At 40.4% G+C, this 209,668-nt stretch carries 197 protein-coding genes, 1 other RNA gene, 1 pseudogene and 1 riboswitch; of the genes and pseudogenes, 116 read left to right on the plus strand and 83 right to left on the minus strand.

Annotation, left to right across the window (positions count from 1 at the left end; genetic code table 11):
* The first annotated feature begins 258 nt into the window (after positions 1-258).
* The 22 genes from HC000_RS02815 to HC000_RS02920 all read left to right on the plus strand — a co-directional run bounded on the left by HC000_RS02815 (position 259) and on the right by HC000_RS02920 (position 26,502).
* Entirely contained in the window at positions 259-2,298 is a 2,040-nt protein-coding gene (locus HC000_RS02815) for a formylglycine-generating enzyme family protein (RefSeq protein WP_179806921.1), read from the plus strand.
* Between the two features lie 127 nt (positions 2,299-2,425).
* Positions 2,426-3,469: a rod shape-determining protein gene (locus HC000_RS02820; protein WP_011329327.1), complete on the plus strand. Its 1,044-nt coding sequence runs from the start codon at positions 2,426-2,428 to the stop codon at positions 3,467-3,469.
* A complete protein-coding gene (gene mreC / locus HC000_RS02825) occupies positions 3,469-4,311 on the plus strand; it encodes a rod shape-determining protein MreC (protein WP_172459221.1) in 843 nt (280 codons plus the stop codon). Before HC000_RS02820 ends, mreC begins: the two co-directional genes overlap by 1 nt.
* On the plus strand, positions 4,304-4,783 hold the full coding sequence (mreD, locus tag HC000_RS02830) for a rod shape-determining protein MreD (RefSeq protein WP_089368784.1): 480 nt from the start codon (positions 4,304-4,306) through the stop codon (positions 4,781-4,783). The genes mreC and mreD overlap by 8 nt, the downstream gene beginning before the upstream one ends.
* Positions 4,783-5,352, plus strand: coding sequence for a Maf family protein (locus HC000_RS02835; protein WP_179806922.1), 570 nt, complete (start codon positions 4,783-4,785; stop codon positions 5,350-5,352). The genes mreD and HC000_RS02835 overlap by 1 nt, the downstream gene beginning before the upstream one ends.
* Position 5,353: 1 nt before the next feature.
* Positions 5,354-6,826, plus strand: a complete 1,473-nt coding sequence (rng, locus tag HC000_RS02840) for a ribonuclease G (protein ID WP_011329323.1) — start codon at positions 5,354-5,356, stop codon at positions 6,824-6,826.
* The gene (locus HC000_RS02845) at positions 6,826-10,677 is read left to right on the plus strand and encodes a YhdP family protein (protein WP_179806923.1); all 3,852 of its coding nucleotides are present in this window, start codon (positions 6,826-6,828) and stop codon (positions 10,675-10,677) included. Before rng ends, HC000_RS02845 begins: the two co-directional genes overlap by 1 nt.
* A gap of 38 nt (positions 10,678-10,715) precedes the next feature.
* Positions 10,716-11,543: a carbon-nitrogen hydrolase family protein gene (locus HC000_RS02850; RefSeq protein WP_179806924.1), complete on the plus strand. Its 828-nt coding sequence runs from the start codon at positions 10,716-10,718 to the stop codon at positions 11,541-11,543.
* Positions 11,540-12,979 carry a metalloprotease TldD gene (tldD, locus tag HC000_RS02855; protein WP_011329320.1) on the plus strand — a complete coding sequence of 480 codons (1,440 nt, stop codon included), beginning with the start codon at positions 11,540-11,542 and terminating at the stop codon, positions 12,977-12,979. Before HC000_RS02850 ends, tldD begins: the two co-directional genes overlap by 4 nt.
* Before the next feature lie 230 nt (positions 12,980-13,209).
* A complete protein-coding gene (gene trmJ / locus HC000_RS02860; protein WP_011329318.1) occupies positions 13,210-13,935 on the plus strand; it encodes a tRNA (cytosine(32)/uridine(32)-2'-O)-methyltransferase TrmJ in 726 nt (241 codons plus the stop codon).
* A 207-nt stretch (positions 13,936-14,142) separates the two neighbouring features.
* A complete protein-coding gene (gene iscR / locus HC000_RS02865) occupies positions 14,143-14,634 on the plus strand; it encodes a Fe-S cluster assembly transcriptional regulator IscR (protein WP_011329317.1) in 492 nt (163 codons plus the stop codon).
* A gap of 24 nt (positions 14,635-14,658) precedes the next feature.
* The gene (locus tag HC000_RS02870) at positions 14,659-15,876 is read left to right on the plus strand and encodes an IscS subfamily cysteine desulfurase (protein ID WP_011329316.1); all 1,218 of its coding nucleotides are present in this window, start codon (positions 14,659-14,661) and stop codon (positions 15,874-15,876) included.
* Positions 15,877-15,919: 43 nt separating this feature from the next.
* Positions 15,920-16,303, plus strand: a complete 384-nt coding sequence (iscU, locus tag HC000_RS02875) for a Fe-S cluster assembly scaffold IscU (protein WP_011329315.1) — start codon at positions 15,920-15,922, stop codon at positions 16,301-16,303.
* 9 nt (positions 16,304-16,312) lie between these two features.
* Positions 16,313-16,636, plus strand: a complete 324-nt coding sequence (gene iscA, locus HC000_RS02880) for an iron-sulfur cluster assembly protein IscA (RefSeq protein WP_011329314.1) — start codon at positions 16,313-16,315, stop codon at positions 16,634-16,636.
* A gap of 112 nt (positions 16,637-16,748) precedes the next feature.
* On the plus strand, positions 16,749-17,276 hold the full coding sequence (gene hscB / locus HC000_RS02885) for a co-chaperone HscB (protein WP_041454584.1): 528 nt from the start codon (positions 16,749-16,751) through the stop codon (positions 17,274-17,276).
* Between the two features lie 52 nt (positions 17,277-17,328).
* On the plus strand, positions 17,329-19,191 hold the full coding sequence (hscA, locus tag HC000_RS02890; protein WP_011329312.1) for a Fe-S protein assembly chaperone HscA: 1,863 nt from the start codon (positions 17,329-17,331) through the stop codon (positions 19,189-19,191).
* Positions 19,192-19,202: 11 nt separating this feature from the next.
* Positions 19,203-19,541 carry an ISC system 2Fe-2S type ferredoxin gene (gene fdx, locus HC000_RS02895; protein ID WP_011329311.1) on the plus strand — a complete coding sequence of 113 codons (339 nt, stop codon included), beginning with the start codon at positions 19,203-19,205 and terminating at the stop codon, positions 19,539-19,541.
* 169 nt (positions 19,542-19,710) lie between these two features.
* The gene (locus tag HC000_RS02900; RefSeq protein WP_179806925.1) at positions 19,711-21,138 is read left to right on the plus strand and encodes an NAD-dependent succinate-semialdehyde dehydrogenase; all 1,428 of its coding nucleotides are present in this window, start codon (positions 19,711-19,713) and stop codon (positions 21,136-21,138) included.
* A gap of 727 nt (positions 21,139-21,865) precedes the next feature.
* Positions 21,866-22,870: a Fe(3+) ABC transporter substrate-binding protein gene (locus tag HC000_RS02905; RefSeq protein WP_011329308.1), complete on the plus strand. Its 1,005-nt coding sequence runs from the start codon at positions 21,866-21,868 to the stop codon at positions 22,868-22,870.
* Positions 22,871-24,502: an iron ABC transporter permease gene (locus HC000_RS02910; protein WP_011329307.1), complete on the plus strand. Its 1,632-nt coding sequence runs from the start codon at positions 22,871-22,873 to the stop codon at positions 24,500-24,502.
* The gene (locus tag HC000_RS02915) at positions 24,503-25,552 is read left to right on the plus strand and encodes an ABC transporter ATP-binding protein (protein ID WP_086997672.1); all 1,050 of its coding nucleotides are present in this window, start codon (positions 24,503-24,505) and stop codon (positions 25,550-25,552) included.
* Positions 25,553-25,602: 50 nt separating this feature from the next.
* Positions 25,603-26,502 carry a Dyp-type peroxidase gene (locus HC000_RS02920; RefSeq protein WP_011329305.1) on the plus strand — a complete coding sequence of 300 codons (900 nt, stop codon included), beginning with the start codon at positions 25,603-25,605 and terminating at the stop codon, positions 26,500-26,502.
* Positions 26,503-26,517: 15 nt separating this feature from the next.
* Here HC000_RS02920 and argR read toward each other — a convergent pair whose 3' ends face one another.
* On the minus strand, positions 26,518-26,985 hold the full coding sequence (argR, locus tag HC000_RS02925; RefSeq protein WP_041454781.1) for a transcriptional regulator ArgR: 468 nt from the start codon (positions 26,983-26,985) through the stop codon (positions 26,518-26,520).
* A 226-nt stretch (positions 26,986-27,211) separates the two neighbouring features.
* On the opposite strand from argR, the gene mdh reads away from it, so the two are divergent.
* Positions 27,212-28,144 carry a malate dehydrogenase gene (gene mdh, locus HC000_RS02930; protein WP_011329303.1) on the plus strand — a complete coding sequence of 311 codons (933 nt, stop codon included), beginning with the start codon at positions 27,212-27,214 and terminating at the stop codon, positions 28,142-28,144.
* Between the two features lie 103 nt (positions 28,145-28,247).
* On the opposite strand, the gene ispB is transcribed toward mdh, so the two are convergent.
* The gene (ispB, locus tag HC000_RS02935; RefSeq protein ID WP_011329302.1) at positions 28,248-29,219 is read right to left on the minus strand and encodes an octaprenyl diphosphate synthase; all 972 of its coding nucleotides are present in this window, start codon (positions 29,217-29,219) and stop codon (positions 28,248-28,250) included.
* 422 nt (positions 29,220-29,641) lie between these two features.
* On the opposite strand from ispB, the gene rplU reads away from it, so the two are divergent.
* From rplU to HC000_RS02970, 7 genes are all read left to right on the plus strand, one after another.
* A complete protein-coding gene (gene rplU, locus HC000_RS02940; protein ID WP_006794538.1) occupies positions 29,642-29,953 on the plus strand; it encodes a 50S ribosomal protein L21 in 312 nt (103 codons plus the stop codon).
* Positions 29,954-29,969: 16 nt separating this feature from the next.
* On the plus strand, positions 29,970-30,227 hold the full coding sequence (gene rpmA / locus HC000_RS02945) for a 50S ribosomal protein L27 (protein WP_002957747.1): 258 nt from the start codon (positions 29,970-29,972) through the stop codon (positions 30,225-30,227).
* 230 nt (positions 30,228-30,457) lie between these two features.
* The gene (gene cgtA / locus HC000_RS02950) at positions 30,458-31,615 is read left to right on the plus strand and encodes an Obg family GTPase CgtA (protein WP_179806926.1); all 1,158 of its coding nucleotides are present in this window, start codon (positions 30,458-30,460) and stop codon (positions 31,613-31,615) included.
* Positions 31,616-31,688: 73 nt separating this feature from the next.
* The gene (gene folA / locus HC000_RS02955) at positions 31,689-32,180 is read left to right on the plus strand and encodes a type 3 dihydrofolate reductase (RefSeq protein WP_172459222.1); all 492 of its coding nucleotides are present in this window, start codon (positions 31,689-31,691) and stop codon (positions 32,178-32,180) included.
* 79 nt (positions 32,181-32,259) lie between these two features.
* Positions 32,260-32,637, plus strand: a complete 378-nt coding sequence (locus HC000_RS02960; RefSeq protein ID WP_179806927.1) for a DUF3718 domain-containing protein — start codon at positions 32,260-32,262, stop codon at positions 32,635-32,637.
* A gap of 381 nt (positions 32,638-33,018) precedes the next feature.
* A complete protein-coding gene (locus HC000_RS02965) occupies positions 33,019-34,944 on the plus strand; it encodes a methyl-accepting chemotaxis protein (protein WP_179806928.1) in 1,926 nt (641 codons plus the stop codon).
* A 92-nt stretch (positions 34,945-35,036) separates the two neighbouring features.
* Complete coding sequence (locus tag HC000_RS02970; RefSeq protein WP_179806929.1) at positions 35,037-35,510, plus strand: peroxiredoxin; 474 nt, start codon at positions 35,037-35,039, stop codon at positions 35,508-35,510.
* Between the two features lie 70 nt (positions 35,511-35,580).
* Here HC000_RS02970 and HC000_RS02975 read toward each other — a convergent pair whose 3' ends face one another.
* A complete protein-coding gene (locus HC000_RS02975) occupies positions 35,581-37,716 on the minus strand; it encodes a S8 family peptidase (RefSeq protein ID WP_011329296.1) in 2,136 nt (711 codons plus the stop codon).
* 312 nt (positions 37,717-38,028) lie between these two features.
* On the opposite strand from HC000_RS02975, the gene HC000_RS02980 reads away from it, so the two are divergent.
* Positions 38,029-39,213, plus strand: a complete 1,185-nt coding sequence (locus tag HC000_RS02980; RefSeq protein ID WP_179806930.1) for an NAD(P)/FAD-dependent oxidoreductase — start codon at positions 38,029-38,031, stop codon at positions 39,211-39,213.
* An 80-nt stretch (positions 39,214-39,293) separates the two neighbouring features.
* On the opposite strand, the gene HC000_RS02985 is transcribed toward HC000_RS02980, so the two are convergent.
* The 4 genes from HC000_RS02985 to coaBC form a co-directional block, all read right to left on the minus strand.
* Complete coding sequence (locus tag HC000_RS02985; protein ID WP_179806931.1) at positions 39,294-40,400, minus strand: GGDEF domain-containing protein; 1,107 nt, start codon at positions 40,398-40,400, stop codon at positions 39,294-39,296.
* 119 nt (positions 40,401-40,519) lie between these two features.
* Complete coding sequence (locus tag HC000_RS02990) at positions 40,520-43,300, minus strand: prolyl oligopeptidase family serine peptidase (RefSeq protein WP_179806932.1); 2,781 nt, start codon at positions 43,298-43,300, stop codon at positions 40,520-40,522.
* A 161-nt stretch (positions 43,301-43,461) separates the two neighbouring features.
* Positions 43,462-44,049 carry a nucleoid occlusion factor SlmA gene (gene slmA, locus HC000_RS02995; protein ID WP_011329292.1) on the minus strand — a complete coding sequence of 196 codons (588 nt, stop codon included), beginning with the start codon at positions 44,047-44,049 and terminating at the stop codon, positions 43,462-43,464.
* Positions 44,050-44,207: 158 nt separating this feature from the next.
* The gene (coaBC, locus tag HC000_RS03000) at positions 44,208-45,401 is read right to left on the minus strand and encodes a bifunctional phosphopantothenoylcysteine decarboxylase/phosphopantothenate--cysteine ligase CoaBC (RefSeq protein ID WP_086997701.1); all 1,194 of its coding nucleotides are present in this window, start codon (positions 45,399-45,401) and stop codon (positions 44,208-44,210) included.
* Positions 45,402-45,544: 143 nt separating this feature from the next.
* Between coaBC and radC the strand changes: the two genes are divergently transcribed.
* From radC to rfaH, 4 genes are all read left to right on the plus strand, one after another.
* Positions 45,545-46,219, plus strand: a complete 675-nt coding sequence (gene radC, locus HC000_RS03005; RefSeq protein WP_011329290.1) for a DNA repair protein RadC — start codon at positions 45,545-45,547, stop codon at positions 46,217-46,219.
* A 273-nt stretch (positions 46,220-46,492) separates the two neighbouring features.
* Positions 46,493-46,729 carry a 50S ribosomal protein L28 gene (gene rpmB, locus HC000_RS03010; RefSeq protein ID WP_041454777.1) on the plus strand — a complete coding sequence of 79 codons (237 nt, stop codon included), beginning with the start codon at positions 46,493-46,495 and terminating at the stop codon, positions 46,727-46,729.
* 11 nt (positions 46,730-46,740) lie between these two features.
* Positions 46,741-46,896 carry a 50S ribosomal protein L33 gene (gene rpmG / locus HC000_RS03015; protein ID WP_004335545.1) on the plus strand — a complete coding sequence of 52 codons (156 nt, stop codon included), beginning with the start codon at positions 46,741-46,743 and terminating at the stop codon, positions 46,894-46,896.
* Positions 46,897-47,212: 316 nt separating this feature from the next.
* Entirely contained in the window at positions 47,213-47,698 is a 486-nt protein-coding gene (gene rfaH / locus HC000_RS03020) for a transcription/translation regulatory transformer protein RfaH (RefSeq protein WP_179806933.1), read from the plus strand.
* 56 nt (positions 47,699-47,754) lie between these two features.
* On the opposite strand, the gene HC000_RS03025 is transcribed toward rfaH, so the two are convergent.
* From HC000_RS03025 to lptD, 7 genes are all read right to left on the minus strand, one after another.
* Complete coding sequence (locus tag HC000_RS03025; RefSeq protein WP_179806934.1) at positions 47,755-49,770, minus strand: methyl-accepting chemotaxis protein; 2,016 nt, start codon at positions 49,768-49,770, stop codon at positions 47,755-47,757.
* A gap of 252 nt (positions 49,771-50,022) precedes the next feature.
* Positions 50,023-50,841, minus strand: coding sequence for a symmetrical bis(5'-nucleosyl)-tetraphosphatase (locus HC000_RS03030; protein ID WP_179806935.1), 819 nt, complete (start codon positions 50,839-50,841; stop codon positions 50,023-50,025).
* A gap of 12 nt (positions 50,842-50,853) precedes the next feature.
* Positions 50,854-51,243 (minus strand): Co2+/Mg2+ efflux protein ApaG, encoded by a 390-nt coding sequence (apaG, locus tag HC000_RS03035; protein WP_011329284.1) that lies wholly within the window; start codon positions 51,241-51,243, stop codon positions 50,854-50,856.
* Positions 51,227-52,033, minus strand: a complete 807-nt coding sequence (rsmA, locus tag HC000_RS03040; protein ID WP_011329283.1) for a 16S rRNA (adenine(1518)-N(6)/adenine(1519)-N(6))-dimethyltransferase RsmA — start codon at positions 52,031-52,033, stop codon at positions 51,227-51,229. The genes apaG and rsmA overlap by 17 nt, the downstream gene beginning before the upstream one ends.
* Complete coding sequence (pdxA, locus tag HC000_RS03045) at positions 52,030-53,022, minus strand: 4-hydroxythreonine-4-phosphate dehydrogenase PdxA (protein ID WP_011329282.1); 993 nt, start codon at positions 53,020-53,022, stop codon at positions 52,030-52,032. Before pdxA ends, rsmA begins: the two co-directional genes overlap by 4 nt.
* Positions 53,023-53,024: 2 nt before the next feature.
* The gene (surA, locus tag HC000_RS03050) at positions 53,025-54,320 is read right to left on the minus strand and encodes a peptidylprolyl isomerase SurA (protein WP_179806936.1); all 1,296 of its coding nucleotides are present in this window, start codon (positions 54,318-54,320) and stop codon (positions 53,025-53,027) included.
* Between the two features lie 98 nt (positions 54,321-54,418).
* Positions 54,419-56,665 carry an LPS assembly protein LptD gene (gene lptD, locus HC000_RS03055; protein ID WP_041454580.1) on the minus strand — a complete coding sequence of 749 codons (2,247 nt, stop codon included), beginning with the start codon at positions 56,663-56,665 and terminating at the stop codon, positions 54,419-54,421.
* Between the two features lie 93 nt (positions 56,666-56,758).
* Between lptD and HC000_RS03060 the strand changes: the two genes are divergently transcribed.
* From HC000_RS03060 to djlA, 3 genes are read left to right on the plus strand one after another with little or no spacing between them, the layout of a single operon-like run.
* The gene (locus HC000_RS03060; protein ID WP_089368768.1) at positions 56,759-57,760 is read left to right on the plus strand and encodes a phosphotransferase; all 1,002 of its coding nucleotides are present in this window, start codon (positions 56,759-56,761) and stop codon (positions 57,758-57,760) included.
* Complete coding sequence (gene murU, locus HC000_RS03065) at positions 57,757-58,410, plus strand: N-acetylmuramate alpha-1-phosphate uridylyltransferase MurU (RefSeq protein ID WP_058374205.1); 654 nt, start codon at positions 57,757-57,759, stop codon at positions 58,408-58,410. Before HC000_RS03060 ends, murU begins: the two co-directional genes overlap by 4 nt.
* 17 nt (positions 58,411-58,427) lie before the next feature.
* Positions 58,428-59,285, plus strand: a complete 858-nt coding sequence (gene djlA / locus HC000_RS03070) for a co-chaperone DjlA (protein ID WP_011329277.1) — start codon at positions 58,428-58,430, stop codon at positions 59,283-59,285.
* Here the strand turns inward: djlA and HC000_RS03075 are convergent.
* Together HC000_RS03075 and rluA are read right to left on the minus strand one after the other, a co-directional pair.
* The gene (locus tag HC000_RS03075; protein ID WP_179806937.1) at positions 59,268-60,293 is read right to left on the minus strand and encodes a DUF3530 family protein; all 1,026 of its coding nucleotides are present in this window, start codon (positions 60,291-60,293) and stop codon (positions 59,268-59,270) included. The genes djlA and HC000_RS03075 overlap by 18 nt on opposite strands.
* 92 nt (positions 60,294-60,385) lie before the next feature.
* Complete coding sequence (gene rluA / locus HC000_RS03080; protein ID WP_179806938.1) at positions 60,386-61,039, minus strand: bifunctional tRNA pseudouridine(32) synthase/23S rRNA pseudouridine(746) synthase RluA; 654 nt, start codon at positions 61,037-61,039, stop codon at positions 60,386-60,388.
* A 137-nt stretch (positions 61,040-61,176) separates the two neighbouring features.
* On the opposite strand from rluA, the gene HC000_RS03085 reads away from it, so the two are divergent.
* Positions 61,177-61,404: a hypothetical protein gene (locus HC000_RS03085; RefSeq protein WP_011329274.1), complete on the plus strand. Its 228-nt coding sequence runs from the start codon at positions 61,177-61,179 to the stop codon at positions 61,402-61,404.
* The gene (locus HC000_RS03090; RefSeq protein ID WP_179806939.1) at positions 61,404-61,691 is read left to right on the plus strand and encodes a type II toxin-antitoxin system RelE/ParE family toxin; all 288 of its coding nucleotides are present in this window, start codon (positions 61,404-61,406) and stop codon (positions 61,689-61,691) included. Before HC000_RS03085 ends, HC000_RS03090 begins: the two co-directional genes overlap by 1 nt.
* A 279-nt stretch (positions 61,692-61,970) precedes the next feature.
* Here the strand turns inward: HC000_RS03090 and rapA are convergent, their stop codons facing one another.
* Positions 61,971-64,865, minus strand: coding sequence for an RNA polymerase-associated protein RapA (gene rapA, locus HC000_RS03095; protein WP_011329272.1), 2,895 nt, complete (start codon positions 64,863-64,865; stop codon positions 61,971-61,973).
* A 444-nt stretch (positions 64,866-65,309) separates the two neighbouring features.
* On the opposite strand from rapA, the gene HC000_RS03100 reads away from it, so the two are divergent.
* The 3 genes from HC000_RS03100 (at position 65,310) to HC000_RS03110 (ending at position 71,427) form a co-directional block, all read left to right on the plus strand.
* Entirely contained in the window at positions 65,310-66,707 is a 1,398-nt protein-coding gene (locus tag HC000_RS03100; RefSeq protein WP_179806940.1) for a PhoH family protein, read from the plus strand.
* Positions 66,708-66,773: 66 nt separating this feature from the next.
* Entirely contained in the window at positions 66,774-70,544 is a 3,771-nt protein-coding gene (locus tag HC000_RS03105; RefSeq protein WP_179806941.1) for a PAS domain-containing hybrid sensor histidine kinase/response regulator, read from the plus strand.
* Positions 70,528-71,427, plus strand: coding sequence for a diguanylate cyclase (locus HC000_RS03110; protein WP_011329268.1), 900 nt, complete (start codon positions 70,528-70,530; stop codon positions 71,425-71,427). The genes HC000_RS03105 and HC000_RS03110 overlap by 17 nt, the downstream gene beginning before the upstream one ends.
* A gap of 137 nt (positions 71,428-71,564) precedes the next feature.
* Here HC000_RS03110 and HC000_RS03115 read toward each other — a convergent pair whose 3' ends face one another.
* On the minus strand, positions 71,565-72,509 hold the full coding sequence (locus HC000_RS03115; RefSeq protein WP_179806942.1) for a D-2-hydroxyacid dehydrogenase: 945 nt from the start codon (positions 72,507-72,509) through the stop codon (positions 71,565-71,567).
* A 501-nt stretch (positions 72,510-73,010) separates the two neighbouring features.
* On the opposite strand from HC000_RS03115, the gene HC000_RS03120 reads away from it, so the two are divergent.
* From HC000_RS03120 to HC000_RS03135, 4 genes are all read left to right on the plus strand, one after another.
* Positions 73,011-74,144, plus strand: a complete 1,134-nt coding sequence (locus HC000_RS03120; RefSeq protein WP_179806943.1) for a 1-acyl-sn-glycerol-3-phosphate acyltransferase — start codon at positions 73,011-73,013, stop codon at positions 74,142-74,144.
* A 318-nt stretch (positions 74,145-74,462) separates the two neighbouring features.
* Positions 74,463-74,708: a DUF1289 domain-containing protein gene (locus HC000_RS03125; RefSeq protein ID WP_011329265.1), complete on the plus strand. Its 246-nt coding sequence runs from the start codon at positions 74,463-74,465 to the stop codon at positions 74,706-74,708.
* Between the two features lie 181 nt (positions 74,709-74,889).
* The gene (locus HC000_RS03130) at positions 74,890-75,093 is read left to right on the plus strand and encodes a DUF3283 family protein (protein ID WP_011329264.1); all 204 of its coding nucleotides are present in this window, start codon (positions 74,890-74,892) and stop codon (positions 75,091-75,093) included.
* A gap of 220 nt (positions 75,094-75,313) precedes the next feature.
* Entirely contained in the window at positions 75,314-79,819 is a 4,506-nt protein-coding gene (locus HC000_RS03135; protein WP_179806944.1) for an EAL domain-containing protein, read from the plus strand.
* 57 nt (positions 79,820-79,876) lie between these two features.
* On the opposite strand, the gene HC000_RS03140 is transcribed toward HC000_RS03135, so the two are convergent.
* Positions 79,877-80,830 (minus strand): ion transporter, encoded by a 954-nt coding sequence (locus tag HC000_RS03140; protein WP_179806945.1) that lies wholly within the window; start codon positions 80,828-80,830, stop codon positions 79,877-79,879.
* Positions 80,831-83,497: a bifunctional acetate--CoA ligase family protein/GNAT family N-acetyltransferase gene (locus HC000_RS03145; protein WP_179806946.1), complete on the minus strand. Its 2,667-nt coding sequence runs from the start codon at positions 83,495-83,497 to the stop codon at positions 80,831-80,833.
* Positions 83,498-83,614: 117 nt separating this feature from the next.
* Here HC000_RS03145 and HC000_RS03150 point away from each other — a divergent pair, with 117 nt between their 5' ends.
* On the plus strand, positions 83,615-84,331 hold the full coding sequence (locus tag HC000_RS03150; protein WP_179806947.1) for an SIMPL domain-containing protein: 717 nt from the start codon (positions 83,615-83,617) through the stop codon (positions 84,329-84,331).
* Here HC000_RS03150 and HC000_RS03155 read toward each other — a convergent pair.
* The 8 genes from HC000_RS03155 to HC000_RS03190 form a co-directional block, all read right to left on the minus strand.
* The gene (locus HC000_RS03155; RefSeq protein WP_179806948.1) at positions 84,300-84,986 is read right to left on the minus strand and encodes a hypothetical protein; all 687 of its coding nucleotides are present in this window, start codon (positions 84,984-84,986) and stop codon (positions 84,300-84,302) included. The genes HC000_RS03150 and HC000_RS03155 overlap by 32 nt on opposite strands.
* Positions 84,987-85,177: 191 nt before the next feature.
* Entirely contained in the window at positions 85,178-87,010 is a 1,833-nt protein-coding gene (locus HC000_RS03160; RefSeq protein WP_179806949.1) for a DUF885 domain-containing protein, read from the minus strand.
* Positions 87,011-87,064: 54 nt separating this feature from the next.
* Positions 87,065-88,201 (minus strand): radical SAM family heme chaperone HemW, encoded by a 1,137-nt coding sequence (hemW, locus tag HC000_RS03165; protein ID WP_179806950.1) that lies wholly within the window; start codon positions 88,199-88,201, stop codon positions 87,065-87,067.
* A complete protein-coding gene (locus tag HC000_RS03170; protein WP_086993672.1) occupies positions 88,198-88,797 on the minus strand; it encodes an XTP/dITP diphosphatase in 600 nt (199 codons plus the stop codon). The genes hemW and HC000_RS03170 overlap by 4 nt, the downstream gene beginning before the upstream one ends.
* A 7-nt stretch (positions 88,798-88,804) precedes the next feature.
* A complete protein-coding gene (locus tag HC000_RS03175; RefSeq protein WP_179806951.1) occupies positions 88,805-89,248 on the minus strand; it encodes a DUF4426 domain-containing protein in 444 nt (147 codons plus the stop codon).
* A gap of 71 nt (positions 89,249-89,319) precedes the next feature.
* Entirely contained in the window at positions 89,320-89,871 is a 552-nt protein-coding gene (locus HC000_RS03180) for a YggT family protein (RefSeq protein ID WP_179806952.1), read from the minus strand.
* A 12-nt stretch (positions 89,872-89,883) separates the two neighbouring features.
* Entirely contained in the window at positions 89,884-90,705 is an 822-nt protein-coding gene (proC, locus tag HC000_RS03185) for a pyrroline-5-carboxylate reductase (protein WP_011329253.1), read from the minus strand.
* Positions 90,706-90,722: 17 nt separating this feature from the next.
* Positions 90,723-91,436, minus strand: coding sequence for a YggS family pyridoxal phosphate-dependent enzyme (locus tag HC000_RS03190; RefSeq protein ID WP_179806953.1), 714 nt, complete (start codon positions 91,434-91,436; stop codon positions 90,723-90,725).
* 2 nt (positions 91,437-91,438) lie between these two features.
* Between HC000_RS03190 and HC000_RS03195 the strand changes: the two genes are divergently transcribed.
* Positions 91,439-92,479 (plus strand): type IV pilus twitching motility protein PilT, encoded by a 1,041-nt coding sequence (locus HC000_RS03195; protein ID WP_086993664.1) that lies wholly within the window; start codon positions 91,439-91,441, stop codon positions 92,477-92,479.
* A 9-nt stretch (positions 92,480-92,488) separates the two neighbouring features.
* Positions 92,489-93,625 carry a PilT/PilU family type 4a pilus ATPase gene (locus HC000_RS03200; protein WP_011329250.1) on the plus strand — a complete coding sequence of 379 codons (1,137 nt, stop codon included), beginning with the start codon at positions 92,489-92,491 and terminating at the stop codon, positions 93,623-93,625.
* A 65-nt stretch (positions 93,626-93,690) separates the two neighbouring features.
* Here the strand turns inward: HC000_RS03200 and ruvX are convergent, their stop codons facing one another.
* The 6 genes from ruvX to HC000_RS03230 all read right to left on the minus strand — a co-directional run bounded on the left by ruvX (position 93,691) and on the right by HC000_RS03230 (position 98,103).
* Positions 93,691-94,140 carry a Holliday junction resolvase RuvX gene (gene ruvX, locus HC000_RS03205; RefSeq protein ID WP_011329249.1) on the minus strand — a complete coding sequence of 150 codons (450 nt, stop codon included), beginning with the start codon at positions 94,138-94,140 and terminating at the stop codon, positions 93,691-93,693.
* Between the two features lie 12 nt (positions 94,141-94,152).
* A complete protein-coding gene (locus HC000_RS03210) occupies positions 94,153-94,710 on the minus strand; it encodes a YqgE/AlgH family protein (protein ID WP_058374183.1) in 558 nt (185 codons plus the stop codon).
* Between the two features lie 140 nt (positions 94,711-94,850).
* Positions 94,851-95,801: a glutathione synthase gene (gshB, locus tag HC000_RS03215; RefSeq protein ID WP_011329247.1), complete on the minus strand. Its 951-nt coding sequence runs from the start codon at positions 95,799-95,801 to the stop codon at positions 94,851-94,853.
* Between the two features lie 54 nt (positions 95,802-95,855).
* Complete coding sequence (rsmE, locus tag HC000_RS03220) at positions 95,856-96,590, minus strand: 16S rRNA (uracil(1498)-N(3))-methyltransferase (RefSeq protein WP_011329246.1); 735 nt, start codon at positions 96,588-96,590, stop codon at positions 95,856-95,858.
* Between the two features lie 72 nt (positions 96,591-96,662).
* Positions 96,663-97,142 carry a hypothetical protein gene (locus tag HC000_RS03225; protein WP_179806954.1) on the minus strand — a complete coding sequence of 160 codons (480 nt, stop codon included), beginning with the start codon at positions 97,140-97,142 and terminating at the stop codon, positions 96,663-96,665.
* A 67-nt stretch (positions 97,143-97,209) separates the two neighbouring features.
* Complete coding sequence (locus tag HC000_RS03230) at positions 97,210-98,103, minus strand: hypothetical protein (protein WP_011329244.1); 894 nt, start codon at positions 98,101-98,103, stop codon at positions 97,210-97,212.
* Positions 98,104-98,182: 79 nt separating this feature from the next.
* On the opposite strand from HC000_RS03230, the gene glnE reads away from it, so the two are divergent.
* On the plus strand, positions 98,183-100,978 hold the full coding sequence (glnE, locus tag HC000_RS03235; RefSeq protein ID WP_179806955.1) for a bifunctional [glutamate--ammonia ligase]-adenylyl-L-tyrosine phosphorylase/[glutamate--ammonia-ligase] adenylyltransferase: 2,796 nt from the start codon (positions 98,183-98,185) through the stop codon (positions 100,976-100,978).
* Positions 100,979-101,045: 67 nt separating this feature from the next.
* Here glnE and HC000_RS03240 read toward each other — a convergent pair whose 3' ends face one another.
* The 3 genes from HC000_RS03240 to tolC form a co-directional block, all read right to left on the minus strand.
* Entirely contained in the window at positions 101,046-101,612 is a 567-nt protein-coding gene (locus tag HC000_RS03240) for a toxin co-regulated pilus biosynthesis Q family protein (RefSeq protein ID WP_179806956.1), read from the minus strand.
* Between the two features lie 48 nt (positions 101,613-101,660).
* On the minus strand, positions 101,661-102,584 hold the full coding sequence (gene lpxL, locus HC000_RS03245) for an LpxL/LpxP family Kdo(2)-lipid IV(A) lauroyl/palmitoleoyl acyltransferase (protein ID WP_011329241.1): 924 nt from the start codon (positions 102,582-102,584) through the stop codon (positions 101,661-101,663).
* Between the two features lie 125 nt (positions 102,585-102,709).
* Positions 102,710-104,065, minus strand: coding sequence for an outer membrane channel protein TolC (tolC, locus tag HC000_RS03250; RefSeq protein WP_179806957.1), 1,356 nt, complete (start codon positions 104,063-104,065; stop codon positions 102,710-102,712).
* 153 nt (positions 104,066-104,218) lie between these two features.
* Between tolC and HC000_RS03255 the strand changes: the two genes are divergently transcribed.
* The 9 genes from HC000_RS03255 to rraB all read left to right on the plus strand — a co-directional run bounded on the left by HC000_RS03255 (position 104,219) and on the right by rraB (position 113,266).
* Complete coding sequence (locus tag HC000_RS03255) at positions 104,219-104,845, plus strand: NUDIX domain-containing protein (protein ID WP_011329239.1); 627 nt, start codon at positions 104,219-104,221, stop codon at positions 104,843-104,845.
* A 44-nt stretch (positions 104,846-104,889) separates the two neighbouring features.
* The gene (locus HC000_RS03260) at positions 104,890-105,348 is read left to right on the plus strand and encodes a DUF1249 domain-containing protein (RefSeq protein ID WP_058374175.1); all 459 of its coding nucleotides are present in this window, start codon (positions 104,890-104,892) and stop codon (positions 105,346-105,348) included.
* Positions 105,335-106,144 (plus strand): metallophosphoesterase, encoded by an 810-nt coding sequence (locus tag HC000_RS03265; protein ID WP_179806958.1) that lies wholly within the window; start codon positions 105,335-105,337, stop codon positions 106,142-106,144. The genes HC000_RS03260 and HC000_RS03265 overlap by 14 nt, the downstream gene beginning before the upstream one ends.
* Positions 106,129-106,698, plus strand: a complete 570-nt coding sequence (locus tag HC000_RS03270) for a YqiA/YcfP family alpha/beta fold hydrolase (RefSeq protein ID WP_011329236.1) — start codon at positions 106,129-106,131, stop codon at positions 106,696-106,698. The genes HC000_RS03265 and HC000_RS03270 overlap by 16 nt, the downstream gene beginning before the upstream one ends.
* A 20-nt stretch (positions 106,699-106,718) precedes the next feature.
* Positions 106,719-108,608, plus strand: a complete 1,890-nt coding sequence (gene parE, locus HC000_RS03275) for a DNA topoisomerase IV subunit B (RefSeq protein WP_179806959.1) — start codon at positions 106,719-106,721, stop codon at positions 108,606-108,608.
* Between the two features lie 34 nt (positions 108,609-108,642).
* Positions 108,643-109,737 (plus strand): PQQ-dependent sugar dehydrogenase, encoded by a 1,095-nt coding sequence (locus tag HC000_RS03280; protein WP_179806960.1) that lies wholly within the window; start codon positions 108,643-108,645, stop codon positions 109,735-109,737.
* Positions 109,738-109,747: 10 nt separating this feature from the next.
* Positions 109,748-112,042, plus strand: coding sequence for a DNA topoisomerase IV subunit A (gene parC / locus HC000_RS03285; RefSeq protein WP_011329233.1), 2,295 nt, complete (start codon positions 109,748-109,750; stop codon positions 112,040-112,042).
* A gap of 175 nt (positions 112,043-112,217) precedes the next feature.
* The gene (locus HC000_RS03290; protein WP_011329232.1) at positions 112,218-112,931 is read left to right on the plus strand and encodes a 1-acylglycerol-3-phosphate O-acyltransferase; all 714 of its coding nucleotides are present in this window, start codon (positions 112,218-112,220) and stop codon (positions 112,929-112,931) included.
* A complete protein-coding gene (gene rraB, locus HC000_RS03295) occupies positions 112,931-113,266 on the plus strand; it encodes a ribonuclease E inhibitor RraB (protein ID WP_011329231.1) in 336 nt (111 codons plus the stop codon). The genes HC000_RS03290 and rraB overlap by 1 nt, the downstream gene beginning before the upstream one ends.
* A 165-nt stretch (positions 113,267-113,431) precedes the next feature.
* Here rraB and HC000_RS03300 read toward each other — a convergent pair whose 3' ends face one another.
* Positions 113,432-114,403, minus strand: coding sequence for a zinc transporter ZntB (locus HC000_RS03300; RefSeq protein WP_011329227.1), 972 nt, complete (start codon positions 114,401-114,403; stop codon positions 113,432-113,434).
* Between the two features lie 278 nt (positions 114,404-114,681).
* Between HC000_RS03300 and HC000_RS03305 the strand changes: the two genes are divergently transcribed.
* The 3 genes from HC000_RS03305 to HC000_RS03315 all read left to right on the plus strand — a co-directional run bounded on the left by HC000_RS03305 (position 114,682) and on the right by HC000_RS03315 (position 117,120).
* Entirely contained in the window at positions 114,682-115,104 is a 423-nt protein-coding gene (locus HC000_RS03305; protein ID WP_086995212.1) for an ATP-dependent zinc protease, read from the plus strand.
* Between the two features lie 65 nt (positions 115,105-115,169).
* Positions 115,170-116,075 carry a 30S ribosomal protein S6--L-glutamate ligase gene (gene rimK, locus HC000_RS03310; RefSeq protein WP_011329225.1) on the plus strand — a complete coding sequence of 302 codons (906 nt, stop codon included), beginning with the start codon at positions 115,170-115,172 and terminating at the stop codon, positions 116,073-116,075.
* Positions 116,062-117,120: a succinylglutamate desuccinylase/aspartoacylase family protein gene (locus HC000_RS03315; protein WP_011329224.1), complete on the plus strand. Its 1,059-nt coding sequence runs from the start codon at positions 116,062-116,064 to the stop codon at positions 117,118-117,120. The genes rimK and HC000_RS03315 overlap by 14 nt, the downstream gene beginning before the upstream one ends.
* A gap of 90 nt (positions 117,121-117,210) precedes the next feature.
* Here the strand turns inward: HC000_RS03315 and HC000_RS03320 are convergent, their stop codons facing one another.
* The 4 genes from HC000_RS03320 to recQ all read right to left on the minus strand — a co-directional run bounded on the left by HC000_RS03320 (position 117,211) and on the right by recQ (position 121,778).
* Positions 117,211-117,780 (minus strand): mechanosensitive ion channel domain-containing protein, encoded by a 570-nt coding sequence (locus tag HC000_RS03320; RefSeq protein ID WP_011329223.1) that lies wholly within the window; start codon positions 117,778-117,780, stop codon positions 117,211-117,213.
* Positions 117,781-117,845: 65 nt separating this feature from the next.
* On the minus strand, positions 117,846-119,555 hold the full coding sequence (locus HC000_RS03325; protein WP_179806961.1) for a ShlB/FhaC/HecB family hemolysin secretion/activation protein: 1,710 nt from the start codon (positions 119,553-119,555) through the stop codon (positions 117,846-117,848).
* Between the two features lie 107 nt (positions 119,556-119,662).
* Positions 119,663-119,947, minus strand: coding sequence for a DUF3630 family protein (locus tag HC000_RS03330; RefSeq protein WP_011329221.1), 285 nt, complete (start codon positions 119,945-119,947; stop codon positions 119,663-119,665).
* A gap of 7 nt (positions 119,948-119,954) precedes the next feature.
* On the minus strand, positions 119,955-121,778 hold the full coding sequence (gene recQ, locus HC000_RS03335) for a DNA helicase RecQ (RefSeq protein ID WP_011329220.1): 1,824 nt from the start codon (positions 121,776-121,778) through the stop codon (positions 119,955-119,957).
* Positions 121,779-121,979: 201 nt separating this feature from the next.
* Here recQ and HC000_RS03340 point away from each other — a divergent pair, with 201 nt between their 5' ends.
* Positions 121,980-122,435, plus strand: a complete 456-nt coding sequence (locus tag HC000_RS03340; protein WP_172459223.1) for a thioesterase family protein — start codon at positions 121,980-121,982, stop codon at positions 122,433-122,435.
* A 52-nt stretch (positions 122,436-122,487) separates the two neighbouring features.
* Positions 122,488-123,408 (plus strand): EamA family transporter RarD, encoded by a 921-nt coding sequence (gene rarD / locus HC000_RS03345; protein WP_179806962.1) that lies wholly within the window; start codon positions 122,488-122,490, stop codon positions 123,406-123,408.
* Between the two features lie 106 nt (positions 123,409-123,514).
* On the opposite strand, the gene HC000_RS03350 is transcribed toward rarD, so the two are convergent.
* Positions 123,515-123,889 carry a DUF413 domain-containing protein gene (locus HC000_RS03350; RefSeq protein WP_011329217.1) on the minus strand — a complete coding sequence of 125 codons (375 nt, stop codon included), beginning with the start codon at positions 123,887-123,889 and terminating at the stop codon, positions 123,515-123,517.
* A 90-nt stretch (positions 123,890-123,979) separates the two neighbouring features.
* Here HC000_RS03350 and HC000_RS03355 point away from each other — a divergent pair, with 90 nt between their 5' ends.
* From HC000_RS03355 to ung, 8 genes are all read left to right on the plus strand, one after another.
* Positions 123,980-124,843, plus strand: coding sequence for a LysR family transcriptional regulator (locus HC000_RS03355; protein ID WP_011329216.1), 864 nt, complete (start codon positions 123,980-123,982; stop codon positions 124,841-124,843).
* 162 nt (positions 124,844-125,005) lie between these two features.
* A complete protein-coding gene (locus HC000_RS03360; RefSeq protein WP_179806963.1) occupies positions 125,006-125,944 on the plus strand; it encodes a porin in 939 nt (312 codons plus the stop codon).
* 45 nt (positions 125,945-125,989) lie between these two features.
* Positions 125,990-126,131: riboswitch (cobalamin riboswitch) on the plus strand.
* Positions 126,132-126,209: 78 nt separating this feature from the next.
* A complete protein-coding gene (locus tag HC000_RS03365) occupies positions 126,210-127,022 on the plus strand; it encodes an ABC transporter ATP-binding protein (protein WP_179806964.1) in 813 nt (270 codons plus the stop codon).
* A 1-nt stretch (position 127,023) separates the two neighbouring features.
* Positions 127,024-128,025 (plus strand): iron ABC transporter permease, encoded by a 1,002-nt coding sequence (locus HC000_RS03370; RefSeq protein WP_011329213.1) that lies wholly within the window; start codon positions 127,024-127,026, stop codon positions 128,023-128,025.
* 9 nt (positions 128,026-128,034) lie between these two features.
* Positions 128,035-129,525, plus strand: coding sequence for a cobyric acid synthase (locus HC000_RS03375; protein ID WP_179806965.1), 1,491 nt, complete (start codon positions 128,035-128,037; stop codon positions 129,523-129,525).
* Complete coding sequence (gene cobO, locus HC000_RS03380) at positions 129,509-130,108, plus strand: cob(I)yrinic acid a,c-diamide adenosyltransferase (protein WP_011329211.1); 600 nt, start codon at positions 129,509-129,511, stop codon at positions 130,106-130,108. Before HC000_RS03375 ends, cobO begins: the two co-directional genes overlap by 17 nt.
* Complete coding sequence (locus tag HC000_RS03385; protein WP_179806966.1) at positions 130,108-130,983, plus strand: cobalamin-binding protein; 876 nt, start codon at positions 130,108-130,110, stop codon at positions 130,981-130,983. The genes cobO and HC000_RS03385 overlap by 1 nt, the downstream gene beginning before the upstream one ends.
* Positions 130,980-131,642, plus strand: coding sequence for a uracil-DNA glycosylase (ung, locus tag HC000_RS03390; RefSeq protein WP_179806967.1), 663 nt, complete (start codon positions 130,980-130,982; stop codon positions 131,640-131,642). Before HC000_RS03385 ends, ung begins: the two co-directional genes overlap by 4 nt.
* A gap of 57 nt (positions 131,643-131,699) precedes the next feature.
* Here ung and HC000_RS03395 read toward each other — a convergent pair whose 3' ends face one another.
* Together HC000_RS03395 and tal are read right to left on the minus strand one after the other, a co-directional pair.
* Positions 131,700-131,879 carry a DUF3545 family protein gene (locus HC000_RS03395; RefSeq protein ID WP_011329208.1) on the minus strand — a complete coding sequence of 60 codons (180 nt, stop codon included), beginning with the start codon at positions 131,877-131,879 and terminating at the stop codon, positions 131,700-131,702.
* A 269-nt stretch (positions 131,880-132,148) separates the two neighbouring features.
* On the minus strand, positions 132,149-133,099 hold the full coding sequence (gene tal / locus HC000_RS03400) for a transaldolase (RefSeq protein WP_179806968.1): 951 nt from the start codon (positions 133,097-133,099) through the stop codon (positions 132,149-132,151).
* Positions 133,100-133,330: 231 nt separating this feature from the next.
* Between tal and yaaA the strand changes: the two genes are divergently transcribed.
* Entirely contained in the window at positions 133,331-134,110 is a 780-nt protein-coding gene (gene yaaA / locus HC000_RS03405) for a peroxide stress protein YaaA (RefSeq protein ID WP_011329206.1), read from the plus strand.
* Positions 134,111-134,242: 132 nt separating this feature from the next.
* Entirely contained in the window at positions 134,243-135,199 is a 957-nt protein-coding gene (locus HC000_RS03410; protein WP_179806969.1) for a mechanosensitive ion channel family protein, read from the plus strand.
* Positions 135,200-135,286: 87 nt separating this feature from the next.
* Here HC000_RS03410 and mgtE read toward each other — a convergent pair whose 3' ends face one another.
* The 12 genes from mgtE to HC000_RS03470 all read right to left on the minus strand — a co-directional run bounded on the left by mgtE (position 135,287) and on the right by HC000_RS03470 (position 144,622).
* Positions 135,287-136,645 carry a magnesium transporter gene (mgtE, locus tag HC000_RS03415; protein WP_011329204.1) on the minus strand — a complete coding sequence of 453 codons (1,359 nt, stop codon included), beginning with the start codon at positions 136,643-136,645 and terminating at the stop codon, positions 135,287-135,289.
* A gap of 147 nt (positions 136,646-136,792) precedes the next feature.
* Positions 136,793-137,065 (minus strand): HPr family phosphocarrier protein, encoded by a 273-nt coding sequence (locus HC000_RS03420; RefSeq protein ID WP_011329203.1) that lies wholly within the window; start codon positions 137,063-137,065, stop codon positions 136,793-136,795.
* A 43-nt stretch (positions 137,066-137,108) separates the two neighbouring features.
* Positions 137,109-137,954, minus strand: coding sequence for an RNase adapter RapZ (gene rapZ / locus HC000_RS03425; protein ID WP_011329202.1), 846 nt, complete (start codon positions 137,952-137,954; stop codon positions 137,109-137,111).
* Between the two features lie 21 nt (positions 137,955-137,975).
* Positions 137,976-138,428 carry a PTS IIA-like nitrogen regulatory protein PtsN gene (ptsN, locus tag HC000_RS03430; RefSeq protein ID WP_041454569.1) on the minus strand — a complete coding sequence of 151 codons (453 nt, stop codon included), beginning with the start codon at positions 138,426-138,428 and terminating at the stop codon, positions 137,976-137,978.
* Positions 138,429-138,432: 4 nt separating this feature from the next.
* Positions 138,433-138,720, minus strand: coding sequence for a ribosome hibernation promoting factor (gene hpf, locus HC000_RS03435; RefSeq protein WP_011329200.1), 288 nt, complete (start codon positions 138,718-138,720; stop codon positions 138,433-138,435).
* A gap of 26 nt (positions 138,721-138,746) precedes the next feature.
* Entirely contained in the window at positions 138,747-140,240 is a 1,494-nt protein-coding gene (locus HC000_RS03440; RefSeq protein ID WP_041454568.1) for an RNA polymerase factor sigma-54, read from the minus strand.
* A gap of 69 nt (positions 140,241-140,309) precedes the next feature.
* Positions 140,310-141,035, minus strand: coding sequence for an LPS export ABC transporter ATP-binding protein (lptB, locus tag HC000_RS03445; RefSeq protein WP_011329198.1), 726 nt, complete (start codon positions 141,033-141,035; stop codon positions 140,310-140,312).
* Positions 141,032-141,577 (minus strand): lipopolysaccharide transport periplasmic protein LptA, encoded by a 546-nt coding sequence (lptA, locus tag HC000_RS03450; RefSeq protein ID WP_011329197.1) that lies wholly within the window; start codon positions 141,575-141,577, stop codon positions 141,032-141,034. Before lptA ends, lptB begins: the two co-directional genes overlap by 4 nt.
* Entirely contained in the window at positions 141,567-142,124 is a 558-nt protein-coding gene (lptC, locus tag HC000_RS03455) for an LPS export ABC transporter periplasmic protein LptC (protein WP_089368740.1), read from the minus strand. Before lptC ends, lptA begins: the two co-directional genes overlap by 11 nt.
* On the minus strand, positions 142,121-142,672 hold the full coding sequence (kdsC, locus tag HC000_RS03460; protein WP_011329195.1) for a 3-deoxy-manno-octulosonate-8-phosphatase KdsC: 552 nt from the start codon (positions 142,670-142,672) through the stop codon (positions 142,121-142,123). The genes lptC and kdsC overlap by 4 nt, the downstream gene beginning before the upstream one ends.
* The gene (locus HC000_RS03465; RefSeq protein ID WP_011329194.1) at positions 142,673-143,644 is read right to left on the minus strand and encodes a KpsF/GutQ family sugar-phosphate isomerase; all 972 of its coding nucleotides are present in this window, start codon (positions 143,642-143,644) and stop codon (positions 142,673-142,675) included.
* Positions 143,645-143,653: 9 nt separating this feature from the next.
* Positions 143,654-144,622: a calcium/sodium antiporter gene (locus tag HC000_RS03470; RefSeq protein ID WP_041454567.1), complete on the minus strand. Its 969-nt coding sequence runs from the start codon at positions 144,620-144,622 to the stop codon at positions 143,654-143,656.
* A 266-nt stretch (positions 144,623-144,888) separates the two neighbouring features.
* Here HC000_RS03470 and HC000_RS03475 point away from each other — a divergent pair, with 266 nt between their 5' ends.
* From HC000_RS03475 to murA, 7 genes are read left to right on the plus strand one after another with little or no spacing between them, the layout of a single operon-like run.
* Positions 144,889-145,704 (plus strand): ATP-binding cassette domain-containing protein, encoded by an 816-nt coding sequence (locus tag HC000_RS03475; protein WP_011329192.1) that lies wholly within the window; start codon positions 144,889-144,891, stop codon positions 145,702-145,704.
* Positions 145,704-146,483, plus strand: coding sequence for a lipid asymmetry maintenance ABC transporter permease subunit MlaE (mlaE, locus tag HC000_RS03480; protein WP_179806993.1), 780 nt, complete (start codon positions 145,704-145,706; stop codon positions 146,481-146,483). The genes HC000_RS03475 and mlaE overlap by 1 nt, the downstream gene beginning before the upstream one ends.
* A 13-nt stretch (positions 146,484-146,496) precedes the next feature.
* Complete coding sequence (mlaD, locus tag HC000_RS03485; RefSeq protein WP_011329190.1) at positions 146,497-147,045, plus strand: outer membrane lipid asymmetry maintenance protein MlaD; 549 nt, start codon at positions 146,497-146,499, stop codon at positions 147,043-147,045.
* A gap of 5 nt (positions 147,046-147,050) precedes the next feature.
* Positions 147,051-147,731 (plus strand): ABC transporter substrate-binding protein, encoded by a 681-nt coding sequence (locus HC000_RS03490; protein WP_179806970.1) that lies wholly within the window; start codon positions 147,051-147,053, stop codon positions 147,729-147,731.
* Positions 147,724-148,017 (plus strand): STAS domain-containing protein, encoded by a 294-nt coding sequence (locus HC000_RS03495; RefSeq protein WP_011329188.1) that lies wholly within the window; start codon positions 147,724-147,726, stop codon positions 148,015-148,017. The genes HC000_RS03490 and HC000_RS03495 overlap by 8 nt, the downstream gene beginning before the upstream one ends.
* 5 nt (positions 148,018-148,022) lie before the next feature.
* Positions 148,023-148,280, plus strand: coding sequence for a BolA family protein (locus HC000_RS03500; protein ID WP_011329187.1), 258 nt, complete (start codon positions 148,023-148,025; stop codon positions 148,278-148,280).
* A gap of 13 nt (positions 148,281-148,293) precedes the next feature.
* Positions 148,294-149,553 carry a UDP-N-acetylglucosamine 1-carboxyvinyltransferase gene (murA, locus tag HC000_RS03505; protein ID WP_179806971.1) on the plus strand — a complete coding sequence of 420 codons (1,260 nt, stop codon included), beginning with the start codon at positions 148,294-148,296 and terminating at the stop codon, positions 149,551-149,553.
* Positions 149,554-149,620: 67 nt separating this feature from the next.
* Here the strand turns inward: murA and HC000_RS03510 are convergent, their stop codons facing one another.
* The 3 genes from HC000_RS03510 to HC000_RS03520 form a co-directional block, all read right to left on the minus strand.
* Entirely contained in the window at positions 149,621-150,703 is a 1,083-nt protein-coding gene (locus tag HC000_RS03510; RefSeq protein ID WP_179806972.1) for a trypsin-like peptidase domain-containing protein, read from the minus strand.
* Between the two features lie 99 nt (positions 150,704-150,802).
* Positions 150,803-152,155, minus strand: a complete 1,353-nt coding sequence (locus HC000_RS03515) for a Do family serine endopeptidase (protein WP_179806973.1) — start codon at positions 152,153-152,155, stop codon at positions 150,803-150,805.
* A 393-nt stretch (positions 152,156-152,548) separates the two neighbouring features.
* On the minus strand, positions 152,549-152,983 hold the full coding sequence (locus HC000_RS03520; RefSeq protein ID WP_011329183.1) for a YhcB family protein: 435 nt from the start codon (positions 152,981-152,983) through the stop codon (positions 152,549-152,551).
* Between the two features lie 125 nt (positions 152,984-153,108).
* Here HC000_RS03520 and zapE point away from each other — a divergent pair, with 125 nt between their 5' ends.
* The 8 genes from zapE (at position 153,109) to HC000_RS03560 (ending at position 159,606) form a co-directional block, all read left to right on the plus strand.
* Entirely contained in the window at positions 153,109-154,197 is a 1,089-nt protein-coding gene (gene zapE / locus HC000_RS03525; protein ID WP_179806974.1) for a cell division protein ZapE, read from the plus strand.
* A gap of 315 nt (positions 154,198-154,512) precedes the next feature.
* The gene (gene rplM / locus HC000_RS03530) at positions 154,513-154,941 is read left to right on the plus strand and encodes a 50S ribosomal protein L13 (protein WP_011329180.1); all 429 of its coding nucleotides are present in this window, start codon (positions 154,513-154,515) and stop codon (positions 154,939-154,941) included.
* Positions 154,942-154,949: 8 nt separating this feature from the next.
* Entirely contained in the window at positions 154,950-155,342 is a 393-nt protein-coding gene (gene rpsI, locus HC000_RS03535) for a 30S ribosomal protein S9 (protein WP_086995409.1), read from the plus strand.
* A gap of 525 nt (positions 155,343-155,867) precedes the next feature.
* Positions 155,868-156,458, plus strand: coding sequence for a ubiquinol-cytochrome c reductase iron-sulfur subunit (petA, locus tag HC000_RS03540; RefSeq protein WP_011329178.1), 591 nt, complete (start codon positions 155,868-155,870; stop codon positions 156,456-156,458).
* Positions 156,458-157,723 (plus strand): cytochrome b N-terminal domain-containing protein, encoded by a 1,266-nt coding sequence (locus tag HC000_RS03545; protein WP_011329177.1) that lies wholly within the window; start codon positions 156,458-156,460, stop codon positions 157,721-157,723. Before petA ends, HC000_RS03545 begins: the two co-directional genes overlap by 1 nt.
* A complete protein-coding gene (locus HC000_RS03550) occupies positions 157,720-158,463 on the plus strand; it encodes a cytochrome c1 (RefSeq protein ID WP_179806975.1) in 744 nt (247 codons plus the stop codon). The genes HC000_RS03545 and HC000_RS03550 overlap by 4 nt, the downstream gene beginning before the upstream one ends.
* Before the next feature lie 79 nt (positions 158,464-158,542).
* Positions 158,543-159,169, plus strand: a complete 627-nt coding sequence (gene sspA, locus HC000_RS03555) for a stringent starvation protein SspA (protein WP_011329175.1) — start codon at positions 158,543-158,545, stop codon at positions 159,167-159,169.
* The gene (locus HC000_RS03560) at positions 159,169-159,606 is read left to right on the plus strand and encodes a ClpXP protease specificity-enhancing factor (RefSeq protein WP_011329174.1); all 438 of its coding nucleotides are present in this window, start codon (positions 159,169-159,171) and stop codon (positions 159,604-159,606) included. Before sspA ends, HC000_RS03560 begins: the two co-directional genes overlap by 1 nt.
* 272 nt (positions 159,607-159,878) lie before the next feature.
* Here the strand turns inward: HC000_RS03560 and dolP are convergent, their stop codons facing one another.
* The 4 genes from dolP to HC000_RS03580 are packed head-to-tail and all read right to left on the minus strand — an operon-like array spanning position 159,879 to position 163,328.
* Positions 159,879-160,445, minus strand: coding sequence for a division/outer membrane stress-associated lipid-binding lipoprotein (gene dolP, locus HC000_RS03565; protein WP_011329173.1), 567 nt, complete (start codon positions 160,443-160,445; stop codon positions 159,879-159,881).
* The gene (locus tag HC000_RS03570; protein WP_011329172.1) at positions 160,438-161,031 is read right to left on the minus strand and encodes an SIS domain-containing protein; all 594 of its coding nucleotides are present in this window, start codon (positions 161,029-161,031) and stop codon (positions 160,438-160,440) included. The genes dolP and HC000_RS03570 overlap by 8 nt, the downstream gene beginning before the upstream one ends.
* A gap of 34 nt (positions 161,032-161,065) precedes the next feature.
* Positions 161,066-161,437, minus strand: coding sequence for a YraN family protein (locus HC000_RS03575; RefSeq protein WP_011329171.1), 372 nt, complete (start codon positions 161,435-161,437; stop codon positions 161,066-161,068).
* 13 nt (positions 161,438-161,450) lie between these two features.
* Positions 161,451-163,328 (minus strand): penicillin-binding protein activator, encoded by a 1,878-nt coding sequence (locus tag HC000_RS03580; RefSeq protein ID WP_179806976.1) that lies wholly within the window; start codon positions 163,326-163,328, stop codon positions 161,451-161,453.
* Between the two features lie 61 nt (positions 163,329-163,389).
* Here HC000_RS03580 and rsmI point away from each other — a divergent pair, with 61 nt between their 5' ends.
* Complete coding sequence (gene rsmI / locus HC000_RS03585) at positions 163,390-164,247, plus strand: 16S rRNA (cytidine(1402)-2'-O)-methyltransferase (RefSeq protein ID WP_086995415.1); 858 nt, start codon at positions 163,390-163,392, stop codon at positions 164,245-164,247.
* Between the two features lie 43 nt (positions 164,248-164,290).
* Positions 164,291-164,655, plus strand: an RNA gene (rnpB, locus tag HC000_RS03590) — RNase P RNA component class A.
* Positions 164,656-164,764: 109 nt separating this feature from the next.
* Here rnpB and HC000_RS03595 read toward each other — a convergent pair.
* Complete coding sequence (locus HC000_RS03595; protein WP_179806994.1) at positions 164,765-165,844, minus strand: mechanosensitive ion channel domain-containing protein; 1,080 nt, start codon at positions 165,842-165,844, stop codon at positions 164,765-164,767.
* 114 nt (positions 165,845-165,958) lie between these two features.
* On the opposite strand from HC000_RS03595, the gene HC000_RS03600 reads away from it, so the two are divergent.
* Positions 165,959-166,918 (plus strand): YihY/virulence factor BrkB family protein, encoded by a 960-nt coding sequence (locus HC000_RS03600; protein ID WP_011329167.1) that lies wholly within the window; start codon positions 165,959-165,961, stop codon positions 166,916-166,918.
* Between the two features lie 60 nt (positions 166,919-166,978).
* On the opposite strand, the gene HC000_RS03605 is transcribed toward HC000_RS03600, so the two are convergent.
* Positions 166,979-170,002 carry an EAL domain-containing protein gene (locus HC000_RS03605; RefSeq protein WP_346010162.1) on the minus strand — a complete coding sequence of 1,008 codons (3,024 nt, stop codon included), beginning with the start codon at positions 170,000-170,002 and terminating at the stop codon, positions 166,979-166,981.
* Between the two features lie 336 nt (positions 170,003-170,338).
* On the opposite strand from HC000_RS03605, the gene HC000_RS03610 reads away from it, so the two are divergent.
* On the plus strand, positions 170,339-171,181 hold the full coding sequence (locus HC000_RS03610; protein ID WP_086993251.1) for a pirin family protein: 843 nt from the start codon (positions 170,339-170,341) through the stop codon (positions 171,179-171,181).
* Positions 171,182-171,284: 103 nt separating this feature from the next.
* Here the strand turns inward: HC000_RS03610 and HC000_RS03615 are convergent, their stop codons facing one another.
* The 3 genes from HC000_RS03615 to HC000_RS03625 all read right to left on the minus strand — a co-directional run bounded on the left by HC000_RS03615 (position 171,285) and on the right by HC000_RS03625 (position 172,516).
* The gene (locus HC000_RS03615) at positions 171,285-171,527 is read right to left on the minus strand and encodes a hypothetical protein (protein WP_011329164.1); all 243 of its coding nucleotides are present in this window, start codon (positions 171,525-171,527) and stop codon (positions 171,285-171,287) included.
* 200 nt (positions 171,528-171,727) lie between these two features.
* Entirely contained in the window at positions 171,728-172,183 is a 456-nt protein-coding gene (locus HC000_RS03620; protein WP_011329163.1) for a hypothetical protein, read from the minus strand.
* A gap of 6 nt (positions 172,184-172,189) precedes the next feature.
* A complete protein-coding gene (locus HC000_RS03625) occupies positions 172,190-172,516 on the minus strand; it encodes a hypothetical protein (RefSeq protein ID WP_011329162.1) in 327 nt (108 codons plus the stop codon).
* 493 nt (positions 172,517-173,009) lie between these two features.
* Here HC000_RS03625 and mraZ point away from each other — a divergent pair, with 493 nt between their 5' ends.
* From mraZ to lpxC, 16 genes are all read left to right on the plus strand, one after another.
* Entirely contained in the window at positions 173,010-173,468 is a 459-nt protein-coding gene (gene mraZ, locus HC000_RS03630; protein WP_011329161.1) for a division/cell wall cluster transcriptional repressor MraZ, read from the plus strand.
* Between the two features lie 28 nt (positions 173,469-173,496).
* A complete protein-coding gene (gene rsmH, locus HC000_RS03635; RefSeq protein ID WP_179806977.1) occupies positions 173,497-174,435 on the plus strand; it encodes a 16S rRNA (cytosine(1402)-N(4))-methyltransferase RsmH in 939 nt (312 codons plus the stop codon).
* Positions 174,432-174,758 carry a cell division protein FtsL gene (ftsL, locus tag HC000_RS03640; protein WP_011329159.1) on the plus strand — a complete coding sequence of 109 codons (327 nt, stop codon included), beginning with the start codon at positions 174,432-174,434 and terminating at the stop codon, positions 174,756-174,758. The genes rsmH and ftsL overlap by 4 nt, the downstream gene beginning before the upstream one ends.
* Positions 174,755-176,572: a penicillin-binding transpeptidase domain-containing protein gene (locus HC000_RS03645; protein WP_179806978.1), complete on the plus strand. Its 1,818-nt coding sequence runs from the start codon at positions 174,755-174,757 to the stop codon at positions 176,570-176,572. Before ftsL ends, HC000_RS03645 begins: the two co-directional genes overlap by 4 nt.
* The gene (gene murE, locus HC000_RS03650) at positions 176,565-178,043 is read left to right on the plus strand and encodes a UDP-N-acetylmuramoyl-L-alanyl-D-glutamate--2,6-diaminopimelate ligase (protein ID WP_011329157.1); all 1,479 of its coding nucleotides are present in this window, start codon (positions 176,565-176,567) and stop codon (positions 178,041-178,043) included. Before HC000_RS03645 ends, murE begins: the two co-directional genes overlap by 8 nt.
* Complete coding sequence (murF, locus tag HC000_RS03655; RefSeq protein ID WP_011329156.1) at positions 178,040-179,422, plus strand: UDP-N-acetylmuramoyl-tripeptide--D-alanyl-D-alanine ligase; 1,383 nt, start codon at positions 178,040-178,042, stop codon at positions 179,420-179,422. The genes murE and murF overlap by 4 nt, the downstream gene beginning before the upstream one ends.
* On the plus strand, positions 179,422-180,504 hold the full coding sequence (mraY, locus tag HC000_RS03660; RefSeq protein WP_011329155.1) for a phospho-N-acetylmuramoyl-pentapeptide-transferase: 1,083 nt from the start codon (positions 179,422-179,424) through the stop codon (positions 180,502-180,504). Before murF ends, mraY begins: the two co-directional genes overlap by 1 nt.
* Positions 180,505-181,845, plus strand: coding sequence for a UDP-N-acetylmuramoyl-L-alanine--D-glutamate ligase (gene murD / locus HC000_RS03665; RefSeq protein ID WP_086993257.1), 1,341 nt, complete (start codon positions 180,505-180,507; stop codon positions 181,843-181,845). It abuts the gene before it with no gap.
* Positions 181,842-183,017, plus strand: coding sequence for a cell division protein FtsW (gene ftsW, locus HC000_RS03670; protein WP_041454565.1), 1,176 nt, complete (start codon positions 181,842-181,844; stop codon positions 183,015-183,017). The genes murD and ftsW overlap by 4 nt, the downstream gene beginning before the upstream one ends.
* Positions 183,014-184,090 (plus strand): undecaprenyldiphospho-muramoylpentapeptide beta-N-acetylglucosaminyltransferase, encoded by a 1,077-nt coding sequence (gene murG / locus HC000_RS03675; protein WP_179806979.1) that lies wholly within the window; start codon positions 183,014-183,016, stop codon positions 184,088-184,090. The genes ftsW and murG overlap by 4 nt, the downstream gene beginning before the upstream one ends.
* Positions 184,091-185,542, plus strand: coding sequence for a UDP-N-acetylmuramate--L-alanine ligase (gene murC, locus HC000_RS03680; protein ID WP_179806980.1), 1,452 nt, complete (start codon positions 184,091-184,093; stop codon positions 185,540-185,542).
* On the plus strand, positions 185,539-186,459 hold the full coding sequence (locus tag HC000_RS03685; RefSeq protein WP_011329150.1) for a D-alanine--D-alanine ligase: 921 nt from the start codon (positions 185,539-185,541) through the stop codon (positions 186,457-186,459). The genes murC and HC000_RS03685 overlap by 4 nt, the downstream gene beginning before the upstream one ends.
* Before the next feature lies 1 nt (position 186,460).
* Entirely contained in the window at positions 186,461-187,240 is a 780-nt protein-coding gene (locus HC000_RS03690; protein WP_089368728.1) for a cell division protein FtsQ/DivIB, read from the plus strand.
* Positions 187,237-188,469 carry a cell division protein FtsA gene (gene ftsA / locus HC000_RS03695; protein WP_179806981.1) on the plus strand — a complete coding sequence of 411 codons (1,233 nt, stop codon included), beginning with the start codon at positions 187,237-187,239 and terminating at the stop codon, positions 188,467-188,469. Before HC000_RS03690 ends, ftsA begins: the two co-directional genes overlap by 4 nt.
* A 21-nt stretch (positions 188,470-188,490) precedes the next feature.
* The gene (gene ftsZ, locus HC000_RS03700; protein ID WP_058374115.1) at positions 188,491-189,741 is read left to right on the plus strand and encodes a cell division protein FtsZ; all 1,251 of its coding nucleotides are present in this window, start codon (positions 188,491-188,493) and stop codon (positions 189,739-189,741) included.
* A 103-nt stretch (positions 189,742-189,844) separates the two neighbouring features.
* A complete protein-coding gene (lpxC, locus tag HC000_RS03705; RefSeq protein WP_179806982.1) occupies positions 189,845-190,756 on the plus strand; it encodes a UDP-3-O-acyl-N-acetylglucosamine deacetylase in 912 nt (303 codons plus the stop codon).
* 89 nt (positions 190,757-190,845) lie between these two features.
* Here the strand turns inward: lpxC and yjjG are convergent, their stop codons facing one another.
* The 3 genes from yjjG to HC000_RS03720 form a co-directional block, all read right to left on the minus strand.
* Positions 190,846-191,520, minus strand: coding sequence for a pyrimidine 5'-nucleotidase (gene yjjG, locus HC000_RS03710; protein WP_179806983.1), 675 nt, complete (start codon positions 191,518-191,520; stop codon positions 190,846-190,848).
* Between the two features lie 14 nt (positions 191,521-191,534).
* Positions 191,535-192,080 (minus strand): inosine/xanthosine triphosphatase, encoded by a 546-nt coding sequence (yjjX, locus tag HC000_RS03715; RefSeq protein ID WP_179806984.1) that lies wholly within the window; start codon positions 192,078-192,080, stop codon positions 191,535-191,537.
* 76 nt (positions 192,081-192,156) lie between these two features.
* Positions 192,157-193,062: a phosphoribulokinase gene (locus tag HC000_RS03720; protein ID WP_011329143.1), complete on the minus strand. Its 906-nt coding sequence runs from the start codon at positions 193,060-193,062 to the stop codon at positions 192,157-192,159.
* A 116-nt stretch (positions 193,063-193,178) separates the two neighbouring features.
* On the opposite strand from HC000_RS03720, the gene HC000_RS03725 reads away from it, so the two are divergent.
* Together HC000_RS03725 and HC000_RS03730 are read left to right on the plus strand one after the other, a co-directional pair.
* Positions 193,179-194,057 carry a hypothetical protein gene (locus tag HC000_RS03725; protein WP_011329142.1) on the plus strand — a complete coding sequence of 293 codons (879 nt, stop codon included), beginning with the start codon at positions 193,179-193,181 and terminating at the stop codon, positions 194,055-194,057.
* A 74-nt stretch (positions 194,058-194,131) separates the two neighbouring features.
* Entirely contained in the window at positions 194,132-194,497 is a 366-nt protein-coding gene (locus HC000_RS03730; RefSeq protein ID WP_011329141.1) for a hypothetical protein, read from the plus strand.
* 246 nt (positions 194,498-194,743) lie between these two features.
* Here the strand turns inward: HC000_RS03730 and HC000_RS03735 are convergent, their stop codons facing one another.
* The 6 genes from HC000_RS03735 to HC000_RS03760 all read right to left on the minus strand — a co-directional run bounded on the left by HC000_RS03735 (position 194,744) and on the right by HC000_RS03760 (position 200,274).
* On the minus strand, positions 194,744-197,317 hold the full coding sequence (locus HC000_RS03735) for a M1 family metallopeptidase (protein WP_179806985.1): 2,574 nt from the start codon (positions 197,315-197,317) through the stop codon (positions 194,744-194,746).
* A 158-nt stretch (positions 197,318-197,475) separates the two neighbouring features.
* Entirely contained in the window at positions 197,476-198,156 is a 681-nt protein-coding gene (locus HC000_RS03740) for a hypothetical protein (RefSeq protein WP_011329139.1), read from the minus strand.
* 167 nt (positions 198,157-198,323) lie between these two features.
* Positions 198,324-198,674 (minus strand): DUF2750 domain-containing protein, encoded by a 351-nt coding sequence (locus tag HC000_RS03745; RefSeq protein WP_011329138.1) that lies wholly within the window; start codon positions 198,672-198,674, stop codon positions 198,324-198,326.
* Between the two features lie 17 nt (positions 198,675-198,691).
* Positions 198,692-199,270, minus strand: a complete 579-nt coding sequence (locus HC000_RS03750; protein WP_011329137.1) for a glutathione S-transferase family protein — start codon at positions 199,268-199,270, stop codon at positions 198,692-198,694.
* A 60-nt stretch (positions 199,271-199,330) separates the two neighbouring features.
* The gene (locus tag HC000_RS03755; RefSeq protein WP_011329136.1) at positions 199,331-199,612 is read right to left on the minus strand and encodes a peptidylprolyl isomerase; all 282 of its coding nucleotides are present in this window, start codon (positions 199,610-199,612) and stop codon (positions 199,331-199,333) included.
* 86 nt (positions 199,613-199,698) lie between these two features.
* Entirely contained in the window at positions 199,699-200,274 is a 576-nt protein-coding gene (locus HC000_RS03760) for a glutathione peroxidase (protein ID WP_179806986.1), read from the minus strand.
* Positions 200,275-200,365: 91 nt separating this feature from the next.
* Between HC000_RS03760 and HC000_RS03765 the strand changes: the two genes are divergently transcribed.
* Positions 200,366-200,851 carry a GNAT family N-acetyltransferase gene (locus HC000_RS03765; RefSeq protein ID WP_011329134.1) on the plus strand — a complete coding sequence of 162 codons (486 nt, stop codon included), beginning with the start codon at positions 200,366-200,368 and terminating at the stop codon, positions 200,849-200,851.
* Between the two features lie 42 nt (positions 200,852-200,893).
* On the opposite strand, the gene queG is transcribed toward HC000_RS03765, so the two are convergent.
* From queG to HC000_RS03785, 4 genes are all read right to left on the minus strand, one after another.
* Positions 200,894-202,027: a tRNA epoxyqueuosine(34) reductase QueG gene (queG, locus tag HC000_RS03770; protein WP_179806987.1), complete on the minus strand. Its 1,134-nt coding sequence runs from the start codon at positions 202,025-202,027 to the stop codon at positions 200,894-200,896.
* Positions 202,028-202,142: 115 nt separating this feature from the next.
* A complete protein-coding gene (locus HC000_RS03775) occupies positions 202,143-203,363 on the minus strand; it encodes a methyl-accepting chemotaxis protein (protein ID WP_041454561.1) in 1,221 nt (406 codons plus the stop codon).
* A 24-nt stretch (positions 203,364-203,387) separates the two neighbouring features.
* Entirely contained in the window at positions 203,388-204,080 is a 693-nt protein-coding gene (locus HC000_RS03780; RefSeq protein ID WP_179806988.1) for a glycerophosphodiester phosphodiesterase family protein, read from the minus strand.
* A complete protein-coding gene (locus tag HC000_RS03785) occupies positions 204,077-204,943 on the minus strand; it encodes a DMT family transporter (RefSeq protein ID WP_179806989.1) in 867 nt (288 codons plus the stop codon). The genes HC000_RS03780 and HC000_RS03785 overlap by 4 nt, the downstream gene beginning before the upstream one ends.
* Positions 204,944-205,253: 310 nt before the next feature.
* Here HC000_RS03785 and HC000_RS03790 point away from each other — a divergent pair, with 310 nt between their 5' ends.
* From HC000_RS03790 to rlmB, 3 genes are all read left to right on the plus strand, one after another.
* Positions 205,254-205,988 (plus strand): enoyl-CoA hydratase/isomerase family protein, encoded by a 735-nt coding sequence (locus HC000_RS03790; RefSeq protein ID WP_179806990.1) that lies wholly within the window; start codon positions 205,254-205,256, stop codon positions 205,986-205,988.
* A gap of 245 nt (positions 205,989-206,233) precedes the next feature.
* Positions 206,234-208,726, plus strand: coding sequence for a ribonuclease R (gene rnr, locus HC000_RS03795; RefSeq protein ID WP_179806991.1), 2,493 nt, complete (start codon positions 206,234-206,236; stop codon positions 208,724-208,726).
* Positions 208,723-209,466, plus strand: a complete 744-nt coding sequence (gene rlmB, locus HC000_RS03800) for a 23S rRNA (guanosine(2251)-2'-O)-methyltransferase RlmB (RefSeq protein ID WP_179806992.1) — start codon at positions 208,723-208,725, stop codon at positions 209,464-209,466. Before rnr ends, rlmB begins: the two co-directional genes overlap by 4 nt.
* Here the strand turns inward: rlmB and HC000_RS18415 are convergent.
* A pseudogene (locus HC000_RS18415) lies at positions 209,440-209,668 on the minus strand (hypothetical protein); the annotation flags it as partial. The gene rlmB and the pseudogene HC000_RS18415 sit on opposite strands and share 27 nt — an antisense overlap.

Genomic DNA, 209,668 nt, shown 5'->3' on the forward strand with positions numbered 1-209,668 from the left:
AAAAAGAAAATGGCAGGGCTAGACGATGATTACCGCTCAACCCTGCTAGAGTCTGGGATTAAAATGCGCTAGCCGTGACAATTTGGCCACTTTCGAGGGAATGATCGGGTTATTTACTGGCGTGAAACACGTGAATAGTTGTAAACTTAGATAATAATTGAACAAAGCTTGTGTTTTGTGCTTCAAGTACATAGCATAAGGCTTTATTTTAGAAAAATAATAACGACCAAATAATTGCCGCTTTTTGGGACTGAATATATGCGAATTACTCCTTTATCTCTGTTAATTTCAGCTAGTTTGTTGGCTAGTAGTGCATTTGCACAAGACACAGCAACAGTAACTGGAATTGAATCTGAGATTAGTACAAAACAGATCGACTATGACAAATCTACAACAATACTTGATAAACATTTAAAAGAAGAAAGCCAACTGCAAACCCAGTTGCAACTTTTGCGTTCACGTTCAACCGAGTTAGATAAAGAAAAAAACCAAGCACTCGACGCGATGAATGAAATGTACCGTCGTTTAATTGATGATCCTAGTATTAATATAACCGCAGCTCAGGCACGTTATCAAAAGGCTGTGGTCGATCACAAGCAAAATAAAGATGATATTTCTATGCAGTTGGCGGCAATTGCATCCCACCGTAAAGATATAGAGCAAATTCGTGTTGCTAAACACACGCTTTTAAACACTTTAGAGAGCTTAAAAGAGCAGTTAACTACCGCCAGAGTAGAGCGTTTACGTAACGAATTTACCCGCGAAGGCACGTTAGAGGTTAATCACACAATTAATTGTAAGCGTACCGAAACACTTGCAGCGTGTGAGCAACGCGGACAGCAAATGGGGTTACAAAAAGCGACTAAGCGTTTTGTTGACCAAATATTTGCTAACTTAACTGAAGAGCGTTTAGTTGAACCCAAACGTAATTTGGCCGGTGCTCAGGTACAAATTTTAAGTAGTCATGTGGTAAAAAGTGCATTTAGTGGCCAAGGCAATTATAACGTTAATTTAAGCGTTACTATGCGTGGTGAAGTTAACAGTAGCCGTTTATGTAACTTATTAAGCATTGATAACCGCTACTGCTCTGAATACGGCACGCCCATGGCGGCAACATATCAGCCTACTTACAGCACAACTTTTTCAGATAGTCAGTTAACATTCAGTAAGCACGCGGATAATGGCAACGTTTCGGCGGCTCGTTTAAACGAGCAACCAGTGCGTGATTATGCAGTAAAGCCTATGGTAACAAACAACTCGGTTATTGCTAATAACGATAAAAACCAAGCAGTAGAATTAACGCTACGCTCAAACGTATACGACGACGAAGTGTTTATTGATGGGGTTAGCTTTGGCTCAACCCGCTTAGTAACCCGCTTACCGCGAGGTGTGCACAATATTGAAGTGCGCAAGCTTGGTTATAAACCTTATCAGGTACGTGTTGATTTAAATAAAGCACAAACCGTGCATGCCAATTTAGTAAAAAAGTCAGAGTCGATTGCTGCACCGACATACACGCGTGAGCAACCAGAGCAAACAACTCGTAAAGTTAGCGACAACATTAGTGTATTAAACGCTAATGTAAAAACTTCGGTAGTTGTTATTCCGGCAGGTAAATTTAAAATGGGCGATATTAATGGCAATGGTTTAGCCAATGAGCGCCCAGTTATTGAAAAAGTAATTGCCAACTCTTTTGCTATGCAAAGCAAAGAAGTGACAGTAGGTGAGTATGAGCAGTTTGCTGCTAATACAGGCTACAAAACACAAGCTGAGCAAGGTAAAGGCTGCGCCTATTATTTAAATGGCGAACCCGTATGGGAAGCTAATTTAAATTGGCGTAATCCTGGGTTTGAGCAAACAAGTGATTTTCCGGCTGTTTGTTTAACTTATAGCGACGCTAAAGCGTATGCTGATTGGTTGTCAGGGCAAACAGGTCAACAGTTTCGTTTACCTAATGAGGTTGAGTGGGAATACGCTGCACGCGCAGGTAGTCAAACAGAATACCCTTGGGGTAACGATATTGGTAAAAATTTAGCGAATTGTGGCTGGTGTGGTAGTCAATGGTCAAACAAGAGTGCTGCACCGGTAGGATCATTTTCTCCTAATGCATTTGGTTTATACGATACCGTAGGCAATGTATGGGAATGGACTAACAAAAACTCGGGTGAGTCGGATGTTGCGGTTAGAGGTGGAGCGTGGAATTTTGCGCCTAGCCTTGCACGTGCCTCAACGCGATTAATATTAGCGCCCGACTTTAGAGCTAACTACATAGGTTTTCGCTTAGTTCGCGAACGATAAATAGGAAGCTTTGCTTCCTTTTTTAACTAAATTACAAAGGCAGCTGTGCTTAATATCGCTCATTATATTAGCGTATTAAAGTGAAAGCAGCTTAAATAAGAACGTATTTCAAAGGTCATCCAGCCTCATGTTTAAAAAACTCCGTGGTATTTTTTCAAACGATCTATCGATCGACTTGGGTACAGCCAATACCCTCATTTATGTAAAAGAAGAAGGCATAGTACTTAACGAACCATCAGTGGTTGCTATTCGTCAAGAGCGTGCTGGTGGGCCTAAAAGCGTTGCTTCAGTAGGTACTGAAGCAAAGCAGATGTTAGGCCGTACGCCTGGTAACATTAAAGCTATTCGACCAATGAAAGACGGCGTAATTGCCGATTTTTATGTTACCGAAAAAATGTTACAGCATTTTATTAAGCAAGTGCATAACAATAACTTTATGCGTCCAAGTCCACGTGTACTTATATGTGTGCCTTGTGGTGCAACCCAAGTAGAAAAACGTGCAATACGTGAATCTGCAATGGGAGCGGGTGCTCGCGAAGTGTATTTAATTGAAGAGCCAATGGCTGCGGCAATTGGTGCAGGTTTACCGGTATCAGAAGCCACAGGTTCTATGGTTGTTGATATTGGTGGCGGTACTACCGAAGTGGCTATTATTTCGTTAAACGGCGTAGTTTACTCCTCGTCGGTACGTATTGGTGGCGATAAGTTTGACGAGGCAATTATTAATTATGTGCGTCGTAACTTTGGTAGCCTGATAGGCGAAGCTACTGCTGAAAATATTAAGCATCAAATTGGTTCTGCTTTTAAAACCGATGAACCAATCGAAATTGAAGTGCGTGGCCGTAATTTAGCCGAAGGCGTACCGCGCTCATTTATATTAAACTCGCACGAAATTCTTGAAGCGCTACAAGAGCCATTAATGGGAATTGTTAGTGCTGTAATGGTTGCCCTTGAGCAATCACCGCCAGAGCTAGCGTCAGATATTTCAGCGCACGGTATGGTGTTAACCGGTGGTGGTGCATTACTAAAAGATTTAGATCGTTTATTAATGGAAGAGACTGGTATTCCGGTTGTGGTTGCTGATGATCCGCTTACATGTGTTGCCCGTGGTGGTGGTAAAGCGCTTGAAATGATAGACGTGCACGGCGGTGATGTATTTAGTTACGACTAATGAAATCAATGTTTGCACAAACCGTCTCCTTGCAACTGCGACTCTTTGTCGCAGTGCTTTTGAGTGTCATACTGATTATTGGCGATAAGTACACCGAAGGTGGAACAAACGTTCGTACTAGTTTAAATACACTGGTTAGCCCATTAATTTATGTGGCTAATTTACCCTACGAAGTATTTAGCTTTGGTGCAAAAAGCTTACATACCCGCGATCAATTACTTACCGAAAATGAAGCGCTGAAAAAAAAGCAAATGCTGCAAAGCGAGCAGCTACAGCAATACCAGTTTTTGAGCAGAGAGAATCAAAAATTGCGCGCCTTATTAGGCTCATCGGCTAAACCGTCAAATCGTAAAATTATTGCGCAAGTACTGTCAGTTCATTCAAACCCGTATAGTCATCAAGTTGTTATAAACCGAGGAACCACCAATGGACTTAGCGAAAGCCAAGCCGTAATTGATGATATGGGTGTAGTAGGGCAGCTTACCAAAGTAGGCTCAACCACCTCACGCGTGTTATTAATGACCGACACTACCCACGCTACGCCGGTACGTATTTTACGTAACGATGTGCGTACAGTGGTTGAAGGCATAGGTAAAATTAATGTTGTTAAGCTCTCTCATGTACCGCATAGCCTAGATGTACGTATTGGCGATGTATTAGTGACCTCAGGTCTTGGAGGCATCTTTCCGGAGGGCTACCCCGTTGCCGTAGTTACTGAAATAAATCGCGATGAAGGCCAGCCGTTTGCACAAGTTTATGCAGAACCCATAGCGCAGCTAGATCGTATTAGATTATTAGTAGTGCTGTGGCGAAATCAACAGGAGCAGGTTAGCGATGATTAATCGTTATTCGTTGTTAATTGCACTGAGCATTTTTTTTGCGTTAGTAATGGCTTTGATGCCGTTACCGTTTTCGTTTGAACCCTTTCGTCCTGACTGGGTGCTATTGGTATTAATGTATTGGTCACTTGCTGTGCCACATCGTTTAAATATAGGAACCGCATGGATTGTAGGCTTATTAATAGATTTAGCTTCTGGTTCGCCGCTAGGGGTTAATTCACTTACTTATTCAATCTGTATTTTTGTTACCGCCAGTAATTTTCAAAAAATCCGTAACTTTTCGCTATGGCAACAAAGCTTATTAATTGGCTTATTTTTAACTCTCTATCACTTAATGCAGTTTTGGCTAAATCACTTTTTATTGGGTGTGTACTTTAGCCCGCAATACTTATGGCCTGTGCTTACAGGTATGTTGAGTTGGGTATGGGTGTTTTTATTACTGCGTAAATACCGTAGACATTTTAGGATCAGATAATGACCAACGCCGTATATTTGGCATCTGCCTCGCCTCGCCGTAAAGAGCTTTTAACGCAACTAGGAATCGAATTTACACAGTTTAGTGTTGATGCCGACGAGAGCCAACTCCCCAATGAACCACCTTATGATTATGTAGAGCGCTTAGCGCGTTTAAAGGCGCAGTCGGGTGTAGCACTTGGTTATACCGATCGCCCAGTGCTGGGCAGCGATACCGTAGTGGTTATTGACAATAAATCACTTGGTAAGCCTTGTGATGAAAATGACTTTACCCATACATTAAAGCGCTTGTCGGGCAATACTCACCAGGTATTAACCGCGGTTGCTTTTGCAACAACAGATAAGGTGCTTAGCTGCGTAGTAAGTACTAATGTTACTTTTAAAACCCTCAGCGATGATGAAATACATACCTACTGGCAAAGTGGCGAGCCACAAGATAAAGCAGGAGGATATGGCATTCAAGGCTTAGGCGGTCGATTTGTTACTCATATTTCGGGTAGCTATTTTGCTGTAGTAGGCTTACCTTTATACGAGACCGAACAATTATTACAAACATTCTTAAGAGGCTAGCATGAGTATAGAATTACTAATTAATGTCACGCCAAGTGAAAGCCGTGTTGCCCTAATAGAAAACGGTGTTCTACAAGAAATACAATTAGAGCGAATTGGCAATTTAGGGATTGTTGGTAATATTTACTTAGGAAAAATTAGCCGTGTTTTACCCGGCATGCAAGCCGCCTTTGTTGATATAGGCCTTGAAAAAGCTGCATTCTTACACGCCTCAGATATTGTAAATAGCGCCTCTATTGTTGAAGGTGTTGACGATACCCCGATAAAAAAAGTACAAGATATTCGTGAGTTAGTTCGCCAAGGGCAATATATTATGGTGCAAGTGGTAAAGGATCCACTGGGTACTAAAGGCGCGCGTTTAACTACCGACATTACCATACCTTCTCGCTATTTAGTGTTTATGCCCGACGCCACCCACGTTGGCGTAAGCCAGCGTATAGAAACAGAAGAAGAGCGTGGCAGATTAAAAAAAATCGTTGCTGAATACAGCGATGAAAACGGCAGCTTTATTGTGCGAACCGCCGCAGAAGGCGCAAGCGAAGCCGAATTAAGGCACGATGCTGCATTTTTACAAAAATTGTGGCAAAAAGTGGTGTCACGTCGTAAAAAAACCAGTAAAGCCAGTATCTTACATGAAGACTTAACCCTTGCTTTTAGAACGCTACGTGACTATGTGGGCGAAGACATGGAACGCATTAGGGTTGACTCTAAACTAACCTACCAAGAGCTTAAATTATTTACCGAAGAGTTTGTGCCAATTTTGTCGCAAGTGCTTGAATATTATCCGGGTGAGCGCCCCATTTTTGATTTGTTTGATGTTGAAAACGAAATACAAAAAGCGCTGCATCGTAAAGTAACCCTTAAATCGGGTGGCTATTTAATTATCGATCAAACCGAAGCGATGACCACGGTTGATGTTAATACTGGTGCATTTGTTGGTCATCGTAATTTAGAAGAAACCATTTTTAATACCAATGTTGAAGCAACTTCTGCTATTGCGCGCCAGCTTAGGCTGCGTAATTTAGGCGGTATTATTATTATCGATTTTATCGATATGGTAAGTGAAGATCATAAACGCCGCGTAATGCATTCGCTCGAATCGGCATTAGCAAAAGATCGTGCTAAAGCTAATATTAATGGCTTGTCGGCATTAGGTTTAGTAGAAATGACCCGTAAGCGCACCCGCGAAAGCTTAGAACATATATTATGTGATGTTTGTCCTGCGTGTTCTGGTCGTGGTTCACAAAAAACAGTAGAAACAGTGTGCTACGAATTACTGCGCGAAATAGTGAGGGTTAATCGTGCTTACGATGCAGATAAGTTTGTGGTTTATGCCGCGCCAGCGGTATGTGAAGCATTACTAAACGATGAATATCATAACTTAGCCGAATTAGAACTATTTATTGGCAAACAGGTCAATATTCAAGTTGAGAGTTTATACAGCCAAGAGCAGTTTGATGTGGTAATGATGTAATGAAAGCAAAAGCGGTCTGTTTTTTTTGTTTTAGAAAGTTATGGCAAACGTGTGCCATAATTTTAGTGTTACTGGCCGTGACTGTTTCTATTTTAAAATATACCCTACCTTATGCAAACGACTATAAAGATAATATAGAAAACTACCTACATACCAAGTTTGATATTAGTTTATCAATCGGCTCTATTTCAGCAAGTTGGCAAGGTAGCGGGCCTGCTCTAGTGCTCGAAAACCTATCATTTAAAGACAACCAAACTGCACCTATTGCACTCACTATAGCTAAAACCAGTTTAGAGCTTAACTTGTGGGAAAGCTTAAAAACGCTGCAATTAAAGTCAAACTACTTTGTAATAAATGGCTTTCATACCAGTATTAAAGTAGCTAATTTATTTGCCAAAAATGAAGGCGAAGTGTCGTTTGAGCAAAAAGAGCTAATAGAAGAGCTATTTTTGGGTGACACAGGCCACTTCGCAATAGAAAACTCCAGCATTAACTTTATTTTAGAAGACGGTACTGAGCGTAAGTTACTGTTAGAGAATATTGTTTGGCAAAATCAAAATAAGCAACACTTAGGTAGCGGTAGCTTAGCATTACCGGGTATTTCGGTGGGAAGTTTTGATGCGCGAATTGCACTCAAAGGCGATACTATTGAAAAAATGGCAGGCGACATGTATGTGCAAGCTAATGAGGTAGATGTATCTAACTGGTTAGCGCAATATATTAATACCGAAAAACAGCAACTGCACAGCAACATAAACTTACAAGCTTGGTTAGAGCTTAATCAAGGTTTAGTGAGTGATGTTAAAGTACAGTGGTTACCTAGTTTTGCACGTTGGGAGTTGGCTGGAGAAAAACAACAGCTGAGCCTAAGCGAAGGGGGATTTCATTTATTTCCTGAACAAAAAAGCTGGCGGTTGAAAAGCACGGGGTTAGCGTTTAATAGTAATGATAAAAGCTGGCCGAGTTTAGAGTTTGAGGCACTGCTGGGTAAGCAAAATAAAATTTGGTTACAGCAAGTTGATATAGCGCTACTTAGCGATTTAGCCGAGCTGACTAACTTTAATAACCTAACGCCATTTTTACAGCGCCAACCTAGTGGGCAAATAAAGCAAGCTTACTTAGACTATACCCATAGTGAGCAATGGCAGCTGTGGTTTGAAGCCGATAATATTGGCTGGCAAGAGCAGCACGCAATACCTGCCGCACAAGAACTGCGAGTTAGTGCTCTGGTTAATCAGCAATACGGGCGAATTACCCTGTTTGGTGAAAATAACAGCCTAATTACCGGTGATAGTTTTAGCCAAAATATAGATTATGAGCAATTAAATATAGAGCTCAATTTAGCCAAGCGCAGTAATGCTTGGCACATTAGTAGTGACAATATTTGGTTTAATAATGATGAAGTAACCTTTGCTGCAGAAATGCAGCTTAGCTTAGGCGACGAACCGCGTTTAGATTTATACGCCGAAGCATTTGCACCCGACGCGAGTATTGCTGGGTATTATTTTCCTTTAAAAGCGATGAGCCCTGAATTAGTTAGCTATTTAAATGGCGCTATAAAAGGCGGTGAAGTGTCAAAAGCACAAGTGCTTTTTGCAGGCCCGCTAACAGGCTTTCCATTTAGTGACGGCTCTGGGCAGTTTGATGTGTTAGCACAAATAGATAACGCCACTTATCAGTTTGATCCCGACTGGCCTGCAGTTACTAACGCCAGCGCCCAGTTACATTTTGCCAACGAGCGCATGGATATTTATAGCCAGCAAGGCAAGTTAGTAAATTTAGCTGTGGGTAGTAGTGTACGCGTTAGCATTAGCGATTTAATGCATGCCGATGAGCTAGTAGTTAAAATAGATAAGCAAGCCGAGCTTGAAAAAATGCACGACTTTTTTGCGGCCACGCCACTTGCCAGCCCGCTTGCTGAAATTTTTAAAATTGTGCAAGGTAAAGGCGAAGCTAGTGCAGATATAGAGCTGTTAATTGGTTCTAAATTTGCTAATGGTGCAAGTGTGAGCGGCAAAGTAAATTTAATAGACTTACCTGTTTATATTGCGACTCCAGGCATTGAACTGGATAACTTAAACGGCGAGCTGCATTTTAAAAACAATGAAATAACCCTCACTAATGCCACTGCAACATGGTTGGGCATGCCACTCAATATTAACTATGACAGCAAAAGTATTGAGCAAGATTATCGCGCCAATATAAACATAAAAGCGCAGCTAGATGCCGAGACTCTTATTGCGAGCGGCCAAGGGTTATTAAAAAACTACCTTAGCGGGAAAAGTGCAGCCGATATTGGTTTAGTGCTTAACTTTACCGAACAAGGGTTTGATTATCGTGCGCAAGTAACCTCGTCATTAATTGGTTTAAGCAGTACTTTACCGGGTGACTATGCTAAAAGCAGCGAGCAACCATGGCCACTCAATGCAGTTATTCAAGGCGATAATATATCTAACTTAATTACCGCTAATATAAAGCAGCTATTTTATTTTAACGCCATTTTAGATAACGCCAACACCCACTTTAATAATGCTCATTTTGTTATCGGTAAAAATGATTTAGGGCTTAATAAAAAAGATTTAGCGGTTAGTATTAATTTACCACAAACCGATTTGCTTCCGTGGCTAGAGTTAATTGAGCAAATTATAAATGTATCTAAGCAAGGCTCAGAGCAAGCATCAGCTAGTGTTATGCCACCACTGCATGAAGTACTTGCTAATATAGAAAAACTTAATATTAGTGACGTGCAATTTAATGACTTTGAAATGCGCTTAGCACCTACCCAAAACGATTTATACCTAAAGTTAAATGCTAAAGAATTGCGTGCAGGGGTGCTAATTCCTATCTCGCAAGCCAGCCAGCCGATTCGAATTAATAGCGATTATTTAAGGGTTAACTTTATTGAACCAACAAATGTTAAGCCAGTTGCAAGCACAGAAACAGCCGATGACGTAAGCTGGCTTACTCAGCTACCCGCAATAGAATTTGAATGTGGCGATTGTAAGGTGAGTCAGTATCAGTTAGGTAAAGTAAGCGCGTCTTTATTGGGGGATGGTAAACGGCTTGTTATTTCTGAGTTAGTGGTTGATAAGAACGATCATATTTTACGCACCCATGGGCAGTGGCAAAATGGCCAAACGCAACTCAGCGGTGAGCTTAAAAGTGAGGATATAGGCGCATTATTTAATGAGTTTGACTTAACCACCGCAATTAAAGATTCAAACGCAACCATTAACTATAATCTTGCATGGCAAGCAGCCCCGTATAACCTTGATGTAGCAAGTCTTTCGGGCAATATTGATTGGCGTTTAGGCGAAGGACATTTAACCGAGGTAAGTGATGGTGGCGCGCGGGTGTTCTCGTTACTGAGCCTAGATTCACTAGTGCGTAAATTAAAACTCGATTTTAGAGATGTGTTTTCCAAAGGTTTTTTTTATAACAGCATGCAAGGCACAATGCAGCTTGATAAAGGCATTGCCTACACTCAAGATACTAAAATGGATGGCGTACCAGCCGACTTAACCATTAAAGGTTATGCTAATTTAAATACCCTAGAAATAGACTACGACCTAGCGGTTGCGCCGCAAGTAACCTCCAGCATACCTATAATAGTAGCTTGGATGGTTAACCCCGTTACCGGCCTTGCTGTGCTTGCTATAGATAAAGTGATTCACTCGGCGCGCGTTATTTCCGAAATAAACTTTAAAGTAACCGGTAAAATGAATGACCCGCAAGTACAAGAACTTGACCGTAAAAGTCGTGAAGTAACGCTACCACAAGCGGCGCAAAATCAGCCTCAAGCAGCAACAAAGCTTAAACTAAAAGACGCTGAGGTGAGCGTTACCCAATGAGAAATAGCCAATGAGAAATAGCTAATGAGTGCTACCTTATGAGTGAAGCAATTCCGACAATTATTGCTCTGCAAATGTGCTCTGGGGTTGATCCTGAGCAAAACATACAAACGCTAGTTAATCAGTTACAACAATTACCCACTACAAGGCCACTATTAGTGTGCTTGCCTGAAGCCTTTTTAGTGTTTAGTAAATCGGGTAACGATACCTTAAAAGTGGCTAAGCATGCAGAGCGTTATAAGCAGCAGTTAAGCGAGCTGTGCCAATTGCATAATATTTGGTTAAGCGCTGGTACTATGCCAGAACCTTATAACGACAATAAATATTACGCCGCGTCGCACTTATTTAATGCCCAAGGTGAGCTCGTTGCCAGCTACAATAAAATGCATTTATTTGATGTAACAGTTGACGATTCAACAGCCAGCTATCGAGAATCAGACTTTACTCAAGCAGGAAATGAAGTTGTTGTTGTCGACTCTCCCTTTGGTAAAATAGGCTTAACAGTATGTTATGATCTGCGTTTTAGTACTTTATATACTCAACTTGTACGCCAAGGCGCAGAAATTATATTAGTCCCTAGCGCCTTTACGGTAGTGACCGGACAAGCCCATTGGCAACCTTTATTGGCGGCTCGTGCAATAGAAACACAATGTTATGTGATTGCTGCAGCGCAATATGGAGCACATGAAAATGGCCGCCAAACCTATGGCCACAGTATAGTTCTGTCTCCTTGGGGAGATACATTAAGTGAGTTGCCCACGGGCACAGGTTTTATAAGCGCCACGTTAGATTTAAAGCAATTACACAAAATTCGACGAGATATGCCAGTGCAATCTCATCAACGATTTAGAGAGCATTTATTATGAATACGGTTGAACAGCATTTATTACACGACAGCCAGCTAAATCGAGAAGAACTCGAAAAAACGCTCGCCTACATTCATCAACATAAGGTGGATTACGCTGATTTATACTTTCAATCAAGTCACCATGAATCATGGGTACTTGAAGACGGCTTAGTAAAAGAAGGTTCATACAATGTTGAACGAGGCGTAGGTGTACGCGCAGTAAGCGGCGAAAAAACCGGTTTTTCGTACTCAGATGCAATCACCCTTGAAGCACTTAATAAAGCCGCAACTGCAGCGCGTAGTATTGCCGAGGCCGGTGAAAATAAATCAATTCAAGTATTTAGCGATGTAACTGCAAAGCAGCAGTTTGCCCCGCATCAGCCAATTTCAAGTATGAGCGATACCGATAAAGTAAATTTGTTACGAGAGCTTGAAAACTATATTCGTGAACTAGCACCCGACGCAGAGCAAGTAATAAGTTCAATGTCGGCCGTGTACGAAGAAGTACTTATTGCCGCTAGCGACGGTACTTTTGCCACCGATATTCGCCCACTTATTCGTTTAAATTGTTCAGTACTACTTGAAAAAAATGGTCGTCGTGAACGCGGTGGAGCCGGTGGTGGTGCGCGTTTAGATTATGGTTATTTTAAAGAGTTAGTCGAGGGTAAACCACGTTGGATGGAGTTTGCAGAAGAGGCAGTACGCCAAGCAAAGGTGAACCTAGAAGCCATTGATGCACCAGCCGGAACCATGGAAGTGGTGCTAGGAAATGGCTGGCCAGGTGTATTATTACACGAAGCCGTAGGCCACGGCCTAGAGGGCGACTTTAACCGTAAAGGCGCCTCGGCGTTTAGCGGAAAAGTAGGGCAAAAAGTAGCGTCTGAGCTATGTACTGTGGTTGATGATGGCACTATGGCTGATCGTCGTGGCTCACTTAACGTAGACGATGAAGGCACACCTGCGGCCTATAACGTACTTATCGAAAACGGTATTTTAAAAGGCTACATGCAAGATAAAATGAACGCGCGCCTAATGGGCGTTAGCCCAACGGGTAACGCACGCCGTGAATCGTACGCACATTTACCTATGCCACGCATGACCAATACTTACATGTTAGGCGGTGAGCACAGCCAAGCAGATATTATCAGTAGTGTTAAAAAAGGCGTGTTTGCGCCTAATTTTGGTGGCGGACAAGTTGATATAACGTCAGGTAAATTTGTATTTAGCGCATCAGAAGCCTATTTAATCGAAAACGGTAAAATTACCCAACCAATTAAAGGCGCAACCTTAATAGGTAACGGCCCAGAAGTAATGCAGCAAATATCTATGGTAGGTAACGACCTTGCGCTTGATAAAGGCGTTGGCGTGTGCGGTAAAGACGGCCAAAGCGTCCCTGTTGGGGTGGGTCAACCTAGTTTGAAAATAGACAAGTTAACAGTAGGCGGAACAGCTTAATTACTGCTATTTGATTTAATAAAAGATAAAAGCAGCGCAGTGTTTGGACATAAGTAAAGGGTGTTGGCTTGCGATCACTAAGTGTGTGCTTTAAATAAGCTGGTATATAAACCTAAACATGGTTTGTATTTTGAGCTGAACCCTATTCACGGCTGCGCTTATCGTAGCCGTGTTTTTAATTACATGGTAGAATTTGCGCAATTTTTTGCAGCAAACAAAGTAGCACAGCAATGATCTTAGATGATATTCGCGTTGTTTTAGTTAACACATCACACTCAGGTAATATTGGCTCGGCGGCTCGCGCCATGAAAACCATGGGCTTATCAAAGCTTTATTTAGTCGACCCAGCGTGTGAAATCGACAGTCATGCCAGTGCATTAGCCGCTGGAGCAAGTGATGTTTTAGGTAATGCTGTGATTGTTGATACTGTTGCAGATGCAATTGCCGATTGCGCGTTAACTATTGGCACGAGTGCACGCTCTCGCACACTATCTTGGCCTATGGTTGAGCCACGTGAATGTGGTGAAAAGCTAGTAAGCGAAGCTGTGAATGGCCCGGTAGCTTTGGTGTTTGGTCGTGAAAATAGCGGCTTGAGCAACGATGAATTACAGCTTTGCAATTATCATGTATGTATTCCGGCAAATCCAGAGTACAGCTCGCTTAATTTAGCTATGGCAGTGCAGACATTATGCTACGAAACGCGAATGGCGTTTTTAAATCAGCAACCTAAAATAGCCGAAGAAGATGACACCGTTTACCCTAGCTCAAAACAAACTGAGTTATTTTACGGGCATCTTGAAGAGACACTGTTTAATACTGGGTTTATCATTAAGCAGCACCCAGGCATGGTTATGACCAAGTTACGTCGTATGTTTAATCGTGCTCGCCCTGAAGATGCTGAAATGAACATTTTACGTGGTATTTTAACCTCTATAAATAAGTCGATACCTAAATAATAATGGTTATAGCAATTAGTTATAACAAGCTACGATTAAATAACGCGCTAATACTTGACTAAATTACTCAGGTAATTACAATAGGACGTAATACTTGAGTAAAACACTCAGGTATTACGTGTTTAGCTAAGAACTGGTTTTAAGTTTTAATACTTGACTAATTTACTCTGGTAATTAAAATTTGCACTCTTTTGTGCGGAGGGCGTTATGAAGTTAACATCAAAAGGCAGGTATGCCGTTACAGCTATGCTGGATGTTGCACTGCACACAGGTGTAGGTCCTGTTGCCCTTGCTGATATTTCACAGCGACAAGAAATTTCTTTGTCTTACCTTGAACAGTTGTTTGCCCGTTTACGTAAAAACGGTTTGGTAAGCTCTGTTCGCGGCCCTGGCGGTGGTTATTTATTGGGGCGTAAAGCGGACGCTATTTCTGTTGGTGATGTGATAAATGCAGTAGATGAGTCAGTTGATGCAACACGTTGCCAAAAAAGTGATATAGGTTGCCAAAGTGGTATGCGCTGTTTAACTCACAATTTGTGGTCAGAATTAAGCGCACGAATAGAAGAATTTTTAGATAATATTACCCTTGCTGAATTGGTAGAGAAATCTGATGTGAAAGAAATCGCATTACGCCAAGATAACAGTGTTAATGATGCAATTAAGCAGTTGGAAAATATTCAAGTAAGCTGTCAACTTTAAGGTTGACCTGCAGCGGAGAGAGAAATGAAGTTACCGATTTATTTAGATTACGCAGCAACCACGCCTGTTGACGAACGTGTTGCCAAAGAAATGATGCAATGCCTGACAATGGACGGTAATTTTGGTAATCCTGCGTCACGTTCACATAGGTTTGGTTGGCAAGCTGAAGAAGTGGTTGATCAAGCACGTACCGATGTTGCTGATTTAATTAATGCAGACCCACGTGAAATTGTTTTCACTTCGGGTGCAACTGAATCAAATAACCTAGCAATAAAAGGCGCAGCACAGTTTTACAAAAAGAAAGGTAAGCATATTATTACCGCTAAAACTGAGCACAAAGCTGTAATCGACACGTGTCGTGAGCTTGAGCGTCAAGGTTTTGAAGTAACCTATATGGACGTTGAAGAAAACGGCCTACTTGATTTACAAAAACTTGCCGACACTATGCGTGACGACACCGTACTTGTAAGCATCATGCATGTTAATAACGAGCTAGGTGTAATTCAAGATATCGCTACAATTGGCGAAATGTGTCGCGAACGTAAAATTATGTTCCACGTAGATGCAGCACAAAGCGCAGGTAAAGTATTAATTGACGTACAACAGCTTAAAGTTGATTTTATGTCGTTCTCAGGCCACAAAGTATATGGTCCTAAAGGTGTTGGTGCACTTTACGTTCGTCGTAAACCGCGCGCTCGTTTAGAAGCACAAATGCACGGTGGCGGCCACGAACGTGGTATGCGCTCTGGCACACTTGCTACGCATCAGTTAGTGGGTATGGGTACAGCGTTTAGAGTTGCTAAGCAAGATTTCGAAAAAGACCATGCACATATAAGCGCCCTACGTAAGCGCTTAATTGACGGTATTATGAGTGATATGGAAGAAGTGTACTTTAACGGTACACAAGACCAATCAGTACCAGGCATTGTAAATATCAGCTTTAACTTTGTTGAAGGTGAGTCGTTACTAATGGCAGTAAAAGACATTGCAGTATCGTCAGGTTCAGCCTGTACGTCAGCAAGCTTAGAGCCTTCTTATGTTTTACGTGCACTTGGCCGTAACGACGAATTAGCACATAGCTCAATTCGTTTTAGTATTGGTCGTTTTACCACCGAAGAAGAGATTGATTACACCGTTGAGTTAATGAAAAACTCTATCGGTCGCCTACGTGAAATGTCTCCACTTTGGGAGATGCATCAAGAAGGTATTGATTTAGATTCAGTTGAATGGGCTCACCACTAATAATAGTGCGAGTACATACCTAGCAGGTAGTGAGGATAGAATTATGGCTTACAGTGATAAAGTAATCGACCACGTAGAAAACCCACGTAACGTAGGTGTTTTAGACAAAAATGATCCGTCAGTGGCAACGGGTATGGTAGGCGCACCAGCATGTGGTGACGTAATGAAGTTACAAATTAAAGTATCTGCCGATGGTATTATCGAAGATGCAAAATTTAAAACGTATGGTTGTGGTAGTGCAATTGCTTCATCTTCACTGGTAACAGAGTGGGTTAAAGGCAAAACACTAGAGCAAGCAGCGACTATTAAAAATACTGATATAAGTGCAGAGCTAGAGTTACCACCAGTGAAAATTCACTGTTCAATTTTAGCCGAAGATGCAATTCAAGCAGCAATTGCAAACTATAAAAGTAAACAAGCGAAGTAAGAGAGTTCCATGGCAGTGACATTGACAGATGCGGCAGCAAACCGCGTACAATCATTTTTAGCAAATCGCGGTAAAGGTTTAGGCCTGCGCGTTGGCATTAAAACGACGGGCTGTTCAGGTCTTGCCTATGTACTTGAGTTTGTTGACGAGCTAAACGACGACGACGAAACATTTGTAGCAAAAGGCGTTACCTTAATTGTTGATGCTAAAAGCTTAGTTTACATTGACGGCACGCAGCTCGATTACACTAAAGAAGGCTTGAATGAAGGGTTTAAATTTACTAACCCTAATCAAGCTGACGAGTGTGGTTGTGGCGAAAGCTTTACCGTTTAAATTTAAACGTGTTTTGAATACCTAAGTTACTTGGGTATAAAACAAGCCCTGCCAATAAACGTAGGGCTTTGTTATTTTTGAAATTAATTTCTGAATATTATTGGTTGAAGTTATGCGCTATTTTGAGTTATTTGCAATACCAGTTGACTACAATATTGATTTAGTAATAGTTAACAAGCACTACTTAGAGCTACAGCGTGCAGTGCACCCCGATCGCCATGCCAACGCCAGCAGTCGCGATAAATTAATGGCCGTGCAAAGCGCCGCAGAAATTAACGACGCACTACAAATATTAAAGCACCCAGTAAAGCGTGCCGAATATATGTTAAGTGAGTTGGGTGTCGATATTCGTGCTGAGCAACAAACCTTGCAAGATCCGGCATTTTTAATGCAGCAAATGGAACTTCGCGAAGAGTTAGAAGAGCTAACGTCAGCGAGCGATCCTGACACTGCAATCGCTAATTTTGAAAAGCAAATCAAGCAACTTAACGAACAATACAGTGCACAACTTGCACAGCAATTAGCAAGTAACGACGAGCAGCAATACCAAGCTGCTGCAGATAATGTTCGTAAACTAAAATTTGTTTATAAACTACGTGACGAACTAGAGCGTATTGAAGACAGTTTATTTGATGACTAATCACCTAACTTGCTAATTTATAAAGCAAGGTAAAGCGAGTTTAAAAAATATTATGGCATTATTGCAAATTGCTGAGCCGGGGCAGAGCGCGGCACCACATGAACATAAACTAGCCATAGGTATTGACCTAGGTACAACTAACTCATTGGTAGCCACGGTACAAAGTGGCGAAGCACGCACCTTAACAGATGACTTAGGTGAAGCAATGCTTCCTTCGGTAGTGCGCTATCAGGCGGGTGGGATCACTGTAGGCAGCGAAGCTGTAAAATCAGCAACGCAAGATCCCGTTAATACGCTAATTTCAGTTAAGCGCTTTTTAGGTAAAACCCAAGCAGAAATAGAACAAAGCTATGGGCAACTACCGTATCAATTTTGTCAGCACGATGGTGCACTTGCCATAGAAACAGCTGCTGGAAAAATCAGCCCAGTTAAAGCATCTAGCCATATTTTAGCTGCATTAAAAGCCCGTGCAGAACAAAGCTTTGGTAATCAAGAAATATTAGGTGCAGTTATTACTGTACCGGCATACTTTGATGACGCTCAGCGTCAAAGTACAAAAGATGCCGCTGAACTTGCAGGTATTAACGTACTGCGATTATTAAACGAGCCAACGGCAGCCGCTGTTGCTTATGGTTTAGACTCGGGTCAAGAAGGTATTATTGCTGTTTACGATTTAGGCGGTGGCACCTTCGATATATCAATTTTGCGCTTGCACCAAGGTGTATTTGAAGTATTAGCTACCGGTGGCGATTCAAGCCTAGGCGGCGATGACTTTGACTCACTGATTGTTGATTACTTAAAGCAGCAAACGGGTGTAACCACTTTATCTCCAGCGGTACTGCGCTTATTTATTAATAAAGCTAAAGCCTGTAAAGAAGCATTAAGCCAATACTCAACTGTTAATGTTGGGCTTGAGTTTGATGATGAGAAGCACATGGTTGAAGTGACCCGCGAAAAACTTGACGAGCTTGCGATACCACTCGTTAAAAAAACGCTTCGTTCTTGTCGCCGTGCTGTAAAAGATGCTGGTATTGAGAACGAAGAAGTGCTGCAAGTAATTATGGTGGGTGGCTCTACTCGCATGCCATTAGTACGCAGCCAAGTTAGTGAGTTTTTTAATAAAGAAGCATTAACGTCAATTGATCCCGATCGCGTTGTAGCGCTAGGCGCTGCGTTGCAAGCAGACGTGTTAATAGGTAATAAACCTGATTCAGATATGTTGTTACTTGATGTATTACCACTATCGCTAGGTCTTGAAACTATGGGTGGCTTGGTGGAAAAAATTATTCCACGTAATACCACTATTCCAGTAGCACGTGCCCAAGAGTTTACTACTTTTAAAGATGGCCAAACAGCCATGTCGTTGCACGTACTACAAGGTGAGCGCGAATTGGTAGACGATTGTCGCTCTCTTGCTAAGTTTAGTTTAAAAGGTATTCCGCCAATGACTGCGGGTGCTGCACATATTCGGGTTACGTTTAAAGTAGACGCCGATGGTTTACTTAGCGTATCGGCAATGGAAAAATCGACAGGCGTACAAGCAGATATTCAAGTTAAACCGTCATTTGGTTTATCAGACGACCAAGTCTCTAATATGCTAAAAGAGTCAATGAGCAACGCTAAAGGCGATATGCAAGCGCGTATGCTCAAAGAGCAACAAGTAGAAGCACTACGTGTAATTGAAGCACTAGAGGCATCACTTGCGAGTGACAGTGGTTTACTTGACGAAGCGCAACTAGCATATTTACGAGCTGAAATTGCAGAGTTGGTAAAAGTGCGTGAGAATGCGCAGCAACCAAACGAGATTAAAACCGCGATTGAAAAAATGGATAACGCCAGCAGCGATTTTGCCGCACGCAGAATGGATGCATCAATTAAAAAAGTTCTTACTGGGCAGTCAGTAGACAATATTTAAGAGAGATTAGAATGCCACAAATTATTTTTCTTCCCCATCCAGAATTGTGTCCAGATGGCGCTGCAATTGAAGCACCTAGTGGTCAAACGGTTCTTGATGTTGCCCTTAAAAATGGCATTAGCATTGCTCACGCATGTGAAAAGTCATGTGCGTGTACCACGTGCCACTTAGTGATCCGCGAAGGCTTTGATTCGCTAGAAGAAAGCGACGAGTTAGAAGACGATATGCTTGATAAAGCATGGGGCTTAGAGCCAGAGTCGCGCTTAGGTTGCCAAGCTATTATTAGAGATGAAGACCTAGTGGTTGAAATACCTAAGTATAACGTTAATATAGTTAATGAAGAGCACTAGCTTTTAACGATTAATATAATAAAAGCCGCTGTTTAATACAGCGGCTTTTTTGTTTGTACACCGCAGGGTAGGCGGGAGTTTACCTCGCGCAGATTTATATAAAAAGTTAGCCTTGGCTCTATGTCACGCATTAAAAGCTAACACCTTAAACGTAATTTGGAGGTTTATTTTGAGTAATCTTATTTTTTCTGACTCGTTTATTAATGGTGAATTTTATAAAACAGACACACACTTTAGTGTTGATGATCCTGCTACCGAAAAAAGCATTGTTGATGTAAGCGATATTGATCAGCAGGGTGTAAATAATGCAATAGTTGCTGCTCAAAGCGCATTTGTTAAATTAAAAGCAACCAATGCTACGCAGCGAAGCGAAACCTTGATGCGCTGGTATGAGCTAGTTATAAAACACAAGCAAACGCTTGCAGAGTTAATGACCAAAGAGCAAGGTAAACCACTTAAAGAAGCATTGGGCGAAATAGATTACGGCGCAGGCTTTATAAAATGGTTTGCCGAGGAAGCTAAGCGCAGCTATGGCGATGTTATACCTGCTACCGACAACACCCATAGGTTAACCAGCTTTAAGCAGGCTGTAGGAGTTGTTGCAGGGATCACGCCATGGAATTTTCCTGTTGCTATGATTACGCGTAAAGTTGCCCCCGCCTATGCAGCCGGTTGTAGTTTTATATTAAAACCTTCAGAGCACACCCCATTATGCGCTATTGCACTTGCTTATTTAGCCGATCAAGCAGGGTTTGAAAAAGGGGCATTTAACGTCTTAGTATCGCAAAATGCTAAAAAAGTAGGAAAAATACTAACCGACTCTGAGATAGTGCGTAAGTTTACTTTTACCGGATCAACGGGGGTAGGCAAGCAGTTATTAGCGCAATGCGCAGGTACTATTAAGCGCACTTCTATGGAGCTTGGAGGAAACGCACCTTTCATTATTTTTGATAATGCAGACCTCGATGCAGCTATTGAGGGGTTAATGGCTGCTAAGTTTAGAAATAGTGGGCAAGCTTGTGTTGCTGCAAACCGTATCTTTATTCAGCGTAATATTATTGATGCGGTACTAAATAAACTACCCCCTAAGGTGGCTGCTTTAAAAGTCGGTAATGGCTTTACAGCAGATGTTGATATCGGCCCGCTTATTTACCCTAAGGCAAAAGAAAAAGTACAGCAGCTAGTACAAGACGCACTAGATAAAGGGGCAGTATTGATTGGTGATAACAGTGATTTAGGTGGCAGCTTTCAAAACCCGTTGATTGTAAATAACGTCACTACCGACATGGATATTTACCATGAAGAAGTATTTGGTCCAGTATTAACAATTATTCCTTTTGATGATGAAAGCGAAGTACTTACTCTAGCAAACGACGTACCTTACGGCTTAGCCGCTTATTTTTACAGCCAAAATATTAAGCAGGTTTATCGCATTAGCGAAGGTCTTGAGTTTGGCATGATTGGTGTAAACGAAGGCGTTATTTCTAACCCTGTAGCGCCATTTGGTGGTGTTAAGCAATCGGGCCTTGGCCGTGAAGGGGGGCACCAAGGGTTAAATGAGTACCTAGAAGAAAAATACGTGTGTATTAAAATTTAAACCGTTTATATGCTCTTGGCGGCTTGCAGTAAAACAACTTCAAGGCGCTGTACAAATACATTGAGCAATTTATTTTAGGCAAAGAAAAGCGCGCTCTATCTCTAGGCGCGCTTGCGGAATCTTCTAATTTTCTGCATCCTGCAATTGAACTTAATCAACTCCAAATTCTTACAAATCCTTGTTATTACAATATTACTTTTTAGTTCTATGTAATGTAGGCGCTCCTGCCTGTATCCTTTATTTCCTCAACATCCTGTAAAACAACGTAAATCCTTTGTTGCTATCCTTTACGCATCATCCAGATGCTATCCTTTAAGACATTCCATTGTGCTGCTCTCCTAGAGCCTGTCCTAAAATCCGTTTTGTATTAGTAACCTAAATCATTGGTTGGTCGAGTAAGTTGTCCGTTTCCATTTACTCGTTAAGCATCACTGCTTGGTTGTTAAGTTAATTATAGGCGGTACGATATTTTAAAGAAGTATAGGTTGCTAATTAATTGCTATAGTCGTAATAGTTAAAATAATTTACTTTAATTAAAACAATTGGTTACTTTGTTTGTTATGGTTTTTCATGTTGTGTTTTCATCATTGGCTGTCACGTTTGTAGGATATGTCTTACGTTGGTTTTCTATTTTAGCGATTTTAACAGGATCAGATTATATAAAGTGTGCACTTTTGGGTAAGGCACGGTAGAATTATTGATAATAGTTATTATTCAGGTGGGAAATATGAAAAAAGTATTCGCAATTGTAGTTGGTTTGGCTGTGTCGGCACCCGTTTTTGCAACTGAGTCCGTTAATATTTATTCTTTTCGACAGCCTTTTTTAATAAAACCAATTTTAGATGACTTTACCAAACAAACTGGTATTAAAACAAATGTAGTGTTTGCTAATAAAGGCTTAATAGAGCGCGTTAAGCGCGAAGGTAAACACAGCAAAGCCGATTTAGTATTAACGTCTAATTTTAGCGCCTTAATCCAACTTGAAGATTTAGATTTAACGCAAACTATTAGTAGCGAAGCAATTAATAACAATGTGCCTGCGGCATTTCGTGATGGCGACGGCCAGTGGGTGGCACTTACTAAGCGAGTACGTAATGTTTATTCGTCAAAAGAGCGTGTGGGCGCGCTACCTGAACTGACTTATGAAGATTTGGCCGATCCAAAATATAAAGGGCAAATATGTACTCGCTCTGGTAAACATCCGTATAATTTGGGTTTAGTTGCATCAATGATTGCACACCATGGTGAAGCAGATACCAAAGTATGGCTTGAGGGAGTTAAAGCAAATTTAGCGCGTAAACCACAAGGTAACGATAGAGCGCAAGTAAAAGCAGTGAAAGAAGGTTTGTGCGATCTTGCATTTGGCAATAGTTACTATTTAGGTAAAATGCTGCAAGATGAAACCCAAAAAGAATGGGCACAAGCGGTAAATATTAACTTTCCGAACCAAATCAATCGCGGCTCGCATATAAATGTGTCGGGTGCAGTTATTACAAAATACGCTAAAAACCCTGAAAATGCCTTGAAACTCCTAGAGTATATGACCGACAATAAAGCGCAAAACATGTACGCTTCAATTAATATGGAATATCCGGTTAAGCCAGGCGTAGAATTATCAAGTTTAGTTGCATCTTGGGGAAGCTTTAAAGAAGATAGCTTACCACTTGATGAAATTAGTAAATATCGTCCGTTAGCGTTAAGGCTAATTGATGAGGTGAAATTCGATCTGTAAATGACTTATAAATTTCAGCTGTCTAAATGGCAGCTTTTTGCATGGTCGACAGGATTATTACTGTCGACCCCATTGTTTTTTCTGCTATTTGAATCTCTACAAGGTAACTCAGAGGTGTTTTCGCATCTTTGGGATACAGTGCTGTGGGATTACATTTCTAATACCGTATTACTTATTTTAGGTGTGTGTGTACTAAGCTGTGCTATTGCCTTACCACTTGGCTGGCTAACCGCTTATTGCCAGTTCCCGGGTAAAAAACAGTTTGAATGGGCGTTAATGCTGCCACTGGCTATGCCTACCTATATTATTGCCTATGTTTATACCGACTTGCTTGATTACGCAGGCCCAGTACAAAATACTCTCAGAGACTGGTTTGGGTGGCAATCGCCGGATGATTACTGGTTTTTTGATATACGCACTTTGCCCGGCGCTATTGTAATGCTTGCACTGGTGCTTTATCCCTATTTATATTTAATTTTTAAAACAGCCTTGCGTGAGCAGTCTTTTAAGTTAGTACAGGCTAGCCAGTTAATGGGGCTGTCGTCGTGGCAGAGCTTTTTTAGGGTGAGCTTAGTGTTATCGCGCGGCGCAATTGTAGCTGCGCTAGCGCTAATTAGTATGGAAACCATGGCTGACTTTGCCACAGTAAGCTACTTTGCTGTAAGCACCTTAACCACTGCCGTATACGATACTTGGTTTGGTTATTACTCGTTAACCGCTGCAGCTAAAATATCGGGCGTGATGTTATTACTATTGTTTTTAGCCTTAATGGCGGAGCGCTTTAGTCGCCGTAATCAAGCGGTGTTTGAGCGTCAGTCGGGTATAAATAGTGAAGCGCTTTATATATTAAAAGGCAAGTCGGCTTGGCTGGCAACGCTATTTTGCAGTGTGATTTTAATTGTTGCCTTTGTTATACCTATCGCTGTGTTAATAAAGTACGCCATTGTTTATTTTGATCAAGCATGGAGTAGTGAGTTTTTTAGCTATGCGTGGCAAAGTTTAAAGGTAGCTATAGTAGTAAGCGTAGTAACGCTGTTACTTAGTGTATTAGTGGTGTTTTATCAACGTATAGCCAAGCAAAATTATCCACTTATTCCGGGGCGATTAGCTAGCACCGGCTACGCTTTACCAGGAACAGTACTGGCTATTGCGGTGCTATTACCGCTTACGCTGTTAGAAAATACGGTAAACCGTGTGCTTGAGCCATACGACTTAAATATAGGCTTGTTACTCACTGGCAGTGTATTTACCATTATTTTTGCTTATGTAGTGCGTTTTTACGCAGTAGCACATGGCGCGATTGAGTCGAGCTTTTTACGCATTAGCCCCTCTCTCGACATGGCTAGCCAATCTATGGGCAAAAGCCAAGGCCATACGTTACGTTTGGTGCATTTACCCCTACTTAGACGCGGGTTGCTTACTGCGGCTTTGCTGGTGTTTATTGAATGCATGAAAGAGCTACCTACGGCTTTGTTACTTAGGCCGTTTAATTTTGAAAGCTTAGCTACGCATGTGTTTCAGTATGTGAGTGATGAGCAATTAGAGCTGGCTTCTATATCGGCATTATTTATTGTGCTGGTTGGATTTATCCCTCTGTATTTTATTAACCGTTCTATGGAGCAACGTAGTTAAATGAGTAGTTTGATTTTACAAGGCGTGAGCTATCAATATAATGGTACTAAGGTTATTCACGAGCTAAATTTAACCATAGGTAAAAACGAAATAGTGTGTTTGTTAGGTGCCAGTGGTTGTGGTAAAACCACCACCTTAAAAGCAATTGCAGGGCTAATAGAAACGCAACAAGGAAGCGTGTTTATCGATGGTAAGCTGGTGAGTAACGCCAATACATTTATCTCGCCAGAGCATCGTAATATTGGCATGATGTTTCAAGATTATGCGTTATTCCCGCATTTAACCGTGGCACATAATATTGCTTTTGGCTTAAGTAAAATGAGTAAAGAGCAAAAGCAACAGCGCGTTGATGAAATGCTTAAGCTGGTGCATTTAGTTGGCTGCGCCGACAGGTATCCGCATCAGTTATCGGGTGGGCAACAACAGCGCGTGGCGATTGCGCGTGCACTTGCTTACAAACCAAGTTTACTATTACTTGATGAGCCGTTTTCGAATATAGACACTCAAGTACGCTTTGAATTAATTGCCGATATTCGCCGCATAATTAAAACTCAACAAGTGTCGGCAGTATTTGTTACCCACTCAAAGGAAGAGGCTTTTGCATTTGCAGACACGCTGGCTATTATGCACCAGGGTAAAATAGCTCAACAGGGCACCCCAGAACAGCTTTTTGCTAAACCAAGCTCAAAGGAGGTTGCAGAGTTTCTGGGTCAGGGCATATACTTAAGCGCAGAAGTGTTAACAGCAACTGAATATAAAACCGCTTTTGGCCTAGTTGAGTCGGTTATTGCGCACCAGCATCAGGCTAATATAGGAAAAATATATGTGCGTCCTCATCAAATAGAGCTAATGAGCGACAATAAAAAAGATAGCCATAGTGAACGCGCCACCATATTAAGCAGTCGTTTTATTGGTTCGGCTTATGTTTACACTGTAGTTATTGCACAACAAGAAATAGAAGTTGCAGCGCAATATGGCCAGTCATTTGTTCAAAATGAGCAGGTTATAATAAAAATAAAACCCCACACGGTGAATTTTTTCGAATCATAAATTAATTTGTTATTCGCTGTGTTTATCTATTTATAAGCTAAGGAATAACAATGGCACAAGCGCAATCAGGGATTTGTGCTGAAGCAAACTTACACGGTTTGCATTTATTTTTTAATGTGTTTGATGGCCAAGATGAGTCATTACGTACAAAGCTCAAGCAAGTAAGCGCTATTGAGGAAGAGTTTAGCGATCAGTTTTCTGAATCTATGCTTTCTTGTATGGTGGCTATTGGTGCACAGTATTGGCCGCATATTTTGCCAGAGTATATCCCCAGTGAACTACAAAGCTTTCCTAATATAAATCATAATGAACACGCAATGAGCGTGCAGCCGTGTGATTTGTTTGTGCAAATACGTTCAGACCGCGAAGACGTCAATCATTTATTTGCACTGCAAATTTTAAAGTTATTTGCACCAGACGTAGAGCTGGTGGAACAAATTCGTAATTTTAGATTTTTAGATGGTCGCGATTTCAATGGTTTTATTTATGGTGGCAAAATGCCGCATGGCCGACAAAAGCGGGCAACGGCGTTAATAAATAAACCAGGTAGCTTTGAGGATCAAGGCAGTTATATTCATGTGCAACGTTATAAGCACGATCTAAGCGTATGGCAGCATCTATCGCTAGATGAGCAAGAGCAAATAATAGGCCGCACTCGCTTAGACAACACTCTTATAGCCCCAGCGCTTGAAACCAGCCATGCACAACGCAGTGAATTAAAAGATGAGCAAGGCCAGCCAATATTACTTAATCAAGGCATGCCTTATGGCGATGTTTACGAGCAAGGAATGCTGTCAATTACTTGCTCGGCCAGTGGAACCGCATTTGAACAGGTATTAAAAAGTCGTTTAGGTGAGGGGGAGTGCTATGATCATTGGCTTGATTTTACTCAAGCCGATATGGGGTCTGCGTTTTTTGCACCGTCAGTTGGGTTTTTAAAACAGTTATAACGCATGTTTTAAATACTAAACCGTATCAAATAAAATACGTACCCGCTCTAGGGTTAAGTCTATTTCAGATATTTTAGCTGGGGCAATAAAAATAGTGTCGTCGCCAGCTATAGTACCTAACACGCCATCGGCTTTACCTAATGAGTCAAGTAAACGCGCAATAAGCTGAGCCGCGCCTGGACTGGTACGGATAATAATCATCATTTCGTTATGCATTATATCAATAACAAGCTGGCGCAGCGGGCTTTTTGCTGTGGGTACGCCCATTTCTGCTGGCAAGCAATACACCATTTCTTGTTTGGCATTGCGCGTTCGTACCGCGCCAAACTTACTAAGCATGCGCGACACTTTACTTTGGCTTATATTGTCAAAACCTTGCTCTTTTAACGAATCTACTATATCGCCTTGAGAACCAAAGTTTTCTTCTTTTAAAAGCGCTTTAAATGCTTTTACTAACGCTTCCTGTTTGTCTTGTGGTTGCATAGTTTTTATTTGCTTTTTATTATCCATGCCGCAAATTCTACACAAAAACGAATAATTATGCAGCAGTTGTTTATTTAACTTGCCAGTTTACTGTATTCAGGCCAAATGTTTTTACAACTATGGTCTAAAATATTACGAAAATAGGCAGGATAAATTTGTTTTTAGTCGCTAATTTCTTTATCTTAGAGCCATAAATATTTCCTACCTCAAATCACGGAGAATTCCAATGAAAGTTGCTGTATTAGGTGCTGCAGGCGGTATCGGTCAAGCGTTGTCTTTATTATTAAAAACAGGCTTACCAGCTGGTTCTGAATTATCACTATATGATGTTGCACCAGTAGTTCCAGGTGTTGCGGTTGATCTATCTCATATCCCTACAGCGGTTAAAGTAGCTGGCTTTGGCGCTGATGCGTTAAATGAAGCGCTTAAAGATGCTGATATCGTACTTATTCCTGCTGGCATGCCACGTAAGCCAGGTATGGATCGTGCAGATTTATTTAATGTAAATGCTGGCATCATCAAAACGTTAGCAGAAGGCATAGTTGCAAGTTGTCCTAAAGCGTTAGTAGGTATTATTACTAACCCAGTAAACGGCACTGTACCAATTGTTGCTGAAGTATTTAAAAAAGCTGGTACTTACGACGCTAAACGCGTATTCGGTATTACTACGCTTGACGTTATTCGTTCAGAAGCATTTGTTGCTGAACTTAAAGGCGTAGACGTAGCAACTGTTAAAGTTCCTGTAATCGGTGGCCACTCAGGTACTACTATTTTACCTCTACTTTCTCAAGTTGAAGGCGTGAGCTTTACAGATGAAGAAGTTGCAGCACTTACTCCACGTATCCAAAATGCGGGTACTGAAGTTGTAAATGCTAAAGCGGGTGGCGGTTCAGCTACTTTATCAATGGGTGCAGCAGCAGCTCGTTTTTGTATGTCTTTAGTTAAAGGCCTACAAGGTGAAGACGTTGTAGATTACGCGTACGTTGCTGTTGAAAATGGCGATGCGGAGTACTTTGCACACCCAGTACGTTTAGGTAAAAACGGCGTAGAAGAAATTCTTTCTTACGGCGAACTAAGCGCATTTGAAACAAAAGCAAAAAATGACATGCTTGAAACACTGAAAAAAGACATCAAAGAAGGTGTTGATTTCATGGCGTAATAGCCAAAATCAAGTGACAAAAAAGCCTGCGTTTGCAGGCTTTTTTATTGCTCGGAATTTAGCTAACCTGCACCCAGGTTAGCTACACATAAAGGCAGTAAAGTTAGTGATCGCGATCAACTGCAATACGGGCAAGGCTCACAAGTGCTTGTTTATATTCAGACTCAGCTAAAAAGTCTAAGCAAGCAATGGCTTTGTCGGCTTCAAGTTCGGCCTTTTGCATCGTAAATTCAAGCGCATTGGTTTGTTTAAGTGCCGCTAAAATTTCTTCAAGATGATCCATGCCATTACTGTGCTCTATAGCGTCACGGATCAGCTGTGTTTGCTGCTCATTACCATGTTGCATTGCATAAATAAGCGGCAGAGTTGGTTTCCCTTCGGCTAAATCATCACCAATATTTTTACCTAATTGATCTGCATCTGCGTTGTAATCAAGTACGTCATCAACGAGCTGAAACGCAGTACCTAAATGCATGCCGTATAGGTTAAGCGCATCAAGCGTAGCTTGGTTTTGCTCAGTAATAATGGCCGCAAGGCCTGTCGCGGCTTCAAATAGCTTAGCGGTTTTAGAGTAAATAACCTGCATATAACTCGCTTCAGTGGTGTCGGGGTCATTACAGTTCATTAACTGTAATACTTCACCTTCAGCAATAATGTTAGTTGCATCTGCAAGCACTTGCATTACCTGCATTTTACCAAGGCCAACCATAAGCTGAAATGAACGAGTGTAAATAAAGTCGCCCACTAATACGCTGGCAGCATTACCAAACTCAGCATTTGCTGTAGGCGTGCCTCGGCGTAAGTTAGATTCATCAACAACATCATCATGTAATAGTGTTGCGGTATGAATAAACTCAACAATAGTTGCAAGTGTAATATGATCTTTACCCTGATAACCCAATGCTCTGGCCGCTAGTATTGCCAACATTGGGCGCACGCGCTTGCCGCCACTGTTTACAATATACAAGCCAAGTTGGTTAACTAACGCCACATCTGAGCGCATTTGCGCATGTATAAGTTGATTGACGTCATTCATATCGTTTTCGATTAACGCCTGGATAGCTTTTATATCCATTGATCTCCGAGCCAATTTTTATGTGTGAACGGCGCAGATTGTACAACAAAAAAAGCACTAGCTCGATATTTTGTGACGATTCCCTGAAAAAACACGGTTAACATCGCTAATTAGCACTTAAATACGAGAGATAGCTGATTAATTAGCGTACAAAGTGTGCTGTAATTTATGTTTATTTATTATCCGTTGTAGTGTGTGTTTAGCTAAGGCAAATTATTTTCACTAATCGTGAAAAAGCGCTTGGCAAAAGGGCTATTTAATATAAAATAGGGGAAATATTGAATTGCTCTCAATGCAGCTACTTTTTATTCATTTTAATTACAAAATAGGCTTGCTAGTTATTACGCCGTAGCGTAAACTTCGCGCCCTATCGAAGAATATTTTAGTTGCGTCGATTTGAGGGCGCACAGACGGAGTTAATTATGTACGCGGTTTTCCAAAGTGGTGGTAAACAGCATCGTGTGACTGAAGGTCAAACGATTCGTCTTGAAAAATTAGACGTTGAAACTGGTGCAGCAGTAGAATTTGATTCAGTACTTTTAGTTGCTGATGGTGAGAAAATCGAGATTGGTGTACCGTTCGTAAACGGTGGTAAGATAACAGCTGAGGTTGTTTCACATGGTCGCGGTGAGAAGATTAAGGTTGTTAAATTTAGACGCCGTAAGCATTCTCGTAAGCAAATGGGCCATCGTCAATGGTTCACAGAAGTTAAAATCACTGGCATTAGCGCTTAATTAGAGGTACTTAGAAATGGCACATAAAAAAGCAGCTGGTAGTACTCGTAACGGTCGTGATTCAGAAAGCAAACGCCTAGGTGTTAAGCGTTTTGGTGGCGAATCAGTTCTAGCGGGTAGCATCATTGTTCGTCAGCGTGGAACTCGTTTCCACCCTGGTACAAACGTAGGTATCGGTAAAGACCACACTATCTTCGCAAAAGCAGATGGTAAAGTTCAGTTTGAACAAAAAGGTCCTTTAAACCGTAAATACGTAACTATCGTAACTGAGTAATCAGTAAGATAGTTAAAAAACCCCGCCTTTGCGGGGTTTTTTGTTTTCATTATTTTACAATATATACCCAAGCCTGCAATTATACCTATGGGTTTAAGTAGCGGGCTCTTTAACGAAGTTATAGAGCGATCTAATTCGTAAAATGGTTCAAATATTTATGCCAATTGGTATTAAGTTGGCTTGGGTATATAATAGTGTTATTAACAAGCCAATCCCTAAAGTGAGTAATCATGAAGTTTGTAGATGAAGTAGAAATTCGCGTAGAAGCTGGAGACGGTGGCGCCGGTATCGTGTCTTTCCGTCGTGAAAAATATATCCCAGAAGGTGGGCCTGACGGTGGTGACGGTGGTGACGGTGGTAGTGTTTATCTACAAGCGGATGAAAACTTAAATACCTTAATTGATTACCAATTTGAACGCTTCCATAGAGCAGATCGCGGTACTAATGGCCGCAGCCGTAACTGTACTGGTAAAAAGTCTGACGATTTAATTATTATGGTGCCTGTAGGTACACGTATTATGGACGTTGATACGCAAGAGGGATTAGGGGATTTAACCCAACATGGCCAAAAGATTTTGGTGGCAAAAGGCGGTTTCCATGGCTTAGGAAATGCGCGTTTTAAATCAAGTACAAACCGTGCTCCGCGTCAAAAAACCTTAGGGACAGAAGGCGAAGTACGCAACCTTAAACTAGAGTTATTGTTACTAGCAGATGTAGGCTTATTAGGTTTGCCAAATGCAGGTAAGTCTACCTTTATCCGTAGTGTATCGGCAGCAAAACCAAAAGTAGCAGATTACCCATTTACGACGCTTATTCCAAATTTAGGTGTGGTACGTCCTGAAGCTAATAAATCATTTGTTATCGCTGATATACCAGGCTTAATTGAAGGCGCATCGGATGGTGCTGGTTTAGGTATTCAATTTTTGAAACACCTAGAGCGCTGTAGAATATTACTGCATATTATTGATGTAATGCCAGTTGATGGCTCAAATCCAGTTGATAATGCATTTGCGATTGTTAATGAGTTACATCAGTACAGCCCTAAATTAGCAGAAAAACCGCGCTGGTTGGTATTTAATAAAATAGATTTATTACCAGCTGACGAAGCAAAAGCTTTATGTGAAAAAATTGCACAAGAGCTAGGCGAAACTGAAAATATTTACAGTATTTCTGCTATTAATAAATCAAATACTCAACCACTAATTCATGACGTAATGACATTGCTTGAAAGCATGCCAAAAGAGAAATTCGTTGAAACTATAGACGAAGAGGTTGAGTTTAAGTGGGACACCTATCATCAAAAAGCCGCTAAAAAGAGCGACGATGATGATGATTGGGATGAGTGGAATGAAGATGATTACGACGTAGAAGTTGTGTACGAGCGTTAATTATAATTAATTACATATAAAAGGAGCTTATGCTCCTTTTTCTTTGTTTAATAATAAATACTGGATAATTAGTGTGATAATTTCAATGATTGCTGCAATGGCAAATAACCGTGTAATTGGCCTTAATAATACAATGCCTTGGCATTTACCTGGAGACTTACAGCATTTTAAAAAAGTAACCACAGGTAAACCTGTGATTATGGGGCGCAAAACATTTGAGTCTATTGGACGGCCTTTACCTGGGCGTCGTAATATTATTATTACCCGTAATAGCCAGTATCAAGCAACTGGAATAGAAATTGTTACAACGCCAGAGGCCGCGTTAAATTTAGTTGCTGATGTGGAAGAGGTGATGATCATTGGTGGTGGAAATATTTATCAACAATTTTTAGAAAGTGCACAAAGACTTTATTTAACCTTTATAGACTTAGATGTTGAAGGTGACACTCAGTTTCCTGATTACGAAAAAGTGGCAACCTGGCAGGTTAAAGATGAAATACAAATGGCTGCGGATGAAAAAAATCAATATAGTCATAAGTTTGTAACTTTATATAAAAACCCTTAACATTATTGCGAAATACTGAGCATATTGGTACAATATTAACTAATCCAATAGGAATAAAGTATTATAAAAAGGGTTTTCCATGATTAAGTTATCAAAGCTAGTTGTTATTACTGCGCTTGCAGCCGGTTCGTTTGTATATACTGCCCCTGCACAAGCAGATGATCAGTTAGCGATTTCTATCTGTGAGTATATTGCAGCGGATGATAAAAATCGTTTACGTAGTAAGCTTAAAAGCGCACGAGTGAAAGTTCGTAATATATACGACGCAGTATTTTGTAATGGTAATAATTTATTACGACATGCAGTGGCAAGTAACGCACTAGATAGTGGCGAATATATAGTTAAAAACCTATCTAAAAGCTCACTAGAAGATGGCGCTGATGTATCATGGGCTGAATCGAACGGTCATTCAGGATCGCCCTTAATTGCGATAATTAAAGAGCGCGCAGGTCTTTAATTTTACAATAAATACGATTAAACCACGTTTTATACGTGGTTTTTTTACGCCTGTATTTTTATAAATAATTTTATATAACACAGCACTATTTTAGTGTTGTAATCCCCCCTTTTAACACAAACGCCAACCTTATTAAAAACATAACCCTTTTTACTTATTAACTTACTTATTGTGTTGAAATGAACTTATAGCCGACTCTATAGGTGCTGAAGTTAAAGTAACCTAGGAATAGCCACACAAAATAACTCATTGTTTTTATTTGGGTTAACATTCTTGTTGTTGCTTTGACAGCTCATGAATTTAATACGATTGTTAGTATTTGCCATTAAACTGTCATAAATAGTCAATATTCTACGCGCATATGATTTTAGGGATTTATTTATGCGCGCCTCTACATTTACCCGCTTACTGGCTGTTTTGTTAACTCTCGCAAGTGTTTTATTAGCTATGACTCTACTTTGGGCCAGTCAAACTTTACTTAAACTAGAGCAGCAAGACGGTGCATATAGACAGCTTAAAAATACGATTATGGTTGATCTAGCGAGCTATCTAAGTAATTACTTAGCACAAGGCGATAGCCAATACTTAACACAAGCCTCAAGTTTAATCTCGCAAGTAGAGCAAAAACAGTTAACGCTATTACCAGCAGCTCTTAAATCACAACTTACTGAGCAGTTAATTACTCTAAATAATGATATAAACGGTAAATATAGAGCCTTGGGTAAGCTCTCTGGTAACGAAACGGCTTTACTTGATAATGCGCTAAGGCAAATGGCTGGTTCGGCATCCTCGTTAATTAATTATGCGCGCTCAGCTTCGGATAATAGTAACAACACGCTTAGTTATTATAAATTGGCCAATGAGTATTATAGTGAAGTGATTAACTTATCATTATTTAGTTATCAACTGGTGCTAGATTATCAGCAGAGTGTAGAGCAGAGTTTGCAACAAAGCGTGAAAAATTTAAATGTATTAGCAGCAAAAATAGAGCAGCTACCAAACTTAGGTGTGATGGATAAAGTAGATGAGTATAGTTTATTTATTGACGAGCAAAGTGAAGATTTAGCCACTGATATTAAATCAGAATTAAGTAGTTGGCCAAATCGCTATCCTCGGGATTTAACCAGTACATTAACTCAGGCACAACAACGACAGACGGGGGCCGATGAATTGCGCACGCAGCTTAGTAATTTATCTAAAACAGTGATAAATGCAGAGCAAGCACTAAAAACACAACAAGATAATTTAAAGCAGCAAGTATTTTGGGTGTTTTGTGTTGCTATTAGTGGACTCGTTATACTTGCTGGCGGTGTTTATATTGTTCAGCGTAATCTGGTACTTAATCCTCTTCGACGGTTGCGCGACGGGTTTGCATTTTTAATTGAAACGAATGAGTTTAAAAATATTGTCAGTAGCAATCCAAAAACAGAGGTAGGGGAAATAGCCCAATACTTTAATCAGTTAATTGAACGCCAGCGCATAGAAGCACAAGAGCGAGCGCAAATGCTAAAAGTAGTGAATGCTTTTATGCAGCAAATGAGTAAACACTTACAGACGATTGAGCAACAAACTACTACGAGTTATGGGCAAGTGGAACAGAATCAGTATTTACTAACCGATATTCAGCAGATTGGAGAGCAAGTTAATGATATTAATACACAAGTAGCTGATAACGCACAAAGTACCTTTAGTGCCATGGAACAAAGCTTAGGATTTGCGCAAAGTATGTTAAGTGCGAGTGCCGATACACAGGCACGGGTTGAACGCAGTATACAAAGCTTACAAGAGCTACTTAATGGTGTTGAAGGCGTAAGTAAAATTATAGAAGTAATACGTAATATTGCAGATCAAACCAACTTACTTGCGCTAAATGCAGCAATAGAATCAGCTAGGGCAGGTGAGCATGGTCGCGGCTTTGCAGTAGTGGCTGATGAAGTTAGGCAATTGGCACTGCAAACGCAAGGCTCGCTGAGCGAGATAAATGGGCAGCTCACCATACTGAGTGAAAACTCACGGCTAGTTGCTACGCAAATAACAGCATTAACCCAAGGTGCTCAATCGCAAACGCAAAATGCCCAAGAACTTAAGTTAAATTCGGAAGCGGTGGCAAGTAATGCAAAAAATGCTAATAAAGTAGCGTTTGAGGCGATGAAGCTTGCTAAGCAGCAAAGCAATTTATTAGATAACTTTAGTCAGTCAATGGCTGAAATGAAGGGGCAAGTAAGTGAGTCGAGCTCGTTGGTGGATGATATACGACATCAGCTACAACAACAAATTCATTCGATTAAAGGGGGCCTGGGGTTGTAATAAATTAGCTTTAGCGCTCATCTTATATCATGCTCTAAATTCTATGTGCTAAGCTGTATACTGGTTTTATTTTATAAAATGAAGGATTTATAATGATTGTACAAGGTCAAACTATTCCCTCGGTTACGCTAAGTCAGTTAACCGACGATGGTATGCAAACACTGACTAACAGTGAATTATTTGCAGATAAAAAAGTTGTATTGTTTGCAGTCCCCGGTGCGTTTACACCTACCTGTTCAAATGCACACTTACCTGAGTTTATTACTCTGGCAGATAAAATAAAAGCAAAGGGCGTTGATGCAATTTATTGTGTATCGGTAAACGATGCGTTTGTTATGAAAGCATGGGGGGCATCACAAAATACACAAGAAATAGCCATGCTGGCAGACGGCGATGCGAGCTTTACCAAAGCATTAGGCCTTGATATGAATACGGCAGGGTTTGGCGGTGTGCGTTCAAAGCGTTACGCAATGATCGTGGAAAATAGTGTAGTAACCGGTTTATTTGTAGAGCAAGAAAAAGAATTTGTGGTTAGTCGTGCTGCTGCTGTTTTAGAAAAGCTATAGAATAAATTAGCGATTTGAAAATACAAAAGCCGATGTTGATGCAACATCGGCTTTTTGCAATTATTGCTTATTAAGGCTGATATTGCCCGCTAATTGTTAAGCCCGAGAAGGTTTTATACGCGTTAACACTTAAGTGCCACGTACCCGCTTGTGGGCTTGAGAAAGTACAGGTTTCGGCATTACCATTTTTATATGGACGACAATCGTAACTCGATGTCGTGGGCTGACTGCCAAACTTAACAAACAAATCAGCATCGCCTGTGCCACCGCTTGTTGTTACTGTAAATGTAGCCATACCTGCTGGCACGTCTAGTGTGTAATGCTTCCATTGACCTGCATTAGCACTCACATCGCTTACAGTGCCACCACCAGCTTGAGGTGTGCCTGAGCCCCCGCCCGAAGCTGCTGTAATATTACCAGTTAAGCTGATCCCAGAATAGGCAGAATAACCTCGTAGCATCACATGATACGTACCTGATGTAGGGTTATCGATTGAGCACTCTTCGTTGTTACCACTTTTGTAAGGGCGGCAATCGTAGGTAGAGGTTGTTGGCTTACTGCCAGAGCGCACGTATAAATCGGCATCACCAGTGCCTCCACTCATAGTGAAAGTGACATTAGTTGCGCCACTGGGCACTGTCATTGTATAAAATGTTTCAGAGTTAGTTGCGCCGCTTAAACCGGTTTGAGTTTCGCCATCAAGAAGTTCATTACCACTTGGTGGTGGTGCAGTGCCACCACTTGCAGCAGCTACGGCAGCTGCTGCATCAACAATACCGGTACCACAGCTAGTACATGTGGCTGGGAACGAGCGGGTGGTTGTTTTTAAAATATTTTCGATTTCATCGGGAGTAGCATTCGGCTTTGCTTGTTTTATCAGTGCCGCTACGCCAGCAACATGGGGGGCTGCCATTGATGTACCCTGCGAAAAACCGTAGCTATCACTAGAAGGGGTTGACGAACCGGCGTTATAAGTGGATAAAACACCTTCAGAATCGTTAGCAAAACTTTGCGCACCACCCGGTGCGGCAACATCAATATTACTACCGTAATTAGAGTAATAAGCACGACCGCCATTACGGCCAACCGAGGCTACATTTACCACGCCATTACAGTTGCCTGGGTTATAGTTTGCTGAGTTATCGTTATCGTTACCAGCAGCAATTACCACTACTGTGCCGTTATTACGTGCGGTGTTAATAGCACTTTGTGTTGTAGAGCTACATGAGCCACTACCCCCTAAGCTCATATTTATTACATCTGCAGGATTGGCATTTGCCGGTAGCCCAGATACATTGCCACCAGAAGCCCAAATAATACCATCAGCAATATCAGAGGTTAAACCACCGCACTTACCTAGTACACGTACAGGCACTACTTTGGCGCCGTAAGCAACCCCAGCAACACCCTCACCATTATTAGTAACTGCAGCAACAGTACCCGCTACATGTGTGCCGTGCCAGCTAGAGTTTTGTGCACCGTTAGTACCACATTCATTGGCAGCAACCGCATCGCCCGGATCGCGGGCATCGCTATCGCGACCATTGCCATCATTAGCCACCGATAAATTCGAGATCATATCGTAACCGGGTAAAATATTAGCGTTTAAATCAACATGAGGGCGATAGCCTGTATCGAGTACAGCAACAACAACACCGCTACCAGTGGCTGTATCCCACGCTGTAGGTAAGTTTAAGCCGCCAGCTTGTTCATAATAATGCCATTGGTCGTCAAATCGTGGATCATTAGGCGTTGCAAATGGTTGCAGCATTTGATCGACTTCAATGTATTCAACATTGCCAGATTCAAGCATTTCTTGCATAAATTGCTGTGCTTCTTGTGCATTTAGCTTTTTACTTGCACGCATTACATGGTGATTATTAAGTGCCATGGCACGAATATACTTCGCTTTTACTTTGCCTTTTTTAGAGGTGTAATTTTTAACAAAGCTCTGCGCTTTATTTTGCATATTCGATTGGCTTACATCTGTGTCTGTAGCTGCAAAGCTAGCTAAATCATTAGTGTTATTTTTATATTTAATAATGAATTGTGTTTCAAAACCAGTTTGATTTTGTAATTTAGCTGTTGTTTCTGCCATTGATGGTGCAATTGCTTGTGCAGGAGTTGCAATACTCGATGTTGCAGCAAATAGTGAGCTGATAGTAAAGGCTATTGCACACTTTTTAAATGATTTACCTGTTGTCATGATTATCCTTAGTTTTTATTTATTATTTCGTGGCACAAATCCACGAAGTGGGTACAAAGGTAAATGATCTGTTAAATTAATTGAAAGATTAATTACTTATTAGCTTCTTTCATTTGGTTATAACCTTGTTATTAGCGGGTTTGTAGTTACTTTGTACTTTTTATATTTATAAATATAAGCATAAGTAACTAGTTTTAAATTTGAGTATTAATACTTTTATTTTTATTTGTTGTGCAATTGAAAATAATCAATTCGATGTCCAGCCGGTGCATAAATTTTGTTATAATCAAAAAAAATTAATGAGATAAATAAATGACCCAAGTAGATGTGATAGTAATAGGTGCGGGAGCAGCAGGCTTAATGTGTGCAGCGCAAGCAGGATATCGTGGCCGTAGTGTTACAGTACTTGATATGGGCAAAAAGCCAGGTCGAAAAATACTCATTAGTGGCGGTGGGCGCTGTAACTTCACCAACGAAAATGCCAGCCCTAGTAATTATTTGTGTGGCAACCCTCATTTTGTTAAATCATGTTTAAGTCGTTATACCCAACATGACTTTATTGAACTGGTAGATCGTCATGGTTTAGCCTATCACCACAAAACACTAGGTCAGCTTTTTTGTGATAATAATGCTCAAGACATTGTTGATATTTTACTTACTGAGTGTGAGTGGGCGGGGGTATCTATAAAGTTGCGTAACGAAGTAATCAGCGTTTCAAAAACTGAAACTGGTTATAGCGTAGTAACCGAGTATGAAACATTTTATTGTGAGTCGTTAGTGATTGCCTCCGGTGGCTTAACTATGCCTAAGCTTGGCGCAACACCCATTGGCTATAAAATTGCTGAGCAGTTTGGCTTAAAAGTATTACCGACCATGGCGGCACTTGTACCATTTACTTTGCATCAGCACGATAAAGAACGTTTTGAAGCGCTTTCAGGTATAAGTATTTTATGCGATGTTACTAGTGAAGATGGCACTGCATTTAAAGAAAACATTTTATTTACCCATAGAGGATTATCGGGCCCTGCTATATTACAAATAAGCTCATTTTGGCGCGCCGGACAGGCGGTAACTATTAATTTATTACCCGAAACAGATTTAAGACAACAGCTAGCCGATTGGCGTGAAACGCAATCCCAAAAGTCGTTAAAAAATAGCTTAGCCACTATTTTACCTAAACGTTTTATTGAAGTTCTTCATGAGGGGAAAGCAATTCCTGATTGTAATATTAACCAGCTAACACATAGCCAAATTGACGAGTTAGTTAACTATATACATGCATGGCAAATTAAACCAAATGGCACAGAAGGTTACAGAACAGCGGAAGTAACGTTAGGTGGTGTAGATACCGATGAACTTAGCTCAAAAACCTTCGAAGCAAAAAAAGTACAAGGCTTATATTTTATTGGCGAAGTAACCGATGTAACCGGTTGGCTAGGGGGCTATAATTTTCAGTATGCGTGGAGCTGCGGTTTTGCTGCTGGGCAGTATGCTTAATATTTTAGGAACAATAAGTTAGCAGTTACAAGGTTAATTTAGTTTATTGGGTTTAACCGCTGATACTTTAGAGCTAACTTTTAAATAGCAGCGGATTTACTTAATGTGTTTTCATAGTGAGTTTTGGTTAAGTTGTCGCTAGCAACACAGACCTGATCTCGCCCTTGTAATTTTGCTTTATAAAGCGCTTTATCGGCGCGCTCTAAAAGATGCAAAGCAGTGTCGTCAACATGCGCTTTAGCTATACCAATACTGATAGTTAACGCTCTATTATCGATTAAATGAGTGGCAATAAACGCTCTGAGCTCTTCAGCTTCGTTAATTGCGTTATCTAGGCTGCTATCTCGAAGAATAATAGTAAACTCTTCTCCGCCCCAGCGTGCAATTAATGCACTATTTGTAAGCTTGTTTTGTAAAATATTGGCAAACTCACTAAGCACGTTATCACCCGCTAAATGGCCATAAGTATCGTTTACTTTTTTAAAGTGGTCTATGTCGCAAATCATCACTATATTTGATTTTCGCTCATTATTATTTTCACTCAGTAATTGCGACAATTCAAAATCAAATTTTTGCCTGTTATATAGCCCGGTGAGCTTATCGGTTTCGGCTAGCTGTTTTATTTCGGCATTGCGCTTCGAAAGATGAGAGTAAGCCGAAAAACGCGTTTTTTCATAAAACCTAAATAATAAAACATGCGCAATAGACACTTCAATAAAATTAAATAATGCAGATAAACCTATGGTAATTGATAGTTGTTGCTGTAAGTAAACTAGATAGGCACAAATACCAAAAGCAATGCTACTTAATATACTTCCCCAATTACGCCCAACTAAAAAAAAAGTAAAAGGCGGAATAAGTGTTGCCCAAAATAATGAATGAGCATGACCCTTTGCCGATACTATAAAGAGCATTATTAAGCCAACTATCATTAATGCAACAACCCAAGCAGCTTTACTAACCTGGGCTGTTTTATTAAACCATATACAAATACTTAATGAGGCTATAAGTCCTAAGGCATCAATAAGTGCAATATCGTAACTCGAAAAATAAAAAACATTTAGTAAGGTTAAAATTAAAAAGTAGCAGCAGCAGATTAATAAAGAATGTGCAATTAAGCGTGTTCGCCAGTAATCCTTATGATCTCTAGGGTATTGCGGAAATTCTTTATACCAAAAATGTAGCATCAAATAACGACTTAATAATTATTAGTTAATTCAGTATTGTCTATTTATTATAAAGTGGGTAGTAATAAATTATAAAACCCCGATAGACTTAAATCTATCGGGGTTCTTATCATTTATTTTTACTCTTGTATAAATGCTTCGCCTTCTTTCATCCACTTTGCGGCGGGTTTGCCTTTTAAGTAATGATCAAAGTACTGCATCATACGAATCGAAAAATCGACTTGATTAGGAAACTTTTTCAAGTGATGAGGTTCGCCTTCATACTGTAAAAAAGTGGCATCTTTACCCGCACGGCGCAGGGCTAAGTAATATTGTACCCCTTCGTGCCAAGGTACAGCGTCGTCTTTATCGCCAAACATAATTAAAATAGGAGTGTTTACTTTATCGGCAAAAAATACCGGTGAGTTTTCTATGTATAATTCTGGCGCTTCAAAAAGGTTTTTACCAATGCGGCTTTGTCCTGTTTCGTACTGAAACTGACGCGCTAAGCCCGATTTTAAACGAATGCCACTATAGGCGCTGGTCATGTTAGACACGGGAGCACCCGATACAACCGCTTTAAACATATCGGTTTGAGTGATCATAAAGGCACTTTGATAGCCTGCCCACGAATGACCTTGTAAACCAATTTTATTTTTATCAGCAATGCCTAAATCAATGAGCTTTTGCGTGGCGTTGATCATGGTTTGCGTTGATGATTTACCTGGGTGGCCTATTTCAAAACGAATGTCGGGTAAAAATACCGCGTAACCGTTTGAGGTAAACATAGGGAAGTTAGGGCGGTGGTTTAATTCCATTTTAGGAAAGTCGTACATGCGCTGGCTCATATAACGGTAAAAATACACCATTACTGGTACTTTATCGCCTTTTTTGTAACCCGCAGGTTTAATTAGTACGCCTTGTAAGTCTTCGCCATCAAAGCCTTTGTAGCTTATGAGTTCTGGCTTTTCGCCCCAGGCAAAGTTACTTATTTGTGGGTTAAGTGTAGTCACTTGTTGCGGAGCACTGAAACTAAAGTCAGTTTGATAAAAGTCTGGAAACTGATGATACGCTTGCTCAGTAAATAGGTATTTATCGGCATTTTTTGCTTTTTTAACTAAATCAAAACGTTTATTACCACTGAGCACTTTAGTTACTGTGTTGGTGGTTAAATCAAGCTTGGCTATTTCACTTTGCTTAGTTTGTAAGTTAATAGCCGATATAAGCAATGTTTCGTCTTTTTTAAAGCCAACTTGGCTTTTATCAAGTTTAATAACGCGATATTGAGTATTGGTTTGTTTACCATTAGTTAAACGTTTTGCCTGCTGGCTATTTACATCAAACGCCCAAATATCGTACTTACTGTAAGCAAGTAGTTGGCTGCTATCTTGATTCCAACCGGCAAAACCATAACCTGGTTGGGCTGAAGGGTAGTCGTGCTTGTCATCAGCAAAAGTAGCTCCAATAGCGCGTGTAAGCGTAGTGACTTTATTATTTTTTAAATCTTTTAGCTGTATATGGTTATCGCTAAAGTAGGCTGCAAACTCGCCATTAGGTGCCAAACTTGGTTTAAACGGGTAGTTACTAACAATGGGAGTGTGTTTACCTGTATTAATATTTACAGCAAAGTAGTCAGCAAAAAAGCCGCCATACATTATTTTCTCAAGGTATGGGGTATCAGTATAACCAAGCAGTGATGTATCGCGCTGCGGATTAAGCGCAACCTCTGGCATGCTCACAGTACTTAGCTGGGTAACTTTTTGCGAATTTATGTGGTACACCGCGCTGTAATGGCGGTTTTTGTTTTTTTCGTTCCACTGCTGCTGTTCACGCGGTTTTATTTGCGCGTCGTTGTTATGCCATACTTTTAAGCCTTTATGCTCTCGTATAGTGTCAAAGTCGTATAGTGAGGCTTCGTCGCTATACTCTTTAGCTTTTACTTTAGCGGCTAGTTTAGGGCGATTTTCAAAATATAAACGCTCGCCATTTTCAGACCATATTAACGCGGCGGTTTTACCTATTCCCCAATCTTTGTTGGGGGAGTTAATCGTTGTTAGCTGCTCATTTTGCCAAAGTTGTAAGCTGTAGTTACGACGGCGCATGTCGTCGTTAACATAGTTACCTAACGTAAATGCTACGCTTGCCTCAGTTGGGTGCCAGGCTATTTTACTGGCCACAACACCAGGCTCATCTATGAGTATGCTGCTTACAAAGTCATTTAAATTAAGCAGTGCTATTTGATTGTTGTTACCATCGCTGTAACTCTGGCTAACTAATAGTTGCTGGTTAGTTGCGCTAATACTGTAGTTAAATACATCTGTAATTGTGTGGCTGCGTTTATTGCTTAAATTTACAATAACCAGTGGATAGGTTTTATCATCTTTGTCTGGTGTGATGGCGCTATCGTTTTTATTAGCATGAGTGCTGGCACTTTCATCCTCGGCTTTTTCATCATCGCCTTTAGCTGCTTTTTGATCTAAGCGATAGGCAAGCCAAGTTCCATCGTTTGATAACTTATAGTCTTTCACATTACTAAAACTTTGTTGCTCGCCTGTTTGGGTATTTACTAGTACCAGGTTGTTTTTTAGAGCATCTTTTTTATTCGTGGTTTCTTGTGCTAGTAGCGTGGGTACTTGGGTAAATGCGACCCAGTTAGCAGCTTGATTAATAACTGGTTTAGTACCACGCGGTACTTCTGCAATTAAGCTATTACCGCTTAGCGAGTAAACTTGGCCAGTGGCATCACCACGATACGGGGTTGCACTGAGCGATAAAATACGGCCATCTTCAGATAGCTGCGTTGCTTTGGCTGATTTAAAATCAAACACATCGTTAAATTGTAGCGACTCTTTAGCGTAAACTGTGGTGCTAGCTACGCTGACAATAAGCGCAGAGCTTAAAAGGGTGAGCTTTGTTTTCATTATAGGTTCTCGTTTTTTAGCGTTATTTTATTGTAACGAGTTTTGTCTATAATTCGAGTATATACGACAAGTGGTAGCAAAGCAGAGTTGAAAGGCTGAAGGTGAAAATTTAAAAACCTTGCAAGCGTGGCTCACAAGGTTACGTGTGTTGAATTTGGAGTTTATAACCAGATTTTTTGTAGCTCCGGCCATTGTTTTTCAAATTGTGCGCTTGGCTTAGTACTAAAATTACTGCGTACAAACTGATTCATTTTACCTTCAACATAGGCAAGTAAAAAGTTGGCTAGGGTTAGCTCGTCACTTTGAAAGTTTTTACCTTCACGCAGCTTTCTCTCACGTAGTACTTGTTTAAATTGGGTCTCAAGTTTTTCAAAGAAACTTTGCACTCGTTCACGTAACCGCTCTTGCTCACCTTGCAATGCGTCGCCGGTTAAAATACGGGTAATACCAGGGTTCTTTTCAGCAAACGTTAGCAGTAAATGTAAAATATTATAAACGCGGGCTTGGCTTTCTTTTTCGTTTTCTAAAATAAGATTTATACGAGATAAAAGCGTGTCTTCAATAAATTCTATTAAGCCCTCAAACATACGTGCTTTACTAGGAAAATGACGATACAACGCTGCTTCCGATACACCAACCTCAGCGGCTAGCTTTGCTGTGGTAATACGCTGGCCGGGACTGGTTTCTAACATTTGTGCAAGTGCTTGCAGTATTTGCTCTTTGCGATTACTTCTTTTTGTCGCAGGCATGAACATTCCTTTTTTATTAGTTATCTTTTAGCAGGAGCTAGTCATTTTGATTCAAATGTTTAAGGCGCGTTTATATTTAGAATTAAACAAATTTAAACTCTTAAAAGTAAACGCGTGTTTAGCATGTTAATGTTTTATTCAGTTTGTTTCCAGCTCTTTTATATTCTCTGAGCGAGCTGTTGGATCACTGTTAGCGCAATTGCTGTTTTGCTATTTGTTGGTAATTCAAGCTGTTCATTATGCCAGTACAGGGTTAGCGCATTATTGTCAGCGTTAAACCCAAGATCACTTTGTGATACATCGTTAGCGCAAATCATATCCAGGTTTTTATTTTTTAGTTTACCTTTTGCGTAGTTTGCTACATTTTGTGTTTCTGCGGCAAAACCAACAGTGTAAGGGCGGTTTTGCTGTAAATTAGCTACGTGTGCAATTACATCCGGGTTTTTAACTAAAGTAAGAGTAAGCTCGTCGCCTTGCTTTTTCATTTTTTGTGCTGCAACGGTTGCTGCGCGGTAGTCGGCAACAGCTGCGCAGCCAATAAACGCATCTGAGCGCGGTGCGTAGTTGAGTGATTCGTTTAATAGCTGCTCGGCGCTTTCTATGTTGATCAAATTTACGCCAGCAGGGGCTTTTATAGTCACCGGGCCTGAAATTAAATTAACTTTAGCGCCAAGTAATAAAGCGGCCTCAGCAAGTGCGTAGCCCATTTTTCCTGAACTGTGATTAGATATAAAACGTACCGGGTCAATGGCTTCTCGGGTCGGGCCTGCAGTTATGGTAATGGTTTTACCTGCAAGTAACTGAGGTTGCTCTTTTGCAATACATAAAGCAACTAGCTCATGAGGCTCTAGCATGCGCCCAGCGCCTACATCGCCACAAGCTTGCTCACCCTTTCCTGGACCCCAAATAAGCACGTTACGTGCTTTAAGTGTGGCTAAATTAGCTTGTGTAGCAGGGTGAGCATACATTTGCTGATTCATAGCCGGTGCGATAGCGACTTTAGCCGGAGTTGCAAGTAATAAGGTAGTGAGTAAGTCATCGGCAATGCCCGCCGCCATTTTAGCAATAATGTTGCTGGTGGCTGGGGCAACTAAAATTAAATCGGCCCACTTGGCAAACTCAATATGGCCCATAGCAGCTTCTGCTGAAGGGTCGAGTAAGGAGTCTGCAACCATTTCACCGCTCACAGCTTGCATAGTTAAGGGGGTTATAAAATGTTTTGCTGATTCAGTCATAACTACTTTAACACTACAACCATGCTCTTTTAAGCGTCTAACCAGTTCTGCGCATTTATAGGCCGCTATACCGCCGCTAATTCCCAGCACTATTTTTTTATTAGTTAAATTAATCATGGTTGTCCATCAGCCTTATTTAATATTAGGGCTAAAATAACAAATCTTGACCCGTACAGCTAAGCTTTTAAGATGAAAATAACAGGCTAATTTTCAAATTTGCATTACAGTTAATATATAAGCCGATTTATCAAGGATGAATAATGCAACTAACCTCACTTCCTAATTCGCAGCGTCCCCGCGAAAAGCTAATCGAAAAAGGCGCAAAAGCGCTCAGTGATGCTGAATTGCTTGCCATATTTTTACGCACCGGTTTGCCGGGTATGAATGTGATTGAGCTTGCCCAGCATTTACTTAATGAAAACAAAACGCTGCACAATTTATTTAATGCCAGTATGGAAGAGTTTTGTGCGCAAAAAGGGTTAGGTACAGCTAAGTATGTGCAGTTGCAAGCGGTGCTTGAGCTCAGCCAACGTTACATGCAGGAGCGTTGCCAGCGCGATGCTATATTTAACTCGCCAAACGCTGTATATGATTATTTAACCTTGCAAATGCGTGGTTTGCAGCAGGAAGTATTTATGGTGTTGTATCTTGATAGTCAAAATCGCTTAATTAAAGATGAAATACTTTTTTATGGCACCATTAATTCTGCCAGTGTCTACCCACGAGAAGTGGTAAAAGCGGCACTTAAAAATAATGCAGCAGCGGTTATTTTTGCGCATAATCACCCAAGCGGGATTGCCGAACCGAGTCAGGCCGACAAACTTATTACTAATAAATTGCAACAAGCACTGCAATTGGTAGATATAAATGTGCTGGATCATATTATTGTTGGAGGAGAAACCTGTGTTTCTTTTGCTGAACGAGGTCTTATTTAGCTTTACTTTTACAGAAGAGTACTAAAAACGAGCAGTTTAGTGTGTTTTGGCAAATTAGTTTAATTTAAATGCAGTTTTTACTTTCCCTATGGGCTTTCGATCTTTATAATTAGCCGCTATCAAATTTGCACATGAGCTGATTGGATGAGATCAGTTATTTGATCTTCGCCTGTAAAAGCTGTATAAAGAGCGCCCTTCGATTTATCTCTAGGGCACAACTACATGGCCTTAGGGAAAATTAAGCTCGAGCTAAGTTATTGGAGATATATAGACATGGCTAAAGTATGTCAAGTTACAGGTAAGCGTCCTGCGGTTGGTAATCACCGTTCACACGCGAGAAACGCGACTAAACGTCGTTTCCTACCTAACCTACAAACACACCGTTTTTGGGTTGAAAGTGAAAAACGTTTTGTAACATTACGCACTACTACTAAAGGTATGCGTATTATCGATAAAAAAGGCATCGACACGGTTCTTACAGAAATCCGTGCTCGCGGCGTAAAAGTTTAAGGATCTGAATCATGCGCGATAAAATCCGTTTAGTTTCAACTGCCGGTACTGGTTTTTTCTACACTACCGACAAGAACAAACGTAACATGCCTGAGAAGATGGAAATCAAAAAGTTTGATCCAAAGATTCGTAAACATGTTCTTTTTAAAGAAGCTAAAATTAAGTAATTTTAGTTTTCTATTAGAATGTAAAAACCCAGCTTATGCTGGGTTTTTTGTTTTTGTTTTACGTAAAATAATAGCTTAATTGTTTAATATTGCCCTTAGCTTTAGCTTAGAGCTTGCTTCTAATAGCTGTAATATATCAGCGCTTACCCCTCAATTAAAACCTACTCGTTTGATTATCAGCGTATTAAATCACTTTTTCTAAGTGAGTACTTATTTACTGTGGGGCTATTTTACATAAAGGTTTGCATAGGAGTATAATGCTGCGCTCATTTAGTTTATGGTTGTCTTATCTTCAACTTAGGCTGTAGGAATTGCCATGGAAAGTTGGTATTTAGTTGTATGTAAACCTCGCCAAGAAGAGCGTGCGCAGGTTAATTTAAAAAACCAAGGAATAGCGTCATTTTTTCCAAAGTTAACTACTGAAAAGTTAGTTAAAGGACGCCGCACTGTTAAGCAGTCTGCTTTATTTCCTGGTTATGTATTTGTGTGTTTAGAAGCTGAGAATGGTAACTTTTTTGCGGTAAAAAATACCCGCGGAGTAAGTGGCTTTGTAACTTATGGTGCTGCATATCAGCGTGTGCCCGTTGAGTTAATTAATCAGCTTAAAGCAGAGCGTTCGTACTCACATGAATCGCAAGTTCCTAAAAGCGGTGACTTGGTGAGTGTAAACAATGAGTCATTTAAAAATATTGACGCTATTTATAAAGAGCCTGATGGCGATATGCGCAGTATTTTGTTCATTAATTTGCTTAACAAACAAATAGAAATTAGCGTGAGTAATCAAGCAATAAGCAAAATTTAATAAAAAAGGGGAAGTAATAAATTACTTCCCCTTTTTATAAATGTTTATAGCAGTAATTAAACCTTAAAGTTCTCTACTGATAACCTAAGTTCTTCTGCTAGTTTTGCTACTTCTGAACTTGATATGGTCGTTTGTATTGCGCCCTCAGCGGTTTGCTCGGCTATAGCAACAATGGACTCTAAGCGCTCACTTATTTCTTGTGATACTTGTTGTTGCTCTTGCGCTGCCGTTGATATTTCTTCACTCACGTTATGCGCTTGCGATACGGCTAAAGTAATCGAGTCGAGAGCGCTGCTTGCTAAATCGCTTTGCTTAACACACGACACGGCTTGTTGTTTACCTTTTTCCATAGCCGATACAGCGGCTTCTGCACCGCTTTGTAGTGACTCAATCATAGATTGAATCTCTTGGGTTGATTCTTGTGTTTTACTTGCCAGAGAGCGTACTTCATCTGCTACTACAGCAAAGCCTCGCCCATACTCACCTGCACGCGCTGCTTCAATCGCGGCATTTAATGCCAATAAGTTTGTTTGATCAGCAATACCGCGAATAACATCTAATATACTGCCAATCGATGCGCTGTCTTTGTGGAGCTTATTAATAACATTCGACGCTTCATCAACTTCGTAAGCTAGTTGCTCAATAGTGGCTTTATTTTGATTTGAAATGTCTTTAACGCGCTCGGCTTCTTTATCGGCATTTTTAATCTCATGTAACGCCTGTTGAGCGCTATTACTTACCGTTTGTGATGTACTACTCATTTCTGTTGTTGCTGTAGCTGCCTGTTCAACTTGTGCTTGCTGATTACGAATTGCTTTACTTGATTCGCCAGTAATTGTTGAGGTTTGCTCTGATGCAGCTGCAAGCTGAGTTGAGCGTGAAATAATGCCTTTAATTAAACTGCGAAGGCTATCAATTAAGGTGTTACAGCTTTTAGATAGCTCACCAAACTCATCTTTGGCACTGTCATCTAAGCGCTGTGTCATATCGCCACTTGCTACAATATCTAAAATGCGGTTAACTTCAGCCAGTGGTTTAGTAATACGATTAACTGTAACGACTGCCACGATAATTGCAATTATGGTGGCTATTATCATGCCTATCCAAGTCCACAAGTTTGCAGAATCTACGTCGCTGCGCACCCCTTTTTGCAATGAAAAAGCAACATCGCTGGCTTGTTTTACAAGTACGTCAATTTGATTTAGCGCTGTTTTAGTTGCCTGCTCAGACTCTGCAAGTTCACGTTCAGTAAGGCTAATTGCATCGATTAAGCGTTTTTTATTCGCAGCAAGGCTATTGTTACCTACAATGTTGCTCTCTAGCGTGTCTGCGTATTCTTTTAGACTATTGTATAAACCACTATGGCTTTGCTCTATGGCTGGTTTAATTAGCGCTACGGTGCGGGTCACTTCTTCGAAGTAGTATACTTGCTCATTTTTTACAATATCTAAGGTATTAAGCGTTTTAACCGTTAGCATGTCGGTACTGTTGCTTACTACAGACATAAAATTGTTTTCAAGATTATTAGCAGCCTGGTAAGCGCGTGGGTTACTTTGCTCTAAGCCGTTTATATCAATAATATCGAGTACAATTGAGTTTGCATCTTCGGCGGCAAGCTCTATGCTTTCTAGTTGCGCTTTTAACATTTTATTCAGTGCTAGCTGTTTAGCTTTGTCGGCAAGTAAGCCCTCTACCGTGCTTAAAAAACTTAAATAGGTTGTTTCAACTTGTTGGCTACTTTTACTCAATAGTGGATCGTTTTTAACCACTTCTTGTAATTCACTATGCAGCGTATTGAATAACTGCTTTTGTTCGAGCACTTGGTTTTTTATTGGTTCTAGTTGCTCTGCAGAAGAGGTATAAAAACTAGCTTGAGCTGCTTTGCTCATTAAAATAAACTCGGCTTGTAATTCAGCGCTTTTATTTAAAGCGGGCAGCGACAACTGATTTACTTTTTGGGTGGAGCGATCAATATTTGCTATTTTTATTAAAGAGTTACCGCCAATTATTAAAAGCAGTAGAGTGATGAAAATAAATCCACCCCAAATACGCTGGCTCACTGTTAAATTCATACGGATTTCCATTCTAAAGTATATCAGTTAAAACTTATCGGCTTGTATTGCAATAAGTTAAGTAATTAAAGTTAATTTTAATTGTTTAATCTGTGTTGATTATTTTTAATTAAGCAATGGCCATGCGTAGCTCTAATTATAGGAGTGCTATTTTTGCTACTAAATATAATGCCAACTTAATGTGAACAGGTTGTAGTTACAAAGTTTCAACATGCGACATTAAACTTAACAGATGTATTACTTTATTTCAGTTTATTTAGACGAAAGTTGTGATTTTTCTACAGTTTTTTGTTTGCTTTTTAATTCTATTAAGGTCATGGCGCCTCCCCAAACACATCCGGTGTCTAAGGCTAATAAATGATTATGAGGTGTTTTACCATTTAATGCTGCCCAGTGGCCAAAAATAAGCGTTTGTTTAGCCGTTGTTATTGCTGGATGCATAAACCAAGGGGTTAAGTTATTGCCACTTGTTACTTCCCCTTTTGCACTTAAGTCGAGTTGGTTATCGGCAGTTAAAAATCGCATACGGGTAAAGTAGTTAACTATGTATCTAAACTTTTCATAGTTATTAAGTTCATTAGGGTTATTAATGGGGTGAGGTTGGTACATGTTTGCAAAAAAGTCATGCGCTTTAGGCGAGCTGTAACAATGCTGAGCAAACTGAGCATGTTGTAAGGCTTGTGCTATCGACCAGTCAGGGTTGAGCCCAGCATGGGATATAAAGCTATTGTACTGCTTAAGGTAAAGTGCCAAAGGTTGAGTTTGTAAAAGTGCAATATAGTGGGGGAGTCTAGTGCTATTGAATACAGCTGCTAATTTATCATTAGGGTTGGGTGGTTTATTAAGTAGATAGCAGGCAATCAGGTGTAAGTCATGATTGCCTAGCGTAACTGTAATGCTATTTTGGTGTTTGTATAAGTACTCTAAACAGGCTAGTGAGTCAGGGCCTCGAGCGACTATATCGCCCACCAAGTAGAGATGATCTTTACTTGGATTAAAGTTAACGCGTTGGAGTAACGCGTTAAACTCGTTAAAGCAGCCTTGCAAATCACCTATTGCGTAGTCAGCCATGCTTATAGTGTACTAGTGCAGTATGTTAGGGCAGGCTAAACGAAACACGTTAATAGGCGCTTTAAACTCAGTGCCAAACTCGTTACGTAACGTATAATGCCCTTGCATAGTACCTACAGGGGTATCTAGTATTGCCCCACTGGTATATTTATAACTTTCGCCGGGTGCTATAACCGGGTTTTCGCCGACCACACCTTCGCCTTGTACTTCAATTTCTTTGCCATTTGCATCGGTAATTAACCAATAACGGCTCAGTAATTTAGCGCTACACAAACTGTGGTTTTTAATGGTTACAGAATAAGCAAATACAAACTTTTCGAGTTCAGGTTGCGACTGCTCTTCTACATAAAATGTTTCAACAGATACCTTTACAGGCGATCCAATATTACTGCTTGTTGTCATAAATCCAATTTGCTATGTCAATAAATTGTTGTAACGATAAGCGCTCAGCACGCAAAGTAACATCTATGCCAATGCTGGTTAGCTCATCTGCAGTTAGTAAGTTGCTTAAACTATTGCGTAGTGTTTTACGACGCTGGTTAAAGGCTTCTAGGCAAACGTTATTTAAAATTTTCACGCTTTTTGCAGTGCGTTGTTCAGGCTTTTTAGGGATTAAGCGAATAACCGCCGAATCAACTTTAGGCGCAGGTTTAAAGCACTCAGGCGGTACTTCTATAACCGGCATTGCATTACAGTAGTACTGAGTCATTACGCTTAAACGACCAAAGGTTTTGCTCCCCGGGCCTGCAACCATGCGTTTTACTACTTCTTTTTGCAGCATAAAGTGCATGTGCTCAATATTGTCTGCAAATTCAAAAAGATGAAATAATAACGGAGTCGAAATGTTATACGGTAAGTTACCAAACACTTTTAGTTTTTTGTCATCTCTCACCAAGCTTGCAAAATCAAAGGTCATTGCATCGCCTTGGTTTACGGTTAATTTAGGTCCCAAAAATGGGTGTTCAATTAAACGCTGTGCCAAATCTTTATCTAATTCTACAACCGTTAAATGGCCGCTTAATTCGGCTACCGGTTCAGTAATTGCGCCAAGGCCTGGACCAATCTCTACTAGGTTATCTTCTGGTTTAGGATCGATTGCGCTCACTATTTTACCGATGATCATGTCATCAAATAAAAAGTTTTGTCCAAAACGTTTACGGGCGCGGTGTCCTAAATGTACTTTATCGGTCATTGATTTTGTGCTTTTTCTTGGGCGAGCTTAATTGCTTCGCGGATCGCTAATTCAAAACTGCCAACATCAGCAGTACCTTTGCCTGCCAAATCCAGAGCAGTACCATGATCTACTGAGGTGCGAATAAATGGTAAACCTAAGGTAATATTTACCGAGTTACCAAATCCCTTGTATTTTAGCACAGGTAGCCCCTGATCGTGATACATAGCTAATACGGCATCGGCTTCATTTAGGTATTTATCTTGAAATAAAGTGTCGGCAGGGAGTGGACCAATCAGGTTCATACCTTGGTTGTTAAGTATTTCAAGTGTTGGAATAATGGTATCTATTTCTTCACGGCCTAAATGGCCATCTTCACCAGCATGAGGATTTAAACCACAGACTAAAATACGCGGCTTTTCTATACCAAACTTAGTTTGTAAGTCGTGGTTTAAAATACTCGCTACTTTGATTAGCCGATCCTCTGTAATAGCACGCGATACATAGGCAAGCGGAATATGCGTCGTTACCAGCGCTACTCTTAGGCCTTGCGTAGCAAGCATCATTACTACATCTGCGGTATTCGACTGTTGTGCAAAATACTCGGTGTGGCCACTAAACGAAATACCGGCTTTATTAATAATGCCTTTATGTACTGGGCCGGTAACAACTGCTGCAAAAGTGCCATCCATGTTTTTTTCACTGGCAATACGCAAAGTGTCCAATACGTATTGGCCATTAGCATCGTTAAGCACACCTAGCTCTACAGGCTCAGCTACATCTACTTGATGTAGGTAAAGGCTTCCTGCTGGTGCAGGCGTTGCTGCAGCGTGCTGATCAAACTCTATTAGCTTTATACTTAAGCCTAAATGTTTTGCACGTTGCTTAAGCATATTCGCGTCGGCAATGGCAACAAGCTGTGCGTCCCAAGTTTGTTGGGCAAGTTTTAACAGTAAATCTGGACCAATGCCCGCAGGCTCACCAGGGGTAATTGCGATACGTAATGTCATAGTTATTCGTCTATTGGGAAAATTTCAACATGGGCTTGTTCGCGCATTTCTTGCTGCCAGTTAAAGCTTTCTTCTTTAAATTTACGATTAAATAGCATGCCATGGGCGCGGTTGCGTTTAGCTTGCTCGGTTTTATCAGCTACACGGGTATCGAGTAACTGCACAATATGCCAACCGAATTGGCTTCTAAATGGTTCGCTAATTTCATTTTGCTTAAGTGATAATAAAGTATCTCTAAAGGCTGGAACATAGCTAGTTGGATCAGCCCAATCGTACTCACCACCTTTAAGGGCTGAGCCTGGATCTTCTGAGTATTCTTTAGCAAGTTTTGCAAAGTCGGCTTTATCAGCGCGTAAGTCTTTTACAAAACCGGCAAGCATACTACGTGCTTTTTCTTCACTTAAAATAATAGATGGTTTTATTAAAATATGACGTGAGCGAGTTTCAGTTGTTTCTACAACTTGACGACCACGAACATCTTGGACTTTTATAATATGAAAACCAGCACCAGAGCGCAGCGGACCAATAATAGCGCCTTGCTTTTTACCTTTTACGGCTTCAGCAAATAACGACGGCATTTCGTTAATGCTCATCCAACCTAGTTGTCCACCTTCAAGTGCTTGAGAGCCGCTTGATGATGAAATAGCAATGCGTTTAAATTCTTGCTCGTCATTAAGTAATTCAATTACTTTGTCTGCGCGCGTTTTAGCTGACGCAATTTCATCGGCGCTAGCATCACTAGGAATATCAATTAAAATATGGCCAATGTCATACTCTTCTGCGTTTTGACCTTGGCTTTCCATAATTTTTAGTAAGTTATCTACTTCTTGCTCGCTTACATAAACACGGCGATCAACATTGGCGCGCATAACTTGTTGCGTAGTGATCTCTTTACGAATTTCTTCACGGTATGCTTGAAAGCTTTCTCCCGAGCCCTCAATAGTACGACGTAAATCTGCAATGCTACCGCCTTGCTCTTTAGCCATACTTGCAAGTGTTTGATCTAGTTGGCTGTCTGAAATCTCTAACCCCATACGCTCAGCCATTTGCATCATGAGTGTTTGGTTAACTAATCGCTCTACGGCCTGGACACGTAATGTTTCGTCTTTAGGAAGCTCCTGACTCTGTTCTTCAGCTTGCTTTTTAACACGGTTAACTATGGTGTCCACTTCACTTTTTAAAATAACTCCTTGGTTGACTATGCCAATAACTTTGTCGATTTCAACCGGAGCTGCAAATGCGCTTTGGCATAAGCTAATACTTAAAACTGCTGATGTTAATAATTTTTTTAAATTCATATTCTTTTTACTACTCTTGCTAATAGTACTGTTGTGATCCTAGGGAATACTCAATTTTTAGCGTTAATTAATACTACTTTAACTTTAAAAATAGTGTCCTAGTCATTAAGAAAATACGGTCTACGATAACCAAAAATACCTTGTTGTAATAATTTTTTAGCATCATAACGGCTTTTACTACCTAACCCTTTTAAAACAAAATTCAAACGAATGCTTGAATCAAAAGTCGCCTGTTGTTGCCCTATAGACTGATTTAAGTCGGTAACAATTTGGCGATGGCCAGTAATTTGAAATGCCCAACAGCACGATTCATACTGTAGTCCGCTTAACACTTCGATACTGCGGTTATTTTCAAGGTCGCGGTGATAGCTTGCAATAAACTGCCATTCGTCGCTCACTGGAATGCTTGTAAATAAGCCTGTTTGTTCAATTGCATTACCTGAGACATCATCTGAATACCGATGGTTCAATTGAACTAGCTCATTATCGTCGCCTTTATAGTCGAGCGTTACGTTAGACTGAATAATTTGTTTACCGTCAGTATCATACTGAATACCCGCAGATAAATACCAGCGACGATGCCAATGTACCATGGTTTGTGCTGCAAACAAGGCATTGTAGTTGGTGTCTGAGTTTAATCCTTGCTCTGTAGGTTTGGCTGAATCGCTTAAATAAAATATTTGTCCGGCGCTAAAATTAAATACTTCTTGGTGTTTTTTGTCAAATAACCGAGTCGTTGCACCTAAGGTAAATTGGTTAGCAGCAGCTATTCTATCAACACCTGAAAAGCGTGTGTCTCTAAATAAACCAAAAAAATCATCTTGTAGTTTGGCAGTATCAAATAAGCCAATATCAGATTGATCTTCATTAGGGGTATATAAATATTGTAGCTGTGGCTCTAAAGTTTGAATACCGTCATCAATAAAGTAGGAGGTTTCGCGCTCAAAATTAAGTTGTGTATACAAACGTACTTTTGGCAGTGTACGCGATACGCTTTCGCTGTATTGAGTTCCTTCTAAATCACCATGCTGTTTGTAGTTTGTTTGTAATATGCTTACTTCTGATAAAAACGACCATGCATGTTCTTTATAATCAAAGCGAGCTTTTGGCTCAATATGTATTCGAGTAGCTTGATCAATAATAGCTGAGCTATTAGTAAAGTGGCTCACTTCTCCCGATACACTAAAATCAAAGTTGTCGTATTGCCAAGGTGCGGTTTGGGTAAAACTAATTTGTGGCAAAGCGGTATAAGACTCTAAGTGATCGCCCAGTACTTCAAAGTTTTGTACTGTAATATCGGTACGCCAAGTGTCGCCCATATGAGTAAGCGAGCCTGTTCTGTACAATTGAGTATCGGTTTTACTGGCATAATTAGAGTCTAAATCAGTTAAGTAGTTGTCGTCACTCACGTTTGTTATATCAACATTAGCGCGCCAGTTTTCACCTAAATAGCTTTTTTGTTGCCAATGAAACATATAACGATCGCCAAGATCGGGGTCTGAATCATCTTTATTTAAATATTCAATACCCACTAAGCCTTCATGCTCTTGGGTTAAATATCTAAATTCAGTTTGCAGTTGTAAACCTTTACGCGACATATAACGCGGGGTAATGGTGGCATCTAAATTGGGAGCGATATTCCAGTAGTAAGGCGTAATAGTTTCTAAACCATAGCGATCTGAGCTTGAAAAACTAGGCGTAAGTAACCCAGATTTACGGCGCTCATCAAGCGGAAAGGTAAAATAAGGTAAATATAAAACCGGCGTATCTAGGATGCGTAAAACCGCATTATAGGTTTCGCCCCAGCCTTCTTCGCGAGAAAGGTTAATTTCGTCGGCTTCAATGGCCCACACAGGTACTTCGCCAGGGCAAGCAGTAAAGCTTGCATTCATTAGCATTAAGCCAGACTCATCAACGGTGAGTTTTTCAGCGCCACCTTTGCCTAGCTGTTGTGTTAGGCTATATTGTGCACCAAGTAAGCTGATTGCTGAATTATTTAAATCGGCGTTGAGGCCAGTGCTGTTAACTTCGCTTATTTTGTCGCGATAAGTAATTGGCCCAGTAGCATTGAGTAAACCGCGCTGTTTATCGATTAGTGCAGTTTGTGCGGACAAACTCATATTAACGGTGTTAATATCAACATTACCAGTAAATTCAGCGCTTTGTGTGCCTAAAAGCTCTACGTCGTTAGCGCGAATATCAACCATACCTAGCTTTAAGCCAGGAAGCGGTTGCCAAGCTCTGGTTTGCATTGAAGTGCCACAAAACTTGTGTGTCAGTTCAGTTTCGGCAAGCGATGGTGCGCTCAGTACGCTTAGCATCAATATGCCCCAGGTTTTGCTCATTTATCGACCTTTATACGCTGTGATTAATTTCAAGTAGACATAATAAAGGAAAACAATGGCAAAGTAATTAGTGAAAAATAGATAGCTTATAAAATGACACGTTTTGAACGCTTACAACTCTTTATAAATACTCACTTTAGTGAGCAACAATGCACGTTAGCGGCAATTACTGCCGATGCGAGTTTTCGTCGTTATTATCGCTTAAATTGTGCTAATAACAGCTTTATAGTGATGGATTCCGATCCGCTTAAAGTAAATAATGCGCCGTATATCTCGCTTAATAGCGTATTTACGCAGCAAGGATTTTTATTGCCCGCTATTATTGCCAGTGACGAGCAGCAAGGTTTTTTTATTTTAAGTGACTTAGGCAGCACGCACCTAGCAGACATGCTTGATGATGAGCACCGCACCGAGTATTACCAGCAATTAATTAAGCTGAGCGTACAGTGGGCAAAAACACCTGCAGCCGCTGCTATGCAAGCTTATGATAAAAAGTTTATAGCTGTTGAGCTTGGCATATTCAGCCAGTGGTTAATGCATGACTTCATTGATTGTGAACTAACAGCAGAGCAACAAATGCTGTGGCAAACAAGCTGTGATCTGCTTAGTAATACCATGCTTGCTCAGCCTAGCGTTACCATGCACCGCGATTACCATAGTCGTAATATTATGCGCTGCAACCAGCAATGGGCGATCATAGATTATCAAGATGCTGTACGCGGGCCGTTGTGTTACGACTTGGTATCTTTGTTACGCGATTGCTATTTTAAACTGCCAGAGAGCGAATTAACTCATTTAGTTAAATACGGATACGATGAATTTAATCGCCAAGGTTTAATTGCTAATGTTACCTTTAATGAATTTAAATATTGGTTTGATTTAACCGGTTTACAGCGCCATTTAAAAGCGGCAGGTATTTTTTGTCGTTTGTATTTACGTGATGGTAAAAAAGGTTATTTGGCTAATATACTTCCTACACTTGCATACATTGTAGAGGTAGCTGCTAATTATTCAGAGCTACAGGCCCTTGGCTTATTTATACAAAATACCATTGCTCCTAAAGTGGTTGAGCGCTTGGCTAAGGAGCGCACATGAAGGCGATGATTTTAGCGGCCGGGCGCGGACAACGTATGATGCCACTAACGCAAAATATGCCTAAACCTATGTTGGCAGTAGCGGGTAAGCCATTAATTGAGCATCATATAGTTAATCTTAAAGCGGCGGGTATTACCGAAATAGTAATAAACCTTGCGTGGCAAGGTGATAAAATTAAAGATTATTTTGCCAATGGCAGCAAGTGGGGCGTAAATATACGTTATAGCCAAGAAGTGGCAGGTGGCCTTGAAACGGCCGGTGGCATTATTGCTGCGCTGCCCCTATTAGGCGATACCTTTATTGTTATAAATGGCGACATATATACCGATTACGACGTAAGCGCGTTAACTCAACTGCATTTACAAGCGGGTGAGGCGCACATAGTGCTGATAGAAAACCCACCGCATAATCCTAACGGTGATTTTGCACTCAGTCATTTGTCGAGTGATAGTCAAAAATATACATTTTCTGGAATTGGCCGATATCAAGCCGATTTTTTTAACGATTTTGAGCAAGGTGTTCGTCCGCTTGGGCCTATTTTAGCTAAAAAATTAACTGAACATTTAGTCTCTACCGAACTCTACATAGGCCAATGGGATGATGTAGGTACTCCTGAGCGATTATCAGCACTTAATCAACGACAAATTTAATAGAGGTAATAATTTAGATGTGGGGAAAAATACTCGGGTTTATTTTCGGTTTTATGTTTGGCAAAATATTTGGTGCTATTTTTGGCCTATATCTTGGCCATATGTTTGATAAAAGCTTAAAAAAAGATTTTGATAAAGCCGGTGGCTTTTCAAACTTATTTAAAGGTGACGACGTCAACGAGCGTCAAGCGCTGTTTTTTTCTAGCTGTTTTGCAGTTATGGGGCATATTGCTAAATCAAATGGGCGCATTAGCGAAGTACATATTAAAGCTGCAACGTTATTTATGGACGAAATGGGCCTACAAGGCGAAGAGCGCCGCGAAGCACAACATGCATTTCAGTCGGGTAAAGAAAATGATTTTTCATTAAAAGAAACAGTACAAGACTTTAAAGAACGTTTTGCTAAGCGTTATGATTTATTACAGCTATTTTTAGAAATTCAAATTCAAATGGCATTTTCAGATGGTGTACTCGCTGAGCAAGAAAAACTACTTTTACAAGAAGTGAGTAAACAGTTAGGCGTATCTAGAGCGCACTTTGCTTTTGTATTAAAGCGTTACCAAGCAGAGTTTAGCTTTAGGCAGCAGCAACAGCGTTATAAACAACAACAAGGGCAAAGTAGCAGTTACCGTGAAGGTTCAGGCCATCATGTACCACCTAATAATAATATAAACCGCACACAAGCGTTGGCATTATTAGGGCTTAATGACTCGGCAACAGCGCGAGAAATAAAGCTCGCGTATCGAAAACTGATGGCGCAGCATCACCCTGATAAATTGGTATCGCAAGGTTTACCAAAACATATGATGGAATTAGCGGTCAAAAAAAGCCAAGATATTCAAGCTGCTTACGAGTATTTAAAAAAGTCGGCGTAAAAAGCCGTCTATTTCTTTACTTAGGCGTGCATGTTGATCGGGCTGATTGCGCAAACCAAATAACTGGCGTTGGCGATAATCAAATTTTGCGTTGCGGTTAACCCAGCGCTGACGATTTTTAAGGTTCATTAAAATCTCGTTGTTATCGTTAGCGTAGTAAATATCCAGTAATGGTGGGGCAATTAAAGACGAAGTTTGGCTTAAGTCTTGATTACGTTTACTGTTAGGTAAATAACTGCTTAAACTTATAAATGCATTAAGTCTTGAGTCGGGAAATTGCGCATAATGTTCAAGTAGCACGCCAGCACTGATCCCCTGGGCAATTACTACAATATTATTCGGCTCTGCCATTACTGTATTATACAGTGCTTCATAGCGGGCGATTAAATTTACTTTATAGTTATCGAGTACCGCGTCACTCACTTTTTCAATGGCATTAACATGGTGTGGCTCAGCACTTTTGTTTACACCAGTATCCTCAATAGTAGCACTTTCAACTGCAGCACTTTCATTATCAGTGCTTTGATTATCAGTGCTTTGATTAGCTGTATTTGCATTGTCAGAGCTTTGGGCAAGAATATTTTCAGCTGAGGTGCTTTCAGTTGCAGTGTTTTCGTTAGTTGCAGCAGTGGCTACTTCACTCGCCTGCCAGTTAATATCAGGTACTGTCATTGCGTAGGTAGTGTAGCCTAAATTATTTAGTTCTTTGCGTAAAAAGCTCATTCCGGCATTATTGGTCGCGCTTGATTGCCAATCAGGTATAAGCAGTACAGTGCCTCTAAAGTCAGCACTCATATACTCGCTGTATAAGGTTAAAAATTCAGTATCGCCAGCTAATATAGGCTTTATTTCATCATTGGGAAGTAAGTGTTGAATATCATTATTTTCAATACTTGCATACGAGGGTGGGGCAATATGCTCTGCTGCAGTTACTTGCACAGTTAAAAGTAGCGCACAGCTTAGCAGTACGTTTAGTTTAATTACCTTTAAATACTGCGCCAATACCATAACCAACTCAAATTAAAAATATTACTTAAATATCGGCGCAGCAGCAAAAAAGTTTAGCGTAACAGGCTAAACTTTAATATTAATTGTTAGCGCTAAAAATCAGGGTCAGCTTCAAATGTAAGTATTTGCTCAGTAGTTGGATGTTTTAAGCTGAGCATTTGTGCGTGTAATTGCAAGCGCGGCGCCGCAGCGAGTGCCTCTTTGTGCGCGTAAAGCCTATCACCTAAAATAGGATGGCCTAGGCTTAGCATATGTACACGCAACTGGTGCGAGCGCCCTGTAATAGGGGTTAGTTCTACACGGGTTGCATGTGGTTCACGTTCAAGTATTTTAAAGTGCGTAAGCGACGGCTTACCGTTTTCGTGATCAACCATTTGCTTGGGGCGATTAGGCCAATCGCAAATAAGCGGTAAATCAACCGAGCCGGTTTGCGCCTCAAGTTGCCCATATATCCGGGCAATATAGCGCTTGGCGGTTTCGCGCTCCTGAAACTGCATACTTACATGGCGGTGTGCGGCTTTATTCATTGCCAAGCAAAGTATGCCCGACGTTGCCATATCTAAACGGTGCACTATTTTAGCAGTAGGAAAAACTCGGTTAACACGGCTTATTAAGCAATCGGCATGTTTAGGGTCTTTACCTGGCACGGTTAACAACTCGCTAGGCTTATTAACGATGAGTAAGTCCTCATCCTGATACAGAATAGTTAAATACGGATCTGTTGGGGGATTGTAGTTAATTAACACGGCCGACCTCAGTGATTTACAAGGGCGCCATTTTAGTGGAGCGGGCACTAAGGCTCAAGGAAAAAGAACAAAGTTTAATTGCGTGTTTTTCATACTGGTGTAAAATTACACCAGTATGATTTTTTGAGGTATATATTATGGCAAGGCAAAGCATTTCGCTCACTGAGAAAAATGATTTATGGCTGCGTAATCACATTGAAAATGTAGGTGATTACGCGAATAAAAGCGAATTAGTGAATGACTTAATTCGACGTGCAAGAAGGGCTGAAGCTATCAATAGTAAACTGCTTAAATCTGAAAAAAGTGGCTTTACTAATCAATCTGCTGATGAAATCCTGACTGAATTTAAACTAAATGTTAAGTAATGCGAAAGTTTAAACTCTCAAATGATGCTAAAGAAGACTTACGTCGTATTTATCAGTATGGCTGTAAGGAGTATTCACAGCAGCAAGCAGATACTTATTTTTATGCTTTTTTTACTCTGTTTGAAAAGCTAGCTGCAAATCCTTATTCCTGCCAATCAGTTGCTCATATTCGTAAAGGTTATCGACGTGCCGTTTGTGGCTCAGATAGTATTTATTACAGAGTTTATGAAACTGATGTTGAAATAATGGCTGTTTTGGGTGGGCAAGATATAGAAGAGTGGTTGTGATTTACAAGTGATTTTAGAAAGAGTTGAATAGCACTTAACTAATCGTTTTATAGGGTTTTTATCAAGTTTTAAGGTGAGCTCAGTAATAAATTTTTTATTACAACAACGCATGCATTAAGTTGAAACTAAAAAGCCTGAGTTCGATACACTACCGAAATCAGGCTTTATTAGCTGCTTAGAAATGAATCCAACTTTATGGGGTCACTTCAAAATACCGCGCTTTCTTCATTCGCACATTAGCAATTTTTTACTAACGGCTGTCAGCTTATCGCCAAAGCGTTAGTGCGAAACCACAATCAAGCGTATCGCATCTAGTTTTAACTGGGTTTTTTCAATGTAGGTAGTCAAATCTGTGCGTTGCTTATCGTAGAAGGTAATTTCTTCTTGGCGAATATTAGGGTTAATTTGCTTAAGAGCAACTAATCGTTGCTGCTCTTCACTTAGTGATGTTTGCATTTTAGCCAGTGACGCAGCACGAATAACTTCAAGCTTTTCTTGTGCCATGTCTTTTGCGGTGCTGATCATTGGGTGAATAGCACTTTGCAATGCGCCAGCTAGTTTACTGGCTGTTTGGCGACCAACGGCAGAAAGCTGCTGATTAAAGCCGTCAAACGCGACGTTTTCACCTAAGTTATTACCTGCTTTATCGAGTAAAATACGAATTGGCGTAGGTGGTAAAAAGCGTCCTACTTGTAATACTTTTGGTGCCATAGCTTCGGCTACAAAAATAAGCTCAACAAAAAAGGTGCCTGGTGGTAGTTTTTTGTTTTTAAGTAAAGCAACCGATGCGCTACCAAAATCGTCGTCACAAATCATATCTAGGGTGCCTTGCACCATAGGATGATCCCAACTAATAAAGTGCACGTCTTCTTGCGAAAGCGCGGTATCGCGGTCAAATGTAACTGTCATGCCATCTTCTCTTAATGCCGGAAACGAGGCGTTTAACATATGCTCGGTTGGCTTTAAGATAATGGTATTTTCGCCTTTATCTTCTTGGCTTACGCCAAAGGTGTCAAATACGTTAATCATGTAACTAGGCAGTTCAAACTGATTGTCTAGTTTTTCAATATCAGCTACCAAAGAGTCGGCTGCGCCTTGGCCCGATGAATGCAGCTCAAGTAAACGGTCGCGTCCGCTTTCCATTTGTTTGCGCAGTACCGCATTTTTTTGTGCTACTTGCTCAAGTAATGGATCTAACTCGTCTTCGTCGCAGTTATGCGCTGCAATGTAATCAAGTAGGTCATCACGGAATTCTTTATACAACATTTGTCCCGTTGACGAGGTAGATTCGAATGCGTCTAGGCCTTCGTTGTACCAACGTAGTAATACTTCTTGGGCGGTGTTTTCAAAATATGGCACGTGAATGTTCACATCTTGAGTTTGTCCAATGCGGTCTAGTCGGCCAATACGTTGCTCTAGTAAATCTGGGTTTAGTGGTAAATCAAATAACACTAAATGATGTGAAAACTGAAAGTTACGCCCTTCAGAGCCAATTTCAGAACACAGCAGTATTTGCGCGTTGTCGTACTCGTCTGCAAAAAATGCAGCGGCGCGGTCACGCTCAATAATCGACATACCTTCGTGAAACACTGAGGCTTTAATTGCTTCGCGTTCACGTAGTATTTGCTCAAGGCTGATAGCTGTTTCGGCTTTAGCACATATTAGCAGTACTTTTTCACGCTTAAGGGTTTTAAGAGTGTCGATTAGCCAATCTACGCGAGGATCAAATGCTCCCCAGCTGGCGCTTTCGCCTTCAAACTCTTGAAATATTTTTTCTGGGAATAGTGCGCGCTGTGCACTAAGTTCGGGATTTTGAATGCCGCTCATATTGCCCAGTACTGTCATTGCTGTTTTATATTGCTTTGGCAATGGCATAGGGTAGGCGTGTAATATACGGCTAGGGTAGCCGTCAATGCCGCTGCGGCTATTTCTAAATAAGATGCGGCCGGTGCCGTGGCGATCCAGTAACATGTTAAGTATTTCTTTACGCGCGGGTAAATCACCTTGCTGTGCTTTTGCCAGAATATCGGTAATGTCGGTTTCTTTTAATAGCTCAATTAAAGTCGCTTTAGCGCTCTCGTCTAGGCCTTGCTCTTGGAGTAATTGATTAGCAGCTTCGGCAACGTCTTTGTAATTTGCTTCCTCTTCTTTAAATACGTCGTAGTCGTAAAACCTGTCTGGATCGAGTAGCTGTAGGCGAGCAAAGTGGCTGCTATGACCAAGTTGATCTGGCGTGGCGGTAAGTAAAATAAGGCCCGGAATATCTTGGCTAAGCTCGGCCATACGTTGGTACTCTGAGCTTGGCTTGCCATTATTAATACTTAAATGATGCGCTTCATCTATTACTAGTAAATCCCAGTCAGCTAAAGTTGCTTGTTCGAACCAACGTTTTTTCTTGGTTAAAAACTCTAGGCTGGTAAGTACCAGTTGTTCGGTATCAAATACATTTGGCGAGTCGGCAAACGCTTCATCGCAACGATCTTCATCAAAAATAGAGAAACGTAAATTAAAGCGGCGCAGCATTTCTACTAACCATTGGTGCTGCAGATTTTCGGGTACTACAATAAGCACACGGCTGGCACGGCCACTAATAATTTGCTGATGTAAAATCATTCCCGCTTCAATTGTTTTACCCAGACCTACTTCATCTGATAAAAGTACGCGTGGTGCAAAACGTTTACCTACTTCTTGGGCTATATAAAGCTGATGCGGAATAAGATTAGCACGCTGACCAATTAAGCCTTTTATAGGCGACTGTTCACGTTCAAATTTATGTAACCATGTTTGGTAGCGCAGCGTGTAACGATCAAAACGATCTACTTGGCCGGCAAATAAACGATCTTGAGGTTTGTTAAATTTAATAAAATGATCTAGAAAGGTTTCTTTTAGTTTGGCTGCTTCACCATTATCAACACGAGTACCGTGATAACAAAGTAGCTCGCCTTGCACTTCAATAGACTCAACTTCTAATTCCCACTCTTCAACGCTTTTGATCACATCGCCAGGATTAAATGACACACGGGTTACGGGTGCTTCTGCCCAAGAATAAACGCGGCTTTCGCCACTAGCAGGAAATAATATGCTGACCTGACGGCCCTCAATGGCAACAACTGTGCCTAATCCTAAATCTGACTCTGTATCACTGATCCAACGCTGACCTAAGGAAAAATTCATATATGTCTCGTCTATGAAGAAAAAGGCGGCTATGTTACCTGTTAGACAACACCACTGCAAGGCGCTATTAGCCTCACTTTTAATTAATTCGGTAAGTGTGAATTATTCCTAACAAAACGGCTAACATCTGGATCTTTTTTGGGTAAATAAGTACACAGTAAGATAATAAATAGCTCTGCAGCTATTACTTTGAGCGTTAGCAGCATTAAAAATATTTCCTTAGCAAAACCTACTTAATTAACTTTTATAATGCACTATTTTAGTCAGTCGATTGCTTTGATTTTAAGGTTTAATTAAAACAAAATCGAGTTTGTAATAAAACGGACTTTTATGACAAATAGACTAAACTAAAATTATACCTAAGTAACTAACGAGCCATCACTACTCAAAAGCACTTAGTTAGTTTGGTATAGCATACTCATCATAAAAAGTAAGGAAAGTGCTATGGAAAATGCTTCGAACCTTAAAAGTAAAATGTATGTGCTAGATACCAATGTATTGCTTCACGAACCCCTCGCGTATTTATCGTTTCAAGAGCACCATGTAGTTATTCCGATGACAGTGTTAGAGGAGCTTGATCATATAAAAGATAGAAAACACGATGTAAGCCGTGATGCTCGCGTGGCTATTCGTGGTTTAGATGAAATATTAAAAAATGCCACACCAGAGCAAATGCTCCAAGGCGTAGCCCTTCCTAGCAATAAAAAAGCGAAAACAGCATCAAACGGCACTTTAATTATTGTAAACGATCATTTATTTGCCGACTCTATTTCTGGCCTGCCAGGCAATGAAAACGATCATCGCATTATTAACTGTGCAGTGCATTTACAAAAGCAGCACACAAATAGCAAAGTAATATTAGTCACTAAAGATATAAACATGCGCTTAAAAGCCAAAGGTGCAGGGCTTAATTATGTTGAGGATTACCGCACCGATCAGCTTATAGACGACATTAGCTTACTAACCAGCGGCTACAAAAAAATAGCCGGAGACTTTTGGCAGCATGTTGGCCAATGTAATACTGAGCAATATGGCCGTGAGACCTTGCATCATGTGGCTAAAAACTTAATCCCTGATGTATTTTATAATGAGTATTTAATTGATGAGGGGGATCAGTTTGCAGCGCGAGTTAAATCGTACGATGAGGAGCATATAACCTTAAAAGATTTAGGTTATGAGCGATTAATGAACCAAGGTGCATGGGGTATTAAACCAAAAAATATTTACCAAGGTATGGCACTCGATGCTTTATTAGATACCAGCATAGAACTGGTTATTTTAACCGGCCCTGCAGGGTGTGGTAAAACTTTATTGGCGCTTGCTAGTGCACTAGAAATGGTGATCGAAAAAGGCATTTACGACAAAGTAATAGTAACGCGTAATACGCCAGAAATAGCCGAGTCAATTGGCTTTTTACCCGGCACTGAGGAAGAAAAAATGGCGCCATGGCTAGCGGCCATTACCGACACCCTAGAGGTATTACATAAGGGCGACGAAAATCCAATTTCAAGCCGTAATTATATTATGGAAAAAGCCAATATTCAGTTTAAGTCGGTAAATTTTATGCGTGGTCGCAGTATTCAAAATGCAGTAGTTATTTTAGATGAAAGCCAAAACTTAACGGCGGCACAATTAAAAACCATTATTACCCGTTGCGGCGAAGGTACTAAGCTAATTTGTACCGGTAACTTGGCACAAATAGACAGTAACTACCTAACGCCGGTTACTTCGGGTTTAACTTATATTGTGGAGCGCTTTAAAAACTTTGAAGGTAGCGCAACAATAAACCTCAATGGTGTGGTACGTAGTCGCCTAGCTTCATTCGCTGAAGAAAACTTATAACTTGCGCTTAACATTATGGCTCGCTAGTCTATTAGCTGATTATTGAGCCATAAAACAGGCAAACAGTTGAAGTTTTTACCCTTAAAAGATTATTACCGCTCTTTAGTTGTGGCTTTGGCCGTGCCTTTGTTTGTGGCTTTATTATTATGTTTGCACCTTTACAATATTAAGGTTGAACGTGCGATAGAAAAGCGCCATGGCGATTTTGCTAATGTATCGGCGCAAATTGAACATACTATGGCTGGGGTAAATAATTTATTTACCGCTATGTTTAATTTGTATCACCAACCTAAGCCGCATTCAGCAGATAGCACAATGCCATTGCACGTTAATCAGTATGATGACTATTACTATCGTTATTTAAGTAATTTAAATGGCGAAATAGTAGGTGCTGGCGAATTTTCTCAATCGCAAAGTGCCTTATTACGCTGGCAAAAAGTCGTCATGTTAGCCCCTTCATTTAACACCACGTTAGCGCTAATACAGTCATTAAGTGCAGTTGCTTATGTTGATGAGCAAGGTTTTGCTTACGTTGCCAGGCGAGATCGTAGCCAAAGTGCCTTTTTAACTGATATTTTAAAAGGCAAATTTAAACCACCACTTTTAACCGAGCAACTCAGCTCTAGCCAAATTATTAAAGTTGCTAATAAAGCCTACTTTGCCATTGGCCGACAACAAGATATTAACTCCCAAGATTACATAGTTCTTATTTATGACTTACAAGCTATTTCTAATTGGCTAAAAAAAGTATCGCCGCAGCAAGGCGAATATATATTTATGAATCAGTATCATGAGGTTATTGCCAGCTCACAAAAGTTGATAAACAAAGCTGTTAAGTTAAATCAATATTGGCCGGCAGTATTAATAGAGCACAATAATACTAAGGAAATTAAAGGTAATCAGTTTTTAATGCAGCCAATTGGTAACTACCCTATACATGCTGCCTACCATGAGCCAATAGAGCAGTTATCTGCGCCGATTATTTACGAAACAGCGATAGAATTTATATTTTTAACCGTGTTTTTAAGCATTATGTTTAGCGTGTTTTTTTGGTTGAGCCAGCGTATTTTTATCAAGCCGATGACCTTTTTAATGCGTTATCTAGAGCATAACGACACTGTAACTGGCGAGCAATTAAACTATAAAATTCCTTTAAATTGGCAGCCATGGTTTTTAAAGGTAAAAGCTATATTTGCTAAAAATACTCAGCTGGTCGAATCCCTACAGAACGTTAATAAAGATTTAGATAAAAAATTGCAGCTACAGTCTGAAAAACTAACCAGCAGCTACGAAGCCAAAGAGCGTCATTTAGCTTTACTTAATACTGTACTTAATAACGTTCCTGACTTTATTTATTTTAAAAGTATTGATGGCTTATTTTTAGGTTGTAATAAAGCTTTTGAAACATTTATTGGTAAAAAGCAAGTAGCGCTAGTTGGTAAATTAATAGAAAATGAGAGCAGCGATAGTAAAAAAATTAGTAAGCTAGAGCAACAAGTACTACACAATCGCACGCAAATTCAACAACGTATTGATAGCGCAGAACGCTCTTACTTATTAACCATAGCGCCATTTTATAATGAACAGCAACAACTGTTAGGCGTTATGGGGATTGGCCGCGACATAACCGAGCAACAGCAAACCCTACATGCATTAAAAGAATCAGAAACTAAATTTAGAAGTGCGATAGAGTTTGCGGCTAATGGAGTGGTGTTACTTTCGCTTGATCATACTATTTTACAAGCGAATAAAGCGGCTAGAGAGCTATCTTCTGAACAAAGTTTATTGGCGGGAGCGCCTTTAAATCGGGTGTTTAGTAACCCCCAATGGCAAGAAATTAAAGCCACGTTAGCGCAATTACTAAATAATAAAAAACGGGTATACCATTTAACTTTAGCGCACGGCGAACTGGCAGATTGGTTACAGCTGAGCGTGTCGTTAGTGTGGAATGAAAATGCCGAGCCGCTGTATTATGTTATTCATATTCAAGATATAAGTATATTAACCAAAGCAAAACATGATGCAGAGCGCGCCACATTAGCAAAAAGTCGATTTATTGCTAATTTAAGTCATGAGATCCGCACACCGCTAAATGCGGTATTTGGTTTACTTGATATGCTTATTGAGCAAGGACTTACGCCAAAACAATTAGAACAAACCGCGCAAGCTAAGCACGCAGCACACAGCTTGTTGTTAATGCTTAACAGAATGCTGGATTTTGCACGGGTAGAAAGTGTGGCAGCGCAGTTAAAACTCGCGCCATTTAGCGTTATTGAGTTGGTTGATATTTGTGAAAGTTTAACGGCACCTTTATGTGAAAACAAAGGGATTGAATTAATTATTGATATTGATCCCTTAATTGCCCCCAACCTTATATGCGACAGCATTCGCTTACAGCAAGTATTAGGTAACTTATTAACTAATGCTGTTAAATTTACTAAAGTCGGTAGTATTACCCTTAAAATGGATTTATTACCGAGCGATACCTCAGAGCAACAACATATTTGCTTTAAGGTAATAGATACCGGAGTTGGCATAGATAAAGCCGATCAAAGGCGCTTATTCGATGCCTTTACCCAAGGGGATGAGTCATCTACGCGAACTCATCATGGCGTGGGCTTAGGGCTGGCTATTGTAAAGTCGGCAGTGCTGTTAATGGGTGGCGAAATAGCGCTAAATAGTGAAAAAGGCGAAGGGTGTGAGTTTTACTTTAGTGTTTTATTAGATGTTGTACCTGCTTGTAAGCAGCTACCTGATAATACATTAGTTATTTTATCAGCGCATAGTCACGAATTAACTCAGGTTATAAATGCATTTCCTACGCTAACTTATACTAATTTAGAGCAATTATTAAAATCTCCTCGGGAGCATTTAAAAGCCAAGCAATTAATTATAGGTGCAGCAGATTTACCTGCTTTATTAGCGGTAGCTGAAATTAAAGATATTTTATTTGCAAAAGCAATTACGCTTATTGTTGTAAGTAATCAACCAAGGTTAAATTTGCCGATCAGCATGGGTTTAACTGTACAGCATATTAAAGCGTCAGCGCTTGCACAGCGATTGTTTAATTTAAATTTAGAGTCAGCTTTAAAAATAACGAATACAACGAAATTAAACCCAAGAGTGTCGGGTCTGTTAGTGTTAGCGATTGACGATAATCAATTAAACTTAGAAATAATTAGCAGCGTGTTACGCCAAGCAAAAATTAATGTGGTTACAGCCACTAGTGCTATTGATGGTATGGCATTATTACCGAATTTAATGCCAGACTTAATTTTAATGGATGTGCAAATGCCTCATTTAGATGGTTGCCAAGCAACAACTTTAATTAGGCAGCAGTATAGTGCAGAGCAATTACCTATTTTTGCACTAACCGCTCATTGTGAGCCTGCAGATATTGAACGCTCTTTAGCGTGTGGCATGAATAAGCATTTAACTAAACCTGTGGTTGCAGAAGTGCTTATAGGTGCAATAACCGATTTAGCACCTTATAAGCCGAGCTTTTTTGAGTACTCATTTGCTTTAACTCAGTTTAGTTTAAACGAAACACTGCTTAACACTATGATCGGTAAATTTGCTAGTGTGTGCAAAACTCAATTAGCGCAGCTCAAAATAAGTAATAATAAAGATGACTTAATTCGTATAGCGCATAGTATTAAAGGCGTAGCGGGTAATTTAGGCTTTAGTCGACTGTCGCAATGTGCACAGCAAACTGAAAAAGATCTTAAAACAACCGATAAAGCTGTTGAAATAACAACGAAAGAGCTTATTATGCAGTTAGAACAGGTGGTTGTTTTTATAAACGTTTTAGGGGCAATGGATGTCAAAAAAAGCTAAAGTATTAATTGTTGATGATGATGCTCTTAATCGAATTGTACTCGAAAAAACACTTAGCGATGAGCATGAGGTGTTTTTAGTTAAAAGTGGTGACGAAGCGCTTACTTTTATAAAAACAACACAAGTTGATTTAATTATACTCGATATTGTTATGCCAGGAATGAATGGCTACGAAGTACTGGTTAAATTAAAAGAAGATTCAGCAACGCAAATGATCCCGGTTATTTTTATATCGGCAAATAGCAGCCATGATGACGAGTCTAAAGGTTTAGAACTAGGTGCAATGGATTATATAACTAAGCCATTTTGTTCATCAATTGTGCGCGTAAGAGTACGTAATCAACTGCTTATTAAGCAAAAAAATGATTTGCTTGAAATGTTAGCTTCGATTGATGGCCTAACCGAAATACCCAATAGACGCAACCTAGACGAAAACCTATCTCGTGAATGGCGTAAAAGTAAGCGCAACAACACACCACTTTCAGTGCTACTTATGGATATAGATCACTTTAAGCGTTACAACGATACTTATGGGCACCGAGCTGGCGATGACTGCTTAAAAGCGGTGGCTCAAGCACTTGCGGCACAATGTGAGCGTGGCAGTGACTTTATTGCACGCTATGGCGGAGAAGAGTTTGCAGCCGTTTTACCCGGTGTAGATAAAGCTGAAGCGACAGGCTTTGCAAATAAGCTACGTAATGCTGTTAATGCATTAAATATAGCGCATAAAGCATCGCTTAATGCTGAGCATGTAACTATTAGTATTGGTGTAGCTAGTACTGAAAACGCAAGTATTGAAACTGAGCAGGCACTTTTAGAAGAAGCTGATTTAGGTTTATATGCAGCGAAAGAGGGTGGCCGTAATCAAGTTGTTGCCCGCTAATTAAACTTTTATTTGTAAAGTAAACGCCAACGTTATTGGCGTTTAATAGTTAATTTTCGGATGAACACATTTAAAAAAGTGTAGCGCTTTTTAGAGCTACACAGCTGGGCATTACAGCAGGGCACTACAGCAAGGTATTACACTAAGCGATTACGTGATTGCTGCTGCGTAAACGCCACAATATTTAAACTTACCTCATTTACCAAACGTACAATTGACTCTGTGCTTGCCCAAGCAATATGTGGCGTAAGCAGTAAGTTATTGCCTTTATAATTAGCCAGTGGGTTAGTTAGTTCAGCGGGCTCTTTAGTCAGCACATCAACCCCGGCACCTGCAATTAAGTTTTGCTCAAGAGCGGTTGCTAAGTCTGCTTCGTTAATAATGCCGCCACGTGCAGTATTAATGATAATGCTACTTGGTTTCATCATTTTAAGCTCATTGAGTGTAATTAGATCGCGAGTTTCATCGGTTAATGGGCAGTGCACACTAATTATATCGGCGGTTTTAATTGCTTGTTCAAAAGGGATACGACCTTCACGGCACTGTGTCCCTTTGCGCTCGGCAGTAATTACATTTGCGCCAAAAGTGCTAGCAACCGTTGCAACCGCGCTACCAAGGGTTCCACCACCAATAATAGCGAATGTTTTGTCTTGTAAATCGTTAAAGCTATAATCTAGGCGGCAAAACATTTCACTTTTTTGCCATGCACCTTGCTGGCAGTCTGCTTGGTAGCGATGTGTATTACCTAATAAATTAGTGATTAAAGAAAAGGTATGTTGTACTACAGAGGGGGTTGAATAGCCGGCAACGTTAGTTACTGCAATACCAAGCTCTTTAGCTGCTACTAAATCTACATTATTAGTACCAGTGGCACTAACACAAATTAGCTTTAGTGATTTTAATTGGCTCATAGTTTCACGGTTTACAACTGCTTTGTTGGTAATTAAAACGTCAGCATTTTTACTATGAGCAACAACTTGCTCCGCACTTGTTAATTCATGAACGGTAAGCTCACCTAATTGAGCAATACAATCAAGTGATGTTTTAGCAAGAGTCGCATTATCGAGAATAGTAATTTTCATATTTTTTCCTAAAATTAAACCTCATTTAAGAGAGTTATTTGCAATGCTTGCATTGCTTGATTTGAGGTTGGAAATATTTGCAGTACTAATGAAAGCAAATACAGCGCAGCATACGTATGCAAGATTAATACACTAAAGTACTATAAAGCATACACTTTGTTAATTTTAAAGTCGTAAAACGTAGGCCAACTTAAATGTGGTCTGCCCACTAGGTTAGTTGTTACATGCTACCCTTTACGGCTATTTTGTTGTACTGCCGTCGCCATGCAGCTTTAGTAAAGCTATTTGCTTTAACTAATATTCACTATAAATAACAACAGGGCAATGTAAGTAGCATCAAGTGTGCAAACTTATAAACTTGCCGACTAAACTATAACTCTATTTGAACTAGGTAAATCGAACTTTAGTATTGCTAGTTTCGTATTTTTGATTGAGTTATAATCAAAATTAGACACGACGGTGCGCTTTGGCGTGCCGTTTTTAACTTTGTAGATGCGCTAAATGATTGAATTAGAAGATAAGTACGCTGACATAAGACCTTACAATGATGATGAAGTTGCCACTTCGCTGAAGCGTTTAATTGACGATAATGCATTTATTGATGTAATTGCAAAGTACAATTTACCACGCATTTTATCGGCAATTCCATTTGTTGCACGACCATTAATTAGACAGCAACTACGTAAAAAATGGGGCCAAATTAATAGCGTTGAAGATGTACAAAATGAAGTTGCAAAGTATTTAAATAAGTTAGTAAAACGCACTACGTCAGAAGTCACTTTTTCAGGGTTGGATAAACTAGACCCTAATCAGGCCTATTTATTTATATCGAATCATCGTGACATTGTGCTCGATCCGGCTTTAGTAAATTGGGGATTGTTTCAACATAAAATGAAAACAGTGCGCATTGCAATAGGAGATAATTTATTGCAAAGACCCTATATCACTGAGCTTATGCGATTAAATAAAAGCTTTATAGTAAAGCGATCTGCAAAAGCCCCTAAAGAAATGCTTAAAGCATTAACGCAGTTATCTTCCTATATTTATGACTCACTAACAGCAGGAAACTCTATTTGGATAGCGCAAAAAGAAGGGCGAGCAAAAGACGGTGTAGATAAAACCGATCCGGCACTACTAAAAATGCTACAACTAAATGGGCGTAAGCAAAAAAAAGAATTTGGCGATTATATTAAAGAGCTAAAAATAGTGCCGGTATCAATATCGTATCAATACGAACCCTGCGCAATTGCTAAAGCAAAAGAGCTTTATCATAAACAACACCATGGTCAATATGTAAAATCTGTAGGTGAAGACATAGCCAGTATTGTTGAAGGTTTTAGCTCATCTAAAGGACATATTCATTTAGCTTTTGGACAGCCGATAGAGTCACATTGCGACAGCGCAGATGAGCTGGCTAAAACAATAGATAAACAAATAATAGATTCATTTTATTTGCACCCAGGTAACTTTATAGCAGGCGGCTGTACAGAAGCGGTCATTAATAAAGCCGACGCTGCAAAGTTTGCAAAACGTATGGATAAAGTGCCCGAAGAGCTTAAACCTTTGGTATTAGCTATGTATGCAAAGCCATATCATCGTAAAGCAGAAGTAAATATTAAAAGTTGTGAGCATTAAAAGCTAAAAGCAGTTTTTTGGCGATTATATTTTAGCTTTTAGTAAGCGATAAAAGTCACTCAGTATTTATTTAAAGTATTTTTATTACTGAAAGCTAATAGCTAAAGTTGCTTTTTGTTACGGCACTTTAGCTAAAGCGAAGTAAATTTGTATTACAGCTTCAGCGCATGTTGGGCTGTGGTTTATGCCCCGGCTGATACCTACATTTTATCTGGTTAAGAGATTTACTAAACGTCCAGAGCTAATTACTCACAAAGCTGCTCTTTGAGTAAATAACGCTATACTTAACCTGTATCTTTATAAGTGTGGGGAGGGGCAATGCAACAAATTGAAATATTTGATATTCCAAGCCCTTGCAAGAGTATTTGTTTGGTTAATAATAGGGGGTATTGTAAAGGTTGTTATCGTAGCCGCGATGAGCGTTTTTTATGGAACTCGTTAACCAACGCACAAAAGAAAAAAGTATTAAATTTGTGCCAGCAGCGCTACAAGCGTTTTATACAAAAAAAACTAGACGTTACTGCCGCTAGCGAATTAATTAATCAGCAAGGTTTTGACTTTTAGTTAGGGGGCGTGCCCTTTGTTGATTAAATTCGTAATTATCTGAGCCAATAAGCTATTAAATCCCCAAACATAATATAGCATTTAGCTGACTAAGCTTGTTGGCCTAGATGCTTTATTAAAGCAGCATTCATAACTATTTATAAGTATAATAAAACATCTTTAGTAAGTAATAGGAGTTACTGTGAGTTTTAATTTATGTAATTTACCTCGTGAACAAAAGTATCAAATTCAGTTAGATTATGAGGCTTCTTTTTGGGCGTATCAAATTAAGCGCGGGAAAAAAACACGTGAGCAAATATATAACACCCTCCATAGCCGCCCTATTGCAGAGCAAGCTTCTTTAAAGCAACAATTTGAAAGGTATTTAGCACTAATGTTAGGCTAATGTTGTGCTTACTTGAGCAGCTCGAGTTGATTTAAAACCTCTTTAGTTTATAGGATTTATACATTCATCTCTAAAAGTAGACCTGATTTATACCGCACTATTGGTTTTAACTCGATGTTAACATATAGTCATTCCTTAGTAGTGCTTTTGGTGTGTGCCAATATCGTATATCGTCGCTGTCAAATACCTATCAAAAGCAACATAATAAGTGGGATCAAGAATGGGTAAAGCTATTAACAGAACAATAAGTTGCTTGCTCGCACTTATGCTAATAATGAGCAGCCAAATAAACGCACAAGTGAAGCGTTTATCTCCTAGTGAGGGGCTATCTCAAAGCTATGTTAATACTATGCTTATTGATAATAACGGTTACTTATGGCTGGCAACAGAAGGTGGCCTTAACCGTTATGATGGCTACCAAGTAATGCCAATTAACGGGCCTAATGGTGAGCTTGAAGAAGCTATTATTGACCGCATATTTCAAGACACCCAAGGGCATATTTGGATTGCCTCACTGCTGGCAGGGCTATTTCGCTATGATCCAGCTACCGATTCTTATAAACAGTTTTTAGAAAAGCCGCTAAACGAAGAGCAGATAATTAATCAATCTGTTTTTAGCATGTTAGCAATAGATGATAAAACCCTCTGGATTGGCCGAGGCCGTGACTTTGCAAAGCTTGATATTGAAAGTGGTGAAATAACCACTATTTTTGAGCTTCCGAGTAAATACAAAAGTACCCTAGTTAGAAAGCTATTTTATTATAATGGCTATATATTTATTGGTACTAGTCATGGTGCTTATGTGTTTGATATTGCCAGTGAAAAAGTGCGGCCATTAGAGCATTTACGCGCAGAAGCTGAGCATATTTACCAAAATAATGTGAAGTCATTTGCTATTGCTAACAATAATCAGCTATTAGTGGGCGCTGTTAAAGGGTTGTACCAAGTTGATATTAGCAATTTATCGAGCATGTTTGAGCGCCCCGATGTGGCATTTAACAATAGTGTATTGCTTGATAATTTAAATATTTGGCAAATTACAAATGACCATGAAAAAATTGATTTAGCCACTGATAAAGGGTTGTTCAAGTTTAATTTAAAAACGGGGGAAATAATAAAAAACACCCGCATTAACCAAAGTAAATATACCCTAGCCGATACGAGTATTATTGATATGGTTAAAGATAATTCTGGTGGAACATGGGTGGCCACTAAAACAGATGGGGCGTTTTATTTAGCCAATAATAACTATCAGTTTACCAATGTTGAGGGCAGCATGCTTGGCGGTGACGGCTTATCGCATCATTCTATTTGGGGTATTACTGAGTATAAAGACAAGCTATGGCTAGCTACGCATAATGGTTTAACTGAAGTTGATTTAAAAACAAATATAGGCAAAACGTATTTACAAGATTTTAAAGTTGATTTGCTAACTACTGAATTTACTATTTATAAAATAATGCCTTATAAAAATAAATTATGGCTGCACTCCAACAGAGGTTTATTTATTTTTGACCCTGTTAGCCTGCAATTAACTGAGCCGCAAACACAAAATCCGAGCAACCAAAAGCTGATCGCCGGCTGGGTTCATGGTGTTACTTTAATGCCCGATGGTAACTTGTACTATGTGCACTCAGATCATGGCATGCTTATGTATAATATTAATACCCAGCAACTAACCCAGTTAGAGGGCGAGTTTACTCAGTTTGACCCTTTTTTAGCGCATGGGTTTTTACCACCATTATCGACACAACCAGATAAGCCTTTATTTTTTAGTGGTGGGATTTTATATCAAGTTAATCCCCACAGTTTAACTCTAAAAATAATATATAAGGTTCCTAAACAACATGAAAATGTTGCCATAAATGTGCTGTCGTATGAAGTTGATCGTAATAATATTTTATGGCTCTCGTTATCCAACTTTGGCCTGATTGGCATTGATGCCTTAACGTATGAACTTGTTCATACTATTGATTTAGACAAAAACAAATTGGGTACCTTATTGTACGATATGGTGCTTGATGACGATGGCATGATTTGGATGAGTAGTCATAAAGGCATTTGGCGTTTAAACCCGACTACACTGCATTTTCAGCAATTTACTACGTCAGAAGGGCTGCTCTCTGCAGAATTTAACAGCGGCGCTATGGCACATTTAAAAGATGGGCGTATTGCTTATGGTAGCCTAAAAGGCTTTACCTATTTTCACCCAATGAACAATCAAAATACCAAAGCGTTAATTGATCACGTTAATATTACTCGGATCAATTTAATGTCGCGAAACTTGTCGCTTAATTTACAGCAACCACTTGAAGAAATAACATTAAATCATGACGATATAGGTTTAGAAATAGCTTTTTCGGCAATGTCGTTTAGTTTTCAAGAGCGGATTATTTATGAGTATCAGCTCGATAACGGGCAAAAAAGTTATACCCGTAACAACAGAGTGTTATTTCCAAAATTAAATCCGGGTAACTACCAATTAAAAGTGTGGGCTAAAGACCCATTAACCGGCGAATATACGTCGCCCGCTAGTTTAAAAATAAAAGTGAAATACCCACTATGGCGTGCCCCTTATTTTGTGGTGCTATATGCATTATTGTTAATTGCTTTAGTGGTTGCTTGGGTAATGCGCCGCAATAAAATACAGCGCATTTTATTGGCAGCTCACAAAGAAAGTAAAGAAAGCGAAGCGCGTTTAAAACTGGCACTAGAGGGCAGTGAATCTGGGGTTTGGGACTGGCAGTCAAGCAGCCTTAGTATTTATCAACCGCGGTTAATAAATGAATTAGGCTACAGCGTTGAATGCGTAAATTTAGATGACTATTTAGTAAAAATACACCCACAAGACAGACCTTTATTTAGATTGGAGTGGTTAGAGTTTTTATCTACAGATAAAGGATCTTTTAATTGTACCTACAGGCTTAGGCATGCAAAAGGGCATTGGCGCTGGTACAAAGATTTTGGCAAAGTAGTAGAGTGGCATAATAAATTACCGCAAAAAGTGGCCGGAACTTACACCAATATGACCCGTGAAATGGTGTTTGAAGAGCATGCTCGCTTATTCGCAGCAGCCTTTGAGCAAACTCGCGATTGGGTATTTATACTCGATAAAAACTTTAATATACGCGCCTCTAATAAATCCTTGCAAACTGCGTTTAACTTCCCAGCTGAGCCGCGATCTAGCCGAGTACTTAATTTAGGAATTTCGCGCAGCAGCCGCTTTGATTACTTGCGCATTATGCAAAAGCTCAATGTAGGGGAGCACTTTTCTTGCGAAGACACAGTAACATTGGTTAATAACGAGCAACGCCACGTGCTTGTTAAAATAAGTGCAGTTGCCGATAACGAACACAGACTAACCAGTTACGTTGTTATTTTAACCGATATTAATGCACAAAAATTAGCAGAAAATGAGCTGCATATACTCGCCAACTACGATCAGCTAACTAGCCTGCCAAATAGGGCATTATTTAATGACCGTGTAATACATGCCATTGAGCAAGCACAGCGCCATAACAGCAAGGTTGCTTTGCTGCATATTAATATTAAACGCTTTAAACACTTTAATGATTCGTTAGGGCGAGAAGTTGCCGATGAATTGATTAAAACAGTGGCTGAGCGATTAAAAAGTAACTTACGCCCCAGCGATAGCGTAGCTCGATTTGGTGGTGATGAATTTGTTGTGTTGGTGGAAGATATACAGCAAATAGAAGAGGTATTGCTCGTTTGCACTAAATTAATGGGCTGTGTTAATAAAAATATTGCCCTTAATGGTCAAATAATTAATATTAATTTAAGCATTGGTGTTGCCACATATCCAGGTGATGCGCAGCAATATAAAGATCTATTAAAAGCTGCCAATATTGCTTTATACCACGCTAAAGATAATTTAGAAGGGAGCTATAAGTTTTATAAGCAAGAGATGAATCAACGGGTGCAAAAAGCACTGCACCTAGAATCGCAGTTAACTAAAGCGTATCAAGAGCATGAGTTTTGTAATTATTATCAACCTATTATAAATGCAAATAGCCAAAAAACCGAAGGCTTTGAAGTATTGCTACGCTGGCCAAAAAATCAATTAGTGAACACTCAAGAGTTTTCGTTAGCGGCAGAGAGTATTGGTTTAATTACAAAAATAATGTTGCAAACATTGGGCCGTGCTTTAGAGGAATTAGTGGCTTGGCGCAAAATTGCTCCCGAGTTATATTTGTCGATTAACTTATCGGCACTCGATTTTGAATTTGAACACTTGGTGCCTGAAATTAAAAAGGCATTAATTAAAGCTGCTATACCTTCTAAGGCGATTGTATTTGAAATAACCGAATCAATATTAATGCGCGATTCAAAGCAGGCCTTATCGAGTATGGATATGCTAAAACAAATAGGTTGTAGGCTTTATATGGATGACTTTGGTACAGGCTACGCATCGTTAACTTATTTGAAGCGCTTTCCTATTGATGTATTAAAAATTGACCGGAGTTTTGTACAAGATATAGGGGTTGATTCTAATGATGAGGCAATTATCCAGTCTACGCTTACTTTAGCCCACAGTTTAAATAAAGAGTGTGTGGCAGAAGGCATTGAAAGTACCCATCAATTAGTATTTTTAAAAGCACTTGGTTGCGACTACTTTCAAGGTTATTTATTTAGTAAACCTGTGCCCACAAATGCGGTTATTCCTTTAATCACTCGCGATTGGAGCGACGTGTTTAAGCAAGATTAAAGGAAAGCCCTTAGTATGCGGTTGCCAGCTAAAAGCTGACAACTACTTTTAACCTATTTATGGGCGCTTGCCACAGTTTCTACAAAACATGTGTTCGCTGCGCTCGTTAAGCTGAACTTTTATGGCTTTATTGGCTTCTAGTTTACTCAGCCCTAGTTTATAACGCAGATCTTCAAGATGACTGAGGTGATCCTCACTGAGAGTGCCGTTAGTGATCTGTTCATGTACTGCATTTTCGAATACTTGACGGCGTTTGCGTACTTGCTCTGAAAAGCTCGATGCAAGTAAGCCGGTAGGCACTGCAACCATTCCCATACTCACTAGGGTGATTACTCCACCAAATAGTTTACCAATAGGGGTTATAGGTACTACATCGCCGTAACCTACGGTAGTTAGCGTTGCCATAGCCCACCACATTGCTGCAGGGATAGAGCCAAATTTATCGGGTTGTATGTCGTGTTCAAGCAAGTAAATACCACAAGAGGCTAAAATAAGTACCACGGCCATAATAAAAAAAGCCGCTAAAAGAGTACTGCCTTCATCAATAAAGGCTTGTAAAAGCAACTGCATAGCACGCGAATAACGGGTTAACTTAAATACTCGCAGTAATCTTAAAACCCGTAAAAAACGCAAATCTAGCATAAAGAAAAACATCAGTAAGCTTGGTAATATAGCAATTAAATCAATTAATGCTAAAGGCGAAAAAATATAGTGCAAGCGTCGTTTACTGTTTGAGCCCTCAATAGCTGCATATTTAACTCTGTCTACACAGGTCCAAAGCCGTATTATGTATTCAATAGAAAATATAGTTATGGAAACAATTTCTAATAAGAAAAACTCTTCATAGTACTGCATAGCAATACTCGATACAGACTCAAGTACAATGGCAACTACGTTCACCATTATGAGACAAACCAGCATTACATCAAGTATGTGCCCCGCGCGCTGATACTCTCCAGAGGCTTCAAAAGTGTGCGCAATTTTTTGTCTAAGTTTTCGTATATAGTTCATTTATAGTTTAAGTACCATATTTATACTGCCTTCTTCAAAGTCGCGGCTTATTTTAAAGCCCAATTTACGCGCAAGCTCAATCATGCCGGTATTCTCTGGTAAAGTAATCCCTTCAATAGATTTAACTCCTTGGCGCTTACAGTGCTCAATTGCGGCTGTCATTAATATACGACCTAGGCCAAGGCCTTGGCAGTCTGAGCGCACTACAACGGCAAATTCGGCCTGTAAATTATCAGGATCCATAATAACGCGCGATACGCCAAGAGTACGAGGCTGCCCTTGATATGTTTGAGATACAATAAAGGCCATTTCACGGTCGTAATCTATTTGCGTCATTTTAGCGAGTTGGTCGTGATTAAACTGCCTTAACTCCCCAAAAAATCGTTTATAGCGATCCTCTTTAGTTAAAGACTGATCGAACTGCTGATGTGCTTGCTCATCTTCTGGTTTAATTGGGCGCAGCGTCGCTTGGGTATTATTTTTTAACGTTACGGCCTCTACCAATTCAATCGGGTAGGGGCGAATAGATAAACGTTTACGATGCGTTTGCACTCGATAGCGGTTAATGGTCATGGTGGCGTCCAGCACTAAAAATTGCCCATTACTGGCTAATATAGGGTTGAGCTCTAAGGAACTAATGTCGGGCTGATCAATTACTAACTGCGAGATGCGAGTAAGCAGTGCGCAGAGCCGATATTTATCTACTTTTTCGGGCAGGATACGATCCTTTAGTACGCCTTTATCGTGCGCCGCGGCAATTAAGTATTTTGCTAGGTTCATATTTAGCGGGGGCAAAGCTACTGCTGCTTGTGCGTATTCAAGGCCGGTGCCTGCTTCTCCTAGTAAAATAACGGGACCAAAATTAGGCTCTGTTTTTATTGCTATTCGCAGCTCGTTGGCTCCGGCACGCGGCGCCATTTTTTGTAGCGAAAAACCATCAATAATGGCATCGGGATAAGTGTTCTTTATTCTTAATAACATCGAAAAAGCAGTTTGCTCTACTTCTTGAGCGTCATTTAAGTTAAGCACTACGCCACCCACTTCAGATTTTGAAGGAATGCTTGGGCTAATTAATTTTAGCGCCACCGGAAACCCTAACTCAATGGCTTGCTCTTTTGCTTCTGTTGGCGTGTAAGCCACTTCGGTTTGAATACACTCAATACCGTAATGACTTAAAATTTGGCTCGCTTGATGGGTCGGTAAATAACTTTGTCCTTCTTCTAAAAATTCATTTACTAAGGCTTTAGCTGCCGACTTATTAATTTTTGTATCTACGGTATTCGACTCAGGTGTTTGGGTTAAATGCTTTTGATTGCGTCGATAACTAACTAAGTGCATAAAGGCCCCAACAGCGCCCTCGGGAGTACGATAAGTTGGGATCGCGTTATTAGCGCAAACACGCCTAGCAGCATAGGCGGCATCTTCACCGGTAAAGTTAGTAATAACATACGGGCGCGCCATTTTTGGGAGTGCTTGTAAGGTTTTAACAATAATATTTGCATAGTCTTCGCTAGGTGCTAGCGCAGATGGAGTGTGAATAATCAGTAAGTTTTTTACTTCAGGAGCTTTAAGTAGAATTTCTAACGCCTGCTTATAGCGGCTCGGGGCTGAGTCACCAAAAATATCCACCGGGTTTGAGGCCTTCTCTGAGCGAGGAATTACTTTATTGAGTGCATCACATGTCTCGTCACTCAATTGCGTTAATTTACCTGAACTTTGTATTAGCTCATCTACTGCCATTACGCCAGGGCCGCCACCATTGGTTAAAATAGTGAGCTGCTCTACTTTTAATAATTTTGGGTGCATGGCTAATGTTTGCGTTGCAGCAAATAGCTCGCGTAAATCGTTTACTCTTAACATACCCGCGCGCTGAAATAGAGCATCGTATACCGCATCTGAGCTATGCGCTATTCCCGATTGAGCTTCAGCGGCAATAGCGCCCGCATGGGTCCTGCCCGTTTTAATTACAATTACGGGTTTGCTAAAAGCAGCCGCTCGAGCGGCTGAAATAAAGCTGCGACTGTCCTCAATGTTATCTATGTAGAGCAAAATAGCCGTAGTTTTAGCATCGCGACCTAAAAAGTCGAGCAATTCAGTAAATTTAATATCCAGACAATCGCCCATTGACACAAAGTAAGAAAAGCCAATTTCTTTATTTTTTGCCCAATCTAAAATGGTTGAGCACACTGCCGCCGATTGTGAAACGAAAGCGAGTTTGCCAGGGCTCGCTACGGTATGTGAAAAGCTGGCATTTAGGCCAATATGAGGAATTAATAACCCTAAAGAATTTGGGCCCAACAGCGTAACTTGATGGCTACGTGCGCACTCTTTTAAAGTTTGTTTTTGTGCGTTACTTAAGCCGTCAGCAATTATGATGGCATTATGACAGCCCAGTTTTCCAAGTTGCTCAATAATAAGGTCTAAGGTGTTTTTATTGGTACAAATAACCGCGAGATCAGGTACTTTTGGTAGGGCATCAATACTAGGGTATGCCAGTACACCATGTACCGCAGTGTGGTTTGGTGTTACTGGCATAATTGGCCCTTTAAAACCACTTTGCAATAAGTTACGCATAACTACGTAGCCAGCGCGGGTTGGCGTGTTTGATGCCCCAATAACGGCTACTGAGCTTGGGTTAAAAAACTGACTGATCCGCTTGAGACTCATGGCTTTTCCTATGCTGATTAATCTTTGCTATCTATTATTTCACAATGTACTCTGTTTATATTATATTATATTTTCGAGCGTTTAGGGTTGTTTTAGGCGCTTAACAAGGGAGTTTTAATGAATAAAACATCTAACTTTAATATTGTTATTGCGGCTATTTGTTTAAGTATAGGCCTAATTAGCTTAGGATTTATTTTAAAAGGTGCTGCGCTTGATATCAAAGGTATGGAACGTACCGTACAAGTAAAAGGATTGGCTGAGCAAGAAGTGCTGGCCGATACTGTGATCTGGCCACTGCAATTTAGTGATGCCGACAATAACTTAGAAGCGTTAGTGAGTAGAGTTGAGGGCAAAAACGATGCAGTAATTGCATTTTTAAAGTTACACGGCTTTGATGATGAAGAAATTAGCACTGGCAGCCAATCAATTATAGATAAGCAAGCTCGCGAATACGGCAGCGAAAATCAACAATTTAGATATATAGTGCGCTCTAATATTATTGTTTATTCAAATGCGCCCGACAAAGTAAAAAATGCCCTGAGCAAGGTAAGTCAGCTGGCTAAGCAAAATATTGCCATAGTGCAAGATAACTACGAAACCCGTGTGGAGTATATGTTCACTGGTTTAAACGACATTAAACCAGCAATGGTACAAGAGGCCACCGAAAAAGCCCGTGAAGTTGCGACTAAATTTGCCAAAGACTCAAATTCAAAATTAGGTAAAATAAAAACGGCTCGCCAAGGGCAATTTAGCATTAGTGATCGTGACTCTAATACGCCGCAAATCAAAAATATTCGCGTGGTTACGAGTGTTGAATATTATCTTTCTGACTAAGTAAATTAATCACTTGAGTTATTGAGCGCTGTAAATAGGCAGCGCTTAATAAAAGCGTGGTTTCGTTTACCGTATTGCTTTGTAATACATTTAATAATTGCTGTTTTGCTTGTGCATTTTGCTTTTGCTCCATTTCCATTAATGCGAGTAGCGCCGAGAACTCATGCTTTATTGGCGTAGTCGGTTTATTTGCATAAGCAATATAACAGGCAACTGGCGTTAACCCTTGCAGGTTAGGCTGTGCCAGCGCTTTGAATAAGTCATCGTTAGATTCAAATAACATTAACGAACGTACATAGTTAAATGGTAAATTATCTGCATCAGGGTGTTTAAATACAGTATGCAACACAGTGTTACCGGCCTCATTTTGCGCCAAAAAACCCTTGTTAACTTTAAGTGCAGGTGTAAAAAAGCTTAATGCGTCTAGGGTGCTTAGTTGGCTAATAAACGATGTTGGTAAAGGGTTATTGGTTAAAATACGGATTGCCACATTTTGCATAAAGTTATATTTAACACTCATTCGCTGCGCGCTTTGATACAAGTGCATTAATTGGCTTGCTTGCTGAGCAGGGGTTAACTGCTTAAAGTCGTTATCAAGCTCGTCGAGTTGATACTTAGCAAGGCGTGCGTTAAGTAATTGTATGCATAATTCCATGGCTTATCTCCTTAGTTTATTATTACCTAGCCAGAACACTGGTTAAGAGATTTACTAATGTATTGAATCATAGTTATATTTAATTTTATTATCCGGAGCTCAGGTTACCTACTCTAGCTTAAACAATTGGCTTATAAAACAAAAAAAGGCCGCATAAGCGACCTTCTATATTGTTACTGAGTTATTACAAGTTAAGCTTGTTTACTTGCTATCCACTGATTAACAAAGTTTTCTAGTACGTTAAGTGGTACAGGGCCATTTTTAAGCACTACGTCGTGGAACTGGCGAATATCAAACTTATCACCTAGTTGCTGCTTTGCATTTTCACGTAGTTCTAAAATCTTCAGCATACCCACTTTATAAGCAGTTGCTTGCGATGGCATTACAATGTGACGCTCAACCATTTTAACCCCGTCAGAGGTCGCATTAGGTGTGTTATTTACGTAGTAATCAATACCTTGTTGGCGGTTCCACTGCATAGCGTGAATACCTGTATCAACCACTAAACGTGCTGCGCGCCATAATTCCATCGAAAGGCGACCAAAGTCAGAATATGGGTCTTCGTATAAGCCCATTTCTTTTGGTACTAGCTCAGAGTATAAACCCCAACCTTCAATATAAGCAGTGTAGCCACCAAATTTACGAAACTTAGGCACGCCTTCTAGCTCTTGCGAAATAGCAATTTGCATATGATGTCCCGGAATGCCTTCATGATAGGCTAGTGCTTCCATTTGGTAAGTAGGCATAGCTTCCATGTCGTAAAGGTTAGCGTAGTAAACACCTGGGCGAGAGCCATCTGGTGCCGGTTGTTGATAAAACGCTTTGCCAGCTGCTTTTTCACGAAATGCCTCAACGCGTTTTACTATCATATCGGCTTTTGGTTTTACAATAAATAACTCATCAAGACGCGACTTCATATTATTAATTAGGTCGGTTGCTTGACTAATATATTGCTCTTTAGCAGCATCAGTATTAGGTAAATAAAACTGCTTGTCGGTTTTCATAAACTGCATGAAAGCGGCTAAATCGCCTTTAAAACCTACTTTATCTTTTATGGCGCGCATTTCGTCATGAATACGAGCCACTTCAGCAAGGCCAATAGCGTGTATTTCTTTTGCTGTTAGGTCTGTTGTAGTAGTGCGCTTTAACGCATTGTTATAAAACGCTTCGCCGTCAGGAAATTTCCATGCGCCGTCGCGGTTATCTGCGCGCTTTTCAAGTTGGGCTATGTAATTAATCAGTTTAGAGTAAGCCGGTTTAACAGCCGACTTTAAAGCATCTACTGCATCAGCGGTTAGGCTGTCTTTTTCGCTTTGACTGATCTCTAGTTTATTAACTTTACGTTTAAAGTCGCTAAGTAAAGTAGAGTCGTCGTCTTGCTCAAATGGAGCGCCTTTAATAATATTTTTGCTTGAGTCGATAACATGCGGGAATACAAACTTAGGGGCAATAATACCTTTTTCAGCACGTACTTCTAAATCAGTAATTAACTGATCAAATACTGCTGGCACACCGTTTAAGCGAGATATATACGCTTTAGCGTCTTTTACATCACTAATTGAGTGTTGATTAATTAAAAATGCAGCGATCATAGAATGAGTGCCGTACATTTGGTTTACCGGGTAACTGTGGTAACGCCATTTGAAGTCAGCAATTGAGTTTTCAAGATCTTGTTTTTTTAAGTCGTAACTTACTTTAGTTGCATCATCAAGCTGAGCACGATTAATGCTATTAAGCGTTACTAAGTCAGCTTTGGTTTGTGCAAAATCTTTTAATTTTTTAGCTTCGCTACCATCGTCCCACTTGTCGTAATCTTGCTTAATACCCATGTATGTTTGATACACAGGGCTGCTCATTACGTCGCGGTTAAAGGTATCTTCAAAAAAAGCATTCGCTTTGTCTATTTCATTTTGTACTGGTTGTGCTTGTACTGCTGGTGCTGTTGTTACTTGTTGTGTAGCTTGCTGGCAACCAGCAAGTAGTGCAACACTTACTGCAGCTGCAATAAAAGTAAATTTACGCATTATTTATCCTCTTGATGTTAGAAATTTATTATTATAATTTTGTAGAACCTAGCGTTAAACGAATAACTCTAGCAGATCATTTAAAAAGCGCTGACCTTTTAGTGTTACTTGCCAATGGCTATTAGTTTGTATTAATAAGCCCAATTTAATTGCCTGTTGTAGCGCGTGTTGTTGGCTTTGTAATGGTTGCTGTGTAAGCGCATTAAAGTCGTTAATAGGGCACGGCTCTACTAGACGAAAGCGGTTCATAAAAAACTCAAATGCTAAATCGTCTTGTTCAACCTGCCAGCTTTTAAACAAGTAAGGTTTGATCAGATCCATGTAACCACGCGGGTGCTTAACTTTTTCGGTGCGGGTTATTATGCCTGTATTTGCATCAGTTACCTTACCATGCGCGCCACAACCAATACCGATATAATCGCCAAAACGCCAATAATTTAAGTTGTGTTGGCATTGATAGCCAGGCTTTGCATAGCCTGATATTTCGTATTGCAGGTAACCTGCTTGCGCGAGTAACTCTTGGCCTTGCTCTTGAATGTCCCACAGCGTTTCGTCTTGTGGCAGGGTAGGCGGCTTAGAAGCAAATTGTGTATTGGGCTCAATAGTTAGCTGATACCAAGAAATATGCGGCGGGTTAAGGGCAATAATTTGCTTTAAATCACCCAGTGCATCATCGAGTGTTTGCCCAGGTAAGCCATGCATTAAATCAAGATTAAAGCTATTTAACCCCGCTTCTTTGGCTTGCTCTGCGGCGTAGTTTGCCTCGTCGCTGCCATGAATACGGCCAAGCGCTTTAAGCTTGTCGTTTTGCATGCTTTGCACACCAATAGAAATGCGGTTAATACCTGCTTTTACATAATCTTTAAAGCGGCCAGTTTCAACAGTGCCAGGGTTTGCTTCAAGAGTTATTTCGCAGTTATCTTCAAGCCCAATAAGGCTTTTAACTTCACTAAGTAGGCGTGTGTAAGCTGCGCCAGTTAATAAGCTAGGTGTGCCACCACCAATAAAAATACTATGAATTTTACGCCCTTGGACTAAATGCAGGTCGGCTTTTAAATCATCAATTAAATGCTGCACATATTCAGCTTCAGGAATTTCACCTTTTTGTCCGTGGCTATTAAAGTCGCAATATGGGCATTTTTGCACGCACCAAGGAACGTGCACATATAAGCTTAGTGGTGGTAGGTTCACAGGCCGCCTTTTAGCTTAAGTTGCTGTAGTAAATTTTGTAATGCTTGACCGCGATGGCTAATGGCATTTTTTTGCTCTTTTGTCAGCTCGGCACTGGTGCAATTAAGCGTAGGTACAAAAAATACCGGGTCGTAGCCAAAGCCGCCTTCGCCATTTTGGGTTAGGGTTATTTCACCTTCCCAACTGGCACTACAAATAAGCGGAGTTGGGTCATTAGCGTGACGCATTAATACCAGTACACACCAAAAGCGTGCTGTTCTAATTGGGTTATTATCCAGCTCAAGTAGTAGCTTATCTATGTTATCTTGATCAGTTGCACCTGCTCCGGCAAAGCGCGCAGAGTACACACCTGGCGCACCATTTAAACCATCAACTTCTAATCCAGAGTCATCAGCAATAGCAGGCATACCGGTAATTTTGGCTGCATGGCGGGCTTTAATAATGGCATTTTCTACAAAAGTGGTACCGGTTTCGGCCACTTCACCTACGTTAAAGTCGCTTTGCGGCACAACATTAATATTGAGCGGGCTGAGCATGTTTGCAAGTTCATTTACTTTGCCAGGGTTGCCTGTGGCAAGTACTAAAGTTTTTATCATAAGTTATTTAATCTACGTAAAATTTTTGCTGAAACTGTAATTTTTGAAATTGTGAGTCTTGCTGTATTTCAATCTCAAAACGTAAAACTTCTTCGTTAGTGTAGTTAACTTGAGCAAGGTAATAAATTGCATCGCCTTCAATTACTTCTTTAAAGTTAAGCGTTTGTTTATTGCCAAGTAAATTTTTAGCTGTGCCTTTTAATACGGCCTTTTGCGCTGTGTTATCGGCATCGTTAGCTAATATAGATATATTAACAATCCCTTTGTAGCCGCTACGCTCAAGACCATAAGCTTGGGCTATTTTAGGTTGCACAAAGGTTGAAGGAAAAGCAATGTAATGTACTTGCCACTGACCTAACTCTTTGTACTGCGCGCCTTGCATTTCTTCACTTTGCGCGTTAAACGCAAATGCCAAACAAGCAATAAAAAAAAACTTAATTAAACGGTTCATTATTAACTCCTAAAAACATGTAAAAGAGAGGCCATAAGGCCTCTAAAAATTTAGAGTATAGGCTTTTAAATTTAGTAAAAAATGTAACTAGGGATAAGAACTCCACTCAAGAGGATCTGTAAAAACTGAATTGCAATAATTAATATCAATACTGATAAATCCAACCCACCCATAGGCGGAAGAACTTTACGAATAGGTTTTAACATAGGTTCAGTAAGCTGATGGAATACCGCTTCAATAGGGTTATAGCCCTGGCTTACCCAACTTAAAATAGCGCGAATGATAAGGATCCAAAGCACTAAATTAAATATTTTAAATATTGTTGTTATAAATGCATCCATAAATACATGCGGTGTATTCCAAATGTAATGAGATACTAATACAAGAGTACTAATTTTGGCTAGAGCAACAAAAAATGCCAGCAATAGCGAGGCTAAATCAAGGCCTCCAAACCCAGGAATAATTTTACGCAGTGGCTTTACCGCGAACGAGGTGGCTTTAACCACAAATTGGCTCATTGGGTTGTAAAAGTCGGCTTTTGCCCACTGTAGCCAAAAACGCAGTAATACCACCATTAAAAATAAGTCAAACAGGGTACTGATTAAAAATTGCATGGCATTCATAATTTAACCTTCTTAAAGTTCTTGTTCCATTTGCTGTGCACGCGTAATACACGCATCCATAGCATCGGCAACGGTTTGGGTTAAGCCTTTATCTTTTAAATGCTCAACGGCTGCATGCGTAGTACCACCTTTAGATGTTACGTTTGAGCGTAACTGCGAAATGGTTATATCGGGTTGGCTGAGTGCCATTTCGGCAGCGCCAAGTGCTGTTTGTTGTACTAAGCGACGTGCATCTGCATCGTTAAAGCCCAGTGCTTTGGCCTTCTCTTCTATGGCTTCCATAAATAAGAAAAAATAAGCAGGCGATGAGCCTGTAACCGCAATAATATCGTTAATTTGCGATTCTTGTTCAACCCACACTACAATGCCAGTGCATTCAAAAACTTGTTGTACAAATTCGTGCTCGCTTGGCGTTTCGCCCGCGCCATATAAACCTGATACACCACGCCCAAGCAGCGAAGGTGTATTAGGCATGCAACGTATCATTTTAACGTCTTGGCCAAGCATTTCGCGCAAACGCTTTACGGTTAAACCAGCTGCTACCGAAATAAACAGTTTATCGCTAAAGTCGACACCTGACTCCTGAAACGATTTACATAAATCGCCCATCATTTGTGGTTTAACAGAAAGTACAATTACGTCAGCATCGCGCAGGGCTTCGTTATTGTCACTGGTGGTTTTTACCTTGAAATCGGCTGCTACTTTGGCCAGCTTTTCTTGGTTACGGTTTGTGGCAATAATATTGTTTGCATTAAACCCATTTTTTACCATGCCACCAATAATGGCGTAGCTCATATTACCTGTGCCTATAAATGCGATTGTTTTATCTGACATATATCTGTTATCACCTTTTAAGTTCGTGTGCCAAAAATGTCTGTGCCGATCCTCACCATGGTTGAGCCTGCACTAATTGCAGCTTCAACATCATTGCTCATCCCCATCGACAAAGTATCTACTTGAGGATATTGGGTCTGTAGTTTATCAAAGCAAGTTTGTAATTGCTTAAAATATTGAGTTTGCGTTGTAATATCGTCACTTTTAGCCGGAATAGCCATCAGCCCGCGTAAAGTTAATTGCTCACACTGGTTAATAAAACTGGCCAGTTCGGCTACTTCATTAAGTTGGCAACCCGACTTAGCTTCCTCATTACTAATATTTACTTGAATAAGCACATTAAGCGCGGCTTTATCGGCTGGTCGTTGGCTGTTTAAGCGTTTCGCTATTTTAATTCGATCAACACTTTGCACCCAAGCAAAATTGGCCGCCACTTGTGCGCTTTTATTTGATTGAATAGGGCCAATGAAATGCCAAATGATATCGCTATATGTATGTAGTTGCGCTATTTTATCTATAGCCTCTTGAACATAAGACTCACCAAATTGGCGTTGGCCATGCTCGTAGGCAGCAATAATATCGGCACTTGGTTTGGTTTTGGATACTGCAAGTAAGGTTATTTCTTTACTATTTCGTTGGGCGTTTTTTGCCGCTACTGCAATTCTAGCGTAGGCGGATGTAAGTCGTTCTGCTATTGTAACCATATATTTATCAGTTAGTTGTGGAGTCATAAATGGATATTACCGAATTATTGGCGTTTAGTGTGCAACACAAAGCATCCGATTTACATTTATCATCAGGGGTTTCACCTATGATACGCGTAGATGGCGATGTGCGGCGTATTAATATACCAGCACTAGGAGACAAAGATGTAAACAACCTAGTTTACGATATTATGAACGATAACCAGCGCAAGGACTACGAACAAAATCTCGAAGTGGATTTTTCATTTGAAGTGCCTAATTTAGCACGTTTTCGTGTTAATGCCTTTAATACTCACCGTGGACCTGCTGCCGTATTTCGTACTATTCCCAGTGAAGTGCTCACATTAGATGATTTAGGCGCCCCCGATATTTTTAAAACCATTGCCGATACTCCCCGCGGCTTAGTATTAGTAACTGGGCCTACAGGGTCAGGTAAGTCGACAACACTAGCGGCTATGGTTGATTATATAAATCAAACAAAACATCACCATATTCTCACTATTGAAGATCCAATAGAGTTTGTCCACGATAATAAATTAAGTCTGATTAATCAGCGAGAAGTACATCGCGATACACATAGCTTTAAAAATGCGCTACGCAGTGCACTACGTGAAGATCCCGATGTAATATTAGTTGGTGAATTACGTGATCTAGAAACCATTCGCCTGGCAATGACAGCAGCCGAAACTGGTCACTTAGTATTTGGCACTTTGCACACCACCTCTGCACCTAAAACCATTGACCGTATTATAGATGTATTCCCAGGTGAAGAAAAAGCCATGATCCGCTCTATGCTCTCGGAATCATTACGTGCGGTAATTTCGCAAACCCTGCTTAAAAAAATTGGCGGTGGGCGAGTAGCTGCTCACGAAATTATGCTTGCAGTACCTGCTATTCGTAACTTAATTCGTGAAGATAAAGTGGCGCAAATGTACTCGTCTATTCAAACTGGCGCTTCGCATGGAATGCAAACGATGGATCAATGTTTAACAAACTTAGTTAATCATGGCATTGTTACCAATATTGCAGCGCAAGCTAAAGCGCAAGACAAAACTCAGTTCGGTGGTTAAGGAATACTAATGGCTTTATCTTTAAATAACTTTTTACAAATAATGATAGATAAAAAAGGCTCTGATTTATTTGTTTCAAGCCAACTGCCTATCAGCGCTAAAATTAATGGTGAATTAACCCCGCTTGATGATGAGCCGCTCAGTGATGAGCAATCACTTGAGTTGGTTGAATCGGCAATGAGTGAAAAACAAAAAGCCGAGTTTCATACAACGAAAGAATGCAACTTTGCGATTGCCACTGACGAAGGACGTTTTCGTGTTTCGGCATTTTGGCAGCGCGATAAAGCGGGCATGGTTATTCGTCGTATTGTTACTAAAATACCTGAAATTGGCGAACTTGGGCTGCCGTCTACACTTACCGATGTGATTATGTCGAAACGTGGTTTAGTGCTATTTGTGGGGGGAACCGGTACGGGTAAGTCAACCTCACTTGCTGCACTTATTGGCTATAGAAACCGTAATCAGCGCGGACATATATTAACCATTGAAGACCCGATTGAGTTTGTACACGAACACCGTAAAAGTATTATTACTCAACGCGAAGTAGGGCTAGATACCGAAAGTTTTGAGTCAGCGCTTAAAAGCTCGTTACGCCAAGCACCCGACGTAATATTAATAGGCGAAATACGCTCACAAGAAACCATGGAGTATGCATTAAGCTTTGCAGAAACAGGGCACTTATGTGTGGCTACCTTGCATGCAAACAACGCTAACCAAGCGATAGATCGGATCATGCATTTAGTGCCAAAAGAAAAGCACGATAAGCTTAAGTACGATCTAGCATTAAATTTACGCGCTATTATTGCCCAGCAGCTGATCCCCACATCTGACGGGCAAGGTCGAGTTGCTGCTATTGAAATATTACTTAATTCACCTATGGTTGCAGAGCTAATTAAAAATGGTGATATAGGCGGTATTAAAGAAACCATGGCTAAATCGAAAGAAATGGGCATGCAGACCTTTGACCAGGCCTTATTTGAATTGTATAAACAGCAACGAATCAATTATGCAGATGCGTTGCACCATGCTGATTCGGCGAACGATTTACGCTTAATGATAAAGCTGCGCAACAATGAGCAGCAAGGGGCGGGCTTTTTACAAGGGGTTACTATTGATGGCCTTGATGATAAAGGCAATATTAGTTAATTTAATTTAAGGCTTTAGGTATCAGCTTAAAAGCTCTGATACCTAAAGCCTAGCACCTAATATTTTTACTCACCGTAACTCGTTTCAAAAAAGCTCTCTAAAATAATCACCGCAGACATGTTATCTACTTTGCCTTTGCCTAAGTTTTTATAGCCGCCTTGTTCAAACAGGCGCGCTTTAGCATCGGCGGTGGTTAAGCGCTCATCTTGTGTTTCTACCGGTATGGCGTAGTGATTATGCAATCGATTAGCAAACTTTTTAGCTTTAAAGGTTACCTCTTGGGCGGTGCCATCCATATTTAGCGGTAAACCCACCACCATTAAATCGGGCTGCCATTCGTTTACTTGTACTGCTATGTCATCCCAATTAGGAATGCCATCTTGTGCTTTTACAGCTTTAAGGCTCGATGCGCTGCCAGTGAGCTCTTGACCTATAGCAATACCAATACTTTTGGTGCCAAAGTCAAAGCCCATTACAGTACGCTGGCCTTGCGGCTTGAAGTTTTTTTTTGTCATAAGTTTATCTTGTTAAGCATGACCAGCTTCAGGGCTGAGTTGGCTTATATCAAAGCCGAGCATAGAAACTGCTTTTTCCCAGCGTTTTTCAACGGGGGTGTCAAAAATAATTTTCGGATCAGCTTTAATTATCAGCCAGCTATTATCCAATAGCTCTTGTTCTAATTGACCTTGCTCCCAGCCAGAGTAGCCCAAAGTAATAATAAATTGTTCAGGTGCTTGTGCTGTGGTTAACGAAGCGAGTACATCTTTAGAGGTGGTGATCATGATATCACTGCTGAGCGTTTGGCTCGCAGAGTAACCATGCTTTGGAGAGTGCAGTACAAAACCACGGTCGGTTTTAACCGGCCCGCCAGCATATACGCTAACTTGCGCTGCTTGCTGAGTTTTGTCGTTATCAATTTCTATTTTATCGAGTAACTCACCTACGGTAATATTAATAGGTTGGTTGATTACCAAGCCCATAGCCCCGTCTTCATTGTGCTCACAAATATAGGTAACAGCACGTTTAAAAAAAGGGTCTTGCATCGACGGCATTGCGATTAAAAAATGATTTTCTAATGACTGCATAGATTTCACCCTTTTTAGTTAATGAATTTTTAGTATGGCACATACCCATGTTTTTAAAACAAAATAAGCACTTTCATACGATTTAAAAATAATGAATACCTTAAACCTTACAATATGAAAGCGCTTTTAATAACGCTAACTTATTTAGCGAGTCGTTTTTCAATTGCGTCAAATAAAATACCCGTAATTGAAATATCGTACGCCGCTTCAATTTCTTTAACACAGGTTGGTGCGGTTACGTTAATTTCGGTTAATTTGTCGCCAATAATATCTAAGCCGACAAAAATTAGGCCTTTTTCTTTAAGTGTTGGTGCCACAGCTTGTGCAATTTTTAAATCGGATTCACTTAAAGGACGTGCTTCGCCGCGTCCACCTACGGCTAAGTTACCGCGTGTTTCTCCGTTTTGTGGAATACGCGCCAAGCAATATGGAATTACTTCGCCATCAACAACCAATACGCGCTTATCGCCTTGAGTGATCTCTGGAACATAATTTTGTACCATGGCAAAGCGACTGCCGTGCTCGGTTAATGTTTCACAAATTACACCAATGTTAGCATCGTCTGCTTTAACTCTAAAAATCGACGCGCCACCCATGCCATCAAGCGGTTTTAAAATAATGTCTTTATGCTGGGCTAAAAACTCACGAATTTGCTTTTGGCTGCGCGTTACTAAAGTGTCGGGCGTGTATTCGCTAAACCAAGCTGTAAACAGCTTTTCGTTTGCGTCGCGCAGGCTTTGTGGCTTGTTAACTATGAGTGTACCTGCTTGTTCGGCACGCTCTAAAATATAAGTTGCGTATATGTATTCGGTATCAAAAGGGGGATCTTTACGCATTAAAATAACGTCTAAATCGCCAAGTGCAATAGTGGTTTTTTGCTCAAGCTGGTACCAATTGTTTGGATCGTCAAAAACCTGTGCTTTTGCAGCTGTAGCATATGCCTGACCTTGGCGTAGTGAAAGATCATCCATTTCCATATAGTAAATTTCATAGCCACGTGCTTGCGCTTGCATCATCATTGCAAAACCAGTGTCTTTTTTAATATTAAATCCGCTAATAGGATCTGAAATAATGCCTAACTTAATTGCCATGCGCTGTGCCTTAATATGAATATTAATATATATATGTGGGTACTTTTAGTTATTTCAATTAGCTAAGTCGCCAAACTGCAGCTGTAATGCACTTAAAACAGTTAATGCTGCTGTTTCGGTGCGTAATACGCGCGGGCCTAAGCGAATATCTACAAAGTTTTGTTGCTTTGTTTGCGCCATTTCCTCATCAGTAAAGCCGCCTTCAGGGCCAACTAAAAAGCGTACGCCATCTTTTGGGACGGTAATTGTTTTGATACTGTGCTCGGCACGTGGATGCAAGGTGAGCTTAATTGCTGCACTTTGCTGTGCAAGCCATTGCTTTAGATCTACCGGCGGATGAACAACAGGTACAAAATTACGCCCAGATTGCTCTGCGGCGGCTATGGCTATTTTTTGCCATTGTTGGTGTTTTTTATCAAGTCGATCGCCCATTAATTTAACGCCGCAACGCTGACTAAAAATAGGGGTGATTTCGGTAATGCCCAGTTCCACCGATTTTTGAATGGTAAAATCCATTTTATCGCCACGCGATACGCATTGGCCTAAGTGAATTTTTAAGGGCGACTCTACATCATGAGTATTTAGCTGTTGTGGCATAACCACGACATTTTTTTTAGTCACCTCAATAATTTCACTAAGGTATTCACCGCCTTCACCATTAAAAATAGACACGTGCTCGCCTACTTTCATTCGCAATACTCGGCCAATATGCCCTGCAGCGTCGTCATCTAATGTAACGGGAGTGTTTAAGGCAATACTCGATGCCTGATAAATATGAGGAACTCGCATGTGGTGTCACTTATTGGTTAGTGCATAAAAGTTATATGCCGCTATGGTAAGTAAGCTGTGAGCTAGGTGCAATTATTTATTTTTATTAAATTGCTCATCAGTCTCTATTTGGTTTAGTGACGCTTGTGCTATATCGGTATGGCACGATAAGTGATTTGAATGCCCTGGGTCTGTTACTGGGCTAAACGAAAAGCCATTTTCGTCTTGGCTAACTAAAAAGCGACTTTTGTGTAGTGAGTTATAAATAAAGCGCTGTTTATCATCGCCAAGTAAGTAATCAACACGGTTAAATAATACGCCTTTAATTTTATGATGATCATGCAAGTAGGTAGCGAGCTCTGATACACTAATTTCATTTTCAAAGTCGCAATAGCAGTAATCTTTTATAAGTTCATCAAACATCATTTTTACTAACTGCCGGGTGTGGCTACCAGCTGCTATTAACCCGCTGGGTGATTGGCTCTGAGCATGATTAAAAGAGTACTCAGCAAATGCTCTGCTAAACTCATTATCTATATCAACTAACAGATAATTGGTTACATCAAATAGCATAAGGCCCCATTACACTTAAGCAAAGTGTTCACAAGCTGATTAAATATTATATTTAATCAGCTTGGTGTTAAATTGAAAACATACTAATAAGCAAATAACCTACAGCACAAAAAACCGCAAATTCGATACAAGCAATACCAATATTATCTTGATGATCAATTTCCAGCGAAGTATCGATATTTGGTAACGAAATCTTTTTTATTACATAAGTTAAACTGTAAAGTAGCACCCACATTACACCGCAATGCATCACGAGTGTAAATAAATTTTCGACCATCTTACCATTTTGAAACGCTGCGCTGGACAAACCAGCATACGCGGCCAGCGATAAACCAATTGATTTACCCGCGTAACGAATACCAATAGAGGTATTTTCAAGGCCAAAGTTACTTTGTAGTGATGCGCCTTGGTTAGCTTTGGCAAAGTGGTATTCACGTATTTTACTATCAAAAGCAAACATACCTTGTAGTACAAAAAAACTTACAAAGGCAATGAGTAAACTGCTAAAACCTTGAGTGTGAGTCCAAGTGTAAAGCCCTAAAGTAATAATACAGTTTGCAATTAACATACCTGAGTCGACCAGTGCGGCGCAGACATTTTGTTTTAAAATAGCGGCTTCTTCATTAAAGCGATGCAAAATCCATTTGCGATGAATTAAGTGACCTACTTTAATAAATAAAAATAATAAAACGATTAAAAAGATCACTTTTAATGGGTTCGATTGCGCTGTGCTTATGCTTATTTCATCAAATAAAAATGCTACTGAGGCAATCACCACCGATATTTCTGAGGCAAAACTAATCCCCATTGCAAAGTTATCATGCTGCGCTAACTCATCTTTAAGCGCTTGTTTTGCTTTTAGTTGAGTGGTTATTCTTAAGCTCATTATGATCACGCAAATAACAATAAAACTAATAGCAATCGCAAGTAAACTAGTGTTAGATAATGACAAATATGACATGGTTTTCCTAAGTAGTATTTACCTTAATAGGTTTTTAATCATTCTAGTACGGTTATTGATGATATAAAAGAGAGTATTGATGAGTAACGTAAAGCAACTTCCCATTCAATTACAGAAACTTGGCGAAACACGCTTCGAACAGCTTTATCCACAACAAAAGCAAGAATTAGCGCTGGTACGGTTATTAGCCTTGAGTGACTTTGCATGGCGCTGTTTAACATCGCAACCTGAGCTAAAAAACTGGTTATTATGTAACACCGAAATTAAAAATAGGGTGATTGCAGCTCCTTTTATTGACTTAGACCTAAATAATATTGATGAGCGCGATTGCCATAAATTACTGCGGCAATACCGAGAAAAGTACTGGCTTAAAGTGGCTTTTTTAGATTTATGTTGCGACAACCCAATTGCCGACAGTATCAAGTATGTAAGCCAATTAGCAGATAACCTAATAGAAAGTGCAAATCAGTGGGCTTATACACAGGTGGCAAAAACCAATGGTGAGCCTTTAAATGAACACGGTCAGCCATTGCCTTTAATGGTGTTAGGAATGGGTAAGCTTGGCGGACAAGAGCTAAATTATTCATCAGATATAGATCTTATTTTTGCCTATCCTCGCAATATTAAAACCCAAGGCGGGCGTCGCTCGCTCGAAGCCCAAGTGTTTTATACCAAAGTGGCGCAAAAGTTAATAACCGCACTTAATCAAGTGACCGTTGACGGCCAAGTATTTAGAGTAGATATGCGACTGCGACCTTTTGGTGAAAGTGGCCCGTTAGTTATGAGCTTTAATGCAATTGAAGATTATTACCAAGAGCAAGGCCGTGATTGGGAACGTTATGCCATGTTAAAAGGGCGCTTAATTGGCACGCCTAACATTTATTTTAGCGAGTTTAACCAGCTATTAAAGCCGTTTGTATATAGACGCTATATTGACTTTTCGGTGATTGAGTCGCTGCGAAAAATGAAGTTGATGATTGCTCAAGAAGTACGTCGTAAGCGCCTAACCAACAATATAAAACTAGGCGCAGGCGGAATACGAGAAGTTGAATTTATTGTACAAGCACTACAAATGGTACGTGGTGGGCGAGAGGCTAATTTGCAAACTCAATCATTATTACACGCTCTTAAAGAGCTTAGCTTAAGCCAAGTAATTGATGAGCTTGAAGCAAAAGATCTGCAAAAAAACTACTTATACCTGCGTAAAGTAGAGCAGTACCTACAAATATTTGATGACCAACAAACGCAAACCCTCCCGGATGAGGAGCTAAATCAGCAACGTTTAAACTATTTACTCAATCAGCCCGACTTTAGCGCTACGTTAAGCTATTTAGAGCATGTAATGGGGCAAATTCATAATGAGTTTAATCATGTAATAGGGGAGGAAACCGAGCCGTTAGATACTTGCGAAGGCGCATTTATTAGTACTTGGGATCATGGTGATGTGAGTTTTTTAAATGATCCCAGGGAAGATTGGCAAACACCACTACACGACTTTAAACAACGTATATCTAAAGCAAAAGTGGGTAATCGAGGGCGTAATATTCTTGATAAATTAATGCCGGTTTTACTCAAACAAATGAACGACTTTAATGCCACTGCCGAAACATTTAATGTTATTTGCCAAATACTCAATAAAATAATTTCGCGTACCGCCTATTTAGAGCTGTTATACGAAAACCCAGGTGCCTTAAAGCAGTTAGTATTATTGTGTTGTTATAGTAAATGGATAGGTGAGCATATTTCGCTTTACCCTATTTTGCTTGATGAGCTAATAGACCCCGCAGTACTTTATAAGCCAACACCTTTAAGCGCCTATAAAGACGAAATTAGGCAATATTTTTTACGTATTGAGCCCGACGACTTAGAAATGCAAATGGAGGCGTTACGACAGTTTAAACAAACGCATCAGTTACGAATTGCCGCTGCCGATGCCACCGATGTTATGGATGTAATGAAGGTGAGCGATCATTTAACGGCACTGGCGGAGGCTATTGTCGATCAGGCCGTTAATATTGCATGGCACAATTGTGTAAAACGCTTTGGTATGCCACCTAGTACTAACGACGAAAGCAAAGGTTTTGCGGTTATTGCCTATGGTAAAACCGGTGGCTTTGAAGTGGGTTATGACTCTGATTTAGATTTAGTCTTTGTACATAACCACGATGGCAGCAGCCAAACTAATGGTGTAAAGCCAATAGATTCAAGGCAATTTTATTTAAAATTGGCGCAACGTTTAATGCATTTATTTAATACCCGAACCGCTTCGGGGATTTTATATGAGCTTGATACACGACTACGCCCTGAAGGCGCATCGGGGTTACTGGCGATTAACCTAGAGAGCTTTAATCATTACCAACAAACACAGGCATGGACGTGGGAGCATCAAGCGCTAGTGCGAGCTAGGCTGATTTTAGGGCAAGCTGAATTTGTTGAGCGTTTTGCGCAAATTCGTAAAAATATACTGTGTCAGCCGCGCGATAAAAAAGTGCTCAAAGACGATGTAATAAAAATGCGTGAAAAAATGCGTGAACATTTAGCAACAGGAAATGAGCAGCAATTTGATTTAAAGCAAGATGTTGGCGCAATGACAGATATTGAATTTATTACTCAGTACTTAGTGCTAAATTATGCGCAACAATTTGAAGAGCTATGTGTGTATTCCGATAACGTCAGAATTTTAACTGATGCTGCAAAGCTTGGCTGCATTACCAAGGCGCAAAAGCAGCAATTAATTCAGGCGTATATTAATTACCGTTCGCGCTATCACGTGTTGAGTTTAGATCAGCAAGGGCGCTGCACAGAGCGTGCACAATTTAGTGATGACATTAAAAATGTAACTGCAATCTGGCAAACTGTGTTTGAATTAAGTTAACTTGAACTTTGGTTAAGCGCGCGTCACTTTGATACTCAGATGAGTATCAAAGTGCTAATTATTAAGTTCAAGTTTTAAGTTGTAAGCAGTTAGTGCGAACAAATTCAGAAGGTAGTTCAGTAATTACGGCCGCGCGCTGTTTATGACATAAGTAAGTGTATACTTCGTTTTCAAAGTCGTCGTTAATTGCACGCCCTACTTGATACAAGGTAGAAGTGAAATTGCTATCGACTCTAAAATGATCTTTAACGACGTAATCTTTACTTAAATACCAATATAACTCTATGCCTTCATTACTGGCATATTGCGATAACGCCTTTTTTAGTGTTGACCCGTTTTCAAAGCGTCGAGGCTCAATTTTACCTGTCCAGGTTTTTGGAATCGGTTCAATAATACGCATGCGCTCAGCTAAAACACGCTCGAGAGTTTGTTCTGGCTTTTTAAGCTGCAATACAAACTTACCTTGCTCGTCGCTCACTTTATTACGAATTGAAGAGTAAAACCGACTTAATCCTTGCGCCGCTGCATTGTTTGATTCTTTAAAATCAAATACTGGACCATCACCTAATAAAAAGTAGACTGCGAGAATTATTAGCCCCGCAGCCAGTGATAAATGTTTAATCCAGAACCACATAGTTGGTACTCATTTTTATTTTTATTATCTATTGTTATACCATTACTTTTAATAAAAAGAAGTGCTATTTTCATCGGGGCGTGTTTTAAAACGGCGGTGTAGCCACATATATTGCTCAGGAGCGGCATTAATTGCTTGCTCTATACGTTGGTTAACACGAGTTACATCGGCTTTCTTGTCGCCACTGGGGAAGTTTTCAAGTTCAGGTAATACTTCTAAGTGGTATTTACCGTGTTCGTCACGACGGCTAACTAAACTAACTGTTTCACAGTGTTTACTGGCTGCAAACATTAGCGTTCCTGTGGTTGTTGCTGTGTCTGGTACGGCAAAAAATGGCACAAATTCACAATGCTTACGACCATAATCTTGATCAGGTAAGTAGTAACATATTTTTTTGTTTTTGAGTGCTTTTAATAAACCTTTTACGTCTTTTCGGCCAATTAAATATTCGTTAGAGCGCAAGCGACCATTGGTAGTAAAGTATTCCATAAGCGGATTGTTGTGCGGGCGATAAAAACCTAAGCCTTGGTATTTTAATCCCATTACACGGCTCGCCATTTCAAGATGCAAAATATGCGGAACTAGCATTAACACGCCTTTGCCCGACGCTTGAATGCGCTCAAAGTGCTCAAGCCCTTTTATTGAACCGTAAGCTTTTTGTACTCGCCACTTTGGCCACCACCATGCCATACCGGTTTCGACCATGGCCATTCCGGTATTTTCCATGTTTTTTAATACTAATGCTTGTTGGTCTGCTTCGCTCATATCTGGGAAGCAGTGTCTTATATTTACCTCAGCAATATGGCGGCGTCGCTTCATATATTTATGCACTAATCGGCCAAGCTGCTTGCCCATTGCTAGTTGTAGCTTTTGTGGTAGCCACGAAATTAAATATAAAAAGAAAACACCCACCCAAGTTAACCAGTAACGAGGACCCAAAAAAGATATTTTAAAAGGAGATGAGGTAACCACAAAAAAATTCTCTAATAATAAAAACGCTAGTTTAACGCTAAGCGCTATAAAACACAAAAAGCCAGCAAAATGCTGGCCTTTAATTAAAACCGTCAACCTATTTCAGGACGGGACACTAAGTTGTGTTAAATTGCGTTTAAACCTTTATTAATCGCCATTAAGTCAGCATTTGTCAGTGTTCCTGTTGCTTGCTTTAAGCGCAGCGTAGATACCACGTAGCGATAGCGAACATTGGCAAGGTTGCGTTTTGCATTGTACAAGTTTTGTGTGCTAACAAGTACATCAACAATAGTACGAGTACCTACTTCAAAACCTGCTTCAGTTGCTTTAAGTGCACTTTCGGCAGATATAACCGCTTGCTCTAGCGCTCTAAAGGTCGCTATATCTGAAACCACTTGATTATAAGAAGTAATAACTGTGCGTGTAACTGCGCGATAGTTAGTTTCGTAATCTTGGCTTGCAGCGACGTAAAATGCACGTGCTTGATTAGTTGCAGCAACCGTGGCACCACCTGAGTAAAGAGGCACACTAAAGTTGATACCTATAGTGGTCGAATCGGCACGAGGTTGGTTATCAAAACTTGCACCGTTTATGTCGCGATTGGTTAAAGAATCACCGTAACGCGCATCAAGTGTTAACTTTGGGTAGTGGCCTGCTTTCGCTAGCTCAATTTGATCTTTAGCTATATCAACTGTGACTTTTGCTACTTGTAAATTTAAGTTCTTTTCTTCAGCCACTTTAACTAAGTCGCTAGAGGGTTTATTTGGCTTTACAGTTGAAAATGTTTCGGTATTTAAAACGTCAAGTTTTGCGTGGTACTTACCTGTTATTTCGCGCAGTAGTTCACGTGCTGTTTCTACGGCATTACCGGCAACAATTTCTTGTGCTACTGAGTTATCAAACTGAGCTTGGGCTTCGTGTACGTCGGTAATAGCAGTTAGGCCTACCGCGTAGCGTTGCTTTGTTTGCTCTAATTGGCGTTCAATAGCGCGCTTTTCAGCTTTAACAAATTCAAGGCTATCGATAGCACTTAATACATTAAAGTAACCATCGGCAACACGTACTATTAAATCTTGCTTAGCAAAATCGTACTGTGCACTGGCTTGTAAAGCTTGTTTATCAGCAATACCTAGGTTATTCCATGCGCCTAAATCAAACAGTGTTTGGCTTAAGCTAACACCACGAGTGAATTGGTCAGTATCGCTTTCTAGTTTAACTTGGTTGAAGGTACTTTCATCAACTTGAAAAGAGGTAGAGTCACTTTTTTCGTAGCCTAAGCTTAAACCTATTTGAGGTAATAATGCGCTCATCGCACGATCACTTTGATAAGATTGTGCATCCGCTTGGGCTTTTGCCTTTAACACGGTAGGATCGTTTGCTGTCGCAATTTCAAAAACTTGCAGTAAATCTTCAGCGTGAGCAGCTGTAGCGCCAATTGCGCATGATAAACTAACCAGCGCCGCAAGGATGTTCTTTTTCATGTGTGGTTCGGTCCTTAGACAAATTTTATACTATTGGGCATGTTAACCTGTTTTGGCTCATAACTAAAAAAAAAATGAGTAAAACAATGTTTGTAAGTGTAACAGAATATATTAATCCACTTTAGTTTATTAAAATAAGTAAGAGGTAGTTATATGACCAATAAAAAGTTGATCGAATTTACTCACCAAGATGTGAGATTAAAACCTATTACTAACCTTTACGATGGTTTTTTTAAAATTAACTTATATCAATTTGAACATGCATTATTTGCCGGTGGCGAGTCGCAACTCATTAGCCGTGAAATTTTAGAACGCGGCGATGCTATTGCCGTGCTGCCTTACGACCCTGTAACCGATACAGTGTTATTAATAGAGCAAATACGCATTGGTGCAATAAAAAGCAAACATTCGCCATGGCTGTTAGAATGTATTGCAGGTATGACCGATGGCAGTGAGGATTATGCAGCGGTAGTAAAAAAAGAAGCCTATGAAGAAGCCGGACTTAATTTAACCGAGCTCGAGTTTATGCTTTCGTATCTTTCAAGCCCCGGTGGCACTACTGAGCGGTTACATTTATATTTAGCCCGCGCCGATTTAAGCCAAGTAAACAGCGGAGTTTACGGTTTAGAAACGGAAGGGGAGGATATTAAAACCCATATATTAACACTAGATGATGCACTGGCACGGCTTAATAGTGGGGAAATAGACAATGCTGCAACGGTTATTTGTTTGCAATGGTTAGCGCTCAATCGTGATGGTATGATCAACAAGTGGGCATAAATTTTATACATAAATAGTAATTTATAAATTGTAATGGCGGTACTTTGACAGCACTTTTAGCAACCCAAAGATATATTCAAAACCTTCCAAAGTATTTAACACTTTGCGAGCATAATTACGTGCGGCTTTTAAAGTTATTACCAAGCGAGCAAACTAAACAGAGTATTCGCGAGGTAAAGTTGGGTAACAGTGAGTTTGCTGTAAAAATAGATGACATGGCTAAATACACTATGGATGTGTCAATTAAACAGCTATCAGGAATGGTAAAAGGCATTACCCCATTATACTTAACCGTTAGGCTTTATAATGATGCGAAAGTGGCCGAAATTATTCATCACGACTATCATCAGCGCATAAAACCTTCTTACGGTTATCCTAATCCTAAAATGCATCAAAAAGATGAAAAATATCAGCTTAACGCCTTTTTATATGATTGGCTGGTGGCGTGTGTTGAGCATGGCCAAGCCACGCTAAATTGGGATGTAAATAATGGCTTGGTTTGATGATACTTATACTTTTAATAAGCCATCTTTACGTATTGCTCATGTTACAGATTGCCATTTATTTGCCGATAGAAATGCTGAGTACTTTGGGGTAAATACAGCCACATATTTTCAACAAGCGCTTGAACATATGGCGTTACAACAACTAGATGCAGTGGTATTTGGCGGTGATTTAACACAAGATCATAGTATGGAATCTTACTTATTATTTAGTGAGCTTATAAACAACAGTACACTTACTTGCCCAGTATTTTGGCTACCAGGTAATCATGACGAAATTGCCTTGCTTGAGCAAATCAGTGGTGGACAAATAAAAGCGTCAAAACGCTTAGTGGCTAATAACCTAACTAATAACGCAAGCACTGATATTGAGCTATTACTTATTAACTCCAAAGGGCTCACTCCAGCCGGTTGGGTGACAAGTGAGCATTTAAATGAAATATCCGATTGTTTAGCGCAGCCAGTTAGTAAGCAACTGGTATTTTGCCATCATAATCCGTTGCCAATAAACGGTTATTTAGATAAACATATGCTCGAAAATGGCCCACAACTATTAAATACGTTGGTTAATAATGGCAATGTTGCTGCGCTTATTCATGGTCATGTGCATAATGATTATACGCAATGTTTTAGAGAGCTTGATATTTACGCTACGCCGGCAAGCTCAGTGCAATTTACTAAGCACAGTAAAGCGTGGCAACAGCAAAATAATGGCCCAGCTTATAGAATGCTTTATATAAACTCAGCGCAAGGGCAAGTGCATATAAATACGGACGTGATATGGTTAAGCGCGTAATTTATATTCACGGTTTTAATAGTTCTGAAAAATCATATAAAGCTGTGCGCTTTGGTGAGCTTATGGCACACTATGATGTTGACTATTATGTGCCACGTTTAAACCACGAACCTCTGCAAGCTATTATCGAGTTAGAGCAGTTAATCACACCTAATACCGCGTTATTAGGTAGTTCATTAGGCGGTTTTTTTGCCACCTATTTATCGCAGCGTTATCATATTCCTGCGGTGGTTATTAACCCAGCGGTAGCACCGGGCAATTTATTACAGCCTTTACTTGGGGCAAATTATAATCCGTATCAAGATTATAATTATGAACTAAATAACCGTCATATAGATGCTTTAAAAGTATTAACATTGAGCGAGTTAAAGCACCCTGAGTTGTTGTACTTGTTGCAACAAACGGGTGATGAAGTGTTAAATTTTCAACACGCAGTAAATTATTATTCACACTGTAAGCAATTAATAGAATTTGGTGGTGATCACAGCTTTATTGGCTTTGAGCGCACTATTGCAAGCATTGTCGATTTTCTTAAATTAAATAAAACTAGTTAGCGCATATAAAGATAAAAATTATGAGTCAGCAAAATTATAACGCCGAAGCTATTGAAGTACTCAATGGGTTAGATCCGGTAAAACGCCGCCCCGGTATGTATACAGATACCTCGCGGCCAAATCATTTAGGCCAAGAAGTTATCGATAATAGTGTCGATGAAGCAATGGCCGGCCATGCCACTCGAATAGATGTGATCTTACACGAAGATAACTCGCTCGAAGTGAGTGACGATGGCCGTGGTATGCCTATTGATATTCACCCAGAGGAAGGTATTCCCGGGGTTGAGCTAATATTTACCAAACTGCATGCTGGTGGTAAGTTTTCTAACAAAAACTATCAGTTTTCGGGTGGTTTACACGGCGTTGGTATTTCGGTTGTAAATGCGCTATCAACCCGCGTAGAAGTGACCGTTAGACGAGATGCCCAGCAATACAGAATGGCATTTGAAAATGGCGAAAAAGTTGAAGACTTAAGCGTAATTGGCGTGGTGGGTAAGCGCAATACCGGTACCACAGTACGTTTTTGGCCAGACGTTAGTTACTTTGATTCGCCTAACTATTCAATCACTAAACTAAATCACTTATTAAAAGCTAAAGCCGTGTTATGCCCAGGCTTACGCATTAAGTTTGTTAATAAGCAAACTAAAGAAACCCAAGAATGGTTTTACGAAACGGGTTTAAAAGATTACTTAATTGAAGCCATTAAAGGCTACGAAACATTACCAGATGTGCCCTTTGTAGGTGAGTTTTCAAGCTCAATAGAAGGTGCAGACTGGGCATTGATTTGGCTACCTGAAGGGGGCGAGTCAATAGCTGAAAGTTACGTAAACTTAATACCTACCGCACAAGGCGGTACTCATGTAAACGGTTTACGCCAAGGTTTACTTGAGGCAATGCGTGAGTTTTGTGAGTTTAGAAATTTATTACCACGAGGTGTAAAACTCACCCCAGATGATATTTGGGAGCGTTGTAGCTATGTGCTTTCAGTTAAAATGCAAGATCCGCAGTTTGCCGGTCAAACTAAAGAAAAGTTATCGTCACGCTCATGTGCGGCATTTGTATCGGGCGTAGTAAAAGACTCCTTTAGTTTATGGCTAAACGAGCATACCGATATTGCAGAGCAACTCTCTGAATTGTGTATTTCTAATGCGCAGCGACGTTTACGTGCTGCTAAAAAAGTGATCCGCAAACGCGTAACCGCAGGGCCTGCACTTCCGGGGAAATTAACCGATTGTAGCGCCGCAGATAACGATCGCACCGAGCTATTTTTAGTGGAAGGTGACTCGGCAGGTGGCTCGGCTAAGCAAGCGCGAGATCGTGAGTTTCAAGCAATAATGCCGCTGCGTGGTAAAATATTAAATACCTGGGAAGTTGATTCGGGGCAAATATTAGCATCGCAAGAGGTGCACGATATTTCGGTGGCATTAGGTATAGACCCAGATTCAGACGATTTAACAGCGCTGCGCTATAATAAAATATGTATATTAGCCGATGCTGACTCGGATGGGTTACACATAGCTACCCTATTGTGCGCCTTATTTGTGCGCCACTTTAAGCCACTAGTAAAAGCAGGGCATGTGTATGTTGCTATGCCACCACTTTTTAGAATCGATATTAGTAAAGATGTTTATTACGCACTAGATGAAGACGAAAAAACCGGTATTTTAGCGCGCATTGAAGCTGAGAAAAAACGCGGTAAAGTAAACGTACAGCGATTTAAAGGCTTGGGTGAAATGAACCCGTTGCAACTGCGTGAAACTACTATGGATCCAAATACCCGGCGTTTAGTGCAACTCACCTTGGATGAAGAAGAATTAACCATGGAAATGATGGATATGTTACTGGCTAAAAAACGCTCTGCAGATAGGCGTCAATGGCTAGAGGATCACGGTAACAAGGCACAAGTTTAATTAGCGTCTGCGTTTAAATAAACAAGGAGAATATATGAATACGGTACTAAAAATAGTGCTATTACTAGGTTTAACTAGCAATACCGTAATGGCTAAAAATATATTAGATAAACTCACAGTAGCCCCGGGGTTTGAGCTTAGCTTATTTGCCAGTGATGTTGAAAATGCACGGCAAGTTGTAGTATCAAAAAAAGGCATAGTATATGTTGGCTCGCGCAAAGCAGGCAATGTATATGCACTTATTGATCATAACAGCGATGGCGTAGCAGATAAAAAAATGCTGGTTGCAGAGGGCTTAAATATGCCTTCAGGTTTAGCAATTAAAGATGGCGATTTATATGTTGGTGAAGTACACCGCATCATTCGTTTTAAAAATATTGATACGCAACTAAAAAACCCACAGTTTGAGGTGCTTTACGATGCGCTGCCATCAGAGCGCCATCATGGTTGGAAATTTTTACGCTTTGCCCCAACTGGCGAGCTAATAATTCCGGTTGGTGTACCTTGTAATATTTGCGCTGAAGACGAGCGTTTTGGCCGTATTTTTGCGTTAAACGTAGAAACCAAGCAAATTACTACACTGGCGCAAGGCGTACGTAACTCAGTAGGATTTGACTTTCACCCTAGCACACAAGCGTTATGGTTTAGCGACAATGGTCGCGACATGATGGGGGATGACATTCCGCCAGATGAGTTAAATAGAGTCACTAAAGAGGGCGAGCATTTTGGTTTTCCGTATGTTCACGCAGGCGCGATTATTGACCCTGAATTTGGAAAAGGTAAAAAAATTGCCAACTATACTTCACCTGCACTAGCCTTACCGGCGCATGTAGCGCCTTTGGGTATTCATTTTTATAACGGTAAGCAATTTCCAGCAAGCTATAAGCAGCAGTTATTTGTTGCTGAACATGGCTCGTGGAACCGTTCTAAAAAGTCAGGTTATAAAGTGGCATTAGCGAGCATTGAACAAGGCCGTGTAACTAAATATACGCCATTTATTACAGGCTTTATGCAAGACGAAACAACATATGGACGCCCTGTTGCATTTGCAGAATTAGGTGACGGCAGTCTATTGGTAAGCGATGATTACGCCAATGTGATCTACCGTGTAAGCTATAAGAAAAACTAGGTAAGCTTTAATGAGTGATACAGATACCTTGCTAATGCAAGGAATTGAGCAACAAACAATGGGTCGTTTTACCGAAGACGCCTACTTAAACTATTCTATGTACGTAATTATGGATAGGGCATTACCCCATGTGGGCGATGGCTTAAAACCAGTACAGCGACGTATTATTTATGCCATGAGCGAGCTGGGGTTATCGGCTAATGCCAAGTATAAAAAATCAGCCCGTACCGTAGGTGACGTACTAGGTAAATACCATCCCCATGGTGATAGTGCCTGTTATGAAGCCATGGTATTAATGGCGCAGCCGTTTTCTTATCGTTATCCATTGGTTGACGGGCAAGGAAACTGGGGTGCGGCCGACGATCCTAAATCGTTTGCGGCAATGCGTTATACCGAAGCACGTTTATCTAAGTTCTCTGAAATACTCCTCAAAGAGCTAGGCCAAGGGACGGTAGATTGGACGCCAAACTTTGACGGCACCATGGATGAGCCTGTGGTACTGCCATCGCGTTTACCGCATATATTACTCAATGGTATAACGGGTATTGCAGTTGGTATGGCAACCGATATTCCGCCTCATAATGTGCGTGAAGTAGCCAGTGCCTGTTGCTTATTACTTGATAAACCAAAAACTGAGCTTGAAGAATTACTCACCTTGGTACATGCGCCAGATTACCCTACAGACGCAGAAATAATTACCCCAAAAGCCGATATTCACAAAATATATAAAACTGGGCGTGGTTCAATCAAAATGCGTGCTGTTTATACGCAAGAACAGGGTGATATAGTTATTACCGCACTGCCACATCAGTGCTCTGGTGGTAAAGTACTGGAGCAAATTGCAGCGCAAATGAACGCTAAAAAGCTGCCAATGGTAGCCGATTTACGCGATGAGTCAGATCACGAAAACCCGACTCGAATCGTCATTATTCCGCGTTCAAATCGCATTAAAGCTGAGCCGTTAATGGCGCACTTATTTGCCACCACAGATCTAGAAAAAAGCTATCGTGTAAACTTAAATATGCTTGGCCTAGATGGGCGTCCGCAAGTTAAAAATTTACTGACTATTTTAACCGAGTGGTTAGTGTTTAGACGCGAAACAGTACGTCGACGTCTACAATATCGTTTAGATAAAGTGTTAGCGCGTTTACATATTTTAGAAGGCTTATTAGCAGCCTTTTTAAATATTGACGAAGTGATTGAAATTATTCGCAGCGAAGATAAACCAAAGCCAGTATTAATGGAGCGCTTTGATTTAACAGACATACAAGCAGAAGCTATTTTAGAGCTAAAACTTCGTCATTTAGCTAAGTTAGAAGAATTTAAAATACGTGGTGAGCAAGATGAACTCGCTAAAGAGCGTGATAAATTGCAGCAAACGCTAGGCTCAGATCGTCGTATGTCAACGTTGCTTAAAAAAGAAATTCAAGAAGCGGCTGAAATATATGGCGACGACCGTCGCTCGCCAGTTGTTGAACGCCTAGAAGCAAAAGCGTTAAATGAAAAAGATTTAATCCCATCAGAGTCGGTCACTGTGGTGCTTTCAGACAAGGGCTGGGCACGCGTTGGCAAAGGACATGATTTAGATGTGCAAGGGTTAAGTTATCGAGCCGGTGATGCTTATAGAGCCTCAGCTCGGGGTAAGAGTAACCAGCCCGCCGTGTTTTTAGATTCAGCAGGACGAGCGTTTGCAACCGATGCGCATAGCCTGCCCTCAGCACGTAGCCAAGGTGAGCCCATGACAGGGCGTTTTAACCTTAGTGCAGGCGCTAACTTTGAGCATGTAGTAATGGGTGAAGATAACCAAGTATTACTTATGGCATCAGACGCAGGTTATGGCTTTATTACTGACTTTAAAGACTTAGTGAGTAAAAACAAAAACGGCAAAGCATTGGTGAGCGTACCTAAAGGCGGTTTATTACTGTCGCCAATTAGGGTTAACGAGGTCGCTAGTGATTATTGTATGGCCATTTCCAACGAAGGGCGGATGTTGTTATTTCCGCTGCGCGACTTACCAAAACTAGGTAAAGGTAAAGGTAATAAAATAATTTCTATTCCGGGGGCTAAAGTACAAGCCCGCGAAGAGTTTGTAAAAGTATTAGCAGTAGTGCCTGAGGGCAGTAGTGTAACGCTGCATGCAGGTAAGCGAAAACTAACGCTTAAACCAAGTGATTTAGAGCATTATTATGGCGAGCGAGGGCGTAGGGGTAATAAACTACCACGAGGCCTACAAAGAGTAGATGAAGCTGTTGTAGAGTTTAGCCCGCAAAATGACGAGCCAATTGAAAATGCTATTGATGAGTAGCGATTAATTCACATTCGCTCATATTAAACGGCTTGCTTATGCAGGCCATTTTTTTGTTATAAATTTAGTTTGTTATAAAATTGAGCGTACACTTGTGCGCTATTTTCTCGTGTAGATCATAAAATAACGTTATAATAGCCGCTGGCTTAACGCGATTATATTTGGAGACGCTCTGTTGCTTGCTGTTATACGTATTTTTATTATGCTGTTGTTTATATTATTAAGTTGTATTTTTGGGTTACTGTTATCAATAGTGAGGCCATTTCATCCTAATAATGTGCATATTATAGCGAGCTGGTTTGGCTCAGTAGCAAAAATGCTGGGCGTTAAAGTTGTACGAAAGTACCATCCGGATAGCGTAAATCTTGGTCCTGCGGTTTATGTGGCAAATCATCAAAATAGTTATGACTTATTTACTATTCCTGCAATGGTGCCTAAAAACTGTGTTAGCGTAGGTAAAAAAAGCTTAAAGTGGGTGCCATTTTTTGGTCAGTTGTATTGGCTTTCGGGGAATATTTTAATTGATCGTACAAACCGCTCAAAAGCTGCGGGAACTATTTCTAAAGCCGCTGAAAAAATAAAGAAAAATGGCTTATCAGTATGGATGTTTGCAGAAGGTACACGCAGTTACGGACGCGGTTTATTACCTTTAAAAACAGGCGCATTTCATACCGCTTTAAGTGCGCAAGTACCCATAGTGCCCGTATGTATGAGCACAACGCATAAAACCATTAAACTAAATCGTTGGGATAATGGTACAATTTATATTGAAATGTTAGCCCCCATATCGCTTGATAAAAACATCAGCGCGCGCGAGCACGCTAAAAGTGTGCACAGTATTATGGCTGCTAAAATAACTGAATTAGATGCTCAAGTGAGAGAAAATTAATGGAAAACTGGCGTGAAATAAGTGAAGACATCGTATCTTCATTACTCGAAGATGGTTCAGACCCTGAAATACTTTACGAAGTAGAACATCACTTTGTATGTGAAGACTTCCCTAAGTTAGAGCAGGCCGCATTAGCCGCTTTTAAATTAGGCTACGATGTGGAAGAGCCAGCAGAGCTTGAGCTTGAAGACGGTGCAAAAATTTGGAGTTTTGACATAGTTGTAGAGTCAGAGCTTGATGTTGACGTAATAATGGAAGACGTTGATAAGCTGGCAGCACTTGCTGTTGAATGCGAAGTAGAATACGACGGTTGGGGCACTTACTTTCAAGAGTAATTAGCTGACTGTTATAAAAAAGGCGAACATTGTAAAATGTTCGCCTTTTTTATTTAAAAGCCATCTGGCTTGAAATTAAAAGTACCGCGGCTCTGCGGGTCAAAAGCGACACGATTTATCAACTCCCGCACTAGTATCTCATTCCTAAAATTTTAATTTATACTGTTACAACCATTTTTTATTTTTAAAGTACACGCCAATACTGCCGGTAAGCACAACTAAAAATACTACGAATAAGGTGAACGCATAAGGGCTTTCTGTGCCAGGTATGCCGCCTACGTTTACGCCTAATAAGCCGGTTAAAAAGCCCAGTGGCAAAAATAATGCAGCCACCACCGACATAACATACATACGCTGATTTAGCTGCTCAGATACTTGGTTAGTGACTGTTTGTTGAATAATTTGCGCCCGCTCTATTGAGCTGTCTAATTCTTCAAGGTAACGAGTTAGTAAATTAGTGGTTTCATTAAGCTTAGCTTTATCCTCATCGAAGAGCCATGAATAGTGATGATTAACCATGCTAATAAGCGCTTCTTTTTGTGGCTTTAAATAGCGTTTTAAAGCAATAGTTTGCCGACGTAATTGCGACAAACCTTGATTATCAAACTTTTTGCTTGGCTCATCTATTTCTTCTTCAAATTCATCTAGGGTTTCATCTAAAGCATCAATAACACTTTCCATACGGGAAGTGAGTTTTTGGGTGATAGTGCAGACGAGTTCAGAAATACTGCGCGGACCGGTATTGTTACTAAATGAAGCTAAAATATCTTGAATAGATAGTAAGCGACGCTTTCGGGTAGTAATAACAATATCATCGTTAATAAAAAGGCGAATTGAAACCATGTCTTCAGGGCTTTGTGCCGGATTTAAATTAATACCGCGTAAAAATAACATATGGCCGTTTGTAGCAGGGGTGATACGTGGACGAGTTTCGTCTGCAGTTAGCGACTCTAATTCGTAGTCGGTTAAAAATTCACAGCCTTTTAGCCAAGTGACAACGTCAGCTTGGCTATAATCCATGTGCACCCAAAGCTTGCCTTGCTCTGGTTGCCAATTATGTAGTTCGGCGCTGTTTTCTATAGTGCGCGCACCGCCTTGCTCATCAAGTACAAGGGCGTGAAGTAAGCCATTAATCATAATAATTTCTCATAGATGGTGTGTTTTTAATACCGTTTACTATAGTGTATTTACTTTAGTAAATTAAACTTATCTTTCTTTTTTAAGAAGTTAAATTTATTTAGCGCTTCGAACAAGGGGGTTTTTGGCCCTTAAAGTTGACTAGTTTGTTACGCTTATATTGTTAAACTAGTCGGCTATAAAGATCAATCAAATCAATTTGTCGACTTGATAAATTTATTTTGTTGGTGTTTTTTTTCCGGTAGCGTATAAGACACTTTTTTATTAAGGGCACATTTATGACAGCAAAGATTACCGTTGGTTGGCGTGAGTGGTTGAGTTTACCAGAGCTAGGCATCGAGAAAGTAAAAGCAAAAATTGATACCGGTGCCCGCACCTCATGTATTCATGCACTTAATATAGAAGAGTATGAAGTTGATGGCGAAAAGTGGGTTAAATTTATTACCCAGCCATTGCAAGAAGATGAAGAAACACAAGTTGTTTGCAATGCAAAAGTTAAAAAGAAGAAGCACGTAACCAGCTCTGGCGGGCAAAAAGAGTTACGTTACTTTATAGAAACAACATTGCATGCGGGTAAATATAGCTGGCCTATAGAAATTACCTTAACTAGCCGCGCAACAATGAAGTTTAGAATGTTACTCGGGCGTACAGCCATGGAAAATCGTATAGTCGTTGACCCGGCTTTATCTCATTTATTATAAGGATGTATTAACTTTTAGAGGGACTAAGCTTCTAAAATAATACGTACTTATTTAAGGTTTAAATTATGAAAATTGGTATTTTATCTCGCAACAAAAAATTGTATTCAACGCGTCGTTTAATTGAGGCGGCTGAAGCTCGTGGTCACGAAGTTAAAGTAGTAGATGCACTGCGTTGTTATATGAATATAAACTCTGAGCTACCAGAAATTCACTATCGTGGTGAAAACTTAAAAGGCTTTGATGCAGTTATTCCGCGTATTGGCGCATCAGTTACGTTTTACGGCTGTTCGGTGCTGCGTCAATTTGAAATGATGGGCGTGTATCCAGTAAACGAGTCGGTTGCTATTTCTCGCTCTCGCGATAAGTTGCGCTCATTACAGCTTTTATCTCGTAAAGGTGTAGGTATGCCAGTGACTGGTTTTGCTAGTAAACCAGATGATGTAAAAGACTTGCTCGAAATGGTAGGCGGTGCGCCGGTAGTAATTAAACTACTAGAAGGCACGCAAGGTATTGGTGTGGTATTGGCTGAAACGCGTAAAGCGGCTGAGAGTGTTATTGAAGCATTTATGGGCTTAAAAGCTAACATTATGGTGCAAGAATACATTAAAGAAGCCGGTGGTGCTGACATCCGTTGTTTTGTTTTAGGTGACAAAGTGATTGCAGCAATGAAACGCCAAGCACAAGAAGGTGAGTTCCGCTCAAACCTTCACCGTGGTGGTAGCGCTACATTAGTGCGTATTACGCCAGAAGAACGTAAAACAGCCGTTGCAGCTGCTAAAGCGATGGGCTTAAATGTAGCCGGTGTTGATTTACTTCGCTCATCACGTGGTCCTTTAGTGATGGAAGTTAACTCATCACCAGGCCTTGAGGGCATTGAAATAGCAACAGGTAAAGATATTGCAGGCATGGTGATTGATTTCATTGAAAAAACAGCATCAAGTAAAGGAACAGCAACTCGTGGCAAAGGTTAAAATTAACCGTTCTTTTACCTTATTAGGTGAAAGTGTTGGCGTAGGCGAGCGTAAAACGCTGGCCTTAGAAGCGGCAAAACTTTATACCCACTCTCCACTTAATATTCCAATTGAAGTGGTTAATGGTGTTATGGAAGGGCCGGTACTTATGGTGTGTGCGGCTATTCATGGCGATGAGCTCAATGGCGTAGAAGTGGTGCGGCAATTACTTGCTAAAATAGATCCTAACCAGTTGCGCGGCACGCTGATTGCGGTGCCGATTGTAAATGTGTTTGGCTTTATACATAAGTCGCGCTACTTACCTGATAGACGCGATATGAACCGCAGTTTTCCGGGTTCAGAGCGTGGCTCGCTGGCTGGTCGTATGGCGTATATGTTTTTTAATCAAGTGGCAGTACATTGTACCCATATTATTGATTTACATACGGGAGCTATTCACCGCACTAACTTACCGCAAATACGCGCTAATTTAGCCGATGAAGCCACCGCACAAATGGCTAAAGCATTTGGTACACCCGCAGTGATAGATGCCTCGTTACGTAATGGCTCACTGCGCAGCGAAGCCGCTAACTTAGGGATCCCGGTTATTACTTATGAAGCCGGTGAAGCACTGCGTTTTGACCCATTTGCGATTGCTGCAGGTGTACAAGGCGTTGACTATGTTATGCGTCATTTAAAAATGATCCGTGGTAAGCGTCCTAGAAAGCTTCCTGAGCCTATTATAGCCAGCTCTACAAGTTGGGTGCGTGCTAATGTAGATGGTATTGTGCGTGCGCAGGTATCGCTTGGAGAGCGTGTTACTAAGGGGCAAGTACTTGCTTATATTAGCAGCCCACTTGGCGACTCTGAACTTGAGCTACCAGCACCACGCAGTGGAATTATTATTGGCCAGCAAACTATGCCATTAGTAAATGAGGGTGATGCGGTGTTTCATATTGCGTATTTTGCTCATGCAAATAGCTTGGTTGAACAACAGCTTGGCACTTTTATTGATGAAATAAATGATTTAGATGATGAGCTTAAAACAGCTGAGTTAAATAACTAGTTATAATAGTAAGCTACTAAATATAGATAGAATAAATTGTAAAGCCGTTTTAGTTAACCCAGTTGGGATAACAAAACGGCTTTTTTATTACTATTTATTTGGCTTTTTGGGGCCAATAATACGCCTAATTACCGGTGCTTTTGTTGGCTTAGGTTCTTTGTTTAAAACCAGTACCGGACGAGTTACAAATAAGTTATTAGGGTATATAACTCTATGCCCGTCAATGTGCTCAAGCACTACATTCATTAAGCCCATTTCTATAATGCGCCCTTCAATACTATTTGCGCCATCAACAATACGTACCCAATAGCCAACGCGGCAGTCATTTTGAATAAACATCAGTAAAAAAGCGGTGAGGTTACTAAGTAATGACCAAGCGGCAAACAGTGCAACACCTAGCATAGCAAATAGCGACGAACCTAGTACTAGGAGTCCACGTAGCTCAATACCCCAAAATACCAGCACTAAACATAACATCACAAATGCGAGGATAATTTTAAGTAATAGCTCAGCACGATATTTTCGGTGTAGGTCTATTTTTCCTTTAATAGCTTTTTCGAGAAGCTTTTTAGTACCTTTTAACAGTATCGGAAAAAGTAATAACGCAATAAGGGTAACGACCAGTTTATATTGGGTGCCAAGCAGAGCTAACAATTCCAAAGTTATAGTCTCATAATAATTATATATGCCCAGTTTAACGCTTTAGGGTGTGACGAAATAGCCATTTAAAAAGAATTTTTAACATTTACCAGCCACTGTACCGAATCTACGCCATCGGCACTATCTAGCGGTGCAGCTATATCTATATGGATCATGGTGCCGGCATTTGCACGGCTTGGTGCTAAGCGCAGGCCTATACCTACATTTTTAAGAACGCGGCTATCTTCAATATTGTTTGGGGTGTTAGACCATGCTCGGCCAACATCAAGAAATGCCGCGCCGCCTACTTTAAATAATTGCAGTAAATCATATTCCCAATAGTAACGCTTTTCTAAACTCACTAAAAAGCTGCGATCTCCATGCTGATAATCCATAGGGTAGCCACGTAGGCCGGTTTCGCCGCCGAGTGTAAGTTGTTTATCGTTAGTGAGGTTTTTAGCGTACTGCACCCGAGCTTTTACATACCAAGACTGATCAATGCTGGTATTTAAATAATATTGTATTTGGCTGGTGGAGATCAGATTTTCAAATTTGTCCTGCTCTTTATTCCAGTAACCATCAATGTCTGCACTAAAGCGCCATAAGGTATTATCACCACTAAAGTGAGCTTTATTAAAGTTAAAAGAGTAAACCGCGCGGCTATCATCGTTACTAACAGATTCATCGGAGTAGCCTAGTAAGGCTTTTATGTTCCAACCTAAGTTTAAGTCCTCAGTACGATAAATACTGTCGAAATTGCGTACTTTTATAAAGTTATCTTCAAACCAGTGTCCGCTTACATAAGGATAGCTTAAGCTGCGATCGACGGCTAAGGGGGCAAAGGTAGAGTCTATTGCAGCAAAAGTATGTTGCTCATCAACGTAGCCCAGGCTGAGGCGCTGGGTCCAGTTACGGCTTAATGCTTTGGAGTGACCAACAAAAAAGCTGTTGTAGTCGGTCGTTTGATCAAACTCGCTAAACTTTTCACCGCGCTGATATAGCGCTTCTTCGCGTTGCTCTGAATAGCTTAAAATACCGTAGCTAAAAGGGGTGTCTATAGCAAAAAACGGATAGGTAAGTTCTAGCAGATGGCGTTTACCATCGTTATTATCGGCGTACTCTAAACGCCCACGATAGCGGGTTGATAAAATATTAGGATCGTCGTATACAAATAAATAACCATTGCGATCGCTATCTGTAGTGCGCGACAACGACAAACGCTTACCCCAGCCAAATAAGTTAGATTCGCGAAAACCAATACTCGACTTGTTTTCTCCGCCACTGCGGCTAAAGCTTATTTCTGGTAGTAGTGTCCATAAGTCACGCGTAACGACGGTAACATTAACGTTCCCTTCGCAGTTTTCGGTGGCAATGACTTGAGCATCGTATAAATAGTTTTGTTTACGCAGTAAGCGTTCTGATTCGGCGAGCTTTTTAGGATCAAAATTATCACCGCTCTCAAACAATAAAATACTTTTAATAACCTCAGGCTCGGTTTGAATATGCGCGCGGTTAGCAAAGCGAAATAGGGCGTTATTTTCGGCTTCGAGTTCAGTATTAAATACGTTAAGTTGCTGCAAGGTAATATTGGCAATTTTTGCATTACTACTTTGCTTTAACAGTGGCGTTGGTTGATCTAGTTGACGGCGTAAATTATTACTACTTGATGGCGTTGGTTGCTCGCTTGCGCAATCATTTTGCGCATGAGGGGTTTCTTGCGCAGCTAAACTGAACATAAAAAAGCTTGGAATACAGAGGCTAAAACAACAAGATGAAATCCATTTTTTAGTAATCATTCAAACCCTTTACTGCTACGTAGCAAATTACTACCGTAATATCAGCTTACATCATTGTTACTAAAATGTAAGTTAAAAGTAGAGAGCTTGAAGTTATTTAATTGCTATTAACTTAGGTAAAAAGTAAGTGCGGCTAATAAATGTTCAGCGTCATGGCCTTCGCCGTTAATCCAAATACTTTGGCTGTAGTGTTCAAAGTTTAAATTAAATGTTTGCTGCTGATAAGTGAAGCGCAGTTGATGACGATCGGCACCAGCAGAGTACTCATTAATGGTTATTTCATCGTGGTGTAAAAACAAGCGACTCCACAGCTCAAAGTCTTCGTCGTGGGGCGGCTCTACCGGCGTAATAATAATGCATTGATGCGTGTGGTGATATTCTATTATGGTCATAATGCTCTTAGTTAGTAGCAAGGTAGTTGCGAATTGCAGTTAAAAACTCACCGCCATACTTATTTAATTTAGTAAAGCCAACACCCGACACCTTTAAGAATTCGCTGTCGTTGGTCGGCATTAGCTGCGCCATTTCTGCAAGCGTTTTGTCGTTAAATACCACGTACGGCGGTACATCGTCGGCATCGGCTAACTCTTTTCGCAGCGCCCTTAAGCGAGCAAATAGCTTTTTGTCGTAATTAAACTGGGCTAATTTATCTTGATAAACATGCTTCGCTTGCAGGCGAGGCTCTGCGAGTTGCAACGCATATTCGCTTTTTAAAATAGCGCGCGCGGCTTCGGTTAAACGCAGTGATGCACCTTGGGTTATATCTTGGCTTAATAAGCCTTGATGAATAAGTTGGCGTAAAATACTTAGCCAAAATTCACTGCTTTTGTCTTTGCCAATGCCGTAGGTGCTGAGTTGATGATGGTTATTATCGCGAATACGACTGGTGTTTGCACCGCGTAGTAACTCAACAATATATCCAAGGCCAAAGCGTTGCTCTGCTCTGTACACACACGATAGTGCCTGCTGCGCTACTAAAGTGCCATCAAAGCTTTTGGGCGGATTTAAGCAAATATCGCAGTTACCGCATGGCTCACGTTGATACTCACTAAAATAGTTAAGAAGGATTTGTCGACGGCAGGTTTGTGCTTCGGCAAAACTTGCCATGGCATTAAAGCGCTGCTCTTCGACGCGGCGACGTTGCTCGTCGTCAATATCTTCAAAAAAGCGTCTTACGCGGCCTATATCAGCCGGATCAAAATACATTATAGCCTCAGCGGCAAGGCCATCTCGCCCAGCGCGGCCAGTTTCTTGATAGTACGACTCTATGCTTTTGGGAATATCGTAATGCAATACAAAGCGCACATTGGGTTTATTTATACCCATACCAAAGGCCACTGTAGCAACCACTATTTGTATATCGTCGCGGGCAAAGCCGGTTTGCACAAATTGGCGCTGCTCGTTACTCATACCTGCATGATAGGCGGCGGCGTTAAGTCCCGCGTCGGCTAACTTTTCGGCTATGTCGTCTACGCGCTTACGGCTGGTGCAATAAATTATGCCGCTTTGGCTTTTTTGTTCTTTTAAATAGCGCAGCAGTTGCACCATAGGTTTAAATTTTTCTTCTATGGTGTAGCGAATATTAGGGCGATCAAAGCTGCCGGTATGAATATAGGGTTGTTGTAACTTTAATTGCTCAACAATATCAAAACGAGTGGCTTTATCGGCAGTTGCAGTAAGGGCCATCATAGGTACATGAGCAAAGCGTTGTTTTAATTCGCTTAAACGAAAGTAATGGGGTCTAAAATCGTGCCCCCAATGCGATACACAATGAGCTTCGTCAATAGCAAATAAGCTGATTTTTAAATGCGATAAGCGCTCTAAAAACTCGCGCTGCAGCACTTTTTCAGGGGCAACATACAGTAGTTTAATTAATCCCTGATGGAGTTGTTGGTATACCTGCTGCTGCTCTTCGCGGGCTAAGCTATTATTTATATATGCGGCTTTAACGCCCAGCGCTTGTAGTTGAGTTACCTGATCTTGCATTAGCGATATTAGCGGAGAAATAACAATAGTTACCCCTTCAAGCACTAAAGCGGGTATTTGATAGCACACAGATTTACCGCCACCGGTTGGCAGCAATACCAACGAATCTTGGCCGTTAATGGCTGCATCAATAACCGTTTTTTGGCCGTCGCGAAATTCACTATAACCAAACACTTGTTTGAGTACAGCTTCAGGGGTGCGCACAAGTGAGCTAGAGGGTGGTGTTAATGTATTCATTGCGGGGTATTTTAGTGTTTTTTGTACAGGATGTCTTTAGCGAGTGTTGAATGTTTTTTGAATAAATTTATAACGTGTGAATTTACTCGCTCAGGGGGGGGATATTAGCTGACTTTAAGCGGCTAATAAATTTAACTGTGTTGCTAGTTTTATCCTAGTTATGCTTTACTCCTCTTACCAGATATAACATAGAGAATAATAATGAATAAAGAAATGTTAATAGAGCATGTAGGCTCGCTGTTTGTAAATAATATGCCGTTTAATCAGTTTTTAAAAATATCGGTAGAATCACTTAGCCCAGAACAAGCAAAAATATCGTTTCCTTGGCAGGATATACTCATAGGTAATCCGGCACAAAAAATACTCCATGGCGGCGTTATTTCGGCAGTGCTCGATAACGTAGGTGGTATGTTAGCTGCAGCAAGTGTAATAGATAAGCTAAACGATGTTGATATTTTATCTGTGCAGCAAAAACTAGCCACCTTGGGCACTATAGATATGCGCACCGATTACCTACGCCCAGGCAAAGGCGAGAAATTTATAGCCAGTGCCACTTTAATTCGCTCGGGCAATAAAGTATGTGTTTGTAGGATGGAATTGCATAATGAGCAAGCAGTACAAATAGCATTTGGTACGGGTACGTATTTAGTTGGCTAATAAAAGTTTGCGGAGTAAACTGGCGACCTTTTGAATAACTAAGTGTTTATTTATGCCGATTGATACCGAGAAGCGCAAGGGCGCCATTTTGGCTTGCATCGCTTTTACTATATGGGGTTTAGCACCTATATACTTTAAGCAACTCCAGCATGTTACTGCATTTGAAATTTTAACGCATCGTGTTGTGTGGTCGGTGATGTTTTTAATTATTATTGTGAGTATTTTAGGCCAGTGGGATAGAATTAAACGCATTGTAGTACAGCCTAAGTTATTGTTAATGCTGGTTTTAACCTCGTCGATACTGGGGTTTAACTGGGGCTTGTTTATATGGGCGGTTAATAATAATCATATGCTTGATGCCAGTTTAGGTTATTACATTAATCCGTTACTAAATGTATTACTGGGAGTGTTATTTTTAGGCGAACGTTTACGTAAGTTTCAAATGGTTGCTGTTGCTTTAGCATTTACCGGTGTACTGCTGCAATTAATAAGTTTTGGCTCATTTCCTGTGGTTGCTTTTTCGTTAGCTATATCATTTGCAATATATGGTTTACTGCGTAAGAAACTGCCAGTGGAAGCATTGTCCGGTATTTCAATAGAAGCATTTATACTCTTGCCCGTAGCGCTTATTTATTGGTATTTAATGGTGCCTACAGCAACGTCAAGCTTGCCTGCTAATGACTGGCATACCAATGTGTTACTCATTAGTGCCGGGATCATTACCACCTTACCACTACTGTGCTTTACCGGCGCTGCTAAGCGTTTGCAATACACCACTTTAGGCTTTTTTCAGTACATAGGGCCAAGTTTGATGTTTATATTAGCTGTGATGCTTTACGGTGAAGTGTTTGATGCCGAGCGAGTAGTTACATTTGTTTGTATTTGGAGTGCATTGGTTATTTTTAGTTGGGACTCTTTTAGGCAATCTCGTAAACGTAAAAAAGCCGCTATTGTGGCCTCAGGCGTGGTTTAAAAGTTAGTTAACTTAAGTAAGCACGTAGCGCGATGTATTTTGTACTCGCGCTAGGCTTGGTGTATGTTTAACTATTTAAAATGTAAAAATTAAATAGTTAAAGCAATTACATACTGTCTGACTCGGCGTAATAGTCTTGGCTTATTGGTGCTGGGGTCGCTATTTTTGAGCGGCCAAATAATGTATGGAACTTTGCTTTGCTGGTTGTTAACTTTAAGTATTTAACCCAAGCGCGCTCAATTGCATTGGTTGGCTCTAAAGCACCACTAATAACAGCGACAAATTGTTGCTGATGTTCATTTTGTGGCTCTAGGGCTTTATTATGTAAGCCTTTTAAAACAACACCGTGTTGCTCTAATATACTGGCTTCTAATAAGGTAAAGTTTCCGCTGCGACCAAATCCGCGTGGGAAATTTTGATCATCAAAAAACTGACGTTGACTAACAAATGCTTGGCGAAGTAGTGAAATATCATTGCTCATTGTTGTACCCTCATACCTTGGTAATTGCTGGAGTATGCGGCAAGTTTGCAAATATTTTAAACAAGTTATTTTTATCGTGAGGATAAAAAATTGGATATCGATTTATTAAAAACATTTGTTGAGGTAGTACGCACTCGTCACTTTGGCAAAGCGGCTGAAAACCTTTATATCACGCAGTCTGCAGTAAGCTTTAGAATTCGTCAATTAGAGCAAGGGCTTGGTGTTAATTTGTTTATTCGCCAGCGCAATAATATTCAACTAACAGCGCCAGGTGAGCGTTTATTACCCCATGCACAAATGATCATTACCGGCATGCAAAGAGCAAAAGTAGATGTGGCACTTGCCGATAATATGCATAAACAAATTTGCCTAGCGGGTACACCAAACATTTGGGATGCATTTTTACAGTTTGGTATTACTAATATTGTATCGGCAATGCCCGGTGTGTCTTTGGTGGCTGAGGTAAAAGCACAACAAGAAAGTACCCGCCTGTTATTAGAGCGCACCTTAGATTTAGCTATTTTATTTGATCCACCAAAAGTTGATGAGCTGGTGGTTGAGCGAATTTGTGAACTACCCATTATACCGGTAAGCGCGTTTGATACTGCCAGTTACGATAACTTTTTTGATAACCAGTACGTATATGTTGACTGGGGCACGACATTCTCACTGTGGCATGCTCGCCAGTTTACTGGCAAAACCCCACCTTACTTTAGAACAAGTACTGGGCGTATAGCACTTGATTTAATATTGCAATGCGGAGGGAGTGCATTCATTCCTCAAGTACTTGTTGCAGCGCATTTAGAAAAAGGCGAGTTATTTCATGTGAAAGACGTAGAAACCACCTCGCGCGATATATTTGTTGCCTATCACAGAGACAATGAGCAAAAAGAGTTAATAGAAACATTAGTAAATTTATTAACCCAAATGACTCCTAAGTTACCCGTTGAGTAAGGCCAATGGTTTTGCTGTATATGTACGTTTGATTGCAACTATTATGTGTTTTTATGAATTTAAAAGTGTAAAAATATGACGGCTGTAATATTTTTGTCATTTAACAGTGCCAAACTCCTGTTGCATTAAAAACGAGTCTGTTGTGATTATCGAGGAAATAACATGAAATTTGTAAAGTCGAGCTTATGTGTAGCTTTATTAGGTGGTTTGTCTTTTAATGCGCTTGCTGAAGTGGATTTTTACGGTAAAGCGAACGTAACACTACAGTCGTCGGATGATGGTGAGGGGTCTTTTACTGAGATTAAAAGTAACTCATCACGTTTGGGCTTAAAAGGGTCTGAAAAAATATCTGATGGCTTAGAAGCTGTTTATAAGTTTGAATTTCAAGTTGATGTTTCTGACGCCGACTCAAAAGGTGATAATGACGACAATATCTCTGCTCGTAATCAGTATATAGGTTTAAAAGGCGCGTTTGGCCAAGTTGTTATTGGCCGTAACGATACCGCGCTTAAGCAGTCACAAGGTAAAGTTGATTTATTTAGCGACCTTGAAGGCGACATTAAAAATGCCTTTGAAGGTGAAAATAGAATGGGCAGTAGTGTTTCTTATGCCTCTAATTCTTACCAAGGTTTTAAGCTTTTGGCTACGTTTGTTGCAGAGGATAGCGATGCAGCAGGTGCTAAAAATGGCTATTCAATGGCAGTAACTTATGGTGACGCAGCCCTTAAAAAGAGCGCAATATATGCCGCTATTGCTGCCGATAGCGAAGTGAACGGCTACGATGTAGTGCGCGCATCAGTACAAGGTAAAGTAGCCGATTTTAAATTAGGCGCTATGTATCAAACGCAAGAAAAAGTTGATGGCAGTAGTGAGGCCGACGGTTATTTATTAAGTGCGGCTTACACTATGGCTAGCAATACCTTTAAATTGCAGTACCAGGCAATGGATTTTAAAGGCAGTGATGACAAAACGGCTATTTCGTCAGGTGTTGATCATCAGTTAAATAAAAACACTAAATTATTTGGTTTTTATTCTAATTTCGATATGGACAACAACGTTGACCAAGACTACTTAGGTGTAGGTATAGAATATAAATTTTAAGCAGTGCTTAGCACTGCCTTTTTAAGCCGTACTTTGTTAAGTGCGGTTTTTTTTGCTTTAAATTATTTACTTAGCCGCCCATAATAGAGTATTCATTTGGAATGAGGTGCAACTCCTCAACTGTTCCCGCAACTGTAATTAGCATAACGCTTTAAGTCAGATACAAATAAACTATTTTAACGAGCGGGTTTACTCATCTTCAAGTTATGTACTAGCCATAGTTAGTTGCATTGTTAGTGAGCGCATTCCTGCCTAGGGCTAACTATTGCAAACTCAAACGCCATTAAATACACCATTGTTAAATGTTAATCACGTGTCGTGGAATATTGGCAGTAAAACTATCCTCAACAATGTTAATTTGCAAATAAAGCAAGGTAAGTTCGTTGGCTTAATTGGCCCCAATGGCGCAGGTAAATCTAGTTTACTGCGGTGTTTGTATCGCTTTAATCAGCCCACTGCAGGGCAAATTAAATTTAATAATACTGATATTTGGCAGTTAAAAAGCCATGAATACGCAAAGCAGGTTGCGGTTGTTTTACAAGAAACCCCATCACAATTTAATTTAACTTTATTAGATGTGGTTGCACTTGGGTTAACCCCGCATAAAGCATTATTTAGCACCACCACAACAGCCGACACACAAAAAATAAACCAAGCTATAGCGCGAGTTGGCTTGCAGGATCATGCAAGCCAACGTTTTGAGTCGCTTTCGGGAGGAGAAAAACAACGTGCATTAATTGCTCGGGCTATGGTGCAGCAACCGCAACTATTAATTATGGATGAGCCAACCAGCCACTTAGATGTGAAGTATCAAATTCAGGTAATGGAGTTGGCTAAATCGCTTGGCGTTACTGTGTTTGCATCGTTTCATGATTTAAATTTAGCCGCTGCTATGTGCGATGAGCTGGTGGTTATAAATCACGGCGAAATTGTTAATACAGGCTCTCCCATCGATGTGCTCAGCGAGGACATGCTCAATGATGTATTTGGTGTATGTGCACAAGTAAGCCACCACCCGCAAATGTCTAAACTAGGTGGTGTTATTCCACATATTACTTACTTTTATAGGTATGAATAATATGCGCATGCTTAACAATCATTCAATAGCACTTTTAGTCACAGTACTAGCTGCATTATTTACGTTATTTACGGCGCTGAGTTATGGCGCTGCCGACACATCATTAACTGATGTATTTAAAAGTATTTTCACCTCAACAGAGGGCTCCTTTAACACTCGAATTATTGTTGAATTAAGAATGCCACGCACATTACTGGCATTTTTAGCTGGCAGTGGTTTAGCCATTGCCGGGCTTATTTTGCAAACCGTGACGCGTAATCCGTTAGCAGATCCTTATTTATTTGGGATATCGTCTGGGGCGTCTTTGGGGGTAGTTATACTCATGGCGTTTGTGGGCATTAGTGCGGGCTTTGCATTATCGGCAGCGGCATTGGCTGGCAGTTTAGTCGCTATGAGTTTACTTATATTGATTGCAGGGCGGCAGCAAAGTGGGCAAGTAGAATCTATGCTGCTGGCAGGTGTGGCCTTGTCATTTTTATTTAGCGCATTTACCAGTTTATTACTTTACTGGAGCGATCCTCAGGCAGTTGCGGCTATTTTATTTTGGACGCTCGGCAGTTTTGCACGAGCGCAGTGGGCAACGCTGTGGTTACCTTTTGTGGTTATTGTATTGTGTACATTTACAATGCTTAGTTTTAGGCGCCAACTTAATGCCATGCTGCTCGGCGATGAAAGTGCTATAACACTGGGTGTGCGGGTACATCGCTTTAGAATATTGATGCTAGTTTTAAGTTCGCTGATAACGGCAGTGTTAGTGGCTATGTGTGGCGGAATTGGCTTTGTAGGATTAATGGTGCCGCATATAGTGCGCTTTTTTATCTCCCAAGGTAGCTTATCAGGCTTACTGGTAACGAGTTTGGTGGGCGGTACTTTTATGGTTTGGGTTGATGTGCTAGCACGCACGTTATTAACTAATCAAGAGTTACCCGTTGGGGTTATTACTGCAGCTATTGGTAGCGTGTTCTTTTTAAGCTTATTGTATTTTCGTAAGCGCCAGGTGTAGGGCTATAAAATGAAAACGTTAATGGTGCAAGGCACCACATCCGATGCGGGTAAAAGTACACTGGTTGCGGCGCTGTGTAGAGTATTTGCTAATAGAGGGCTAAATGTAGCGCCATTTAAGCCACAAAATATGGCATTAAATAGTGCAGTTACAGATGATGGTGGTGAAATAGGTCGTGCTCAAGCACTGCAAGCTATAGCGGCAAAGGTAGCCCCTGAAACTGACTTTAATCCCATATTACTTAAGCCAAATAGCGATACTGGCGCGCAGGTTATTATTCATGGTAAAGCCATAAGTAATATGGAAGCTGGGGCGTATCACGATTATAAAAAAGTAGCTATGGATGCAGTACTCACGTCGCATAACCGTTTAGCAAAACGTTTTGATTTATTGCTGGTGGAAGGGGCGGGCAGCCCAGCCGAAATAAACCTCAGAGCCAACGACATTGCTAATATGGGCTACGCCGAAGCCGTTGACTGCCCCGTAATTATAATTGCCGATATAGATAAAGGCGGTGTGTTTGCTCATTTAGTGGGTACTTTGGCATTGTTGAGTGAGTCGGAGCAAGCGCGGGTAAAAGGCTTTGTAATAAATCGTTTTAGAGGCGATATAAGCTTATTACAAAGTGGACTTGATTGGCTGGAACAGTACACAAGTAAACCGGTGTTAGGCGTATTGCCGTATTTACACGACCTTGCATTAGATGCTGAGGATGCAATTGCTATTGATAATACGCTAACTAATGCCAGCGTTAATATTGCCGTGCTGCTTGTGCCGCACATTAGCAACCATACTGACTTTGATGCACTGCGCTTACATCCCAATATAAATATTAATTATGTAGCGCATACACAAGCGATCCCCGATGTTGATTTGATCATTTTACCGGGGAGTAAAAACGTATTAAGTGATTTAGCCTTTTTAAAAAATGAAGGTTGGGATACACAAATAAAACGCCATTTACGTTATGGTGGTAAAGTGCTCGGTATTTGTGGTGGTATGCAAATGCTTGGCAATAGTATTAATGATCCCCTAGGTGTTGAGTCATCATTACAGCATATGCCGGGGCTAGCGTTAAGTGATTTTACCAGCACACTTACAGCACAAAAAATATTGAGTAATGTAACCGCGACTATGCAATTAAATAACCAGCAAACACTTTGTAGTGGCTACGAAATTCATGCAGGCATTAGCCAAGGTGAAGCACTTAATAAACCATTTTTAAGCTTTAATGAACACCCAAATGGCTTTACAGCCGATGGGTTTATTAGTGATGATAACGCCATAGCGGGTACTTATTTACATGGCTTATTTGATCAAGCGAGTGCCACATTGCAAATATTAAAGTGGCTCAAAGCCGATACAGTTATTAATCCGGTTAATATTAACCAGCACCGTGAGCAGCAACTAGAGCGTTTAGCTGCCATGTGTGAAACGCATTTAAATATTGCACACATTATTAAAATTTATGAAGGGCATAATCATGAGCGAACAAAGTAAAGATAAACATCAGCAACGCCAACAAAAATTAAAAGATCAAGTTGATGCACGAATAGCTGCAGCGCAACAAGAAAAAGGTATTTTTCAAGTTATAACTGGTAATGGCAAAGGTAAGTCGACCTCAGGATTTGGTGTGGTAGCACGTTGTGTTGGCCATGGAAAAAAAGCCGCTGTGTGTCAGTACATAAAAGGCACTTGGGAATGCGGAGAGCGTAACTTGTTACAGGGTGTGGGTGTGGAGTTTGTGGTAATGGGCACAGGCTTTACATGGAATACCCAAGACAAAGAGAGCGATACCGCAGCCGCGCAAGCTGCTTGGCAAGAATCAAAGCGACTGCTTAGCGATGCAAGCCTAGATGTAGTGCTGCTCGATGAGCTTACCTACATGGTAACCTATGGGTATATTGATGTAGATGAAGTGCTAGAGGCGATTGGCAACAGACCGCCAATGCAGTCGGTTATTATTACCGGCCGCGCAGCCCATCGTAAATTAATAGAACTGGCTGACACAGTAAGCGAAGTGCGTAATGTAAAACATGCATTTGATGCAGGTGTTAAAGCTCTGCAAGGTTTTGATTACTAATGTTTAAACAGCTTGTTGTTGGCCTATTGTTACTCTGTTTATCCCAGCATGCGCAGGCCAACAAGGTACAAATTGATAAAATACAGTCAGCTAAAGCGCTGCGTATTGTGGCACTGGCTCCGCACATAGTAGAAAACCTGTATGCAATAGGCGCGGGAGATAATATTGTTGGCACAGTTGATTACGCCGACTACCCAGCAGCGGCAAAAAGTATTACTCGTATTGGCGGTTACTATGGTATTTCAATCGAAAAGCTTTTAGTACTTAAGCCCGATATAGTGATTGCGTGGAAAAGTGGTAATCAAAGCGATGATTTAGCACAAATAGAGCGCTTAGGTATTAAGCTTTATTTAACTGATCCAACGACAATTACAGGTATTGCCGATGAGTTGCTTATGCTAGGAAAACTTACCGGTAACATTAAACAAAGCGAGCAAGTGGTAAAAGCTTTTAATGCTAAACTTGCAGCCATTAAAGCCAAGCAACAGGGTAAAAGTAAACTCACTGGCTTTTATCAACTCTGGTCTGAGCCGATGATGACAGTGTCGAAAAATACCGGAATAAGTGAGTTAATAGCCACTTGCCAAGTAACCAATGTATTTGCAAATAGCCGCACCGACTATCCACAAATAAGCATAGAAAATGTGATTGTGGCTAAGCCGCAAATTATAATTATTCCGGATGAAAAATCAGCAACACCGCAACCTACTATTAATTGGCAGCAATGGCCAGAAATACCCGCAGTAAAAAATAAGCAGTTTTTATCTGTAAATGCCGACTTACTACATCGTTTTTCAGCGCGTATGCTAGATGGGCTGGCCGATATGTGTGATAAAATAGACGTATCACGTCAACAAATAAAGAGCATACAATGAGCGATTGGACTGCATTTTTAAAGCAAGAATTACAGCAAGCATATATGCAGCAAACACTCGACTACGTTGCTAAGCGCCGCAGTGAAGGTGTTGCTGTTTATCCTCCAAAAGATCAAGTGTTTAGCGCATTTACTGCAACACCGCTTAGTGATATACGCGTTGTTATTTTAGGGCAAGATCCTTACCACGGTGAAGGCCAAGCGCATGGTTTGTGTTTTTCAGTATTACCTGAGGTTAAAAAGCTACCACCTTCGCTTAAAAATATTTATAAAGAGCTGGCTAGCGATATAAACGATTTTGTTATTCCTACCCATGGTTACTTGCAAAGCTGGGCAGAGCAGGGAGTGTTTTTACTCAATACAGTACTTACGGTAGAGCAAGGCCAAGCCCATTCGCATAAACACTTAGGGTGGGAGCAATTTACCGATAAGGTTATTGCGCATATAAACACCCATTGTGAAGGAGTAATATTTATTTTGTGGGGGGCTCATGCACAAAAAAAAGGTAAGGGAATTGATAGCGCACGCCAGCATATTTTAGCAGGGCCGCACCCATCGCCACTGTCTGCTCATCGAGGTTTTTTTGGTTGTAGGCATTTTTCAGACGCGAATGCGTTATTACAATCTCAAGGTAAAACGCCGATTAATTGGCAAGTATAATTTTAACTTTTAAAACCAAAGGCCCGCACAGTAATGCGGGCCTTTTTAGTTAGTCGTTTAAAAGTCGAGCTCATTAACGGCTATGCTGTCTGTAAAGTAGTCCAACTCCTGTAGTTCTTTGCGTAAACGATACTTTTCTTGTATTGCTTCGATTTCGCGCCATCTTCTTTTTTTATTTTTTTGAGAAGCTTCCTTTTTTGTTTCAGGACCTTCTATTATATTGCTTAGGCTATCCATGAATATCTCCTTTAGACTGCATTTGATACCAGTCTTATTAAAAACTAAGCTATAACTGCTCACTAATTTAATGGTATAGGTATTAACTTCGCGAATACCTAAACCATAGGCCTAGCTAAAATAGAATATAAAAGTGACATTTATGTTACTAAAGTGTGATTTGTTGATGAAGCTTTACTTTATGATGGGTTTATAAGTTTTTTGCATATAAATTACCGGCATAAAAAAACGTCGCAACTGCGACGTTTTTATACAAGCGTTTGAGCCAATTACATGGCTTTAAAGCGTGCTTCTAATTGCTCTTGAGCATCAGCAAAAGAGCGAATACCTTCAGCTAACTTTTCAGTCGCCATAGCATCTTGGTTATGCAACCAACGAAATTGAGCTTCGTTAAGCGGTGCCGGTTTTGGCTGCTGCGCAACATCTTTTGCTAGTAAGTATTCTGGTGCATCTTCAAGGTTACCCAACTCTTCTAAAAGATTAGGGCTAATAGTTAGCTTATCGCAACCAGTAAGGGCAATAATTTCGCCGGTATTACGAAAACTTGCACCCATAACTACCGTTTTGTAGTCGTGGCGTTTATAAAATTCAAAAATGCTGCGTACCGATTGTACCCCAGGATCTTGCAGTGGGTCGGTCGGTTTTTCCATACCGTTAGCAACATGCCAATCTAAAATACGACCAACAAATGGCGAGATTAAAAATACGTTAGCATCGGCGCAAGCACGTGCTTGGGCATCACTAAACAATAAAGTAAGGTTACATTTAGTACCTTCTTTTTCTAGTTGTTCAGCGGCTTTAATGCCTTCCCAAGTAGAGGCTACTTTAATTAAGATTTTATCTTTGCTTACGCCTTCTTTTTCGTAAAGACTAAGTAGCGTGTGCGCTTTATCAATAGTTGCTTGGGTATCAAACGAAAGACGTGCATCTACCTCAGTAGAAATATAACCAGGTACAATAGCGCTAATTTCTTTACCTAATAATACCGCAAAGTAGTCGCATGCTAGCGCTAGTTGCTTAGCTGGATCTTGCTCGGTTTCTTTGGCGTAGCTCCATGCTTTATTTAAATAAGGCTTATAGGCTTCAATTTCGCTCGCTTTTAATAGCAATGACGGATTGGTCGTTGCGTCTTCTGGTTGATGCTTTTTAATTGCTTCAATATCACCCGTGTCGGCCACGATTGATGAATGTTGTTTTAGCCTTTGTAGCGCGTTAGTCATTTGCTTTCCTCATTCCAAGCAAGTTAAAAGAAAATCTAAACTACTTTAATATTACACCATACTGCAACAGCGAAGTAATGCTTGATAGGTCTTATGTCCTTATCAATATAAAAACGGTTATGTATGAATTATTAAGGTAGGATCAGTCTGTTTAATATTAAACAAAACGTGCTTTTCGTTTCATTTAATGTTGAAATTGACATTAAATAAATTACAAGTCAATAGCTAACTATGATCACTGTTATTTCACCTGCAAAAAATCTTGATTACACCACGCCACCTGCAACCGATAAGTTCACTCAACCGGAATTACTTGAGCACAGCGAAGCACTGATGCAAGTATGCCGTGAACTAACCCCTGCGCAAATTGGCAGCCTGATGAAAATTAGCGATAAGCTCTCAGGGCTTAACGCTGCTCGCTTTAGTGAGTGGGCACAGCCATTTACCACAGAAAATGCTAAACAAGCGGTACTGGCCTTTAATGGCGATGTATATGGTGGTTTAGATGCTAGCACGCTAACGGCTAATCAGCTTGATTACGCACAAAGCCACCTACGCATATTATCGGGCTTATATGGGCTTTTAAAGCCGCTTGATTTAATGCAAGCGTATCGCCTTGAAATGGGCACCAAGCTTGAAAACAGTCGTGGTAAAAACCTGTATGAGTTTTGGGGCAGTGTAATTGCCAATAAACTTAACGAGGTATTAAAAGCCGAGGACGCCCAATACTTAGTTAACCTTGCTTCAAACGAGTACTTTAAAGCGGTTGATAAAAAAGCCCTTAATGCACAAATAATTACTCCACACTTTAAAGACTGTAAAAATGGTCAATATAAAGTAATTAGTTTTTACGCTAAAAAAGCACGAGGCATGATGGCGCGTTACCTCATCGAAAATAAAGTAACTCAGCTAAGCCAGCTTAAAGAGTTTACAGTAGCGGGTTATTACTTTAGCGCCGAAGCAAGTGTGAAAGAGCTTGAGCCAGTATTTTTACGCGATGAACAAAGCTAAAACTTAAACCTTTACCTAATCTATAAAAGCCATGCACAGCATGGCTTTTTTAATACTGGCGCTATACTTGCAATTGATATGCGAATTCAAGATTGATTCTAATCACATTATAAATCAATAGGTGCAAGTTACATGTTTAGTATTCCCTCAATTAGCGACGCCGAAAAACTTATCGAAGAAAAGCTCGGAGGGTGGTTTGATGTCGTTATAAGCCATATTCCTAATTTTATTGTGGCAGTTATTATTGTCATTCTATTTTCTATGCTGGCTCGCTTTGCCGGTAACTTAATGAAAAATTTATTACGCCGCTCCCTCGATTCAAAACAGATAGCTGATTTAATGGCTTCTATATTTAAAGTGCTGATATTAAGTGTAGGAGTGTTTATAGCACTGGATTTTATGGGCTTAAAAGGCACGGTAACGTCATTACTAGCTGGTGCCGGTATTGTTGGTTTAGCGATTGGTTTTGCATTTCAAGATATGACCGAAAACTTAATAGCAGGTATTGCTATGGGTATTCGTAAGCCATTTAAACCAGGTGATGTAATAAAAACTGATGATGTGTTTGGCTCTGTGCATTCAATAAACCTGCGTAATACACTAATAGAGAGCTTTTATGGGCAGCAAATACTAGTGCCTAATAAAATACTATTTAGAAATGTATTGCGAAACTACAGCACGCTAGGCGTTAGACGCATAGAAGTGCCGGTAAGAATTTCATTAACAGAAGACATAGAAAAAGCCGCAAACGTTATTGTGGATAAAATTAATCAATTTGAGTTTGTAATACGCCAAGATGAAACGGCCGTATACGCAGAGAGTTTTGGCGACAGTAGTATTAATTTATTATTGTGGTTTTGGATTAAATACCCTGGTGAGCCAGACTTTATGACAGTACGCCACAAAGGTGTTGTGGCAGTACAGCAAGCACTAAATGAGGCTGATATTCGTATTCCATTCCCAATACGCAGTTTAGATTTTGGGGTTAAAGGTGGCGAAAACCTCGATGCAATAATAAGTAATAAAGTAAATACACAATCGTCAAAGCAAGAAGGAGTCGATGGCTCTACAATCAATAAAGAAGACTAGATAACCTGAACGCTGGTTAAATTATATTGCGTAAAAGTTACTTTTAACCAGCGCGTATTTACACAGTAATGTGCGCTGGTTTATTTATTAAACCAGCAACCAAGTTGCGGTGCCTAAAAAGGCAAATATACCTACTATATCGGTTACTGTAGTGAGTATTACACTGCCAGCAAGTGCAGGGTCTATTTTCATACGTTTAAGTATTATAGGAATACACGCACCCGCCACACCCGCAACAACTAAGTTCATAAACATTGCAAACGCCAGTACCGCGCCAAGCATTAAGTCCCATTGCCATAGGGCTATAACACTGGCAATTAAAACAGCCCATAAAATACCGTTTAATGCACCAATGGCGAGCTCTTTTATCATTACAAAACGTTGGTTAGTTTGGTTAATATGACCCACTGCTATACCACGAATAACCAAGGTTAATGACTGGCTACCGGCCACCCCACCCATTGAGGGGACAATGCCGTTAAGCACGGCTAAAATAGGCAGTATTGCTAAAGTGCCTTCAAAAAAACTGGCAACAAAAGCGGCTGCCAGAGCCGTTAATAAGTTAACACCTAGCCAAACAGAGCGTTTTTTTGAGCTTTTTAAAACCGGTGCAAAGGTATCTTCTTCATCATCAAGACCCGCTAAACCTAATAAGTGATGCTCTGCGTCTTCACGAATTACATCAACAATGTCATCGATAGTAACACGGCCAAGTAGCTGGGCGTTGTCGTCAACTACTGGGGCTGATATCCAGTTATGACGTTCAAATAACTGCGCCACTTCGCTTTCATCCATCGAAATAGGAATAGACTCACAGTCTTCATCCATTAGGTCGTGAACAATTTTTTCGGGCGAATTGGTTAGTAAGGTACTTAACGATAAAGCGCCTAAAAAACAGTTATGCTTATCGACAACGTAAAGGTCGTCGGTACCCTCAGGGAGTTCGCCGCGCAGACGAATGTAACGCAGTACCACATCTAGGGTTACATCAGGGCGAATGGTTACTGTATCTGTGTTCATCAGCGCGCCAGCAGAGCGTTCCTGATAGGAGAGTGCTTGCGTAGCACGTTCTCTATCTTGAATGTCCATGGCGCTAACTACGTCTTTATAAACCGTGTCAGGCAGGCTTCGCAGTACTTCACCTAAGTCATCGTGGCCCATGTCTTCAGTGGCAGCAGCAATGTGCTTAGGTTCCATTTGGGCAATAATGCCTAAACGTACATCTTCAGAGAGTTCTTCAAGGACATCACCTTGTACATCTGGATCAACTAATTGCCAGAGCAGGCGGCGAACTTTATGTGGTGATGATTCTAGTAAAAGTGCGGTATCACAAGGAGCTGTTTTTGCCAGCATGCGCCTAACTTGAACAAACTGACCACTATTGAGTGACTTGGTCACTTGTTGTAATTGTTGTAGTGGGTAGTCTTGTTCGAAAGTTTCGGGCATTGGCGTCCTTAATTTATTTTTATAACGTTAGGGAAGAAGTTAGTCATTAACTTCGTTCAGTTTATCTTACTTTTTTTAGCCAAACTAGCTTAAGGTTTCACTAACCCTATATTTTAGCTCGTTTACTTGGTTTAAATAAAGTGCCTACTATTCTTGTTCGTTAAAGCGCTGCGCTATTAATTGGCCAACGGCATGTAAAGCATGCTCTGCATCGGGTCCTTCGCACACTACTTTTACTTCTTTACCTTGGCTACTTTCTAGTAACATTAAAGCCAGTACGCTATCGCCAGCGGCTTCTTTTTCATCTTGAAATAAGGTAATAGATGCGTCAAATTGTACCGCTAATTGTGCTAATACGGTAGCAGCTCTAGCATGCAGGCCTAGCTTGTTTTTTATTAAAAATGTATTTTCTAAGCGCATAAGATACTCTACTTAAGCTGAACAGATGATTATTTAAATTGAATTATTTTTCTTGCTCGCGATGGCGAATTTTTACATTAGGGTGAGACATAGCAAAGCTTTCACCAATTGTTTGCGCTAAATAAACTGAGCGGTGCTGACCACCAGTACAACCAATAGCAATGGTTAAATAACTGCGATTATTACGCTCTAGGTGTGGTAACCACGTTTGTACAAAGGTTTGAATTTGCCAAGTGAATTTTTGCACAATACTATGACTAGCTAAATAATCTTTTACTGGTTGATCTAATCCAGTTAAAGGCTTGAGCTCCGGTTCCCAGTGTGGGTTTGGTAAAAAACGCGCATCAAAAACATAATCAGCACCTTTGGGAATACCATGCTTAAAGCCAAACGACTCAAAGGTAATGATAAGCTGTTTGTCTTTTTTACCGAGTATGGTTTCACGCATAGATTCAGCAAGTTGATGCACACTTAAATCGGTTGTATCAATGACATGATCAGCCCGCGTTACGAGTACATCGAGTAATTCTTTTTCCTTTTTTATTGCTAAATCTAGCGGTAGCGAATCAATCGAAAGCGGGTGCAAACGACGCGTTTCTGAATAACGGCGGATTAACGTTTGATCGTCGCTATCTAAATAAAATAACGTTGGTTTAGCAAAGTCGGGCAAGTACTCAAGAATATCGTTAAACTGCTGCTGATCTTTAGGCAGGTTACGCACGTCTATACTAACGGCTATTTTATCGTAGTTATCAGAGACACTGCGCACTAATGAAGGCAGCAAATTTACCGGAATATTATCTACACAATAGTAACCTAAATCTTCTACAACACGTAAAGCAACTGACTTACCAGAACCTGATCGGCCACTTATAATAATTAATTCCATTTACCACCCCTTTATTAGTAACTAGGATTGATCCAAAATAACTTGGTATAACGCTTCATCAGACTTTGCCGCACGCAATTGCTTACAAAACTCTTTATCGTTTAGTTTATCAGCTATTGTGGCTAGTGTTTTCAAGTGCTGCTGGTTATCGCCATCGGGCACTATAAGCGCAACAAAAATATCAACTGGACGATTATCAATTGCATCAAAATTAATAGCGGTTTCGCTTATTAAAATTAAGGCAAGAGGCTCTTGTGCCCCGCTCATACGGCCATGTGGAATTGCTATTCCTCGGCCAATACCGGTACTACCTAGCTTTTCTCTTGCCAATAAAGCAGTGAGAATATCTTGCTGAGGTAAATACGGCATTTTTTTATGCGCGAGTTCACTGATGAATTCTAAAATTCTTTTTTTACTATTAAAAAGGACCACAGCTTTGCTGCAGTCCTGGCATATAAGTGAGCTTAATTTCATAGTGTTAGTGTCGAGCAAACTTCTCTTTGTGTTTAATTACTTGACGATCGAGTTTGTCAATCAACGAGTCAATGGCAGCGTACATATCTTGGTGTTCGGTCGATGCAAATAGCTCAGCGCCACTTACAAAAATTGTTGCTTCAGCTTTTTGACTTAATTTTTCTACATCGAGAATAACATGCACATTAGTTATGTGATCTGAGTGTCTTTGCAGCTTTGCAAATTTATTATTTACATAGTCTCTTAATGAGTCTGTAATGTCTACATGACGACCAGTTAAGTTTAGTTGCATCAGCATTTTCCTCTTTGTTGTACGTCTTAAATCAAGCTTTTACGTTGATTCGACGGGGGAATAGCCAGAGATTCGCGATATTTTGCAATTGTCCGTCTAGCTACTTTAATTCCTTGCTCAGCCAATATATCTGCAATCTTGCTATCACTCAATGGTTTGGCTAAGTTTTCTGCAGCTATCAACTTTTTAATCAGGGCACGTATGGCAGTTGATGAACATTCGCCACCATTTTCGGTGCTTACATGGCTTGAAAAAAAGTACTTAAGCTCAAAAATGCCACGTGGAGTGTGCATATATTTTTGCGTAGTGACCCGTGAAATAGTCGACTCGTGCATTTCAACTATTTCGGCAACATCGTTTAATACCATAGGTTTCATGGCTTCTGGGCCATGTTCAAAAAACGCTTGTTGCTGCTTAACAATACAATTAGTTACTTTCAGGAGTGTTTCGTTTCTACTTTCTAGGCTTTTAATAAACCATTTAGCTTCTTGTAAGTGCGAGCGAATAAATTGGCTGTCACCGCTGGATTTTACTGTACGAGACATAGCCGCATATTGGCTGTTAACACGTATTTTTGGCATGCTATCTGGGTTTAGCTCTACCACCCAGCGGCCTTTTATTTTTTTAACAGACACGTCAGGTATAACGTATTCAGACTCTTCTCTGACAATAGTATCCGCAGGCTTAGGATTAAGCGTATGAATAAGTGTCATTATTTCTTTAAGCTCTTCTTCTTTGAGCTTAGTTTTTTTCATTAACGTACGATAGTCGCGAGCAGCGAGTAAATCGATATGATCAGTTAACACCATTTTTGTTTCGTTAATATAAGGGGTGTCTTTATCAAATTGATTTAATTGAATGCATAAGCATTCTTGCAAGCTGCGAGCTGCAATACCAACAGGATCAAATAATTGAATGCGCTTTAGCACTGCTTCTATTTCATCTAGTTCTACTTCGTGTTCGTCGTCAGTTTCTTGGTTAAAGCTTGCTAAAAGGTCTTCGCAACTGAGGGTTAAAATACCAGAGTCATCTACGGCTTCAACGATAGCTATGGCAATAGCTTCGTCGGTAGGGCTAAAAGGGGTGAGCTGTAATTGCCACATTAAGTATTCATGCAGGGTTTCGGTTGATGCACCTTGATAAATAGATTCATCTTCAGGCATTGGCCCTGATGAAGAGGCAGGCGCTGCGCTCATATATTCATCCCATGATACATCCATGGCCATGTCGTCGCTTATGGTGTCTTTATTTAGTGCTTCACCGCTATCTTGCTCATACTCGCTTGGGGTGTCGTCAGCAGAGGCGCTAACAGTAATGTCATCTGCTTTTTGCTCGTTTTTACCTGCTGATTCTTCCGTGTAATCTTGTTCATCAACTTCAAGTAATGGGTTGCTATCAAGTGCTTCTTGTATTTCTTGCTGGAGATCCAAGGTACTAAGCTGCAATAAGCGAATAGCCTGTTGCAGTTGCGGAGTCATTGTAAGTTGCTGGCCCATGCGCAGCTGTAATGATTGCCTCATTTATCTCTAACAATCCTTATAAATTGATATGATTAATCTTAGCAGATGCTTATAGTAATAACATAAATATTACAGTTTGAACTGCTCGCCTAAATAAACATCACGTACTGTTTTATCGTTTAATACAAATTCAGGAGTACCAGATGCAATTAGCTCCCCATGAGAAACAATGTAGGCTTTTTCACAAACATCAAGGGTTTCCCTTACATTGTGGTCGGTAATTAGTACGCCAATACCACGATTTTTAAGGTGTTCTATAATTTTTTTAATATCGAGTACTGAAATAGGATCCACGCCAGCAAAGGGCTCATCAAGCAATATAAATTTAGGATCTGCAGCTAAAGCACGTGCTATTTCTACGCGGCGACGTTCACCACCAGATAGCGCCATACCTAAGCTGTCGCGAATATGTTGCAGGCTAAATTCGTCCAATAAACTATTTAGGGTTTCTTCCCTGGCTTGTTTATTTAGTTGCTTACGCGTTTCTAAAATAGCCATTAAATTTTGATACACAGTGAGCTTTCTAAAAATAGAAGATTCTTGTGGTAAATAACCAATACCTAAACGAGCACGGCTGTGCATAGGAAGTAAGGTAATATCGTTATCATCAATTAATATTTTACCTTTGTCGCTAGGTACTAAGCCTACAATCATGTAAAAGGTAGTGGTTTTACCTGCGCCATTTGGGCCAAGTAAACCAACAATGCTACCAGCTTTTACTTCAAGTCCTACATTTTTAACAACTTCACGGCCTTTATAGCTTTTTGCTAATAGCTCTGCTTTTAATGTACTCATGGCTGACCTTTATTGAGTTTTTGTTCTTTTTTTACGTCTACAGGCACTAAAATAGTGTGTACCCGATCAGTTGAGTTTTCATCTTTTTCAGCACTTATAAGCTGTTGCTCTATATCGTAGGTGATGCTTTTAGCCGTAATTTTTTGCCCAGCTTGAGAAATGTTTGCATCTCCTACTAGGGTTAAAAAACGTTTCGCTACATCGTAACGTACTTCGTTAGCGCTGGCGCTCATGACAGTACCATCTGCTTGCTTTTCTTCAAAATATGCAGGACTGCCCGTGGCAATTAATAGTTGTTTATTATCGCCAAGTTCGTCGCGCTTATGTACTTCTAAACGATCGGCGGTGATACGACGATTACCGTGAATTATCTCGACGTTTTTCTCAAAAATACCAACGTTTTCTTTTAGTTGGCCTTCTTGGCGGTCAGCACTAATAGAAATTTGATTAGCTAATGGGGAAGTACTTTGCTCTGCCGCATTACTATTAAATACAAGTATAAGCGATGGAATAATAAGTATTTTTGCAAGGTTATTGGTCATAATATAGTGTTCGCGTATGGTTAATTAGTTTTATCACCTCGGTTGTTAAATTGGCTTCAAGGCCTTTACCGGTGATCTTTAAATTCGGTCCAGTTATAATAACGGGCTGTTCGCTGCGCATAGTGAGTAGCATTATATCTACTTGAATATTGTCGGCGGTAATTTTGTCTATCATTGCGCCATCAATTAAGTTTTGGGCAGTTACATTACCCTCTAAAATTAATTGTCTTTCATCGTAAAGTGTTGCTTCATCAGCATTGATACGCCACGTTTTTTGTCTGTCGTCGTACAATATGAAAGTAGGTTTTTCGAATAAGGTAAATCCTAGCTGCTCGTAAAGCTCCGTTTTAACCGCAGTTACTTTATGGCTAATTTCACCGTTTTCGTCAAAAGCTGTTTGTTTTAGCTCAATGGCGGTGTAATCGGGTTTAGCTATTACTTCTGAGTCGGCTTTAGCAACCGTATTTACCTGAGTAAAATAAGGGTACCAAAGCCAAACCATACAGGTGATGAATAAAACGCTTAAGACTATGCGCGCTATATTCATGAACTGGTGCCTTGGCTAGTTAATGGTTTATTGTTTTCAAGCATAAGTAAGTCGGTTAGCTCTCTTACTGCACCAAAACCACCCGGCATTTGCGTAGTGTAATGTGCTAAGCGTTTAATTAGTGGGTGCGCGTCGTTTACTGCTACTGCAAAGCCAACTAACTCCATAACAGGCATATCTGGGCCATCATCACCAATATAAGCAATTTGCTCATCGCTCAAATTAAGCTTGTTTTTAAGTTCTTGGTAGGCAATAAGCTTGTTTTCTTGACCTTGATAAATATGCTGCACGGTTAAGCTGGTCATACGTTGTTGTACTATTTGCGAGTGCCTGCCGGTAATAACCGCTACTTCAAAGCCGCTGTTAATAAGTGCTTTAATACCAAAGCCATCTTTTGTATTAAATGCTTTTAGCTCTTCACCTTGGTTGCCAAGATAAATTCGGCCATCAGAAAATACGCCATCAATGTCGCATATAAGTAGTTTTACTTTTTTTGCGCGCGCTTTAGCGTCATCACTTAGCGCTTGATAGAGTTCTTCAAATTGCATTTATAATACTCCTGCTTTAAGTAGGTCTTGCATATTGAGTGCCCCAATAGGCTGATTATGCTCATTAATAATAATTAAGCCATTAATGCGTTTATGTTCCATAATATTAAGCGCTTGCGCAGCAAGCATATCTTGGGTTGCCGTGGTACACGATTTAGTCATTACTGCATCTATTGACGTGGTATGAATATCAACGCGTTGCTCTAAAATACGGCGTAAATCACCATCGGTAAATAACCCGGCGAGTTGCTGGTTATCGTCAACTATGGCGGTCATACCTAAGCCTTTAGCTGTCATCTCAATCAGTGCATCTTTAATAGTTTGCGAAGTAGTTATAATAGGCGTATTTACACCGCTGTGCATAACATCTTTTAAGGTGAGCAGTAATCGCTTCCCTAAACTGCCACCGGGATGCGATAGTGCAAAGTCATCGGCAGTAAATCCGCGTGCTTCTAACAGTGCTACCGCCATTGCATCGCCCATAGCGAGTGTTGCCGTGGTACTGGCTGTTGGTGCTAAGCCTAATGAGCAGGCTTCTTTTTCTACTTTAATGCATACATGCACGTTAGCAAGTGTGGCCATGGTTGATTGTGTATTTCCTGTCATGGAAATAATTTTTGCACCAAGGCGTTTTAACACTGGAATAATATTAAGTACTTCACTGGTTTCGCCTGAGTTAGAAATAAGCATAACGACATCGTTTTTAGTGATCATGCCCAAATCGCCGTGGCTGGCTTCGCCTGGGTGCACAAAAAAAGCAGGGCTACCAGTGCTTGCTAAAGTTGCCGCAATTTTATGGCCAATATGCCCAGACTTACCCATACCAATAATTATAATACGGCCGCTGCAGTCATACATAAGCTGACATGCCTGATGAAAATTATCATCTACATATTGTTTTATATCAAAAAGTGCTTGGCGCTCGATATCAAGAACACGTAGCCCTTGCTCGATAAAACTTAGCTTGGTCATAGACAACTCTTACCCTATTTGACTAAAGATGTAACCTTGGTAAATCAAAAATGCGCTTAGCAGTAAACCACCTTCTACTCTATTGATACGCTGAGCGCCTCTAAAGTTCAATGACATAACAATAAGTGCCAAGGTTGCTGCAATCATAATCAGTACATCACGATTAGCAATAGAAGGGTCGATTATCGATGGATTGATAATACCGGCAAGTGGTAACACGGCTAAAATATTAAAAATATTTGAGCCCACAATATTACCCAGTGCTAGGTCATCTTCATTTTTAAGCACACCTGCAACAGACGCTGCCAGTTCTGGTAAACTGGTGCCAATAGCAATAATAGTTAAGCCAATTACCAAGTCACTTAAGCCAAAGAATTTTGCAATATCGACAGCTGAGCCAACTAAAAAGTGAGAACTAACAGGAAGTAATATCAAGCCCACAATGAGCCAAAAAACTGCCTTTTTAGTGGGAACGTTATCGGGTACTTCATCGCAGGCTTCGTTTACAAATGGATCGTTATTATTTTTAGCTCTTAGGGAGATAATAATAAGTCCAAAAATAAATACAACAAAACCAATAAGTAGGGCAATTGCTTCTGGGTATGAAAAATAGTTATCTGAAAAAATATACCAAGTAGCTAACGAAATAATTAATACCAAAGGTATTTCACGTTTTAAGGTGCTTGATGAAACAGACAGCGGGCGCAATAAAGCGGTAATACCCAGTACTAATAAAATATTGGTTATGTTTGAGCCAACGGCATTGCCTATGGCAGTATCGGTTTTACCGGCTAAAGCGGCAGAAGCCGAAACCATCATTTCAGGCGCTGATGAACCCATTGCAACAACGGTTAACCCTACAATTAAAGTAGGCACACCAAAGTTTTTCGCCAGTGCTGCGGCGCCATAAACGAACTTGTCAGCGCTCCAAACTAGGCCAGCAAGACCAAAAATTAAAATAACAAATGAGGTAACCATTGTATTGAACCAGTTATTGAAAATACATATTGCGCGAATAGTAACAAAAGCCAATCTGAAAGTATAAATAAAACAGTGGCGAAGAGAGCGGTTAATCACTTATTTTATAAATATTTAGGGTATGCTATGCAAAGGTTTAAGCCAAGGTTAAGGTGGTTTGAGCGAGCCTTATAACTGTTTTGGCAATTACATTACAAAATCTTACGAATTGTTTTTTCCATCTTGGTCGAAAAAGCCTTAAAATAGGAATACGAGTGAATATTGTTATGGAGAGCGACTTGTCGCAATCAATAGTAGAAGTCAAGGATGTTTGCTTTTCAAGGGGCGATAGAATCATATATAAAAATATGAGTTTTAGTGTTCCTAAAGGTAAAATCACTGCCATTATGGGGCCAAGCGGCATTGGTAAAACTACCATGCTACGTTTAATTGGCGGTCAGCTAAAGCCTGACTCTGGTGATATTTTATTTGAAGGCAGTAGCATTCCAAAAATGTCACGTAAAGCCCTATATGAAGCGCGTACCAAAATGAGTATGCTTTTTCAAAGTGGTGCATTATTTACTGACATGTCGGTATTCGATAATATAGCTTTTCCGATTCGAGAGCACACTAAGCTAAGTGAAGACCTTATTCGTTTAGTGGTATTAATGAAGTTACAAGCTGTGGGTTTACGAGGCGCTAAAGATTTAATGCCATCGGAGTTGTCAGGTGGTATGGCTCGCCGTGCAGCTTTAGCCCGCTCTATAGCACTTGACCCTGAATTAATTATGTATGATGAGCCATTTGCAGGCCAAGACCCTATTTCTATGGGAGTACTGGTAAAGCTTATAAAGTCACTCAATGAAGTGCTTGGTTTATCGTCTTTAATCGTGACCCATGATGTGAACGAAGTCATGAGCATTGCCGATCACGTTATAATAATTGCCGATCAAGGTGTTATTGGCAGTGGATCGCCAGAACAAATGCGTCAACATGAATCTCCTTTGGTACAGCAGTTCTTAAAAGGCTTATCGGATGGTCCTGTGCCATTTCATTTCCCGGCACAAATATATGCAGATGAGTTGCTTGGAGAGAATAAATGATGTTGAATTTTCTGCAAAAAATAGGGCATAAAACACTAGGTCGTTTTGCAGCGCTAGGGCGCTCAGCGAACATGTTATTTGGTGCACTTGTGCACATACCTAACTTTAAAAAAGGCCCCCCCTTACTCATTCGCCAGCTTTATATGGTGGGCTCACAATCGTTGCTCATTATTGTGGTGTCGGGGTTGTTTATTGGCATGGTATTAGCGCTGCAAGGCTATACAGTGCTGGTTGGTTATGGTGCAGAGGATAGCTTAGGCCCTTTAGTTGCGCTGAGTTTGCTCAGAGAGTTAGGTCCTGTGGTTACTGCATTGCTATTTGCTGGGCGGGCGGGCAGTGCGCTCACCGCTGAAATTGGCTTAATGAAAGCAACCGAGCAATTGTCATCACTCGAAATGATGGCCATTGATCCATTGAAACGTATAATTGCACCGCGTTTTTGGGCTGGTTTAATAAGTATGCCGTTGTTAGCATTAATATTTTCGGCAGTGGCTATTATTGGTGCCCATTTAGTCGGCGTTGATTGGCTAGGCGTTGATACCGGAAGCTTTTGGTCAATTATGCAATCACAAGTTTCGTTTCAGCAAGACATACTCAATGGCATAATTAAAAGCGTTGTATTTGCTATTGTAGTGACCTGGATCGCCCTTTATAAAGGATATGATTGTGTACCAACTTCTGAGGGGATCAGTAAAGCAACCACAGAAACCGTGGTGCACTCATCTTTAGCAGTGTTAGGGTTTGACTTTCTTTTGACAGCGGTAATGTTTACCAACTAGTAGGGTATAGATAATGAATTCACGGAAATTAGAGATTTTAGTTGGTTTTTTTGTCGCACTAGGCATTTTAGCATTTGCTATGCTTGCGCTTAAAGTGGCCAACACTGGTATTAGTGGCTCAGGTGACACATACACACTTAATGCTAAATTTGAAAACATAGGCTCATTAAAGCCCCGTGCACCCATTAAAGTGGGCGGTGTGGTTATTGGCCGGGTAGAATCTATTTATGTTCATCCGCAAGAATTTTTACCAGTTGTTAATATGACCATTGATGCACAGTATTTATGTCGTTTTTCAGACACTAGCTCAATCTCTATTTTAACGTCAGGCATTTTAGGTGAGCAGTACTTAGGGATTAATCCTGTTATTGCACCAGAATCTGCAGAGCAGCGTTGTTTAGGTTTAACTGTGGTACATAACGAACAAGATCAAGCAATTGATGATTTATTTGGCGTAGAAAGTAAAGCGCTAGGTGACGGTGGATCTATTACCGATACTAAGTCTGCCTTAGTGCTAGAAGAGTTAATTGGGCAGTTTTTATTCAACCAAGGTAGTGAGTAATTATTATGTTGAAAAAGTTTTTAGTTATTGCAGCGCTTAGTACCCTAACGTTTGCACAGGTAGTTAAAGCTGCCGATGTTAAACTAACAGATCCTAACAAAATGGTACGTCAAGTGGCAGATAATACCTTTGAGCGGATCACAAAAGATCAGCCATTAATTATTAAAAATAATGAGCATTTACGTGTCATTGTTGAAGAAGAATTAATGCCCTACATTGACTACAAATATGCGGCACTGCGAGTGTTAGGCAGCGAAGTATCAAAAGTGCGTGCAATAACCGATGAAGCTGAAAAAGCGCGCGCAATTAAAGATATTCAGCGCTTTATTGTAGTATTTAGAGAGTACCTAGTAGCAACGTATGCAGGTGTTTTTACCCAATACACCAACCAACAAGTCGAGTTTGGCGCACCACAACCTTTTAAAGGTAAAGATGTGGTGGTAGTAAAAAGCAAGATAATTGAAGCGGGTAAACCCGATATTAAAATTGACTTTAAAGTACGTGAAGACAGAAGTGGTGAATGGCGTGCTTACGATATGATTGCAGAAGGTATTAGCTTACTAGATGCAAAGCAAAGTGAGCTACAAGGCATGTTACGCCAACAAGGTATTGACCACGTAAGTAACCTTTTAGAGCAAAAGAGCCAACTGCCAGTACAGTTTAGAGGCAGCGACACCAATGACTAAGTTGGTGATAAGCCAAGTTGATGAGCAACATTTTCGAGTCAGTGGTGAGCTTACTCGAAGTTCAATTGGCGATGAAAAAGGCCTGGGCAGTCAGGCAATAACCAAGCATAAAATCTGCTACTTTGACCTTAGTGACGTATCTAGGGTTGACACAGCAGGCTTAGCTTGGTTAATTCACACTTTTGCGCAGTACAAGCAACAAGGCATTCGCCTTGAGTTGCAAAATCCACCTGAACAATTGCAAAATTTAATGCAATTGGGTCAAGTTACAACCCTATTTGAGTGAGAGTTATGGAAACTAGCCAAGTCGAAATATTATTACGCGATGAACTTCAATTAGCAGAAGTACATGTTAAAGCCAATGGTAGCCATTATGAAGTAATAGCTGTTGGCGAATGCTTTGACGGTTTAAGCCGAGTGAAAAAGCAACAGCTAGTTTATGGACCATTAATGAATACTATTTCAGATGGCACCATTCACGCAGTATCAATTCGCGCTTTTACTCCTGTAGAGTGGAAACGCGAACAAAAATTTATTTTACCGCAATAAAAAAGGCCCCTACATGGATCAATTTGTAATTCAAGGTGGCACTTCGCTTGCGGGTGAAGTTACTATCTCTGGCGCTAAAAATGCGGCACTTCCTATTTTATTTGCCGCATTATTAGCCGATGGTAAAAGTACGTTTACTAATGTACCGCGCTTGCGTGACATAGTTACCACCGAAGCGTTATTAAAAACCTTAGGTGCGAGTGTTAATTGGCAAGGCGACACGCTTGTGATTGACGGCGCAACAGTGGATAAAACACTTGCTCCGTATGACCTAGTTAAGCAAATGCGTGCATCGGTACTGACACTCGGGCCTTTAGTGGCGCGTTTTGGTGAAGCACAAGTGTCACTCCCTGGTGGCTGCGCTATTGGGGCTCGACCTGTGGATATTCATATTCAAGGCTTAGAGCGCATGGGCGCACAAATCAACGTAGAAAACGGCTATATTAATGCCAAAGTAAATGGTCGCTTAAAAGGCGCTGAAATCTTTATGGAGATGGTTAGCGTTGGCGCTACTGAAAACCTATTGATGGCCGCGACCTTAGCCGATGGCAAAACTGTGCTTGAAAATGCAGCTTGTGAGCCAGAAATAACAGACTTGGCTAATTGCTTAATTGCTATGGGCGCTAAAATTACGGGTGCGGGTACAAACCGTATTGAAATTGAAGGCGTTGAGCGTTTAGCGGGTTGTGAGCACCGTATTTTACCAGATCGTATTGAAACAGGTACTTTTTTAGTTGCTGCTGCTATGGCCAGTGGCGAAGTGCTGTGTAAGATGACCGATTTTCATTCACTTGAGCCGGTAATTGAAAAGCTACGTGCAACCAATGCATTGTTAGAAGTACATGACAACAGCATTTATTTAGATATGCGCGGCAGAGAATTAAAAGCCGTTAATATTAAAACAGCTCCGCATCCTGGTTTTCCTACCGATATGCAGGCGCAGTTTACCGCATTAAATGTAGTGGCTAATGGTAGTGCCACCATTACCGAAACTATTTTTGAAAACCGCTTTATGCATGTACCTGAGCTACAACGTATGGGCGCAAATATTCGCTTAGAAGGCAACACAGCTATTTGTGGTGATACAAAAACTCTTAGCGGTGCCCAAGTTATGGCAACCGACCTACGTGCATCAGCCAGTTTAATTTTAACCGGTATAGTGGCGCAAGGTGAAACGATAGTTGATCGTATTTATCATGTTGATAGAGGTTATGAGCGCATTGAAGATAAGCTCAGCGCGTTAGGTGCTAATATTAAACGTAGAAGTAGTTAAATAACTATTTAGTTAGTTAAGGTATTTTTAAAGGCCGGATAAGCTAATTTGCTATCCGGCCTTTTTATTAAAGCTTAGTTTCAAGCTCTGCAACCGTCACCATTATTTTTTCTATTTTACCATTGCGGTACAGCTCAAATTCTATTTCTTTACCGGGTTCGGTATTGCCTATTTTTTCTAACACTTTTTGTGGGTTTGCTACCGAAAGTCCTGCTATTTCAATTACAATATCTTGCTCTTCAATACCGGCCTGCCAAGCTGGGCCTAGTGGATCTAAGTTAGTAATACGCATACCTGCCACGGGCGTTAGGCTGTCGTTTACTTCTTTGCCTGTGCTATCTACAGCTGTCCCCTCAAAGCCTAAGTAGCCACGAACCACTCGGCCATGACGAATTAGTTTTGCCATAACCTCTTTTACTAAAGAGTAAGGAACCGCAAAAAATATTCCCTGTATGTTTAAGTTTTCGCGAGTTTTAAATTGCGCAGAAGTAATACCGACTAAATCACCATTGGAATTAACTAATGCACCGCCCGAATTGCCTACATTAATGGCTGCGTCCATTTGCAATAAATTATTATAAGGACTGTCGGTGATTTTTTGTTTGCCGGTGGCGCTAATAATGCCTTGGGTAATGGTTTGCCCTAAATTTAAAGGGTTACCAATGGCCAGTACAATGTCGCCAACACTTGATGAGTAGTCATCGTTAACAGGAATAACAGGTAAGTGATCGGCATTAATTTTTAAGAGCGCAAGGTCAGTAATAGTATCAAAACCAATAAGCTGTACATCAAAAAAGCGTCGGCCATCGGTTAATATAACCAGTATTTGGTCGGCATTATTAATCACATGATAATTGGTAAGAATATAGCCATCTTGCGACATGATCACGCCCGAACCTAGTTCTTGTACGGTGTTTTGTTGTTTATAGCGTGGTTCTTTAGAGATACTTTCTGAAAAAACGGTGACTACCGAAGGAGCCGCACGCTTAACCGCATCTGAAAAGCTTAAATGGTTGCTACTCATAGCACTGGGCAGTGGCACATTAGGCAGCAATGCAGTGCGCATATTAGGACTAAAAAAAACCACTAAAAAAGCAATACCTAGGCCTGCAAATAGAGGAGGGAGTATAAATTTTAAGATTTTTAGCACAAGATTCTTATTGTTAGTGAGCAATCTCTTTATGATGGCCAAAAAAAATAACAGCGGCAAGTGCCGCTGTTACTTTTATTGCATTTTAACGGTTATAAATTATTGAATGAGTACAAATATAGACTCACGACCGCGTTTTACCCCTAATACAATGTTGCCTTTGATGTTTTCAATGATCTGGTTCATATCATTTATGCTTTCTACGCGCTGGCGATTTACTTGCACAATAATATCACCTTCTTCAAGACCAACACGCGCTGCAGGAGAGCGCGGATCTACCGTACTAACTTCAATACCCTTAGCGTTATTTTTCTTAACGTTTTCTAATGTGGCACCTTGAAATGCAGGGTGTAATTCTTCGCCTGTTGCGGTAATACCAGATGCGCCATCTAGGGTTACTTTAACGTTTTTTATCTTACCATCGCGGTAAATACCTAATTTAACGTCTCGGCCTTCGCCTAAGGTTGCTATTTTACTGCGTAATTCATGAAAGCCGCTAATATCACTACCATTAATGCTAATAATAACATCGCCTGCTTGTATGCCCGCTTTGCTGGCTGCAGTGTTATCCATTACTTGCATAACATACGCGCCCTGTTTTACGTCAAGCTGCTGTGCTTTGGCAAGCCCAGCATCGAGAGGGCGACCTGATATTCCTAGCGAGCCACGGCGAACTTCACCGTGTTCAATAATTTGATCGACTAAGTTTTTCATCATATTAGAAGGAATAGCAAAGCCAATACCTACGTTACCGCCAGATGCGCCTAAAATTGCGGTGTTAATTCCAATTAGCTCGCCATTTAAATTAACTAATGCACCACCAGAGTTACCTTGGTTAATAGCGGCATCGGTTTGAATGAAATCTTCGTAACCTTCAATATTTAAGCCACTGCGACCAAGTGCGCTTACTATGCCAGATGTAACCGTATGGCTTAAACCAAATGGGTTACCAATGGCAACAGCAAAGTCGCCCACCCGTAAATTATCAGAGTTAGCTAGCTTTACTGCGGTTAAATCATCTGCATCTATTTGTAATAAGGCGATATCAGACTCTTTATCAGTGCCAATTTTGGTTGCCTCAAACTCTCGGCCGTCTTCAAGGGTGACTATCATTTTTTCGGCGTCTTGGATCACATGGTTGTTAGTGACCACATAACCTTTCTTAGCATCAATAATAACCCCTGAGCCTAACCCGCTAAATTGACGTTTTTGACTGCGAGGTTGTGGGTTACCAAAAAAGAACTCCAGCGGATCGGCGCGGCGACGTATTTCTTTTGAGCCCGACACCTGGATACTGACAACACCAGGGGTTATTTGCTCTAACATAGGCGCAAGTGTTGGTAATTGTTGGCCATTTACTGCAATCGGCATTTTTGCGTAAGACGTAACCGGGCTCAATAATAGGCTAGTAGACAAAATAGCTGCGCTGATAAGTGATAATTTCATTTTCATAGTCAGGGTTTACTCCACTTAGGATAAGCGAAAACAAAAAGGGCTACTTTAAAAGCAGCCCTTTTCGGTTTATTTAGGGCCTGTTGACCTTTCAGGATTGTAATTTGTTCTATCTAGAGGGGGTTTAATCGCGGCGCGAGATTTGTAACCTAGTGGGCTAAGTAAAAACCGAGCAACAATGAGTAAATTCCCCCTAGGACGAACCCAAGGGCAGCGCATGTTTGTTATTTATGCTGCGTTATCGCCTGTTTATGTGAAATAACCACATGGCACAGGCTCTGCCTTGCCTAAAAATCAAACATACTGCTGCAAATTCAACCTCGAAAGAAAAACAGGCCCTTTAAAACAACAAAGCTGTTATATCTAAAGACTATGGGGTTGAAAAAAAGTTCATCAAGATGCTGTTGAAGATTTTGCTTCGCCAGCAAACAAACCAGACTCACCCGATACGTAATCAGCCGGCTGTGCATCGGCGTTAGAGCGATCTGAGCGGCGCTCTTTAAGTGAAGCTTGTAACTGCTCAGTCATCTCTTTAGAGAAAAAAGGTTCAGCAGGTGCTTTATTTCTGTCCTCTAGTAACAACTGATTAGTTTCTTCAACATGGCTAAGTAACTGATCGTAATTGTCTTTCATTTTAGTTACTAACTTACCAGTATTTGCTAAGTGATCAGCTACATCTTGTCGATATTGCTCTAGCGTATTTTTTGCTTGTTCAACCTGCTCTTCTAATTCATCATGCTTGAACTGTTTTTTAGTGACAAATGCACCGATGAAAAATGCGGCTATAGCAACAATAATAACTAAACCGACCCATGTAAATGTACCCATAAATATCACCTCTTTGGGAAAATAACTAACGAATATCTTAAATCAAACTAAGTCTAATATACCCTGACTAATGATGCGTGTTAATATGCTTTGTAAATTAAACTGCGTTTTAACTGTAAATAGATATGACTCCTTGGCAAACATACCAGCAAGACCTCAAGCGTGATGACTTTGTATACGACGCAGCACAAGAAAATGCTGTACGTCATTTACAGCGCTTATATGATGATTTAACTCAAGAAAAACCGCAACCTACCGGTTTTTTTGCAAAGCTATTTAATAAAACAGAGCCTGCACCTATAAAAGGTTTGTATTTTTGGGGCGGAGTAGGGCGTGGTAAAACGTATTTAGTTGATACCTTTTATGAAGCACTACCGGGGCAGCGTAAAATGCGCGTGCATTTTCACCGCTTTATGCACCGAGTACATGACGAGCTTAAAAAATTAAATAAAAAAGAAAATCCACTAGAAATAGTAGCTGATATTTTTAAAGCCGAAACCGATATAATTTGTTTTGATGAATTTTACGTTCAAGACATTACCGATGCTATGTTACTTGGTGGCTTAATGGAAGCACTGTTTGCTCGTGGCATAGTGTTAGTTGCTACGTCGAATATTATTCCCGATGAGTTGTATCGAAATGGCTTACAGCGCGCGCGCTTTTTGCCCGCGATTGCGCTTGTTAATGCAAATACAGAAATAGTAAATGTCGATTCGGGCATAGATTACAGATTAAGAACTTTAGAGCAGGCAGAGATATTTCACAGCCCACTCGATGAGCAAGCCGGTAAAAACCTATTTGAATACTTTGATAAGTTATCACACGAACAGGGTAAATCTAATACCGCCATTGAAATTGAAGGGCGCATGATTAAAACCCGTAAAGTATCTGATTGTGTTGTAATGTTTGAGTTTAGCGAATTATGTGAAACCGCGCGTAGCCAAGTAGATTACATGGAAATTAGCCGTTTATATAACACAGTTATTTTGTCTAACGTAAAACAATTTGGGCAAGTGAATGACGACGCAGCAAGACGCTTTATTGCATTAGTAGATGAATTTTACGAACGCCACGTGACTTTAATAATTTCGGCAGAAAAACCCATTACAGAGCTCTATACTCAAGGTAATTTAAGCTTTGAGTTTAAACGCTGCATAAGTCGCTTACAAGAAATGCAGTCGCTAGAGTATTTAGCGAAAGAGCATTTAGCATAAAAGTTAGCGTCTTAGGGCTAATTTACTCTTTTGAGGAAAGGGCTCAATGCTAGAGCCCAATACACAGCGAAGGTCTCTTTAATATAAAGTGCCTAGCAGTTAAAAAATTTGTGGAAAAAACAACCCGCCGGTAGTAATGCAATAAAAGTGCTGATATACTCCCGCTCCTGCCACGTTGCGTTCTATGCCTTCATATAGTCTAGCCACTTGTGAGCGGCGCAAAAGTCTAAAACTCGAAGGGGTTATAGCAAACTTAGAGCAGTAGTTAATATTAACTACTTGTGGTTTTAATTGAAAAACATTGGATTTTTATAAATGAAAACGTTTGTTGCTAAACCAGAAACAGTAAAACGTGACTGGTACGTAGTTGACGCTGAAGGTAAAACTTTAGGTCGCATCGCTACTGAAATCGCTCTCCGCCTACGCGGTAAGCATAAAGTTGAATATACACCGCACGTAGATACTGGTGATTATATCATCGTTATCAACGCTGAAAAAGTTACTGTAACTGGTAACAAATTCAAAAACAAAGTGTACTATTCACACTCTGGTTTTCCAGGTGGTCTTAAGTCTACTACTTTTGATAAACTTCAAGCTGCAAAGCCTGAAATGATCATCGAAAAAGCTGTTAAAGGCATGTTGCCACGTGGTCCTTTAGGCCGCGCTATGTACCGTAAACTTAAAGTTTACACAGGTACTGAGCATAACCATGCTGCACAACAGCCTCAGGTTCTAGACATTTAAGGAGCACCATCATGGCAAATCAATACTACGGTACAGGTCGTCGTAAAAGTTCTAGTGCTCGCGTGTTCTTACGCCCAGGTACTGGTAACATCGTAATCAACAAGCGCTCTTTAGAAGAGTACTTTGGTCGCGAAACAGCACGTATGGTTGTTCATCAAGCTCTAGAGCTTGTTGATATGACTGAAAAGTTTGATCTTCACATCACCGTTTCTGGTGGTGGTACAACTGGTCAAGCTGGTGCAATCCGTCACGGTATTACTCGTGCACTTATGGAGTTTGACGAGTCACTACGTCCGCAACTTCGTAAAGCAGGTTTCGTAACTCGTGATGCACGTAAAGTTGAACGTAAGAAAGTGGGTCTTAAGAAAGCGCGTAAGCGTCCACAGTTCTCAAAACGTTAATATTTACGTTATCAAGAATTCAAAAACCCAGCTTATGCTGGGTTTTTTGTTTTTCGCGACATAATAAATGGTAACTTTGACGATAGGTAATTGATAAAATCAGCGTGTTTAATGAGCAAAAGTAAAAAAACACTCAGTGAATACTAAAAAAGTTAAATAATTATCGTAATTAGTTTAAATCCATCAGTTAATTGGTGAATTTTTTTGCTACAATTGGCTGGCAAATAATGTGAGCAGGTTTAGCCCTAGCAAATGCAGTTGTTACTGCTTGTTTTGGTGAGGTTGACCTGAGTCAGTATATTATTTTTACAGAAGCGATATGATAGTCATTCGGCTTCATACTCGAGCTAACTTAATCTATTTTTTGAGCAAGTCAGGATTATTCGAGCATGGGGCTGTGAGTAACCTTGTTTTAAACAAGGATTTAAATATGATCGTTTCTATTTTATAATTCAAAAAAATTAACCTGCTGTAACTGATGTTCTCAATATAGCAAGTGTTGAGAATCATAGTGGAGATAAGTGGATGAGCAATGCGCCTGTAGACAATGGCCGACGTCGCTTTTTAACCATAGCTACCTCTGTTGTTGGTGGTGTTGGTGCGGCTGGGGCTGCTGTTCCTTTTATTGCGTCTTGGAATCCAAGTGAGCGAGCTAAATCTGCGGGTGCGCCTGTAGAAGTAGACATAAGCAAACTTGAGCCAGGACAATTAATACGTGTCGAGTGGCGTGGTAAACCTGTATGGGTTGTATCACGGACCCCAAAAATGCTTGAGCAAATGAAAGGACATGAAGATCAACTTCGTGACCCGCATTCGCAAGAGCCACAACAATTAGAATCATCAACAAATGATTACCGTTCATTGCGTCCAGAAATATTTTTGGCTGTAGGTATTTGTACTCATTTAGGATGTTCACCTAGCTTTTTACAAGGTGGCTTTGGTGAAAAAGTGGAAGGGACTGACGACGGTTTTTACTGTCCATGTCATGGTTCTAAGTTTGATATGGCTGGCCGTGTATTCCAATCGGTACCTGCACCATTAAACCTAGAAATACCACCATACACTTTTCTTGATGAAACCACTATATTAGTGGGCGAAGAACAAGGAGTGGCCTAATGTTTGGTAAGATTATTGGTTGGCTAGACGACCGTATACCATTGACACGTGTCTGGAACATGCATATTGCACAGTACCCAGCACCTAAAAACTTTAACTTTTGGTACTTCTTTGGCTCACTAGCTATGTTAGTACTAGTTAACCAAATTCTTACAGGAATTTGGTTAACTATGAACTATGTACCTTCTGCTGAGGGGGCGTTTGCATCAGTTGAATACATCATGCGTGATGTTGATTATGGCTGGTTATTACGTTATTTACACTCAACCGGTGCATCAGCGTTTTTCATCGTTGTATATTTGCATATGTTCCGTGGCATGATCTACGGTTCTTATCAAAAACCACGGGAATTACTGTGGGTATTTGGTATGTTTATTTTCTTAGCGCTAATGGCCGAAGCATTCATGGGGTACTTATTACCATGGGGGCAAATGTCATTTTGGGGTGCACAGGTAATCATTTCACTATTTGGAGCAATTCCGGTTATAGGTGATGATTTAACACTTTGGATCCGTGGTGATTACGTAATATCAGGTGCAACGCTTAACCGCTTCTTTGCATTGCATGTTATTGCTTTACCATTAGTTATCGTGATTTTAGTATTTTTACACATAGTTGCACTACATGAAGTAGGGTCAAATAACCCTGAAGGCGTAGATAACAAGCGTAAAAAAGGTACGGTAGCTGAAGAAGATAAACCTAAGTTTAAGTTCCATGAATATTATACTGATAAAAAAGATATTCTTGATGCGATCCCGTTCCACCCTTATTACACAGTAAAAGATATTGTGGGTGTGGTTGGTTTCTTAATATTGTTCTGTTGGGTGGTGTTCTTTATGCCAGCCATGGGTGGTTTCTTTTTAGAAGCGCCAAACTTTGAAGCGGCTAACCCGCTGAAAACACCAGAGCATATTTTTCCAGTTTGGTACTTTACGCCATTTTATGCAATCTTACGTGCGATCCCTGATAAGTTAATGGGTGTTGCAGCAATGGGTGCATCTATTGTAGTGCTTGCGTTATTACCTTGGATAGATCGTGGTTCAGTTCGCTCAGTTCGTTACCGTTGTGGTTTCCACAAATGGAACATTGCAGGCTTTGTTGTTACTTTTGTTCTTTTAGGTTGGGTTGGTGCAACACCACAAACTGACATGAAAACAATTGTTTCGCAGATATGTACTGTGACTTACTTTATGTTCTTCGTACTGTTATTTGTATACAGTAAGAATGAAAAAACTAAGCCATTGCCTGAGAGGTTACTGAAATGATGAAAAAGCTACTTATTGGTTTATTTGCTTTATCAATTAATGTGTTGCCGGCAATGGCTGCAGGTCCTTCAGTGGCATTATTAGATGCTGGTAATGACCTAACAGATCAGCCTTCGTTGCAACGCGGTGCTAAATTGTTCATGAACTATTGTGTTGCTTGTCATCAAATGCAATACCAGCGTTATGAACGTACTTTTCGTGATATCGGTATTCCAACGGAAATTGGCGCAGAACAGTTAATTTTTGACGGTTCAAAAGTAGGTAGCCATATTACCAATGCGATGGCCAAAGAAGATGCTGAAAAGTGGTTTGGTGCTGCGCCACCAGATTTAACTAACGTTGCACGTGTTCGTGGTTCTGATTGGATATATACGTATTTAAAATCGTTCTACAAAGATGAATCACGTCCATTTGGCGTAAACAATACATTGTTTCCATCTGTAGGTATGCCGCATGTTCTGCAAGAACTACAAGGCTTACCAACAGCTATTACAGAAGAAGTAGAAGTGAATGGTCATACTGTGACCAGAATTGTTGCTACTGAAACTGATGGCTCAGGTGAATTAAGTGTAGATGAATACGACCAAGCCGCTCGCGATTTAACCAACTTCCTTGAGTACGTGGGTGAACCTTCACGTCTTGAGTCAGAAGCAATAGGTATTAAGGTAATTGGATTTTTATTCATCCTATTTATCTTGGCATTTATGCTTAAGAAAGAATACTGGAGAGATGTTCATTAAGTTTGAACATGTTTAAAGGTAATTTTGCAATAGGGGCTTAAGCCCCTATTGCTGTTTTAGTTATTTAATGGAGGTAGGCATGGCCGTAGCTGCCAATAAGCGCCCTGTAATGACCCTTTTTTCTGGTGCTAACTGTATGTATAGCCACCAAGTACGCATTGTACTTGCTGAAAAAGGTGTAAGTGTAGATATTCATTTGGCTGAAAAAGATAACCTGCCAGAGGCACTTCACGAAATTAACCCTTACGGTACAGTGCCAACACTGATTGACCGTGAGCTTGGTTTATATCAGGCAAATATCATCATGGAATACCTTGATGAACGTTTCCCTCATCCTCCACTAATGCCTGTTTACCCGGTAATGCGTGGCCGTAGCCGTTTAATGATGCACCGTATTGATACTGATTGGTACAGCCTAGCTGACAAAATCACTAACAACGCACCAGATGCTGCTCAAGCTCGTAAAGAGTTAACAGAAGCATTGCTTGCGGTTGCAGCAATCTTTAGCGAAGCACCTTACTTTATGAGTGAAGAGTTTAGCTTAGTAGATTGTTACCTTGCTCCACTATTATGGCGTTTACCTGAATTTGGTATTGAGCTTAACGGTGCAGGTTCTAAAGAGCTTAAAGAGTATATGATCCGCTTATTTGAGCGTGAATCATTCCAAGCTTCTTTAACTGAAACTGAGCGTGAGATCCGTTTATAATGACGCCTAATCGTCCTTATTTATTACGCGCTTTTTTTGATTGGATTGTTGATAACGAATGCACGCCACATTTAGTGGTTGACGCTGATTACCCTGCAGTACAAGTGCCAACACAGTTTGTGCAAGACGGACAAATTGTATTAAACATAAGTCCTTCAGCGGTAACGCAGTTTTCGTTAGATAATGAGCAGCTTAGCTTTAGCGCGCGGTTTGGTGGTCAGCCAATGCAAGTGTATGTGCCTTTAAGGGCTGTACTTGCAATATACGCGCGTGAAAATGGCGAGGGTACGGTCTTTACAGCAGATGAGTTTTTAGAGGACGAAGACGATTTTGCTCCAGATTTTGAAAGTGTTGATTCATCAGCAAATTATGTTGACGAAACACCACCAGAAAAGCCTGAAAAGAAAAAAGGTTCGCATTTACGTGTTATAAAATAATACATTTTATAATCTGTTAATGATAAAAGAAAAACCGCTAATAAGCGGTTTTTTTATGTCTGTATAAAAGTAAAAGGTTTTAGGTATTAGGTATTAGGTAGAGATTAAGCCAAGCACAAAGTTTAGCTTAAGGCTTTATGCCTTAAAGTTTGCGGGAGTGGGCTGCGAGAAGTGGGTTAAGGTTGATTGTTGTAACGGCGGGTTTTCCCACCGGTATAAAAAACCTTGCAGTGTTAACTACAAGGCTTTTATATTCATCGAACCAGCTATCTTTACAAATATTCAAATACTTTAATTACGCGCTCAACACCCGATACATTACGCGCAATATTTACTGCTTGCTCTGCTTCTGCGTCAGAAACTAAACCCATCAAAAATACTTCGGCATTTTCAGTCACTACTTTAATATTATTACTACTAATATTTTTAGCGGTTAATAGCTGTGCTTTTACTTTTGAGGTTAACCAAGAGTCATGAGTTTGGGTAGTCACCCCAATATTTGAACCAATACGAATTTGGTTATGTATTTTTCGAATGCCAGCAACACTCTCAATGGCTCTATTAGCTTCGTTTTTCATTTCTTCATTGGCAACTTGGCCAACTAATAAAACAATGCCATTAACGCTTACAGCGCTAATATGAGCAAATTTATGCAAGCGATCTACTTCACTAATTGCAATGCTAGCTTTTATTTCAATATTGCTGTCATCGATCTGAGAGCCAATTGTGCGACGATCGTTTGCAGCTGTTATTGCACTAGCAGTACCAGCAACCACTGCGGCTGCACACCCTTGCAGTAATACAACCGTGCCTAAAATAATAAGGGAGCGTTTAAACATAATTTTCATCCTGCGGGAAAAGCGTTAAATCAACCAGTTCACTTAAACAATGTAAGTTAACTAAATGCGACTCAATAATACGGCTTGGGCGTTTAGAAGGCGTTCTAATCTCAACATCATTAGGGCCAAGTAAACCAACTAGCTCACCGCCGTCATCACCAACCATAACTATGACCTTCATATCCTTAGTTAGTGCCGCCTCTACCGCTGAAATAATTTGTTTTTCATTACCATTAATAGCCAGTGCCAGCAGTAAGTCACCTTGTTGAGCAAAGGCACGTACTTGACGAGCAAACGTGTCGTAATCGTCAACCTGAGTACTTTGCCCTAAGTTAATACTCTCTTGCGATAAAGCAATAGCTGGCAGGCAAGGGCGCTCGGTTTCATAATGATTAACTAAAACACCTGCCATGTGTTGAGCAAGCATATGGCAGTTAGCTGTACCGCAACAAATAAGCTTATTGCCGTTGATCAGGCTTTGAGCAATGGTAAAAGCGGCTGACTCTAATGCACTGGGTAATACCTCACCCGCTGCTATTTGTACCTGAATGCTTTCTGTAAAAATTTCTTTAATTGTGTCTTGCATAGAATACCAACAATTTATACCTAGTTCTTTGTTTTTAAAATACGTTTTTGAGCCAGTTAATATGCATAGACGGCTCTCCAGTGATTGCTACATAATCGATTCTTAACGGCTGATTTGTTAGGTTTTTAGCGGCTAAGTAATGATAAATACTGCGTTTTAAGCGTGCTTGTTTTTGTATACTTAATGCGTAATTAGCGCCGCCGCGAGCGTGGTTTTTACGAAACTTAACTTCCACAAAAACCAAAGTGTTACCGTCTTTCATAATTACATCAAGTTCGCCAAAGGGGCAGTAATAGTTACGCTCAATTGCTGTTAACCCTTGAGAAACTAAATACTTTTGTGCCTGGAGCTCATAATACTGGCCTTTTTCACGACTGTTTTGCCACAGCTGTTTAAACCAAGACATGTCGCCCCCTTAGTTATTCGGTAATGTATAAGTCACTGGCTGATTGCATAAATAATGGTACAGGGCGTTGTGTTTTTAGTTGCACAGCCTTAATCCGACGATTGGTATATTGTGCCCAGTCTAATGTGCGTTCAATATGCCCGCTGGTATTAACCGAGAGCTTACCACTTAAACCGCTAAACTGATTCCCAGGGGAAAGACTTAGTTGTTTAATGTCATGTAATATAGTTACTGCATCGTAGGCCATAGCAAATAAACGCTGACTTATATCGGCGTGCTCTGGCCACAATGTTTCGTATTGCTGGCGAAGATTATGCTGTTTAATTTGCGACTTTAACATCCAAGGAAGTTCGGTAAAGTATAAGCCATCTAAGTCGCCTTTATCGGTACGATCAATTTGGCTACTATGGCTTTTAGAACTAGCATAAAGCGGGATCCTATCAGCAAATGTACTTACATTAACGTCTAAATACGGCTTTATTAAACGGGTTTCTATTGCATCGCCTAAGATATAAATAGCGTCTATATCGCTGCGCGAGCGTGTTTCGTTTTCGACTTCTTGCTTAAATAAAGTTTTAACGGTTTTGATCCGCTCTTTACTTTTATCAACCTCAAGTAAGCTGGTAATCGTATCAGGCATGTCTTGATTACTGTTATAAAAGCCAATTTGTGGTTTGGTTTCGCTATAGCGTTGCCACTGCAGGTTAAAGTAATCAACCAAACGCTGCCCGTTTGCATTATTAGGCGCAAGTAACATAGGCTTTTGGTAGCACTGAGCTAAAAAGTGCTCTAATGCTTGTTGTACTTCATGCTCGGGGTTAAGGGCAAAAAAGTAGTGCTGTAACGAAAGCCGCTCACCATCAAAGGTATTTAAATGCATAGTAGGTATGTCTATAAGCACTTGCGCATTAGCAAGTTTATCTATATTCGCTTTTAACAGTGGACCAACAACAAAGTCGGGTTTTATTTGCGCTATTTTAGCCGTAATTTCATCAACATCACTGTTTTCATCAATAAAAATGGTTTCATTAATGCTTTGCTGATCAAGTGCTGCGAGCACGCCGGCTTTAAGTGCATCACCTAAGCGTTCATTAGCACCAGATTGCGGCAGTAGTACAACTAAACGCTCTATTATTACAGGCGTTAAGTCATTCACTAACTCATCTTGTTTAGATAAAACTACTTTAGCAGGGTGCCCGGGGTAGCGTCTCAACCAATTATTAATAGCTTGGTCAAGTTCAACGGCACTGCCAGCATAAACTTGATGGTACAAAGCAAGGTTAACCCAACCTTGTTGAATAACCGACCCTCTGTTAAAGCGTTCAAGTGTATAAGAGGAAAGCTTTTTTAAGTTATCCCATAAGTTTTGGTTTAGCTGTGCAATATCAATATTGTTTTTAGTAGCAGACTCAGACGCTGCAAAAAAGTAAGGGGCTGCGCGTTTCGCAAAGTCTTGCGATGCATACACACTGGCGGTTAAAAATTGATGCCAGGCAAAATGTTCAGGCTGTTTAAGTTGACCATCTAAAGACTGCAAAATAACTAACGCTTGAGCGTTTTTATTTTGCTGCTTTTGCGCAAACGCAATATAAAGACGATTTTGAATCTGATCAACACTTGGGGTTAATTCTAACTCACCGCATACCTTTTCTAATAACGACCAACTTTGCTCATTCACTGCAGCATCGCGGGCACTATAAAGTAGCTGTATTTTATCGGCACCTTGGCGGTTTTTCGCCAATTGGTAGATAGATAACGCACTATTAGCTTGGTTTTTTAGTGCATTGGCACTGTTACTGAAGTTATCACTGTTTTTAGTTGGTTTTTCGGTTGTGCTACACGCCGATAACCCTGACAATATAATTAATAGACTAACTAGTTTAAGTCGCACAATGATTTCCCAATACGTTAACGCGATTTGCTTATATTACTGACTGACGCAGGAGACCTCAATGTTAAATGAGGAGAATTCACAGAAAATTGGCACTCTTTACATTGTAGCCACCCCAATTGGCAATTATGACGACTTAAGTCAGCGTGCAATCGCGACATTATCGCAAGTTGACTTAATCGCTGCTGAAGACACACGCCATACTGGCAAGCTACTTAGCCACTTTGGTATCAAGGCTAAAACCTTTGCTTTACACGATCATAACGAAAAGCAAAAAGCACAACAAATTATCGATCAGCTCAATCAAGGCTTAAATATAGCCTTAGTATCAGACGCAGGCACACCTTTGATCAGCGATCCTGGCTATGCGGTGGTTAATTTATGCCGCGAGCAAGGCGCACATGTTACACCCATTCCTGGAGCATGCGCTGCAATAACCGCTGTATGCTGTTCTGGCTTACCAACTGATCGCTTTCAATTTGTTGGTTTTACACCAGCAAAAAGTAAAGCACGCCAAGAATTTTTTATTGATGCAGTTAATTCTGGCATTACTAGCATAATGTATGAAAGTACCCATCGTATTATGGCAAGCCTTGATGACTTAGCCGAGGCACTTGGCGATGATCAGCAAGTGGTGTTTGCTAAAGAGCTGACTAAAACCTTTGAAACATTTTTTAATGGCAGTGTGAGTGAGTTAAAAGCATTTTTAACTAACGATCCTACCAAGCAGCGCGGCGAAATAGTACTCATGTTGCCGGGTAAACCTAAGCTAATAGACGACGTACCGCCTGAAGCACGTAAAATGCTAGCGCTGCTTGAAAGCGAAATGCCAATGAAAAAAGCCTGCGGTATTGTAGCCGATTACTTTGGTATGAAAAAAAATGCGCTGTATAAAACAATAATTGACGAAAAAGGGTAAATCTTTACTGCGCTTGGCATTATCCTCAGGTATAATCCGCGCCGAGTTAGCCAAGATAATCGCTGCCTGTGACGAAAATGATCAGGGGGAGGAAAGTCCGGGCTCCATAGGGCAGAGTGCCAGTTAACGGCTGGGGGGCGCGAGCCCACGACAAGTGCAGCAGAGAGAAGACCGCCAATCTTCGGATTGGTAAGGGTGAAAGGGTGCGGTAAGAGCGCACCGGGCCGCTAGTAATAGTCGGTTGCAAGGTAAACTCCACTCGGAGCAAGACCAAATAGGGTTCCTTATGGCGTGGCCCACGTTGGAACCGGGTAGGTTGCTTGAGCCATAGAGCGATTTATGGCCTAGACGAATGATTATCACTTTCTTCGGAAAGGACAGAACCCGGCTTATACGGCTAACTCACTCATTCAATAAAAAGCCCGCAGTGCAAACTGCGGGCTTTTTTGTGTCTAAAATAAAAGTAGGCTCGATATAACCTGATACGACCTTATAAAACTAGCTCCCTGATTTTTAACTAGATAATATTTTTACCTTGCTCGGGATCGCGGGATTGATCTGCTTGCTCGCGTATTTCATCGGTGTCGCTACTTACGTCATCTAAGTTTTTGGCTTGAGCTTGTGTTTCTGATACTTTTTTAGTTGGCGCTATAGGCTCACTTTTTTCTGGGGTTACAGCTTCAAGGTTAGGATCGCTAAGTATAATGCGTTCTCTGGCATCGTCTGGCATGCTGATGTTATGACTAGTAAATTCGTTTACTAATTCTCGCATTAGCTGTGAGGCCACTTTAGCGGTACTGAACTGCTCGCTATTAACCCAAAAAAATAACGTAAAGTTAATTGTTGATGAGCCTAGGTTTTTAATTAATACCTGCGCAGGTGGATCGGTTAATACTGCGTTTTGTTGGTTTGCAATTGTGAGGGCTAGGGTTTGTGCGCTGCGTATATCGTTATCATACCCTATGCCTATTTCTACTTTGCCGCGCATTTTAGGGTTGGCAGTGAGGTTTTTAATAATATTTTTGTACACAGTGGCATTAGGTATTTGAATATGGTTACCGTCGTAGTCAACTAAAGTGGTTGCGCGAGCGGTTACTTTTTTAACTATGCCGAGGCGGCCTTCTACCTCAATTACATCATCTATTTTAAAAGGGCGTTGTATGCTTAATAATAAACTAGCTATAAAATTTTCGGCAATATCTCTAAATGCAAAACCGAGAATAAGCCCTATCAAACCTGTGCCACTCATTATAGCTACGGCAAACTGTGTCAGCCCAGCTAAACGTAAAAATAAGTAAATACCCAATAGTAGGATTAAAATACTTATACTTCGTCTTATAACCAGATGAATAAGTGCACTATCGGTTAAATATTCAATAGGTTTAATTAATAGGCGTGATAACGGCCTGGCAAGGATGTAACTTATTACAACTATAATAATCCCTAAAAATAGGGTGGGTAAGGTTTGCACTACTACATGTAGGAATTGCATGCTTTGCTCTTGCAAAAACGCCCACGACAATACATCGGCTTTAATGCTTGGAGTAGCAGGGGCTGCATTAACTGCAATTATAATGTTATTTAAAGCACTGAGCATGGGGGTTATCCGTGTTAAATCATCTTTATAAACAATAATAGCAAGTTTAATACCAAGCGCATTGGTGTTGGCAAACATTTTGCTCTCTTACTGCTATATAACAAAGGAGTTAAAATGAGCGATGTAAAACGTGGTCAAGATGCACAGCAACCAGTAAATATTCCGTTGCTTGGTTGGTGGGATATTACTAAGCGTATTTTTACTCAAATGAGTCGTGATAATTTATCGTTAGTGGCCGCTGGCGTGGCATTTTATGCGTTACTGGCTATTTTTCCAGCGCTTGCTGCACTTGTATCTATTTATGCCTATTTTGCATCACCTACAGATATAGGGGCGCATTTAAGTCAGGTAATTGAGCTGCTACCAGAGAGTACCGGAGAGTTAATTTTGTCACAAATAGCCAGTATCGCCCAAAGCTCAAGTACTAGCTTGAGTTTGAGCGCAATTGGCACATTAATATTAACTATTTGGAGTAGTTCAAAGGGCAGCCAAGCATTAATTACAGCCTGTAATATAAGTTATCAGGAATATGAAAAACGCTCATTTTTTAAAGCACAACTTGTACGCTTTCTGTTTTCGATTGGCGCTATTGTGGTGGCTATTTTTGCGCTGTTAATTATTGGTATTTTACCGGTAGTACTTAATTTAGTGGGATTAAAAGAAAATATAGATTTACTCATCACGTTTATTTCATGGCCATTATTAGCATTTACTTTTAACTTTGCCTTAGTGCTTTTATACCGTTACGCGCCGCATCGTAAACCTGCTAAATGGCGTTGGATCACCTTAGGATCTGTTATTGCGACAATTTTATGGATAGTCGCTTCAATTGGTTTTTCATTTTATGTATCGAAATTTGCCAGTTATAACGAAACTTATGGCTCGTTAGGTGGGGTGGTTATTATGCTGATGTGGCTATACATTAGTGCTTATATTGTAATTTTAGGGGCGACAATTAATGCTGCCTCAGAGCAACAAACTGCAATAGATAGTACAATAGGCCCAGATAAAAAAAGAGGTGAGCGCGGAGCCTATGTTGCCGATCATCTTGATGTGAAAGAGCTTAATAGGTAAGTAACTTTACAAGTACTCATAATAGAGTACTTGGGTAATGTTTGGTGCCTAACGCTGTGGTTATTTTAGTGCAATGATTTGGCTTGTGGTTAGTAAGCTCATAAACTGCTCTTTAGGTAAGGGTTTTGAAAATAAATAGCCTTGCCCATAGTCGCAACCAGCTTCAAGTAACAGTTGCATTTGCTGCTTGGTTTCTATTCCTTCAGCAATTACTTTTAACCCTAACTGATGCGCCATAACGATAATGGTTTCGCACAATACCAGCTCCTGGCTACCTTTATTAATGTTATCAACAAAGCGTTTATCTATTTTAAGGTAGTCGGTATCCATTTCTTGTAAGTAAGCGAGAGAAGAGTAACCGGTGCCAAAATCATCAAGGGCTAATTGCATTCCCGACTGAACCAGTGCCTTTAAACGGCTTTGTGTTAAAGCCTCAGGGTTGACCATTAAGCCTTCTGTTATTTCAGCAACAATTGATGATGCAGGCAGGTTTGCTGCATTAAGCATAGCTCCCCACTCATCTATCCCGCTATCTGGGGTAGATAGCTGTATTGGCGATACATTAACGCTCAGCTGAAAATCATTGGTTATGTGTGCTTTTATATCATTGAGTGTTTGTAATGCTTGGGAGAAAACAAATTGCCCAAGTATATTTATTTGTCGGGTTTCCTCAGCTAACGGAATAAAGTCAGCAGGGCTTATTAAGCCTTTTTCAGGGTGACGCCAACGAATTAATCCTTCAGCTTTGTGTACGTGCAAGTCTTTTAGGCAGACGATAGGTTGATAAAACAATTCAAACTGCTCAAGCTCTATTGCTGTTCGTAATTCTTTAAGTAGCAGCATGCGCATTTGCGCTTTTTCGCGCATGTCATGGGAGAAAAATTCAAAGCCATTACGGCCATTAACTTTTGCTTTATACATTGCTTGATCTGCTGCTTTGAGTAACTGCTCAGTATTTTCGCCATCATTAGGGGCTGAGGCAATACCTATACTGGCACTAATAAACAACTCTTCGTTTTCAATATAAATAGCCGATGACAAGCTAAGTAAAATATTTTCAGCTATTTGCTTTATATGCTGTTCTTTAATTTTACTAAATACGATTACAAATTCGTCGCCGCCAATGCGGGAAACAAACTCGGCATTTTTTGCTGACTCTAAAATACGCTGCGACACAAATTTAAGTAAAGCATCACCATAATGGTGCCCTAAAGTGTCGTTAACGTCTTTAAAGTGATCTATGTCGAGCAACATAATAACCAGTTGCTCGGCATTATTTTCTACACGCGTAAAACATTCATTTAAACGTTTTTTTAACTCTAATCGATTCGGTAAGTCAGTAAGGTGATCAAAGTGAGCTTGTTTCCAAATAAGCGCATCGGCTTGTTTTTTTTCTGTTAAGTCTGTAAATATGGCTATACGACGAACCGGCATGTTATTGTCATCATACACAGTATCTATAGTTAACCATTCCACGTAAAGCTCACCATTTTTACGGCGATTAATAATTTCTCCCTGCCAACGCCCCGTGCTTGTTAGTTCTGCCCACAGAGCCTGATAAAATGTCTTATCGTGCTTGCCAGAGGACAAAACACTGATCGTTTTATTAATTACTTCTTCTTTAGAAAAAAGCGTGGTTTTACTAAAAGCAGGGTTAACATCGAATATAATGCCATTTTCATCGGTTATAGCCATTCCTTCACTACTGTTATCGTACACAAGCGACGCTAAGTGTAGGGCTTCTTCATTTTGTTTGCGCTGGGTTATATCGCGTAGCACTACTACAAACTCATGGTTAGTTTGCATTGGGTTTATTCTGGCTTCAAAGCTTTTAATATCAGTTTGGCTTTGCAAGGTAAACTCTAAGTTACTTGAGCTTTTTGAAGTTGAAGTAGGGAGGTTATTGAGAATTAACTGTGCATTACGCTCAGTAACAAAACTAGCTAAAGTTAAGTTGTTTACCGATTGCGTAACATCAGGAATATTAAATGATCCCCCAATATTAGAAACATCACCTTTGTTGTTAATCTTTAAGTAACTATCTGGCAGCGCACTTAATAAACTGGTTAACTCATCGTGTTTATTTTTAAGGTTAGTCTCAGTAGCTAAGCGAGTTTCAGCCATTATTTTAAAGCGTTGATATAAAACCTTGAGTTCGGGGCTGTTAGGAGTGTCATTTTGCTCAGATGGCATAACGCCATTTGCTAAGCTGTCGGTTGCTTTAGTTAGGTTATTAATAGGTGTAAAAATACTTACTTTAAGTAGTTTGTAGGCAATAAATGTTAGCAGTAATAAAAAGATTATAAATACAGTTAAAGAGATTATAAAGTTATGATTTATTTGTGCTAAAACATCGGTGACGGGTAAACCAATATAAATATCTAAGTTGTTATTATGTGGATCGTTATAAATAGTTGAGCGAGAAAAAATACGGATAATACCTTGCTCATCTGTAATAAAATGAGAATCAGCCTGCATCGACTCCACATAACTTTGGGCAATGCTATTACCTATTAAAGTAGTGTTTTTGGGGTAGTGAGCTAAAATTTTAGTGTTAGAATCAACAATGGCAACTAACGATCCATCAGGTAAGTTAATTTCATTTATTGCTGCATTCCACCAATCTAAGGCAATCACAATTATAACAGCGCCTTTGGTAACCCCAGCGGTATTTTTTAACGACAGCGCAAAATTCACCGTTGTTGTTTGTAAACTTCGATCTAGCTGAAAATAGCCTACAGATAGCATGTCGCTATTTAATGCATTTTTAAAATAATCTCTATCTGCAATATTTATATTTTTTACTTGCCCCGATGTGGCGCAACTAATATTCCCCTGCAAGTCAATCATGCCAATATTAGCAACATTATTGTAGAGTGACTTAAATAGCTCAAAATAGTCAGGGCAGGTGGTTAGCAGCTCATCATGCTTGCTTTCTTGTTGTGCGATATAGCGCGCTAAACGCTCAATATCATCAAGCATATTTTTTTGTTGTAATGAAAAACGGTTGGCAATATTGGTTGCTTGTAGCTCACTTTGCTTAATTGAATAGCTACGTTCTAGTAATAACGTAAAAATGATCACAGCGACCCCAGGAATGCTAAATAAAATAAGCAAACGGTAAAGCTGATTTTTAAGTGAAGTGGTAAAAATAATAATGCCTTAATAGAGATTTACGCCAAAAATAATTGTAGCTAACTTTTTGTTTAATAACCATATAAATAATAAGGATTAAAGCATTGCTTATTAAATCAAAAATCAGCTGTAATAACTACTATAACAGCAAGTCATTTTATAACAGTAATGTTTTAGGATAAAAGCTAAAATTCGTTTAAAAAGAATAAATGGTACGAATTAAACATATATACGTAAATTTTCAGTGTGATTAAATAGTGTTATCTACTTTATTGGAGCAATAAAATGAAAGTAATTAAACAACTAAGTGCGCACGCAACCCAAGATGGTGATGGCGTTAATATTAGTAGAATTCCCGGTTTTGATGGCAAGCACCTAGATCCCTTTTTAATGATTGACGAACTAAAGTCAGATAATAAAAACGATTACATTGGCGGTTTTCCTGCGCATCCTCATCGTGGTATGGAAACCTTTACCTATATTATTAAAGGTGGCTTTGAACACCGTGACCAAATGGGTAATAAAAAGGCCATAAAAGCAGGCGATGTACAATGGATGAGTACAGGTAAAGGGGTAATGCATAGTGAAATGCCATTGGCAGATGCCAATGAAGGGTTACATGGTTTTCAGATATGGATCAATATGCCCAGTGCAGAAAAAATGCGCGCACCAATTTACCAAGATACAACAGCGCATCCTGCGCCAGTTGCCACCAATGATAATGGAGTAACACTTAAAGCATTGGCAGGCACATGGCAGTTTGCCGATCAGGCTTTAACATCAAGCCTACAAACGCTCGCTGCAAATGCCGCTTTAGCTGATGTAACTTTACCTGCAGGACAGCGTTTTGAGTTGCCACCACTGAGCCAGCAAAAAGTGATGCTATATATTCATACCGGTTCGTTAACTACGCAAGCAGGTAACGTTATTGCAGCAAAACAGCTGTTAATACTAGAACCAGGGAGTGACATTGACTTATATACAGAGCAAGGAGCAGGTGTGCTTATTTTAGCTGGTGATGAGCTTCAACAACCAATTGCTCACATGGGGCCATTTGTAATGACCACTGAAGCTGAAATTCAGCAAGCTATTCGTGATTATCAAAACGGTGAGTTTGGTAATATTTAGAATCGCCGATTTATGATCAATGATCAATTAAGCCGCTTAACAAAGGCTAAAGCTATCAATTAGTGCTGCGCTATTATTTATTGCGCGGCACTGGTTTTATCCATTAAGCTAATAATCTTGCTAGCCAAGCATATTTTTTGATTAAACCAGATTTAGTACTACTAGCCTGCACAACAGCACCGGCTAAAAATGCGCTTGAAATACCAACTTTGGTAACCGCAAAGCGTTTTAATCTGTACTTAAACGCCATGTGATGTTGGCGTTTTAATTCACTTTGTAAATCCATTTGTTTACTAAGATTATTCACCGCTTTGTTTGGCGACTGAATTAAATAGTTAACCAGCATTGTTATCTCCTTGAAGGTTAAATAACCTGAACTTTGGATAATAAATCTATCTCAAACAGCTACTTTAAGCGCTAACTGCGTTGAATTTACTTGCAATAGGCCAGCTATTGACGCGTCAATTCGTCTTGTTTTCACTGAAAGTTTCTGGCTAGAAAAAATAAATTTAAACATAGCTATGATTCAATACGTTAGTAAATCTTTTAACCAGAATTCAGGTTAAATAACTGTTTTAAGCTACGTAATGTTTTACTAAAGCCAATTTTGTTACTTAAATAAATAGCACTTTTCCAAAGCCAAATTAAGCCTATAACTTGTAGTAAAGTTGCGGTTGCTATACTTAGCCATACAGAGGCAAATAACTCATAAACTCCAAAGCCAATTGCGCCCAATAAAACAATCCACAACAAAATCAAACCGCTGGCAAAACAACCCAAAAGTATAGTAATGAGTGCAAGTGATCTGAGCGACAAATGCCACTCAGCTTTTGCTAATTGTTTGGTAAGTTTGCCTTGCGTTTTGTAGTCATCCTTAATTTGCTCAGAATAGGCTAAAAGCTTAGCAATATGATCTTGCCAATCTTCCTTTTGGCTCGCGTCTTGGGCCGTTTGATTTTGAGCGTCACCATCCTTGGTCGCTGTTGTTTGTGGATTATTCATCATTGTTTACTTACGACGAAACAATGCAGTTACTAGCATACCTGCGGCAAATGCAATTCCAGCTGTTGCTAATGGGTTCTCTGCTGCAAGGGTGCGTGTTTTAGATGTATATTCACCTAGTTTTTCACGGGCAATGAGTTGCTTTTCACTCAGTGTTTCAGCAGAGCTAGTTGCCCCTTTTCTTACGCTGCTCTCTGCTACGGCTGCTTTACTAGAAAGTGCATCTACTGCGTCGTGTGCAGCCGATGTTGCTTTTTCTGTAAAGGGTGCTTCGTTAACTTCAGGTTTAGTCGCTGTAGTTGTTGATGTTTTAGTATTTGTTGCAGTAGCCATAATCAATCCTTAATAAAAATAAAGTTAAAAAAATTTATTGGTAAGTATATAGCTGCAATGATCAAACCAACTTTAAAATAACTTTAACTACATGATTTATATTAATATATGTGTTTTACGGTTGGCCAGCTTTAACTTGAGTCGTAACAATTGCCATATAATTGAGTAAATTTTACAAATGGCTAAATCATGCCTTAAAATTTGTAATTGTTCACTGGTTATTCAGTAAGCAAAAAGTGTAAACGAAAGGTTACTTAAAATGATAAGAAAAAATCTCACCACGAATTCCATTTTTTCCCACTTAATTCAATCGCTTTACGCTAAGCCTTATTTTTTCTAGCTTTGAGACGCGTTAAAGGAAGCCTGATTACTTGACAAAAAGCCTTGTCAAGCCCTAAACTGGAGCACTGTGGTAAAAAGTGGTTTATAGTGGATCAAAATGGATCGGGTTAATCAAAAGTGTTGATTAAAACAATTTTAAAGTAGGCTTTTTATGTTTCGTGGCGCAAGTTCGCTGAGTTTGGATGATAAAGGACGTTTTGCGGTACCCACTAAGTACCGAGACGATCTATTGTCTGAAGATCAGGGAACGGTTATTTGTACCGTCGCATTAAATGAGCCGTGTTTATGGTTATATCCATTGGCACAATGGCAAGAAATAGAAAGCCGCCTAGCAAAAATATCTAATATGAACCCACGAGCCCGTCGTATGCAGCGCATGTTGCTGGGTAATGCTACTGAATATCAACTTGATAAAAATGGCCGGATTTTGCTAGCGCCTTCGTTGCGCGCCCATGCAGATCTTGGCAAAAAAATCATGCTAGTTGGTTTAATGAATAAATTTGAAATATGGGATGAAGCGCGTTGGCATCAGCAAATGCGCCAAGATACAGAGCTTGAAAGGCTTGGTGATTTTGAACCACACCCAGATTTAGATAATTTCACACTCTAACGGCACAATAAAAGGCAAACAATAGCTAATGACAGCACAATTTGAACACGTATCCGTGCTTATGGACGAAACCATAGATGCACTTGCAATTAAGCCAGACGGTATATACATGGATGGCACTTTTGGACGTGGCGGTCATTCAGGTCAAATATTAGCGCGCCTTGGTAGTGAAGGTCGCCTACAGGCCATAGATCAAGATCCACAAGCAATTAAATCGGCTGAAAAATTTGTAGATGATCCACGCTTTGCAATTGCTCATACACGCTTTTCAAACCTATACGATGTGGCTGAGCAAAACGATCTGATTGGCAAAGTTGATGGCATTTTACTTGATATTGGCGTGTCGTCGCCACAGCTTGACGATGCACTGCGTGGCTTTAGCTTTATGAAAGATGGCCCGCTAGATATGCGCATGGATCCAACCACAGGGCGCAGTGCTGCACAGTGGCTGGCCGAAGCTGAACTTGACGATATTACCCATGTTATTAAAAAACTAGGTGAAGAAAAGTTTGGTAAGCGCATTGCGCACAAAGTGCTGGAAGTTCGCGAACATACGCCAATTACCACCACTAAGCAGCTTGCCGACTTGGTAGATGAAGCGGTACCGGTTAAAGATAAATTTAAACACCCAGCTACACGAACTTTTCAGGCTATTCGCATTTATATAAATAGTGAATTAGAAGAAATTCAAACAGCATTACAATCTGCGATTAAAGTTCTTAAGCCAGGTGGTCGCTTAGTTGTTATTTCGTTCCACTCTTTAGAGGATCGTATTGTAAAACAATTTATTAGAAAGCAAAGCCGTGGCGAGACGCTACCTCGAGGTTTACCTTTAACTGACGCACAAATAAATCAAAATTTGACATTAAAAGCTGTGGGTAAAGCCATTAAGCCAAGCGCTGCAGAAGTAGAGCGTAACCCACGTTCACGTAGCTCTGTACTTAGGATTGCGCAGAGGCTGGGATGAGTAAAAAAGCGAGCTATCGTCAACCTAATTTATTTTTTGAAATAATTAAAGGCCTAGGTGCTAATAAGCTTACCTCGGCCTTATTGGTTGTGATACTCGCTTCTAGTTTAACTTTGGTGCAAATAACGCACCTTGCGCGAGGGCAACTTATCGAGCAAGACTCGTTACTGCAACAACGCGACGAATTAGATTTAGAGTGGCGTTACTTATTAGTAGAAGAAGAGTTTTACTCTCAGCATGCGCGCATTGAAGAAGTTGCTATATCGCAGTTAAAAATGAAACGGCCAACCAGCCAAGATGAGCAGGTGATAATACTACAATGAGAACTCGCGGCAAAAAACCGGTTAATAATTTAATCACATGGCGCTTTACTTTAGTTTGCGCAGTGGTGTTTTTAGTGTTTGTAACACTGGTAGCCCGTGCTGCTTATTTGCAAATATTAGAACCAGATAAAGCCCGCTCAGAAAGCGATAAGCGTACGGTGCGAGTTGAAAAACTGCATGTACAACGAGGCATGATATTTGACCGCAATGGTAAAGAATTAGCGGTAAGTGTACCTGTAGTGAGTGTGTATGCAGACCCCAAAGCACTGCACAAATCATTGGTATCTAAAGTACTAAGGCAAGCACGTAAAAATGGTGAAGATCACCAAGCATTAGCAGAAAATATTGCTGAGCTAGATAAGCGTACTGCACTTTATTATAAAAACGATTTGCGCTGGCGTGAGCTTGCCGATGTTTTACGTTTAGAACCTAAAAAAATAAACTCACGCTTGCTAAACGATCCAACGCGCCGCTTTGTATATTTAAAGCGTCAAGTAACCCCCGCAGTGGCAAATTACATTGGTGATTTACGCCTACCAGGCATTCATTTACTCGACGAGTCAAAACGCTATTATCCCGCAGGCGAAGTAACTGCGCATATTATTGGCTTCACAAATATTGATGGTAAGGGTATTGAAGGCATAGAAAAGCTTTACGAAAATGCCCTTACAGGTGAAGAAGGCCGTCGTACAATTCGTAAAGACGCCCAAGGCCGTGAAGTTGCAGTACTTGACGAGCGAGAGCGTGTAGAGCCCGAAAGCATTCACTTAAGTATTGATCAGCGCATTCAAGGTATTGCTTACAAAGCACTAAAATCGGCAGTGCTTACTTATAAAGCCACATCTGGCTCTGCCATGGTGGTAGATGTTAAAACCGGCGAAGTATTGGCTATGGTAAATAGCCCATCGTTTAATCCTAATAATTTAAATGACGCTGCCCCGCATAAGCGCCGTAACCGTGCTATTACAGATTTGTTTGAACCAGGTTCAACCGTTAAGCCTCTAGCCATTTTAGCTGGGCTAGACTACGGCGCAATTAAGGCCGATGACACCATTGACACCTACCCAGGTTGGATGCGATTAGGCGGCAGCTTAGTACAAGATACCCGTAACCACGGTGAGATGACGCTGCGCGAAATTTTAAAATATTCCTCAAATATGGGCGTTGCTAAAGTAACTCAGTTGGTACCCAAAGATTATTTAGTGGGATTATTTCAAAAGGTAGGATTTGGATCGGATTCTGGCACCGGTATGGTGGGTGAAAGCAGTGGGTTGTTTTATCCAAATCGCCGTTGGTCTGACTTCGAAATTGCTACATTATCATTTGGTTATGCTATTGCGGTAAGTACCGCGCAAATGGCACGTTTTTACACCATGTTAGGCGCAGGCGGAATTAATCGGCCATTAACCATTTTAAAGCAAGATGACATCCCTGAGGGGGAGCGTGTTTTTAAACAAAAAGACGTAGAAGCGGTTGTACACATGATGGAAAGTGTATTTGAAAAAGACGGTACAGCGCGCAGAATTAACGTAGATGGTTATCGAGCTGCTGGTAAAACAGGTACTTCTAAAAAAGCAGCTGTTGGTGGCTACGGTGACGAATATGTAGGCTACTTTGCCGGTATTGCACCTGCAAGTAATCCTAGATTAGCAGTGGTAGTGATGATTAACGAACCCGGCGGCGATGTGTACTATGGAGGTGCCACTGCTGGCCCTGCATTTGCAGAAATCGTCTCTAACGCATTAAGAATATTAAACGTAGCGCCCGATAAGGAAGAGGTAGCGTACGTAAAAGGTAAAGAGAACGATGCGTGATTTAAAAGCAATTTTAAAATATATAGAGATAGATGCCCCCTCGCAGCAGGTAGGGCACCTACGCCTTGATAGCCGGGAAGTAACGCCCGGTGATGTATTTGTGGCAATTAAAGGTCATCAATTAGATGGCGGACAATTTATTGCGAAGGCAATTGAAAATGGCGCGGTTGCAATTATTGCCGACAGATTATGCGAATTTGAAACTAGTTTTGAGCCACTTTACTTAGTGTCAGAGCTGACTAAAAAGCTCCCTGAGCTGGCGAGTCGCTTTTACCAGCAGCCAAGCCACATGCTTGATTTAATTGGTGTGACAGGTACAAACGGTAAATCGACCACCACGGCTATGATCGCTCATTTAGCGCAGTTTTGTAACAGCCAGTCGGCCATTATTGGCACCTTAGGCTATGGTCATCCAGATAATCTAACACCACTAATAAATACCACGCCATCGTCGGTTGATTTACAACGAATTTTAAATGATTTAAAGCAGCAAAATACCAAGCTGGTGGCGATGGAAGTGTCATCCCACGGATTAGTACAGCAGCGGGTTGCACAGTGTCAATTTAAAGCGGCGGTATTTACTAATTTATCGCGCGATCACCTCGACTACCATGGTGACATGGCGCGTTATGGTGATGCTAAGCTAATGTTGTTTAAAGACTTTGAGCCTGAACTTGTGGTTCTTAATCAAGATGATGGACAAACAGATCAGTGGCTCGAAAAATACAGCTTTAACAGTTTAGTGTGTTACGGGCGAAAAAACTTACCACCTAAAAATGCACAGTTTGTGTACTTTTCAGACGTTACTTATTCAGCGCAAGGCATAGCAGCACAATTAACTACAAGCTGGGGCGATATTGCTATAAAGTCGCCGTTATTTGGCGAATTTAATTTATATAATTTAACTGCGGCACTTGCAACTTTATTGGGGCTAGGTTATCCGCTAGCACAATTAATTGCAGGCTGTGCGCAATTGCAACCGGTAGCCGGACGCATGCAAGCATTTAGCGCCAAAGGCAAGCCAACCTGTATTGTTGATTACGCTCACACACCCGAGGCGCTTGCGCTTGCGCTGCAAGCATTACAGCAGCATGTGCCTGGTGGAGTAAGTTGTGTATTTGGTTGTGGTGGCGACCGCGATAAAGGCAAGCGGGCATTAATGGCACAAGCGGCAGAGCAAAATGCGGATAAGGTTATTATTACCAGTGATAATCCACGTTCAGAAAATCCTGACGCCATTATTGCCGATGTAGCACAAGGTTTAGCGCAGCCAACAAAAGCTTATTTAGAGGCCGATAGAGCAACAGCTATTAGTTACGCTATAAGCAATGCCAAAGCAGACGAGGTTATTCTTATTGCTGGTAAAGGCCATGAAGACTATCAAATAATAGGTGATCAGCGCATCGATTTTTGCGATCGCCGTTACGTACAACAACAACTAAAAAAAGCAGTAAGAGGGACTCAAGCATGATCCCGATGGATTTTGATTGGCTAGCTAACGTGCTAGCAACCGATTATCAAGGTGATAATCAACCAGTGCTAAATATAAATACAGATACTCGCAGCATTTGCAGTGGTGAAGTGTTTTTAGCACTAAAAGGGCCAAATTTTGATGGTCATAAATTTATTGCCCAAGCAAAACAAAATGGCGCGATTGGCGTTATTGTGCAGCACAAAGTTGATGTTGATATTCCACAGTTTATAGTTGCCGATACCCGTTTAGCATTGGGAATTATAGGCGGCGCAGTAATGGCGCAAGTAGCCCCTAAAACTATTGCCATTACTGGCAGCGTTGGCAAAACCACAGTAAAAGAAATGTGCGCTGCAATTTTATCTGTGCATGGCGATGTACTAGCTACTAAAGGTAATTTTAATAACGATATTGGCGTACCGCTAACCTTATTACGCTTAGAGCCGCAACACCGTTTTGCCGTTATAGAGTTGGGTGCAAATCATTTAGGTGAAATTGCTTATACCACCGCTATGACCAAACCCGATGTTGCCGTGGTATGTAATGTAGCCGCCGCTCACTTAGAAGGTTTTGGCAGCTTAATGGGTGTGGCTAAAGCCAAAGGCGAAATTTTTGATGGGCTTAAAGATGATGGCGTTGCCATTGTTAATTGCGACAGTGAGTTTAGCCAATATTGGCTAGATAAACTCGATGGCCGTAAAGTAACGCGTTTTTCGAGCAGTGAAAAACTCGATATTTGGGCTGAAAATATTAGCCTAGATGAAAATGCTCGCGCTAGCTTTACCCTATGCACTAAAAACGCACAAATACCGGTTAAGCTTGCGCTACCAGGTAAGCATAATATTAGTAATGCACTTATTGCAGCAGCACTAACCAGTGAGTTTGATGTCACTCTTGAGGATATTGCCAATGCGCTGGCAACCATGGGGGATGTAAAAGGCCGCGTTAATTTAATTAATGTTTCTGACTTATTAACTGTGGTTGATGATACCTATAACGCCAATGTTAAATCGGTTAAAGCCGCCATTGATTTACTAAGTGACATGCAAGGGCATCGTATTTTAGCACTGGGCGACATGGGTGAACTTGGCGAAGAAGCACGTCAATATCATCAAGAAGTAGGCGAATATGCATTAGAGCAAGGCATCAATGAGCTGTTTACTTTAGGTGTATTAAGTCGCTATGCCAGTGATGTGTATGGCCTGCCAAATAGGCACTTTTCAAACCGTGAGCAAATGCTGCAACAAATTCAAACAAGTATTAAAAAAGTAGATAAAAAAACCACCATAGTCGTGAAAGGATCACGCAGTTCTCGCATGGAGCTTTTAGTAACCGATTTAGTTAATGGCCAGCAACAAGCCATCAATGGAGTATTTTAATGTTAGTTTGGCTGGCAGAGTATTTAACCCAATATTACACGGGCTTTAATGTTTTTTCGTACTTAACCCTACGTGCGATTTTAGGGATTTTAACCGCATTAATGATGTCGCTTTATTTAGGGCCTAAGTTAATTCGCGCTTTGCAACGTATGCAAATAGGGCAAACAGTGCGCGATGACGGTCCACAATCGCATTTATCAAAATCAGGAACACCTACTATGGGTGGCTTATTGATTTTAGCGGCTATTTTTACCAGTACCTTATTATGGGCCGATTTATCAAATAAATATGTTTGGGCAACGTTATTTGTTATTGGCTCGTTAGGAGTGGTTGGCTTTGTGGATGACTACCGAAAAGTTATTCGTAAAGACCCTAAAGGTTTAATTGCTAAGTGGAAGTATTTTTGGCAATCAGTTATAGCCTTAGTTGTTGCTTGTGCATTATTTTTTACCAGCACTCAAGCCAATGAAACTTCGTTAGTTGTACCATTTTTTAAAGATGTATTACCGCAACTAGGCTTGTTTTACATTGTTATTACCTACTTTGCGTTAGTAGGAACATCAAACGCGGTAAACCTTACCGATGGACTTGATGGCCTTGCCATAGTACCCACTATTTTAGTGGCAGCAGCACTGGCAATTATTGCTTACTTAACTGGTAATGTGAATTTTTCGAATTACTTACATATTCCATATTTACCGCTGGCCAGTGAGCTTGTTGTGGTATGTACCGCAATAGTAGGCGCAGGGCTGGGCTTTTTATGGTTTAACACTTACCCAGCGCAAGTATTTATGGGCGATGTAGGCTCATTAGCATTAGGCGGTGCATTGGGTATTATTGCCGTATTAGTTCGCCAAGAGTTACTGCTTATTATTATGGGGGGAGTATTTGTAATGGAAGCCTTGTCGGTTATTTTACAAGTAGGCTCGTATAAATTACGCGGGCAACGAATTTTTAGAATGGCGCCTATCCATCATCATTACGAATTAAAAGGTTGGCCAGAGCCGCGGGTTATTGTGCGCTTTTGGATTATTTCAATCGTGCTAGTGTTAGCTGGCCTTGCGACGTTAAAGATTCGATAAATGCGATACTTAAGTGAGATAAAAAACAAACAAATAACAGTGCTCGGACTCGGTGTAACCGGTCTGGGCATTGTGCGTTTTTTAGTGTCTCAGGGTTTAACACCAACCGTGGTTGATAGCCGAATAAACCCACCGGGAATTGATTGGCTAAAACAAAATACGCCAACCTTAACTACCCGTTTTGGTGATTTGGACAGTGCCGATCTTTGCGCCAGCGATATGATCATTATTAGCCCAGGCCTTAGCTTAACAATTCCAGCAATTGCTAAAGCTATAAACGCAGGCGTTGAAGTGATTGGTGATGTTGAGTTGTTTGCCCGTATTAATACTAAACCTGTGGTTGCTGTTACGGGATCTAATGGTAAATCCACAGTAGTCACACTGGCGCAGCAGGTATTACTTGCTGCTGGTTATAAAGCAGCATTAGGTGGCAACATTGGCACCGCAGTGCTTGATTTACTACAAAGTGATTTAAGTAACAACGACGTTGATGTGTACGTATTGGAGTTGTCTAGTTTTCAGCTAGATACCACAACAAGTTTACAGCCAATTAGCGCCACCGTGCTGAATGTTTCAGAGGATCACCTCGATCGTTACGCCAGTTATCAAGCTTATATAGATTCCAAGCTGAGTATTTATAATAACGCAGCTTTAGTGATAACCAATGCAGACGACGAAGCCACGCATAGTAAAGTAAAATCCCAATTAAGTTTTGGTGCTAACCAGGGCGATTACAGCCTTGGCGAATATCAGCAACAAACATATTTTATGCAGGCTAATAAAGCCTTTTTACCAGTAACTAGCTTGGCGGTAGTCGGCAAGCACAATTATTTAAATGCTCTTGCGGTAATGGCGCTACTTAGCCCGTTTAATATTAGTAAAGCACAATACAGTACAGCATTTAGCCAATTCAATGGCCTTGCACACCGCTGTCAGTTTGTTGCTGAACGTGCTGGAGTTAAATACTTTAATGACTCTAAAGCCACTAATGTGGGGGCTACTATTGCTGCAATAGATAGCCTTGCAACTAATGGCCAACAATTAATAGTTATTGCTGGTGGGGATGCAAAAGGAGCCGATTTAAACGCCCTTACACCTTACTTACAGCAGCATGTTAAAGCGCTAATTTGCTTTGGAAAAGATGCCAAAGATTTAATGGCATTAACCAATAAAAGCCATTTAACCAATAATATGAGCGAAGCGGTAACACTGGCTAAGCAATTAAGCGAGCCCGGTAATATTGTGTTACTTGCCCCAGCTTGTGCCAGTATTGATATGTACAATAACTACATGCAACGCGGCGATGACTTTATACAATGTGTTATGGCGGAACAGCCATGATGGCCTTTGCCGATATTAAAGAAGCACTAACGCCCAAGCCTTCGGCGCAGCTCTACGATGTACCATTATTGTATTGCATGCTGATGTTAATGGGGGTGGGTTTTGTCATGGTTACCAGTGCATCTATGCCTACAGCAGACAGATTATTTGGTAATATTTATCATTTTACTATTCGGCACGGTATATTTTTAGCTTTGTCGTTTTGTTTATTTTGGATCACCACTTCAGTGCCTATGAGCTGGTGGAAAAAAGCGAATCCGTACTTGTTGTTAGTGGGTTTAGGCTTATTACTTATAGTGCTTATTGTTGGCCGAGAAGTAAACGGTTCAACTCGTTGGATACCCATAGGGCCGTTTAACATTCAGGCATCTGAGCTGGCTAAGCTATTCTTTTTTAGTTATATATCAGGTTATTTGGTGCGTAAACGTAGCGAAGTCCAAGAAAACATAAAAGGTTTTATTAAGCCAATACTAGTATTTGCGGCTTATGCAGGATTAATTTTAATGCAGCCTGACTTAGGTACTGTGGTCGTTATGTTTGTAACTACCGTGGGTTTATTGTTTTTAGCTGGAGCCAAACTTTGGCAGTTTTTTGTATTAATTCTAACCGGTGTTGCCTTGGTTATCGGGCTAATAGTGCTAGAACCATACCGTATGGCGCGGGTTATTGGCTTTTTAGAACCGTGGGACGATCCATTTGGCAAAGGGTATCAGTTAGTGCAATCGTTAATGGCTTACAGTCAAGGTGATTGGTTTGGCCAAGGCCTAGGTAACAGCGTACAAAAGCTACAATACTTACCCGAGGCGCATACCGATTTTATTTTTGCGGTAATAGCCGAAGAGCTTGGTTTTGTTGGTGTATCGAGCATATTAATAGTATTAGGCACCTTAGTGTTTAGAGCCTTACTAATTGGCCAAAATGCGCTTAAAAATGGTAAAGAATACGAAGGCTATTTAGCGTTGGCAATAGGTATTTGGTTTGCTTTTCAAACCATGGTGAACGTAGGCGCAAGTGCGGGTATTTTACCTACTAAAGGGTTAACACTGCCGTTTATTTCTTACGGTGGGTCGAGTTTACTCATGATGACAATTGCTGCTGGTATTTTATTACGTGTTGATTTTGAAACTAAAATGGCGACCAAACAAGCCACGTCAGGTGGAGCTAAGCGATGAGTAAAAAGTGTGTTGTAGTTGCCGGTGGTACTGGCGGACATATATTTCCGGGTATTGCTGTGGCCGACTACTTAAAGCAGCAAGGCTGGCAAGTAAGTTGGATAGGCACTCCCGATAGAATGGAAGCAACGGTTGTTCCTAAGCATAATATTGATATCAATTTTATTAATGTAAAAGGCGTACGTGGTAACGGAATAAAGCGTCTTATTAAAGCCCCATTCATGGTGCTTAATGCAATATTACAAGCGCGTAAAGTATTGAAAAGCGAAAAGCCCGATGTGGTACTCGCTATGGGCGGTTATGTAACTGGCCCAACAGGTATTGCAGCTAAAAGTTTAGGTATTCCGCTGGTGATACATGAGCAAAACGCCATTGCCGGTATGAGCAATAAGTGGCTTGCTAAGTTTGCTAATCGGGTATTGGCGGCTTTTCCAAGTGCATTTGCTACAGGGCAAGCCGAGTTGGTTGGTAATCCAGTGCGAGAAAGCGTGGCAAATGTTACTGTGCGAGAAGTATCAAGCCCAATTAATATTTTAGTGGTAGGCGGCTCATTAGGGGCGCAAGTACTTAATACAACTTTGCCTGCTGCGTTTGCAGAGCTGGGTAATACCAATGCTATAAGTGTTTGGCACCAAACGGGTATAGGGCACTTCGGCAGTGTTGAAGCTGCTTATAAGTCGCATAAATTTAGCACTGAAAATACAAAAGTAGCTGAATTTATAGATGATATAGACACAGCTTACGGCTGGGCCGATATTGTTATTTGCCGCTCGGGCGCGCTCACTGTGAGTGAAATTGCCGCTGCTGGTAAAATGGCAGTGTTTGTACCTTTTCCGCATGCGGTGGACGACCATCAAACAGCTAACGCACAGTATTTAGTTGTGGCAAATGGTGCATTACTAATGCCACAAGGGCAGTTTAATCAACAATCAATTGTTGCGCTTTTAAGCCCATATTTAGCTAAACCTTCATTAATTAAAGAAATGGCGGCAAATGCAAAACAGCAAGCCATTTTAGATGCCACAGCAAGCGTAGCTATGCACTGTGAGCAAGTAACCAATAAGAGAGCATAAGTGAAACAAACGTCAATAAGAGAGCAATATACACGACCAGCAATGCGTCGCATTGAAACCATCCACTTTGTTGGTATTGGCGGCGCAGGCATGGGCGGCATTGCCGAAGTACTCGCGTTTGAAGGTTATAGGATTACCGGTTCAGACATTGCGCACAGCGCTATGACAGACAGGTTAATTAAAGCCGGTGCAGAGGTGTTTATTGGGCATCACGAAAATAACGTAAAAGATGCCAATGTAGTGGTTGTTTCCAGTGCTATTGATGAAACAAATCCAGAAATTATAGCCGCCAAGGCCGCAAGAGTACCTGTGGTACGCCGCGCCGAAATGCTCGCTGAGCTAATGCGCTTTCGCCACGGTATAGCTATTGCGGGTACACACGGTAAAACTACAACAACCAGTTTAATTGCCAGTATTTATGCACAAGCTGGCCTTGATCCAACATTTATAATTGGTGGCTTATTAAATAGTGCCGGCAGCAATGCAAAAGTAGGTAAAAGCGACTTTTTAATCGCCGAAGCGGATGAAAGCGATGCCTCATTTTTACACTTACAGCCAATGGTATCGGTGATCACTAATATTGAAGAAGATCACATGGAAACCTATGGCGGCAGCCTAGAAAAAATGAAAGACACTTATGTGGACTTTATTCATAACCTGCCGTTTTATGGCTTAGCTGTAGTGTGTATTGACTCTGAAGTCGCGAGCGAGCTTATACCGCGTTTTGGTCGCCCAGTGATTACTTATGGCGAGTCGAGCGATGCGGATTATCGCATGAGCGACTTTAGCCAGTCGGCAAACACGTGCAAGTTTACGGTAACCAATAAACAAGGCGAGAGCTTAACCGCAACGCTAAATATGCCAGGCAAGCATAATGCACTTAATGCCACTGCAGCTATAGCGGTAGCAAAAGATCAAAATATTGCTAATTTCGCTATTTTAGAAGCATTGCAAAAGTTTGAAGGTATTGGCCGACGTTTTCAGCACTACGGTGAGTTTGAAAACGAACGTGGCAGCGTAATGTTAGTTGACGATTATGGGCATCATCCGTCAGAAGTAGCCGCAACTATTGCCGCTGCTCGTGAAGGCTGGCCAGATAAGCGTTTAGTTATGGTGTATCAACCTCATCGCTTTACTCGTACTCGCGACTTGTACGAAGATTTTGTAAAGGTATTAGCCGAGGTTGATCAGTTGTTACTACTCGATGTATACAGTGCTGGCGAAGAGCCAATTGTAGGCGCAGATAGTAAAAGCTTATGCCGTAGTTTACGCCAGCGCGGTAAAGAGCCCCGCCACGTAGCTAATAGTGCAGAGCTGGCAAGCGTATTAGCCGATTGCTTACAAAATAACGATTTAGTATTAACCCAAGGGGCTGGCAACATAGGGCAATTAGTAAAAACCTTAGCCGCTACGGGTATGTTGATAGAAAAACTTAAACAAGGTGAAGTATGACACAGTTAAATACGCAGTTTGGTAAAGTAGCGGTGCTGTTAGGGGGTAACTCAGCAGAGCGTGAAGTGTCATTAAGATCAGGGCAAGCGGTATTAAATGCATTGCAAAATCATGGCATAAACGCCATTGCCTTTGACCCAAAAGAGCGCCCGTTATGGGAGCTAAATGAGTTAGCAATTGATAGAGTGTTCATTGCACTGCATGGTCGTGGTGGCGAAGACGGTACAGTGCAAGGTGCGCTTGAATTTATGAACCTGCCGTATACTGGCAGTAACGTACTAGGCTCAGCGCTGGCTATGGATAAAGTGCGTTGTAAGCATTTATTTAAATCGGCAGGGTTAAGTACCGCTCCTTATACCGTGGTTGATGCCAAAAAAGGCTTTGATGCAGCGGCAATAATGCAGCAATTTAAAAAAGTGATGGTAAAGCCGTCACACGAAGGCTCAAGTATTGGTATGGCACAAGCAAGCACGCCACAAGAGCTTGAAGATGCACTGAGTAATGCGTTTAAGTTTGATAGCCAAGTGCTAGTTGAGCAGTGGATCAGTGGCCGCGAATTTACCATAACGGTATTAGGCGATGAAGTGTTGCCAGTAATCGAAATGACAACCCCCAATGGTTTTTATGATTACCAAGCTAAATATCAAGCAACCACCACGCAGTATCATTGCCCGGCAGATTTATCGCCTGCAGATACCGAGCACTTACAAGCAATGGCACTCGATGCATTTGATTTAGTAGGTGCTAGCGGCTGGGGACGCGTAGATGCAATGCAAGATCAGCAAGGTAATTTTTACTTATTAGAAGTAAATACAGTACCCGGTATGACCGAAAAGTCGCTTGTACCTATGGCGGCAAAAGCACATGGTGCAAGTTTTGAGCAATTAGTTGTTCGCATTTTGGAGCAAACACTTTAATATGCATCCCCTTTTAGAAAAAACGCTACAAATCAAACAGCAACTTAACTGGTCGCTAATTTTTGGGGTGAGTTTTTTTCTAGCTGTGGTAATCGGCTTAGTGCAAATTACTACAGGTGTATCGGATTGGTTGGTAGAAAATAAAGATGCCCAAATTAAACACTTAATGGTGCAGGGTAATCCTAAATATACCGACGAAATCGCTATTATTAGGGCGATTAAAAAAGCAGATTTAACTAGCTTTTTTGACCTTAATGTAAAGCATGTACAGCAATTGGTACAAGATTTACCTTGGGTGGCAAGTGTATCGGTGCGTAAACAATGGCCCGACACACTGCAAGTTTATGTAGTTGAGCACCGCGCTGTTGCGCATTGGAATAGTGACTTGTTACTTAATCAAAACGGCGATGCATTTGAAGCTAAAAGTAATAAGTTAAGTAAAAACTTACCTCAACTATATGGCCCAGAGGGCAGTGAGCAAGAAGCATGGATTGCGTTTCAGCAATTTGACGAAATGCTAAAAGTAAACGCATTAACGTTAAAAAGTTTAGCGTTATCGGAGCGTTTCTCATGGCAGTTGTGGCTAGATAATGGAGTGCGCTTAAATTTAGGGCGCAAAGATAAAGCTAAGCGTGTACAGCGTTTTATAGACGTTTATCCACGCATGGAAAAGCGTGCAGATGCTCAAATAGATGCAATCGATTTACGCTACGATACTGGCCTTGCAGTCAGCTTTAAGCCATTGCAAGAAGAACAATTACAAAATAAGAGTAAGGCATGACTAAGTCAGCAGAAAGAAACCTAGTGATTGGATTAGACGTTGGCACCTCAAAAGTGATTGCAACGGTAGGTGAAATCACCGCAGACAACAAACTCAGTATTGTTGGTGTAGGCACGCAGATATCCCGAGGTATGGATAAAGGCGGCGTAAACGATTTAAACTTAGTATCTGAGTCTATTCGCCGAGCCATAGACGAAGCCGAATTGATGGCTGATTGTCGTATTAGCTCAGTGTACCTTGGTATCTCTGGCAAGCATATACAATGCCAAAACGAAAGCGGTGTAGTAGCAATTAACAACACCGAAGTAACCGATGAAGACATTGAAAATGTAATTCATATTGCGCGTTCTGTGCCTATTTCGGCAGAGCGTAAAATGCTGCATGCATTACCGCAAGAGTACAGCATCGATATGCAAGAGGGGATTAAAAACCCATTAGGCATGAGCGGTGTTCGTATGGAAGCGCGTGCACACATTATTACGTGCTCAAATGATATGGCAAAAAATATCGAGAAATGTGTAGAGCGTTGTGGTCTTGAAGTCGACCAGCTTATTTTTACTGCATTAGCGTCATGTTATTCTGTACTAACAGATGACGAAAAAGAGCTAGGTGTTGCAGTACTTGATATTGGTGGCGGCACTATGGATATCACCATTTATATTAATGGCGCACTTCGTCACTCTGCGGTTATTCCAGTGGCGGGTAACCAAGTTACTGGTGATATTGCAAAAATATTTCGCACACCTATATCACATGCCGAGTCACTCAAAGTACAATACGCATGTGCTAGTAGCCAAATGGCCAGTAATGAAGACACCATAGAAGTACCGAGTGTAGGCGGACGCCCAGCTAGATTAATGTCACGTCATACATTATCGGAAGTGGTAGAGCCAAGATTTAGAGAATTATTTGAATTAGCGATGGAAGAAATTCGTCGCTCAGGGTTAGAAGACCAAATTGCAGCAGGTCTCGTTATCACAGGCGGAACTGCTAAAATGGCCGGCGCAATGGAAGTAGCAGAAGATATTTTCCAAATGCCGGTAAGAATAGGCAAACCAATTGGGATAGTTGGTTTGACAGACTATGTGGACGATCCTTCGTACGCAACCGCTGTTGGTTTGTTACAATACGGGCGTACCATGCAATCAATGAATGCACAAAAGTTGAAAGCAGAAGGGAATAATAATTTATGGAGCCGCATTACTAAGTGGTTCCAAGGCGAGTTTTAGTACTCAAGTCGGAGAGTAAACATGTTTGATATGATGGAACAACATAGCGAAGAAGCTGTAATAAAAGTAATTGGCGTGGGCGGCGGCGGCGGTAACGCTGTTGAGCACATGGTAAAACAGCAAATTGAAGGCGTATGCTTTATTGCTGCTAATACAGACGCACAAGCATTACGTAACTCAGCAGCGCACGTTACTGTACAATTAGGCACGCAAATAACCTCAGGGTTAGGAGCCGGTGCAAACCCAGAAATAGGTCGTCAATCAGCTGAAGAGGATGCTGATACAATTCGTGCCAGCCTTGAAGGTGCCGACATGGTATTTATTGCAGCAGGTATGGGCGGCGGTACTGGTACTGGTGCAGCGCCTGTAGTGGCAAAAATTGCAAAAGAGCTTGGTATTTTAACCGTAGCAGTAGTTACACGTCCTTTTGACTTTGAAGGTAAAAAGCGAGCTGCAGCGGCTGAACAAGGCATTAATGAATTGTCAGAAATTGTAGATTCACTTATTACAATTCCAAACAATAAACTGCTTAAAGTTTTAGGAAAAGGGACTACACTTTTAGATGCCTTCGCTAAAGCTAACGACGTATTATTTGGTGCGGTTCAGGGTATTGCAGAGTTAATTACTCGCTCTGGTCTGATCAACGTGGATTTCGCCGACGTACGTACAGTAATGTCAGCAATGGGTCCTGCAATGATGGGTACAGCGTCTGCATCAGGTCCAGATCGTGCACAAGAAGCAGCAGAAGCGGCTATCTCAAGCCCATTACTTGAAGACGTAGATTTAACTGGTGCTAAAGGTATCTTGGTTAATATTACTGCGGGTATGGACATTGCGATTGAAGAATTTGAGATCGTTGGTAACCACGTAAAAGCATTGGCATCAGAAAACGCTACTGTGGTTGTAGGTGCAGTAATTGACCCTGAAATGACCGATGAATTACGTGTAACTGTAGTTGCAACTGGCTTAGGTGGCGATCGTCGTCCGCAGTTTGGCATTGTTGATAATGGCTTCAAAAAAGCATCAGGTTCTGATGTAGCCAGCACTTCAAACCAAAGTAGCAGCATGTACGTACCAAGCTTTGCAAGCCAAGGCACAAGCGCTGAAGAAAACACAGCAAAGACGCAAGTTGAAAGTAACGAAAAAACAACGTCATCTACTGCTAATAAAAGCACAACGAGTGCTGCAGCGCCAAGTAACAAAAAATCAGATAAGTCAGAAGGCGGAGATTATTTTGATATTCCTGCTTTTTTACGTAAACAAGCTGATTAATATAAACAGTATTTCGTTTGAAATGTGAACGAATATTGCAATTGCGGCGTATTTATGTTAGTATCCGCCGTCTAACTGTAACTGAATTTAAGTGAGCGAACCTATGATTAAACAGCGAACGATTGCACAAGTAGTCAAAGCCATAGGAATTGGACTTCATAAAGGTGAGAAGGTCACAATAACTCTCCGACCTGCGAGCGCAAATACTGGGATTGTATTTCGTCGTGTCGACCTTGATCCGGTTGTTGATTTTGAAACAACACCTGAAGCCGTTGGTGATACGCAATTATGTACCTGTTTAATTAACAAAGATGGTGTTCGCTTATCAACTACTGAGCATCTTATTGCCGCTGTTGCTGCAATGGGTATTGATAATCTAATTGTAGAATTAGATAGCTCAGAAGTGCCAATAATGGATGGTAGTGCATTACCATTCATTTATTTGTTACAAAAAGGCGGCATTGAAGAGCAAAATGCAGCAAAACGCTTTATTCGTATTAAAGAAAAAGTACGTATTGAAGAAGGCGATAAATGGGCCGAGTTAGAACCGTATGATGGTTTTCATATCGACTTTGAAATTGCTTTTGATCACCCAGCTATCAATGAAAGTCGCCAACGTATTGGTTTAGATATTACGACGAAAAGCTTTATTGAAGAAATTAGCCGTGCACGTACCTTTGGTTTTATGAAAGACATTGAATATATGCATGCTAATAACCTAGCATTAGGTGGCAGCATGGATAGCGCAGTAGTACTTGATGAGTTTAAAGTGTTAAATTCAAACGGTTTACGCTACAGCGATGAGTTTGTTAAGCATAAGATATTAGACTGTGTTGGTGACATGTTTATGACAGGTCATAACATTTTAGGTAAAGTAACTGCATTTAAATCGGGTCACGATTTAAATAATAAATTACTACGTAAATTAATGGCTACTGAGTCAGCATGGGAGTGGGCAACCTTTGAAACGCCTGTAACGATGCCTGCACCCGGCCTTGAATTAGCGCCAGCCTAATTTATTGCTCACACAGTTATAAAAAATGACGCTAATTAGCGTCATTTTTTTGCCTATTGAAAATACTTTAAGTGCGTAGCTACCTACAGCTACAGCTCTAAAATACTTTGTAACTGCTTCAAATGAGTAACGGTATAGGTAGGCTTTATACCCTCGGGCAACTGCTCGTTTGGGTGTTGTAACCAGCAGGTATCAATCCCCGCATTATTACCGCCTAAAATATCGCTTGTGGCAGTATCGCCAACCATTAATATTTGGCTTTTATCTGGGTTACCCATTAATTCAAAGGTATGGTCAAAAATAGCTTTATTAGGCTTAGCTATGCCCACTAATTCAGAAATGACTAACCATTCAAACATATCTTTTAAACCAGTATGCTCAAGGCGCACGGTTTGTAAACGTGCAAAACCATTAGTAATAATACCTAACTTAGCGTGGGGCTTAAGTTTATTTAACAGCTCTATGGCACCGGGTAGCGGCTCGCATATTGCTGCCATAGCATCTAAAAATGCATCATTAAGCTCTTTTGCTGGCACATTTAGTTTAGTAGCCCATTCGCTAAAGCGAGTAACCTGCAAGTAGTCGGCACTAATGTCGCCATTTTGGTAATCAACCCATAGTTGCTTATTGGTTTTTTGATAATGAAGATAGTCGGCTTGGCTAAAATCTACGTTATATGTTTTAAACATGCGAGTCATGCCCGCTAAAATATCAAATCTAAACAAGGTTTCGTCTGCATCAAACAGCACGTAACTGTATTTCATTAAACTTCCTAAAATTAATTTGTTTGGCAATAAAGCGCTGAATGTAAAAAAGGTGCCATGGCCAAAGTAAGTGCCTGAGTATAGGTACTTTCGCGGGTGGCGTGGTTATTAGTGAGTAAACCAATAGCGCCGCCTTGCTGCTTTATATTGGTGGTATTAAAAGCCTTATCCATAACATCGCCAAGCTCTGCACCATTAAGTAATGCGTTATACAGTATTTGCGGCAAAGGTAGGTTGCTACTGCGTCCTACAACTTGATTTACCGCGTTATCGATAACTACATAGGCAAAGGTTGCGGCACCGTAACTAAATTGCTCTGCACCGCCTTCCATGGCCACATAATAGTGGGCTTGGTAGTGCTCTTTGCAGTAATTCACTCGGTTTTGTGCGCCAATGCGAGTTTGCTCTTCACCAATAGGTTGATCAGGCACACCCGAGGGAGCATTTACACCTTGGCAGTCAATGTCACACTCTGAAAAATACATGCTAAAAATGCCCTTAGCAGCATTTATTTTTACTGGATTTTTAGAGCCCACAATAATTTTTAATGGTTGCGACATGCTGATCTCACTTTAAGCAAAATCAGCAGTGTACGTGAGTTGGCTTTAACAAAAAAGGGCTGTGGGTTATCCAATATCAAATAGGTAAATCCAGTGGTGCTAGGTTTTCTAATGCTCGTTTTTTTAAAATAATATCTTTAATGAGTGGGGTAAGTACCAACTCCATTGCCAAGCCCATTTTACCGCCAGGCACTACCAAGGTATTAATACGCGACATAAAGCTACCTTGGATCATCTGTAAATAGTACGGAAAATCGACATCTTCAATGCCCCTAAAGCGGATCACCACAAAGCTTTCATCGAGTGATGGAATGTCTTTTGCGCTGAACGGGTTAGAGGTATCTACGGTAGGGACTCGTTGAAAGTTAATATGGGTGCGTGAAAATTGTGGAGTAATATGGTTAATATAATCGTCCATACTGCGCACTATAGATCCCATTACCGCTTCGCGTGAGTGACCACGATCAGAGGTGTCGCGGATCAGCTTTTGGATCCACTCAAGGTTGATAATGGGCACCATACCAATAAGTAAATCTACATGTTTTGCTACATCCACATTGTGCTCTTGATCTACAACAGCGCCATGCAATCCTTCGTAAAATAATAAATCGGTATTTTGCTCTAGGTTTTGCCACGGAGTAAATGTGCCGGGCAATTGGTTGTAAGGGACCGCTTCGTCAAAGGTATGTAAATAACGACGCAGTTTACCTTGGCCGGTTTCACCGTAGCTATCAAATAGGGTTTCTAGTAAACCAAAGTCGTTGGCTTCGCGGCCAAAGTAGCTAATATGTTTGCCTTCTTGTTGCGCGTCACGTACTTTTTTTTCCATTTCAGGGCGAGTGTAACGATGAAAGCTATCCCCTTCGATAAAAGCCGCACTAATGTTAAGGCTACGAAAAATATGTTTAATTGCATTCGTGGTGGTAGTTGTCCCCGCACCTGAAGAGCCGGTTATTGCAATAATAGGATGTTTAGCTGACATATTAATTCTCTTTTATAAGACCCGGTTAGTTATAAAGATGTTGCTGGTCTAGGTCAAGTGACGTAATCAGCAAATAACGTTATCATGGGGTGCTTAAAAATAAAACGAGATAGAGCATGAAATTTTTAAAACCACTACTAGGGTTGTTTTCAATAAGCGCTTTAACGCTCTCAGTAGCACAGGCAAGTATGCCCAAAAGCCAAGTATTATTAGCCGATTTAAATACTCCTTATGGCCTGCAAGTTACTATTGTGAGCGACAGTGATAGTTATAATAATCAGCCTCATATACACAATAATGGTGTTTACTTTACCCATGAAGTATTAAGTGTTGAGCAAAGCCAAACCGATATTGCTTACTACGACTTTGCAACAAAACAAATTATTAATATAACCAATACGCCAGTAAGCGAATACTCACCAACCGTAATGCCAAATAAACAAAGCTTATCGGCAATTGTGGTAGAGGCCAATGGCAAGCAAAAGCTATGGCAATATCCGCTTGATAGCGAAGTTGCAGCAAGTCGTATTTTTGACTGGATAGAGCCAGTGGGATATCACGCATGGGGTATAAATAACGATTTAGTAATGTTTATTTTAGGTGAGCCACATACATTACAATATAGCTTGGTTGCAGCGGCAAAAGGGCAAGTTGTGGCAAAAAACATTGGTCGTACGCTTATTTACAATCATACAATGGCGCAGTTTATATTTAGTTACACCCAAAATGAGCAACATATTGTAGCGCGTTTTAACCCACAAACTAAGCAGGTAGAAAACTTACTTAGATTGCCGCTACAAGTACAAGACTTTATCTTAAAAGACGACAGTACGCTGGCTTATGCGCTTAACAACCGTGTTTACCAACGTAACCTTAGTGGCAATAACACTGTATCGCAATGGCTGGATTTAACACCCTATTGCCATACCAATATTACCCGTATGAGTTATAACAACGACAAACTTGCTTTTGTTTGTGATGTAGCTGAGGACTAATTTAAATAAATTTCAGACTTTATAATGCGTATGCGTTAAGGTTATGCGCAAATTTAACTAATAGGGATTACAACGTGGCTTATAGTGCAGACGAGCTTACTGAGCAGCTAATTAAATTAGAGTGTAGAAGTAATTTTAAAATAAAGAATATTGCCGAATACATGTTAGTTAATTCAAAAGAAGCGTTTTACACGCACAGTGAAGGCGGCAAAGGTAAAATTATAATTCGCCCAGCATTTGAAGTGTTTAGTGATGATTTTACCGATATTGATGGGGTAGTGCGTACTCAGGGCTATTTTCATAGTAGCGAAATGACGCGTTTTCCTACGCGCATTTATAAAAGTGCACAGCCGATTCATTATGGTGTCGCGTTTAAAATAAACTCTGAGCAAGCAGCAAAAGATTTTATTGCTAAACTAACGATGATTTTAGGCGGGTAATAGTAAAGGTTTATAAATCAGCTTTCAGACTTCAGATTTAACAAAATATCGGCCAAGCTGGGTTTAGGTTATAAGTAGGCAAGGCAGTATGCCGCGCTTTTTTAAAGCCTGGTAAATTTAACACCACAGCGCAAAATGCTAGGTATTAGTAAAAAACAAACCAAGCTCGCAGTAAATTATTAGCTACGAAGCTTGGTTTTGTTATCAGCTCTAGGCTCTAAAATAAAACCTAGAACCCCAATATAGCTACTTACCTTTTAAGAAGTTATTAACCGATTCAAGCTCACGATTTTTCAGTGCAATACAATCATTAGTACTTTCTTCTAGTTTACTTAAAGTACGAGCGTAACCTGGTATTTCAGCTAACTTAGTATTAAAGAAGCTTTGTGTTGTGGCAAAGCTATTTGCATCACAATTTGCAGTCGTAAAATACGGTAGGTTAGGGATAAAAAACGGCGGTAAGCTTGCTGTTACTTTATCGTAATTACTGTAAACCCAGTCAATAAACAGCGCTTGGCGCTCATCAGTATAGCTTTGTCCTGCTAAAATAGTGCGCATGTCGGATGCGGTTACTTCATCTGTTAAGCTGTAAGCCAATACTGCTTTTTGCAGTGCAGGTTTTGCAAAGTAGCCCATAGCCGAGAGCATATTAGTACGTACTTGTGGATCTTTGGTGGTTTTAAAGGTTGCCATAAATTGATCAAGCAACGCTTTATCGCCGTTAAAAGCAGCTAAAGTTAAATAAGTACCTGCTAAGTACGGGTCTACTTTTTGTGGATCGTTTAAATAAACCTGAGTTTGCTGTTTTGCTTTATTGATCACATTTTGATCTTCGCCATCAAAACCTAAACGCGATACAACCGCTGCTCGAAGTTGTGAAATAGCGCCATCTTCACCTGCTTTTGCCTCTAAGCCGTATTTTTTAGCCGCAGGGGTTACTGCCCCACGAATAAATTTAGGCCATAAGTCTTTATTGCTATCGTCTTTAAAGGTGCGTTGTTGCGATACTAAATAGCCCAGCGCGGTATTAGCAACGCGAGGGTGGCTGTCGCTTATAAATACTTCAAGCGTTTGCATTAACTTAGCGGCCGATATAACACCAGCATCAAGTAGTGCATCGGTAGCAGATAATAACGCTAAACGTTCGCGGTCATCTAGCTTGTCAGCAGCATTGTCGATAAGCGCACTAAACTGTGCATCGTCCATCACCCAGCGGTAATAACCCAATGCGCCTTGATCGGGATAAATCCACTCGGGTGCAAAATCTAAATCTAGCGTTTGGCTTTGTTTATTAAGTAATACGTTCGCTGTTTTTACTTTATCGCCCGCGCCATATTTAATTGCAACAGGCACATTCCATAATTGCTCAGGCGCATCAACACCGGCATTTACAAAGCGACTTTGCGATATAGTTATTTTACTACCTTGCTGAGTTACTTTAATCAGTGGGTAGGAAGATTGCTCAATAAACGATTTTAAAACACTCGCTACATCTTTATTAGAAGCTTTGCCAAGTGCTTGCCATAAATCGGCAGCTTCGGCATTTTTATAGGAAAATTCTTTTAAGTAATTTTGAATACCTTTTTGAAAGGCCTCTTCACCTATCCAGTTTTCAACCATAGCAAGTACCGAGCTACCTTTGCTATAAGCAAGGCCTAAACCATCCATAATATCGGCTTCGGTTTTAATTGGTTTACGAATTGGTTTAGTACTCAAACGCGCATCAAGTGGCATAACGTTATTTTGTGGTAAATCTAGGTGCGATTCAAATTCAGGGTTTAGTTGCTTGGTAATTTTTGCCGCCATCCAACTAGCAAACGCTTCGTTTAACCATAAATCGTTCCACCACTTCATCGTTACTAAGTTACCGTACCATTGGTGTGCAAGTTCGTGAGCAATAATAGACACATTGCGTTGTTTTTTACTGCGCGTAGCGGCAGCTAAATCAACCAATAAAATATCTTCTCGGTAGGTTACAAGTCCTGAGTTTTCCATGGCACCAAACGGAAATTCAGGTACAGCCACCGAATCTAGTTTTTGATACACATAAGGAATACCAAAATACGCCTCAAGTGCGCCTAGTACTTTTGGCATGTTTTCTTTTGCGTACTGGGCTAAATGAATTTTACCTTGTGGGGTAATTACGCGCCCTGGCACCGACATACCTTCAACATTAAGCTCTTCAAAAGGGCCCACAGCCATTGCTACTAAATAAGAAGGAATAGGCGGTGTTTTATCAAAAAAGTGGGTGGTCATGTCGCCATTTACTGTAGTTTTAAGCTCAGGTGTATTGGTATATACTTTTTGTGAGGTAGGCGCGGTAATAGTGAGCTGAAATGGAATTTTGTAGCTTGGCTCGTCAAACACCGGAAATGCACGGCGCGCATCACTCATTTCAAACTGAGTAAATAAGTAAGGTGTACCTTGATCTAAGGTTTTATATAGCCCAACACTTTGGCGATTATATGGCGCTGAAAAATCAATTTTTAAGGTGTATTTACCCGGCTGAATTTGCTCATCACAGCTAAATTTTACTTTACCGGTTTTGAGCATTTCGCTGTTTAAGTCACAATTTTGCTCGCCAAGTAATTGTGCCATTTTAGTTGCGTAAGCCACGCCGTTTAGCTCTATGTAGTTAGTTGGCTTGAGTACTTCTAAAATAATTTCAGTCATTCCGCTAAAGTTATCTTGGCTTGGATCGAGTGTTAACGACACTGATTGACTGCTTGGTTTTGCGAGTTTTTCAATTACAAATTCGTTAGCATTTGCTGCGTTCATCGCGAATGCAACACTTACGGTTAAGAGGCTTTTAAGAAACATAGTATCCCTAGTTTATTATTGTTATAAATGACTAAAGCAGACAGCGTTACCACGCTACTTCAATAGAAACGGTATTATATGCGGATATCCTAGCAGCTTTCTTTTATGGAGTAATCGAATAACCCCGGATTTGGACGAGTAAAGAGTAACAAAGTTTGTCAGTGACTATCGCGATTGATAAAGCGCTGCCAATGCAGTTGTGAGTTAATAACGCGAATTTGCCCAATTATGCTATTTAACACTGCTACATTGCTATAATTTGGGTGTGGGTATTCGTTAAAGCCCATTAAATAATTAAACGCGTCTTTAGAGTTGGCTTGCAGTGCATAAATACGTACTTGCTGCTCAAAGTTAAGCCGCAGGCTACTTATAGCGGTTTTCATTCCGAGTTGGTCAATGTTTGGAATTGCACATTTTTGTAAGTAACCAGCGCGCTCGCCTTCGCCGCTAAACCAAATGCGAACTTTTTCGCTGTAGCGACCGGTTTTAGCTGGCAAGTCGAACATTAATCGCTGTTGGTTTTGGCTTTTTATAAATGCTAAATAGTCGTTAAAGCCAGCATTAATTAGCGCTTGATGTACAGGAATAAGTCGCGGTTTTATTTTTCCGTGGGTATGAAAACTAAAACATAAAATGTTTTGCTCAACAGTTAAGTCATCAAGTGTTAAACAGCCTATTTCGTCACTATAAGCGCCCGTATAGTAAGCAATTAATGGCAACCAAAAATGCCAATGTTTTGCTTGTTCACGCACCACGCGCATATCGCCATAAATATAGCCAGTGTAAAGTGTGTGCAGCTCCATAGCTGAAAAAGGACGGCGACCAAGATGGGTTTTCAACGGTGTACCTTGAAAATAATGACAAAATACATTTTATACCCAAAACATAGCAAGATGCGAGTATGTTTTGGGTATAAATACTTATACCTAATTAATTAAAACAAAAAAGCCAACTAGCACGAATGCAGTTGGCTTTTTTTATGCTTTATTAATTAAGCTATAGTGAATTATTCACTTAATGCGCGTGCTAAACCTACTGGTTCAATTTCTACGCATACTTGGTCGTCATTCCAGTTAAGGCCAACTAAAGCATTGTCTTCGTTTAGGTCTTCAACCCATTCATCTAAAAATTCATCAAGGCCAATTTCTACTGGGCTGTACTCTTTCCACTCGTCTTTACACTGAGCTTTAGCAGCCGCTTCGCTTTCCCAAAGTAGTAATACGTCAGTCTCGTCAAATTGATTTGAATCACACACTACAAAGCCATTATCTTCTGCACCTAGTGCCCAAATTACTTCGCTCATACGTACTTTTTCAACAAAGTTGACTAGTTCTGATTCAATCTCGATATCGCTCATGTGTTTACCTTTTTAAATTAATGACTAGGACTGGTATTTATTGCTGCTTGGCGTTGGCCATATTGCTCATAAAAAGCAACAAGCGCTGAATGCTGACTAATGTCGGTTAGTTCACGAAAGCAAATCCAATCAAGCAGGCAGTATAAACTGATGTTGAGGTATTCACAGCCTTTAAATTCATCATCAGTTAAATGATCATTTAAAAAGTGTAATGTTTCAACAATACGTTCATTTTGCAAATTAAAAAATAACGCATCACTTTGCGTATCAAAACCAGAGCGCTGGCATAAAAGCATTTCCACTAAAGAGTCATTACAGGCATTAATAGTGGTAAGTAAGTGCTCTTGCGGCCAAGTTAATTTTGGCTGTGCTGTTTTTTCAAGTAAATAACGCAGTATTGAGTTTGAATCACTAAGGGTTAAATTGCCATCTACGAGAATAGGGATTTTGCGTGCTGGGTTTTTGCTCACCATAGTTGGGCGATCTTGCGCTGAAAAAATATCCAGATTAATAAACTCTAAATCACAGTTATTTTCCAGCGCCCATATTCTAATACGGCGTACATAAGGCGAGGTAACAGAACCAAATAGTTGCATAATTACTCCATAAAAAAGCCGCATAAGCGGCTTTTTTCAAAATTTACAGTACAGAATAAGTTACTCTGAACGGCTGGTTACTTCAAGTAAATGGTAACCAAACTGTGTTTGTACTGGGCCTTGTACTTGATTAATTGGCGCAGAGAACACCACTTTATCAAACTCTGGCACCATCATACCTGGGCCAAACTCACCAAGAGCACCGCCATCTTGACCTGAAGGACAGTTAGAGTGTGCTTTTGCTAACACAGCAAAGTCTTCACCTTGTTCAATTTTTTCTTTTAAATCTAAACACTGTGCTTCACTATCTACTAATATATGTCTTGCGCTTGCCACTGTCATAAAATCTCCTAATAATTAATCTGGTTGTTTTTTAATCATACTAACGTGTATTTTAGTTAGTTTAAACTAATTGTAACGGTTTTAACCTAGTTAATAGCTAATGTCGCTTCAATTGCTGCAGTTAGTTTTTCTGATTCGGGGGCTACTTTACTGTTAAAGCGCGTAATTGTTTTACGATCAGCAGACACTAAATACTTATAAAAATTCCAATTAGGTGAGCTGGTTTGGCTATTTAAGTGTTTAAAAATAGGGTTTGCATCGCTGCCGCGCACTGCGCTGGTGGCAAACATAGTGAAAGTAACCCCGTAATTAACAAAGCAGACTTTGGCGGTGTCTTGTTCGTTGTTTTCTTCTTGAAAAAAATCATCAGAAGGAAATCCCAATACCACTAAGCCTTGATCTTTATATTTATTATAAACCGCTTCAAGCCCTGCAAATTGCGGGGTAAAGCCACAGTTACTCGCTGTATTAACAATTAGCAGCGGTTGGTTTTCAAATTGGCATAAGTTAACAAACTCTTTTGAGCGTAGTTTACGCAAAGTAACGTTAGTAAAGTCTTGGCAGTTATTTTGTTTTTTAATGGGTTGCTCAGCTGTGCTTTGTGCTTGAGCTAATGCGGGTAAAAGTAACGCCATTAATGCTAATAATATTATTTTTATCATTTTTAATGCCTAAAGTTAAAAGGTTACATATTGTTTATAGCCTCAATGATACGCTAATATAAACGCAACTGATCAACCTTATCTAGACTTTATGACAATCCGTTTAGCACGCCCAGAAGATTTAAAAACTATAGTCGCAATTTATAACGAAACCATTGCCAGTAGAATGGTTACCGCCGATACCGAAGAGGTAAGCGTTACCGACAAGCAAGCTTGGTTTGATAGTCACACTTCTCAGCGGCCAATTTATGTATATTCTGAAAATGACCAAGTGTTAGCATGGCTTAGTTATAAACCGTTTTATGGGCGCGTAGCTTACGAAGGCACGGTAGAAATAAGTATTTATATTACCGCTAAAGCACAAGGCAAAGGTTTAGGTAAAACACTGATGGAGTTTGCCCAAACGCAAGCTAAGCAACTTAATATTAAAGTGCTGCTAGGGTTCATTTTTAGTCATAATTTACCCAGTATTAAACTATTTAAACACTTTAATTTTAGTGTGTGGGGCGAGTTACCACAGGTGGCCATTATGGATAATAACCCTTACAGCTTAACTATTTTTGGTAAGCACTTATAACAGTAGCGATTAATTAAAAGTGCTTACTCCACACCTAAACATTTAAGCGTCGCGGGGTAGGCCTTTTTCAACAATTCTGATAAGCCTTGCGGTTTTACGCAGTATAGTACCTTGCTTATTGCGTTGCTGTTGCAGCGCCCAATTTATATGCTCTAAAACCAGTTCACTGCAAGCTAAGCTTTTATCTTCTAGGGCATGAATAATGCTAGGGCTAAATTCAGCATTACCTAAACCTACAGCCAAATTACGCAACCAACGCTCGTGGCCAATACGACGAATAGGGCTGCCTTCGGTGTTTTTTAAAAAAGTGGCTTCATCCCAAGCAAACAGCTCAAGCAGGTCTTTATCTTTTAATTGGGTGCGCGGATGAAAATCATTTTCGTCGGTAAGTTGGCCATAACGATTCCACGGGCAAACTAATTGGCAGTCGTCACAACCATAAATGCGGTTACCTAATAATGTTCGGTATTGCTCTGGAATAGGGCCTTGTAGCTCAATGGTTAAGTACGATATACACTTACGTGCATCTACCACGTAGGGCTCAACAATAGCGCCAGTTGGGCATAGCGTTATACAAGCTACGCATTTACCACAGCCTTCAAAGGTGTTTTCTGCATCTATGGGCAGCGGTAAATCAACAAATAACTCACCTAAAAAAAACCAAGAACCGGCTTCTTTATTAATAAGTAATGAGTGTTTACCGCGCCAGCCCAAGCCTGCTTTTTCAGCAAGTTGGCGCTCAAGTACCGGGGCTGAGTCGACAAAAGGCCTAAAACCGTATTCGCCAATTTCGAGCTCTATTTTTTGGCCTAATTTTTTTAAGCGATTACGCATTAATTTATGGTAGTCGCGGCCAAGAGCATAGCGACTTATATACGCTTTTTCTGAGTTTTTAAGGGTTTTGGCAAAACCTGCATCGGGGGGCAGGTAATTCATTTTTACCGAAATAACACGCTGCGTTCCTGGCACTAACTCAGCAGGGCGAGCGCGTTTCATACCATGAGCGGCCATGTAATCCATATTGCCATGGTAGCCGGCGTCGAGCCAACGTTGCAGCTGCGTTTCATGCTTGCTTAAGTCTATATCAGTAATACCTACTTCGCTAAAGCCAAGCTCTTGTCCCCACGCTTTAATTTGTTGGGCAAGGTTTTTATAATCAGGAACTGTGTCGCTCACATGCATCACACGGTTAAATAAATAGCTGGGTAATTTAACATATTTAGCTTATGGGTAAAACGCTTGTTATACCCATAAGCTTGTTAGCAAATACCTATTTTTAATAAAATAGGTATTACTGCACAAAGCGTTTTAGTTGTTGTTGTGTTTGTTGGCTGAGGGTTTGTGATTGTTGGCAATCATTAAGTGCTGTATCTATGGTTTGTTTGGCTTGCTCGCCAAGCGCTACAATATGCTCTACCGATTGGTGGGTTTGATTTTGTGTTTGCTCAAGTAAGTGCACAGCCTCGGCAATTTGTTGTAACTGTTGCTGGTTATGCTCAAATTCAGTAAGCATATTAGTAAAACCATTAGAAGTACTATTAATTGATTTTTGCGCATTGTGTGAGTGAGTAATTAATTGCTCTGACTCTTTATTTGTTTCGTTTACTAGCTCGTTCATTTGGTTTATAAAATCACTAATTTGCCGCGTTGCACCACTTACCTTAATTGAAAGAGTACGCACTTCATCGGCAACTACCGCAAAACCACGTCCCGCATCACCGGCTCTTGCTGCTTCAATGGCGGCATTTAGGGCTAGTAGATTGGTTTGATCAGAAAACTCTTCCACCATTTTTAAAATGCTACGAATGTTTTCACTGTTTTCTTTTAAGCCTGAAATAGTTGCCGAAAAGCCGGTTAGCATATCGGTTATTAATTTTACTTGTTGCACTAAGGCCGACAACTCTGTTGCCGAAAGCTTAACAAAATTTAAATGCTCATTATTTACTTTATGCACGCTGTCGGTATTACTTACTATATTTTGTAAGCTCTGCGCTATTTGGTTGCTGGCATTTATAATGGTATGGCTTAAATGTATTTGTTGTCCGCTTAATTGCTCAGTCTGTTGCATAGACTGAGTTACTTGCTCGGTACTTTGCACACCAGCTTGGGCGCTATTGTAGGTTGTGTTTAGTAGCTGATTTAAATGAGTAGTAAAAAGATTGTATTGCTCGCTTAGTTCGCGAAACTCATCATAAGTAAAATGGGGTAACTTTGCCGATAAGTCTGCATCTTGCTGGTTTATATTTATTAGCGTGTCGCGCATTGCCTTTACTGGGCGCACCATTAAAAATCGCATATAAAATAGGGTGAAAATAAAGCCAGCCACAATCACTAAAGCTAATGCCCAAAATAACCCAGTACTTTGTTGGTTTAGGGTTAAGCTTTCATACAGCCAAAATAAAGTAATAGCCTGAAATAAAAATACAAAACTTAAATTACCCACAATTTTGCGCGTTAAGGTAAAAAAAAGTGTTTTTTCTAAAAAATTATAAATTCGCATATAGCTACTCATTATGTACAGACCATTTGGTTATTATTAATCACCTAAGTAAGCTTTAGTTTGTGCCGGATAATTTGTAAAAATACCATCCACACCTAAATCTAGCATCAGCTTTATATCTTGTTGTTTGTCTACAGTGTACGCATAAATTATTAAACCACGTTGTTTTGCATCATCTACAAAGGCTTTATTTATAAAGTTTTTATCTACATGAACACTGTACGCGCTTAAGTCTTCAGCAAACTTTGCATAATTAATTGGTATAGATGACGTTAGTGCACCCATTTTTAGCCAAGGTAAGCGTTTTTTTAACCAGGCTAGTTGATGATGATCGAACGACGACACTAAAATGTTATCTGCTGATATGCGTTTTTCTGTAATGTTTTTTTCAACTTGAGTAGCAAACTGTTCAAGATTAAAAGTATGTTTTAGCTCTAAATTTAAGAGTGTTTGATTATTATTCCAATCAAAAAGTTGCTGTAAAGTTGGTACTTTTTCGCCATTACCAGCATTGAGTTGCATAATGTGAGCAGCAGTAAAGTTACACACTTTACCTACGCCGTTAGTGGTTCTATCAAGCCAAGTGTCGTGAATGATCATGTAATCATCAAGTGCGCTTTGTACATCTACTTCAATGCCGTCAACGCCTATTTGTAAGGCCGCCATAATGGCGCTTTGGGTGTTCTCTGGAAAGTGCCCACTGGCACCGCGATGGGCAAATACTTTCATTGGCGTGATTTCCGTGCAATAGACCAAGTTTCAAAACAAGCAGCGCTAACAATTAATGCACCACCAATAAAAGTGGCGATAGAGGGGCGCTCATGCAAAATAATAATAGCTAATAATGTGCCGTAAAGTGGCTGAAGGCAAGCAATTAGCCCCGCGGTTGCCGCCGATAAATGCTTTAAACTGGCAGCAAATAATGAGTGTGGAGCTGCGGTAAATATAACTCCCGCAACTAAAATAAGCACCAAATCGTGATTAGTGGTCGCATAAATAGGCACTTCAATAAACGCGCAAAGCATTAGGCTGGCAACCAAGGTTTGATAAAACATGGTTTGCGGGCCACCGTATTGATTAAAATAGCGCTTATGAATGATATTACGAATGGCAAAAAAGAACGCCGAAATAACCCCAGTGATCACCCCAAGTGTTACATCATTCCCTAAATTTGCATTAGGTATTAATAAATAAATGCCGATTAACACTACCGCCGCACTAATAATGTCTTTTGCTTTGGGCTTACTTTTATGAAAAAACGGTTCTAAAAACACGGTTATTACCGGGTAGCTAAAAAAAGCCAACATACCAATGGTGATCCCAGCAAGTTGCATTCCCGCAAAATAAGTAACCCAATGTATGCCTACTGCCACACCGAGTAATAGGGCAATTAAGTAATCTTTACCTTGGTTTAGCTTAATCGGCTTTTTTTGCATACTGAGCAAAATAAAAATAGCGATGCCGGCTATAGCTGCACGATACACGGTAATGTCGAGTGCATTTAAACCAATTAACTTTGCAAATAGCGCGGTGCCACCAAATAGTAATACGGCAATGTGTAGGTAAATTAAACTTTGCTGTTGCGACTGCATGTTATTTCCTTATGTTGGCTCATCTAAATATTGCAGACAATAGTTAAGATGAATTTTTGAATTTTCGTGACAAATGTAAGCAAAGTTAGTTGTATTTAAGGTAATGTAACTAAAATCGAATTTACTTTTAATATTCGTTTAGCTTACACTCGTTAGTAGGTTACTGCGTTTAAAGTTGATAAATACAGGTATTAAACGTTTATTTGTAAAGTTGTGCGTAAAACACTAAACCAAGCTTGAGTGTATTAATAACAAAAACGTGCAGCTGAAACAGCATTAATAATTAAAATAATGAAAAATGAGGGAATAAATGACACGTTTTATAGCAATAAAAACCGAAGAAAGCACGGCCGTTTTAACCATGAACACCACCGAAAACCGCCATAATCCAGGTTTTTTGGCTGAGCTTAATCAGCATCTAGATCAAATAGAAGCCGATAAAAATATTAAGTCGGTGGTGCTTACATCCAATAGTGAAAAAAATTGGTCGTTGGGAATTGACCTAGAGTGGATGGCTAATACGAGTAATACCCCAGAAAAAATTGCGGGCTTTATGAGTGAGGTAACCGCGTTATTAAAACGTATTGTTACGTTTCCTATGCCCATTATTGCCGCGTTAAACGGCCATACGTTTGGCAATGGTGCGGTATTGGCCTGCGCTTGTGACTTTAGGCTTATGAAATCAGATAAGGGATTTTTTTGTTTTCCTGAAGTAGATGTGATGGTGCCATTTTTACCTTCAATGTTTCCTATTATTAATAAAGCCATTCCACAAACCTTTTTTAATCGTTTAGCTATGTCGGGTATGCGAGTAGGGGCACAAGAGTTATTAGATAACAAAGTAGTAGAAGCTATTTTTGCTGATGAAGCTCAATTACAAGCAGGTGCGCTGGGCTTTGCACAACAGTTTAATAAAAACCGTTGGATTTACGCTCAAAATAAAACCCAAATGAATAAACAAATAGTGTTAACCATGGAAACAGAAGATCCAATTTTTATTGATAATATCAGTAAATTGCTATGGAAAAATTTACAGCAAAAATAATACTAACTTAGTGTTAAATAGGCTTTGATGAGTTTGTTTGAGCTACTAATTTTAGTAACTAATTTTAACTTATAAGTAGAATAAACCCGCCACAAAATTAAGGGCGGGTTAAGCCCGGTTAGGCTAAGTTTTTAAACACAAAAAGTAAGGTAAAAGTGCTTTCTTAAAAGTTTAATAGCTTTTACCTGTCTCATTTTAGCTATATGGGTTAAAATACCTACATAACCAAACTAACAAGATAGTGAATGTCAAACCAAGATCCAAATCTCAGTCGAGAACAAGAAAAGTACGAAAACCCAGTCCCTAGCCGTGAGTTTATACTTACTCACCTTCAAGAGCGTTCAAAACCTGCTAACTATGCACAGTTATGTGAAGAATTAGCGGTAAACGATGAAGAACGGCAAATCGCATTTAAACGCCGCCTTCGTGCTATGGAACGTGACGGCCAGCTGTATTTTAATAAGCATAAATGTTACGCCCTAATTGACGAAGCCGGTTTAACTAAAGGCAAAGTAGTAGGCCACAGAGACGGTTTTGGCTTTTTAGAAGTTGAAGGCGAGAATAAAGATTGGTTTATTGCTAAACACCAAATGAACATGGTGTTACACGGCGACATTGTACTTGCTAAAGGCACTAAACGTGGCTCTGGCTCAAAATGCGATGCACGTATTATAAAGGTGCTTACTAACGAGCGCGCGCCCATTGTTGGCCGCTACTTTGTTGAGCATGGTATTGCTGTTGTAGTTGCCGAAGATCCGCGTATTACCCAAGACATAATGATTTTACCGGGAAGCGAAAACGGCGCGCGTCATAACCAAATGGTGCAAGTTAAAATAACGCAAAACCCCACCCGAAATATGAACGCGGTAGGTAAAGTAATTGACGTACTTGGCGAGCATTTAGCCCCAGGTATGGAAATAGAAGTTGCCCTGCGTAACCACGATATTCCGCACGTTTGGCCTGAAGAAGTTGAAGAGCAAGTAGCCCACCTTGGCGAATTTGTTGACGAGGCTGACAAGCAAAACCGCGTAGATTTACGCGACCTACCTTTAGTAACCATAGATGGCGAAGACGCACGCGACTTTGATGATGCCGTTTATTGTGAGCCTAAAAAATCAGGTGGTTGGCGTTTATGGGTTGCCATTGCCGATGTGTCGCATTACGTAGGTATGAACACCCCGCTAAACAAAGAAGCCATAGAGCGCGGTAACTCAGTGTATTTTCCTGAGCAAGTAATTCCTATGCTGCCTAAAGTATTGTCTAACGGCTTATGTTCGCTTAACCCGGAAGTAGATCGCTTATGTATGGTTGCCGAAATGACAGTGTCAGATTCGGGCAAGCTTTCGGGTTATAAGTTTTACGAAGCGATAATGAATTCGCATGCACGTTTAACTTACACCAAAGTAAATGCCATTTTACAAAACGATGAAAAACTACGTAAAGAATATGCGCATGTAGTGCCACATTTAACCGATTTACAGCAAATGTATTTAGCGCTTAAATCGGCTCGCCAAGAGCGTGGTGCAATTGAGTTTGAAACTCTCGAAACTCGTTTTGTATTTAACGCACAGCGTAAAATAGAATCGATAGTGCCGGTTATTCGTAATGATGCGCACAAACTTATTGAAGAATGTATGATTTTAGCCAACGTATCGGCGGCTAAATTACTTGAAAAACACGAAGCCAGCACGCTATTTCGTGTGCATGACGAACCAGATAGCGAAAAACTAGGTAACTTTACTAAGTTTTTAGGCGAACTTGGCATTGAAAGTACGCTAAGCGACGAGCCAACACCCAAAGAAATTACTCAAGTGCTAGCTCGTTTAGGCGATCGCCCAGAAGCAGAGCTTATTCAAACCATGCTGCTGCGCTCAATGAAGCAAGCTGTGTATCAACCAGATAACATAGGCCACTTTGGTTTAGCTTTATCTGCTTATGCGCACTTTACTTCACCAATTCGTCGTTACCCCGACTTAGTAGTGCATCGTGCTATTAAAGCGGTACTAAAAGCACAAGGCCAACATACTTCAGGCGAATATGCATACACAGATGACGAAGTAGATAAGTTAGGTGAGCAGTGTTCTACCACAGAGCGCCGCGCCGACGATGCTACTCGCGAAGTAGCCGATTGGTTAAAATGTGAGTTTATGCAAGATCACGTTGGCACTGAGTTTGATGGTGTTATTTCATCGGTAACTAATTTTGGTTTATTCATTCGTTTAGATGATTTGCAAATTGATGGCCTGATTCATGTTGCCAACTTAGGCAACGAGTATTTTGCCCATGACGCCGCAAAGCATTGTTTAATAGGCGAGCAAACGCACAAAGTATATCGCCTTGGCGATAAAGTAACGGTAAGTGTTGCATCGGTTAGCTTAGAAGACAGACGCATAAACTTAACCCTTAAAGGCGATAAAGCGCAAGATCGCTACACACGCCGCCGTGGGCCAAAAGGCGCTGATAAATCTGAGCATGCACCTGCGAGCGTGCGCTCACAGTTAAAAGCAGGCAAAGTACCGGGTAAAAAATCGCATGGCGATGAAAAACCTAAAGGTAAAAAAAGGCCAGCAAGCAAAGATAAAGGTAAACCTGCAAATAAGTCGGCAACTAAACCAGCTGACAAAAAAGCAGTAGATGCCACAGCAAATAAAAAACCGAAAAAAAAGGCCGTTAAAAAGCCTAAAAGAGTAGGCAAAAATGCCCGCAAACGTAATACCCCAGGAGCAGAAAATACGTGAGTAATGAATTAATTTTTGGTTTTCATTCTGTTGAAGCGATTTTAGCAAGCGAACCAGAGCGTTTTGTAGAAATTTACGCGCTTAAAGGGCGTGACGATAAACGCTCAACCCCGATTATTGATGAAGCACTTAAATTTGGTATTTCAGTACAGTACATGCAACGCAAAGCCCTTGATAACAAATCAAAAGGCGAGCAGCATCAAGGTATTATTGCCAACGTAAAAGCAGCACCAACGTTTAACGAAAAAGATCTTGATGCGATTATTGCGCGTGAAGATACCCCATTTTTGTTAGTGCTTGATGGCATTACTGATCCGCATAACTTAGGTGCATGTTTACGTAGTGCCGACGCCGCTGGCGTACATGCTGTAATAGTACCTAAAGATCGCTCAGCTAAGCTTAACGGTACAGCGCGTAAAGTTGCCTGTGGCGCAGCCGAAACAGTACCGCTTATTCAGGTTACTAACCTTGCACGTACATTGCGCGAAATTAAAGACGCTGGTGTTTGGGTTGTAGGCACTGCAGGCGAAACAGATAACCACGTATTTGATGCCAGCTTAACAGGGCCAATGGCTATTGTTATGGGTGCCGAAGGCGAGGGTATGCGTCGTTTAACCCGCGAGCATTGCGACTTGTTAGTTAAAATACCTATGGCGGGAACGGTTTCAAGCTTAAATGTATCGGTAGCCACTGGTATTTGTTTGTTTGAAGTATTACGCCAACGTAGCGTTAATAACTAAGTTATTAACTGGCTCGTTTAAGTAATAAAAAACCGAGATTGAACATTCAACCTCGGTTTTTTTGTTTGCCCAGCGAAGCTGGCAAACCCGATAGGCTGAAAGATGCCTTATCACCCTGACTAAGGGGAAGATAATCTGAATGGCAAGGGCGTCACTGGCCAACGGTGGGGTCTGAAGGAAGCCATAAGAAGTTAGAGGTACA

The sequence above is a fragment of the Pseudoalteromonas sp. MIP2626 genome, from assembly GCF_013414205.1.
GTDB classification, from domain to species: domain Bacteria; phylum Pseudomonadota; class Gammaproteobacteria; order Enterobacterales; family Alteromonadaceae; genus Pseudoalteromonas; species Pseudoalteromonas nigrifaciens.

Coding starts and splice junctions, on each gene's coding strand:
- HC000_RS02815 (WP_179806921.1), top strand. CDS start 259: ATGCGAATTACTCCTTTATCTCTGTTAATTTCAGCTAGTTTGTTGGCT.
- HC000_RS02820 (WP_011329327.1), top strand. CDS start 2,426: ATGTTTAAAAAACTCCGTGGTATTTTTTCAAACGATCTATCGATCGAC.
- mreC (WP_172459221.1), top strand. CDS start 3,469: ATGAAATCAATGTTTGCACAAACCGTCTCCTTGCAACTGCGACTCTTT.
- mreD (WP_089368784.1), top strand. CDS start 4,304: ATGATTAATCGTTATTCGTTGTTAATTGCACTGAGCATTTTTTTTGCG.
- HC000_RS02835 (WP_179806922.1), top strand. CDS start 4,783: ATGACCAACGCCGTATATTTGGCATCTGCCTCGCCTCGCCGTAAAGAG.
- rng (WP_011329323.1), top strand. CDS start 5,354: ATGAGTATAGAATTACTAATTAATGTCACGCCAAGTGAAAGCCGTGTT.
- HC000_RS02845 (WP_179806923.1), top strand. CDS start 6,826: ATGAAAGCAAAAGCGGTCTGTTTTTTTTGTTTTAGAAAGTTATGGCAA.
- HC000_RS02850 (WP_179806924.1), top strand. CDS start 10,716: ATGAGTGAAGCAATTCCGACAATTATTGCTCTGCAAATGTGCTCTGGG.
- tldD (WP_011329320.1), top strand. CDS start 11,540: ATGAATACGGTTGAACAGCATTTATTACACGACAGCCAGCTAAATCGA.
- trmJ (WP_011329318.1), top strand. CDS start 13,210: ATGATCTTAGATGATATTCGCGTTGTTTTAGTTAACACATCACACTCA.
- iscR (WP_011329317.1), top strand. CDS start 14,143: ATGAAGTTAACATCAAAAGGCAGGTATGCCGTTACAGCTATGCTGGAT.
- HC000_RS02870 (WP_011329316.1), top strand. CDS start 14,659: ATGAAGTTACCGATTTATTTAGATTACGCAGCAACCACGCCTGTTGAC.
- iscU (WP_011329315.1), top strand. CDS start 15,920: ATGGCTTACAGTGATAAAGTAATCGACCACGTAGAAAACCCACGTAAC.
- iscA (WP_011329314.1), top strand. CDS start 16,313: ATGGCAGTGACATTGACAGATGCGGCAGCAAACCGCGTACAATCATTT.
- hscB (WP_041454584.1), top strand. CDS start 16,749: ATGCGCTATTTTGAGTTATTTGCAATACCAGTTGACTACAATATTGAT.
- hscA (WP_011329312.1), top strand. CDS start 17,329: ATGGCATTATTGCAAATTGCTGAGCCGGGGCAGAGCGCGGCACCACAT.
- fdx (WP_011329311.1), top strand. CDS start 19,203: ATGCCACAAATTATTTTTCTTCCCCATCCAGAATTGTGTCCAGATGGC.
- HC000_RS02905 (WP_011329308.1), top strand. CDS start 21,866: ATGAAAAAAGTATTCGCAATTGTAGTTGGTTTGGCTGTGTCGGCACCC.
- HC000_RS02910 (WP_011329307.1), top strand. CDS start 22,871: ATGACTTATAAATTTCAGCTGTCTAAATGGCAGCTTTTTGCATGGTCG.
- HC000_RS02915 (WP_086997672.1), top strand. CDS start 24,503: ATGAGTAGTTTGATTTTACAAGGCGTGAGCTATCAATATAATGGTACT.
- HC000_RS02920 (WP_011329305.1), top strand. CDS start 25,603: ATGGCACAAGCGCAATCAGGGATTTGTGCTGAAGCAAACTTACACGGT.
- argR (WP_041454781.1), bottom strand. CDS start 26,985: ATGCAACCACAAGACAAACAGGAAGCGTTAGTAAAAGCATTTAAAGCG.
- mdh (WP_011329303.1), top strand. CDS start 27,212: ATGAAAGTTGCTGTATTAGGTGCTGCAGGCGGTATCGGTCAAGCGTTG.
- ispB (WP_011329302.1), bottom strand. CDS start 29,219: ATGGATATAAAAGCTATCCAGGCGTTAATCGAAAACGATATGAATGAC.
- rplU (WP_006794538.1), top strand. CDS start 29,642: ATGTACGCGGTTTTCCAAAGTGGTGGTAAACAGCATCGTGTGACTGAA.
- rpmA (WP_002957747.1), top strand. CDS start 29,970: ATGGCACATAAAAAAGCAGCTGGTAGTACTCGTAACGGTCGTGATTCA.
- cgtA (WP_179806926.1), top strand. CDS start 30,458: ATGAAGTTTGTAGATGAAGTAGAAATTCGCGTAGAAGCTGGAGACGGT.
- HC000_RS02960 (WP_179806927.1), top strand. CDS start 32,260: ATGATTAAGTTATCAAAGCTAGTTGTTATTACTGCGCTTGCAGCCGGT.
- HC000_RS02965 (WP_179806928.1), top strand. CDS start 33,019: ATGCGCGCCTCTACATTTACCCGCTTACTGGCTGTTTTGTTAACTCTC.
- HC000_RS02970 (WP_179806929.1), top strand. CDS start 35,037: ATGATTGTACAAGGTCAAACTATTCCCTCGGTTACGCTAAGTCAGTTA.
- HC000_RS02975 (WP_011329296.1), bottom strand. CDS start 37,716: ATGACAACAGGTAAATCATTTAAAAAGTGTGCAATAGCCTTTACTATC.
- HC000_RS02980 (WP_179806930.1), top strand. CDS start 38,029: ATGACCCAAGTAGATGTGATAGTAATAGGTGCGGGAGCAGCAGGCTTA.
- HC000_RS02985 (WP_179806931.1), bottom strand. CDS start 40,400: ATGCTACATTTTTGGTATAAAGAATTTCCGCAATACCCTAGAGATCAT.
- HC000_RS02990 (WP_179806932.1), bottom strand. CDS start 43,300: ATGAAAACAAAGCTCACCCTTTTAAGCTCTGCGCTTATTGTCAGCGTA.
- slmA (WP_011329292.1), bottom strand. CDS start 44,049: ATGCCTGCGACAAAAAGAAGTAATCGCAAAGAGCAAATACTGCAAGCA.
- coaBC (WP_086997701.1), bottom strand. CDS start 45,401: ATGATTAATTTAACTAATAAAAAAATAGTGCTGGGAATTAGCGGCGGT.
- radC (WP_011329290.1), top strand. CDS start 45,545: ATGCAACTAACCTCACTTCCTAATTCGCAGCGTCCCCGCGAAAAGCTA.
- rpmB (WP_041454777.1), top strand. CDS start 46,493: ATGGCTAAAGTATGTCAAGTTACAGGTAAGCGTCCTGCGGTTGGTAAT.
- rpmG (WP_004335545.1), top strand. CDS start 46,741: ATGCGCGATAAAATCCGTTTAGTTTCAACTGCCGGTACTGGTTTTTTC.
- rfaH (WP_179806933.1), top strand. CDS start 47,213: ATGGAAAGTTGGTATTTAGTTGTATGTAAACCTCGCCAAGAAGAGCGT.
- HC000_RS03025 (WP_179806934.1), bottom strand. CDS start 49,770: ATGAATTTAACAGTGAGCCAGCGTATTTGGGGTGGATTTATTTTCATC.
- HC000_RS03030 (WP_179806935.1), bottom strand. CDS start 50,841: ATGGCTGACTACGCAATAGGTGATTTGCAAGGCTGCTTTAACGAGTTT.
- apaG (WP_011329284.1), bottom strand. CDS start 51,243: ATGACAACAAGCAGTAATATTGGATCGCCTGTAAAGGTATCTGTTGAA.
- rsmA (WP_011329283.1), bottom strand. CDS start 52,033: ATGACCGATAAAGTACATTTAGGACACCGCGCCCGTAAACGTTTTGGA.
- pdxA (WP_011329282.1), bottom strand. CDS start 53,022: ATGACATTACGTATCGCAATTACCCCTGGTGAGCCTGCGGGCATTGGT.
- surA (WP_179806936.1), bottom strand. CDS start 54,320: ATGAATTTAAAAAAATTATTAACATCAGCAGTTTTAAGTATTAGCTTA.
- lptD (WP_041454580.1), bottom strand. CDS start 56,665: ATGAGCAAAACCTGGGGCATATTGATGCTAAGCGTACTGAGCGCACCA.
- HC000_RS03060 (WP_089368768.1), top strand. CDS start 56,759: ATGACACGTTTTGAACGCTTACAACTCTTTATAAATACTCACTTTAGT.
- murU (WP_058374205.1), top strand. CDS start 57,757: ATGAAGGCGATGATTTTAGCGGCCGGGCGCGGACAACGTATGATGCCA.
- djlA (WP_011329277.1), top strand. CDS start 58,428: ATGTGGGGAAAAATACTCGGGTTTATTTTCGGTTTTATGTTTGGCAAA.
- HC000_RS03075 (WP_179806937.1), bottom strand. CDS start 60,293: ATGGTATTGGCGCAGTATTTAAAGGTAATTAAACTAAACGTACTGCTA.
- HC000_RS03085 (WP_011329274.1), top strand. CDS start 61,177: ATGGCAAGGCAAAGCATTTCGCTCACTGAGAAAAATGATTTATGGCTG.
- HC000_RS03090 (WP_179806939.1), top strand. CDS start 61,404: ATGCGAAAGTTTAAACTCTCAAATGATGCTAAAGAAGACTTACGTCGT.
- rapA (WP_011329272.1), bottom strand. CDS start 64,865: ATGAATTTTTCCTTAGGTCAGCGTTGGATCAGTGATACAGAGTCAGAT.
- HC000_RS03100 (WP_179806940.1), top strand. CDS start 65,310: ATGGAAAATGCTTCGAACCTTAAAAGTAAAATGTATGTGCTAGATACC.
- HC000_RS03110 (WP_011329268.1), top strand. CDS start 70,528: ATGTCAAAAAAAGCTAAAGTATTAATTGTTGATGATGATGCTCTTAAT.
- HC000_RS03115 (WP_179806942.1), bottom strand. CDS start 72,509: ATGAAAATTACTATTCTCGATAATGCGACTCTTGCTAAAACATCACTT.
- HC000_RS03120 (WP_179806943.1), top strand. CDS start 73,011: ATGATTGAATTAGAAGATAAGTACGCTGACATAAGACCTTACAATGAT.
- HC000_RS03125 (WP_011329265.1), top strand. CDS start 74,463: ATGCAACAAATTGAAATATTTGATATTCCAAGCCCTTGCAAGAGTATT.
- HC000_RS03135 (WP_179806944.1), top strand. CDS start 75,314: ATGGGTAAAGCTATTAACAGAACAATAAGTTGCTTGCTCGCACTTATG.
- HC000_RS03140 (WP_179806945.1), bottom strand. CDS start 80,830: ATGAACTATATACGAAAACTTAGACAAAAAATTGCGCACACTTTTGAA.
- HC000_RS03145 (WP_179806946.1), bottom strand. CDS start 83,497: ATGAGTCTCAAGCGGATCAGTCAGTTTTTTAACCCAAGCTCAGTAGCC.
- HC000_RS03150 (WP_179806947.1), top strand. CDS start 83,615: ATGAATAAAACATCTAACTTTAATATTGTTATTGCGGCTATTTGTTTA.
- HC000_RS03155 (WP_179806948.1), bottom strand. CDS start 84,986: ATGGAATTATGCATACAATTACTTAACGCACGCCTTGCTAAGTATCAA.
- HC000_RS03160 (WP_179806949.1), bottom strand. CDS start 87,010: ATGCGTAAATTTACTTTTATTGCAGCTGCAGTAAGTGTTGCACTACTT.
- HC000_RS03170 (WP_086993672.1), bottom strand. CDS start 88,797: ATGATAAAAACTTTAGTACTTGCCACAGGCAACCCTGGCAAAGTAAAT.
- HC000_RS03175 (WP_179806951.1), bottom strand. CDS start 89,248: ATGAACCGTTTAATTAAGTTTTTTTTTATTGCTTGTTTGGCATTTGCG.
- HC000_RS03180 (WP_179806952.1), bottom strand. CDS start 89,871: ATGAATGCCATGCAATTTTTAATCAGTACCCTGTTTGACTTATTTTTA.
- proC (WP_011329253.1), bottom strand. CDS start 90,705: ATGTCAGATAAAACAATCGCATTTATAGGCACAGGTAATATGAGCTAC.
- HC000_RS03190 (WP_179806953.1), bottom strand. CDS start 91,436: ATGACTCCACAACTAACTGATAAATATATGGTTACAATAGCAGAACGA.
- HC000_RS03195 (WP_086993664.1), top strand. CDS start 91,439: ATGGATATTACCGAATTATTGGCGTTTAGTGTGCAACACAAAGCATCC.
- HC000_RS03200 (WP_011329250.1), top strand. CDS start 92,489: ATGGCTTTATCTTTAAATAACTTTTTACAAATAATGATAGATAAAAAA.
- ruvX (WP_011329249.1), bottom strand. CDS start 94,140: ATGACAAAAAAAAACTTCAAGCCGCAAGGCCAGCGTACTGTAATGGGC.
- HC000_RS03210 (WP_058374183.1), bottom strand. CDS start 94,710: ATGCAGTCATTAGAAAATCATTTTTTAATCGCAATGCCGTCGATGCAA.
- gshB (WP_011329247.1), bottom strand. CDS start 95,801: ATGGCAATTAAGTTAGGCATTATTTCAGATCCTATTAGCGGATTTAAT.
- rsmE (WP_011329246.1), bottom strand. CDS start 96,590: ATGCGAGTTCCTCATATTTATCAGGCATCGAGTATTGCCTTAAACACT.
- HC000_RS03225 (WP_179806954.1), bottom strand. CDS start 97,142: ATGCTATTTGATGTAACCAATTATCTGTTAGTTGATATAGATAATGAG.
- HC000_RS03230 (WP_011329244.1), bottom strand. CDS start 98,103: ATGTCATATTTGTCATTATCTAACACTAGTTTACTTGCGATTGCTATT.
- glnE (WP_179806955.1), top strand. CDS start 98,183: ATGAGTAACGTAAAGCAACTTCCCATTCAATTACAGAAACTTGGCGAA.
- HC000_RS03240 (WP_179806956.1), bottom strand. CDS start 101,612: ATGTGGTTCTGGATTAAACATTTATCACTGGCTGCGGGGCTAATAATT.
- tolC (WP_179806957.1), bottom strand. CDS start 104,065: ATGAAAAAGAACATCCTTGCGGCGCTGGTTAGTTTATCATGCGCAATT.
- HC000_RS03255 (WP_011329239.1), top strand. CDS start 104,219: ATGACCAATAAAAAGTTGATCGAATTTACTCACCAAGATGTGAGATTA.
- HC000_RS03265 (WP_179806958.1), top strand. CDS start 105,335: ATGGCTTGGTTTGATGATACTTATACTTTTAATAAGCCATCTTTACGT.
- HC000_RS03270 (WP_011329236.1), top strand. CDS start 106,129: ATGGTTAAGCGCGTAATTTATATTCACGGTTTTAATAGTTCTGAAAAA.
- parE (WP_179806959.1), top strand. CDS start 106,719: ATGAGTCAGCAAAATTATAACGCCGAAGCTATTGAAGTACTCAATGGG.
- HC000_RS03280 (WP_179806960.1), top strand. CDS start 108,643: ATGAATACGGTACTAAAAATAGTGCTATTACTAGGTTTAACTAGCAAT.
- parC (WP_011329233.1), top strand. CDS start 109,748: ATGAGTGATACAGATACCTTGCTAATGCAAGGAATTGAGCAACAAACA.
- rraB (WP_011329231.1), top strand. CDS start 112,931: ATGGAAAACTGGCGTGAAATAAGTGAAGACATCGTATCTTCATTACTC.
- HC000_RS03300 (WP_011329227.1), bottom strand. CDS start 114,403: ATGATTAATGGCTTACTTCACGCCCTTGTACTTGATGAGCAAGGCGGT.
- HC000_RS03305 (WP_086995212.1), top strand. CDS start 114,682: ATGACAGCAAAGATTACCGTTGGTTGGCGTGAGTGGTTGAGTTTACCA.
- rimK (WP_011329225.1), top strand. CDS start 115,170: ATGAAAATTGGTATTTTATCTCGCAACAAAAAATTGTATTCAACGCGT.
- HC000_RS03325 (WP_179806961.1), bottom strand. CDS start 119,555: ATGATTACTAAAAAATGGATTTCATCTTGTTGTTTTAGCCTCTGTATT.
- HC000_RS03330 (WP_011329221.1), bottom strand. CDS start 119,947: ATGACCATAATAGAATATCACCACACGCATCAATGCATTATTATTACG.
- recQ (WP_011329220.1), bottom strand. CDS start 121,778: ATGAATACATTAACACCACCCTCTAGCTCACTTGTGCGCACCCCTGAA.
- HC000_RS03340 (WP_172459223.1), top strand. CDS start 121,980: ATGAATAAAGAAATGTTAATAGAGCATGTAGGCTCGCTGTTTGTAAAT.
- rarD (WP_179806962.1), top strand. CDS start 122,488: ATGCCGATTGATACCGAGAAGCGCAAGGGCGCCATTTTGGCTTGCATC.
- HC000_RS03350 (WP_011329217.1), bottom strand. CDS start 123,889: ATGAGCAATGATATTTCACTACTTCGCCAAGCATTTGTTAGTCAACGT.
- HC000_RS03360 (WP_179806963.1), top strand. CDS start 125,006: ATGAAATTTGTAAAGTCGAGCTTATGTGTAGCTTTATTAGGTGGTTTG.
- HC000_RS03370 (WP_011329213.1), top strand. CDS start 127,024: ATGCGCATGCTTAACAATCATTCAATAGCACTTTTAGTCACAGTACTA.
- HC000_RS03375 (WP_179806965.1), top strand. CDS start 128,035: ATGAAAACGTTAATGGTGCAAGGCACCACATCCGATGCGGGTAAAAGT.
- cobO (WP_011329211.1), top strand. CDS start 129,509: ATGAGCGAACAAAGTAAAGATAAACATCAGCAACGCCAACAAAAATTA.
- HC000_RS03385 (WP_179806966.1), top strand. CDS start 130,108: ATGTTTAAACAGCTTGTTGTTGGCCTATTGTTACTCTGTTTATCCCAG.
- ung (WP_179806967.1), top strand. CDS start 130,980: ATGAGCGATTGGACTGCATTTTTAAAGCAAGAATTACAGCAAGCATAT.
- HC000_RS03395 (WP_011329208.1), bottom strand. CDS start 131,879: ATGGATAGCCTAAGCAATATAATAGAAGGTCCTGAAACAAAAAAGGAA.
- tal (WP_179806968.1), bottom strand. CDS start 133,099: ATGACTAACGCGCTACAAAGGCTAAAACAACATTCATCAATCGTGGCC.
- yaaA (WP_011329206.1), top strand. CDS start 133,331: ATGATCACTGTTATTTCACCTGCAAAAAATCTTGATTACACCACGCCA.
- HC000_RS03410 (WP_179806969.1), top strand. CDS start 134,243: ATGTTTAGTATTCCCTCAATTAGCGACGCCGAAAAACTTATCGAAGAA.
- mgtE (WP_011329204.1), bottom strand. CDS start 136,645: ATGCCCGAAACTTTCGAACAAGACTACCCACTACAACAATTACAACAA.
- HC000_RS03420 (WP_011329203.1), bottom strand. CDS start 137,065: ATGCGCTTAGAAAATACATTTTTAATAAAAAACAAGCTAGGCCTGCAT.
- rapZ (WP_011329202.1), bottom strand. CDS start 137,954: ATGGAATTAATTATTATAAGTGGCCGATCAGGTTCTGGTAAGTCAGTT.
- ptsN (WP_041454569.1), bottom strand. CDS start 138,428: ATGAAATTAAGCTCACTTATATGCCAGGACTGCAGCAAAGCTGTGGTC.
- hpf (WP_011329200.1), bottom strand. CDS start 138,720: ATGCAACTAAACTTAACTGGTCGTCATGTAGACATTACAGACTCATTA.
- HC000_RS03440 (WP_041454568.1), bottom strand. CDS start 140,240: ATGAGGCAATCATTACAGCTGCGCATGGGCCAGCAACTTACAATGACT.
- lptB (WP_011329198.1), bottom strand. CDS start 141,035: ATGAGTACATTAAAAGCAGAGCTATTAGCAAAAAGCTATAAAGGCCGT.
- lptA (WP_011329197.1), bottom strand. CDS start 141,577: ATGACCAATAACCTTGCAAAAATACTTATTATTCCATCGCTTATACTT.
- lptC (WP_089368740.1), bottom strand. CDS start 142,124: ATGAATATAGCGCGCATAGTCTTAAGCGTTTTATTCATCACCTGTATG.
- kdsC (WP_011329195.1), bottom strand. CDS start 142,672: ATGCAATTTGAAGAACTCTATCAAGCGCTAAGTGATGACGCTAAAGCG.
- HC000_RS03465 (WP_011329194.1), bottom strand. CDS start 143,644: ATGACCAAGCTAAGTTTTATCGAGCAAGGGCTACGTGTTCTTGATATC.
- HC000_RS03470 (WP_041454567.1), bottom strand. CDS start 144,622: ATGGTTACCTCATTTGTTATTTTAATTTTTGGTCTTGCTGGCCTAGTT.
- HC000_RS03475 (WP_011329192.1), top strand. CDS start 144,889: ATGGAGAGCGACTTGTCGCAATCAATAGTAGAAGTCAAGGATGTTTGC.
- mlaE (WP_179806993.1), top strand. CDS start 145,704: ATGTTGAATTTTCTGCAAAAAATAGGGCATAAAACACTAGGTCGTTTT.
- mlaD (WP_011329190.1), top strand. CDS start 146,497: ATGAATTCACGGAAATTAGAGATTTTAGTTGGTTTTTTTGTCGCACTA.
- HC000_RS03490 (WP_179806970.1), top strand. CDS start 147,051: ATGTTGAAAAAGTTTTTAGTTATTGCAGCGCTTAGTACCCTAACGTTT.
- HC000_RS03495 (WP_011329188.1), top strand. CDS start 147,724: ATGACTAAGTTGGTGATAAGCCAAGTTGATGAGCAACATTTTCGAGTC.
- HC000_RS03500 (WP_011329187.1), top strand. CDS start 148,023: ATGGAAACTAGCCAAGTCGAAATATTATTACGCGATGAACTTCAATTA.
- murA (WP_179806971.1), top strand. CDS start 148,294: ATGGATCAATTTGTAATTCAAGGTGGCACTTCGCTTGCGGGTGAAGTT.
- HC000_RS03515 (WP_179806973.1), bottom strand. CDS start 152,155: ATGAAAATGAAATTATCACTTATCAGCGCAGCTATTTTGTCTACTAGC.
- HC000_RS03520 (WP_011329183.1), bottom strand. CDS start 152,983: ATGGGTACATTTACATGGGTCGGTTTAGTTATTATTGTTGCTATAGCC.
- zapE (WP_179806974.1), top strand. CDS start 153,109: ATGACTCCTTGGCAAACATACCAGCAAGACCTCAAGCGTGATGACTTT.
- rplM (WP_011329180.1), top strand. CDS start 154,513: ATGAAAACGTTTGTTGCTAAACCAGAAACAGTAAAACGTGACTGGTAC.
- petA (WP_011329178.1), top strand. CDS start 155,868: ATGAGCAATGCGCCTGTAGACAATGGCCGACGTCGCTTTTTAACCATA.
- HC000_RS03545 (WP_011329177.1), top strand. CDS start 156,458: ATGTTTGGTAAGATTATTGGTTGGCTAGACGACCGTATACCATTGACA.
- HC000_RS03550 (WP_179806975.1), top strand. CDS start 157,720: ATGATGAAAAAGCTACTTATTGGTTTATTTGCTTTATCAATTAATGTG.
- sspA (WP_011329175.1), top strand. CDS start 158,543: ATGGCCGTAGCTGCCAATAAGCGCCCTGTAATGACCCTTTTTTCTGGT.
- HC000_RS03560 (WP_011329174.1), top strand. CDS start 159,169: ATGACGCCTAATCGTCCTTATTTATTACGCGCTTTTTTTGATTGGATT.
- dolP (WP_011329173.1), bottom strand. CDS start 160,445: ATGTTTAAACGCTCCCTTATTATTTTAGGCACGGTTGTATTACTGCAA.
- HC000_RS03570 (WP_011329172.1), bottom strand. CDS start 161,031: ATGCAAGACACAATTAAAGAAATTTTTACAGAAAGCATTCAGGTACAA.
- HC000_RS03575 (WP_011329171.1), bottom strand. CDS start 161,437: ATGTCTTGGTTTAAACAGCTGTGGCAAAACAGTCGTGAAAAAGGCCAG.
- rsmI (WP_086995415.1), top strand. CDS start 163,390: ATGTTAAATGAGGAGAATTCACAGAAAATTGGCACTCTTTACATTGTA.
- HC000_RS03595 (WP_179806994.1), bottom strand. CDS start 165,844: ATGCTCAGTGCTTTAAATAACATTATAATTGCAGTTAATGCAGCCCCT.
- HC000_RS03600 (WP_011329167.1), top strand. CDS start 165,959: ATGAGCGATGTAAAACGTGGTCAAGATGCACAGCAACCAGTAAATATT.
- HC000_RS03610 (WP_086993251.1), top strand. CDS start 170,339: ATGAAAGTAATTAAACAACTAAGTGCGCACGCAACCCAAGATGGTGAT.
- HC000_RS03615 (WP_011329164.1), bottom strand. CDS start 171,527: ATGCTGGTTAACTATTTAATTCAGTCGCCAAACAAAGCGGTGAATAAT.
- HC000_RS03620 (WP_011329163.1), bottom strand. CDS start 172,183: ATGAATAATCCACAAACAACAGCGACCAAGGATGGTGACGCTCAAAAT.
- HC000_RS03625 (WP_011329162.1), bottom strand. CDS start 172,516: ATGGCTACTGCAACAAATACTAAAACATCAACAACTACAGCGACTAAA.
- mraZ (WP_011329161.1), top strand. CDS start 173,010: ATGTTTCGTGGCGCAAGTTCGCTGAGTTTGGATGATAAAGGACGTTTT.
- rsmH (WP_179806977.1), top strand. CDS start 173,497: ATGACAGCACAATTTGAACACGTATCCGTGCTTATGGACGAAACCATA.
- ftsL (WP_011329159.1), top strand. CDS start 174,432: ATGAGTAAAAAAGCGAGCTATCGTCAACCTAATTTATTTTTTGAAATA.
- HC000_RS03645 (WP_179806978.1), top strand. CDS start 174,755: ATGAGAACTCGCGGCAAAAAACCGGTTAATAATTTAATCACATGGCGC.
- murE (WP_011329157.1), top strand. CDS start 176,565: ATGCGTGATTTAAAAGCAATTTTAAAATATATAGAGATAGATGCCCCC.
- murF (WP_011329156.1), top strand. CDS start 178,040: ATGATCCCGATGGATTTTGATTGGCTAGCTAACGTGCTAGCAACCGAT.
- mraY (WP_011329155.1), top strand. CDS start 179,422: ATGTTAGTTTGGCTGGCAGAGTATTTAACCCAATATTACACGGGCTTT.
- murD (WP_086993257.1), top strand. CDS start 180,505: ATGCGATACTTAAGTGAGATAAAAAACAAACAAATAACAGTGCTCGGA.
- ftsW (WP_041454565.1), top strand. CDS start 181,842: ATGATGGCCTTTGCCGATATTAAAGAAGCACTAACGCCCAAGCCTTCG.
- murG (WP_179806979.1), top strand. CDS start 183,014: ATGAGTAAAAAGTGTGTTGTAGTTGCCGGTGGTACTGGCGGACATATA.
- HC000_RS03685 (WP_011329150.1), top strand. CDS start 185,539: ATGACACAGTTAAATACGCAGTTTGGTAAAGTAGCGGTGCTGTTAGGG.
- HC000_RS03690 (WP_089368728.1), top strand. CDS start 186,461: ATGCATCCCCTTTTAGAAAAAACGCTACAAATCAAACAGCAACTTAAC.
- ftsA (WP_179806981.1), top strand. CDS start 187,237: ATGACTAAGTCAGCAGAAAGAAACCTAGTGATTGGATTAGACGTTGGC.
- ftsZ (WP_058374115.1), top strand. CDS start 188,491: ATGTTTGATATGATGGAACAACATAGCGAAGAAGCTGTAATAAAAGTA.
- lpxC (WP_179806982.1), top strand. CDS start 189,845: ATGATTAAACAGCGAACGATTGCACAAGTAGTCAAAGCCATAGGAATT.
- yjjG (WP_179806983.1), bottom strand. CDS start 191,520: ATGAAATACAGTTACGTGCTGTTTGATGCAGACGAAACCTTGTTTAGA.
- yjjX (WP_179806984.1), bottom strand. CDS start 192,080: ATGTCGCAACCATTAAAAATTATTGTGGGCTCTAAAAATCCAGTAAAA.
- HC000_RS03720 (WP_011329143.1), bottom strand. CDS start 193,062: ATGTCAGCTAAACATCCTATTATTGCAATAACCGGCTCTTCAGGTGCG.
- HC000_RS03725 (WP_011329142.1), top strand. CDS start 193,179: ATGAAATTTTTAAAACCACTACTAGGGTTGTTTTCAATAAGCGCTTTA.
- HC000_RS03735 (WP_179806985.1), bottom strand. CDS start 197,317: ATGTTTCTTAAAAGCCTCTTAACCGTAAGTGTTGCATTCGCGATGAAC.
- HC000_RS03745 (WP_011329138.1), bottom strand. CDS start 198,674: ATGAGCGATATCGAGATTGAATCAGAACTAGTCAACTTTGTTGAAAAA.
- HC000_RS03750 (WP_011329137.1), bottom strand. CDS start 199,270: ATGCAACTATTTGGTTCTGTTACCTCGCCTTATGTACGCCGTATTAGA.
- HC000_RS03755 (WP_011329136.1), bottom strand. CDS start 199,612: ATGACAGTGGCAAGCGCAAGACATATATTAGTAGATAGTGAAGCACAG.
- HC000_RS03760 (WP_179806986.1), bottom strand. CDS start 200,274: ATGATAAAAATAATATTATTAGCATTAATGGCGTTACTTTTACCCGCA.
- HC000_RS03765 (WP_011329134.1), top strand. CDS start 200,366: ATGACAATCCGTTTAGCACGCCCAGAAGATTTAAAAACTATAGTCGCA.
- HC000_RS03775 (WP_041454561.1), bottom strand. CDS start 203,363: ATGAGTAGCTATATGCGAATTTATAATTTTTTAGAAAAAACACTTTTT.
- HC000_RS03780 (WP_179806988.1), bottom strand. CDS start 204,080: ATGAAAGTATTTGCCCATCGCGGTGCCAGTGGGCACTTTCCAGAGAAC.
- HC000_RS03785 (WP_179806989.1), bottom strand. CDS start 204,943: ATGCAGTCGCAACAGCAAAGTTTAATTTACCTACACATTGCCGTATTA.
- HC000_RS03790 (WP_179806990.1), top strand. CDS start 205,254: ATGACACGTTTTATAGCAATAAAAACCGAAGAAAGCACGGCCGTTTTA.
- rnr (WP_179806991.1), top strand. CDS start 206,234: ATGTCAAACCAAGATCCAAATCTCAGTCGAGAACAAGAAAAGTACGAA.